The sequence below is a fragment of the Kribbella sp. NPDC056951 genome (assembly GCF_042674205.1).
In the GTDB taxonomy this organism is placed as follows: domain Bacteria; phylum Actinomycetota; class Actinomycetes; order Propionibacteriales; family Kribbellaceae; genus Kribbella; species Kribbella yunnanensis.
In genome coordinates this window covers 227,956-452,102 of sequence record NZ_JBHUQZ010000002.1, presented here as the reverse complement: position 1 = coordinate 452,102, position 224,147 = coordinate 227,956, and the positions used below count along the sequence as shown (strand labels likewise).

Genomic DNA, 224,147 nt, shown 5'->3' with positions numbered 1-224,147 from the left:
GGCCGGCACCGTCCCAGTCGATGATGCCGGTGAGCTTGCCGTCGACCGCGAGCAGATTGCCGGGATGGAAGTCGACGTGTACGGCGTCGTCACCGCGGAGCGGGCCAGGGTGGTCGGCGCCGACGGCGGTGATCCAGTCGTCGAGTCGCGCCGTACGGCGGTCGTGCGACCTCAAGGGGCCGTGCAGGCAGAAGCCGGGTCCGTCGAAGGTCAGGTAGAGGTTGAGACTCGGAACCGTCGAGTTGCCGGCGAGCAGGAGTCGCAGCTCTTCGTTGACCGCGAGAACCTGATCCAGCAGGCGCTCGTCCAGTACCGCGATAGGTGCTCCGGGCAACAATTCCTGCACGGTCGCGACAGCTGACTCGAGCTGCACCGCCAGCTCCGTCCGAGGCACCGGCAACCCGGCCAGCCGCGCTGCCTCGGACACCGCGATCGGACCCGCCTGAAAGTCCTCGAGCCGAGTGCCAGGCCGCCACTTCAAAACCGACCGGCGGCCGTCGTCCCAACGGACATACGCCGCGCCAACCTCGCCGCCCGAGCACAACCCTTCAACCTCAAGCTGTACGCCGCTCTGTTCCGCGACCTGCTCGACCACCGAACCCACATCAAGGCGGGCAACTCGGCTCCAGGTCATGCTCCGACGCTAACCGATCGCGGGCGCAGTCAGTCGCGGAGGAACTCTGCACGCCAACGAAGAGCTGTGGGCTCAGTCGGCTTAGGCGACTCGTCGAACGCGATCAGCCGGAGGTCAGGAGCCGATGCGAAGGACTCAACGGTCGCTCGGGTGAGCGGCCACGGCGGACCCTCAATCTCCTCATCAGGTTGACCTTCAGTCCGCGGCGTGGCGATCACCACGAGGGCGCCGCCGGGAGCGACGAGTTCGCCGACCTTCTGGATGGCGGTCGCCTGCAACCTGATGGGCAGAGCCTGGACGGTGTAGATCTCGACGACCAGGTCGAACGCGTGATGCCATTCCGCCGGTTGGTCGAGCAGATCGGCGACGACGTACTGCACCTTCGAGTCAGGGTGGTTGCGTTGCGCGGTCTCGACCGCGGTGGGGGAGATGTCGAACGCGGTGGTCTGGTACCCGCGGTCGGCGACCAGCTCGGCGTCCCAGCCGGTGCCGGCGCCGATGACCACCGCGGTCTTGCCCATGCCATTCGGCTCCGAGGCCTCGAACCATTCCGTCAGCAGCGGATTCGCGAAGCCGCGGTCCCACGGAATCACGGCCGAGCCGCCGGAGGCAGCGGAGTACAGGTTCTCGAACCAGCCGGTCGGGTCGTCGCGGTCCAGCGACTCGTGGGCAATCCGCCGAGTCTCCAGCTCCGGGTCCTCACTCATCAGACTCACCTTCCCCGTCGAAGCCCTCGTGGATCGCACGCACTGTTTGCACCGTATCGACCTGGTCGGGCGTCTTGTCCTCGCGGTAGCGCAACACGCGGGCGAACCTCAGCGCCATGCCGGCGGGATAGCGTGGCGAGGTCTGCACACCGTCGAACGCGATCTCGACCACGACCTCCGGCCGCACATAGACCGTGTACGAATCCTCGCGCTCGGCGAGCTCTTGGAACCGCTCGGTCTGCCAGCGCAGAAGCTCGTCGGTCAGGCCCTTGAACGTCTTGCCGAGCATGACGAACTCGCCGGTCGTCTCGTCCCGGGCGCCGAGGTGCAGGTTCGACAGCCAGCCGGTACGGCGGCCGTGGCCCCACTCGGCGGCCAGCACCAGGAGGTCGAGCGTGTGGGTCTGTTTGACCTTCACCCAACCCGAGCCGCGCCGACCCGCCTCGTAGGGGACGGTCAGCGACTTCACCATCACGCCCTCGTGCCCCCGCCGTACCGCGTCCTGGAAGAAGGCCTGGCCTTCCTCCGGGTCGTCGGTCACCAGCCGCGGGATCCGGCGCTCGGGCGGGATCAGTTTGCTCAGCCACTCGTGCCGCTCGGCGCTCTCGAGGCCGAGAAGGTCCTGCCCGTCCTGATGCAGGATGTCGAAGAAGTACGGCGTCAGTGGCACCGACTCGGGACCGGTGGCAGCCCGGGTCGCCGTCCGGGAACCGGTCACCTGGAAGGGCTCCGGCCGCCCATCGGGTCGGAGCGCGATCAGCTCGCCGTCGAGAACGACCTGCTGGGCCTCCAGCTCAAGCACGGCGGTCACCACCTCGGGCACCCGCGCGGTGATGTCGTCGAGCGTCCGCGTGTAGACGACGACCTCGTCACCGTTGCGGTGCACCTGGATCCGGATCCCGTCCAGCTTCCACTCGAGCGCCGCCGGCGTCCCGGTCTTGGCGAAGGCCTCCGCAACGCTGGTGGCTGACTGGGCAAGCATCGGCTGCACCCCGCGCCCGACCTGCAGACCGAACTGCGCAAGCCCTGCCTCGCCTTCGGTCAGTACGGCGACCGCGACCGGAGCCGCCGATCCGCGCAACATGGTCGCGGTGCGGATCTTCTCCAAGGGGATCCCGGTGGCTCTGGCCACCGCGTCAGCCATCACACCGTCCAGCGCACCCTGCCGCAGCTCGCCTCCCACGAGCAGTCGCAGGAAGGTCTGCTCGGCCTCGGTGGCCTGGCCGAACAACGCGTCGACCGCCTCACGACGCCGCGCCTGCGAGCCGGCACCGGACATCTCCGCCAACTCACCGAACGTCCGGTCAACCACCTCGACAGTGAGCGAGGGATCAGTGGCCGGGGCCGGTGCGTCCATCAACGTCCGCCAGCCGACACCCGTCCGGCGCTGGCGCAGCTCGCCGGACAGATACGTCACCACGATCTCGGTCTCGACCGGATCCGTCGCCTGCGCAAGCAGCGCGGCAATGAACTCCGCCTTCTTCAGCCGCGAGCGCGTCCCGCCCACCGCTGCCGACGTCTCCACCACCGCGCTCAGCAACATGCCCCCAGTCTCACCCACCCCACCGACACTTTCGCGCCCCCACCACCGGCCCCCCGACAACACGGACGGATATCCGTCCCTCTTGCCCCTTCGATGCGAGGGGAGTTGGCCGGAGGAGGTTGGACACAGGCGCAGGTCCGTTCCGGGGAGTCGGCGGGACACAACTCGGGGGTGCATACCGCGCGCGGGGCCCTTGAACAGGTCATGCCTTGTTCAAGGCCACCATGTCCTGTTCACACCCCCAGCAACTGCTCGGTGCGGCCACGCCGAGCCACCCACGGATCAGTCACAAGAGCCGGATATTCGGTCTTGTGAGTGGGGGTCAGGGGAGCGGGGGGAGGTCGTCGAGGAAGGCGGCGGAGGGGGTGAAGAAGAGGGTGCCGGTGACGGCGGTGGAGAAGTCGAGGATGCGGTCGTGGTTGCCTTCGGGCTCGCCGATGAACATTCGGCGCAGCATCAGTTCGGTGACCGACGGCGACTTGGCGTAGCCGATGAAGTACGTGCCGAACTCCGCCGTACCGATCTGCCCGAACGGCATGTTGTCCCGCAGGATCTGCAGTTCGTTGCCGTCGGCATCCTCGATCACGTTGAGCACGATGTGTGCGTTGCTCGGCTTGGCGTCCTCGTCGAGCTCGATGTCGTCGAGTTTGGTTCGGCCGATCGCGAGTTCCTGCTGTTCGGTGGTGAGCGCGTTCCAGGCCTTCAGGTCGTGCATGTACTTCTGCACGATCACATAACTGCCACCGGCAAACTCAGGATCCTCGGCACCGATCAGTACGGCGTCCTCTGCCTCGCGGCCGGCCGGATTCTCGGTACCGTCGACGAACCCGAGCAGGTCGCGCATCTCGAAGTACTTGAAGCCGTGCACCTCGTCGACGACGGTCGCGGAGTCGCCGAGCACGTTCATGATCTGGTGGGCGAGCTCGAAGCACTGGTCGAGGTGTGCCGCACGGATGTGGAACAGCAGATCGCCTGGTGTCGAGACCGCTCGGTGCGTCGCGCCTTGCAGCTCGACGAACGGGTGCAGTTCAGCGGGTCGCGGACCGGCGAAGAGTCGGTCCCATGCGTCCGAGCCGATGCTTGTCACGCAGGAGAGGGCTCCGGCCGGTACGCGGAAGCCGACGGATCGCGTCAGGCCGCTGACCCGCTCCAGCAGATCGCGTGCGGTCGCCTCGCCGCCGTTCTCGATCCGCACCACCAGGAAGATGGCCGAACCGGTCAGCGGGGTCAGCACCGACTGCGGCAGTGCGCGCGTCGTTGCCGCCGGTCCGGCAGTTGGATCAGTCACCACAGTGCTCTCCAGCCGTTCGCCCAGGTAGGTCGGGATCATCCTTACAGCCCGGATCCGGTCTACCTGTCTTGGGTCGATCTTCTAGAGTCCTTGCATGCACCCGCACTCAGGCGAGCCGCGCCCCGAGGATTCGCCCCAGGCTCCGCCGGGGCAGTACCCACCGCCCCCGGCCCAGCAGCCCTACCCGGGCTATCCGCCTCAGCAGCCGCCCCCGCCGTACCCGCTGCAGCCGAACCACCCGCCGGCGCAGGGCCACCCGCAACACCCGCAAAACTACCCGCAGCAGCAGGGCTACCCGCCCCCGCCGCAGAACTACCCGCCGGCACCGGGCTATCCGCCGCCGGGGTACCCAATGGGGCAGCAACAGCCCTGGCCGCAGCAGTACCCGAGGGTCAAGGAGCCGCGGGTCATCCCCGCCCCGGCCGGTACGCCGTTCCACCGCCTGGCGCGGACACCGAAGCACGCCGCGTGGCGTCCAGTGGTGGGCAGCCTGGCGCTCGGCGGCTGGGTGTTCGCCGCCTCGCTGGTCGTCTTCTTGGCGTGGCTGGTGATCCACCTGATCCTCGGTGGTGAGATGCCGTCGTTCGAGGGCACCGGTGCCGAGATCTTCGGCAACACCAACGAGGACCTGGCCCTGAACCTGGTGCTGCTGGGCGTGCTGACCCCGTTCGTGGCGCTCACCGCTTGGATGATTCAGCGCCGGCCGGCCTGGAGCGTCGCCTCGGTTCTGAACAAGATCCGCTGGGGTTGGCTCGCGTGGTGCTGCCTACCCGCGGTCGCGTACGTCGTCGCCGGTACCGGCTTCGGGCTCCTCGTCGACCAGATCGTGCCGCCGGACGAGGCAGTGGTGGACACGGGCGCATGGGTCGGCTTCGCGAAGTTCGTCGTACCGCTGATCCTCATCGTGCTCCTGGTGCCGTTCCAGGCGGCTGCTGAGGAGTTCATCTTCCGCGGCTGGTTGATCCAGGCCGTCGGCGCCTACGGGCCCGACAGCGTGGAAGGCCGGGCGCGTTGGGCGCGGGTGCTGTTCCGGACGCCCTGGCCGGGCATCGTCATCAGCGCGATCGCGTTCGCATCGGCGCACGGCTACACCGGTTGGGCGATGGCCGACATCCTGTTGTTCGCGGGTGTCGCCGGGTGGCTCACGGTGCGGACCGGAGGCATCGAAGCCGCGATCGCGCTGCACGTGCTGAACAACCTGTTCGCGTTCCTGCTGCCGGCTGCCACCGGCGGTCTCGACGACTGGTCCGAGCAGGGCGGCGCGCCGTGGACGATCCTGCTGGGCGATGTCCCGGCGCTCGCGATCGTGGTGTTCTCCGTGGTCTGGCTGGCGAAACGCAAACAGATTGCCCGGGTCAGCTAAAACGGGAAGCGAACTGTCGGTGGTGTCTGACAGGGTTGCCGGCGTGACGAAGACGGAAGCAGTTCTGTTCGACTGGGGTGGCACGCTGGCGACTTGGCACGAGGTCGACCTGCCCGCGTTGTGGCGGTCGGTGGCGGTGCTGATCGACGAGGAGCGCGCGGACGAGGTGACGAAGCGTCTACTGGACGCCGAGCACTCCATCTGGGCGCGCTCCCGCGACCACCACCTGAGCAGCACGCTGGAGGAGGTGTGTCTGCTCGCCGAGGTGGAGTGGAGCGAGGCCGCCAACAAGCAGTACGAGCTCGGCTGGGACCCGCACACGGTTCTGGAGCCGGACGCGCTGGAGACGATCCGCGGGCTGCGCGAGCGCGGTCTGAAGGTCGGCGTACTGTCCAACACGATCTGGTCGCGGCGCTGGCACGAGGAGATCTTCGCCCGCGACGGCGTCCTGGAGTTGCTGGACGGCGCGGTGTACACGAGCGAGATCCCGTACACCAAGCCGCACCCGGAGGCCTTCCGGGCCGCGATGAAGGCGGTCGGGGTCAGCGACCCTGCCACCTGCCTGTACGTCGGGGACCGGCTGTTCGACGACGTGTGGGGCGCGCAGAACGCCGGGATGCGGGCGGCGCACATCCCGCACAGCGCGATCCCGGCCCACCAGATCGGGCACACCGAGGGCACCCCGGATGCGACGATCCAGCGGCTGGGCGAGCTGCTGCCGCTGATCGACTCCTGGAACTGATCCCTGCAACTAGAAGGACCCCCGGGCCAGGAGGGTGGCTCGGGGGTCCTTCGGAGGGGTTTCGGGGTGTTGTTACGCGGCCAGTGTCGGGTCGGCCATCAGCCGCAGCCGGCCCAGCGCCTCGCGCTCGATCTGGCGGACGCGCTCGGCGGAGATGCCGTGCACGGCGCCGATGTCGGCGAGTTTGGCCTGCCGGCCGTCGTGCAGCCCGTATCGGCGCCGGATCACGTCGGCCGACCGCGGATCGAGCTGATCGACCAGGCTGAACAAGCCTGACCGGTCGGACGCGTCCGCGACCAGCTGGTCGGGGCCCGGCGCGGTCTCGGCCGCGATCAGGTCACCCAGTGAGGTCTCACCCTCGTCGTCGATCGGGTTGTCCAGGCTGATGTGGTCCCGGCCGATCCGGATGAGTTCACTCACCCGCTCCTCGTCCAGGTCCAGCTCCGCCGCGATCTCTTCGACCTCCGGCTCACGCCCGAGCTTGCGCTCCAGCGTCCGCCGGGCCGACCCGATCTGGTTCAGCTGCTCCACCACATGCACCGGCAGCCGGACCACTCGGGCCTGCTGCGCGATACCGCGGGTGATGGCCTGCCGCACCCACCAGGTCGCGTACGTCGAGAACTTGAATCCCTTGCGGTAGTCGAACTTCTCCACCGCGCGGATCAGCCCCGTGTTGCCTTCCTGGACCAGGTCCAGCAGCGGCATCTGGGACCGCCCGTAACGGCGCGCGATCGACACCACCAGGCGGAGGTTCGCGGTCACGAACCGCTGCTGGGCGCGCTGGCCTTCCTCCGCCAGCCACTCCAGTTCCTCCTCCGTGGCATATTTGGGCGCTCCGCCCTTCTTTCGTCCAACCCGCCCCTCGGCCAGCAGTTGCTCCGCCAGGAGTCCTGCTTCGACCGTCTCAGCGAGCTCGACCTCTTCTTCAGCCGTCAGCAGCGGAGTGCGGGCGATCTCCTCGAGATACAGCCCAACACTGTCCTTGCCGTCGATACCGTCGTCCGTGCTGCGGACACGAGTCGTGCGAGCCACCGAAACTCCCTTCGTCGTTACATGGAGAGCAACGCTCGAGTGAGGTTCAAGATTCCACGGCAGTGTGTAAACTCCCTGAACTTTCCCTGAGAGTTCCCAGCGCCGCTCACCCCGTAATCCGGTACCCACGGCCCGTCATCGCAGCACCTTCGGCAGGCACGCCGCCGAAAAGTCTGAGAATTCGTTCAGAAAACGCCTGATCCGGTGTGCTGAATGTGTTGCACAACACACCGGATCACGGAGATATTCCCGCCGAACGCCAGAAAATTAGGCCAGACCGAGGGTGTCCAGCTCCCAGGCGAGGGTGAAGGCGACCTCGCGCCAGGCGTCGTACCGGCCGCTGCGGCCGCCGTGCCCGGCTTCCATCTCGGTCTTCAGCAGTACGTCGACCTCTCCGGCGGCGGTGAACCGGAGTTTGGCCACCCATTTCGCCGGCTCGACGTAGAACACCCGGGTGTCGTTCAGGCTGGTGATCGCGAGGATACGCGGGTACTGCTGCGCGGTGACGTTCTCGTACGGCGAGTAGGACTTCATGTACGCGTAGACCTCGGGGTCCTCGAGCGGGTTACCCCATTCCTCCCACTCGATCACTGTCAGCGGCAAAGACGGATCGAGAATGGTCGTCAGCGCATCCACGAACGGCACCTCGGCCACGATGCCACCGAAGGCCTGCGGGGCCAGGTTCGCGACCGCACCCATCAGCAGACCGCCGGCGCTGCCGCCCTGAGCGACGACCCGCTCCGGACGCGTCCAGCCGGCCTTGACGAGGTGCTCGGCCGCAGCGATGAAGTCGGTGAAGGTGTTCCGCTTGGTCAGCGTCTTGCCGTTGTCGTACCAGTGCCGGCCGAGTTCGCCACCGCCGCGCACATGCGCGATCGCGAACACGACTCCGCGGTCGAGCAGCGACAGCCGCGGGATCGAGAACCACGGGTCCATCGAGCTCTCGTACGAGCCGTACCCGTAGAGCACGACCGGCGCGTTGCCGTCCTTGGCGACGTCCTTGCGCGCAACCAGCGAGACCGGCACCTTCGTGCCGTCGGGCGGTTCCGCCCACTCGCGGTACTGCGTGTAGGCGCTCAGATCGACACCACCGAGCACCGGCTGCTGCTTGAGCAGTCGCCGCTCACCCGTCGCGATGTCGACGTCGTACGTCGTACCGGGTGTCACGAGTGAGGTGTAGCCGAACCGGTACCGGGTGTCGTTCCACTCGTCGTTGCGGCCGGGGGAGACCGTGTAGATCGGCTCGTCGAACTCGAGCGTCTCGGGCGCACCGAAGCCGTCCTCGGTACGGCGCATGACGGCGAGCTCGGTGAGCGCGTCCCGGCGGCGATACAGGATGACGTGATCGGCGAACGCGTCGGCGCCGAGCAGCCGGCTGGTGTCGTCACCCTCGATGATGGTCGTCCACTCACCGGGTGCATCCAGCGAAGCCGTGGCCAGCGAGAAGTTCGCGGCATCGGCGTTGTGGGTGATCAGGAGCCGGTCGCCGGCGTGCTCGACGTCGTACTCGACGCCCTCGCGCCGCGGTGCGACGATCTTGAGCTCGCCGGTCGGGTCGTTCGCGTCGAGCAGGTAGACCTCGCTGGTCAGCTTGCTGCCGAGCGCGATCAGGATCGCCTGCTCGTTGCGGGTCAGGTCGACGCCGACCCAGAACCGCTCGTCCGGCTCCTCGAGCACCAGTACGTCGTCCGTCGTACCGAGCGTGTGTCGCCAGATCTGGTGCGGCCGCCACGCGTCGTCCACCTTCGTGTAGAAGATCGTCGAACCGTCCGCCGACCACGCCGAGCCGTAGTGGACCTCCGGCAGTTCGTCGGGCAGGAGTTCGCCAGTGCTCAGATCCTTGATCCGCAGCGTGAACCGCTCGTCACCCTTGAGGTCGACCGAGTACGCGAGCAGCTGCCCGTTGGGGGAGACGTCGACAGTGCCGAGCGAGAAGAACTCCGAGTCGCCCGCGACCAGGTTGCCGTCGAGCAGCACCTCTTCACCGGCGATCTCCGCATCCAGGGCCGGCGGCTCATCGCCGTTCACCTTGACCCGGCAGTGGATGCCGTACTGGCTGCCTTCGACCGTGCGGGCGTAGTACCAGTACTCGCCGCGCCGGGCCGGCACGCTCAGGTCGGTCTGCAGGGTGCGGTCCGAGATCTCCGTGAAGATTGCCTCGCGCAACGATTCGAGGTGGCCGGTGCGGGCCTCGGTGTACTCGTTCTCGGCCCGGAGGTACCCGAGCACCTCGTCGTTGGTCTTGTCCCGCAACCACTCGTAGTCGTCGACGAACACGTCGCCGTGATGGGTGCGCTCGATCGGCTTGCGAGCGGCGACAGGGGGCTGCGGTGCGGGGGAGTTCAACTCGGACATGCGGGCGAGACTACCCGCCCGCGCGTCGGCGCGCAGGCGGCTAAACGTCGTACGTGGCGACGACCGGGGCGTGGTCGCTCCAACGCTCGGCGTACGTCGGTGCGCGGTGGATCACGCAGCCGGTGGCGAGCTCGGCCAGGGCGGGGGAGGCGATCTGGTAGTCGATGCGCCAGCCGGCGTCGTTGTCGAAGGCCTTTCCGCGCCAGGACCACCAGGAATAGGGGCCGGGCCCGTCGCCACCGAAGCGGCGGCCGAGGTCGGACCAGCCGGCCTCGAACAAACGATCCATCCAGGCCCGCTCCTCGGGCAAGAAGCCGCTCTTCTTGCGGTTCGCCTTCCAGGCCTTGAGGTCTTCCTCGCGGTGGGCGATGTTCAGGTCGCCGCACATCAAGACGTGCCGCCCGTCACTGCGCAGCTCGGTGAGCCGGGCAGTGATCGCATCCAGGAAGGCGTACTTCTCCTCCTGCCGCGGCGGCGTCTCGAACTCGCCGGTGAACACATAAGTGCTCACCGCGGTCAGCGTCGAGCCATCGTCCAGTACGACGTCCGCTTCGACCCAGCGCCCGGTGTCGGCGAACCGCGCCGGGCCGATGTCGATCCGCTGGTCCTTGATCGGCCGCCGGCTCGCGACCGCCACTCCGGCGCGACCCTTGTGCCCGTCCAGAGCCGGCTCCGCGTGCGCGATGTTCCAGTCGCCGCCGAGGTGATCGCGCAGGACCTCGTCGGCCGCCCGAACTTCCTGCATCAGCAGCAGATCCGGATCGGTCTGCTCCAGCCAGGGCGCCATCCCGCGGCGGTAGGCGGCTCTGATCCCGTTCACATTCACCGTAGCGACCGTCAGCACCCGGAAACCCTAGCCCGAATGCGCCCAGGAGCCCGCTTCCGGCACGCTCAGCCGCTCCCGTGGGCCATCCCGGCCACAACTGGTGGCCGGAGACAGGAAGTGGTGGGTGTGAACAGGTCATAACTTGTCCTCACCCACCAGTTCTTGCTCACGCCCCCGGTGGGCGGCCGGGGTCGGGGTGCGTGGTGGAGAGGATGGCGTCGAGGGAGTGCTCGATCAGGTGTTCCAGGTCGGTGGTGGAGATAGTGGCGTCTTCGATCCAGAGGAGGAGGGTCTGTTCTACGTAGCCTTGCCAGCCCAGGCAGGCGAGCTCGACCACCGGCGTGACCTCGATGCCGGTCTCGCGGACGGCGCCGATCACCCAGGTGCTGAAGACGCCGCGGAGGTCCGAGTGCAGCTTGCGGACCTCGGGGTCACCGGCGGCGGACATCAGCAGGGTGGCGCGGTAGAGCTGCGGGGCCTCGAGGACTGCGCGGACGAATGCGCGGATCCCGGAGCGGAGCTGCTCGGCCGGCGGCAGCGACTGGTCAGGGGCGGTGCGGAGCAGGATCTCGGCCGCGGCTTCCTCGATGACGGCGTACTGGAACTTCTTCTTCGAGCCGAAGTAGTGGAAGAGCAGGGCAGGGGAGACCTTTGCCTCGGCGGCGACCAGCTCGACGGTGAGCTCGCGGTGCGGGTCGGCCAGCAGCACCCGGCGGGCGGCTTCGAGGATCTGGGCGCGCCGCTCGTCGGGGCGCAGCCGAGCGGACGAGGTCTGGGTCATACGGCCAGTCTATTGAGTCTTGGGTCAATAAGCACTTACTGTTGAGTATCCACTCAACAGCTCGAGCCGGAGGATTACAGATGCGACCGCTGCCCGGACAGGTTGTCCTCATCACCGGAGCGTCCCGCGGGATCGGCGCCGCAGTGGCCCGGAGCCTCGCGAAGGACGGCGCCAAGCTCGCGCTGATCGGTCTGGAGCCGGACGAGCTGAAGCAGGTCGCCGAGGACTGTGGCCCGGACGCGGGGTGGTGGGAGGCAGACGTCACCGACACCGAGTCGCTCCGTACGGCGATCGAATCCGTGCACGCGCGCTACGGCCGCATCGACGTGGTGATGGCGAACGCCGGTATCGCAGCGCCGGGCTTCACCCGCAGCATGGACCCCGCGGTCTGGGAGCGCGTGCTGGACGTCGACCTGTACGGCGTGTGGCGCACAGTGCACCTGACGCTGCCTTACCTGTTGGAGAGCAAGGGTTACCTGCTGCTCGTCTCGTCGCTGGCCGCTGTTGTGCACATCCCGGGCCTTGCGTCGTACAACGTGGCGAAGGCCGGTGTGGAGGCGATGGGCGACACACTGCGGCCCGAGCTGAAGCACCTGGGCGTGCGAGTCGGCGTTGCGCACATGACGTTCGTGGACACCGACATGGTGCGTGGAGTGGATGACCACCCGGTGTTCGGCAAGGTGCGGACCGGGATTCCGCTGGCTAGCAAGGTGTATCCGCTCGAGTTCGCCGTACAGAAGTTCACCGACGGCATCAAGCGCCGGAAGCGGACTGTGCACGTGCCCGAGTGGATCGGCGTACTGAAGGTGTTCCGCTGGCTGATCCCGCACGTGATCGAGATCGGGTCGCGCTTCAGCGTGCCGAAGGCAGACCGGGCGGCTCTGGCCGACATCCAGGCTCGTGGTGCGTCTGTGTCGACGCGCGCGTCGGGTGCCGGCGGCAAGGCGGACACCGCGAAGGCCAGCGGGCGATGAGCCGCCAGTACGACGTAGTCCTGCTCGGCGCGAGTGGCTTCACGGGAGCGCTCACTGCGGAGTATCTCGAGAAGAACGCGCCCGCGGAGCTCAAGTGGGCTGTGGCCGGGCGGAACCGGGCGAAGCTGGAGCCGTTCGGCAAGGACGTGCTGATCGCGGACGTGACTGACCCGGCGTCGCTCAAGACGCTTGCAGAGTCGACCCGGCTCGTGGTGACCACAGTCGGTCCCTACATCCAGTACGGCGAGCCGCTGGTGGCCGCGTGTGCGGAGGCGGGGACAGACTATCTGGATCTGACCGGTGAGCCGGAGTTCGTGGACCGGATGTACGTGAAGTACCACGAACGCGCTCTCCAGACCGGAGCACGGATCATCCACGCGTGTGGGTTCGACTCGATCCCATATGACCTGGGTGTGCAGTACACGGTCGAGCAGTTGCCGAAGCGCGTGCCGATCACGGTCGACGGTCTGTTGCGGGCCGGCGGGCGGCCGTCGGGTGGCACGTTCCACACCGCGATCACGGCGTTCTCGCGACCGAAGCAGAACCTGGACGCGCACAACGCGCGGAAGCGCGCCGAGGCACGGCCGGAGGGACGGCGTGCGCGGGCGGTCGGCGGCCGAATCCATCGGCAGCAAGGTTTCTGGGCGGTGCCGTTGCCGACCGTGGATCCGCAGATCGTCGCCTACTCGGGGCGCCTGCTGGACAGCTACGGACCCGACTTCCGCTATGCGCACTACGCGGCGGTCAAGCACTTGCCGATGGTTGCCGGAGGCATCGGTGGCATCGCGTTGCTGGCGACCGCCGCGCAGATCCCACCGGCCCGAAGGGCACTGCTCAATCGCTTGCAGCCCGGTGATGGACCGAGTCCCGAGGTGCGGGCGAAGTCGTGGTTCAAAGTGCGCTTCGTCGGCCGCGGTGGCGGCAAGCAGGTGATCACCGAGGTGGCCGGAGGTGACCCCGGGTACGACGAGACCGCCAAGATGCTCGGAGAAAGCGCTCTCTGCCTTTCTCTGGACGATCTCCCGGAAACGGCCGGCCAGACCACGACCGCCGCGGCGATGGGTCCGGCATTGCGCGAACGCCTGGTGAAAGCAGGGATGACCTTTGCCACCCTCAGCACAAGCGACTACTAGCCAGGACGGAACGCGGATCGCGTTCTACGACTACGGGCGGGATGCTGAGGCGCCGGTGCTCCTCTGCGTGCACGGCTATCCCGACAACGCCCGCCTGTGGGAGCCGGTCGCCACGGAGTTGGCGGCGGACTTCCGGGTGATCACGTACGACGTGCGCGGGGCGGGGGAGTCGGACCACCCGCGCGCGCGTTCGGCGTACCACCTGGATCGGCTCGAGGACGACTTCATCGCCGTCCTCGACGCGGTGTCGCCGGACCGCCCGGTCCATCTGCTCGCGCACGACTGGGGTTCCATCCAGTCGTGGCACTTCGTCACGAGTGAGCGGTTGCGCGGCCGGATCACGTCCTTCGTGTCGATCTCGGGACCGTCGCTGGACCACGCGGGCTTCTTCATGCGCCGGCACCGCCCGGTCCGCAACGTGATCCGGCAGCTGCTGCACTCCTGGTACATCTACTACTTCCACCTGCCTTGGTTGCCGGAGAACGGCTGGCGACGAGGCTGGGCGCATCGGGTCTTCGCTCGACTCGAACGGTCGGCTGACGGACTGCCGCCAGAAACCGGAGAGCGCTCTCTGGGCGATTACGTGAACGGTCTCAACCTGTACCGCGAGAACGTGATCCCGCGGATGCTCAGGCCGGCGGAACGGAGCACCGACGTACCGGTGCTGGCGGTGTCTCCCGAGGACGACGTGTTCGTGAGCACCCCGCTGCAGACCGATATCGCACGCTGGGCCCCGAACCTCACGGTCGAGGTGGTCAGGGGCGGCCACTGGATGCCCCGGAATGATCCCGGACTTGTCGCGCGGCTGGTGCGCGACCACACCCGGGAGCTGGCACGCTGAAGGTATGAGGACGCTTCTCAACCTGATCTGGCTGGTACTCGCCGGCTTCTGGCTGTCGGTCGGCTACGCGATCGCCGGCATCATCTGCTGCGTGCTGATCGTGACGATCCCGTTCGGCATCGCGTCGTTCCGGATCGCGGGCTACACGCTATGGCCGTTCGGCCGGACCATCGTCGACAAGCGCTCGGCCGGTGCGGGTGCACTCCTCGGCAACCTGATCTGGGTGATCGTCGCCGGCTGGTGGCTGGCCCTCGGCCACCTGGTCACGGGAATCGCTCTCTGCGTCTCGATCATCGGCATCCCGCTCGGTATCGCGAACTTCAAGCTGATCCCGATCTCCCTGCTGCCGCTAGGCAAGGACATCGTCCCGACCGACCAGCCGTTCGCCCGGTGAGGTCGCTGACCGTCCTCGGTTCGTGCGGCGCCTGGCCCGAGGCCGGCCGCGCCTGCGCCGGCTTCCTGGTCGAGTACGAGGGTTTCCGCGTCGTACTCGACCTTGGGTACGCCGCGCTGCCACAACTGCTGCAGCACCGTCCACACGCCGAGGTCGACGCAGTCGTCGTCACCCATCAACACCCGGACCACTGCGTCGACTTGAGCGCACTAGCGCGCGTCCGGTACTACGAAGCTCCCGACGCGCCGCCGATCCCGCTGGACTGCCCGCCCGGTGTAGTCGACGTACTCCGCGCGCTGGAGCCGAACCCAGACCCAGCAACAGTCTTCGACATCCACGACCTAGCAGCCACCACCCAACTAGGCCCGTTCACCGTCGAATCCATCCAGCTCCCGCACTACGTCCCGAACTTCGGTGTGCGGCTCACAGCACCAGGTGTCTCCCTCGCCTACACCGGCGACAGCGGACCGTCCGAAGAGCACACCAAGCTCGCGGAAGGCACCGACCTGTTCATAGCCGACGCGACCCTCCAAGGCCCGTCACCCCAAACAACCCCGCGCTACGTAATGACCGCAGCCGAGGCAGGTCGAGCGGCGAAGGGCGCGAGCCGATTGCTGCTCACGCATTTCTGGCCGGGCTCGGACCGCTCGGTGTCTGTGAGCGAGGCGCAGGCAGAGTTCGCCGGCGAGGTGATCGCCGCCACCGAGGGACTCACGCTGCCCTTGTAGGGCGCGGCTGGTCAGGCGAGAGGTGGTCCCGGGGCGCGGCGTGGTCAGGCGAGAGGTGGTCCCGGGGCGCGGCTCGGTCAGGTGAAATGCTGGGCGGGGCGCGGCTCGGTCAGGTGAAATGCGGTGCGGGGCGCGGCTCGGTCAGGTGAAATGCGGTGCGGGGCGCGGCGGTTCCCAGGGGAGTGCGTCCGCCGCGTGCGGAACGCGGAGAACGGTGACCGACTCGTCGTACCGGCGCCAGACGCCTTCGTCATCGGGTTCGGCGGCTATCAACAGCACCGAGGCGTTGTTGATGCGGAGGAGGGCCTCGGTGAAGATGGAGTCTCGCCGGAGCCAACCGCGTTGGGTGTTGTCGACGACGACTGCCACTGAGGTGATCCGGCCGGTCGGTAGGGGGAGTTGGGCGTGGGGGCGGGTGAAGCCCTCGTCCAGGTCGTTCAGGGCGATGGTGGCGTTGGCGTCGAACTCGAGGCCCCAGCCGGGGGCCGCTTGGCAGGTCGACAGGCCCATTGAGCCCTCGTCGAGTGCGAGGTGCATTTGCAGGAAGGGGACGCGTTCGCCGTACGGGCCGGCGAAGTGAGTGCCGGCTAGGTCGTCGGCCAGCACGATCGGCCACTCGATGCCGCTCCAGTTGGTGAGCGTCCGGCCGGCTAGGGCGAGGCCCCGCGCGATGTTGGACGGTACGGCGTCTGAGCCTCGGCGACTGAGGAATCGCGGCCGCAGGAGCCCGACCGTGGCCTCGAAGGCGAAGCGTGTGGCTGCCTCGGTGGGGATCGGTGCGGAGGCGCTGCTGGTGAGGAGCGGGAGCGGGCCGGTGTCGTCGAGGGTGATCGTCATGGTCGCGCTGGCTGGGCCGCGCAACACCCCGCCGGTCGCGTCGTCGACGGACGTCTGCCACTCCTGCCCGATGCTCATGGGCAGGAGTGTGCGTCACGGCGAGTGTCCTCCGGCCGCAACTGCCCGGAAGGTCAGCTGGAATGGGCCTTCTGGACGATCTTGCGGACGTTGGCGATGTCACCGCAGCCGGACTTGATCAGGCGGGCGCGCTCGTCGGCGAAGGTGGTGCCGAGGGTGTGCCGGGTCTCGTCGGAGACGTCGGTACGCGCTGGGTTGAGGACGTCACGCTCTTCCTCGTCGAGGTGGTGGGTGAGCGCTTCGGACAGCTCGTGCAGCTTCTTGCTGAAGTCGTCGCTCGCGGTGTCCTCGACCTCCATCAGCTCCAGGAGCGCCTCGTTGCCCTCGTCGTGCTCGTGCTCGGAGTGCTCGACCTCCTCGGCGTCGATGGCGTCCTTGCGGCGCAGCGCTGGATAGACCTTCGACTCCTCGGCCTCCGCATGGGCGATCAGCACGGTGGCCAGGTCAGCCAGCACGGCGGCCCGGTCGCTCTCCTCGGAGCGCAGCTCACGCAGGGCCTCTTCGAACCAGCGGTGGTCGGCGAGGATGATCTCAACGACGTCACCACCCGAAGCCGGCAGGATCTTCGGCATCAACTTCCTCCTTCTCGCGTTGGCCGCCCGGTACCCGGCTAATCTGCGCTCATGCCTACTGCGCTCGCCCGCCGCCCGAGTCCCCGCCTGGCCGAGGGGCTGATCACGCACATCGAACGCAAGCCGGTCGACCCGGAACTCGCCGTACGGCAGTGGCGGCAGTACGTCGACGTACTCGCGCAGCACGGTTGGACCCCAGTCGAGGTGCCACCAGTCGATGCCTGCCCCGATGGCGTGTTCGTCGAGGACACGATGGTCGTGTACGGCGACCTGGCGGTGATCGCTCGTGCGGGCGCCGAGTCGCGTCGCCCCGAAGCCGCAGCGGCCGAGGAGGCGGTGCGTGAGCAGGGCTACCGCATCACCCATGTCACCGACCCCGGCACGTTCGACGGCGGCGACATCCTCAAGGTCGGCAACATCGTGTATGTCGGCCTCGGCGGGCGCACGAACGCCGAAGGCATCCGGCAACTAGCAGCCGCGCTGACTCCACTGGGCGCCGAGGTCCGCGCGGTGCCGGTCCAGAAGGTGCTGCACCTCAAGTCGGCCGTGACCGCACTCCCGGATGGCACGGTGATCGGGTACGAGCCGCTCGTCGACGACCCGGCCGCGTTCGACGCCTTCCGCGCTGTCCCCGAGGAGGCGGGCGCGCACGTCGTACTGCTGGGGGAGAACCGGCTGCTGATGGCGGCGTCGGCGCCGAAGTCGGCGGCGTTGTTCGCGGAGCTCGGCTACACGCCGGTTGTCGTCGACATCAGTGAGTTCGAGAAGCTCGAAGGGTGTGTCACTTGTCTGTCGGTGCGCCTGCGTCCGGTGTCTCAGCGGCGGTGAGCAACCGCTGCGCAGCCTCGATCGCCGGCACATCGCGCTTCCGCTTGCGCGCTGCGCCCACATCGCAGGCCTCGCGCAGCCCAGCACGATAAACGGCCGTGTCCGGATGATCCGCTCCGAGCGCAGCCGTGGCATCGACCACCGACGCGCTCAAAGCCTCGATCGCCGGGGTGATCTCACCGCCCGCAAGCAGCGCACGCCCAAGTGCAGCGCGGTCGCGAATCAGCTGCGGGTCGTGCCTGGCCAGGCTGCTGGTGTCGACCGCGACGATGTCAGTGAGCAGACTCGCCTCTGAGCGCGGTCCGCCAACCATCAGCCGCGCACCGGTCACCCCTTCGTTCGCGGAGCGGGTCAGCTCGTGCTGCGCGCCGAACACCCGCGCCAGTTGCGGCGTCACCAACTCGAACCACGCGATCGACCGCCCGTAGTTCCCGGTCGCGAGCATGCCCTGCGCCACCCGCAGCCGCACGCGCAGCGTGGCCGGATCGTCGACCTCCAGCACGCTCTCCCGCAGCGCCAGCGCCGCTTGGTAGAACGGCAGCGCCTGACCCGGCTCCTTGGCCTCCCAGTACGACTCGGCCTGCCGGTACGACGGATCGCGCTCGAGCTCGGGATGAGCGTCGATCGCCGAGGCCGGTTCACCCGGTACGGCGACGATCGGGGTATCGATCACCTTTCGCGCGACGTACGTCCGCCCGCCGGTCGGGATGATCCGGAACCGCCCGGCCTTCGCGAACGGAATCCACAGGAACGTCGAGTAGAGCGTCCGCACCGAGGAACCGCAGTTCTCGCAGACGTCGGTGTGGCCGTAGAACCGGCGGCCGATCCCGGTCGCGCCCGCGGGATCGTTGACCCGCCACGCGACCGACGACGCCGTACAGCTGCCGCAGAACGGGTAGACCCCCCGCCGTTCCTCACTCATTCGGCCCATTGTGTCGAGTTTCGGCCTCCGCGTCTTCCTCCGCCACGGCGGTTGCCCGTTTTGTCAGCAGCGGATCGTCGACCGCGAAGGTCCGGACCGGACCGGGCGGGGTCTCCGCGGTCTCGAACCGGACGGTGACCCGGCCGCGGCCCGAGCCCCACACCCAGCCGAGGCCATGGTCGGGATGGTGGACGTCCTGGCCGGGGTGGTAGCCGGGCTGCTCGCGGGACCGGTCGGGCATCTCGATCACGTCGACCAGCTCGGCCTCCGCAGCCTCCGCCGCCTCGCTCTCAGTGAACAGGTCGTCCTGGATCCAGTCGGCTAGTGACGAGACACCGACTCCGAGCAGCCGGATGCCACCGGCCAAGTCGGTGTCGTCGAGCAACCGCCGGGTGACCCGGGCGATCACCCGCGGATCGTCGGTCGGACCGGCGAGCGTGGAGGAGCGGGTGTGCGTGGTGAAGTCGTGCATCCGCGACTTGAGCGTGACGGTCCGCCCGGAGAGCTGGGCCTTCTGCAGGCGCTCGGAGACGCGGTGCGCCATCCGATCGGCGATCGCGGTTAGCAGCGCGCGGTCGATGATGTCGATCTCGAAGGTGTCCTCGACGCTGACCGACTTCGTCTCGCGGTCGCTGACCACCGGCCGGTCGTCGGCCGCGACGGCCAGCCGGTGCAGGCTCGTGCCGTGCGCCGAACCGACTTGTCGGACGAGCTCGTCCTCGTCCAGCTGCTGCAGGTCGGCGACCGTCCGCACGCCGGCCATGCTGAGCCGTTGCGCGGTCGCCGGACCGACACCGGGAATCACGGTGACCTGCATCGGGGCGAGGAAGTCTGCCTCGGTTCCAGCTGGTACGACGACCACGCCGTCGGGTTTGTCGAGGTCGCTGGCGATCTTCGCGATCAACTTCGATGTCCCGGCGCCGACCGACGCCGTCAGCCCGCCACTCGCCTTCCGGATCGAGTCCTTGAGGTCCTCGGAGATCGCCCGTACGTCGTCGTCGGTGAGCCCGGTCAGCCCGGCCGCCGCCAGGTCGATGAATGCCTCGTCGAGTGACAGCGGTTCGACCAGCGGCGACAGCTCGCGCATTTCGGCCATCACCGCCTGGCTGGTCGCCCGGTACACCTCGAACCGCGGCCACAGGTACGCCGCGTGCGGGCACCGCGAACGCGCTTCCGCGGTGGACATCGCGGAGCGAACGCCGTACTTGCGGGCCTCGTACGACGCGGTGGAGACGACTCCGCGGAGTCCGATGCCACCGACGACGACCGGTTTGCCGCGCAACGAGGGTTTGTCGCGCTGCTCGACGGCCGCGAAGAACGCGTCGAGATCGACATGCAGCACCGACGGTTCCTTACGCACTCGCCTATCTTCCCCGCCGCCACCGACAATTCTTGGTATGGACCATGAGGTGCAGCGCTACGACGACCGCACGGTGATCATCCGCCAGGGCCTCCACACGAACTTCGAGGCCCCCTTCCTGTACCTACTGCTCGGCACCGAACGAGCCCTGTTGCTCGACACAGGCACCGGCCACGTCCCGCTCCGCCCGCTCATCGAGAGCCTGCTGGACGGTCAACAGTTGGTCGTCGCCCACACCCACGCCCACGGTGATCACATAGGAGGAGACGCCGAGTTCGCGGAGGAGGTCGGCCCCAGCCCCGCCGAGGTGGTCGGTGGCGCGCGCCCGGAGGTCGTTGGCTGGACGGCCCCAGAAGTGGCTGCCTTCTTCGGGTTGAGCGAGTGGCCGGAGGGTGTTGCTCAGTTCGATCTGGGGGATCGGGTGCTGGATATCATCCCGATTCCGGGGCATCACGCCTCTCACATCGCCGTGTACGACCGGGCGACTCGGCTGCTGTTCACGGGTGACACGGTGTATCCCGGCCGGCTCTACGTCGCCGACTGGGCGGCGTTTCGTGCGAGTGTGTCGCGGCTGGCGCGGTTTGTTGCCGCTGGCAATCCGGTGGAGTGGGTGCTGGGGGCGCATATCGAGCTGACGACGCGGCCGGGGGAGGACTACCCGATGGGCGCGACCGAGCACCCCGACGAGCACGAGCTGCGGCTGGCACCCGCCGTACTGGCTGAGCTCGACGCCGTGCTGGGCGCTGAACCGGAGCGAATCGTGCGCGATCACTTCATCGTTTACCCCGTCTGACGTCCACCACGCGAGTGAGAACCCCATGAACGGGCACCTTCAGGCACACTGAGGCGAGGAGCCAAGCCGGGGAGGCGCAATGGGTGAGGAAGTCGACCGGGTCGAGTTCACCCGGGCGGACCGGACCGCGTTCCGCGATCAGGTGCATCGCAACCTGGACGCGTTCGCACGGATGCTGCGCGAGGACCGGTTCGCCCCCGACCGGCCGATGACCGGGATCGAGATCGAGCTGAACCTGGTCGACGAGCGCTGCGATCCGGCGTTCAAGAACTCGGAAGTGCTGAGCGCGATCGAGGACGACGCGTTCCAGACCGAGCTCGGCCAGTTCAACATCGAGATCAACGTGCCGCCCGGGCAGATCGACGGGATCGGGCTGGACACGATGGAGTCCAATATCCGCGACAGCCTGAACGCGGCCGAGGAGAAGGCGTCCCGGACCGGGTCGTCGATGGTGGTGGTCGGCATCCTGCCGACGCTGCTGACCGAGCACATCCATCGCGAGGCGCTCAGCACGAACCCGCGGTACGCGTTGCTGAACGATCAGATCTTCGCCGCCCGCGGTGAGGACGTGCAGATCTCCATCGACGGTGTCGAGCGGTTGCAGGTGACCGCGGACAGCATTGTGCCGGAGGCCGCGTGTACGTCGACGCAGTTCCATCTGCAGGTGACGCCGGAGGCCTTCCCGCGCTACTGGAACGCCGCGCAGGCGATCTCCGGTGTGCAACTCGCGATCGGTGCCAACTCGCCGTTCCTGTTCGGCAAGGAGTTGTTGCGCGAGACCCGCATCGCGTTGTTCGAGCAGGCCGCTGACACGCGTACGCACGAGTTGAAGACCCAAGGTGTGCGACCGCGAGTGTGGTTCGGTGAACGATGGATCACCTCGATCTTCGACCTCTTCGAGGAGAACTCGCGCTACTACCCGGCGCTGCTCCCGGTGACGTCGGACGAGGATCCGATCGCCGTACTCGATCGTGGTGACACGCCGGCCCTTTCGGAACTTCGCCTGCACAACGGGACGATCTATCGCTGGAACCGTCCCGTGTACGACGTTGTGCGGGAGAAGCCGCACCTGCGCGTAGAGAATCGCGTGCTGCCGGCCGGCCCGACCGTGGTCGACACGATCGCGAACGGGGCCTTCTACTTCGGCCTGGTTCGCGCGCTCGCGGATGACGAACGGCCGATCTGGTCGCAGATGTCGTTCAGTGCCGCTGAGGAAAACTTTCACGAGGCAGCGAAGAGCGGCATCGACGCGGAGGTCTTCTGGCCAGGAGTCGGTACGGCGCGTGCCACCGAGCTGGTGTTGCGACGCTTGCTCCCACTCGCGTCCAAGGGACTCGAGGCCTGGGGTGTCGACACCTCGGTCCGGGATCGCTTGCTGGGCATCATCGAGCAACGCTGCCTGACCAACCGGAACGGCGCGTCGTGGCAGGTCGACGAGTTTCATCGACTGTATACAAAGGGATCGCACGATCGGAAGGACGCTTTGCGCGGCATGCTGAGGCGCTATCGCGATCACATGCACGAGAACACGCCGGTTCACGAATGGCCCATTGACTGAACCGGATTAGCGAGCCAGACAACGGTGGACAACACGCTCGGGGGAGCGCGGAACCACGGTCAGCCGGGCGGAACCGGCGATCTTGCCCAGAGCAACTGGGTGGACGAGTTCGATAACGACCCGGCCTACAGGGGTGGCGTGTTGGGTGACAGCCCTGCAAAGGTGTGGCAACCGGAAGGTTAGAGCGTCCCGCCGCGGGTAGTACTCGGGCACCGGCGTAGCGGTCATCACGACGGCTGCAGCGGTGCGGGTGTACTACCCGCTCGACGATCGGCCGACCGTGACACACCAGCTGGCATCTGCGACACCAGGTGGTGTATAGGCAGCGGATGCCGACTCGGGCCGGGAGCAGTATCGTTCGGAACGGGTCGACCGTGACACTTAGGTGACACCCGGAGGTGAGGCAGGGCGATGACGACCATCGTCGTGGGATATGTGCCGAAGGCCGAGGGCCGAGCCGCCCTCAGGCGAGCGGCCGAAGAGGCGACGCTGCGCGACGCCAAGCTGGTGGTGGTGAACTCGCACCGTGGCGGTCGCAGCTTCGACAGCGACGAGGCCGCGGCGAGTGACGCCGCCTTGACGGAGGTTCGGGAGCAGCTCGACTCGACCGGTGTGCCGTACGAGGTACGGCAGCTGGTGCGTGGCCTCGACCCGGCGGAGGACCTGGTGGCCGTCGCCGAGCAGGTGCATGCGGAGTTCATCGTGATCGGCTTGAGGCGCCGTTCACCGGTCGGCAAGCTCATCCTCGGCAGCAACGCCCAGCGGGTGCTGCTCGAAGCTCCGTGCCCGGTGCTGGCAGTAAAGGCCGAGGAAGGGGAGGACTAGGGGTGACTTCGACACGCAGCAAGAAGCTGTGCCTCGCACAGCAGCCCGACGCCGACGAGATGCTGAGCAGGGATCCGTTCGCCTTGCTGGTGGGCATGCTGCTCGACCAGCAGATCCCGATGGAGCGCGCGTTCGCGGGGCCGGTCGCGATCGCCAAGCGGATGGCCGGCCCGTTCGACCCGACCACGGTCGCGCACTACGATCCCGACGCGTTCGTCGAGATCGTCGCCGGTCCGCCGGCGGTGCACCGGTTCCCGACCGCGATGGCGGCCCGGATCCAGACCCTGGCCAAGCACCTCGACGAGGAGTACGGCGGCAACGCGTCAGGCCTGTGGTCCGATGTGAAGTCCGGGGACGACCTGCTGGCCAGGCTGTCGGCGCTGCCGGGGTTCGGCGCGCAGAAGGCGAAGATCTTCGTCGCGCTGCTCGGCAAGCAGCTGAAGGTCCGGCCGCGCGGCTGGCGCGAGGCCTCCGAGCCGTACGGCGAGGACGGTGCGTTCAAGTCGGTCGCGGACGTGATCGATGTCGCGTCACTGGTGAAGGTGCGGCAGTTCAAGCAGGAGCAGCAGGTCGGCCGGCAGCGGGTGGTCGCCCGCCCGTTGCGGCAGACCAGAAACGGTTAGCACGGCAGAACGCACAGTGCTCGGCACAGGCCTCCACCGGCGCAACGTGGCGCTTCGGTGGAGGCCTGAAGGCGTCCTTCGGGGGGTCGCGGAACGCCTTGGCTTGGTCTGCGGATTACAATGGAGTGTTGTCGCCGCCTGACCAGCGAGCCGCCGCACACAGTCGTATCCAAAAGCATGCAGTACCAGCACCAGCACGTCGTACAAAACCCTGCGTCAGACGAGAGGTATTTCGTGTCGTCCAGCTCGTCCGAGAATGTTCCCGCCGAGTCGGCAAGGGCAGTGGTGGCCGCCACCGCCCGCAGTGCCGCTCCGAGGACCAGCGCCCGAGTGACCGACCCCGCTGCCAAGAAGGCGGCGGCCGCAAAGAAGGCTGCGGTCAAGGCCGCCGGCACCAAGGAGGACGGTATCCCCGCCGCGAAGAAGGCTGCCGCCAAGAAGGCGCCGGCGAAGAAGGCAGTATCCGAGGCCGGACTGGCGATCGACCCCAAGACGGGTAAGCCGCGGGCGCTCGACGAGGTCGACGACACCGACTTCAAGCCCGATGCGGTGAAGGGCCTGGAGAAGGAGATCACCGAGGACCAGGGCTTCATCGTGTCCGAGGCCGACGAGACCGACGAGCCCGAGCAGCAGGTGATGGTCGCCGGGGCCACCGCGGACCCGGTCAAGGACTACCTGAAGCAGATCGGCAAGGTCCCGCTGCTGAACGCCGAGCAGGAGGTCGAGCTCGCGAAGCGGATCGAGGCCGGCCTGTTCGCCGAGGAGCAGATGGGCGACGAGGCCGCCAAGCTCAAGGAGAAGGTCCGCGACGAGTACGAGTGGATCTCCGAGGACGGCCGCCGGGCCAAGAACCACCTGCTCGAGGCCAACCTGCGCCTGGTGGTGTCGCTGGCCAAGCGCTACACGGGCCGCGGCATGTTGTTCCTGGACCTGATCCAGGAGGGCAACCTCGGTCTGATCCGCGCGGTCGAGAAGTTCGACTACACCAAGGGCTACAAGTTCTCGACGTACGCCACCTGGTGGATCCGGCAGGCGATCACCCGCGCGATGGCCGACCAGGCCCGCACCATCCGGATTCCGGTGCACATGGTCGAGGTCATCAACAAGCTGGCCCGCGTCCAGCGGCAGATGCTGCAGGATCTGGGCCGGGAACCCACTCCGGAGGAGCTCGCCAAGGAGCTCGACATGACCCCGGAGAAGGTCATCGAGGTGCAGAAGTACGGCCGCGAGCCGATCTCCCTGCACACTCCGCTCGGTGAGGACGGCGACTCCGAGTTCGGCGACCTGATCGAGGACTCCGAGGCGATCGTGCCGGCCGAGGCGGTCTCGTTCACGCTGCTCCAGGAGCAGCTGCACGCGGTCCTGGACACGCTGTCCGAGCGCGAGGCCGGTGTGGTCTCGATGCGGTTCGGTCTGACCGACGGCCAGCCGAAGACGCTGGACGAGATCGGCAAGGTCTACGGCGTCACCCGGGAGCGGATCCGGCAGATCGAGTCCAAGACGATGTCGAAGCTTCGGCACCCGTCGCGCTCGCAGGTCCTGCGCGACTACCTGGACTGATGATGGGTCAGGTGATTGCCAGCGCTATTGCGCTGGTGATCCCTGTCCTCGATACGGCATCTCTCGCCGCCGCCGTGTTCACGGCGGCGGCTTTGCTGTTGGCCGTGCTGCTGGTCGCCCGCTCCGCGGCTCCGACCCCGGCGCCGCTGCTCGCCCGCGCGGCCTCGGTCCGCGACCGCGCCGAGCGCACCGCGTTCCTCCGGCTCCGCGATCCGGACGCCGCCGGCAGACCCAGGCCTCGAGCTCCAGGACGGTAGCCCGCTCGGGCTACTCGTTCCTTCTCACCTTCCTGGAGTCTTGCTGTGCCTTCTTTCCTGGAGGCACCGGTTTCCGGTGCCTATCACCTGCTCACGTCCCTCGTCACCGCTCTGCAGCCACTGGCCGGCCCCTGGGCCGCTGTCATCGCTATCGTGGCCTGCACCCTGCTGGTCCGGCTCTGCCTGCTCCCGCTCAGCGTGCGCGCACACCGCGGGCTGCGCGCCCGCGCGGCGTTGATGCCGCACATGAAGAAGCTCACTGAGCGCCATCGCGACAATCCGGAGCGTCTGCAGCGCGAGCTCGCCAAACTGCAGACCGAGCACGGTACGACGCTCTTCGCCGGCATGATGCCGACGTTGGCCCAGCTGCCGTTCTTCTGGCTGATGTACACGCTGTTCTCGCGGGCGCTGGTCGGTGGTGAGACCAACCAGCTGATCAGCGGGACACTGCTCGGTGCACCGCTCGGTCTGCACTGGCCGGCGTTCGCCGCGACACCTGGGTTCCTGGTGCTCGCCGTACTGCTCGGGGTTGTCGCGTGGTTCTCGGCCCGGCTCGCGCTGCGGCAGCTGGATGAGTCCGCGACGACGCTGTCGCGCCGGCTCGCTCGCTGGTTGCCGTACGGCACATTGCTCACGGCGGCCTTCGTACCACTCGCGGCCGGGCTCTACCTGCTGACCACCACGACGTGGACCGTTGTCGAACGCACTGTCCTGCAACGCTGATCTGGTGCACGAACGGCCAGCCCTGAGCGCATTTCGTTGCCCAGGGCTACGGTCGGCGCAACACTGCGAAAATGGGATCGAACCGCCTGTACGACGCCACGCTGCGAGCCGATGTCCCGGGGCCCTCCGGATCGGCGCATCTGAACAACCTGCGCTTCTGGATGGGGCAGGTCGACTACTCGCGGACGCGGCTGGCGTCGTACGGCGATGTCCCGGTCGTCGGCGTGACGTTGGGCAATGGCTCGATCGTCGCGGTCCGGGGGAGTGCGGCGACCAAGCAGGTGCTCGGTGACGTCACCACGTTCGAGCATCTGAGTGACGGGCCACTTGCACTCCCGACCGGGCAGCCGTACTCGACGCTGTTCGACGCGACCGCGACCCTGAACGGCCGACGGAATGTCCGGTCCCGCAAACTGCTGCTGCCGATCATGCATCGGTCGGCCATCCACAGCTACGAAAAGATCGTCATCCGGAACTTCGAACGCTCCCCGTTCGCCCGGCCGACGGGTGAGACCTTCGACCTGGTCGCCGAACTCGATCGGCTGACGAACGCGAATATGCTCGCCTGCCTGATCGGCCTCGACGACGCGGATGCCGAACTGAGCGAGCGCGTCACGCAGTTGCTCGTGGCGACGATGGACCCCCGAGTGTTCCTGTTCCGCTTCGGCCGCCGCACGCCGTACGGGCGGTGGTTGCGGCTCGTCGAGAGTGTGCACCGCGATCTGTCCGCGCTGATCGATGCCAACCGCGACGAGGAGCCGCGGGTGGATGCACTGTCGATCCTGTGCCACGCCACCGACGAGGACGGGCGCCGGCTCTCGACGGACGAGATCGTCGGCGAGCTGCACGGCATGCTCGCCTCGGGCTACCTGACCACCTCGGTCACGATGGCGTGGGCCATGATCGCGCTCGCCGGTGGGCACGCCCAAGACGAGCTGGACTGGGTCATCAAGGAGACGCAGCGCCTGATGCCGACGGTGCCGATGTCGCTGCCTCGGCGGGTGATGCGCGATGTCGACATCCAAGGCACGTGGGTTCCTCGCGGCGCCCTGCTGTTCCTGTCCACCTACCTTGAGCACCGCAACCCGGAGGTCTACGACCGGCCGCACGAGTTCGACCCGACGCGCTGGGCGACCGTGAAGCCGACACCGTTCGAGTTCTTCCCGTACGGCGCGGGCGCGCGCCGGTGCCTGGGCGCGGCCTTCGCCGAGATGCAGCTCCGGACAACCTTCGAGCTTCTGCTGCAGACCGGCGTACCGGAACTCCTCACCACCAACCTGCGGCACCACATGACCGGCGGCGTCGTCGCGGCGCCTCGCGGACCGGTGACGATGCGCATGCAACCGCCCGGAACCGCCGTACGGGACTCGAGCGCCGTACTCGAACGCTTCTGGCGAAGCCTCAGCTGAAGAGACTTCGAACGTATATGACGGAATCTGTCATATACCGGTGGTTTCCTCAGGGATGTACGAGGCTCAACATCTGAAAGGACCACTGCAATGAGGACACCCAACGCCGCCCAGAAGATCGCCGAGGACTACGTCCATGCCTGGACCGGCCGCGACGTCGAGAAGGCACTGAGCCTGCTCGCCGACAATGTCGTGTGCGAGGCACCCAACGGCACTTTCGAAGGGATCGAAGGCATCCGCGGATTCCTCGAGCCGTTCGTGAGCACGATCATCAGCGCCACCGTCATCGAAGTCCTGGGCAACGACAGCCATGCGGCTGCGGTCTACGTCACGGATACCCGGTTCCTGAAGGACTTTCGTGGCATGGACTACATCACCGTCGAGGATGGCAAGATCACGCACATGGTCAGCCACTTCGACCTGCTCCCGATGGCCACCGCCGGCGGCAACGCCCAGCACTGACCACAGGAGCCGGTGACATGCACAGGATTCAGTATCACCAGTACGGCGGGCCGGACACGATGCGACTGGAGGAGTTCGAGCTCCCCGCACCGCAGGCCGGCGAGGTCGCCGTCTCGATCAGGGCCGCGTCGGTGAACCCGATCGACTGGAAGCTTCGCCAGGGGCAGCTGAAGGTGATGACCGGCCGGGCCTTTCCCCGCGCAATGGGGTCGGACTTCGCCGGCGTGGTCAGCGCCGTCGGGCCCGGCGTCACCCAGTTCCAGCCCGGCGACCACGTCTACGGGATGACGCGGCTGAAGGAGAGCGGCGCGTACGCCGAAGCGGTCATCACTCTCGAGTCCTACCTCGCGCTCAAGCCCGCCGGGCTGACGTTCGAGCAGGCGGCCCTTCTCCCGACCGGTGCGGTGATGGCGTGGAACGGGCTCGTCGAGCGCGCTCACCTTCGGAAGGGCCAGCGCGTCTTCGTGAACGGGGCCACCGGCGGAGTCGGCGAGGCTGTCGTTCAGGTGGCCCGGATGGTCGGCGCGACCGTTGCCGGCAGCACCGGAACCGCGTCGGTGGTCCGCGCCCGTGAACTCGGCGTCGAGCCGGTCTACGACTACACCGGCCTCGGTGCGGCCGAGCTGGCGCAGTTGCAGGCGGGGGCGTTCGACGTCGTCTTCGACACCTCCGGCACGCTGCCGGTCAGAACCGCGATGCGGATGCTGCGAAAAAGCGGCGTGTTCCTCGACATCAACGCCACGCCGGCCAAGTTCCTGCATGCCGCAGTGAATCGGCGCCGGCACAAGATCTTCTTCTGCACCCCGACAACGCAGATCCTCACCGAAGCGGCGGACGCGGCGGTCGCCGGCGACCTCGGCATGCGGGCCGGTGAGACGGTTCTCCTGGGGGCCGCCATCGGGCTGATCGCGGATCTGGAGAAGGGGCGCAAGATCCCCGGCAAGGGACTCATTCTCGTCGACCCGGCCGCCGGCGACTGATCCGCAAGCGAGGACGAGACAGTGACCGAGCACACGCTGCAGATCCGGGGCGACAAGATCTACTTCGCCGAACCACTCTCGGCCGGGATCGTCGTACGACGACCCAACCGGTTCATCATCGAGGCCGAGATCGACGGTGCCGTGGTGGCCTGCCACTGCCCGACGACCGGCCGCATCGGCAACCTCGTCCTCGATGACCTGCCATGCCTGCTTTCGCGCAGCCGCAGCAGCACCCGCAAGACGCCGTACACCGTCGAGGCGATCTCCGTCGATCCACCCGGCAGCGCCGAGGCCGCGTGGATCGGCATCAATCAGAACGCAGCCAATCGCTTTGTCGAACAGGCGCTGCGCGGGCAGTTCCTGCCGGGCATCGTGACCACGGACACGCTGGCCCGCGAGAAGGTCCTCGGCCAGTCGCGACTGGACTTCCTCGTCAACGACAACACCTACATCGAGGTCAAAACCCCACTGGAAAACCTCCAGGTCGCCCTCGGCGACCACATCCGGATCCGGCCGCAGCCGCCACTGCGATCGACCGATCGTATGGTCCGCCACCTCGGCGAACTGGGCCACAGCCTCGCTGCGCACGAGCGCGCGATCCTGCTGGTCTGCTTCCTCTACGACAACCCCGGATTCCAGATCCTGCACAGCAACCGGCACGAATCGGTCCAGGCCCAGGTCGCCGAAGCCATCGACCAGGGAGTGGAGATCTGGCAGGTCAGCTTCCAGTTCGACACCACCGGCGTCCGGGTGCTGAACCACCACGAGCTCACCCAGCAGTTTCTCACCTAAGGGATGCTGGAACCATGAAGTCCGATCGCCTGCTGTCGATCTTGCTGTTGCTGCAAACCCGCGGACAGGTGCCCGCCGCCGAACTGGCTGAGCGCCTGAAAGTCTCGGTGCGCACCGTCATGCGCGACGTGGAGGCTTTGTCGGCGGCCGGCGTACCCGTCTACACCATCCGCGGCCCCCATGGAGGCATTGCCCTCCTGCCCGGATACCGCACCGACGTCACCGGCCTGACCGCAGACGAAGCCCGCTCCCTGTTCGTCCTGCTGTCCGACGACGCGCACGCCGACCTCGGCCTGGGCCAAGCCTTCGGGTCGGCGCTGCGCAAACTCATGGCCGCGCTACCGGCACCACACCGGCCCGAAGCCGACCTCGCCAGCCGCCGCGTCCTCATCGACCCAGCCCGCTGGCGCGGCGGACACACCGCTACGCCAGTCCCCGACCTGTCTCTGCTCCAGCAGGCGGTCTTCACCGACAGGCGGCTGCGGCTGCGGTACCGGCATGGCCGCGACAGCCGCGCCCGCTCGTACACCCTCGACCCCTACGGCCTCGTGAACAAAGTCGGCGCCTGGTACCTGGTCGCCGACCACCGCGGCACTCCCGCACTCTTCCGAGTCGATCGTGTCCAGTCCGCCGGCATCCTCGACGAGCCCGTCCAGCGTCGCGAAGGCCTCGAACTCGCAGACGTCTGGGAGCTCTTGCGACGGCGCATCGAAGACATCCCCACCCCGCTCCACGTCACTGTCGAGATCCCCCGCCGACTTCTCGGCAAGTTCCTGCGGATCCACCAGACCGACCTCGCCGGCCCACCACCCGCCGATGCACCCGGCACCGGCGACCACCCGGACCGGGTGCGGGTCGATCTGGCGTTCCCCTCGCTCACCGCGGCCGAGGTACTGCTCGGCTTCGCCCCTGACGTCGAGGTCATGACCCCGCCCGAACTCCGCCGAGCACTCGCCCACAGGGCAACCCAAGCGGCCTCGCTCTACGCCACTTCGTCCGGCGGACGCTGACCCCGGAGCCGGGCCTCGAGGCCGTCGAGGACACAGGTGAGGCCGTAGTCGAAGACTTCGTCGCCGCCCTCGGCGGCGGAGCTGCTCGTGTACTCGGCATAGAGGGCTTTGAGCCGGGGGTAGGGTTCGGCCGCTTGTTCGGCGGCCGGCCAGAGCTTGGCCGTCCACTCCTGCTCGGACAGACCGCTGCGCTTCACCTTGCTGACTGTTGCGGCCTCGGCTGAGGTCAAGCCGACCACGTAGCTGAGCACGGCGGTCGAGGCGTAGTTCGCCTCCCGGAGTCCGAAACCGGCGGTCTGGTAGAGACCGAGCGTGCGGTCGGAGGAGCGCAGCAGGTTCGGGCCGAGCAGCGTGACGCCGATATCCGCGAGCGTCGAGCCCAGCCACGGATGCCGCAGGATCGTGGCCCGGAAGTTCTGCGCGAACTCGGTCGCGGCAGCCCGCCACTCGTCCGGCGACGAAATCTCCGGTACGTCGATCTCGCCGTACACGTGGTCGACGACGAGCTCGATCAGCTCGTCCTTGTTCGCGACATGCCAGTAGACCGCGGTCGCCACCGCACCCAGCTCAGCGCCGAGTTTGCGCATGGTGAGCGCTTCGAGGCCGTCGGCGTCGAGGAGCTTGATCGCCGCGGCGACGATCTGCTCCTGACTGAGCGCCGGCTGCTCGCGGCGCCGGTTGCGCTTGGGCCGGGTCCAGACGGAGTCGAATTCCTCGGATGCCATCCCCGCAGTCTAGCGGATGACCTGAACGGTGTGCAGGACTTGACCGCTGTACAAATTCTCCTGCACACTGTTCAAGCAACCTGCACACCGTTCAACAAACATTCTGAGGAGGTGCGTGATGACTGCTCGTCATCCGCGTCGGTGGCTGATTCTGATCGTGCTCTGCCTGAGCACGCTGGTGCTGGTGCTGGACAACGGTGTGCTGAACGTGGCCATCCCGGTCCTGACCGAGGACCTGGGCGCGACCGCGCAGGAGATCCAGTGGATCGTGGCCAGCTACATCCTGGTCTTCGCCGGTCTGTTGCTGACCGCCGGCAGCCTGTCCGACCGCTACGGCCGCAAGAAAGTGATGATCATCGGCTTGGCGATCTTCGGGGTCGCCTCGCTGGTGGCCACGTACGCCGGTAGTCCGGAGATGCTGATCGCCGGCCGGGTCCTGATGGGGATCGGTGGCGCGGTGGTCATGCCGAGCACGCTGTCGGTGCTGATCACCGTCTTCGACGACGAGGAACGCCGCAAGGCGATGTCGATCTGGAGCTCGGTGCTGATGGTCGGCCTGATCGGCGGCCCGGTGCTTGGTGGTGCACTGATCGCGAAGTTCTGGTGGGGTTCGGTCTTCCTGATCAACGTGCCGGTGGTGGTCATCGCGATTGCGGCCGCGGTCATCTGGATGCCGGAGTCGAAGGGCCCGTGGCGCAAGCCGGACCCGGTCGGTGCGGTGCTGTCGATGGTCGGTCTGGTGTCGCTGGTCTGGGTGATCATCGAGCTGCCCGAGCGTGGGGTGTCGTGGCCGATGGCGATCATCGCAGTGGCCAGCCTGGTCGCGTTCGTCGTCTGGGAGCTCCGTACGCCGGTTCCGATGGTTCCGCTGCAGCTCTTCCGCGACCGCAACTTCAGCGGCGGCAGCCTGTCGCTCGTCCTCCTGCAGATCGCGAACGGCGGTCTGATCCTCGCCCTGACGCAGTACCTGCAGTTCGTCCTGGGCTATTCGCCGACCCGAGCCGGTCTTGCCCTGGTACCGATGGCAGTCGCGGTGATCCTGGTCAACGGCATCGGCGCCACGCTCGGCCAGAAGATCGGCAACCGCCCGATGACCGTGATCGGCCTGCTGGTCCTCGCCGCCGGGTTCGGTGTAATGGCGACGCTGCGCGCTGACGACGGTTTCGGAATGGTCGCGCTGGCACTGGGTGTCTTCGGGATCGGCGCCGGCCTGGCGCAGCCTGCCGCGACTGCAGCGCTGATGGGTGCGGTTCCTGCCGAGCACGCCGGTGTCGGCTCGGCCCTGAACGACACCGTCCAGCAGGCGGGCGCTGCGCTCGGGATCGCGATCCTCGGCAGTGCGCTCGCCGGAACCTTCACCTCGTCCATGCCGGACTCGACCCCCGAGGCAGCCCGCGGCTCGATCGGTGAAGCGCTCGCGGTCGCCGCGAGTACCGGTGATGGTCAGCTCGCTCACCTCGCCAAGATCACCTTCGCCGAGGCCATGTCCGGCACCTTCGTCGCCAGCGCGATCGCGGTGGCCGGCTCCTCCCTCCTTGCCTTCCTGCTCCTTCGCGACAAGAAGCCGGCCGCGGTCGACGCCGCTCCGGTTCTCACCCACTGAAAGGAATCCGCCCGATGATCGACGTACAAGCTGCTGAAGCCCTGCTCCGCCACAACCGCCCCAAGCTGGTCGACGCCGGCCGCATCACCCCGAACTGGAGTGACGACGGTGCGCGCTTCAGCTACCAGATCACCCGCTCGGGTGCCGACCACACCTACGAGGTCGACCCCACCGCCGGCACCCGGGACGAGATCGAGTCGATGCCGACACCGCCTGGTACCGGAGACTTCCTGGCGGTTGTCTCGCCGGACGGCAAGCACGAGGTCTTCCGCAAGGGCCCGGATCTGTGGCTGCGCACGGTTTCCGATGGTTCCGAGCGGCCGCTGACCACGGATGGCGAGGTCGACTACGACTACGGGACCAGCCCGTTCGCGATCAAGATCCTGCTGGGCAAGCTCGGCCTGCCGCATCTTCCTCCGGCGGTGGCGTGGTCAGCGGACTCGCGCCGGATCCTGACACATCAGCTGGACAGTCGGCTGGTTCGCGAGGCGCACCTGATCGACGTGCTGCCGGATGACGGTGGTGCGCCGGAGCTGCTGACACAGCGGTACGCGTACCCGGGCGATGAGCACGTGCCGCTGGCGCAGTTCGTCGTACTGGATGTCGAGACAGGAGCTGCAGTCCGGGCGCAGGGTGAGCCGTTCGTGCTGTCGCTGCTCTCACCGATCGCGCGGAAGTGGGCGTGGTGGTCCGGCGAGACTGTCTACTTCCTCGACCAGCCACGGGATCAGCGGACGCTGGAACTGAAGCGTCTGGACCCGACGACCGGTGAAGTAGAGGTCGTGGTGAGCGAGACCGCGCCGACGCGGATCGAGCCGAACCAGTTCATGGACCTGCCTGCGATCACTCGAGTGTGTGGAGACGAGGTGCTCTGGTACTCACAGCGAGACGGCTGGCCGCACCTGTACCGGTACGACGTCCGCACCGGCGAACTGCTGGGACAGATCACCTCAGGGGAGTGGAGTGTCCGCCAGCTCCTGCACGTGGATCTGGCCGAGCGCGTTGTCTACTTCACCGCCGCGGGACTGGTTGACGGGAGCCCACTGCGCCGTACGGTCTGCCGGATCGGCTTGGACGGCACTGGGTTCGCACGGGTCACCAACGACGACCTGGACCACGAGGTCGCGGTTCCGCCGAACGGCGGTTACTTCGTCGACAGCGCCTCGACGGTCGGTCTGGCGCCGGTGCACACCGTCCGATCGTGGACCGGGCAGGTGCTGGTCGAGTTGGAGGCGGCAGACAGTACGGCGTTGGTCGCCATCGGCTGGCAGCCGCCGGAGGAGTTCCGGGTGCTCGCGGCTGACGGCGTCACCGAGTTGTACGGCGTGCTGTACAAGCCGCATGACTTCGACCCGACTGTCCGCTACCCGATCGTCGACCACCCGTACGCCGGCCCTCAGACGAATCGCGTCGTCCCGACCTTCGACCCCGGTCTGTACGGCGCCGAGGCGGATCCGATGGCGGCACTCGGTTTCGTGGTCGTGGTGGTGGATGCTCGTGGCGTGCCGGGTCGCGAGAAGGCGTTCCACGACGCGTCGTACGGGAACTACAGCGCCGGAATCGACGACCACGTCGCAGCAATCCGGCAACTGGCCGAGACGCGGCCGTGGATGGATCTGGATCGGGTCGGCATCTTCGGCGCGTCGGGCGGCGGTTACTCGACTGTGCGGGCGATGGGGGAGTTCCCCGAGTTCTTCAAGGTCGGCGTGGCCGAGTCGGGCAACCTCGACAACCGCTTCTACCTGCAGGCGTTCGGCGAGACGTACGTCGTCCCACCCGGCCTGCCCGCCACCACCGACGGCTCACTGCTCGACTACGCCGACCAGCTCGAGGGCAAGCTGCTCCTCATGCACGGCGGCCTGGACGACAACGTGCACCCGCATCACACCCTGCGGCTGACCGAACGATTGATTGCCGCTGGCAAGGACTTCGACCTGCTGGTGCTACCGCGCGCCGAACACATCATGATCGGCTACGAGCACTACGTCGTCCGCCGCCGCTGGAACTACCTCCTGCAACACCTGGCCGGCGTCACACCCCCGTCGTACCAGCTGAAGCCGGCCACCCTCGACCTGTCGTTCCTGTCGAAACTCACCGGCTGAGAGTCCGCTGGGTGAAACGTTTGTCTGCACAAAAGTGGTGTGCACGATAACGTGCAACGATCCGCGATGAGATCGGAGCACACAGTGACCGCCACCTCTGTGAAGGCGCCACCGGGCGCGACGCGCAGGCGCTACTTGATCCTCGGACTGGCCTTCATCGGGCTGTCACTGAACTATCTGGATCGGGCCAACCTGAGCGTCGCGCTCCCGTTCATCCAGGAGGATCTGCAGCTGGATCTGTCGAACGCGGAGAAGGGGCTGATCCTCGGCGCGTTCTTCTGGGCGTACGACGGCGCGATGCTGGCCGCGGGTTGGATGGCGGACCGGTACGGGTCGCGGAAGGCGTTCACGTTCGCGGCGTTGTGGTGGAGCGTGGTCACCGCACTGACGCCGTTGGCCCGCGGGTTCTGGTCGCTGTTCGCGTTCCGGTTCGCGCTCGGGGCGGGCGAAGCACCGGCGTACCCGAGTGCCACCAAGGCGGCCTCGCGATGGTTCCCGCGGCATGAGCGGGCGTTCGCGACCGCTGTGATCGACTCGGGATCGCGGGTCGGGACGGTGCTGTCGCTGCCGGTGGTGACAGCGCTGATCGCGTTGGTGAGCTGGCATTTCTCGTTCGTCGTGCTCGGCGTGATCGGCATCATGTGGGCCGCGGTCTGGTACTGGTACTACCGCGACCCTCGGGAGCACTCCGGCGCCAACGACGCCGAGCGCGAGTACATCGCGACGAACGGCGCGCGCCTGGAGGAGACCGATGACGAGGCCGCGGCGCAGATCCGCTGGCGGGACCTGTTCCGGTACCGGACGATCCGCGGCATGATGCTCGGCTTCTTCTGCCTGAACTTCGTCATCTACTTCTTCCTCACCTGGTTCCCGTCGTACCTGAAGGATGCCCGGCACCTCGACCTCGCCGAACTGGGCACGCTGGGCACCCTCCCCGGTATCACCGCGATCGCGGGCGGCTGGATCGCCGGCATCGTCGCGGACCGGCGGATCCGCGCCGGCGCCGACGTGACCCGGGTGCGGAAGACGGTGATGGTCGGCGGCCTGCTCGGCGGCGCTGCGATCGTGTTCGCGGCCCCGGCCAAGTCGGTGTACGTCGCGCTGCTGTTCCTGGCGATCTCGTACGCGAGCCTGGCGATCGCGGCCACGGGAATCTGGTCGCTGCCGGGTGACGTGGCGCCGAGCTCACGGCACGTCGCGTCGATCGGCGGGATCCAGAACTTCGCCTCGAACATCGCCGGCATCATCAGCCCGTTCGTCTTCGGCCTCCTCCTGGACCTGTACGACGGCAACTACCTCCCGTCGTTCCTGGTCGCCGGAGTGGTCGCGGTGATCGGTGCTCTCACCTACGCGTTCATCGTCGGCCGGGCCGAACCACTCCCGGTGCTCGACCGCTGACCTGTTCACCTGGATGTCATCCGGCCAGCCGAACCTAGCGCTATGAGCACCCCTGATCTGGTCCAAGAGCTCGGCTTCCGCGTTCTCGACGAGGAAGACGATGATCCTGTCCTGCTCCGCGCCGACGGTACGCCGGTGGACACCTGGCGCGAGGGATACCCGTACGCCGAGCGGCTTTCGCGGGAGGTCTACGACCGGGACAAGCGGCTGCTGCAGATCGAGCTGCTCAAACTCCAGTACTGGGTGAAGCGGTCGAAGCAGAAGCTGGTGATCGTGTTCGAGGGCCGTGACGCCGCAGGTAAGGGCGGCACGATCAAGCGGTTCATGGAGCACCTGAACCCGCGGGGTGCGCGGATCGTCGCGCTGGAGAAGCCGACCGAGCGCGAGCAGACACAGTGGTACTTCCAGCGGTACGTCGAGCACCTGCCCGCGGCCGGTGAGATGGTCCTGTTCGACCGGTCCTGGTACAACCGCGCCTGTGTCGAGCGGGTGATGGGGTACTGCACGAACGATCAGTACGAGGAGTTCATGCGGCAGGCGCCCGAGTTCGAGCGGATGCTCGTCCGGTCGGACACCCTGTTGGTCAAGCTGTGGTTCTCGGTGTCGCAGGCCGAGCAGCAGACCCGCTTCACGATCCGGCAGATCGACCCGGTCCGGCAGTGGAAGCTGTCGCCGACCGACCTCGCCTCGCTGGACAAGTGGGCCGACTACACCGAGGCGAAGGAGGCGATGTTCCACTACACCGACACGCCGCACGCGCCGTGGACCGTTGTGAAGAGCAACGACAAGAAGCGGGCCCGCCTCGAGGCCATGCGGCACGTCCTGAGCCTCTACGAGTACACGAACAAGGACCACGAACTGGTCGCGGGGCCGGACCCCAAGCTTCTAGGCCCGGCCGCGCAGGTCCTCGAGCACGGTGAGTCAGCGAACAGGTCCTTCCCGGTCCTCTGACCTGGTGTGGTCGAGGATGGCCGGTACGACGCTGTCCCACGTGTGGCGCGGGAAGACTTCGTGGCCGGTGTGCTCCAGCGGCACGAAGGTCGCGCCTGGGATCTCCGCCGCAAGGGCTTGACCGTGCCAGACGGGGAACATCGGGTCGTCAGCCCCGTGGAACACCAGCGCCGGGACACGCAGCTCGGCGAGCCGCTCGCGCCACGGGTCGCCCGCGCTGATCAGGAACGGATTGGTCAGCTGCGCCGCGACATTGACGGTTCGGTCGGCGACCTGCGCGGACCAGGCGCGCGTCCGGTCCTCGTCGAACCTGGGAGAGAAGGGACGCTCGGCCTCGACCAGATATTCGATGACCGCCGCCCGGTCGGTCCAGTCCGGCTGGGCGGGCTCATCCGCGAACAGCTTCTGAATCTCCTCTGACATGCCCGGCAGATCGTCGTACCAGTGACCGGGCCCGCCGGGCGTCCCCGACGCGAGCGTCAGCGAGGCCACACGGTCAGCGTGGTCCAGCGCCAGCAGCTGAGCCACGCCGGATCCCTGCGACATCCCCACGACGTGCGCGGCCGGAATCCCGAGCTCTGCAAGCAGTCCGGCGGCGTCCGCAGCAAGATCCTGCAGCCCGTACGTCGGCGCTCCCACGGGGTAGCTGGTCGAACGACCCGCGTCGCGACTGTCGAAGCGGATCACGTACCGGCCGCCAGCAACTAGTCGGCCGATGAACTCCTCGTCCCACGCGATCAGGGAGTGTCCTGCTCCATGGAGCAGCAGGATGGCCGGGTCGGCCGGGTCGCCGAACGTCTGCACACACAGTTCCACATCGTTGACGTTCACGAATCGCTCGGTGGTCTGCATCAGTTTCCTCCAGCAAGTTGGTTGGTGCGGTTGCGCAGCGACGGGGCGATCAGGCGTTGGGCGATGAAGAGTGCGATTCCGAGCGCCGAGCTTGTCACCCAGAGGGTGCTTCGCCCGGCGTGGTCTAGGACGGCAGTGCCGAGGAGCGGGCCGAGTACGGCACCCAGGCTCCACGTGGTGGAGGCGATGCCCATGTACCGGCCGCGAAGGTCGGCCGGTGCGACACCGGCGAAGGTGGCGCCGAACAGGACCGAGACGCCGATCTGGCCGAGCGTCCACACGATGATCGCGGCGGCGTAGGCGACGCTTCCGTGGACGACGGCGGAGGCTCCGCCGCCGAGTCCGGCCAGCAACATCGAGACGGCGAGGATCGAGGCGGTGTCCCGTCCATCGAGCAGCCGGACGGCGATCGGCTGAACCACGACGATGGCGATCCCATTGAGGGCCAGCACCATCGAGAAGGTTCCAGGGCCGAGACCGTCGCCGGTCATCACGAGCGGCAGGGTCGAGAACACCTGCATGAAGACCGTGAAGTAGGCGATGTGGATCCCGACCATCGCGAGCATTACCCGGTCGCGGAGGAGGGTCGGCAGCAGTGCCCGGCGGGTCGTTTCCGCGGTGGCCGGACGAGTCTCGGGGATGCAGCGCCACACGATCAGCGCCGCGAGGACCGCGGCCGCGGCGTTGATCCAGAACAGAACGCCGTACCCCTGCCGGACCAGGACGCCGGCGGCCACCGTGGAGATTGTGTAGCCGACGTTGGCCGCCCAGAAGAGCAGGCCGAAGGCGCGGATGCGCTCGTTCGGCGGGAGGTCGGCCAGGGCGGCGGATCCGACTGGGCGGAACAGTTCGCCCATCAGGCCGATGCCGAGGGCGGCTGCTGCGATCGCGGGCAGCGTGATTGCCGCACCCAGGGCGATCAGCGCGACGGCTGTGCCGAGGAAGCCGATCAGCATGGTCCGGCGGCGGCCGATGCGGTCACTCAGCCAGCCGCCCAGCAGCTGCGAGCCGATGTCGCCGACGCCGACCGCCGCCACGACCGCTCCGGCTGTCGTGGCGGAGAGGCCGCGCTCCTGGGTCAGGTAGAGCACCAGGAACGACCGCGCGACGCCGCCGGCCCGGGTGACGAAGTGGGTCGCCGTAAGCGCCCACACTAGGCTCGACAGCCGCGATCGCGTGCGGCCGATGGTCGTGGTGGGTGCTGCGCTCAGCGTGGTCATGTCTTCGACGGTAGAGAAATCCCAACATCGTGAAAAGCGATTGATTTCGATCATGATGATCGCCATCGGCTATATTCACACTCATGGTCGAGGTAGAGCTGCGGCATCTGGGGACGATGGTCGCCATCGTCGAGGAAGGCACGTTCGGCCGGGCGGCTGTCCGCCTCGGCTACACCCAGTCGACGATCAGCCAGCAGATCGCTGCGCTGGAGCGATCGGTCGGGGGAGCGGTGTTCGATCGGCCGGGAGGTCCGCGGCCGGTGCGGCTCACGCCACTCGGTGTGGTGGTTCTCGAGCAAGGACGTGAGCTGCTGGCCAAGGCGGACGCGTTGTCCGATGCGGTCGGGCGGTTCAAGGCCGGTGGCGGGCGGATCGACATCGGCACCTTCCAGAGCGTGTCCCACGTGATCCTGCCCGCGCTCATCCGCCGGTTGCGTGATGAGCAGCCCGGCTGCGACATCAGGCTTTCCGATATGCCGGCTGACGATCCTCAGGTCGGCAACCTCGACCTGGTCTTCTTCGACCGGCCGATCGACGGCGACGTCGTCCAGACCAGACTGATCGACGATGTCTACTTCCTGGTGGCCCGGGCCGGAGACCTGCCGGTCGGCCCGGCGTCACTGAAGGTTCTCGATGGCCGGCCGATGGTTGGTTGCCATGAGTCGTGTGACCAACTGTGGATGGGGCCGGCCGCTGACGTCGACGCGCGGCCGGAGATCGCCTTCCGCTCGCCGGGCAATGCGACCATCCTGTCGATGGTGCGGGCCGGACTCGGCTGGGCTGTCCTGCCCTGGCTCGCCGTTTATGGATCCGAGGTTCCTTTGGACGAGCGGTTGTCGATCCACCCGTTGCAGCCGGCGCCGACCCGCGGGATCTACCTGCACTGGCCGGACACGGAATCGCAGTCCCCGCTGGCCGCCCGGGCGATCGAGATCGCCACGGAAATCGCGGCCGAGATCACCGCGGCTAGCGCGGCAGCGGGAGCAGCACGGTGAACGTCGCGCCGTGCGGCTGGGTGTCATTGACGGTCACGCGGCCACCGTGCGCCGCGACCAGCGCCGCGACGATCGACAGTCCGAGTCCGGAGCCTCCCGTCGTACGGGTGCGTGCTGAGTCTGCGCGGTAGAACCGCTCGAACACACGCGCCTTCTGCTCATCGGACAGACCGGGACCTGAGTCACTGACCTCCAGTACGGCGTCGCGCCCGCGCGTTCCGACCGAGACGAGGATCGGGGCGTCGACGGGGGTGTGGTGGAGCGCGTTGCTGATCAGATTGCCGAGGACCTGGCGGAGTCGCGCCTCATCGCCTTGGACGACAGGCGCTTCGGAGCCGGGGAGGATCTTCAGCGAGATGTTCCGCTCCGGCTGAACGGCTTGGGCGTTGTGCAGGCCGTCGGCAGCGACCGGGAGCAGGTCGACCGCCTCCATCCGGAGCGGTCGCTGCTGGTCGAGACGCGCGAGCAGCAGCAGGTCGTCGACGAGCAGACCCATCCGCTTGGCCTCGTCCTCGATCCGCTTCATCACGTCCGGTTCGACCACACCACGCTGCCTGCTGAGCTCGGCGAAACCGCGGATGGACGTCAGGGGAGTGCGCAGCTCGTGGGACGCGTCGGCAACGAACCGCCGCATCCGATCCTCGGACTGCCTTGCCGCGAACTCCGAAGCAGTCCGCTGGGCGAAGGCATTCTCGATCTGACCGAGCATCTGGTTCAGCGCGTACGACAGCCGTCCCACCTCGGTCCGCGGATCGCGATCCGGAATCCGCCGGCTCAGGTCACCACCGGCGATCGCGACTGCGGTGTGCTCGACATCCTCGAGCCCGCGCAGACTCCGCCGTACGACGTAGGTCCCGACCCCGGCGAGCAACACGAGCAGGATGAGCCCGGCCGCAGCCTGCACCCCCACCAGCCGCTGCACGGTGCGCGACACATCGTGCAAGCTCTGAGCAACCATGACCGAGCCTGCACCGTCATTCGTCGGCAGAGCCAGTACCCGCCACGTGTCGTCGCCGGACACCGACGGCACGTTGAATGCCTTACCGTTCAACGCTCGGATCTGATTGAGGTTGAGGGCGGGGAACTTCGGCTGCGACGCTCCACCTCCGACCTGATCGGTGCCGAACGGCCCCTCAGGGTCAAGCGGCGATCCCTCGGAGTCGTACTTCTGGACGACGAAGAGGCTGGGGAGGGGGCGGTCCTTACCGGGACGACCACGGGGTGGCAGTTGGCGCTCGTTCCGCTGGAACGGAGTGGCGACCTGGGACAGCTGGGTGTCGACCTTGTCGACGAGGTAGCCGCGCATGATCGTGGTCGCGAGGACGCCGGAGGCCGCCAGCGCGAGCGCCACCAGGGTCAGCAGGACGACGACGATGGTGACGCGGAGGGGGTACCGCTCGGTGAAGCGGCGGTGGTTGAGGGTCATCAGCTCGGGCCTCGGGGGGTGCGCAGGACGTAGCCGACCCCGCGGACGGTGTGGAGCAGCTTCTGGTCGCCGGTGTCGACCTTACGGCGCAGGTACGACATGTAGGACTCGACCACGCCCGCGTCACCGGCGAAGTCGTAGTTCCAGACTGCGGAGAGGATCTGGCCCTTCGACATCACTCGCTCGGCGTTCTCCAGCAGGCAGCGCAGCAGCTTGAACTCGGTCAGCGACAGCTGCACGGCCTCGCCGGCCTTGAAGACCTCGTAGCTGTCCTCGTTGAGCTCCAGATCGGCATACCGCAGTACGGCGGACTCGGTCGCGGTCTGCTCGCGGTGGCCGGAGCGGCGGAGCAGGGCGCGGACGCGGGCGACCAGCTCGTCGAGGCTGAACGGCTTGGTCACGTAGTCGTCGCCGCCGGTCTGCAGGCCGAGGACCTTGTCCTCGACGGCGTCGCGGGCGGTGAGGAACAACACCGGCACATGCCGATCCTCACCCCGCAACCTCCGGACCACCTCGAAGCCGTCCAGGCCGGGCATCATCACATCCAGCACGACCAGGTCGGGCTGGACCTCCCGGGCTTTGCGGAGGGCCTCGGTGCCATGGCTGGCCGTGGACACGTCGTACCCTGCGAAGCGCAGGCTCGCGGACAGCAGTTCGACGATATTCGGCTCGTCGTCGACCACCAGCAGATGCGGGCTCATGCCCACAGTCTGCCGCTGCTACCCATGTTCACCCTGGCAGATTCCTGGCAATCCGCTGTGAGTTGTTCAGCGGGGACCGCGGTGGAAGCCCCATTTCTCCCCGGCAGCCTTGCGGACAGTCCCGTCGCTGAGGCTGGTCGCGGTGGCCTTGCCGTCGACGACCAGAGCGGAGACGTTGACCGTGTTCCCGGTCTTGACGTCGCCGATCCCATCCCGAGCGGCATTCACCAGGGTGTCCTCGGTGAGCGTGTAGGTGCGGCTGAAGCCGTCCTCGCTCTTGACCGTGATGGAGTCCTTGCTGACCGCGGTGACCTCGCCGCGCTGGGTGGCCACGGTCTGGTAGCCGCCGCCGTCCTTCTTCACGACGAACTCGCCGTGCAGCGCGCCGCCCTGGCCGAGGAACTTGCCGGGACCGCCGAAACCGCGTCCCGGACCCTTGCCAGGGTCGCCCGGCTGGGCCGGTGTGGACGGGGATGCGGAGGGGGACGGGGTCGGGTCGGCGCTGGTTGCGGCCCAGGCGACACCGCCCGCCGTGGTGGTGACGGCGACCGCGGCGATGGTGCCCGCGATCCGCCAGCGTTTCTCTGAGAATTTCCTGAACAGTGCCATGCGGCCCAGACTCTCTCGCGGGTCTGAGACGAGCCTCCGGTGCGCCTGAGAAAACCCTGGCAATCAGGTCTCAGAGGAAGAGTACGGCGATCAACCAGACGGCTGCGGCGAGCGACGTACCGATGAACTCGATCAGGATCGACAGGCCGGTCGCCTTCAGCGCGTGCTTGGTCGACGCCCACGCCGCTGCGTGGGTCTTCAGGCGCTGCCGCTCGGAGACGTAGACGCCGAGCGGGAAGCCGACGAACATGCCGACCACCGGGATCAGGAAGAAGCCGACGATGCCGAGCAGGACACCGATGAACATCGAGCGGCGTGGTACGCCGGACTCTCGGAGCCGGCGTTCGGGGACGATGTACTTCACCACCTGGCTGGCACCGATCAGGACCACCGCGATGCCGAGCACGACCCATCCGGTGGCGCTGCGTTCCACCAGGGCCCACACCAGGATGGCTGCGAGGCTCAGGATGGCGCCGGGCAGCACGGGGATCACGATGCCGAGGATGCCGACGAAGATCGCTACCCCGACGAGGACCGTCATCGCAGTGTTCACACGGACACTCTGCCGCATCTCGGGCGCGTTTAGGGTGGTGGCATGTCCCAGCTGCACGAATTGGTCACTGCACTGGCTGCTCCCTGGGTGGTCCTGTCGCCGCGCTCCGGTCAACTGAGCGGCACCGGAGTGGAAGGCGTCTATGCCCGCGACAGACGGTTGCTGTCCAAGCTCGTCGTCACGGTCGACGGGGTGGAGCCAATCCCGCTGCAGGTGGACGAGCAGAGCGCCTCGACCCATGTGTACGTCGCGAAGGTCGATCGCGAGGAGACGGCCCTGCTCTATCGCCGCCGTGAGATCACTCGCGACGGGATGACCGAGCAGATCACGCTGGTGAACAACTCCCGGGACACCTTGACCTGCCGCCTGGAAGTTGCCCTAGGCACCGATCTCGCCGGGATCGTCCAGGTCCGCAACAGCAGTGCTGTGACACTGCCAACTCTTGAGGGTCAGTACGACGATTTGGGCCGTCTGTACTGGGAGAATGAGGGCACGCGGGTCACCGCGGAACTGGACCCCGGAACGACTGCGACTCCGCAGCTGGAGCCGGGGGAGGAGTTCACGATGATCATCAAAGTGATCGCTCCCGGCCCGCCCACGCTCAGCGGGTTCACGATCGACCCACCGGTGAACACTATTCTGTACACCGCGAGTGTTCACTGTAGTGATCACCGAGTTGAACGCTGGTTCGAACGATCGCTCGACGATGTCCGCGCGCTCCAACTTGCGGTGGGCAACGATCGCTACCTCGGAGCAGGCCCGCCGTGGTACCTCACGCTCTTCGGCCGGGACTCGTTGATCTCTGCGGGAATGCTGATTCCGGTCGACCCGGAGCTGGCGGCCGGCACCTTGCGGGCACTGGCCAAGTGGCAGGGCACCGAGGTCACGATCGACACCGCCGAGCAGCCCGGCAAGATCCCGCACGAACTCCGCGCCGAGGCGGCCGAGCACGGTACTGACTTCGTCCTGCCGCCGGTGTACTACGGCACGCACGACGCGACCCAGCTCTGGATCACCACCCTGCACAAGGAGTGGCGTTGGGGGATGCCGGCTGATGAGGTGCGCGACCTGCTGCCGAATCTGCGGCGAGCACTCGCCTGGATGCGGGACTACGCGGATCCGGACGGCGACGGATTCCTCGAGTACATCGACGAATCGGGCCACGGATTGGCAAACCAGGGCTGGAAGGACTCGAACGACTCGGTGCAATGGCCGAACGGCGAGATTGCCACCGCACCGATCGCGTTGTGCGAAGTCCAGGGCTACGCGTACGCGGCCGCCGTACGGGGTGCTGAACTGCTCGACGCCTTCGGCGAGCCGGGCGACGAGTGGCGCGCCTGGGCAGCAGCGCTGCAGGAACGCTTCCGCAGTGCGTTCTGGGTCGACGGCTACCCGGCGATCGCCCTCGACGGCGCCAAGAACGCGGTGTCCGGCCGTGCGTCGAACATGGGGCATCTGCTCGGAACCGGTCTACTGGACGCGGACGAGGAACAGCGTGTCGCGGACATCCTCGGTGAGGACGACCTCGACAGCGGGTTCGGTCTGCGCACCCTGTCGACCACGATGTCCCGGTTCAACCCGATCGGCTACCACACCGGCAGCGTCTGGCCGCACGACACCGCGATGACCGTCGAGGGCCTGTACGCCGCCGGCCACGCCGACGTCGCTTCGTCGTACGTGGCCGGTCTCGTCCGAGCCGCCGAGAGTTTCGAGTACCGACTCCCCGAGCTGTACGGCGGCCGCGGGCTGAGCGCCGAGACGCGACCCACGCCGTACCCGAGCTCGTGTCGTCCACAGGCCTGGGCGGCCGCCTCTGCGGTGGCGGTGCTGGTGGCTGCCCTCGGGATCGAACCGGATGTGCCCGGTCGGACGCTGAGCTTCACCCCGGCGGCATCGTTGCCGTGGAGTGAGCTCACACTGACCGGGCTGCGCCTCGGGCCCGATCGCTTGTCCGTCCGGGTCGTGGACGGGGTGCTGTCGGTGCTCGAGGCACCTGATGACATGAGTGATGGCGGACTCCCGCTCGGGGAACCGCCATCGGATCTGTAGGGCTTTGGCGCCGTCGTTGGCGCGTTTATGAGACCTGGCTTACCGTTCGTCCTCCGGGGCGACGGCGGCGGGAGCGGCGTCGAGCCGACCCGTCTCGTCGTGAATGGTGACGGCGATGTTGCGCAGCTTGTCCGAGTGCTCCCGGCCGTGGTGGGCGCAGAACAGAAGCTCCCCACCGCTGGTCAAGGTGACACGGACGTAGGCCTGCGCACCGCAGCGGTCACAACGATCCGCGGCCGACAGGGCCGAACTCGGGGCGAGTGCTGTAGTCACTTGAGGCCTCATCTCATCTAGTTCCGTTCTCACCAGATAGCAACATCCTGACATGCGGATCGCTTCCCGGTGGGGGCAACGTGTCCGAATGTGAGACGAACCACCTGCTCCCTTATGACGCATGCTGACGCGGAATCGTTTCTCATTCGAGCGAATTAGGCGGCACGCGCTGCGTCGGGCGTGTCTTATCTCACTCTGCGCCATGAATTGGTCACGCCGTGCTGATCCGCGGAGTGTCGTGGGGCACGCCCGATCGAGTCCGGATCGATATCTGAGACAACACCTTTCTCGTTGACCAGTCAGGTGCCCCGAGTGTCGGAGGTGCTAACAGGTTTTGGGGGTGCGGCCGCATAGGCTGTCCCCGTAGTGAGTTGGTGAACCAGTGAAGGAGCCCTGTGGCCGCCCCGACGCCTCGTAGTACCGAGCTCGACCCGACGTACAACGCCCGCAACCTGCTCGTCCTCGAAGGACTCGAGGCGGTCCGGAAGCGCCCCGGGATGTACATCGGGTCCACGGACAGCCGCGGCCTGATGCACTGCCTGTGGGAGATCATCGACAACGCCGTCGACGAGGCCCTGGCCGGGCACGGCGAGCGGATCGACGTGATCCTCTACAAGGACGGATCCGTCGAGGTGCGCGACCGCGCCCGCGGGATCCCGGTCGACATCGAGCCGAAGACCAAGCTCAGCGGTGTCGAGGTGGTGTTCACCAAACTGCACGCCGGTGGCAAGTTCGGCGGCGGCTCCTACAACGCCTCCGGTGGTCTGCACGGTGTCGGCGCCTCGGTGGTGAACGCGCTGTCCGCGCGGCTGGATGTCGAGGTCGACCGTGGTGGAGTGGTCTGGACCACGTCGTTCCGGCGTGGTGTCGCCGGCGAGTTCGACGCCGAGGGCGCGGCGGCCGGTTTCACCGCGGTCAAGGGTCTGCGCAAGGCCGGGCGCGCGAAGAAGGGCATGACCGGTACGCGGATCAGGTACTGGGCGGATCGGCAGATCTTCACCCGCGACGCGAGCTTCAACTACGACGAGCTGGTCACCCGGGCGCGGCAGACGTCGTTCCTGGTCCCCGGCCTGGAGCTGGTGATCCGCGACGAGCGCGGTGACGAGGTCAGCGAGGAGCACTTCAAGCACGACGGCGGGATCAGCGAGTTCTGCGAGTTCCTGGCCACCGATCAGAAGGTCACCGAGGTGATCCGGCTGACCGGGACCGGCCACTTCACCGAGACCGTGCCGATGCTCGACGACGCCGGCCACATGACGCCGACCGATGTCGAGCGCGATCTCGACGTGGACATCGCGGTGCGCTGGGGCGATGGGTATGAGACCGAGCTCCGCTCGTTCGTGAACATCGTGGCCACCACCAAGGGCGGCACGCACGTCGCCGGCTTCGAGCGGGCGCTGGCCAAGAGCTTCACCAACGCGATGGAGGGCACCCGCCTGCTGAAGAGCGGCGAGGAGCTGATCAAGGACGACGTCCTCGAGGGCATGACCTCGATCGTCACCGTGCGCCTGGCCGAGCCGCAGTTCGACGGCCAGACCAAGGAGGTGCTCGGGACGCCGGCCGCGTCGCGGATCGTGTCGAAGGTCGTGCAGACCGAGCTGGAAGCGTTCCTGACGTCGACCAAGCGTGAGCACAAGGCGCAGGCGCGTGCAGTGCTGGAGAAGGTCGTCGCCGCGTCCCGGACGCGTGTCGCGGCCCGTCAGCACCGCGAGCTCCAACGCCGCAAGACCGCGCTGGAGTCGTCGGCCCTGCCGGCCAAGCTCGCCGACTGCCGGAGCAACGATGTCGACCGGTCCGAGCTCTTCATCGTCGAGGGTGATTCGGCTCTCGGTACGGCGAAACTGGCTCGGAGTTCTGAGTTTCAAGCGCTGCTGCCGATCCGCGGCAAGATCCTGAACGTGCAGAAGGCGTCCGTTGGCGACATGCTGAAGAACGCCGAGTGCGCCGCGATCATCCAGGTGGTCGGCGCCGGCTCGGGCCGCAGCTTCGATCTCGACCAGGTCCGCTACGGCAAGATCATCTTCATGGCCGACGCCGACTCCGACGGCGCGCACATCCGCTGCCTGCTGGCCACCCTGTTCTTCCGCTACATGCGTCCGCTCGTCGACGCCGGTCGCGTCTACACCGCCGTACCGCCGCTGCACCGCTTCGAACTGACCAACCCGAAGAAGGGTCAGGACAAGTACATCTACACCTACAGCGACGCGGAGTACCAGCGGAAGACGGCCGAGCTGATGAAGAAGGGCGTCAAGTGGAAGGAGCCCCCGCAGCGCTACAAGGGTCTCGGTGAGATGGACGCCGACCAGCTGGCCGAAACCACCGTCGACCCCCGCCACCGCACCCTCCGCCGGATGACCGTCGACGACGGCGAAGCAGCCGCCCAGGTCTTCGACCTCCTGATGGGCAACGACGTAGCCCCCCGCAAGGAGTTCATCGTCCAAGGCGCCTACGAACTCGATGAAAGCCGCATCGACGTCTGATGCCCCAGCCCCGGCTGGCCTGCTTCGACCTGGACAACACCCTCATCGACCGCGACGCGGCCTTCCTCGACTGGGCCCGCGCCTGGTGCGATGAGGCAGGTCTCGGCGCAGCCGGGGTCGAGTGGCTGACCGCGCACGACGGCGGCGGCTTCGTGCCGCGCGCCGAGCTGTTTGCGGGGTTGAGGCAGGAATTCGGTTCCGCTCCGACGGTTGAGAGCTACGACCGGGAGCATCCGTTGTTCACCTACGCCGAAAACGCCGTGTTGGAAGGGCTCTCAGCACTCCGGGACGCGGGTTGGCGGGTCGCGGTCGTCACGAACGGGACCGTCGTGCAGCAGACGCTGAAGCTCGAGCACACCGGGATCGCCGCAGTGGTGGACTACTGCTGTGTCTCCGAAGCGGTCGGTGTGCGCAAGCCGGAGGCGGAGATCTTCGCCATCGCGGCGCGGGAGGCCGGTGCCGCGCTGGACGGGTGGATGGTGGGTGACCACCCGGTGTACGACGTCGCGGGTGGTCAGAATTCTGGGCTACGAACGATTCTGGTGGGGGATCGCCGTGGCGGACCAGTGGCCGACCACCAGGTGGAGTCGGTGCTGGACGCGTTCAGGATTGTGATCGGGTGATCAGGAAAGTGATCACAGGGCCTGGCGGAGTACGGCGTGGGCGCCGCGGATGATCGCTTCGCGATTCGCCTCGTAGGTTGGGTCGGTGATGGTGGTCTTGTTGGCTGCGTCGAAGGACAGGACCGGGACGTGGAGGTGTCCGGCCGGCATTGACGGGTCCTTCAGGTCGCGTTGCAGGGTGTTGCGGTAGGCGACCTCGTTGGACAGGTAGCCGCCACCGGCACCCTCGGAGGCGATCGAGCCTTCCGTCGGGCCCAGCGGCCGCCGTACCGGCGCGGTCTGGCCGGCCGGGATCTCCAGGACCGAGGTGTTCACGCGGGTGCGGAACGGCGTCACGTCGGCTTGAGCCATCCGCGCCATCGGCAGGCTGGAGGTGATCCATTCCGGCCCGCTCGGCATGCTCGGCGAGACAACCGGGGCTGCAGCGGTTCCGCCGCCCCACAGGTTGTTGTTGTCGCCGATCGAACTGGTCGACCGCCGGCGGCCGTTGAAGACCTCCAGGTCGAAGATGCCCGTCCGCCCCTGGCTCGCCGTCATCACCATGTCCGCGTGCTGCGGCCCACCGCGGTAGTGCGGCGCCAGCGCATCTTCGACCATGTTCTGGTCGAAGTCGGTGTAGCGAACCGGGAAGACAACCGCCTGGATCTCGTACGTCGTCCCGTTGACCTCCCAGCGCTGTCCATCCAGCGTCAGCGCATTCGCGCCAGACGGATTCCCGATCCGGATGTCGGCATCCAGCGTGAACGGATCGAACCCAGTCACCAGGATCTTCCGTACGCCGGGGGAGAACCGCGTGCTCGTGATTCCGCGAGACGCGTACTCGAGCGACCGGATCAGCTCCGCGCGTTCCGCCGTACCGATCGTGAAGCGCGGTTGCCACTGGCGAAGCGTCAGAGCCATCGAGATGCGTGCCCAGTACAAACCGCGGTCGTCGGTAGACGGCAGCGCGTCGTCGCCGGAGACCGGGTGCTGAGCGCGGTGCACGGCCGTCCGCCACAGCGCCTCGCCCTGAGTACGAATCAGCTGCTTGGCGGCCTCGCGGCTCGGCATCTTGCACAGCAACCGGCCGAACAGCTCCACGTGCTTGTCGAACCCGGTCCGCCGCAGGATCTCGGCGGGCACCGACGGTCCACCGGCGATACCGCGACCGAGGCGCTGCTCCTCGACCGTGCCGGTCACTCCGGTGTCGAGGCAGCCGGTCGCGACCGGTGCCGCGTGCACGACTGGAAGGCCGGACAGGACGCTCGTCAGAGCCAGGGCGCCGACAAGCAGGGACCTGGGAAATGAGCTGGGGCGGAATCTCATAAGGGGTATCTATCAGATCCCGGCGCGGAAGCCGAGAGATCTGCACAAAGACCGGGTATTGCAGACAGTATGCAATGCGCTACCTTCGGAGAGCGGCGTTCGCCCCCGCCGCCCCTTTCCTGAGGAGCATGCCGTGAGCACCACCAGCAGTCGCCGTCGTTTCCTGAGCACTGCCCTGCGCACCGGACTGGTTGTCGGAGCAGGTAGTGCAGTCCTGGCCGCCTGTTCGGAGGCTACGCCCGCCAGTACGCCGGTTGGTGCAGGATCGCCGGTCGCGCCGGCCAACTCTGTTCCCGCCGGATCGATCCCGCCCAGCGCCGACCCGGTCCTCACTGGTGAGCAGGCACTGGCTCGCCTGGTCGCCGGCAACGCCCGCTTCGTCGCCGACCGCGACGAGCGGCTCGACGAAGGCGTGGCCCGGCGGGTCGCGGTCAGCAAAGGACAGCACCCGTTCGCGACCGTGCTCGGCTGTGTGGACTCGCGGGTGCCGATCGAGCTCGTCTTCGATCAGGGACTCGGTGACCTGGTCGTCGTACGCAGCGCTGGTGAAGCCCTCGATCACTCGGTCGTCGGCAGCCTGGAGTTCGGTGTCGCCGAACTGCACACGCCACTGCTGGTGGTTCTCGGCCACCAACGCTGCGGTGCGCTCGACGCCACCATCAAAGCCATCGACGCCCACCAGCGAACCTCAGAGGCCGGCCAGATCGACTACCTCGTCGAGACGCTCACTCCCGCCGTACGCCAAGTAGCGGGCAAGCCGGGCGACCGCCTCACCAACGCCATCCACGCCAACGTCGACCTGGTCCTCGCCGAACTCCGCAAGTCCCCAGTCATCGCCCCACTCGAAAAGTCCGGCAAGGTCAAACTAGTAGGCGCCTACTACGAACTAGACACCGGCCAAGTAGTCCTCACCTAACCGTCCACCCCACCCCGAACCCCCAAAGAGCAGCCCCCCACTCCCCAACACCCCCGCTGCTCCTTGTGCACCCAGCTCGTCTTTGGGAACCCATCAACCACGCAGAGCCCACGAAAATGGCTGGTGGGTGCACAAAGATGGCTCTCGTGCACAAAGAGAAGGCGACCCACCTTTGGGCGCTAGGGCGCTAGGGCGCTAGGGCGCTAGGGCGCTAGGGGGGAGGGGGAGGGTTAGACGTGTTGGGTGAGGAGGCCGGTGTCTACGTCGTACATGAAGCCGCCGACGAGGATCTCTTCGCCGATCAGGGGGTGTTCGCGGACGGCGGCGACGTCGTGGCGGAGGGCTTCGAGCTGGTCGGGGATGACGTTGATGGGGAGGTAACCGGCCGGTTTCCCGGCGGCCTTCTCGACCTTCGCGCGGAGTTCGTCCTCGGACATCGCGGCCATCGCGCAGCGGGTGTGCGGGATGACCATGATCCGGCGGATGCCGAGCAGGTTGACGCCCAGGACGAGTCCGGTGAGCGTGATCTCGGTGACGCGGCCGCCGGCGCTGCGCAGGACCTTGGCGTCACCCGGCTTGAGGCCGAGTAGTTCCAGTGGCGGGATGCGGGAGTCCATACAGGTGACCACGCCGACCCCGGCGTGGGCGATTCCGTCGAAGCCGCCGTAGTGGAAATCGGCGGCGTACTCCGCGTTGGCGGCGAGCAGGTCTTCGAAACCAGGGGTCGTCATCGGACTGCACCTGGCACAGGGGTTCCGGCCTTGAGGATCGACATCGCGAACGGCTCCTTTCCACAGGACTCCGGACGAGGTGGATCAGCAGGTGCACTGGTCACCGGGACGACCCAGGACCGTCCGTCGCGATGCCACACTGTCACGGATTCGAGATCTTCGCCCGCGACAGTGAGGGCGTCCAGCGATAGCTCACCAATTTGGTGGCGTACGGCGATTTCCGCGGCCTGACCGCGTTTGGTCCACGTGGTGCGGCCGCGTAGTCCGGTCAGGAAGGTTTCGCCGCGGTCCGAGGCCGCGAGCACGTCGAGTGCGGTCTCGGTGTCGAGGTGACCGTGCATGGTGCCGGCCGGCAGCAGCACGGCGGTGGGGGAGAAGCGGTGACCGCCGAGGTGGCTGGCTTCCCAGACTCGGCCAGGTGCAGCGGTGGCCAACCCGTTGACCAGCGGGCGGCCGAGGATCGCGCAGCACTCGTCGCGCTTACCGTTGGTGCAGACCAACATGATCGACTCGTCGACCGGCACCAGGCCGGGCAGCGACGCGTCGACGGCATCCCGGTCGCCGCGGGCGATAGCGCCCAGGTCGAGTCCGCTGAGCGCCAGCGGGTCGTCGAGGTGGGCAGTCAGCAGCCAGGACTTGCCTGGCACGGTGGAGGCGACGTACACCTGCTGGGCGTGATTGGCGGGGAAAGAGTGCCGCCCTGGCGTGCGGATCAGACCGAAGCGGACATCGGCTTTCTTGCATTCGGCATCGAACCGACCACCGAACTCGGGGTTCAGGTGACTGTTGACGACGGCATCGGCACCCCACGGACCAGGCTGCTCCAGGACGACCCAGCCGCTCGCGACAATGGCTGAGCCCTCCAGCGGCTCGAGGAGCTGACGGCAGAAGGTCGAGCACAGGCCTGGCCGACCGGTCGCGTCGGGTGGAACTCTCACAGCACCACTGTAGGTTAGGCAGCCCTCAGTTCCGTGCAGCGCCCATCAACTGGCCCATCAAGTGTGCACAACGCCACGTCGGCCAAGCAGCGCCACCGCGAGGATCGCAGCCAGGAACGCGCACACAGCAGCCCCGGCGAAGATCGCGTGCGTTTGTGAAATGGCCGCATCGCGCAGCGCATCGATGAAAGGCCGGCAGGACGCGGGCGCTGTCGGACAGAGCTCGTTCGGTGACGGTACGTCGTCCACGATCGCGAAGTACCGGCGTAGTCCGATCGCGGTCAGTGCCGACACGCCGACCAGCATGCCGACCATTCGCGCGACCACGACGAGCGCGCTGACCAGTCCGTGGTTCGCTGGGGGAGTAGCGCCGAGAATCGCGGTGTTGACCGGTGACAGCGCCAGTCCGAAGCCGAACCCGCACAGCAGCAGTACGGCGGTCGCTGCGAAGTGATCGAGGGCGTTGCGGCCCCAGAACGACATCACGACGAACATTGCCCCAGCCAACGCCAGTCCGGCGCCCGTGATCAGCCCCAGCCCGAAGCGCCTCGTCAGCCAGCCGCCGACCACCGCACCCACCGGCAGCGCGATCAGGAACCGCACCAGCACGAGAGCGGCCGCGAGCTGCCCACCGCCTTGCGTCGTCCGTGCGAACACCGGTACGTCGACCAGTGCGGCAATCAGCGCACATCCGACCAGAAAGCTGACCACCAGCGAACCCCACGCGGGTCGCGCTGTGAGCAGACCGGTCGGGATGATCGCGCGCGGCGTCCGACGCTGCCACGCAACGAAGGCAACCGCGAAGACGGCCGCGCCGATGAGCAGCCATGGGCCAGCCGGGGACATCAGTTCGCGTTCGGGGTCGGCGGTCGCGAACGCAAGAACGACACCGGAGAGGGCGAGGGCGAGCAGCAAAGCGCCCGGTACGTCGACTTGGCGCAGCAGGTCGGTCAGCTGAGAACGCTGCACTGTGAGGACGGCCCACAGCAGAGCAAGGACGAGAGCCGCGACCCCGATCGGTGTCAGCAGTCTCGACGTACCGGTGAAGGGCACGAAGGGCAGACCGAGGGTGACGTCGTCCGCAAGGCGTTGTGGTGCGGTCAGGGTCAAGCCAAGCGCCACACACGCCAGCAAGCCCACCAAGGCGGACAGCGGTGGAGGTCGCCACCCGCGGAGCAGGACAGCCAGGACGATGGCGACCACGAGGTTGAGCCAGAAGATGTAGCGCCAGTCAGCCACCGCCAGTACGGCGGCGCCCAGCAACGGCCCTAGGACAGCTCCGAGCTCCTGGACGGCACCAACGACACCCAAAGGCAGTCCGCGCCGCTGAGGCGGCCACAGGTCGGCGACCAGGGCGAGTGTGGCTGGGACGAGCCCACCACCGCCAACGCCTTGAAGAAACCGACCGGTTACCACCAGGGGTAGGTCGTACGCCGCCGCCGTGATCAGCGATCCGACAGCGAACAGCATCAATGCGCCGACCAGGACCGGTGTCCGGCCGGCGACGTCCGCGATCCGGCCGATCAGCGGCAGTACGGCGATGTAGCCGAGCAGGAAGCCCGAGATGATCGGCGCGGCGCGCTGGAGTTCGTCCGCGGACAGCCCGACCCCGGACATCAGGTCGGGCAGCGCGAGGACGACGACATACGTGTCCGCGGCCGCGAAGGCGACCGCGATCGACGCGAGCGTGAGCTGGGCTCTCGGCCGGGCGGCCACCGCTGGGCTCACTACGGCTTGGTGATCGTGACTTGTTCGCCGTACTTGTCGAAGGTGACGTCGTAGCTGCTGGTGGCGCCGTCGTAGAACGGGCCGGAGATCGTCGCCGCGACGAGCTGCTTGGACTCCTTGTCGAGCTTGAAGCTGCTCGGGAAGTCCTGGCCGGCCGGCGCCTTCGGGAAGATCCCCTGCAGCGTCTGCCCCGGGACCGAACCGGTGATCTCGGTCAGCACCTTGGCGCCGTCGCGGGTGTCACCCTTCACCTTCGGGTCCTTCAGTGCCGGCAGCACCGACGTCAGGCCCTTGGCCGGGTCCAGCAGGATGGCCGGGTCCGGCGCACCGAATCCGGTCAGCTGCTCGGGTGTGAGCTCGACGAACTTCCCGGTGAAGGGCAGCTTCGCGTACACCTTCTTGTCGACCGCAACGACCTCGGAGTCGATCGGTGCGCCGCCGGTGCGGATCGTGAGCTTGCCCTTGAACGCCGGAGCGTGAGTCGCCACGCCGTCGCCGCTGGCCAGGGTCTGCGCGCTGTCCGGCAGGTCCCGTCCAGTGAGCACGATGTGCACACTGGACGCTTCGTCGAGCGCCTTCTTCGCGGCCGTGAGCTGCGCGACGGCGTCGTCGGACTTCCCGGCGCCACCGCCGGAATCCTTCTTGTCGCTGCAGCCGACCAGTGCCAGCACGAGCACCGCGCCCAGCGCGACGAGTTTCTTCATGGGGTCAGCCTGCCAGGTCCGCGGCCAACGCAGCGATCGGTTGGGCCACCGGCACGCCGGAACCATCGCGCCGCGGGTCGATCGGGGGCAGGTCCACCGGTGCGCCGCTGTTCGCGCTGGCCTTGACCGGAGCCGCGCCGATGTAGGCGAGCAGCAGCCCGTCCTCACCCTTGAGCAGCCGCTGGCAACGCACACCGCCAGTACCGCGGCCCTTGCCCGGGTACTCGCTGAACGGCGTCACCTTGACCGCGCCGACCTCCGTCCCCGGCAGCGCCGAGTTCGAGCCGGCGATTGTCACAACCTGAGCCTCGCGGCCCGGTTCCACGGCACCGAAGAAGACCACCTTCGCGCCACTGCCGAGCCGGACACCGGCCATACCGCCTGCGGTGCGGCCCTGCGGACGAACCGCGGAGGCCGGGAAGTGCAGCAGCTGTGCGTCCGAGGTGACGAAGCACAGTTCCTCTTCGCCGGTGGTGAGCTCGACCGCGCCGACGACCTCGTCACCGTCGTTCAGCCGGATGATCTCCCAGGCGTCGCGGTTGCTCAGGTGATCCGGTACGACGCGCTTCACGACACCGGTCGCCGTACCGAGCGCGACACCGATCGAGTCGGGATCCATCGTCGTGAGCGCCAGCGCCTTCTCACCCGGGTCGAGCGAGACGAACTCGGCGATCGGTGCGCCACCCTGCAGGTTCGGCGCGGCGGCCGTCGTCGGTACGGCGGGCAGGTCGAGCGACTCGAGTCTGATCAGCCGACCGGTGGTCGTGACGATCCCGTACTGACCGCGGGCGGTGCTCTTGATCGCGGACACGATCGCGTCGTGCTTGGCCCGGCCCTCGGCGGCTCCGAACGGCTCGACCCCGTTGGTGCGGGCCAGCAGCCCGGTCGAGCTCATCAGGATCCAGCACGGGTCGTCGGTGACCTCGAGCGGTACGGCGGCGGTCTTGGTCGCGCCGGATGATTCCAGCAGCACGGTACGGCGCGGTGTGCCGTAGGTCTTGGCGACCTCGGCCAGCTCGTCGCCGACCGTCTTCTTCAGCAGCGTCTCGTCCTCGAGGATCGCGGTCAGCCGCTCGATCTCGCGCTCCAGCTCGGCCTTCTCGGTCTCCAGTTCGAGCTTGGAGAACTTGGTCAGGCGGCGCAGCGGCATGTCCAGGATGTAGTTGGCCTGGATCTCGGACAGGTCGTAGATGTCGATCAGCCGGGTCCGGGCCGCGGCCGCGTCGTCGCTGCTGCGGATGATCTGGATGACCTCGTCGATGTCGAGGATCGCGATCAGCAGGCCGTCGACGATGTGCAGCCGGTCCTGGGCCTTCTTGCGGCGGAACTCGCTGCGCCGGCGGACGACGTCGTACCGGTGCTCGAGGTAGACCTCCAGCAGGCTCTTCAGCCCGAGGGTGCGGGGCTGGCCGTCGACCAGGCAGACCGCGTTGATCGAGAACGAGTCCTCGAGCGGGGTGAGCTTGTAGAGCTGCTCCAGCAGGGCCTCGGGGACGAAGCCGTTCTTGACCTCGATCACCAGTTGGGTGCCGTGCGCGCGGTCGGTCAGGTCCTTGACGTCGGCGATGCCCTGCAGCTTCTTGGCCTGGACCAGCGTCTTGATCTTCTCGATCACCTTCTCCGGGCCGACCGTGTACGGCAGCTCGGTGACCACGATGCCCTTGCGGCGCGGGGTGACGTTCTCGATCCGGGCGGTGGCGCGCATCTTGAAGCTGCCGCGGCCTCCTGCGTAGGCGTCCTTGATGCCCTCCAGGCCGACGATCTTGCCGCCGGTCGGCAGGTCCGGCCCGGGGATGAACCGCATCAGGTCGTCGAGGTCGGCGGTCGGGGTCTTGATCAGGTGCCGGAGCGCCTGGATGACCTCGATCAGGTTGTGCGGGGCCATGTTGGTGGCCATTCCGACCGCGATCCCGGCGGCGCCGTTGACCAGCAGGTTCGGGAAGGCGGCCGGCAGTACCGACGGCTCTTCCTCACGGCCGTCGTAGTTCGGCCGGAACTCGACGACGTTCTCGTCCAGGCCGTTCGTCATCGCGACCGCGGACGGCGCCATCCGGCACTCGGTGTTGTGATTGACGAAGCCGCCGGCCAGGAACGAATGATCTGCGCTGTCGACCCGGATCGAGTAAACGGCCTCGGGTTCGCAGTCCTCGACCGCGGCAACCTCGACGAACCGATACCCGGAGTCCATGATCGGGGCGACCACGCCCAGGATCTCGGGGTCCTTGAACTTGGTCACCAGCAGACTGCGATCGGTCTGCCAGCGCTCGATCCGGTCGAAGTTGTGGTTCTGCAGCCAGCTCTTGCCGGTACCCCGGCCGGGCCCCAGCGCCTCGCGGACGTAGTCGGCGACGTACGGCACGAAGTCCCGAGTCAGGCGGTGGGTGTAGCGCGGTGTCCTCCGCAGCAGCGCGTGCAGCTTGTGCCGCTTGGCCGCGAGGAAACCGATCCGCTCGCCGAAGGCGTGAATGTTGTGCCGGCCGGAGATGACCAGGCGGTACTCACCGCGGCTGTAGTGGGTGAGATTGCTGTGTACGCCGAACTCGAGCAGCAATTCCTGTAGTTCGGCGGCCAGAACCCGGCTGTATGTCGAGTACTGGACGGTGATTGATGCGTCGTTGGCTCGCCGAATACCGCCGTCGCCCTCGTACAGCGCCATCAGGAACGCACGCTTCAGCCCGATCGTGCCCCGCCAGACCGCCTCGGGGACGTGCTTGTCGGCTGCCTTGAATCCGATCAGATCGGCGAGCGGGCTCTCGCGGAACGCCGAGAGATTCTGAATGTCCAGCTCGTGGATCGTCCGCAGCGATCGGCGAGTTTTTCGGGAGTAGACGTAGCGCGGGCCGCCGACGATGGCGTCGTACGCCTCGAGGATGTACTTGAAGTACTCCTCGTCGGTGTTGTTGATGCCGGCCCGCTCTGCGGAGGCGAAGCCCTCGGATACCCAGGCGCCGAAGAGCGTGCCGAGCATCATTTCGTGCGCCATCGGAACGTCGGTGGTCCATGCGTTGCGCGCCAGGCAGACCACAGTGCCAGGCGTCACCTCGTCGAGGCGGAGCCACTGGAAGATCGGCACGCCCGCGACCGGAACGAGACAGAGCACCGGGTGGTTGTGGCTGCCGCGCAGCGCGTGACCGCTCTTGGTCACCAGCTTCTTCACCGGATGAACCCCGGAGTTGAAGAGCTTGGTTGCGCGGACCGGCTTGCCGTCCTTGTCGAGCACCTCGAGGTCGGTGTCGGCCTCGGAGTTCTCCGGCAGGTCCACCAGATCGGCGATCTTGATCGAGCCGCCGTCGGCGAGCCGGACCCGGGTATCGCCGGTGATGCAATAGCGCATCGCCGCCGGACCGTCGTCCAGACTTCCGAAGTTCCCGTGGCCGTCGATCAGCGGCAGCCGCATCGACCACGGCTGCGCGGTCCGGACCAGGGCGTCGTAGATCGCGCCGTCGCCGTGCGGGTGGTACTTACCCATCACTTCACCGACGACGCGGGCCGACTTCACATGGCCGCGGTCGGGACGGATGTTGTTCTCCGCCATCGAGAACAGGATCCGCCGCTGGACCGGCTTCAGCCCGTCGCGGGCGTCCGGGAGCGCCCGGGAGTAGATGACCGAGTAGGCGTACTCCAGGAAGCTGGTGCGCATCTCGTCGGAGACATCGACGTCGAGGATGCGCTCCTCGAAGTCCTCGGGCTCGGCGGTGGTACTGGAACGGCGTGCCATACGGGTGAACTGCTCCTCGATCGAACGGTAGCCCTCATTGTCGCTGGTGAACGACAGTTCTGTGCATATTGCCACGCTCCGCGCGGCGGCTCATGGGGCTTTGATCCCCGTCCTTCCCTCGTCGCTCCAGTCGCTGCGCTCCCTGCGCTCCTCAGTCCAGTCCGGGGGCCCCATGAGCACGGCCCACGACCCGCAGGATGTATGCGGTCGGAGCCAAGGCGGACCCTACCGCGAGGGTCAGACAAAGTCCGGCGATCCCCAGCAGGACGCCCCACGGGATGGTGACCGGTACGTCGGGAACCCCGGCCGTCATCGCGTGCCGGATCAGTGCGCCGACCGTGACGGTGATCGCCGTACCGAGGCTGAGGGCGACCATTCCGACCAGGGAGGACTCCCACAGGACCATCCGGCGGATCTGGTTCGGGGTGGCACCCAGTAGCCGGGAGGTGACGAACTCCTGCCGTCGCTGCAGGCTGCCCATCAGGAGGGTGTTGGCGATCGCGATCGCGCTGTAGAGGGCGGCCGGTCCGAGCAGCAGGATGAGTCCGAGCTGGTTGCCCTTGCGAACCCCGGCCGCCTGCTCGGCCTCCCAAACAGCAGCCGGTACGGCGCCCTGGATCCTCTGCACGAGTTCCGCGGGATCGGTCCCGGCGGCCGGCAGCACGTACATGACCTCGGGCTGAGCCTTCGGGGCGTGTGCGCGGGCGAGCTCCATCGGGAGCAGGAACGACGGGTTGATCCCGAACGCGTCCGGCACGATCGCGACGATCTTCAGCTTGACGGTCGTCCGGTCCAGGAAGGTCACCGGCACCTCACCGCCGACCCGGTAGTGCTCGAACCCGGCCGTTTCCTTGCTAACGGCAACGGTATTGCCGGTGAGCGCGGCCAGGTTGCCGGAGATCGGCGTGACCTGGCGGGTGCGTGCCGCAACGGCCGGATCGATCCCCTCGGCCTCCTCGAGCTGCGCGTAGTCGGCCGCCATCCGGACGAACTGCACCGGATGCCCGGCATCGACCGCCCCGACCCCAGGCGTCGCGGCAACCTTGGCAGGGTCGCCTCCGTTGACCACGATCGGGGCCAGCATTCCGTCGCGCAGAGTGGCCGCAGCGCTGTCGGCGGCGAAGCTGAGGCTGAGCACCATCGATCCGGCGATGGCGGAGATGGTCAGGATCGGCGCCGCGAGCGAGGCGCTGCGCCGGGGTGCGGCGACCACGTTGCTCCGGGCGAGTCGCCCCGACACGCTGGTCCAGGCGACTAGCGGTGCCGCCCAGGGCCGCCCGAGGAACGGGATCACCAACGGAGCCAGCAGAGTCAGCGAGATCACCAGCAGCATCGGGGTGAACATCGCCAGCGGTACCGCGGCCTCACCGCTGGACGGCCTGATCAGGGTGAGCAGGAGGATCGAGCCGGCCATGAACAGCAGCCCGAACACGACGCGAACCGGTCCGATCCGCGGCGGTTCGAGGCTGGCCTCACGCAACGCGTCGATCGGACCGACCTTCCCAGCCCGCCGAGCCGCCGCCCGGGCACCGAGCAGCGCCACCACCAGACCGATGGCGACCGCGATCGACAGCGGCACCCAGGGCGACGCCGGCTCCAGTTTCACCGGCGCAAGCTCCGTGTACGACGCCTTCGCGAGCAGCAACGGAGTCGCGAGCTGCGCCAGCACGGCACCGGTGATCGACGCGGCGAGGGCGACGACCAGCGCCTCACCGAGAATCATCCGGCGGATCTGACCAGGCGTGGCGCCGATCAGCCGGAGCAGGCCGAGCTCGCGCCGCCGGGAGGCGACCGCGAACGCGAAGGTGCTGGCGATGACGAAGATCGTGATGAAGCCGCTGATCGCCCCGACCATGCTCAGTACGGTCTGCAGTCCGGAGACGTCCTGGTCGGAGGTGGACACGCTGACGTGCTGCGGTTCTGTATCCGGGCCGCCGAGGGTGGTGACCGCGATATGCCCCGCACTCGGTCCCCGATAGGCGATCGTGGCGGCGGTTGCAGTCGCGGCCAACCCGAGCAGGAACACGCCCACCGCGAGCGCCACGAACGAACCGGCGTACAGGTGTCGATGCCGGCCGACTGTCTGCCTGCTCAGGAAGAACAGCTGTGTCATCTCGAGCCCCGCCCCACCGCCCCGGTACTGGGCTCCAGGTCACTCATCGCAGCCGCGATCTGACCCGGCGTTCCACGGTCCAGGTGACCGGCGATCAGTCCGTCGGACAGGAAGACAACACGCTCGGCGTACGCCGCCGCCACCGGATCGTGGGTGACCATGACCACCGTCTGTCCGGCCCGATCAGTTGCCTCACGCAACAGGGTGAGCACCTGGCGACTGCTGTTGCTGTCGAGCGCACCGGTCGGCTCATCGGCGAAGAACACCGACGGCCTGGTGATCAGTGCGCGAGCAATAGCGACCCGCTGCTGTTGCCCACCCGACAACTCGGCAGGTCGCCGCTTGGCCTTGTCGCCCAGCCCCACCTGCTCCAGTACGCCGTGAACGTCGCCACGCTGCGGGCGCTTGCCGGTCAACCGCAGCGGCAACGCCACGTTGTCGTACACGGTCAGCGACGGCAGCAGGTTGTACGCCTGGAAGACGAAACCCATCTCCTCGCGGCGTAGCTTGGTCAGTGCGACCTCGCTGAGCCCGTGCAGGGTCACACCACCCAGTACGACGACACCCGTCGTCGGCTGGTCGAGTCCGGCCGCGCACTGCAGCAGCGTCGACTTGCCGGAGCCGGACGGGCCCATCACGGCAGTGAACGAACCACGCGGGAAGTGGTAGGTGACGCCTCGCAGGGCATCGACCCCACCGGCTTTGGAGCGGTAGGTCTTGGTGATCCCGTCGAGCACCAGCGCGGGCGCTGAGTCCGGTACGACGCTGGTGTAGTAGGGCGCGGTTGCGGTCATGTCACCAGCCAACAGGTCAACCGCTGGCAGCACGCGGGCTTGCGGAAGAGACCTGGAGTAGCGCGCACGCTACCGCCGTACGGGCCTTGCCGGACCTAGGGTTGGCGGAGTGGAAAGACCAATGACGGGCTGGCAAGCGCTGGCGTCACCGCGCTTCCTGGTGTCGTCGTGGCCGTGGCGCGCGTATGTGTACCTGTTCACCTCGGTACCGGTCGGTCTGGTGACGATCTGTCTGCTGGTCGGTGCTGCGGCGACCAGTGCGATTCTCAGCCCGATCGTGATCGGCATTCTGCTGTTGCCGTTGTTCCCGATGTTCGGTGTGCTGATCGGCTGGGCCGAGCGGTGGCGGGCCGGGGTGATGCTGGTGGACGGCGTCAAGAGTCCGCATGCGGCGATGCCGGCCTCGCTGGCGCTGCGGGAGAAGCTCAAGTTCCGCCGTCGCGAGCAGGCGTCGATGCGGGCGTTGGGCTACGGCTTTGTGCTGGGTGTGCTGGTCTGGCCGTTCAGCCTGGCCTTCGCGGGCCTCAGCGCGACCATCCTCGGGATGACCATCATGGCTCCGGTGATCGCCGACAGCGACGAGATGGGCATGGGGCCGTGGATCCTGGACTCCGCGGGAGAAGGCCTGCTCTTCACGATCACCTTCGGGCCGCTGTTCTACGTGGTCAGCTCGTACCTGCTCGGCGTACTGGCTGCAGCGGAGGCGTCGCTGGCGAGGGCGATGCTGGGACCGCGGCAGGATGAGCTGCAGCGGAACGTGGCCGAGTTGCGCCGCTCCCGGCTGGACCTGGTCGACGCGTTCGAGACCGAGCGGGCGCGGATCGAGCGGCACCTGCACGACGGCGTACAGCAGCGGTTGGTCGGTCTGACGATGACGCTCGGTCTCGCCGAGCTGGACCTGCCCGAGGGGGAGGGGCGGCGGCTAGTGGTGAAGGCGCACTCCGAGGCGGAGGCGGCGCTGGCTGATCTGCGCGAGGCGGTGCGCGGCATCCATCCGCGGGTCCTGGTCGATCTCGGGCTCGAGGCCGCGATCCGGGAGGTCGCCGACCGCAGCCCGATGCCGGTGGAGGTGTCGATGGCATTGGATGCGCGACTGCCTCCGCCGATCGAGGCGGCGGCGTACTTCGTGGTCAGCGAAGCGTTGTCGAATGCCGCCAAGCACGCGCAGGCGACGATGTGTCAGGTGTCGGGCTGGCTGGCGGGGGAGCAGTTGATCATCACGATCACCGACGACGGGATCGGTGGCGCGACGGTTGGTGCCGGAACCGGTTTGACCGGGCTGGTGACCAGGTTGGACGCTTTGGGCGGCACACTCGTGGTCGACAGCCCACCCGGTGGGCCTACTCGACTGCGAATGGAGTGCCCGTGCCGACTCGGCGACTGAGCATCGTGCTGGCCGAAGACTCGCTGCTGTTGCGTGAGGGTCTGGCCAGCATTCTGGATCGCGCCGGGCACGAGGTCCGCGACAGCGTCGGTGACGGCGACACCCTGCTCGCCGTCGTCCGCAAGGAGCCGCCGGACCTCGTCATCACCGACGTGCGGATGCCGCCGGGACACAGCGACGAGGGTCTGCGCGCGGCCGCCGCGATCCGGGCCGAGTACCCCGCGATCGGCATCCTGGTGCTCTCCCAGTACGTCGCCGATGCCTACCTCTCGTCGTTGCTCGAGTCAACGACCGGCGGGATCGGGTACCTGCTCAAGGATCGGGTCGGTCACGTCGCCGAGTTCCTCGAATCGCTCGACCGGGTCGCCTCGGGTGGCACGGTGGTCGATCCCGAGGTGGTCCGGCAGCTGCTGGCTCGGCGGCGGAACGACGGTCCGCTCTCCGCGCTGACGCCGCGAGAGCTCGAAGTACTGGCGCTGATGGCCGAGGGGCGCGTGAACGGCGCGATCGCGGAACAGCTCGTGGTGAGCGAGGCCGCCGTACGGAAGCATGTCGGCAACATCTTCGCCAAGCTCCAGCTGGACGACGGCCTGGATCGCCGGGTCTCCGCCGTCCTCACGTATTTGCGTGGCTGAGGGAGGCTTGAGGTATGGAGGCTGACATCCGGAAGATCTTGGCGGACTGTGACACGTGGGCCGTGGTGGGGTTGTCGAACAACACGGACCGGGCGGCGTACGGCGTGGCGCGGTTCCTGCAGGGACGTGGGAAGCGAATCGTGCCGGTGCATCCGTCGGCCGAGACCGTGCACGGTGAGCAGGGGTATGCGAGCCTGGCCGACATTCCGTTCCCTGTGGACTGTGTGGACGTGTTCGTCCGGTCCGAGCTGGCGGGCGAGATTGCCGACCAGGCGGTGGGAATCAATGCGAACGCGGTGTGGTTCCAACTGGGTGTAATGGACCAGGACGCCTACACGCGCACGACCGCGGCGGGACTCACCATGGTGATGAACCGCTGCCCGGCGATCGAGTGGAGTCGTCTCGGTCCGTCGTGACGACCTAGGGGCTCATGCATGTTCTCGATCGACACGTCCACGGATTTCGGCAAGCGGATCACCCGGCAGCTCGACGACGAACGGGTCGTGTGGCTGACCACGGTCGGCAAGTCGGGGACACCGGCGCCGAACCCGGTCTGGTTCCTCTGGCACGAGGGTGAACTGCTGATCAGCAGCCAGCGCCACAAGGCCAAGCTCCACAACGTCACCGCCCACCCGCAGGTCGCGGTCAACTTCAACGCAACCCACGGCGGCGGCGACGTCGGCGTCATCTCCGGCACGGCGACGATCGACTCCGACCCGCTGTCCGGCGAGGCCCTCGCGATCTACAACGCCAAGTACGGCGACGACATCATCGGCCTCGGAATGACCACCGACCAGTTCCACTCGGAGTACTCGGTAGTCATCCGCATCACCCCGGAAAAACTCCGCGGCTTCTAACCCCACCGCCCCCCAACCATCACCCCCGCCCCACACATCCCTGCCTTCCCCGCCCCTGCACAATTTGAGGGGATATCCATTCAACTTGACCCTTCTCCACTCATTTTCTGGGGGGAGAAGGGGCAACTTCGGGGGATGTCCGTTCAAATTTCCGCGAGGTGGGGCGGGGCCGGGCGAGGGGGCGCCGGCGGGCGAGGGGCGGCGGGGTGTGGACGGGGGTTAGTTGAGGTAGCCCTCGACGGTGGAGGCGGGGCGGGCCTCGGCGGTGTCGGGGTTCTCGCCGAATTCGCGCTTGGCGCGGCGCTGGCGGAGCAGGTCCCAGCACTGGTCGAGTTCGACCTCGAGGGCCTTCAGCCGGTCGCGCTCCTCGCCGTCACCGATCTCGCCGGCGGCGTGCTTGTTCCGGAGTTCGTGCTCCTCCGCCACCAGGGCGTCGATCTTGGTGAAGATGTTGTTGTCATCGGTCATGAGGAAACCGTACGCCCGTCCGGTAGGCGGGAGCGGGAGAGCAGCTCGGTGATGGTCAGGATGGCGATCGTCTCGGCGGCGATCAGACCGATCAGTACGACGAGTTGGAGCGCGGCCGCGGCTGCGGGGGACGCGCCGCCGAGGACCATGCCGACGAAGGCTCCGGGGAGCGAGACGAGGCCGACGGTTCGGGTCTGGTCGAGGGCGGGGAGCAGCGCGTCTCCGGCGACCGGGCCGACGACGAGTTTGAAGGCGTCGCGGGGGAGCAGACCGATCGAGAGACCTGCCTCGAACTCGCCGAACCGGGTGCCGTACTCGCTCAGCACCCGGCGGCCGGCGAGCGTGGTGGCGGTCATGGCGCCGCCCACGATGATGCCGCCCATCGGCAGGATGGTGGCCGGGTTCCGCGGGACGACGCCGGGTAGGAGAAGGATGAGCAGGACGGTCAGTGCGCCGGCGCCGATCGCGGCACCGCAGTAGAGCCACTGGTGGCGGATCACCGCGGTCTGGTGCAGCCGCCGCATGCTCGTGAAGGTCGCGACCCCGAACATCAGCAGCACGAACCCGATGGCCCCGAGGGTGTGCTGGAGCGCGAACCCGACAACCAGGCCGACTGCGGCCAACTGGGCGATCGCCCGCAGCGCTGCGGTGACAATCCCCTTGTCGTGCCGCAGACCGGCGTACCGGGATCCGGCCACGGCGATCGCGATCAGCAGTGGCAGGATTATCAACGCGGCCGGGCCCAGCCCGGTGTCGAGGTTCATTCGGTTCGGAAGTCGGCCTCGTCGTACGCGTGCTCTGCAGCTTCACCGGCTGACACCTTCGCGGCCTCGTCGGTGCGGAGCTCGACCCGCCTGATCTTGCCGGAGATCGTCTTCGGCAGGTCGGCGAATTCGAGCCGGCGGATCCGCTTGTACGGCGCCAGGTGGTCGCGGCAGAACTGGAGAATCTCCCCGGCGAGTTCGCGGGACGGTTCGTGGCCGGCGGCGAGGACGACGTACGCCTTGGGGACCGCGAGGCGGACGGGATCCGGCGACGGGACCACGGCTGCCTCGGCGACTGCGGGGTGTTCGATCAGCACCGACTCGAGTTCGAACGGCGAGATGCGGTAGTCGCTCGCCTTGAAGACGTCGTCCGAGCGGCCGACGTACGTGATGTAGCCGTCTTCGTCCCGGCTCGCGACGTCGCCGGTGTGGTAGAAACCGCCGCGGGTCGCCTCGGCGGTGAGCTCCTCGGCGTCACGATAGCCGCGCATCAGCGGGACCGGCGGGGGCGCGAGCTCGATGCAGATCTCGCCGTCGTCGCCGACCTCGTCAGTGCTCGGGTCGATCAGCGCGATCGCGTACCCGGGTAGCGGGCGGCCCATCGAGCCGAGTTTGACGGGCTGGCCGGGCGAGTTGCCGATCTGCGCGGTGGTCTCGGTCTGCCCGTAGCCGTCGCGGATCGTGACGTCCCATGCGTTGCGGACCTGCTCGATCACCTCGGGGTTGAGCGGTTCGCCCGCCGAGATGCATTCGCGGATCGCGACCTCGACGGCGGACAGGTCCGCCTGGATCAGCATCCGCCAGACCGTCGGTGGCGCGCAGAACGTGGTCACGCCGTACGTCTGGAGGACGCGCAGCATCTTCTCCGCGTCGAAGCGGGTGTAGTTGTAGAGGAAGACGGTGGCGCCGGCATTCCAGGGGGCGAAGACGTTGCTCCACGAGTGCTTGGCCCAGCCTGGCGACGAGACGTTCAGGTGGACGTCTCCGGGCTGCAGGCCGATCCAGTACATGGTCGACAGGTGGCCGACCGGATAACTCACCTGGGTGTGCTCGACCAGCTTCGGCTGGCTCGTCGTACCGGAGGTGAAGTACAGCAGCAGCGAGTCGTCGGCCGCGGTGTCTACGTCCGGCACAGGACCGTCGTACTGCGCGAAGTCGTCGTAATGCAGCCACCCGTCGACCGGCTCACCGACCGCGACTCGGAGGCAGTCGTCCGCGATCCCGGCGTACCGGCTTGTCTCGGCGCTCGCGGTCACCACCGCGCGAACGTTGCCCCGGGCAATCCGGTCGGCGAGATCGGCATCGGTCAGCAAAGTCGTTGCCGGGATCATCACCGCGCCGGCGCGGATACAGCCGAGCATCGTTTCCCACAGCGGTACGACGTTGCCGAGCACGATCAGCACGCGGTCACCCGGTTTCAGCCCGGCCTCGGTCAGCCAGCCGGCGATCTTGCGCGACCGCTCGCCCAGCTCGGCGTACGTGCGCGAGTTGACCTCGCCGTCCTCCTCGACGATCGTGAGCGCCGCCACCTCGCCCTGCTCGACCGCCAGCGCGTCGAACCAGTCCCGCGCCCAGTTGAACCGCTCGAACACCGGCCACTTGAAGTCCCGGTACGCCGTCTCGTAGTCCTCCCGATGCGCGACCAGGAAGTCCCGGGCCGCCCGGAACTCCCGCGTAACCTCCGCCGTGCTCTGTTCGGTGCTGTCGGCTTCGCTCATGCTCGGCACATTACCCATTCAGGGCGAGGACCGAGCCCGTGATCACGAGTGGGGTGAGGATGAGGCCGCGCCAGAGGAAGGACCACCAGGTGATGGTGACGCCGGCGGCGCGGCAGCGGGCTCGCCACAGGAGGGTGGCCAGGGAGCCCCAGAGGGTGAGGAGGCAGCCGGTGTTGACGCCGATCAGGAGGGCGGTCATCCGCTGTGGGTCGGAGGCGGCGACCGGTTCCATCGCCAGGTAGGCGGGGAGGTTGTCGAACAGGTTGGCGCCGAGGGCCGCGGTCGCGCTGAGACGCAGGTCGGAGGTGGTTCCGGCTACCTGCCTGAGCACCTCCTCCAGGCCGTGGTCGGTGAGGAACGCGACGATGGCGAACAGGACGACGACCCCGACGACCAGCTTGGCCGGGATGAGCGACCAGCGGAGCTCGCTGCGGCGGCGGATCGCGAACAGGACGACCAGGATGATCGCTCCGATACTGGCCGGCCACGCGACCTCGATACCGGACACGAAGGCCGGCCCGAGCAGAACGCAGACCGTGGTCGAGCCCCAGAACAGCACCTTGTCGTCAACCGCGGGAGTCGCCGGTACGTCGTACGTTCGGCCGAGGTCGCGGTGGAACAGGACCGCGAGCACGACGACCGTGATCACGATCGCGGCGATCGCCGGCCGCCAACTGACGCTCAGGTATGACGTGTCGAGCTGGCGGAAGTGGTGCAACCCGAGCAGGTTGGTGAGATTCGACACCGGTAGCAGGAGAGACGCCGTACCGGCCAGCCAGACCGTGGTGAACGCGAAAAGTTTCGGCGGGATGTCGAGCTGCCGAGCCATTGCGAGGACGACCGGGGTGAGCAGCACCGCGCAGGTGTCGAGTGAGAGCACGATCGTCAGCCCAGTGGCCAGAACCACCACGAGCAACCAGAGCCGCCAGACCCGGCCACGCGCCAGATGGGCGGCCTCCCGGGCAGCCACATCGAACACCTTGGCCTTGTCGGCCAGCTCGGCGATGACGGTCACTGCGATCAGAAACACCAGTACCGGTGCGATCCGCGCGACCAAATTCCCCGTCTCCTGTTTAGAGGGTGGCTGAGAACCCCACGCCTACTGCGCTGCACTCGGCACGGCACCTCGCCGCACTGGTGCAAAGGCAACGATGAAACCACATCGATACCTCCGCCCCAGCACGCCGAGCTACCGCACCGAGCACATGCTCGCTACGGCGTGGAATTCCCAGCCACCCTCTCATTGAGTTGAGTACGCTGGCGGAGTGACCTCGCCGGATGACACGTCTGCTGGACAGCTTGCACAGTATGCCGTGCAGGCCCCGGCGGATTACCCGGCGGACTTCGAGGCCGATGTGGTGCTCCGCGACGGCGCTACGGCGCGCCTGCGCCCGATCACCCCGAGCGACGCGGAGCTGCTGGTCCAGTTCTACGCGCGGGTGTCGGAGCAGTCGAAGTACTACCGGTTCTTCGCGCCGTACCCGCAACTTTCGGACCGCGACGTGGCGCGTTTCACCCAGGTCGACTACCACGACCGCCTCGCGCTGATCGTGACCGTCGGCAACGAAATGATCGGCGTCGGCCGCTACGAACGGACAGGCCGCCGTACGGCGGAGGTCGCGTTTCTGATCGAGGACGCGCACCAAGGCCGGGGCCTCGGGCAACTGCTCCTCGAGCACCTGGCCCAGGCCGCCCGCGAGAACGGGATCGCCCACTTCGTCGCCGAGGTGCTGCCGGACAACCGCAAGATGATCACCGTCTTCACCGAGGCCGGCTACAAGGTCGCGCGCGAGTTCGAGGACGGCGTGATCATGGTCGAGTTCGACATCGCGCCGACCGACACGTCGTTCGGGGTGATGCAGGCCCGCGAACAGCGCTCCGAGGCGCTGTCGATCGCGCGGCTGCTGACCCCGTCGAGCGTCGCGGTGATCGGGGCCAGCCGGCGGGAAGGCACGATCGGGAACGCGTTGCTGCGGAACCTGCGGGACAGTGGGTTCCCTGGGCGCATGTACGCCGTGAACGCGGACACGTCGGCTTCCGAGATCGAGGGCGTTCCGGCGTACCCGACGATTCGTGATGTCCCGGACACGGTCGACCTCGTGATCGTCGCGGTCAAGGCCGACATGGTGTCGGACGTCGTACTGGACTGTGCCGCCAAGGGCGTGCGCGGTCTGGTTGTGGTGTCGAGCGGGTTCGCCGAGATCGGTGACGAGGGGCGTCGGCGGCAACGGCAGCTGGTCGGTCTCGCTCGGTCTTATGGGATGCGGGTGATCGGGCCGAACGCGCTCGGGCTGATCAACACCGCGGCCGGTGTGTCGCTCAATGCGACGCTGTCTCCGGTGATGCCGAGTCGTGGGCGGGTCGCGTTCTTCTGCCAGTCGGGTGCACTCGGCGTACCGATCCTGGCCGATATGGCCGCGCGTGGTGTCGGGCTGTCGTCGTTCGTCTCGGCGGGGAACCGGGCCGATGTCTCGGGCAACGACCTGATGCAGTTCTGGTACTCCGACGAGTCGACCGAGGTCGTGCTGCTCTACCTGGAGTCGTTGGGTAACCCACGCAAGTTCAGCCGGGTCGCACGGCGGCTCGCCGGGCGCAAGCCGGTGATCGCGCTGAAGTCGGGTCGCGCCACGCAGGGTGTGCCGGTCGGTCAGCTGGTCCGGCGCAGCAAGTTGCCGGGTGCAACGATCGACTCGATGTTCCGGCAGAGCGGTCTGATCGGGGTCGACACGACCGGTGAGCTGTTCGACGTCGCTCAGTTGCTCGCCCACCAGCCGCTGCCGAAGGGGCGCCGAGTCGCGATCGTCAGCAACTCCGACGCGCTGACTCTGTTGGCTCTCGACACAATGGCGGGCGTCGGTCTCCAGATCGCCGGCGATCCGCGCAACCTCAGCCCCGACGCGTCCGCCGCCGACTTCGGTGCCGCTCTGGCCGAGGTATTCGCCGACGACCGCGTGCACTCGGTCGTGGTCATCTACACCCCGCCGGTCCAATCCAGCGGCGCCGAAGTGGCCGCCGTACTGGCTGCTGCTGCGGCTGGGTCGGACAAGCCGGTCGTGTCGACGTTCCTCGCGTCGCGGAGTGTGCCGAAGGAGCTGCAGGTTCCCGATGACGACGGTGGGGCGGCTCGTGGGTCGATTCCGTCGTTTTTGAATCCGCAGTACGCGGTGGGCGCGCTGGCCAAGGCGACCCAGTACGCCGAATGGCGCCGGCGGTCGGACAGCGGCGTACCGGAGTTGCCGGATGTCGACACTTTCGGTGCCGAGGCCTTCGTGACGGAGTACCTGCAGCGGCATCCTCAGGGCTCCGACCTCGACGACTCGGATCGCCAGCTGCTGCTGAACTTCTACGGCATCTCGGTGTTGCCGGCGTTCCCGGTGCTGAGCGCGGACGAGGCTGTCGCGCGTGCTGCCGATCTCGGCTTCGAGGTGATCCTGAAGGCGACGGCCGAGCAGTGGCGGATGCGGCCGGACCTGGCCGACATCTGGCGCCACATCCACGACGAGGAAGACATGCGGGCCGCGTGGGCCGAGATGACCCAGACGTTCGGGGTCGCTGCGGATCCGGCTCGGGCGCAATTCGTCGTACAGAAGATGGCCCCGCCCGGGGTGCCAGTGGTGATCTCGGCTTTGGAAGACGTGTCCTTTGGCCCAGTAGTCACCTTCGGCCTGTCCGGCGTGGCCACCGACCTACTGGGCGACCGCTCCTACCGCATGCCGCCGCTGACCGACCGCGACGCCGCCGAAATGGTCCGCGAAGTCCGAGCCGCGCCGCTCCTGTACGGCTACCGAGGCACCGACCCCGCCGACATAGCCGCCATCGAAAACCTCCTCCACCGCGTGTCAAGGCTGACCCTCGACCTGGAGGAGGTCGTCAAACTAGACCTCCGCTCAGTCCTGGTAGCCGTCCAAGGCGCCACGGTCCTGGACGCCGCCATCCGCATCGCCCCCAACGAAAAGCCGCGCCAAGACACCCCCGCCCGCCGCCTCACCTAACCCGTCCAGCCCCACCCGTGGCCGCCCCGCCTGTGCGGCACTTGACCGGGTATCCGTTCAAACCGACCCTTCTCCGCTCGAATCTTCAGGGGAGAAGGGTCAACTTCAGGGGTTGTCCGTTCAAGTGTCCTCGGCTCGGGAGGCGGCGGGTCAGCTTCTCGGCGCGTTTGCCGCCAGCGGCCGAATCGAGCCAGCGTACGTGGGCGACAACACCACGCCGGGGCCTTGAACAAGCTATGCCTTGTCCCAGCCCACCGTTTCCTGTTCAAGCCCCCATCAACCGCAGCCGCGGGTGGGGTGGTCATGCTCTGCGGTAGATGCTGTTGGTTCGGGTGAGGAGGCGGGCGTCTACTAGTTCGCGGCGAAGGGCGGCGTGGTCGGGGTGCCAGTGGTTGAGGGTCTCGTTGACTTCGCGCTCGGGGTAGGAGCGGTCCGGGTCGAAGGACTTCACGACGTGTTCGAGGACGATGCGGAGTTTGTCCGGGTACGTCGGGAAGTGGGTCAGGCGGCCGTCGCGGATGAAGGCTTTCAGGACGGCGTCGCGGTCGGGGTCCGGGTCTAGCGGGGTCCACGCGGGGCGCTGGTCGCGGACTGCGTTCTTGAACGCGTCCTCGTCGGCCGCGAGAGCGGGGGCGGCGGTTACGAGACCCGCCTTGATCAGCTTCTGGAGGGCTTTGCCGACGGTGGCGGTGGGGAGGCCGGTGGAGCCTGCTACCTGGTCGGGGGTGGTGGCGCCGAGGACCACGGCGGAGTAGGTGCGCAGGCGGGACGGTTCGGCCAGCAGACCACAGAGCTGATCGGTGTTCATACCTTCCAAGCTAATGTCGTTGGCAACCAGATTTTCTGCGGGAGGAGCGAGGATGCAGCCGGGTCCGCACAACGCGATCACCGACGTACCGGGGGTGCTGGTCGGGCAGGTCGAGCGCGTCGACGCGCCCTACCTGACCGGTACGACGGTCGTCTACGTACCGACCACGGCGGTCGCCGGCGTGGACGCGCGAGGTGGTGCGCCGGGTACTCGCGAGACCGACCTGCTCGACCCGGTCAACTCGAACCCAGGTGTGAACGCGGTCGTGCTGACGGGCGGTAGCGCCTACGGTCTAGACACGGCCGGCAGCGTGATGCGCTGGCTGGAGGAACGCGGTGAAGGTGTGCGCGTCGGGCCCGGCACGAATGACGTGGTCCCGATCGTGCCGACGGCGGTCCTGTTCGACCTCGGTCGCGGCGGCGGGTTCCAGGCCCGGCCTGAGCCGACCTGGGGTGGGGACGCGATCGCGGTGGCGTCCGACGGTCCAGTTGCCCAAGGCAACCACGGGGCCGGTGCTGGAGCTCGGGTCGGGTCGTTGAAGGGCGGTGTCGGGACGGCCAGCCTGGTGCTGGACGACGGTACGACAGTCGGGGCGCTCGTCGTGGTGAACGCGGCCGGCTCGGCGGTCGATGCCAACGGCATCCTGTACGGCGCTCGCTACGGAGTCGGCGACGAATTCGTGCACTTGCAGCCCCCGACCGAGCCGCCCCCACCAGCTCCAGCAGGCCCCAGCCTGAGCGATGCCATGAACACCGTGATCGCGGTGATCGCCACCGATGCGGCACTCGACAAGGCCGCCACGAAGCGGATGGCGATGATCGCGCACGACGGTCTCGCCCGCGCCATCGACCCGATCCACACGCTCGTCGACGGCGACAGCATCTTCGCGCTCTCAACCCGTCGCCCAGACGACGACCGCCCCCGCCTCAGCGTCACGGACCCAGCCGCCCTACTCCCACTCGAGAAGATCTACGCCGCCGGCGCCCACACACTCACCCGCGCAATCGTCCACGCCGTACTGACCGCCGAGAGCGTCGACACCCCCGCAGGCCCAATGCCAAGCTACCGAGACGCCTACCCCTCAGCCTTCCGAAACGAATAAGTGCCCCAGCCCCGACCGACCCGGGCCAACCGGGCAAGGCGAGGAAGCACCAACCCCGCCTGCCTTCCGAAACCAGCAAGGGCCGACCGGGCCGGGCGCGAAACTCGGGGGCGTCGTCCGTGGCAGCCGTGCCAGAATCCGGCTTATGTTCGTGAGATATCCGCGTCCGCTGCGCCCGGGTGACCGCGTTGGCGTCACGTCTCCGTCGAGTGGAGTGTCGAAGGAGTTGCGTGGACGTCTCGACGCGGGGATTCGGACGGTGAAGGCTCGCGGGTACGACGTCGTGGTCGGCGACTGCATGGACGGTACCGGTCACGTGAGCGCACCGGCGAAGGACCGCGCCGCCGAGCTGATGGCGATGCTGACCGACCCCACCATCCGCGCGTTGGTTCCACCGTGGGGCGGTGAGACGGCGATCGACCTGCTCCCGCTGCTCGATTGGGACCGGCTCAAGGCAGCCGAACCGACCTGGGTGGTCGGGTTCTCCGACATGTCCACGATCATCACCCCGCTGACCCTCGTCACAGGCACAGCCACCATCCACGGCAACAACCTGATGGACACGCCGTACCGGGCACCCGAGGGTCTCGCGACGTGGCTCGACATCGTCGCCACACCGATAGGACACCAGTTCACCCAGACCCCGCCCAACCGCTACCGAGCGACCGGCTGGGACGAGTACCGCACGCAGCCCGACGTCAGCGAGTTCACGCTCGACACACCCGGTCGCTGGACCAGACTCGACGCCGATGGCGACGTAGACGTCGAAGGCCGTCTGATCGGCGGCTGCATCGAGACCCTCAGCAACCTCGCCGGTACGCCGTACCTGGATCCCGAGCGCTTGGGCGAATCAATCGTGTACGTCGAAGCCGCCGAGGACCAGGCGTTCACGATCTGCCGCAACCTGCACGGTATGCGCCTGGCCGGATTCTTCGACAACGCGAACGCGATCCTCGTCGGCCGCACCAGGGCACCGGACGCCGACTCCCTCACCCAGCACGAGGCTGTGATGGACGCACTCGGCTCACTGAACGTCCCGATCATCGCCGACGTCGAGTGCGGACACGTGCCGCCGTACCTCCCGATCGTCAACGGAGCCAACGGCCGCGTCGTGCACACCGCGACCCGCAGCGAACTGATCCAAACACTGACCTAGCCGTACGACTCAAGTACTACGTCCTATCGCCGAACGGCCACCGGAAGGCGATGCGAAGACGGGCCCACAGGCCGACGAATCACGGCCCACAAAGCGGAAAGCTCGTCATCATGAGCTTCCAGAGTCCCCAACTCGCCCCGCAGGTCGTCCTCAGTGGACATGGCCTGGTCAAGTACTACGGAGATGTCGTCGGCCTGGCCGGCGTCGATGTCGGCGTTCGGTCCGGCGAGGCGCTGGCCGTGATGGGCCCCAGCGGCAACGGTAAGACCACGCTGCTGCATGTGCTGGCCGGCATCCTCACTCCGGACCAGGGGGAGGTGTGGCTGGGCGGCGAGCGCGTCGACCAGCTGAACGACGCCGCCCGGACGGTACTGCGGCGCCGGCGGCTGGGGTTCGTGTTCCAGGACAACCAGTTGCTGGCCGAACTGCCGGCCGACGAGAACGTCGCGCTCCCACTGATGGTCGACGGCATCAGCCGCCGGGACGCGATCGGCCGGGCGCGGACCATGCTCGCCCAGGTCGGGCTGGCCAACGAGGCCGGTCGCCGGCCAGGTGAGCTATCGGGCGGCCAGGCGCAACGCGTCGCGATCGCTCGCGCGCTGGTCGGCGAGCCACAGGTGGTATTCGCCGATGAGCCAACCGGTGCCCTCGACGCGACCACCGGTTCGCAGGTCATCGACCTGCTGATCGGCGCGGCCACGCATCGGGGTGCTGCGGTAGTCGTGGTCACCCACGACAACTCGGTCGCCGCCCGCTGCCACCGCGTCATGACGATCGTCGACGGCCGCGTGCACGAGTCGCTGGGGGCCACCCGATGAACCCGATGACCGACCTAGGGCTGCGCTTTGTACGGCGCCCAGGCCCCGGCGGGCGTGCCGCGAACCTCGCCGCAGTCGGGGCAACCGCGATCGTCGCGCTGCTGGTGACCTTCCTGATCGCCGGCTCACTCGGGATCTCGCATCGCTCGGACCGGATCGGCTGGCGGGGTGCCGATCGGGCCGACGCGACCAACGCGATCGGCCAACTGCACGAGGTCGACGGCAAGAAACTCGACGGGAAGCCGCTGCTTCAGCTCGAGCTGAGCTCACTGAAGCCGAACCAGCTGCCACCGCCCGGGCTCGACCACACACCGACGCCAGGCGAGGTCTTCGTCTCGCCGGAGGTCGCCAAGCACTGGGCAAGCCTCAAAGGCGAGTTCGGCGGGATGGACAAGCCGACCGGCGTAATCACTGACAAAGGACTGTCCTCACCCGAGGAACTGGTCCTGATCCACGGTGTGGACAAGATCGACAGCAAGTACCCGCACTACGTGGACAGCTGGCAGACCACGGTGATGGACAGCCGCATGGCCGCTCTGCTGATTGCAGTGGCGTTCGGCATCATCCTGGTGCTGTTCCCAATCCTCAGTCTGGTCGGTCAGGCCGCAGGAGTCGCGGCCAAGCGCCGTGAGCACCGGCTGGCGGCTCTGCGGCTCGCAGGTTCCACCCGCTCGCAGGTGCTCTGGCTGAGCGCAGTGGAACAGGCAGTGCTCGGTCTGGCAGGCACAGTGGTCGGACTGCTCGGGTACGTCGTTCTGACCCCACTAATCGCGCAGATCCCGCTCGGCGGCGGCCGCTGGTTCGTTTCGGACATCGCACCGCCTTGGTGGGCAGTGCTGATCGTGCTGGCCGCCGTACCGGTGCTGTCGGTGATCAGCGCGCTGATCGGGCTCGGCCGGGTCAGCATCACCCCGCTGGGCGTCGTACGGGGTCAGACGCGCAAGTCGACCACTGCGCTCAGGCTGCTGCCGCTGCTCGTCGGGCCGATCGCACTGGCCAGTCTGGGCATGGGGGCCGCGGTGGTGCCGCTGCTGATCGCGATCGGGTTCGCAGCACTCGCCGTACGGATCCTTGGGCCGTTCGCGGTACAGGTGATCGGCAAGATGCTCGCCAACCTCGCCAACGGGCCAGTCGCACTGCTGGCCGGGCGCCGGCTCGCGGACGACCCGAAGGCCGCCTTCCGGCCGGTCGCTGCACTGGTCCTGAGCGGATTCGTCACCGGCTTCATCTCGGTCTTCATGCCGGGCGGTGACGACGACCCGAGCTGGAACGACATGCGGATCGGTGTCGCGCTGCTGATGGGGCTGGTGTTCCTGACCGCAGCCGCCTCCACAGCTGCCGGTGCAGTCGGTACGGCGCTCGACCAGGCCGGACCGGCCAAGGCGCTGCGGCGATCCGGCGTACCGCTGTCAGTGATCGAACGGTCCGCGCGAGTAGCCGCACTGGTCCCGGTGGTCGGGGTCGGGCTGCCGGTGGTCGGATTCGGCGCGCTGTGCGGTCTCGCCTTGAGCGGCGGACAGATCTTCACCGAGGGGAATTCCGGCATCCTGCTGCTGGTCGGGCAGATCGTGGTCGGGCTCGTCCTGGTCGCGGCCGCCGGGATGGCGGGCGCACCGGTCCTGCGGAAGGCAAGTGCGAACTGATCGCGGTTATCCACAAGGGTGAATCGGCGCGGGCGCGGGTCGTGCAAGGATGAGGGTATGCGTGACCTGAATACACCGGAGCTCGTGGACGCCTCGCCGGAGCTCCGCGCGGCGATCGACCACTGCGGTTACTACCCCGATGTGGTGACGGACTCGCTCGCGATCGCCATCGCGAGCGAGCCGATCCGGGCCTTCGTGCTGCAGCACGAGCCGACGTTCGATCGCGACGAGGTCCGGCGGCACATCACCATCCTGGCGCTGACCCCGACCCGGCTGATCGTCGGGCACACCGACGAGCACGCCGCCGACGATCTGATCCGGGCGCCGTACGCGTCGACCTCGACCGAGGCCATCCCGCTGTCCCGGGTGAACGCGGTCGTGGTCAACCGGGTGGTCCCCAACCCCGCCGGCTACGCCTCGGGCAAGTCCGACCCAGCGGTGGCCGGTGGCGGCGAGGTCGTGCTGACGATCGGCTGGGGGATGGTGAACCGGATCGACCTCGAGCCCGCCGTCTGCGCCGACCCGAACTGCGAAGCCGACCACGGCTACACCGGCTCGGTCGCCGCCGACGACATCTCGCTGCGGATCAGTGCGGCCGCGGATGGCCCGGCCGGTATCCAGCAGGTGCTGGACTTCGCTCGCGCGTTGTCGTTCGCGACCACGAAGTAGTGCCATGATCGCGCCGATCAACCCGGAGTACGGCGGTGGTGCGCTCGCCGACGTACTGCCCTCGGTGGCCGGCGCATTGTCCGTCCCCGACTTCAAGAACGCGCTCGGACTACCACCCGCCGCCCGGTACGCCGTTCTGCTGTTCGACGGCCTTGGTTGGAATCTGCTCCAACGCTATGCGGAGTCGGCGCCGTACCTGTCGTCGCTGTTGTCGACCGGGCGCAGTCTGACCGCCGGAGTGCCGTCGACCACCGCGGTCAGTCTGACCAGCCTCGGCACCGGGCTACCGCCGGGCGCGCACGGCATGATCGGCTACACGTCGATCGTCCCGGAGACGGGTGCGCTGCTGAATGCGCTGCAGTGGGATGCGCCGGTTGATCCGTGGAAGTGGCAGCCGCACACCACGGTCTTCGATCGCGTGGCAGCGGCCGGTGTGGTCACGCGGAACGTGAGCAAGGCCCGGTTCGAGAAGTCCGGGCTGACGCGGGCTGCGTTCCGGGGGAGTATCCATCGGGGCGCGGACACGGTCGAGGATCGGCTGGACGCGACCCGGTTCGCGAGTCGTGAGGGCAAGTCGTCGCTGACCTATGTGTACGACTCCCAGCTGGACTACACCGGTCACGGCCAGGGCTGCGACTCGTGGCAGTGGCGAAAAGAGCTCGTGGCTGCGGATGCGTTCGCGTTCCAGGTCCGCGCTGCGTTGCCACGCGACGCCGTACTGGTGGTGATCGCCGATCACGGGATGATCGACGTGGCCCCGGAGAACCGGGTCGATCTCGACAACGAGCCGGCGCTCACCGACGGGTTGCGGTTGATCGGTGGCGAGTCGCGCTTCCGGCATCTGTACTGCGTCGATGGGGCGCAGGACGAGGTACTGGCGACGTACCGGGAGCGGCTCGGCGACCGTGCTCTGGTGTTGAGCCGGGACGAGGCGGTTGCGCTGGGGTGGTTCGGTGCGGTCGAGGACCGGGTGGCGCCGCGCATCGGTGATGTCGTGGTGGCTGCGCTTGGGCCGTTGTCAGTGGTGGCGAGCCGCCGGTACCCGCAAGAGGCCGGGTTGATCGGGTTGCACGGGTCGCTGACGGCCGACGAGATGGAGATCCCCCTCCTCGTCGACCCGGGGCACTAGAAGCTCCAGACGTTCCAGAAGAAGCTCTCGCTGGCGGTCTTCGCGTCGCCATCGCGGGCGATAACGGTGACCTTGTAGCGGCCGGCGCCCGGAGTCAGTACGCCGGTGATCCAGCCGCGCGCCGGGTCGATCTCCAGGCCTGGCGGCAGACCGGTCGCGGAGTAGCTGATCTCGCCGCTGCCGCCCATGCCCTTGATCAGCAGCGGCAGAGCCGGTGCGCCACCGAAGCCGAGCTGCTCAGCGGGCTTCGTCACCGAGATCGCTCCCTTCGGCTGAGCGGTTGCCGCGCCGACGGCCTCGGCTGCGTCGACCAGACCTTCACCGAAGTACGAGTTGCTGGCCGCCGTGCCCTTGCAGCCGACCGACGCACCGGACGGGCAGGCGAGGTCGTTGGCCTGCTGGGCGAGCTTGTCGCGAACCTGCTGCGGAGTCAGCTTCGGGTTCGCACTGCGCAGCAGCGCGGCAACTCCGGCCACATGCGGCGAGGCCATCGACGTACCGCTCATGGCCGCGTAGCCGCCACCGGGGACGGTCGAGTACACGTTCTCGCCTGGGGCGGCGACGTGGATCTTGCCTTCGCCGAAGTTGGAGAAGCGTGACTTGGAGCCGCTGGCGTCGACGGAGGAGACCACGACGACGTTCGGGAGCTCGGTCGGCAGGCTGAGGCAGTCGTTGGTGACCTGGCGCGGGGCCGGCGTGGTGTCGTTGGGGCTCGAGTCGTCCGAGGCCTTGTTGGACAGGTCGTAGCTGTCGTTGCCGGCCGCGGCGATATTCACCACACCCTTCGAGTCGGCGTACGCGACCGAGCGCTTGACCGCCTCCGAGATTGCGTCCTGGTCCTGGTTCGACGGGCACAGGAACAGCCACGGGTCGACGTAGTAGCTGTTGTTGGTGACCGAGACACCCTTGTCGGCGGCGAACATGAACGCGCAGACCGTGTTCTCCGGGAAGAACAGATCACTGCCGCTCTCGGCGACCCGGATCGACGAGACCTTCACCCCGGGCGCCACCCCGACCATGCCCACACCGTTCTTGGCCGCCGCGATCGTCCCCGCGACGTGGGTGCCGTGATCAGCGATCGCCCGCCACGCTCCCGGCCTGGTATCGGCCTTGCCGTAGGCGCACGACGCGGACTTGGCGGCGTCGAAGTTCGCCTTCAGATCGTTGTGCTGGTCGTCCACGCCGGTGTCCAGGACGCCGACCGTGATCGCCTTCGAGCCTAGGGTCTTCGTCCAGGCCCGGTCCGCGCCGATCTGCGTCATGTCGCTGCGGTCGGTCTCGGGCTCGCTCTCGACCGCCTCGGTGCCGGCCGGCGGTAGCGGCGGGTTCGCCACCTCACCGGGCAGATCGCCGGTGCGCGTCGCGCCGACCTTCTGGACACCGGCGGTGGTGCGCAACTTCGAGGCGAAATCGGCGTTGCTCGAGTGCGCGACGATCACCCCGATCGCGTCGTACGCCGCATAAACCGTGCCACCGTTCTGCGTGATCGCCCCAGCCGCCTGGACCGACTTCCCAGGTTCGGTGATCACGAAGTACGCCCGAAGCCCGGCCGTCGGCACCGCCGCAGCGGGCGTCGTCAGCGAGGGGGCGACCGTCAGCACGACCGCGAGAACCAGCAAGAGAGCTTTGCGCACGATCCATTCAACCCGCCCGGAGGTGCATTCCCCAAGCGCGGTCCACGGAAGGTCGGCAGGTTGCGGTCAACGCGCCTGCCCAGGCGCGCGCCCCTGGTTGGCTCGACGACATGGCAACGGCCCGAACCGACGTCACCTACACCGGCCGGCAGATCGCCGTCGCCGGGGCGCTCATGCTGACGATTCTGCTCGGCGTCCCGAGTCTCATCGCCGGTGGCATCGGGTTGCTGCGGTCCGGCGACCCGCCGACGGATTACGGCATCAAGTACGCGATGCCAGGGGACCGGTACCGCGAGGAGAATCTGTATGTCAACAACCTCGACGGCGACCGGATGGTCACTGTGCACCGCAGTTGGCCGCGACCGCATGACGAGGTGACCTGGTACCCGAGGTGGCTGCCGGTCTGGCCAGAGCCGACGAAGCCGCGGGAGCAGACCGGCGGTGCGCTCGGGAACTTCACCGAGGACGAGGCGCGCAGGATCTTCAGCATCAGTAAGGCGTCGGCCAAGGGAAACACCTGGGTCAAGGACGACGACAAGGCCCAGATCAAGCTCGTCGTGGACGACATCAAACGCCAACACGGTGAAGACCCGACCTGGAGACCCCGGCCGCCATGGATGTGGCCCGCATTCAGCGTCTTCTTCGTCTGTCTGGCCTTGTTCATCGTCATCTGCATCGTCGACGAGATCGCGTACGCCGTGTCCAGACGCCTCGGCAAGCGCACCCGCACCTGACCCGACACACCCCCGGGGTGCGAGCCGGCCGGTTGACTTGGCAGGATGATCGCCCGTGGCTGAGCTGCTCTACTTCACCGGGACCATGGACTGCGGTAAGTCCACGCTGGCGCTGCAGATGGATCACAACCACAAGGCGCGTGGGCGCCGGGGGCGGATCTTCACCAGCCATGACCGGGCGGGTGAGTCGGTGCTGTCGTCCCGGCTCGGACTCGTCGCCGAGGCGATCGAGGTGCGGCCGGAGTTCGACTTCTGGGATCACGTGGTCAACGAGCTCACGCAGGGTGGACGGGTCGACTACGTGGTCTGTGACGAGGCGCAGTTCTACAGCGCTCTGCAGATCGAGCAGCTCGCCCGGCTGGTCGACGAGCTGCAGATCGACGTCTTCTGCTTCGGCATCCTGACCGATTTCCGGGCGACGCTGTTCCCCGGATCCGCGCGGCTGGTCGAGCTCGCCGACCGGATGGAACTGCTCCAGGTCGAGGCGCTCTGCTGGTGCGGTGAGAGGGCAACTCACAACGCACGTACGATCGGTGGAGAGATGGTGACCGAGGGCGAGCAGCTGGCAGTGGGCGATATCGAGAGCAACGCGGCCGAGATGGCGTACGAGGTGCTCTGCCGTCGCCACCACCGCCGTCGCCTCACCCAGGCCCGAGCCCGCGCCACCCTGTCACCCGAAGTCCTGCCCTTTGGAGGAGCTGCATCGTGACTAGCCCGCTGATCACCGTCGCTGAGCTGCGCGCCCTGGAGCCGCAGCCGCTGCTGATCGACGCCACCTGGAACCTGGCCGGTCCTCCCGGTCGCGAGGCGTACGACGCCGGCCACCTCCCCGGCGCGTACTTCGTGGATCTCGACACCGAGCTCGCCGGCCCACCCGGCCCCGGCCGCCACCCGTTGCCCGACGCAACCACAGTCACCGCGCTGGTACGGCGTACTGGGGCGTCGGCGGATACGCCGGTAGTCGTGTACGACGCGGCGAACTCGCTGGCGGCTGCCCGTGCTTGGTGGATCCTCCGGTTCTTCGGTCTGACCGACGTCCGCGTGCTCGACGGCGGACTGGCCGCCTGGCGGGCCGCCGGGGGATCGGTGACCACCGACGTCCCAGCCGATGACGACAGCGACTTCACCGCGACGCCCGGTCACCTGCCCCTCGTCGACGCCGAAGGAGCGGCCAAGGTCGCCGAGTCCGGCGTACTCCTCGACGCCCGGGCCCCCGAACGCTTCGCCGGTGAGGTCGAGCCGATGGACAAGGTCGCCGGCCACATCCCCGGCGCCGTCAACACGCCGATGGCCGACCTGCTCACGCCCGACGGCCACTTCAAGCCCGCGGCCGACCTCGGCACCTACTTCGCCGAGCACGGCGTCACCACCGACACCGAGCTGGCCACGTACTGCGGCTCGGGCGTCACCGCGACCCACACCGCGCTGGCTCTGGCCACCGTCGACATCGAGGCCCCGGTCTACATCGGCTCCTGGTCCGACTGGATCACCGACCCCACCCGCCCGATCGCCACCGGGCGCGACTGAGATCGACGTACCGGCGCTCGTCCCTGAGCTTCTAGTTGAGTCGCTCGCCGCGAGCATCGACTTCTGGTGCCGGTTGTGCCGCTTCGAGGTGCTGTACGACCGGCCGGAGGAGGGTTTCGCGTACGTCGCCCAGGGCGGCGCGCACGTGATGCTCGAGCAGATCGGCGTCGGGCGGAACTGGCTGACCGGACCCCTCGAACGGCCGCTCGGGCGCGGCGTCAACTTCCAGATCGCCGTTCCCGAGATCGGTCCCATCTGCTCGTCGCTCCGCGACGCCGGCTGGCCGCTGTTCCTGGAACCGGAGACGAAGTGGTACCGGACCGGCGACTCGGAAGTCGGCGTCGAGCAGTTCCTGGTCGCCGACCCGGACGGCCATCTGCTCCGATTCCAGGCTCCCCACAAAGGTTGACTTTGCCGAGGGGGTGTTGGACAGTCGATCCCAGAAATCGATTTCCCACACCCGCCCCTCACGAACTGGGAGTCAGTCGATGGAGTTTTCGCGGAGAGCGTTCCTGAGCGCGACGGCAGGCGTTGGCGCTGCGGTCGCCCTGCCCGGTACGGCGTTCGCCGGGCCGCAGGCGCTGGTCACGAACAAGGTGAAGGACCTGACCGGGCCCGGCCTGACCGACCGATTCCGGATGGCGGCGACCGACCTGGGGATTCCCGCTCGGGCGCCGGACGGGCGGATGGTGTTCGTCTTCGGAGACACGTTCGAGGAACCCCGGGTCGGCGGTGGGTGGTGGCGGTCGCCGGTCGCGTTGTGGTCGAACACGACGAACCTGGCCGGGGGAGTGGAGTGGTCGGGTGCCGTGGGTGGTGCGGCGGCTCAGCAGTTGTGGGACTACCCGCACGACAACCCGACGTTCTCGACCGTGCTGCCGTCCGATGTGATCACGATCGGCGGGTCGATGTACCTGCACGTGATGGTCAACAAGGGTCTCGGCAACGTTGTGTGGACCGAGATCTGGCGCAGCGACAACTCGGGTGCGAACTGGTACCACACCGGCGCGAAGTTCGATCCGAACATCGACGGCGGCCTGTTCCAGTGCATCACCTGGGGCGAGGGCAACGACGGCTACGTCTACGTGTACTCAACCGGCTTCCAGCGCAACAAGCCGATCATCCTCAAGCGCGTGCGCAGCAACCAGATCGCGAACCCAGCGGCGTACGAGCCCTGGGGCTTCCGCAACAACGCCTGGGGTTGGGGCAATCCAGCCACCCCCATCCTGAACGGCAGCTTCGGCGAACTCTGCCTCCGCCCGCTGGGCGGCAAGTGGATCCTCACCTGGTTCAACGCTGGCGACTACCGCATCGACGGCATGATCATGGACACCCCCACCTCGAACCTCTACACGGCGTACCGCCAAACCCTCATCTACGGCGGCGCCTGGGGCCAGGAGAACGACAACCACGTAGCGCAGCTCTACGGCGGCTACATCATCCCCGGCTCCACCCTGTCCGACCTGCACCTCTCAGTCAGCCAATGGAACACCGACGCCGGCTGGCCGTACCGGGCGATGCAGTTCCGCGTCCGCGGCTTCGGCTAGAGGTTCAGGACGAGCGTTTCTGAGGTGCCGTTGATTTCGACGAACTGGTAGCCGAGGGACTTGTACAGGGCGGCCGCTGGGTTGTTCGGGTCGACGCTCAGCGACAGCCGCTGGTACGACGACGCTCGCGCGGTGTCTGCGAGCGTGTTGAGGAGTGCGCGGGCGACTCCGCGTCGGCGGTAAGCCGGGGCCACCCCGAGAGTCAGCTCGGGTACGTCATCGGCGACGTACCCGTATCCCGCCCGCGGGGCGGTGAGCAGGCGGGCCCACGCCGCCCCGGCCGGTACGCCGTCGATCTCGGCGATGACTCCGAAGTCGCGGGGGAGTGGCCAGTCGGCGAGGTAGCGCCAGACCTTGTCGTCGGCGCGGGCCTTCTCGAGGGTGAACCAGGTTTCGCCGGTCCAGTTGCAGGCCTCCAGCATCATCGCGGCCAGGAAGTCGAGGTCGTCGGCGGTCGCCGGTCGGAGCAGCATGCGGTCATCCTGCCGCCTGGGAGGTGGCGGGTGCCAGCAGTTATCGGGCAGGTCTTGAATTAGTAACACGCTTGGTTTAACTTACTCGAAATTCGGAAACCTGAGGAGTTCCGCATGACGAGAGTGAACAGGTTGGGCGCCGGACTGGGCGTGGCGGGACTGGCGCTCGGCCTGGTGGCGTGCGCCGATGGGACCACGCCGTCGGACGGTGCCGGAGCGGTCGACGAGAAGGCGCCGGTGACGATCACGATCGGGGACCGCCCGACCCCGGACAAGCCGAACGACATCAAGGCGTTCGAGCAGAAGATCAAGGACTTCACGGCGAAGTACCCGAACATCACCGTGAAGTCGACCGAGACCGCCTGGCAGGCGCAGACGTTCCAGGCGCAGGTGGCCGGCGGGACGCTGCCGACGGTGATGAACATCAGCTTCACCGAGCCGGCCAACATGATCCCGAACAAGCAGCTGCCGGACATCACCGACGAGCTGAAGCTGGTCGACCTGACCAAGGACCTGAACCCGAACGTGCTGAAGATCGTCCAGGACGACAAGGGGCGGATCTACGGCGTACCGATCGATGTGTTCTCGGTCGGGCTGGCCTACAACCGGGCGCTGTTCACTCAGGCGGGACTCGACCCGGACAAGCCGCCGACGACCTGGGACGAGGTGCGGCAGTACGCCAAGCAGATCGCGGACAAGACCGGTAAGGCCGGGTACGCGCAGCTGACCACGAACAACACCGGTGGCTGGATGCTGACCACGATGACCTACAGCATGGGTGGGACGGTCCAGAGCCAGGACGGCAAGAAGAGCACGTTCAACGACGCGCCGACCAAGAAGGGGCTGCAGCTCCTCAAGGACATGCGCTGGACCGACAACTCGATGGGCAGCCGCTTCCTCTACAACCAGGAGGAGGTCCGCCAGGACTTCGCGGCGGGCAAGATCGGCATGGTCATGCAGGCGCCGGACGCGTTCGACATGAGCGTGAAGAACTTCGGCATGAAGCCGGCCGACTTCGGTGAGGCTGCGCTGCCGCAGGACGGTGGTCCGCACGGGACGCTGACTGGTGGTTCGCTGAAGATGATCAGCCCGAAGGCGACCAAGAACGAGATCGTCGCCGCGCTGAAGTGGATCAAGTTCGACCAGTTCGACAAGTTCACCGACGAGGCGATCGCGGTCAAGGATGCCAAGACCACGATCGCGGACAAGGGCTTCGTCGGCCGGCCGGGCATCACCCCGCTGAGCCAGTCGACGTACGACCAGTACAACAAGTGGCGCGAGCCGTATGTGAACGTGCCGGTGAAGCAGTTCCAGGGCTACATCGACTCGACCACCTCGCTGAAGCTGCTGCCTGAGCCGGGCAACAAGGGCCAGGAGGTCTACTCGCTGCTCGACCCGGTCGTCCAGCAGGTGCTGACCAAGAAGGACGCGGATATCGACAAGCTGCTGAGCGAGACCGCCGCGAAGATCGACGCACGCCTCGCGCGGTAAGCCATGTTCCAGACAACCAAGCAGAGCCGTGGCGGTACCAGGTCCCTCCTGACCTGGTACCGCTCCGGCGGGCTCAGCGCGGTCATCTTCGCCGTACCGCTGGTGCTGACCTTCCTCTACTTCTCCTGGGGCCCGATCGTCCGCGGCCTGGTACTGAGCTTCCAGAAGAACAACCTGGTCGCCGCCCCGGAGTGGGTCGGGATGGCGAACTTCAGCTATGTGCTGACCGACCCGCAACTCCCGCAAGCCGCCCTCAACACCTTGTACTTCGCTGCCCTGGCACTCGTCTTCGGATTCCCGGTGCCGTTGTTCCTGGCCGTGTTCGTCAGCGAGCTGCGGACCACCGGCTGGCTCTACAACGTGCTGTCGTATCTGCCGGCCGTCGTACCGCCGGTGGCCGCGATCCTGCTGTGGACGTTCTTCTACGACCCGAGCGCGGCCGGTGTGTTCAACTCGATCCTCGGCTGGTTCGGGATCGGGCCGTTCGCCTGGCTGAACTCGCAGAGTCTGGCGATGCCGGCGATCGTGCTCGAGGCGACCTGGGCCGGCGCGGGCGCCACCTCGATCATCTACCTCGCCGCGCTGACCGGCGTACGGACCGAGCTGTACGAGGCGGCCGAGCTGGACGGGGCCGGGATCTGGAGCCGGATCTGGCACGTCACGCTGCCGCAGATCCGCGGAATCATCTTCATCATGATGCTGCTGCAGCTGATCGGGACGTTCCAGGTCTTCACCGAACCGTTCCTGTTCACCGGCGGCGGCCCCAACAACGCCACCACGACGATCCTGCTACTGATCTACCGCTATGCGTTCGTCAACGGCGACTTCGGCGCCGCGACCGCACTCAGCGTCCTGCTCGCCGGAGTGCTCTGCCTGCTGTCGGTCGCCTACCACTTCGTCACCCGCCGCTGGAGCACGACATGACACATGAGCGCGGAATCATCTCGACCCAGGACCGACGCCGTACGGCGGTCCGCTTCGGCCTGCCCGCGATCCAGGTGCTGATCTTCATCGGCGTACTGATCGCCGGTGTCGGCCCGCTGCTCTGGCTGCTCAAATCCGGTGTCTCGACCAGCCAGGACATCCTCAGCGGCCCGATGCAGCTCTGGCCGTCGGGCATCCAGCTGAAGAACATCCCCGACGCGTGGAACCGAGTCCAGATCGGCGCCTACCTCGGCAACACCGCGTTCATCGCGATCGGCTCGATGGTCTCCACCCTGTTCGTCTGTACGACGGGAGCCTTCGTCCTGAGCGTGCTCCGCCCGAAATGGGGTCCGATCGTCACCGGCGCCGTACTCGCGACGCTCTTCCTGCCCGGCGTGATCTCGCTCGTGCCGCTCTACATGACGATCCTGAAGATGCCGGTGCTCGGAATCAGCCTGCAGAACACGTTCTGGGCGGTCTGGCTCCCGTCCGCGGCCGGTGCGTTCAACGTGCTGGTGATGAAGCGGTACTTCGACTCGATCCCGCGTGAGCTGATCGAGGCGGCCCGGATCGACGGCGCGAGCAACCTGCGGATGTTCACCGCGCTGATCCTGCCGCTCTCGAAGCCGATCGTCGGAGTCGTCGCGTTGCTGACCGTGATCGGTTCCTGGAAGGACTACCTCTGGCCGCTGCTCGTCCTGCCGGACCCGAAACTGCAGCCGATCTCGGTCGCCCTGCCCCGGGTGGCCAAGACCACCGAGATCTCCCTGCAGATGAGCGCATTATTCCTGGCGGTGCTGATCCCGGTCGTGCTCTTCTTGGTCTTCCAGAAGCAGTTCCTGAGAGGTGTTGGTATGTCCGGAGGCATCAAGGAATGACGTCTGCTCTCAACGGCCGACGGGTGCTGGTCACGGGGGCCAGTGGCCGGATCGGTCTGGTCACCGTGCAGCGGCTCAACGAGCTGGGCGCCGTGGTGACGACGCTGTCGCACGCCGAGCATCCCGATCTGAAGGCGGATCGGGTGCTCGTGGGGGACACGCGGTCCGAGGCCGATGTGGCCGACGCGCTCGACGGTGCCGAGTTCGTCGTACACCTGGCCGCGTTGGCTCACCCAGGAGCCGGTACGCCGTACGACGTGTATTCGATCAATGTCGTGTCGACGTTCAACGTGCTGGCGCAGGCCGGTGAGCTCGGGATCAAGCGGGCGGTCATCGCGAGCAGCATCAACGCGACCGGGCTGATCTTCAACCCGAACGACGTGCGCCCGGCGTACTACCCGCTGGACGAGCGGACTCCGGCCGACATCGCCGACCCGTATTCGTTGTCGAAGCAGAACGACGAGAACACCGCCCGGATGGCGTGGCGGCGCTGGGGGATCGACGTCGTCGCGCTGCGGTTCCCGCACACGAACGCGGCCGACATCCTGCAGGCGCAGGCCGACGGGATGCGCGACGACCCGGCCGGCGGACTGCGCGAGGCGTGGAGCTACCTCGACAACCGCGACGCGGCGTACGCGATCGAGCTGGGGCTGACCGTGCCGCTGACAGGTGCACACACCTTCTTGCTTGCGGCCGGTACGACGAATGCGCCGTACCCGACCGAGTCCCTGCTGGACGCGTTGGCGCCGGATGTTCCGCGGCTGCGGCGGTTCATCGGACGCGAGGTCCCGATCGACCTGACCGCGGTGCGCACAGTGCTGGGCTTCCAGGCACAGCACGAACTAGACCTTCCGACTCTGGAGCTGTGAATGCCTTCCAACTTCGACCAGCCGTGGCCGGTCCGCGACGACGTTCGGATCCGGGAGGTGAAGGCGATCGTCACCGCGCCGCAGGGCATCCCGCTCGTGGTGGTGAAGGTCGACACCACCGAGCCGGGACTCTACGGACTCGGCTGTGCGACTTTCACCCAGCGCTGGAAAGCCGTGCAGACGTTCGTCGACGAGCACCTGGCCCGGCTGCTGATCGGCCGGTACCCCGGTGACATCGGCGATCTGACCCGGCTGGCCGGATTCACCGGCTACTGGCGTGGCGGGCCGGTGACGAACAACGCGATCTCCGGGATCGACCAGGCGCTGTGGGACATCGCCGGCAAGCGGGCCGGGATGCCGGTGTACGAGCTGCTCGGTGGCAAGGTGCGGGCGGCGGCCGACACCTACCTGCATGCCAGTGGGCGCACGATCGAGGACGCGCTCGACCACGCGCAGAAGCTGGTGTCGGCCGGGCAGCGGCACATCCGCCTGCAGATCTCGACACCTGGTGGTGGCGGGTACGGCGCTCCCGCCGTACCGACGCTCTACCCGGACGCGCCGTACCGCAACGGCTGGTCGGCGCGCGACTACCTGCGCGCGACGCCGGAGCTGTTCGCGGAGGCCCGGCACGTGCTGCCGGACAACATCGAGCTGCTGCACGACGTCCACTCGCGGCTGACGCCGAAGGAGGCCGTGCTGCTCGCGCGGTCGCTGGAGGAGTACGGGCTGTTCTTCCTCGAGGACGTGCTGCCGCCCGAGCACTGGGACCGCCTGCCCGAGGTGCGGGCGGCCTCGCCGGTGCCGCTGGCTGTGGGTGAGCTGACGACCTCGATGAGCGACGCTGTCCGCCTGGTCCGCGATGGCGGGGTCGACTTCATCCGCTCGCACGTCTCCGACATCGGTGGCCTCACCCCGGCGCGCAAACTCGCCGACCTCGCCGAACTGTGCGGCGTACGGACCGCTTGGCATGGTCCTGGCGACACCTCGCCGATCGGCGCGGCCGCGAATGTCGCCCTCGACGTGAGTTCTGTTGCCTTCGGCATCCAAGAGGGCCATCTGTACGACGACGCCGTGCACGAGGTGTTCCCCGGAACCCTCCGGATCACCGACGGCTGGCTGACCCCGAACGACACGCCGGGCTGGGGGATCGACCTCGATCTCGAGGCCGCGGCCCGTTATCCGGCGGAGTTGTCCGGCCACGACGAGTGGGCGGCGGGAGTACGGCGCATCGACGGTGCGCTCGAAGCACCGTGAGCGGGGTGTTCTCGCAGTACGATCACGGCTGATACGACGGGGAGGTGGACGATGGTGACGGCGGACGACGGATTCTCAGGCGCGAACCAGTTGGACCTGGGGTCCTTCAACGAGGCTGTGATCATCGAGACGATCCGGCTGGCCGGCATCATCAGCCGGACCGAGATCTCCCGGCGGACCGGGCTGACCCAGCAGTCGATCTCGCGCATCCTGCGGATCTTGCTGCAGCAGGGACTGCTGGTCGAGGAGGCGCAGGAGCGGGCCGAGCGGCTCGGCAAGCCACGGACGCCGGTGCGGCTGCGGTCGAACGCTGCGCACGCGGTCGGTATCCATCTCGATCCTGAGCTGCTGACGGTCGCCGTCGTCGACCTCGACGGCACGATCGTGCGCCGCGAGACGGTTGATCTGGCTGACGACCTGCCGACCGACAAGCTGATCGACCTGACCGCGGCGACCGTGACCGCGGCGCTCAGCATCAGCCAGGTCGATCCGAAGTCCATGCTGGGCGTGGGCGTCGCCGTACCGGGTCCGATCGATGCGGACGGATCCCTGCTCGCGCTGCCGTTGCAGCCGGCGTGGCGCGGGCTGAAGATCCGGCATCTGTTGCAGGAGAAGCTGAACCATCCGGTCCTGGTCGAGAAGGACGGTACGGCGGCTGCGATCGGCGAGCGCTGGATCGGGCGCTCGGCGCGGGCACGTGATTTCGCGTACCTGTATCTCGGGACCGGTGTCGGGAGCGGGCTGATTCTGAACGGCTCGATCTATCGCGGCGGCACGGCCAATGCCGGTGAGTTCGGGCAGGTGGCCGCGCTGCGGATGGGGGAGTGGGACGTCTCGACCGGCCCGGAGATGGTTCCGGAGTGCAACCCGACCGCGTCGCTGCCGGTGATCGCGGCGTCGTACGGGTATGTCGAGACCGATCTCGACGCGACCGACGAGGCCAAGCGCTACAAGGCGGTCTGCCGAGCCGCCGCTGCGGGTGACGAAGCGGCGTTGCGCGCAGCCACCCGGGTCGGCCAGGTGATCGGGCAGGGCGCGGTCGGGCTGGTCGACCTGCTCGATATCGATCTCGTGGTTGTTGGTGGGCCGGCGTATGCGCCGGAGATCTCGAAGATTCTGCTGACCGAGATCGGCCGCGCGGTGAACCTGCATCCGGTGGCTCGGGAGATCCGTCCGGTGGTGGTCGAGGAGTCGATGCTGCAGGCGGATGCGGCCGCGGTCGGGGCGGCGTCGACGATCTTCCACGACGCGTTCACCCCGCGGGTCAGCGGTTCGAGTCAGGCTCGTAGGCTGCCGAAGTGATCAAGCCCCGCCATCTCACGACCTCAGTTGAACTCCGCTTGGCTGCTCTCGATGACGCTGCTGCGCTGGCCGACGCGTACACCCGCAGCTGGGATCACCTGGAGCGCTGGGAGCCGGCCAGGCCGGCGAACTGGTTCACCGCCGATGGTCAGCGCGAGCGGTTGATGTCCGCTTTGGAGGGCTTGGCCAGCGGTCGATCGGTGCCGTGGTTGCTCGCTTCGGACGGTCGGATCGTCGGTGCGGTCACCTTGAGCGACATCGTGCCGGGCCCGTTCCGCAACGCGCACCTCGGCTACTGGCTCGCCGCCGAGGCGGTCGGCCGCGGGTTGATGACCTTGGCCGTCAACGCCGCCGCCGAGATCGCCGACACCGAACTGAAGCTGCATCGCCTCCAAGCCAGTGTGTTCGTGCACAACGCCGCGTCGCACGCTGTGCTCGAACGCACTGGCTTCACCAAGATCGGCTTCGCCCCGAACTACCTCTACATCGGCGGCCGCTGGCAGGACTCAAACCTGTTCCAGCGGATCCTGAACGACCGCGCTCCCGGTACCTAAGCCGGCGGCAGGCCGATACCGCGCGAGACGTCGACGTCGTCGTACCGGCCCTCGAGTACGTCGATGAACTTCACCGGCCGCTGCAGAGTCGACGCGATGTAGACGGCCCTGACCGTGGCCAGCGCGTCGATCGCGTGCTGGACGGTGATGCCGGGCTGCTCGCCGTTCGCGATCGCGCCCAGGATGTCGTCGTACTGCGCCTTGTGGCCGCCGGGCGGACCGGCGTCGATCGACTGGTCGTCCTTGAGACCGTCGGCGTTGAAACGGGCGAGCAGATCGTTCTCGATCTCCGCGCCACCCTGCGTGCCGTGGACGGCGACTCGGGTCCGGCCGCCGGGGAAGGCCGCGGTGGTGGCGTGCAGGGTGCCGACCGCGCCGTTCTCGAAGGTGATCGTGGCGACGACGGTGTCCTCGACCTCGATTGCCTGGTGGGTGGCGCGGATCGCCTGGGCGTAGATGCTGACCGGGCGGCCCATGAACCACAGCAGCAGGTCGACGGTATGCACGCCCTGGTTCATCAGGGCGCCGCCACCGTCCTGCGCCCAGGTACCGCGCCAGCCGGCGGACGCGTAGTACTCGTCGCTCCGCCACCAGGCGACCGTTGCGACGGCTGAGGTCAGTTCACCGAACCGGCCCGCGTCGATCGCCTGCTTCACCTGCGCGCTACCGGCGTCGAAGCGGTGCTGGCTGATCACGGACGCGACCGCGCCGTGGTTGGCCGCCCGATCCGCCGCTGCGCCGAGCCGCCGGGCCCGGGTCAGGTCGACGTCGAGCGGCTTCTCGATCACCACGTGCTTCTTCTCGTCCAGTGCCTGCTCGGCCAGGGCGGCGTGCGTACCACTCGGCGTGCAGATCGCGACCAGCGTCACGTCGGACCCGGCGAGCGCTCCGGACAGGTCGTCGTACACCTGTGGTTCCGGCTGGCCGGCCTCCTTCAGCCGGGCGGCCAGCGCGGCACGGGCGTCGGGGTCGTTGTCGACGAGCGCCGTGACGGTCGCATCCGGTCGTGCTGCGATGGTGTCCGCGTGGGTGCGGCCGATGATGCCGCATCCCACGATCGCGACGCGCTGGTCTGTGTCAGCCATCTCGCTCCTACTTGGCAGTGAAGTTCGCGGTCAGAACCTGGTCCGTGGTCACGGTGAAGCGGTACTCCGGATCGGTCGAGACGACCTCGCCGGCCACGGTCCAGTTCTGGAAAACGCTATCCGATGTTGGCGCTGCCGTCACGGTCACCTGCGCGCCCGGTTCGTACTTCCCGGGCTCGGACTCGTTTCCGGCGATCCGGACCTGACCGTTCCCGTTCGCCACCACGCTCACACTCCGCTGCACCATGTTGATCGCCATCACGTTGCGCAAGACCGCCGGTCCGGACAGTGTCGACCCGTTGTAGCGAGCAATGTTGGTGACCTCGACCGAACCTTGATCAACCTTGACGGTGAACCCGTCAACCCCGAGGTTGTCTGTACCCAGGTTGATTGCCTTGACTTGACCACTGTTGACGACCAACCCGTCGTGGAATCCATACGCGAACACGTTGAGTAGTGTCACGTCCGTAGTGCCGTCAACAGTGACGATCTTGGCGGTCTTGCGCATGTATTTGTCGATGACGAGCTCGAAGATCCTGCCCTCGTTCATCCAGTACGGCTGCTGGTAGCCGGTCCGGGTGACCGCGTTCCCGTTCGAGAGCACGCCCTCGATCCGGGCGTCGCGGCCCGCGCCGAGGTGGATCGCGTGGTCGAAGAACGCTCCGGCGACTTTCCGTACGACGGTGTGGTCGCCGCGCAGGTCGATACCGTTCCAGGTGTTCGGGAAGCCGGAGTTGATCACGTAGTTGCCGCCGGCCTGACCGCGGATCGCGTACGGGTAGGGGACCACGCCGTCGGCGCTGCCCGGGTTGTTGTCGGGATAGAAGACACGCAGGCCGCGGACTCCGGCGCTCCTGCCCAGGGTGATGAGCGGGGTGCCGTCGGCGTTGTTGTGACCCTCAAAGGCGTGCAGGACGGTTCCGTAGCTGGCGCCGCCTTGGTCCCGATTCGGTACGGCGGATGCGCCGCGCAGCTCGACATTCGCCGGGACGCGGAGGTGCGTGCTGATCCGGTACCAGCCCGCGGGCAGGTAGACGATTCCACCGCCGGACCGCCCGGCCTTGTCGAGCACCTTCTGTACGGCGCTCGTGGCGTCGGCGGCCGGGAGATACCCGATCCCGTGTGGCGCGTCGACGACGTACAGGCGTTGCGTCGGCTTGGGGAGCGCTCTCTGGGTGTAGCTCGGCGCCTTCCCGCTCATCTGGTGGATCACGCCGGAGAGAGCGCCGGAGAGCGCTGTCTCGGTGAGTTTCACGTAGCCCTGCGAGTTGTTGACGATCGCGTGCTCGCTACCCTCGATCCGCCCGCCCGCGATCTGCCAACCCCACCGGCTGTCCATCTCGTCCACGAGCACGCCGGTGTCGGTACGACGGATGTCCAGCTGCAGGAAGCTCCCGGTGAACTGGGCCCGCTGCCCGGTCACCACGTGGATCCCGATCTTGTAATCGGAGAGCGCGATCTGGTGGAACTGATCCCACTCGAGGTCGCCGAGCGCGAGCCCGGTTCCGTGCGCCCGGGTCCAGGCGTCCAACGTCGTCCGGGTCGGCGGCTTGTAGGCGGCTGGAGCGGTCGCCCAGTAGGAGTTGCTGAAGGCAATGTTCTCCCAGGTGCCGACATCGGCGCCGTTGTAGGCACGAGCACCTTCGAAGAGAGCGGTTCCCCGGATGTTCCGAACCGTTGTCGACTCGTGCACCTGACCCGAGCTCGGCGCGTTGCCCCGGTCGTTCGGCATCGTGCTGATGCCGATCCCGCGGTAGGAGTTGAGCATCGTGATGTCGGCGATCGTCGACATCATGTAGTTCTCGTTGCCGATCCACGCACCACCCGGCACCTCGAACGTGTAGTTGTACGGCACCGGGTTGGTGGCGGACTGGTTCGGATAAAAGGTCGTGACCCCGAGAACACCAGCACTCCCGCCGATCCGGAACAAGCTAGGCCCGTCGTCACCAGACGCGAGATCCGCGACAACAACCGTGCCGTAGTCGCCACCCGCATGTCCCTTGTCTGGGTCTCGGCGGTCGCCGCGGAGAGTGCAGAAGGCGTGGACCTCGATGGTATCGGTCACCTTGTAGCGGCCGGCGGGCAGCCAGACCGTGCCACCTCCGGCGTCCTGGCAGGCGTAGATCGCGGCCTGGATCGCCTTGGTCGAGTCCTTCCGCCCACTGCGATCCGCACCGAATGCCGTGGCATCGAAGTCGGCGATCACACCGTCCTCGGTCGGGTTCACCGTCGGCACCAACCGCGGCTGCGGCGTGACGACCGGCGCGACCCGCAGCTGCAGTTCGCGGATGATGTACGACTCGGCACCGGTCATCGCGACCCGGACATACCGAGCGCTGGTCGTGGCGAACCGGGTCCGGCTGAACTGGTTCCCACCCGGCGAACCAGTCCGGCCGACGGCGGTGAACTTCTGCCCGTCGTTCGAGACCTGCACGGTGTAGTCGGGGGAGTAAGCCTCCGCCCACTCAACCCGCACATCGTTGACCGGTCGAGCCTTACCGAGATCGAGCTGCAACCACGAGTCGCCCGGTCCACTGGTCCACGCACTCACGTGGTCGCCGTCGTTGACGTTCGCGACCCCGGTCCCGCCGCTGGCGGACGCCGTACCGGCGTCAGCGAAGTTCGTGTCCACAGCCGATGCAGTGAACGCGTCGAGCTTGGACTGCAGCGTCTGGAGTGCCTGCTTGACCTGTACGTCGGTCGCACCCGGCGTGCTCGCCACCACACGCGCGTCCGAGATCGCCTGCCGCAGAGTCGCGCGACTGCCGACCGGATACTGCCCGTCACGCGTCCCTTCGCGAGCCGCCTTCTCAACGCGAGTCGCCGCCCCGATCAGATCGAGCAGCCCCTCAGTCACATTCAGCGTGGTCGCGACCTTGGCCACCCGAACCGCCGCGACCTTTAGATCGACCGCGCCATCACCGTTGTGGATACGGAAGTCCCCACCGTTCGACCGGTTCGTCAGCACCGCGTCCGGCAGCGCGAACGTGTAGGTCTTCCACGTCTTCGTATCGCCGTACCGAACAACCTCGGAGTTCTTGAACATCTCCGGAATCGTCGAACCCGGCGAGTCATAGTGCAGACCGAACTGCCCATTCCCCGCGTCGAAGTAGTCGATGCTCACGAGCACGAGATTGCGGTTGTTGTAGAGGTACGTGTCGGACACGTTCATGTAGAAGAAGTTCGTCCCCGGCGCCGGAGCAGTCCGGTCGGTCTGCCAGTACGGACGCCCGTCCTGTACGCCGGTCACCAGATTCTCAGCGCGGTCACCCGCCCGCGGGCTGATCCCCGACTGGATCGGCGACGCCCCGAGCTGAACCGAAGCACCCGCCGTACTGATCCGCAGACCCGCAACGGTGATATCCGCACTGCCGAACAACCGGATGTCGGCGTCCCCGAGACGGTTGGTGAAACCGATCCCGGTCAGCGAGAAGATGCCGGTCTTCCACTGGCCGCTGCCGGTCAGCTGAAGGTCGGTCGCATCAGCCTGCGGGTTGTCAGCGGCGTCGTACTGGAGCTCGAGGCTCCCGGTTCCACGGTCGAGATACGTCACCGTCACCAGGACGTCGTCGGTGCCGATCTCGTCCACGTAGTCGCGATCGACGTCGAACTCCAGGTACCCGGTCCCGGCCGCCTGGTCGGTCTGCCAGTAGCCGCGACCCTGCTCGGTTCCGGTACGCAATCCGGCCGGGTCGTCGCCAGCAGCCGGTTTCACGCCGAGTGTCGTCGGCGCCGGCCCGAGATCGGCACCGACCCCACTCGGATACATGGTCGCCGCCTGAGCCGGTACCGCGATCGAACCGGCGAGCAGCAGAGCGGGCAGGAACCGGGCAAGCAGACGTCTGGTCATGCTGGTCTCCAGGTGGCGGTCCGGAAGCGCACAGGGGCAGGCGCCGATAAGTTAAACCAAGCGTGTTACTAATTCAAGACCTCGGAATCAGGCCGCCCTGATCCGCCTGGGCAAGGCGAGCGCCGGTACGGCAGCCAGCGCGGTGAAGGCGATCGCCCAAGCGAAACTGCCGGCATAAGCGCTGGCCGGACTATGCCCGGCGAGCCACGTCTGCAGGATGACGGCCAGCGCGGCCGCGCCAACAGCACCGCCGAGCTGCTGGACGATGCGAGTCATGCTGCTGGCGTCCGGGATCTGTTCCGGACGCAGATCGCGGAAGGCGCCGACCATGACCGACAGGTTGACCGCGCTCAGGCCCGCGCCTCGCACGACCAGGCCGATCGCCAGGACCCAGTACGCCGTACCGGGTATCGCGAACGGGAGTGTGCCGATCACGGTCAGGGTGACGCCGGCCAGGACGACCGGTCGGGGGCCGAGGCGGTCGGACAACCCGCCTGCGGCGCGCGCGAGCAGACTGCCCAGTCCCTGCGGAACCAGGAGCAGACCTGCGGCAACGACGGACGCACCGCGCGCCTGCTGATAGAAGAGCGGCAGCAGGAACATCGCGCCGTACAGGGCTGCGCCGGTCAGGAAGAGCAGCGCTGTCGACGCGGCGAACGAGCGGGTCCGGAACAGGTTCAGGTCGATCAGCGGCTGCTGAGGTTTGCGTGCGACGTAGGCGATCAGCAGGGCGGTGCCGACGATCGCCGGGACGAGTACGTCGAGATGCGCGAAGCCCCCGTCGGGTCCGGTCCGGGTGAGGCCGTAGAGAAGGGCGGCGACGCCTGAAGACATCAGGAACAGGCCGGTTAGATCCAGTCGGCGGACGGCTGCTGGCTCGTCGGCCGGGAGTACTCGGATGGCGAGGGCGATGGCGGCGAGGCAGATCGGGATGTTGACGTAGAAGATCGACCGCCAGCCAAGGTGGCTGACGAGGAGTCCGCCGACCGCGGGTCCCAGGATCGGCCCGACCAGAGCGGGCACAGTGACGACGGCCATCAAGCGGCCGAGCTGTTCGCGGTCCGCGGCTCGCATCAGCAGGGTCTGCAGGGTTGGCAACATCAGTCCGGCTCCGACGCCTTGCAGGATGCGGAACGCGATCAGTGCGCCGGCGTTCCAGGCCAGTCCGGACAGGACTGAGCCGAGCAAGAACAGCGCCAGCGCCACGATCCACAGTCGTTTGGCACCGAAGCGGGTCGATGCCCACGCGGTCACCGGGATGACGACGGCCAGGGCCAGCAGGTACGCCGTACTGACCCATTGGAGCGTGGCGACACCGGCCTGCAGTTGGGCGCCGAGGGTGTGGATGGCGACGTTCACGATCGTGCTGTCGAGCAGTGGTGCCAGCGCGCCGAGAACCAGGACGGCGGCGAGTTTCAGGACCGCCGGGTCGAGGCGATCGGCGGCTCGGGCGGTGGGTGTCATGGGTCCTCCTCAATAAGAGACGTAGCGTCTCTCATGTTCTTCACGGTAGGCTGCGTGAATAAGAGACGCAAGGTCTCTTGTGGAGGAGTGCTCATGGACCAGATGCAGCGGCGCCGGGGCGCCGCGCTGGAGAGCGCGTTGCTGGATGCCGCGTGGGACGAACTGCTGGAGTCGGGCTATGCGCGGCTAACGATGGAGGCGGTCGCGGCGCGGGCGCAGACCGGTAAGCAGGTCCTGTATCGGCGCTGGCAGAACCGGGCGGAGCTGGTGGTGGCGGCGATGCGGCATCGGACCGGTTCGATCGTCGAGGACGTGCCGGACACCGGCAGTCTGCGCGGCGACGTGCTTGCCGTGCTGGAACGGATGGCGGACCGCTTCGCCGCTCTTGGGCCGGAGGTGATCCACGGCTTGCTGGCGGAGGCTCCTGATGTGAGCCCGGAGATCATCGGCCGGATGAGCGGTGTGATGGCGACGATCGTGCAGCGGGCGGCGGAGCGCGGTGAGATCCCCTCAGCTGAGCTACCGCTCTCGGTGTTGCTGGCGCCGACCAACCTGCTGCGTCATCAAATGCTGCTGACCCGGGAACCGCTGGACCCCGCGACGCTCACGACGTTGGTCGACGACATCTTCCTGCCGCTGGCCCGGGCTCGGACCCCAGCGCCATCACAACTGCGCGAGTAGGACAACCGCACGCCTGAGTCGCCGCTGATCTGCCAATTGTGATGGCCTGCAGGTCCGGGATCAGGCGACGCCGACGAGCTCGCGGGCCGGGGCCTGGAGGTCTTCGAGGAGAGTGAAGAAGTGGGTGGCGGCGTCGGCCAGGCGGAGAAGGCCGGCTTCGTGGTGCTGCCAGCCGAACTGGAGTTCGCCGTCGATCGTGCGCTCGTCGGTGGGGACGGCGTACCGGCTGAGGGTGACGCGGGCCGGGCCGGTCTGCGGGTGGTGGTCGCCGCAGCCGCATTCGGCGGCGATGGTGATCGCGGTCAGGGCTTCGGCGGGGTAGTGCTGTAGTTGCAGCGTGGTGCCGCGGGCGGTGAAGCGGGCGATCGTGGCGTCAGGCAGCTGGACGAGCAGTTCGACCGGCACGGCGTGGGAGCCGGGCAGCAGGCGAAGGCCGCGGGACGCGAGAAGATCGGCGAAAGCCGGGAGATTCATGGGTGCAGGATCCTGTGGGTGCTGGTGTCGGCGGGCGGGCCTGGGAAAGGGCAGGGCCTCGTGCGCCGGAGACGGCGCGCGTCAGCGACAACAACAGCAACAACACAGCAGGTTCTGCATGCGGACGATCATGGCAGAGCCTGCGCCGGACGACAACACCGTCCGCGATCTGGGACAACTGTCCGTAAGAACAACAAACCCGCACCCCGTGGAAGGTGCGGGCTCGTCGGGTGTTCGGGTCAGTCGGCCTTCTTGCCGAACATGATCTCGTCCCAGCTCGGCACGCTCGCGCGCTTCGAACCGCGCCGGGCCGGCTTCTTCTTGGGCTCCTCCACAGCTGCCGCCTCAGCAGCCGGTTCCTCAGGCAGCTGCTCTTGAGCGGCAGGCTGGCTGGGCGCCGGCGCTGGCGGCTGCTCCTCGGTCGGGCGCGCAACCGGCTGCGGCCGCAGCTCAGTCGGCCGAGTCTCAGTCGGCGCGGGACGCGATTCGGCTGTGCGTTCGGGAGCCGGGCGCTCGTACGACGGCGGGGCCGACGGCTGCTCGTTGCGGGGCAGCTCCGGCTCGAACTCGGGTACGTGCCGGGTCGGCGGGGGACCGGCGGGGCGCTCGGGTGCGTTGCGGGACTCCGGGAAAGCAGGAGGCGCATCTCGCCGTTCGGTGAACGGGTTCGACGGCGGTGCCGCGCGCTCCTCCGGGGGAGCGAACGCCGCGGACTCCGCCGGCGGTTGTGCCGGCCGCTCGACTGCGCGAACCGTCGGGTGCAACGCCGGCGGCTGCTCGATCGGTACGTCGATCAGCGTCGGCTCTTCATCCGGATTCGGCACCGAGTGCACGCGCCGCGGACCGCGCTCCGCATCCCGAGAAACCGGCTGGTTTCCAGGGTGGTTGCGGCGCGGAAGACTGATCGTGTCCTCGAACCCGGCCTCGTAAGAATCCGCACCATGATCCGGCGCGACCGACAGATCGATGTCGGCGACAGCCGCCAGTCGTCGCTCACCAACCTGGTGAACAGGCTGCACCGGCGGCGGCAACACCTGCGCCTGCTCACCGACCAGCCAGCGCGCCTCGTCGTCGTCCGGGACCGCGTAGCGCCCGGGAGCGTCGTACGCGAAGAGCGCGATCTTCTCTTCCTTTTGCTCGGAATCGGGATCCGAGAGGTCTTCGGCCTCGACGAAGTACGAGACGCGGACCTGCCAGCGGCCGTCGTCGCGACGCCAGGCGTCCCAGTCGGCGGTGGCCGGGTCGACGTGCCGGGTGCGCAGCCGCTCGGTCACCCACGCACCGAGATTGCGGGTCGGCGCGTCGGCTCCACCGCGACGCCGTACTGAGGCACGCTGGGCGAGGTTCGCGATGTGGTCGCGCTCGGCCAGGACCGGGCCGGCGAACGCCATCACCCGCTCCATCGGCATCTGGGCAACGGCCGCGACCGCCTCGGGACTCTCCCCGGCACGGATCCGAGCCTGGATGTCTCGTGGGCGCAGCGCGCTCTCCATTTGAATCTCCAGCTGGCCGAGTCGGGCACGGTCGCCGCGCAGGGCCGCACGCAACCGGTCGTCGACCGGGACGGCGAACTCCTCACCCGTCTCGGGCATTGCCAGGATCAGCTGTGTGCCGTCCTGGCTCAGACCGACGAGCCTCGCCTCGCGCATTGCCTTTGTTCTCCTGTGCGGTTCTCTAGAGTCTCTCCCGGGACGGGGGCCTGACCAAAGACCGGCACGCCGTACCGGTCGGTCATTGTGGAGATTACGTCACGAAATCACCTTCACGCTGCTCACCAGGGCCCTTTAAGTCACATCAGTCACATTAGTCACAACCCGCCGTGACTGCGACGACATGGGACCCTGGCAAACATTACGAATCAGACGCCGTACGCCGATCGCACGGCCAGCGCGCGCTTCACATCGTCCGCGCGGTCACCCACCGAGCGCCGGATCCCCGCCGCCACGGAGTCGTCCGCGACCAGATCCGCGGACCGCGCGACGACCTGCTCGTCGATCTCGAACCGCGGGAAGCTACGGCTCGCCGAGGACGCCACGACCCAACCGGAGCGCAGCTTCTCGGTACCGGCAATCTCGGCGAAGTAGCGATCGACGTACGACGCCGTGAGCTCGCGCTGTGCCGGGTGCCAGAACCCTTCGCAGGCCGCGTCGAGTTCGTAGTTCGTCAGGTCGCCGTCGGTCATGATCAGCGCCCACGCCTTCTCCTTCGCGGCCGGCGTCGGCAGCGACGCGCGGCAGCGGATCGCGTGCTCGCGACCTTCCGAGGACGCGTCGCGCTGAAGCTCCGCGTCGATCTCGGCGTCGCCGATCGCGCCGAGCCGGGCCAGCTGCAGCGTGACGAGCCAGCGCAGGTCCGCGTCCATCGTGACGCCTTCCGGTACGCCGTCACCCGCCAGCCAGCCCTGGAGCCGCGCGACGTCCGCGCTCTGGCGGGCGTACGCACGGACGACTCCCAGCTGAAGACTGGAACCGGCCGGCAGATCGGGCAGCCGGTCCGCCAGGACCTTCTCGAGGCGGGCGCGGTTCTCCTCATACGGCAGGTAGCCGCCCAGGAGGTGCGAGCGGGCCCACTCGGTCATCGTGCCGACGCCGATGTCGCTGCTCTCGCCGGCCAGCATCCCGAGCAGGATGTCGAAAGCCAGCCGAGGGTCGAGCTCGCCGTCGGCGGCCGAGTCGCGGATGCTGTTCAGTACGACGGCCCGCGTGACGCCGTCGGTGATCTTCGGCAGTACCGCGGTGAGGTTCGCCAGGCTGTCGGCGTCGAGGCGGATCTTCGCCCAGGTGTCGTCACCCGCGTCCGGGATGACCACGAGCGTCGACGGATCCAGCGGTACGTCGACCTCGTCCGCGTCGACCACGACATCGACGATCGTGGCGTTGCCATCCGCGTCGTACCCGCCGACCGTCAGCTTGTGCGGCCGCTGCGCCGGGAACTGCTCAGGCGCCGTACGGCGAAGTTTGATGCCGTCCGGCGTCCGAACCGCGCGGATCGTGTCGAGGCCCGGTGTCCGCAGCCAGTGCTGCGCCCAGGTCTCGATGTCGGTCGCGCCGGCCTCGGTCCACTTGGCGAGCAGGTCGCCGAAGGTCGCGTTGCCGAACTCGTTGGCCCGGATGTGCGCGATGACGCCGGACAGGAAGACGTCGTCACCGAGGTAGTTGGCCAGCTGCTTGAGCACGGCCGCACCCTTGGCGTACGAGATGCCGTCGAAGTCGTCGAGCGAGGCGAGCGCGTCCTTGACCGGGTCAGCCGCGACCGGGTGCGTCGACGAGCGCTGGTCGGCCTGCAGACCCCACCACTTGCGGATGTAGGCGAAGTCGATCCAGTTGTCCTGGTAGTCGGTGGCCGTGGTCGAGACGCGGTGCGCCATGTACTCGGCGAACGACTCGTTCAGCCACAGGTCGTTCCACCACTTCATGGTGACCGTGTCGCCGAACCACTGGTGGGCCATCTCGTGCACGATCGTCCGGGCCCGGCCGCTGCGCTGCTGGTCGGTCGCGGCCGAGCGGAACACCATCGGGTCGCGGAACGTCACGCAGCCCGGGTTCTCCATCGCGCCGGCGTTGAACTCCGGGACGAACGCCTGGTGGTACTCACCGAACGGGTACCGGTAGCCGAACATCCGGTGGTACTCGTCGAAGGACTGCTTGGTGACCCGGAAGATGTCCGCGGCCTCGCGGTCCAGCGCGTCCTTGAGCGACTGCCGCGCGACCACGCTCAGCGGGATCCCGTCGTGCTCGTCGGTGATCTGGTGGTACGGCCCGGCCACGATCGTGACGAAGTACGTCGAGAGTGGCATCGTCTCGGCCAGCCCCCAGCGACCGGGGGAGACCTGCGTCGCCGCGCCGTTGCCCAGCACCAGCCACTCGGTCGGAGCCGTCACCTTCACCCGGTACGGCGCCTTGAGGTCGGGCTGGTCGAAACACGCGAACACCCGCGGCGCCGCGTCCAGGAACGACATCCCGTAGGTGTAGACGAGACCGTCGGCGGCGTCGACCGCGCGGTGGATGCCCTCACCGTCGTGGGTGTAGGCCATCGTCGCGACGACGACCAGTTCGTTCGAGGCCTGCAGCCCGGTCAGCTCGAGCCGTCCGTCGGTCAGCCCGGCCACGTCGACCGGTACGCCGTTCAGCGTCACCGACAGCAGTTCGTCGGGTTTCACATCGACCCAACTGTCCGGCTCGGACGCGGTGAACCGCACGATGGTGGTGGATCCGAACGTTCGCTCGCCCTGGGTGAGGTCGAGATCGACGTCGTACGACTGGACGGAGAGTGCGGCGGCCCGGGTACGGGCGCCGTCGACGGAGAGACTCGGCATGTCGGCAACTGTATGCGGTGGCTAGGCTCTGCACATGAGCACGATGGAGTACCGGCAACTGGGTGACTCCGGCCTCACGGTGAGTGTGGTCGGGTTGGGCTGCAACAACTTCGGGCGCAGGCTGGACGCCGGCCGCACCGACGCGGTGGTGAACGCCGCGATCGACGCCGGGATCACGCTGTTCGACACCGCGGACATCTACCGCGGCGAGCACGGTTTCAGCGAGGAGCTGCTCGGCAAGGCGCTCGGCTCGCGTCGTGACCAGGTGGTGCTGGCGACCAAGTTCGGCGGCGACATGCACGGCGAGAACGGCCCCGACTGGGGCGTGCGCGGTTCACGCCGCTACATCCGGCGTGCGGTGGAGTCGAGCCTGCGGCGGCTCGGGACCGACTGGATCGATCTGTACCAGTTGCACTTCCCGGACCCGGTCACGCCGATCGAGGAGACGCTGGCGGCGCTCACCGAGCTCGTTGCCGAGGGCAAGGTCCGGTACGTCGGCAGCTCGCAGTTCGCCGGCTGGCAGGTGGTCGACGCCGACTGGGCCGCGCGGACCGGCGGTCACGCGCACTTCATCAGCGCCCAGAACCAGTACTCGCTGCTCGAACGCGATATCGAGGACGAGCTCGTCCCCGCCTGTGAGCACCTTGGGATCGGCATCCTGCCGTTCTTCCCGCTCGCCTCCGGCCTGCTCACCGGTAAGTACAAGCGTGGCGAGGACGCTCCCGAAGGCGCCCGCCTGGCCACGCAGCCGGAGCGGCTGGCACGCGCCGACTTCGACAAGATCGAGGCGCTCGAGACCTTCGCGGCCGAGCGGGACCTGACCATGATCGACGTCGCGATCGGCGGTCTGGCCGCACAGCCCGCGGTCGCCTCGGTGATCGCCGGTGCCACGACACCCGAGCAGATCGCTCAGAACGTCGCGGCCGGTACCTGGGACCCCACTCTCGAGGACCTCGCCGTACTGGACGACCTGACGTGACCCTGATCCTCCTGCCACCGTCCGAAGGCAAGACCGGTCGGTCGCGCGGCCGTGCCGTCGACTTCGGCTCGCTGTCGTTCCCCGAGCTCAACCCGATCCGCGAGCAGGTCCTGGAGACGCTGGCCAAGGTGTCTGCCTCCGAGGACGCGTACGGCGTACTGGGCGTCGGCGCGTCCCTCCAGGCCGAGGTCGATCGCAACACGCGCTGGCGCACCGAGCCCGCCGTACCGGTCTCTGAGCTCTACTCCGGTGTCCTGTACGACGCCCTCGGCTACTCCACGTTGCCCGCCGGCACGAAGCGCCGCGCGGCGAACCGCCTGCTGGTCGTATCCGCCGCCTGGGGCGCACTGCGCCCGGGCGACCGCGTACCGCCGTACCGGCTCTCCATGGGTACGACGCTCCCCGGCCACGGACCGCTCGCCGGCGTCTGGCGCGGCCCGCTGTCGACCGCGCTCGGCCACGACGGCGTCATCGTGGACTGTCGTTCCTCCACCTATGTGGCAGCTTGGCGGCCCGCCGATGCCACGAAATGGGTCTCGGTCAACGTGGTGCGCGAACGAGACGGCGTACGGACGGTTGTGTCGCACATGGCCAAGCACACACGCGGACTGGTCGCCCGGCATCTGCTGGAGTCCGGCAAGGACCCTGGTACGCCGAAGGCGCTGCACAAGCTCGTGAGTGAGCGCTGGAACGCCGAGCTCGAGCCGGCGGCCTCGGGCTGGACGCTGACTGTGGTCGAGCGCGACTGACCGTTCATCGTCCTTTCATCGCGAGGTGGTTTCCGGTGCAAGGGCGCCGGGGAAGGCTTGAGGGCAGCACGTCAGGGGGGATCCGCCCTTCGGAAGGCCTGACTGATGCGACGTCTTACCGCCCTACTCATTTCCGCCATCGCGGTCTGGGTGCTCTCTTCGATCCCAGCCTTCGCCTCTCCGCCGACCCCGCCGAGTGCCGGTACGGCGACCACCCAGCTGAACGGCCTGACCGTCAAGGCCGAGGGATCGAGCACCGGGTACTCGCGGGACAAGTTCCCGCACTGGCACACCGTGTCGGGTACCTGCGACACCCGCGACGAAGTCCTGAAGCGTGACGGCACCGGCGTCACCGTGGACAGCCAATGCGAACCGACCGGCGGTCGCTGGTACAGCGTGTACGACGCCGTCTGGGTCACCGATGACTCGACGATCGACATCGACCACATCGTCCCGCTGTCCGAGGCCTGGAAGTCCGGAGCGAGCGGCTGGACCACGGCGAAACGCGAACAGTTCGCCAACGACCTGAGCATTGCGCAGCTCATCGCGGTCACGGCCTCGAGCAACCGCTCCAAGGGCGACAAGGATCCGGCCGCCTGGAAGCCGACCAACTCTTCGGTGCACTGCGTCTACGCCCGGGAATGGATCTGGGTGAAGCACACCTACGGTCTGTCGCTGCAGTCCACCGAGAAGACCGCACTGCAGAGCATGCTCGCGACCTGCTGACTGGCGTCTTCAGGCCATTACGCGCGTGCACGCCCACTTTGGCCCTCTTGATGGGAGCATGTCCTCTACGCTCCGATCTCAGGGAGGCACGATGAGTGAGACGACGGCGGTATCCGACCGTCCGGAACTGAAACGGGTCATGGGTCCCGGGCTGTTGCTGCTGTTCGTGGTCGGCGACATCCTCGGTACCGGCGTGTACGCGCTGACCGGGAAGGTGGCCGGGCAGGTCGGCGGTGCGGTCTGGTTGCCGTTCCTGTGCGCGTTCGTCGTGGCGCTGCTGACCGCGACCGCCTACCTCGAGCTCGTCACGAAGTACCCGAAGGCCGGCGGGGCCGCGGTCTACACGCACAAGGCGTTCGGCATCCACATCCTGACCTTCCTGCTGACCTTCGCGGTGATGTGCTCCGGTCTGACCTCGGCCTCCAGCGCTTCGAAGGCGTTCTCGGCGAACTTCTTCGTCGCCGCCGGCATCGGCAAGGGGCACGGTACGGCGCTGATGATCACCGCCCTCACGTTCATGACGCTGATCGCGCTGGTGAACCTGCGCGGCGTCGGCGAGAGCGTGAAGGCGAACGTCGTACTGACGTGTGTCGAGCTGACCGGTCTGCTGATCGTGATCGCCGTCGGCGCCTGGGCGCTGCTCAACGGCGACGGCAACACCGCACGGCTGACCGAGTTCAAGGTGCCGGAGGGGGAGACGGCGTTCGGTGCGGTGACCGCTGCGACCGCGCTGGCGTTCTTCGCGATGGTCGGCTTCGAGGACTCGGTGAACATGGCCGAGGAGACCAAGGACCCGGTCCGGATCTTCCCGAAGATGATGCTGATCGGCCTGAGCATCACCGGCGTCATCTACGTGGCCGTGGCCATCTCCGCGATCGCGCTGGTGCCGCCGGACAAGCTGAGCTCCGGCGATGCGCCGCTGCTCGAGGTGATCAAGGCCGGTGCACCGGGCTTCCCGCTCGAGATCTTCGCCTGGATCACCATGTTCGCGGTCGCCAACTCGGCGCTGATCAACATGCTGATGGCCAGCCGCCTGCTGTACGGCATGTCGCACGAGAAGGTGCTGCCGGGTCCGCTCGGCCGCGTCCTGCACAAGCGACGGACGCCGTACATCGCGATCTTCTTCACCACCGCGCTCGCCTTCGTCCTGATCGGGTACGCCGACCTGACGGCACTCGGCGGTACGACGGCGTTCCTGCTGCTGTGTGTGTTCGCGATCGTGAACGTCGCCGTCCTGGTGCTGCGCCGGGACAAGGTCGAGCACAAGCACTTCCGGGCTCCGACCGTGCTGCCGGTGATCGGCGCGGTCCTGTGCGTCTACTTGGCCAGCCCGCTGTCCGGGCGGGCGACGAAGGACTACAAGATCGCCGGCTGGCTGATGCTGCTCGGCATCGCGCTGTGGGCGGTCACCTGGTTGCTGAACAAGTACGTGTTCAAGCGGAAGGCTGACTTCGACCCGTCACACCTTGACCCGAGTGGTCCGGTGAACTGACCGGCAGATAGGCGGCCACCACGACCGTCGCGAGGGCCGTGAGCCCGGTGACGACCGCGATCCAGCCGAGGGAGCGATACCCGGCCCCCGCGTTGATCGCGATCCCACCGAGCCACGGCCCGAGTGTTATGCCGATGTTGAACGACGAGAAGTTCGTCGCGGTCGCCAATGTCGGGGCGTTGCCGGCCAGGCTGAACACCCGGGCGTTGAGCGCCGGGTTCACCGCGAAGCCGAAGCCGCCGAGCAGGAAGATGGTCGCGACCGCCACGACCGGACTGCCGGCGGTGAGCGCCAGCACGGCCGACAGGACGACCAGCCCGCTGATCCCGGTGAAGAGCGTGTGGAACGGCATCGCGTCCGCGGTCCGGCCGCCGAGCGCGATCCCGATGAACGACCCGAGCCCGTAGAGCGCAAGCACACCCGGTACGGCGCCCGGTGGGAGTCCAGTGGTCTGGATGAGCAGCGGTGCGAGGTAGCTGAACACGACGAGGATCGATGCCGTGACGAGTGCCGTCGTTGCGAATGCAAGCCACAACCGCGGGCTTCGTAGAGCTCTGAGCTCCTCCCGCAGCCGAGGTGCGGCCGCCGGATCCGGCCGCCCGGCGGGAATCGTCCGCACGATGCCGACCATCGCGAGCAGGCACAAGCCGGCGACGGTCCAGAACGCGGCCCGCCAACCGAGGTGCTGACCGAGCACGGTCCCGATCGGTAGGCCGACGATGGTCGCGATCGTTAGACCACCTGTCACGATGCTCATCGCGCGCGCCCGGCGATTGGTCGGAACCAGCGCCACGACTGTGACTGCGGCGACCGACCAGAACCCGGCGTACACGAAGGCGCCGATGATGCGGGTGGCGAGCAGGACGGCGTAGTTCGGAGTGAGCGCGCCGGCGATGTGGGTCAGCGCGAAGACGCCGAGGAACAGCAACAGCGCCGTACGGCGAGACCATTTCAGTGTCAGTACGGCGAGGATCGGGGCGCCGAGCAGCATGCCGAGCGCGAACGCCGAGATCAGCAGACCTGCAGCTGGGATCGATACCCCGAGGTCCTCGGACAGCTCGGGTAACAGTCCGGCGAGCATCAGCTCGGACGTTCCCTGCGCGAAAATGCTCAACCCAAGCACGTAGACAGCGACCGGCATCGCGTTTCCCCCAAGCCCCACTCGTCAGCCACCTTGAGTATCCCAGAGATCACGCTGCGCTGTCGCCGCGCCCGCCGAGTCCTGAGACTTGGTCCAGTACGGCATCGTGGTGGCATGAGCTTTCAGACACCGGCGAAGCGGACCGGGCGGACGGTCGACACCTCCCGGATCGGGAGTGGACTGAAGCTGCTTGCCGCGCTGATCGGGCTGATGTGGCTCAGCGAGATCGTCGACACGGCGCTGAACGGTCGCCTCGATCAGTACGGGATCATCGCCCGCGATCCCGAGGGACTCGTCGGCATCATCACGTCGCCGTTCCTGCACCTCGGATTCGGTCACCTGATCTCGAACACGCTGCCGCTCGTTACTCTCGGCGCCCTGATAGCTCTCAGCGGCGCCGCCCGCCTCGCCGCAGTCACCGCCGTCGTCGCAGTGATCGGCGGCTTCGGCACCTGGCTGATCTCACCACCCAACACGATCACCATCGGCGCCAGCGGCGTCGTCTTCGGCTACGCCGCCTACCTCGTCACCCGCGGCATCTTCAACCGCCGCCTCACCCAGGTCCTCGTCGGCGTCCTGGTGATCGGCGTCTGGGGAAGCGCCCTGCTAGGCGGCCTCCTGCCCCAAGACGGCATCTCCTGGCAAGGCCACCTCTTCGGCGCCGTAGCCGGCATCCTCGCCGCCTGGCTCCTAGCCGACGACAAACCAAAGGTGAGGCGTTCAGCCTAGGGTTGCGGGGTCGGTGTTCGCTCCGCAGACCAGTACGACGACGCGTTCGCCGGCGGCGGGTTGGTAGACACCTGAGTCGAGGGCGGCGAAGGCTGTGGCGGCACCATGCTCGACGGCCAAGTGGTAGTCGTGCCAGAGCTTGCGGCGGGCCGCGATGATCGCTTCCTCCTCGACCAGCAGCGACCCGATACCTTCCCGCTGCGCAACCGCGAAGGCAATATCCCCAAGCCGCCGCGACCCAAGCGAATCAGCCGCGACACCACCAACCGGTCCGTCGACCGGCTGACCAGCTTCCAGCGCGCGATGCAGATCGGGTGCGAGCACCGGCTCGACCCCGATCACCTTGGCCCGGTCGCCGATCCCCGTCGCGATCCCGGCGACGAGACCACCACCGCCGACCGCGACCAGCACGGTGTCGAACGCGTCAACCTGCTCCAGCAGTTCGAGCCCGATCGTGCCCTGACCGGCGACGATCTCCGGCTGGTCGAAGGCATGCACAAGCAACGCATCAGTCTCGTCGCGAGCAATCAACGCCGCCGCGTAAGCCTCGGCGTACTCGTTCCCGACCTGAACCACCTCAGCGCCGAGAGTGCGCAGCTTGGCGACCTTAGGCGCCGGCGCATTGACGGGGACGAAGATCCGCGCCGGTACGCCGAGCTCGCGCGCGGCGTACGCGGACGCCAGACCCGCATTCCCACCCGAGGCCGCGACAACGCCCTGACCGGTCAGTTGCCCGTTCTCCTTCGCGAGCAGCAACCGGTTGAACGCACCCCGGGGCTTGAACGAACCGGTGTGCTGCAGCAACTCGAGCTTGAACACGACCCCGGGCGACACCTCGATCACCGGCGTACGCCGTACCCGTCCGCTGATCCGCTCTGCCGCCGCCCGCACGTCCTCGACATTTACCGTCATGCGTCAACCCTGCCACGATGCTGGCATGGGTGCGTATGACGAGAGTTACCGGCGGAGCCTGGACGACCCGGAAGCCTTCTGGCTCGAAGCAGCGGAGGCAATCACCTGGACGACTCCACCCACCCGCGCGCTCGACGACTCGGGCGCACCGCTCTACCGATGGTTCCCCGACGCTGCGCTCAACACGTCGTACAACTGTCTGGACCGGCACATCGAAGCGGGCCACGGCGACCGGGTAGCGCTCATCCACGACTCACCGGTCACCGACAGCTCGACCTCGTTCACGTACGCCGAACTTCGCGACAAGGTCGCCCGGTTCGCCGGAGTGCTCGCTGGGCTGGGGGTCGGCAAGGGTGATCGAGTCATCGTCTACCTGCCGATGGTCCCCGAGGCAGTCATCGCGATGCTCGCGTGCGCCCGGCTCGGGGCGATCCACTCGGTCGTCTTCGGCGGCTTCGCTCCGAAGGAACTCGCCGCCCGGATCGACGACGCAACACCGCGGGTGATCGTGTCCGCCTCCTGCGGCATCGAACCGACGCGCGTGGTCGAGTACAAGCCGATCATCGACGAGGCCCTGACACTCAGCACGCATCAGCCCGAACACACGATCATCCTGCAACGTCCCGCCGTACAGGCCGAGCTCGGTGAACGCGACCTCGACTGGGCCGCGCTAGACGCTTCGCAGGCCGATCCCGTCCCCGTCGCGGCGACCGACCCGCTGTACATCCTGTACACGTCCGGTACGACCGGGAAGCCGAAAGGCGTCGTCCGCGACAACGGCGGCCACGCGGTCGCCCTGGCCTGGTCGATGCGCGCGATCTACGACATCGGCCCGGGCGACGTGTGGTGGACCGCGTCCGATGTCGGTTGGGTGGTCGGCCACTCCTACATCGTCTACGCGCCACTCCTGGTCGGCGCGACGACTGTCCTGTACGAAGGCAAGCCCGTCGGTACGCCGGACGCGGGCGCGTTCTGGCGGGTCATCGCCGAGCACGGAGCCAGCGCTCTCTTCACCGCACCGACCGCGATCCGCGCCATCAAGAAGGTCGACCCGGAAGCGAAGCTGGCTGCCGGCTACGACCTGAGCCGCCTGCGCACCCTCTTCCTAGCCGGCGAACGCCTCGACCCCGAGACCTACCGCTGGGCCCATGAGCACCTCAACGTCCCGGTCGTCGACCACTGGTGGCAGACCGAAACCGGCTGGCCGATCGCCGCCAATCCCCGAGGCCTCGAACCGCTACCCACCAAACCCGGCTCGGCCACCGTCCCGGTCCCCGGCTGGGACGTGCAGGTCCTGGACGGTGCCGGCGAGCGGCAGCCGGCGGGGGAGGAGGGCTCGATCGCGATCAAGCTGCCGCTGCCACCCGGCGCGCTCCCGACGCTGTGGGGTGACGATCAGCGCTATGTCGACAATTACCTGACCCGGTACGACGGCTACTACCTGACGGGCGACTCCGGCTACCTCGACGAGGACGGCTATGTCTTCGTGATGGGCCGCACCGACGACGTCATCAACGTGGCAGGCCATCGCCTCTCCACCGGAGCCATGGAAGCCGTCCTCGCTGCGCACCCTGCCGTCGCCGAGTGCGCGGTCATCGGAGTCCACGACGCCCTCAAGGGTCAGCTTCCACGAGGTCTCGTCGTCCTCAAAGCCGGCGCCGACATCGACCCCGATGTCCTGCAGGCCGAGCTCGTCGCCGCGGTCCGCCGCGAGATCGGCCCGGTCGCCGCGTTCCGTGACGTCTCCGTCGTCGACGGTCTCCCGAAGACCCGCTCCGGCAAGATCCTCCGCAAAACCATGCGCGGTATCGCCGACGGCCGCGACGAACCCGTCCCCTCGACGATCGAAGACCCCACCGTCCTCGACGCCCTCCGCCCCATCCTCCGGGGGTAGGCGGACACCAGGCCCATCACAACTGACCCTCACCGGCCGGCACCCGCGGGAGCACCCGCGCGGCAACCAATTGTGATGGCCTTTGGGTCCGCTACCCAGCCTCCAGGAACGCCAGCGCGAGCGGACTAGCCACCGCTCGGTACTCGTGGAAGTACGCGTGACGGGCGCCGTGGATGATCTCGGCGCGGGAGTTCGGGATGCGGTCGGCCAGCAGCTGAGCGTTGGCGACCGGGCTGAAGATGTCCTCCGAGCCGTGCAGGATCAGCGTCGGCGCAGTGATCTCAGGCAGCTGCTCCCAGGCTTCATGCTTGTTGCTCGCGACCAGGTGCCGCCCCTTCGCGTACGGCGGCATGTCGCGATCCCCGAGAACCGGGTACGGACCGGGATTCGCAGCCCGCCACTGCGGCGTGTACATCAGGTCGACGAGCACCCGCCCACCACGAACCGGGTCGGCGAGCGCCCGCCGCAGTTCCTGACTGCGCTCATACCCGTGCGCCGGACCAGGCGACGTACAGCCGAGGATCAGCCGGTCGAGCCGATCCGCGTGGTTGATGGCGACCCACTGTGCGACCCGCCCGCCCATCGAGGTCCCGTAGACGTGCGCGCTCGGCAGACCGAGTTCGTCGAGGACCGCGATCACGTCCTCGGCGAAACCGGGGGTGCTGTAGACCTCATCCGGTTTGTCGCTGATCCCGGTACCGCGCCAGTCCAGTGTGATCGTCTGGTACGCCGCTTCGAAGTCGCCGCGGACCGGGTCCCACCAGGTGTGATTGTTCGACTGACCGGCCAGCAGGACCAGTGGTTGCCCTGCGCCACTGACCTGGTAACCGATCCGGACACCATCAAGTGCTGTTGCATACGGCACCCGCCCAGTCTGCCCGATGCGAGCTAGGCTGCGGGCATGCGAGTCGTGATTGCGGGTGGACACGGGCAGATCGCTTTGCGGTTGACGAAGCTGCTGAGTGGTGACGGACACGAGGTGGTCGGGCTGGTCCGGAACCCCGATCACGAGGCCGATATCGCCGCGGCCGGCGGACAGGCCGCCGTACTGGATCTTGAGCAGGCCGAGACCGACGCAGTCGCCGCCGTACTGGCGCAGGCTGATGTCGCGATCTTCTCGGCGGGCGCGGGTCCGGGCAGTGGGAACGACCGGAAGGACACCGTGGATCGAGGCGCGGCCGCGTTGTTCGCGGATGCGTCCGAGCAGGCCGGTGTACGGCGGCACATCCAGGTCAGCTCGATGGGCGCCGACCGAGCGGACACGCTGACCGGCGACGAGTCGTTCACGATCTATTTGCGCGCGAAGAAGGCGGCCGAGGATGATCTGCGCGGCCGCGACCTGGACTGGACGATCCTCCGGCCGGGGCACCTGACCAACGACCCCGGGACCGGGCAGATCCTGATCGCCGACCAGACCGGTAACGGCAGCATCAGCCGGGACGACGTGGCGCTGACCCTGGCCGGTCTGTGTACGGCGACGGCCTCGATCGGCCGCATTCTCGAACTCGTGACCGGAGACACCCCGGTCGACGAGGCACTCGCAAACCTCTGACGTTGCCGCGGGCAACAGATTGTGATGGCTATGGGCGACTCTCTGCGTCAGGTCGGCTTCGAGCGCCTGGCGAACAGCAGCTACCGGGTGACCAACGACCGCGGGGGCAGCATCACCGTCGGTTCGGGTGGTGAGGACACGGACTTCACGCCGGTCGAGCTGCTGCTGGCCGCGATCGGGACGTGTTCGGCGATCGACGTCGACGTCGTGGTCAGCCGGCGGGCGGAGCCGACCGAGTTCAGCGCGGTGGTTCGCGGTGACAAGATCCGCGACGCCGAGCAGGGCAACCGGATGGAGAACCTGGCGGTCGAGTTCACGATCCGGTTCCCCGAGGGCGAGGACGGCGACAAGGCCCGCGAGGCGCTGCCGCGCGCGGTGAAGATGTCGCACGACCGGCTCTGCACGGTCAGCCGCACCGTCGAGCTCGGTACGCCGGTCACGACCGAGGCGGTCTGAGGAATTCGCTCACCGGACGCAGCCTGGTGTTGAGCACCTGCTGCGTCCGCGTGCTGTCGAGCCGGATATGCGAGACCGCACCCGGCACCGCCGGAAGGGCTTCGGGGTCGAGACCATCCCGGACCGCGATCAGTCGCCCGAGCTCCAGCCGGCTCACCGCTTCAGGCCCGGCCACGTGTACGACGCCCGTTCGCTCAGACGGCATGAGCTCGAGCAAGGCGGTCGCGAGGTCGGTGACATGCACCGGGCAGCGGATGTTCTCGGTGAACAACGCTCCGGGCGCTCCACCGGCGAGCGCATGAGTCAGCCGCTCAGATTCCGACTGCCCCTCGGATCCGACGATCAACGACGTACGGGCGATCAGGGCATTCGGGTGGATCGCGCGGATCGCGGTCTCGGCCGCGGCCTTCGCAGCGCCGTACGGGTTGGTCGGGCAGGGCGCGGCATCTTCGTCGTACCGGTCGGGTCCGCTGCCGAAGACCGCATCGGTCGAGACGAAGACCAGCCTGATGTCGCGCGCGGCGACCGCGAGGTTGGCGGGACCGTCTGCCGTCGTGACCCAGTCGTCCTGCTTGAACGCTGTGTGGATGATCGCGTCCGGCCGGACCCGCTGAATGACCGCTTTGACCTCGGCGCGGTCGCGGACGTCGAGGCGTACGCCGCCGTCGACCGGCGCCGAGTGATAGGTCGGTACGACGTCATGGTCCGCCAGCTGGACGACTTCGCGTCCGAGCAGGCCGGCCGCGCCGGTGACCAGGAGCCTCATCAGCTCAGCTTATGGCGCTCCAACCGCCAGCCGACGGTTCGCATGGAGCGGCGAACTTCCGCGACAGTCCGGATCTTGCGCGGCCCCCACCACACCTGTGACGGCTTGTGAAAGATCCAACCGTCGCCGATGGTGATCGCGGCGTGCTGCACGAGACCCTCGTGGGTTCGCCACACGAAGACGGTTCCGGGATCGTTGTCGCGGCCGCCCCGGACGGTGTGGGCGGCGAGCCACTCCTCGAACGGCTCCCGCTGCATCCAGACCGACTCCGCGCCCGCGACTCCGGTGGCGGCCATGACGGTGCCGAAGCAGTTCGGTCCGCTGCCGTCGGGGAAGGTGCCGGCCAGCTCCTTGACGCGGGGGAGCGAGGCGGGCCAGGTGGTCACCTCGGTGTGCCGGCTCGCGTCGTACTCCTCGTTGACGATCTTGAGCAGAACCTCGGCCTTGTGCTCGGCGAGCAGGGACTTCCACCAGACGAACCGGTGACCGTCGGCTTGTGCCTTGAGCTCGGGACCGAGTAGCCCTTGCCATTTGCGGACTGTCGGGACCGAGTTGCGACCGTGCCGTACCTGCGCCCGGACGAGCTGGGCGCGAATCGGCTTGTCGAGGGCGGCGAACTGCGGTTCGCTCAGCCACGCGATCACGGTCGCGGTCGAGTCGACGGCGTACGTCTGGAAGGTGTCGCGGTCCTCGCGGCTGGGCTCGCGGTCGTCGTTCTCGAAACCCCACGCCTGCGCCTGTTGCGGGGTGAGGAAGAACGGCTGCTGGTCAGGGGCGAGCCAGTCGGCCCATTTGTCGAGGAGTGACGGCGGGACGTCGATACCGAGAGCTCTCACGCGGTCACCCTGACACAGGAGGCACCTTGGAGGCCCGGCCTTTTCGGCCGGGCCCCGTCAGGTCACTTCGCGCCGAGACAGAGCGTGTAGCGGGTGTAGCGCTCCTGCTTCGTGTACGACGCCTCGTAGCCGGGGAACTGCTCACACCGGCTGTCGTCGGTGGTGTTGTCCAGCTTGCCGACGACGCGGTACTGCGCCTCCGAGCTGGTGCAGTCGACGACCTTCACGTCCGGGTCGGAGTCGCTGCCCTTGTTGACGACACAGGACCCGACGGTCGCCTCGCTGGTCGACGTCGTGGTGATGTTGGCGATCACTATCGCCGCGATGATCGCGATCGGGATCAGCAGCATGAAGACCTGCGGACGCTTGAACAGCGGCTTGCCCGGGTCCATCGGCGGGCGCTGACCCGGCTGCGGCTCCGGCAGCTGCTTGAACTTCTGCGCCGGACCAAGGTTGGACAGCATCACGAACGGCGTCACGATCGCCGAGCCGATACCCCACCAGCCTTGGACCATGGTCTTCGCGGTCATGTCGCGCACAGTCGCCGTACCGCAGGTCTTGCAGAACGGACCGGTTAGCTTGAGCCAGCGCATCACGATCAGCATGCCCTGGTGACCGCGCACGGTCGCGTCGACCGCCGGGAAGCCACCGCAGAACCGGCACGTGCCCGGCTGGAACTGCTGCTGCTGCGGGAACTGCTGGGGCTGGCCACCCGGCTGGGCGTACTGCTGCTGGTACGGACCCGGCTGCTGTCCGTACGGCGCCTGTGGCTGTCCGTACTGACCTGGTTGGGGCTGCGGCTGACCCGGCTGGGGCTGACCGGGCTGGGTGTACTGCGGGAACTGCTCCGGCGGGGGACCGTAGTTGCCGGGCTGACCGGGGTACGGGTTCTGGGGTGGTTGGGGAGGGGATGTGGTCACGAAAACTTCCTGGGACTAGAAGCTTGAAAACGAACTCCCGAACCTTACTCACTGCCGGAGTCCACTTACCTTCTCGGTTAGGCTTTTGCACCGGACGACCTCCTTCCGGAATGGCGGTCTGCTGTCGAAGGGACGCGATGGCACACGACGTGAGCCCCACGGCGCGGACACTGACCGTGCTCGAGCTGATCCAGAACCGCCCCGGCATCACCGCCGAGCAACTGGGCGACAAACTCGGCGTCTCCGAACGTGCCGCCCGCCGGTACGTCGCGATCCTGCGCGAGGCCGAGATCCCGATCGAGTCCGTCCGCGGCCCGTACGGCGGTTATCGCGTCGGCCGCGGTCTGCGGCTACCGCCCCTGATGTTCAGCACCACCGAGGCCCTCGGCCTGGTGATGGCCGTCCTCGAAGGACCACGCGGCGCCGATGATCCCGTGGAGAGCGCTCTCGGCAAGATCATCCGCGTTCTCCCCGAACCGATCGCCCGCTCCACCGACGCCGTCCGCAAGGTCAGCGCCCGCGCCGCCGACCCCGGCATCCGCACCCCCGAGCCGGCGATCACCGCAGCCCTGGTCGCCGCCAGCACCGAACGCCGCCGCGTAGTCGTCGACTACGCCCTCGCCTCCGACCGGGTCACCCCGATGGAGGTCGACCCGTGGGCGGTCGTCGTACGGCGTGGTCGTTGGTACCTCCTGTGCTGGTCCCACGCGAAGGATGCGCAGCGTGTCCTCCGCATAGACAAGGTCCAAGGTGTAGCGGAGACCGGCGCCGACTTCTGCGCCCCCGACGACCTGGATCCACTCGCCGTCGTCGAAGAGCACCTGGCCAAGAACTGGAAGTACCCCATCGAGGTCGTCATCGACGCCCCGATCGACCAGGTCCGCCACCGCATTCCCCGCAGCATGGGCCGCCTGGAAGCGATCACCGAAACTCAAACCCGCCTACTGGCCAGCACCGACGAGCCGTCCTGGTACATCGGCAAACTCGCCGAAATAGACGCCCCCTTCCGAATCCTCGGCTCCCCGGAAATGCAGGAAGCCTCCCGGAACCTGGGCCAACGATTGCTGGAGGCAAGTAACAGTGCGTGAGCTCGAGTTCACCGGCGAGATCTGGTTCTGGCGCGGGCCGGCCCCCTGGTACTTCATCACCGTCCCCGACGAAGAATGCGCCTACCTAGAATCCGAGTCCGGCTACGTCAGCTACGGCTGGGGAATGATCCCCGTCACCGCCGAAATCGGCACCAGCACCTGGGACACCTCGCTCTTCCCCAAAGACGGCAACTACATCGTCCCCATCAAGGCAGCCATCCGCCGAGCCCAATCCCTCGACGACGGCGACACCCCCGTAGTCCGCCTCCGCATCCGCACCTGAAAAAACTGTCGGAGCCCCCCGCTACCGTCTCACCATGGGCACCCCATGGGCCTCGGCACTAACCACCGTCGCCGACCACCTCACCAGCAACCACCTCAAGTGGCTGCTACTAGGCAGCGCCGCCACCACCCTCCACGGCGTCCCCCTCACCCCCGCCGACCTCGACATCGCCGTCCGCACGCCCGCCGACGTACACCGAGCCGCTGCCGTTATGCCGACGCCAGGCACGATCACCGAGTTCTCGCACGACGGAGAGTCGTGGACGCTCGGCCGCTGGTCGATCGCTGGTGTGAAGGTCGAGCTGGCCTTCATCGACGCGCCAGCGGTGGCCGACCTGCTGCTCGAGGCTCGCTCGCTGGCGGTGTGGCCCGAGCGCGTGACTCTGCACTGCGACGGCCGGCCTATCCCGACCGTGCCGATCGAGGTGCAGCTCGCCACGATGGTGGCGCGGGAGCAAGCCGAGCGGATCGAGGCGACGCTCGGTGCCATTGGCGCGCTCAACCTGCCGCTCCTGCGCCGTGCGCTTGCGGACAGACAGGCGGACGTGCCCAGCATGACCGTTCCTGAATCGCTACAAGTTCTACTTGCTCGAGTTTGAGGAGAGTTGAGATGACCACGCTGTCTGATCGGCCGAATGCGGCGCTGTTGGTGATTGATGTGCAGAACGGGGTTGTGGCCGGGGCGCATGAGCGGGATCAGGTTGTTGCGAACATCAACACGGCGATCGACGCGGCCCGCACGAACGGCGTACCGGTGGTTTGGATCCAGCACTCGAGTGAGCATCTGGTGAAGGAGAGCGAGGAGTGGGAGTTCGTGCCTGAGCTCAAGCGGGAGGCTTCCGAGGCGCTCGTGCCGAAGACGTTCCCGGACTCCTTCGAGGAGACCGACCTTGAGTCTGTCCTGGCGGCCGGCGGGATCGGTCGGGTCTTCCTCACCGGCGCGCAGACTGATGAGTGCATTCGCTCAACGCTGCACGGCGCGATCACGCGTGGCTATGACGTCACCCTGGTCTCCGACGCGCACACCACCGAGGACATGTCCGAGTACGGCGCTCCGACGCCGGACAAGGTGATCGCGCACACCAACCTGTACTGGCAGTACCACCGAGCACCTGGCCGCATCGCGGGCATCCAATCAGCCGCGGAACTGTCCTTCACCAGTTGAGCTCGTCCAGGCTGGCGATCCGCCGCACACCGACATCGGCGTGCTGACCGGACCTCGCCAGCAGGACAGCGCCCATACCGACAGCGAGTGCTCCGTCGATGTCGTTCGTGAGCGAGTCGCCGACCATCAGCGCCTGATCGGGCTCAACCCCGATCAGCGTCAACGCCTGCCGGAACGCCCGCGGGTCGGGCTTGCCGGCGGGCAACTCCTCCGACGAGATGAAGCGGTCGATCTCCGCGGTCAGCCCGAAGCGGTCGAGTTTCTGCTGCTGATGCGCCGTGTTCCCGTTGCTGAAGATCACCACCCGCAGCCCGGCGGCGCGAGCCCGTCGTACCGCCGGGATGGCATCGTCGAACAACCGCCACCCAGCCTCATACCGCCACAGATACCCGTCGAAGATCGCATCGATCTCCGTGTCATCGGCGTGCAGACCGAGAAACTCCCGCACCCGAGCACGACGCTGCTCGTCGAACGTCAACTCCCGACGCTGATACCTCCGATAGTGCCGCTCAGACACAGCCGCCCAGCGCTCAGCAACATCCGGCCCCTTGATCCCATACTGCGCAGCCCACTCGACGACCGCCCGGGCCGCCGCGCCCTCTTGCTCGACCAGGGTCCCGTCCAGATCGAACAACACAACCTTGAGCACGCGGCGACCTCCGGTTCGGTTAGCTAGACGGTACGGCGTCGAGCGTGGCGATGTCGGCGGGGGAGAGGTGGATGAATTCGGCGGTCAGGTTCTCCTTCAGGTGCGGGACACTGCTGGTACCGGGAATGGCGAGCATGTGCTCACCCCGGCTCAACGTCCACGCGAGACGGATCTGCGCCGGCGTCGCCTCATGCGCCTCGGCGATCTGCCGAACCACATCGGGAGAGTCGACTCCACCCGTCTCCCGAGACGCACCCGCCAGTGCGAAGTACGGGACGTAGGCGACACCCTGCTCGCCACACAGCCGGACGAGCTCGTCATTCACCCGTCCGAACCCCACGCCGTACCGGTTCTGCACGGCGACGACCGGCGCGATCTCCTGCGCCTGAGCAAGATGATGCACCTTGATATTCGACAGTCCGAGTCCGCGGATCAGTCCCTTGTCCCGCAACTCAGCCAGTACGCCGAAGTGCTCGGCCACCGACTCCAGTCCCTGCTGGCGCAGGTAGACCACATCGAGCGTCTCCCGGCCGAGATCACGCAGCTCCCGCTCCACCAGTCCAGGCAACTCGTCCGGCCGAGCCAACGGACTGTCCAACGCCCCGACCTTCGTCGCGATCACCACATCCCCGTCGTACGACGTCAACGCCTCCCGCACGACCTCGTTCGCCCACCGCAGTGACTCCATCGCCCGCACATCGTCGGACGGCGAAGTCGTCGGATAGAACGCCGCCGTGTCCAGATGATTCACCCCCAGCTCCACCGCTCGCCGGACCAGCGCGACCGCGTTCGCCCGGACCTCGCTCCCGGATCCCGACCCCGCCAGCCGCTTCGTACCGAACCCGACCCGCCGCACACCCTGCCAAAACTCCACGGACTTGCACCTCGCAATTTCAGCTGATATGTTTATTGATAGGAATGCATTTCCATTCCATTTGGGCATTCGCTCAGAATAAACCAAGAATTGATTCCGGTCCACCTTTTACAGGTGGATTTTTTCTTGCCCCGGCCCGGTCCCTGGCCGGCGGATCCCCAGCCCACTTGTGACTTTTCGGCGCTTCGTCGCGTCTCTATAGGTAGAGGCGATCGCTGGGGAGGACACTGTGAGGACCGAAGTCCGGACACGTTCGGAAGTACTCGAAATCGGAGTTATCGCTCCGCCGGAATACCACGCACTGGCCGATATCCACGGTGGCCGGAGCTATCTCCAAGTGGCATCCTGGGCGGCCGTGAAAGCGGAGTGGAGCTCTGAATTACTCGCCTGGCGCAACAGCGACGGCGAGGTCGTCGGCACCACGCTCGTCCTGTACCGCCGGCTCCCAGGCGTCTCCCGCTGGTACGCCTACCTCCCAGAAGGCCCGGACATCGACTGGGCTGATCCGCGACTCGAGCGGTGGCTGGATCCGCTCCTCGAGCACCTGGATCGGCGCCAAGTGTTCGCCGTCCGGCTGGGACCGCCCGCCGTACTGAAGCGCTGGCAGGCAACCACCCTCAAGACCTCCGTACGGCGTGGGCGTCGCGTCGACGACGTACTTCCGGACGTCGTCGAGCCGGTCGGTTCGTCGGTCGCCGAGCGGCTACGCGACCTCGGCTGGAATCGCGGTGGGGAGGAGGGGACGGGTGGCGATGCGCAGCCGCGGTATCTGTTCCAGGTCCCGATCGGCGGCCGAACGCATGCCGAGTTGTGGAGCGGTCTGAGCAAGGAGTGGAAGCGCAACATCCAGAAGGCCGAGAAGTCCGGGATCGAGATCCGGCAAGGCGGAGAGAGCGATCTCCCGGCGTTCTTCGAGTTGCTGCAGACAACAGAGCGCCGCAACGGCTTCCGGCTCGGCCGGAGCCTGGCCTACTACCAGCGCCAGTACCGCGTGATGAACGCCGAGCGCCCCGGCCGGATGCGCCTCTACCTGTCCACCTGGCACGGCGAGGTACTGGCCGCGCACACGATGAACGTGGTCGGCCGGCGAGTCTGGTACCAGTCCGGCGCCTCGGCCAACCACCGTCGCGACGTCCGCCCGAGCCACGTCCTGCAGTGGAAGATGATGACGGACGCGCAGCAGTTGGGTGCCGACCGGTACGACATGCGCGGGGTGTCCGACTCACTCGATCCCGAGGATCGCGCTTTCGGCTTGCTGCGCTGGAAGCTGGGCACAGGCGGCGAGCTAGTCCAAACAGTCGGAGAATGGGAGCGCGCTCTCCCCGGCCCGATCAACCAGCTGCTTCTCCGAGCGATGACCCGCTACCGCGCCCGCGGCTGAGAGCTCGCTAATCGGGCTCTCGGCTGAGGATCCCGCGATCGGTGTCGCGGCCGAGGAACCCGTCGGCTTCAGCGGCTCGGACAACGGCCGCGGCACGCTCCTCCGGCGTGAGCGCGGCCGAGTCCAGCCGCAGATCGAAGTGACCCTCCAGCCCCACACCGAAATGCCCGCGCGCATTACCGAGATGCCGCCCGTGGTTGCGCTCCAGCTCGCGCCCCTCGATCACCTCGAGCGGCGCCTCGACCGAGATCCAATAGACCGCTCTCCCATGCAGCGCGCGCCGCCAGGCCGGCATGATCGATGCGTCCACCGGCATCTCGTCGAGAATGACGTGGTTCCCCGCATCCAGCAGCGCCAGCACAGCGGCCCGCATCCCCTCGAACATTCGCCGACCGGCCTCGCCGTAGTGCGTCACGATCCGCGGCTTCCCGTCCGGATCGGTCAACGTCTCCTGCCAGAACCCAGGCCCAGGCCCGCGCCGATGACCGCCCCAGTCCGACGGGAACATGTCGTAGAAGTGATCCAAACCGACCAGCAGATACGGCTCAGGCAGCACGAGTTGCAGTTGCTTCGCAGTACTCGATTTCCCGGCACTCGACGTACCGACGAGGGCGATCAATCGACCGCTCACCAGGGGATCTCGCCGTTGTCATCGTGGAAAGATCCGGAGGGAGCGCTCTCTGGGAGCGTCGCAAAGCGGTGGATCAAGGCCGCCGCCAGAACCGGAGAGCGCGTGGCCTCGGGGGACATGTCGGTGGCGGTGTAGCCGGGATTGACGGCATTGATCTTGATCGCGGTATCGCGAAGCTCGACAGCGAACGCCACTGTCAGCGCATTGAGCGCCGACTTGGACGTGTTGTAGGCGAGCCCATTCCACTCCGGCCGCCAGTCGGGCCGGCTGACCGTGGCGAGCGAACCCGATCCCGACGACACGTTCACAATGCGACCGGCCTCGGCCTCGCGCAGCAGTGGCAGAAATGCCTTCGTCACGCTGAACACCCCGAACACATTCGTCTCGTAGGTCGCCCGCAACACGTCGAGCGCCAACTCACTCGGCGCCGGCTCGGCCGGCGCGACAGCCGCATTGTTGATCAGTACGTCGAGCCGCCCGAACCGCTGCTGAATCTCCGCAGCCGCCGCACCAACGCTGATCGGATCACTCACGTCGAGTACGACGGACTCCACCTGCAGTTCGGTGGCAGCGCGCTGTCCGCGAACCGCATCCCGCGCACCGATCACCACCAGATGACCCGACTGTGCGAGCTGCCGCGCGACCTCAAACCCGATACCGCGCGCACCTCCGGTGACCAGCGCGACCTTGCCGTCGTACGTCGTCATGCAGTTGCCCTCTCGGAAATGCGTTGCCGCCGTACCGGCGTCCTGTCATCTTCTAACAGATGCCACCTACGACTGCGCAACAACTTCAGGCAGCGCTCACGAGAGAGCGCTATCCCCGTAGCTCCGGCTACGACCCAGCCTGGATCGTCGACGTACCGATGGGTCCGCACCCGCTGTGGTGCGTCGAGTCGCTGATGGAAGTCATGACCCTCGAACCGGGCATGCGCGTTCTCGACCTGGGCTGCGGCGCAGCGGTCTCGTCGATTTTCCTGGCCCGCGAGTACGGCGTCGAAGTCTGGGCCGCCGACCTGTGGACCGACCCGACCGACAACTGGGAGCGGATCCGTACCTGGGACGTCGCCGACCGCGTACACCCGATCCGAGCCGAAGCACGCGAACTGCCATTCGCGCACGGATTCTTCGACGCGGTGGTCAGCATCGGCGCGTACCACTACTTCGGCACCGAGGCCCGGTACCTCGCCTACCTCCTCGAGTTCCTGAAACCACAAGGCGCGGTCGGCTTCGTCGCGCCCGGCCTCGCCCACGACCCCGGCCCGACGCTCCCGCCGTACCTGGCCAAACGCTGGACCCCGGACTTCTTCACCTGGCAGACCCCCGACTGGTGGCGCAACCACTGGCAACGCACCGAACTCGTCAACATCGCCACCGCGGAGATGGTCCCCGGCGGCTGGGACGACTGGCTCCAATGGCTCCGAGCCTGCGACCTCGTCGACCGCGGCTACGCCCCCGACGCCACCATGCTCGAGGTCGACCAAGGCGAACTCCTAGGCCTGGTCCGCGTGCTAGCCCACCGCCGGTGATCACCCTCCAGTTCCACCCGGACTGGCCCTACCAAGCCGGCACCGTGATCGACTCAATGGTTGCCGACGGCACCTACCGCTCCCAGTTCAGCACCGGCACCTCCAACGGCGGCCTGACCGCCCACCCCGGCGGCGACCGCTGGCACTGGGAGTCCCGCCTCTTCGCCGGCCGGTACGACGACGCTCCCGCCACATCCCGCCCCGTCTACGGAGCCTGGAACCGTCGCGCCGACCCGTACGGGGGAGCGGTCCGCTTCGGTTCCTCCTACGTGCGCCTACGTCCCGAGCTCCTGGACCGCGCAACCTTCTGCTTCCCCGACTCGGTCTACGAGCCATCCGACTTCGGCGACCAGAGAGCGCTCTCCGCTCTCTGCGCCCTAGCCGACGCCTCCGAGCTAGGCGACCTGGACGACGCCGTCGAAGCCCACATCCACGGCCCAGTCCGCTTCACCACCGACGTAGAGGCCGTAGTACTAGACCCCTCCTTCGCCGACACCCCAACCGCAACCGCCGCCAACCAACTCGGCTGCCCCGTCGAATACCACCCCGGCTTCCAGGTCCACGCCAACGCAATCGACCCCACCTACCGAGGCCCCCACATAGTCACCCTGGCCAAATCCCTGGGCCCCACTGATCACCCCAGCCCTAATCGGCCAAGCAGCCCGAACCACCGCCATCCCCACCCAACACCTAAAACACCTCTGGCACTGCCTAGCCCACTTCGGCCGCACCCCACCCGTGGGCAAATTGAGTGCGCAACCAGCCCCCAAATAGCCCACACATCCCTTGTAAATAAGGGCTTCTGAGCTCGAAAACTGTCGGTGCCCATGTCTAAGCTGTTGGGTATGGAGATGTTGGCGTTGCCCCCGGTGTGGTCGCTGAGCGGCGGGGAACTGCTGTCCACTCTCGACACCGTGGAGGCTGCCACCGCCCTGCTGAATACCTACAAACTCCAACTCCTAGGCGGGCTGGACGAGATGGGCATCGCCCGCGAGCTGGGCGCCCGCGACACCGTCGAACTGGTCTCGGAACGCTACCTTCGCGACCCGGTCGAGGTCCGCAAAGACCTCACCTTCACCACCGCCCTGCACAAGTACCCGGCCGTCACCGCCGCCCTACCAGACCCCGCAGACCCCGTGCGCCAGGCGGTCGTGTCTCCCGACCAGGCCAAGGTCATCGTCAAGACCCTGGAGAAGGCCCCCTCCACCGTCCCGGTCGAACACCTGACCGTCGCCGAAGAACAGTTGGTCGAGGCCGCCCGGCTCGCCAACCCCCGCGAACTCACCCGGTTCGGCCACAAGGTCCTGTCCACCTTGGACACCGACGGCCCAGAACCAGCCGAGGACGAAGCTCACACGAAAAGGTCACTGCGGCTCCGACGCACCGACGGTGGAGTGAAGTTCTCCGGGTTCCTGCCCGGTGCCGACGGCGAACAGCTCGAAACCCAGATCCACACCCTGTCCAAACCCCACAAGACCATCGACGGCGAGCGAGACCCACGCACTCGCGACCAGCGCCAAGCCGACGCCCTGACGATCGTCATGAACTCCGCCGCCGGCAACCCCGACTACCCCGGCGTCCCGCACCTCACCGTCACCATCGACTTCAACGACCTCGCCGCCGCCACCCTCGCCGCCACCCCAGCCCCCTTCGGCGGCACGGCCGACGCAAGCACAGCCGACGCGAGCGGTGCCGGTGCAGTCGCGGGCGACACGAGCCGAGCCGGTGCGGTCGGGGCCGGCGCCGTCGAGGGCGGTGCGACTGGTCTCGGTGCGGCAGGTCGAGGTGGTGGAGTAGGTGAGTTGGTGTTCGGCGGCAACCTGTCCGCCGGCGCCGTGCGTCTGCTGGCCTGTGACGCCGCGGTGCTCCCGATCGTGCTGGGCGGTGATTCGCAACCGTTGGATGTGGGCCGCGAGCAGCGCTTCGTGAACCGCTACATCCGCCGCGCATTGAACAAACGCGACAAAGGCTGCGTCGTCTGCAAAGCACCACCGTGGATGTGCCACGCCCACCACCTCATCCACTGGGCCAACGGCGGCCCCACCAGCCTGCAGAACCTCGCGTTGCTGTGCGCCTTCCACCACCGCGCCGTCCACAACGGCCAATGGAGCATCACCATCGTCGACGGCATCGCCCAAGTCACCCGCCCGCCCTGGGCAGACCCACCCCGCGCCGATCCCGCCGCACTAGCCGAGCTAGTCGGCTGGGTCACCCCTGCCCACAGCACCAGCGCCAGTGCCAGTGCCGACAGTGCCAATGGCAGAAGAGCCCGGGTCAGCAGCAACCCAGCTCATGAGCAGCCGGACCGGCTCCCGCCCGCCAGCACCCTCCCCAACCCAGGACTGGCCGCCGCCCGCGAAGCCCTCCGGACTCGGCTCACCGCAGTGGCACCCAGCTACACCGACCCGTGGGGAACCAACGCCACCCCCACAGCCGGACCGTAAGAACCACGCCATCCGATCCACCAACACCACCGTCCACCATCACCCCACCGCGGCAGCCGGTCCCCAGACCGGCCTGCGGCCCTACCCACGCCGACTGCACAACCATCGCATTTAGTGGGTTTGATCTGGTGTCGTGCACTGAGGCCGATTTTCGGCTGGTGTACGACACTCGCGTGAGGGGTGCGCCAACCGACTGACCGCTTCTTGGCGTTTCGTTTGGGGTCAGGCCGCGACGAGTAGGATCCGCGCCATCTCGTCGGGGCGCTCCAAGGCGGAGAAGTGGCCGGTGCGGTCCAGGGTGATGCGGTGGAGGTCCGCCAGCGCGCTGGCCACGCGGTCTCGTTCGGCGGGCCGGGACCAGTCGTTCTCGCCGTAGACGAGGGTGACGGGTGCCGACACGCGTGGGTAGCGCTCGCGGGCCTCATCGAATCCCTTGAGGCTGCGGAAGATCCCTCGGGCCACCTTGTCGTAGCCCTTGCGGCGGCCGCTCCTCAGTAGCTCGGTGATGAACTCCTCGGGGAGCTGGGCCTTGTCGACGTAGCCGCCCTGCAGAATTGCCCGAAAGACGGGCCGCGGCTCGAGGTGGGCGAAGAGGGGGCCCAGCACGGGCATCCGCACGCTGGAGATGATGCCGTGGGCGATCCAGTTTCCGCGTTCGCCTCCCTGGGGGTAGTCGTAGCTGTTGAACGCCACGACCCGGCTGACCCGGTCCTTCAGGTCGATCGATGCCGACAGGGACAGGGCACCCCCGAGCGATTCGCCCGACAGGGTGACATCGTGGAGGTCCAGTCCGCGGACGAATTCGACGACCGCGGCCCGCAGTTGCGGCTCCTCGTACTGTGCGCCGGGGACGATGTCGGACCATCCCATCCCGGGCAGATCCAGCGCGTAGACCGTGAAGTGGTCCCACAACTGCGGAATCACCCGCTGGAAGTAGTCGAGCTGGCCGCGCACGGTGTGCATCAGCACGAGGGCGGGGCCGGCGCCCACCGTGTAGTAGCGCAGCCGCGAGCCATCGGCCCGGGTGAAGAACCGCACCTCGCCGCGGCCGTTGCTCCAGGTTCTCGTGTACGTCGCGTCGGGCGACTCGTCGCGTTCCATGGTTCTGCCCTTCAGGTGAGGAGAATGCCTAGTGGGCCATCACGGGCTCGCCCTCGGACGGCTCCAGAGCCCGGTTCGGGATCAGGAACGCCGCGATGACCGCACCAGCCACGAAGAACCCGGAGCCCCAGGCCAGGGTGGCCGTGTAGCCCTCGACACCGGCCTGCGCCGCGATGGACGCGCTGGGTTTGTGCGAAGTCAGGTAGTCGGTCGCGGCCGACGAGGCAACGCTGGTCAGCAGCGCCGTGCTGATCGAGCCGCCGATTTGCTGGCCGGTGTTGATCAGCGCCGAGGCGACACCCGAGTCCTCGTGGTGAATGCCCGAGGTCGCGCCCTGGATCGCGGTGCTCATCACCGCGCCGATGCCGAGACCCAACAGGATCAGGCCGGGCATGATGTGGGTGACGTAGGTGCTGTCCAGCTCGAGCCGGGTCAGCAGGGCCATACCGGCTGCGGCGATCAGGAAGCCGGCGCTGACGACGATCTTCGGGCCGACCCTGGGCAGCACCAGTAAAGGCATCGTGGTCGACGAAGCGACGACGGCCGCGACCATCGGCAGGAACGCCAGACCGGTCTTGATCGGCGAGTAGCCGAGGCTGGCCGCGAAGTAGTAGGTCAGGAACAGGAAGATCGAGAACATCCCCATGCCCAGGACGAACACCGCCATGAACGAACCACCGCGGGTCCGGTCCAGCACGACTCGCAGCGGCAGCAGCGGATGCGCGACCTTGGACTCCAGCCAGACGAACACCGCGAGCAGTACCGTGCCGACGATCATGGAGCCGAGGGCGACCGGGTCGGTCCAACTGGTGGACTCTACGTGCGCGAACCCGTAGACGATGGCGAACAGCGCGGCGCTCACCACGACGATGCCCGGAATGTCGAGTTGGGGCTTCTTGGTGATCACGGGCTTGGCCAGCAGCAGTAACGCACCGATCAGGGCGGGGACCGCGAAGGCGACGTTCACGTACATCACCCACCGCCACGACGCCCATTCGGTGAGCATGCCGCCGAGCAGCAGCCCGATCGCGCCGCCCGCACCACCCAGGGCGCTGAAGATGCCGAAGGCCTTCGCCCTTTCGGACGGCTCGGTGAAGGTCACACTGAGCAGTGACAGTGCAGCGGGCGCGAGCACTGCGGCGAAGAGACCTTGGGCCACACGTGCCGTGACGAGGATCTCGAAGCTGCCTGCCGAGCCGCCGACGACGGACGCGGCCCCGAAGCCCGCCAAGCCGATCACGAAGAGGGTGCGTCGGCCCAACACGTCACCGAGCCGGCCGCCGAGCAGTAACAGGCTGCCGAACGCCAGCGCGTAACCCGTGATCACCCACTGCCGGCTGCCGTCGCTGAAGTCGAGGGCTTGCTGCGCCTCGGGCAGCGCGATGTTCACCACGGTCGCATCGAGCATGACCATCAGCTGTGCCACGCCGATGACGACCAGCACCCACCAGCGCACGGCATGTGAGCCGCGAAGGCCCGAGTCTTTCTTTCCGGAGGCGGGCGCCTCGCGGTCAACGCTCGTACTCATTCTTCTTCCTTGCTTGCTGGGCATGACTGAAACCGTCTGGAACCTGATGGGTTTCCTCACCTCTGAAGGTGAGGCGAGGGCGAAGGCTGAGATCTCAGAGCTTCGAGATCATCGTGTGGCCGCTTTCGGGCTTACCTCGGCGACCCCTGGAGGGCCGCGTCGGTGTCCGCGATGACCAGGACCTTGTTGATCTCCACGCCGGCCAGCGCGCCGGCCGCTGCGGAAGTCCCGACCTGGGCGACCGGATCGGTGACGTTGCCGGCCACCCACACACCCGGCACCTCGGTGGTGCCGGCCGCGCCGGAGGCGAAACCACGGCCGGTGTTCGGCAGGTCCTGCACCGGCAGGCTCAGACCTTCCAGGCCCTGGGTGCGAGCCTCCATCTGCGGGACGATGGCCAGGACGCGGCGGGCCACGACCTGCCCATCGGCCAGGCGCACCCCGGCGAGGGCACCGTCCTCGTCGTTGACGACCTCGGTAACCGGGGTGTCGACGACGCGGACACCGCGGGCAGCGAAGCGGGCGCGGCTGTCCGCGTCCAGGTCAGTGCCGTGGGTGAAGTAGATGAGATCCTCGGTCAGCTGACGGAACAGAAATGCAGGGCCGATGGAGGCCGGGCCGGTCGCGAGGACACCGATGGGCTCATCGCGCACCTCCCAGCCGTGGCAGTACGGGCAGTGCACCACACTGTGCCCCCAGTGCTCGGCGAGCCCGGGCACCTCCGGCAGCACATCCCTGAGGCCGGTGGCCACGAGGAGGCGGCGAGCGGTCACGCTGCGACCGTCGGCCAAGGTGACGCCGAATCGCAGGTCCCCATCCGCCGACGGGGCGGCGGGCTCGGCCGAGACCACCTCGCCGTGTACGACGCGCCCGCCGTACTCGCGCAACTGCTCTCGGCCCCGTCGAAGGATCTCCGACGGCGGGGTGCCGTCCAAGGCCAGCAAGCCATGCACGGCCTCCGCGGGCGCATTGCGCGGTGAGCCGCTGTCGATCACGACGACCGAGCGGCGGGAGCGGGCCAGCATCAGCGCACCGTTCAGCCCCGCCGCGCCCCCGCCGATCACCACCACGTCGACGACACCCTCGGCCAGTGCGTCGCTCGCGGAGTCCTCGCCAAAGGGCGTTCGCTGCGTCACGTGGGTCATGACTTCAACCTCCAAGCCGCCTTCGCGGCGTCGCGGTCCGGCAAGCCCGGACCAGGTCGGTCCGGCAAACTCAGGCTGATTATGTACTGAACTGTCAGAAACGTAGCCAGTTCTGTACTGAGTTGTCAATAATGGCGCGTTGGCGCTACCTTCTCCGTATGGCGAGACCACGAAGTTTCGACCGCGACCACGTCCTCCATGCCGCCGAACGGCAGTTCCGCACCACGGGCTACAACGGCACGAGCGTCGACGACATCAGCGCTGCCACCGGCATGGGCCGCGGCAGCCTCTATGCCACGTTCGACGGCAAGCACGGCGTGCTGCTCCAGACGATGGCCGTCTACTTCGACCGGCTCGCGCAGGGTGTGCCGAGGGCGCTCGCCGGACCGGACGACGGCGCCATGGAACGACTGCACGGGTACTTGCTCCGCGCTGTCCACGGGGTGCCACTCGCCGCCGACGTACCCCCCGCCCCTGATCGGGCGGCGGCGGCCTGCTTCGCCGCCAAGATGGCCCTGGAGGTCGGCGCCTCCGACTCCGAGGTGAAACGCCTGGCCAACGACTGCTTCTCCGTGCTGATGACGGCAGTGGCCGATTGTGTGCGGGCGGCGCAGCGCAACGGCGACATCGACCCCGACGCGGACCCCGACGGCCTCGCGTATCTTCTACTGACCATCGTCCGCGGCACCGACGTCATCGGCGCCTACGGCCACAGTCCCGCCCGCCTGACCTCGATCGCGGAGAGCGCATTCGCATTGCTGCCTCGCCCGCGCGACCACTGAGAAAGACACAGCCATAGGTCTACGCGCCGCCGGGCTTGAAATGGACACCGCGCCGATCTCTCGTTGGCGGCCGGTGACGGCGTCGGTGTGGCCGGATCGTGCCGGTGTTCGTGCGGGCGAGCGGCAGGTGTGAGACTGAGCGGCATGGCCGCTTTCACCGAGTCCGATGATCTGCAGGCAGCGACGTTCACCGATGTGAATCTGACTGGTGCGCGTTTCGTCCGCTCCAACCTGTCCGGAGTGATCCTGCGCGCCGCGGAGGTCGCCGGCGCCGACATTGACGCTCCCTGGTTGCTCGCCGGCGACAACACCCTCCTCGTCAACGGCGTGAACGTAGCCCCCTTCGTCGACGCCGAGCTGAACCGTCGCTTCGCCGGCCGCGAACTCCGCCGCGCCGACACACCCGACGACCTCCGTACGGCGTGGGCCGCAGTCGAACGCGCCTGGTCCGATACCACCACCCGGGTCGCAGCCATGTCGCCCGGAACCGAGGAGATCTCGGTCGACGGCGAGTGGTCCTTCGCCCAAACCCTCCGGCATCTCGTGCTCGCCACCAACACCTGGCTCGGCCGAGCCATCCTCGGCATCGCCGATCCGTTCCACCCCATCGGCCAGCCGCACGCGGAATACGAGACCGATGGCCTCGACATGTCGGTCTTCGCGCCGACCAAACCGACGTACGACGAGGTGTTGGCCGTGCGCGCCGACCACGTAGCTCAGGTCCGTGACTACCTGGCGACCGTCACCTCGGCCGACCTGAGCGCGGCTCGCAAGAACCCGTGGTCCCCGGACTACCCCGAGACGGTCCTGTCTTGCCTGCACACCATTCTCGAAGAGGAGTGGGAACACCTCCGCTACGCCACCCGAGACCTGGCCACCCTCAGCTGACCGGTCCGACGTGACAGAGTGCGGGCTGTGCTGACACTGGGACCACTACGGCCGTCCGATCGTGATGCCTGGGAGCAACTGTTCGCCGGGTACAACGCGTTCTATGGCCGGCCGACGATGCCGGATGGGTTCTACGACCGGGCCTGGGCCAGGTTCGAGCGCAACGTGGAGCTGCACGCACTCGGCGCTCACCTGGACGACCGCCTGGTCGGGATCGCGCACTTCCTGACCCACGCGAGCACGACGTCAGCCGACGCCTGCTACCTGCAGGACCTGTTCACCGCTCCCGAAGCACGCGGCAAAGGCGTCGCTCGTGCACTCATTGCGGCCGTCGCCGATGCGGCCACGGAACGCGGTTGCGGCCGTCTCTACTGGTCGACCCACGAGTCCAACGCCACGGCGCGCCGCCTCTACGACCAGGTCGCCGAGAACCGCGGCTTCATCATCTACAGCCATCCGCTCACCAGCTAGCTCTGCACGGGCGGCCGCACGTAGGTGACGCCGTACGGGGTGCCGTGGATGACGAACGGGAGCGTGCCGCCGTTGTCCTCGGCGAACGCATTGACCCGCCACGTCCCGCAGCCGCCCGCGGGTTGCGCGACGGTCAGTTGTCCGAGGATGCGTAGATGGTGCACCCGGTTCGAGACCGGCGTGGTCGTGGACGGGCTCGCTTGCGCTACACAGCCGGGCGCGGTGGAGCTGGGGGTGGCGACGGTGCGGAAGCGTACCCGGGCGGTGCCGCTCGCGGGGTACGAACCGGGGCCGCACGCGTTGCCGCCGGTCCCGTAGCAGCTCGTCACGTAGACATCAGTGGTCGCGAGGAAGGAAGTTGCTCCCGGCAACGGCTGGTAGGTCACCGGGTGCAGCTGCTTGCCCGGCGCGTCGAGTGCGAAGTGGGTGTTCGAGTTCGCACCGAACGTCTGCACGACCGGCGCGATCGGGCCGTCGATGTCCGCGATGAATCCGCTGACCAGCTTCGCGGTCTCGCGGCCGCTCGCGAGGCCATCGTTGAGGTACACGCGCAGCAGGCATTGGTAGTTGCCCGTGGTGGCGGGCGTGAACACCATCCGTACGGCGAGCTTGACGTTCTGCTGGTTCTCCAGCAGGTTCTGGCCGCTCCAGATCTGCCCGCCTGCCAGCGTCGTCCCGCCGACTGCCTGGCAGGTGATCTTGTGCCCAACCGCTACCCGGGAGAGCGCTCCATCGTTGCGCCCGTCGCCGACCACGACCTCGCTACGCAGGTTGTGCGACGTACCCGCGGCGACGGTGCCAAGCGCGAGTGTCGCGCGCACCGATCCCTCAGAGCCCTTCGGCGACTCAACCATCGTCGTCGGCGTCGCATAGGCGACCCGGTCGTAGGCATGAGCGGTGCCCGGCACGAGCGGCATCAGCACCAGGGCGCCCACCAGAACACAAAGTCGTCTCATCTAACTCAGTGTGCTGCGCGGCCGACGCCAGGTACCAGCCCGTTGCACCAACCTGCAATCCGAGACCACGGAGGCTCGCCTGAGGCGAACCGGGCGGCTGGCTCGCGCGCATCTCTGGCGTGATCTTCAGCGTTCAGACGGTACGGCGGAGGTGGCGGGGGACGGCTCGCATGACGCGGCCTAGGTCGTCGGTGATGGCGGAGACGCGTTCGCTGCGGCCGTCGTCGTCGATGTAGATCATCACGGTGCGGACGTCGGCGTGGCCGGACAGTTCCTGGATGTCTTCGGCGTTGAGGCCGCGGCGTTTCTGGTCGGTGATCGCGGTGGCGCGCAGGGAGTGTGGGGTGACCTTCTCGGGGCGCGGGATACCGGCGGTCTTGGCGAGGCGGCGCAGCAGGCGGGTGACGTCATGACGGTCGAGGCGGTTGCCTGCGGCGTCTGCGACGAGAGGTGCTGGGCCGGGGCCGGTCCACGGTGGGCGGATGGCGACGTACAGGTCGAGGAGCTCGGCGACAGTGGTCTCGAGGGGGACACGGACGGTGGCGCCGCCTTTGCGGGTGATGACGAGCCAGGTACGGCGACCTTCGTCCTGCCGGTCGTTGTCGTCGGCCGCGCACAGCTCGGAGACTCGGAGCGCGCCGGTGAAGAGCAGGCCGACGACGAGCGCGTCGCGGACGTCGGTGGCAGCGGCGAGAATCGCTGAGATGTCATCGGCCTGCAGCACGCGGGCCGAGGTGGCGCGGCGGCCGCGGTGGAACTTGGGCCGGTGGTCGTCGTCGGAGATGGGGGAGACGACCTGCAGGCCCCAGCTTGCGGCGTACCGGTAGAGGCTGGACAGGGTTGAGAGCCGGCGAGCGATCGAGGACTCGGTCGCGCCCGCGTCTTGTTGCTGCGACAACCACATGGTCACTTCGGCCCGATGCAGGTCGAGTGCGAAGCGGTCCCGGCCGAGGGCGTGGCGCGCCCACTCCGCCCAGAGCAGCAGATCGTCGGCGTACGCGATCCGCGTCTGCGGGCTCGACCGACGAGTCCCGCCGAGCCAGAGGACGGCCAGCGCAGCCAACTCGGGGGACAGCGCTTCGGTCAGCAGATCCAGGCGGTCGACCGGCTCGGCAGCGCGGGGTGCTCCGACAGGCCGGCGGGCTCCCAGCGAGCGTCGTACGGCGGCCTCCGTCGAGGCATCTGGTCTCGGCTGCTCGGCGACCGTTGCTTGGTAGTGCCGTTCCAGACCGTCCGAGCGCTCATCGTCCACAGCAGAAAGACTAGCGCATAACGGGGATTATGCGCTCTTTCCAGGTTCAGTTTAGTTCTCATAGTTAAGTCCGAGTTGACGTAACTAAACTAACGTAACCAAGAACTTAATGACGAAAGTAGGGTAGGGTGACGACTATGACCGCGACCGAAACTGAAGCGATCTCGCCGGCCCGCGACGGGCTCTGCGAGTTCCCTGGCGTGAACTGCCCGAACCCGAAGCTGCAGGACGCCGGCGCATCGGGCCGGCCGCCGAAGTACTGCGGCCTGGAGGGCCCTGGGATCGACGGGAAGCTGGTCATCCACAACAAGGCGACCGCCTGGTCGGCTAAGAAGGCCGCTGAGAGACGCCCTGTGCGCGCCGCCGGGGGAGCGGGGTCCGTACCGGCGCTGCCCGCAGGCCCGGTGACGACCGCCAGGACAACCCTGGAGAACCAGATGCTCGAGCTCCCGCGGCGGCTCGACCAGTTGCAGGAGTTCCTGACCGGGATCACTGCCGCAGTCCGCGCGTACGGCGATGCCGAAGCCGTGGCCGCCGAGGTCGAGCAGCTCCAAGCCTCCTCGCGCGCACAAGTGGCCGAGGTCGAGCGCCAGCGTGGTGAAGAGGAACACCGCCGGCGCCAAGCCGAGCAACAGGCCGCCGACGCCGAAGACGCCCGCGAGGAGGCCGACGCCGCAGCCCAAGACGCGTTCGAGGAGCTCGAGTCGGCCCGCGCAGAAGCACTGGCTGCCCTAACCGCAGCAGAGAAGGCCCGACAAGACGCTGCCAGCGCCCGCGAGAGCGCCGCCGCCGAGATCGACCAGGCGCGCCAGGAAGCACAGACCGCTCAGGAAGCCGCCACAGCACAAGCAGAAGAGCTACGCCAAGACACCGAGCGCCGAATCGCCGAGATCCAGGCGTCCGCAGAGCTCCAGATCCACCAGGCCCGCACCGAAGTCGAGGTCGCCCGCATCGCCCAGGCCACGGCAGAGTCCGCGAGCAAGACCGCCCAGTCGGCCGCCGACACCGCTGCAACCGAGCTGGCCGCTGCCCGAAGCGAGCTCCGCGAACTCACCCAGCAACACCGCAGCCAGCTCGACACCCTGCGGACCGATCATCGCGCCGACGTCGAGCAGCTGCGTACCGACCACCGTGAGCAGCTGGACGACGTACGACGCTCGGCCGCCGACCGCATCGCGGCCGGCGCCGCTGCCCAGCAAGCCGCCGAACAGCTCGCCGAAGACCTCCGCCGCCAGCTCGCCCAGCGGACCAGCTCACCTGAACCTGACTCTGACTAGCAGGTCAGCCCTCCAACGTCTTGGCCTCGTCGTCGGCCGCCTGCGCTTCAGTCTGATGACCTGCTGACCGCAGGCGCTCGGCCAGCTTGCGCAGCGACCAGGCCAACCGGCTGCGGTAGCCGCTGTTCGTCGGTGCGGCCGCGTAGAGCTCCCGGTAGACCCCGACCGTCCCCTGCGCGGCCCGCACACCTTCCTCGCCGGCGACGAGGTATCCGGCAACATGAGCGAGGTTGTAGGCCGCGTCGGACCGGACCTCCGGCGGGGCTGCGGCAAGGCGCGGCAGTACGGCGATTCCCTCGTCACCCAGTCCCGCGGTTTCGGCTTGGCGCGCGGCGTTGAACAGGCGGGAGCACAGTCCGTGCAGTGCCCACACGAGGCGCTGCGCCTCGAGACTGCTGGCCGGATCAGCCGCCGACAGCTCCCGATAGACAGCGAGCGAATGCTGCGCTGCCCGCACCGCCTCATCGCCCGGCGGCACATACCCCGAGACGTGCCCCAAGTTGTAGGCGGCATCGGAACGGGTAGCGGCCGGCGCCCCGGCGAGGCGTGGCAGTACGGCGATTCCCTCGTCACCCAACCCGGCGGACTCAGCCTGCCGGTTGACGGTGTAGAGGCGTGAGGACACCACATGCAGCACCCAGACCAGGCGCTGCGCCGACAAGTGGTTGGCAGGGTCCGCCGCCGACAACTCGCGGTACACAGCGAGCGCCTGTTGCGCTGCCCGCACCGCCTCATCACCGGGCGGTACGTAGCCCGAGACGTGCGCCAAGTTGTAAGCAGCGTCGGCACGGACCTCCGGCGGCGCAGTGGCGAGACGCGGCAGTACGGCGATTCCCTCGTCACCCAACCCGGCGGATTCAGCCTGGCGCTTGGCGGTGTAGAGGCGTGAGGACACCACATGCAGCACCCACATCAGTCGCTGCGCCGACAGGTTGTCTGCCGGATCAGCGGCGGACAACTCGCGGTAGGTCGCCAGCGCATGCTGCGCCGCTCGCACCGCCTCGGCACCAGCCGGCACATAGCCCGAGACGTGTGCCAGGTTGTAGGCAGCATCGGAGCGGAGGTCTGGAGTCGCAGTCGCCAACCGACGGGCGACCTTGATCCCCTCATCGCCCAACCCAGCAGCCTCTGCGGCACGGCCCGCCGAATGCAGTCGCCCACTGAGGACATGAAGCCCCCAGACGAGCCGCGCCTGATGCGCGTGGACGCTGTGATCGTCGTCGGCCACCTCGCGCAGCAGTTCCACGGCGTACTCAGCAGTCCGGACAGCCTCGTCGCCAGGTGCGACATAGCCGGAGATGTGCGCCAGGTCCACGGCAACGCCGGTCTGTACGCCGGGATCCGTGCCGGACGCATCGACCGCCCGCTCGGAGACTCCGATCGCCTCGTCTCCGAGCCCGGCGCTGTCGGCCGCCCGCCCGGTCCCGTGGTACCGGCTCGAAAGGAAGTGGATCGTCCACACCAGCCGGGTCAGCTTCTCCGTCTTGGCCTGGTCCGCGGCCACGATCGCCCGCGAGATGACGACGGCCTCCTCCGCGCACGCGACCGACTCGGCGTTGTCGGAAGCGGCCAGTTTCTGGGACCGCTCCACGAGGGAGTCGGCGATCGCCCGGGACCGGATGATTTCCATCGGCAGGCTCCAGCGCCGCCATACCGGGTTCGGATCCAGCGCCAGGGTGACCGGACCGTCATCGGTGACCCAGCGATCCGGCCGGCTCCGCAGTACCGTGGCCGAGGCAGCCCGAGCGGGCGCCCGGTTGAAGGCCTGCAGCTCGACCGACTCCATCTTCCAGCCGGACCACAGCGATGCGCCGACGGTCTCGATGAAGCGATCGGACCAGGACTGGGTGTCGCCGTCGCCCTTGCCCGCATAGGCGTCGAGCAGCTCGTCCCGGGCGTCGGAGGTTTCGTCATCGCTCTCGAAGACGGTCAGCGGCAGCGCGATGCCACCTGCGCCCTTCGGCACCCGGATCCTGTTGAAGGTGTGCCGCAACCACACCTTGTCGCCGCGGTCGTCGACGCTGCCCGGCTCACAGCGCCACTTCTGGGTCCTGGTCTCGGGCTGGTCGTCGGACAGATTGATGAGCAGCGCAAGGACGAACGGCTCGTCCTCATCGCTGCCCCGGTCCCAGGTGCTCTCCTCCCAGCACTCCAGCCGGTCGAGGTAGACCTCGAACTCCCGCCATTCGTACGGAACCCCCGGGCCGCTCGCCTCGTCGGTCCGCCGGATGTGTCCGTGGATATGGTGCTGGCCCTCGTCGTCACCGTCGATGAACTGGCTGAACGCGACCGGTTCGTACCCGATGTTCTCGAGATCTGCCGCGTTCCAGACGAGCTGCCGCGAACCGACCAGGTCCGCGTGCCCGCCGAAGATCGAGAGCAAGAAGTCCCCGATGGAGTCGATCAGGCTCTCCAGTGCGCCGATGAAACCGTCCCAGATCACCTCGGCGATGTCACCGATGTCCTTCGACTCGACCCGGAAGGTCACTTCCCGCGGCAGTTCCTTCAACGGGCCGATCGTGTACGTCGCGAGGTCGCCGGACTCGAAATCGTTGTACTCGAGGATCGCGGGCGAGGTCTTCATGTAGTCCAGCGGGAACTCCTTGTCCCCGAACCGGACGTGCACGGTGCCGTCCGTACCCGCCTCGCCGTCGTCGCTCGTCTTGATCAGCAGCCGGACGTACCAGTCCCACGGCTCGTCGGCGGCGGTCGGCGGGTAGTTCCCGGCCGAGACGAAGGTGTATGGGAAGCGCGCGAAGTCCTCGAACTGCTCGTGCCGGCGCTCGTACGCGTCGCTCGTCTGCTTGACCCGGTCCCAGAACGCCTTGGTGACCGGGTCGGCCGCCATCAGGTTGCCGAGCTCACGCAACCACCAGACCGACGAGTCGACGGCTAGCTGCCGGGCTGCGCCGAACAGCGCCTCCGGAGTGACCGCCGTACGGTCTGGAAGCTCTCTGATTTGGTGCGCGATCTTCGCCTGCCAGGTGCTGTCGAGCGCGATCCCCGGCGGGTTGACGTAGACCATGCCCTTCGGGAGGGGAATGCCCAGTACCTCGATACTGACCGGCTCGGCGTTCTTGCACCGGTCGTAGATCTGGCAGGGCGTCATCTTGTTCAGTGGTGAGATCGCGGAGCACGCGATGCTCATCACGTCGGCGACGTTGACCGCCTCGATGATCGCGCACTCGAACGACACCTTGCCGTGCGGCTTCTGGCTGTGGTGCTCGTCCACCTCGTACGACCCCGAGTACAAGTACATCGACCGCCGTACGTCGGCATCGATGCCGGGATGGAAGTAGTGCTTCATCCGGCGCGACGGGTCGTCGACCCAGTTCGAGTGCGCGTAGAAGTCCTGGATGGCGTGCAGGGTGACGCCGATGATGTTCTGCGCCGCCTCGACATCACCACGGTCGGCCGCCCAGAGCACGCCGGCGACCGAGCCGGACAGGTAGCGATGCCACATCTTCTCGATCTGTCCCACCGAGGTCAGGTCGTCGAAGTGCACCTGGACGAGGTCGTCATGCATACTCGCGGCGGCCTTGATCCGGCGGATCGACTTGTCACTGAAGACGCCACCCACCCAGAACAACGGGTTGTAGAGGTAGCTGTCCACGTAGTCGACGTGCCACTTGATCACCCGCGCGGCGTCGGCGTTCCACTGCCCGCCGGGTTCCACCGCCAGGTTCCGGAACGCGTCGCCGGTGATGGCCTGGTGGACGTAGAGACTCTCGTCCTCTTCTTCGGTCGGGCTGCCGACCCCTTCCAGCCCGAACCGCAGCGAGCTCAGTGACCAGAGCTTGAACAACGAGCCGATGAACATGGTCCCCCCAGGAATCGACGATTCCTGGCACTGTCGCGCGCCCGCCGCCGACGATCAATCGCGAGCCCGCACGGTCTGCCCGCGCAGAGCCCGACTCTGCCCGATGGGGCGATCAGGGCTCGAGGTCGGTGACGCCCTTGCCGGACAGGATGTCCAGTGGAACCGAGACCTGGTCGTGGGCGATCAGCCAGGTCCCGTCGATCTTGCGCAGGCCGTAGGTGACTCGGACCCACATGCCGGCCATGGCAGCGCCGTTCCGGCCGGTTCCGCTGAGGCGGGCGAAGGCGTAGCCGAAGGCGACGTCGTCGCCGACGGTGAGGGTCAGGTCCCGGATCTCGTAGTTCACGGTCTCGAAGAACGCGAACGCGTTCGCCCAGTTGCGGGCCTTCGCCGCGGTCCCGAGATGCTGCAGCGGCGGCTCGACGTCGTACGACACGACGTCCGTCGTGTAGACCGCCATCAGTGCCTCGAGATCCTTGGCCCGGATCGACTCGACGATCACGTCGATCTGCTGCCTGATCCGGGCTTCGTCCGCCGCACGCTCGCTGGGCATCGCAGTCTTCCTTTCGTGGTGGTGTGCCGTCCATTGAAAGCTATGCGCCGCGAGCTATCTTGTCCAAGATCAGTATTGCTATCCAGTTATGTTGCGGTGGGCATGATCGCGAACAGCCCTCTCGCCGATGACGGCGAGAGGGCTGTGGTGTGGCTGACGGATCAGCCGAGGGTGAGGGTGACGCCGTAGTACTGGGCTGCGTCGACGACCGGCTGGTAGAAGGAGTACGAGCCGGTGGCGTTGCCGCCCTGGTTCCAGCCGCAGTCGTGGCCGTCGCTCGGGCCGCCGGAGGTCATGCCCTGGGCGGTGGTGCCGGAGATGTAGGCACCGCCCGAGTCGCCGCCCTCGGTGCAGACGGTCGAACGGGCCAGGCCGCTGGTGCGGGTGACGCTGCCGCCCGCGCCGCCGTAGTTGACGGTCAGGTTGTACTGCGTGATCGAGCCGCAGGTCCAGCCGGTGGTGTTGCCGGCCTTGCAGATGGTCGAGCCGACCGGGGCCTTCGACGACCCGGTGACCCGGGTGGTCTGACCGTTGCGGTTGTCGATGTACCCGCGGCCGACGTTGTTACTGTCGATGTCCATCAGACCCATGTCGACACTCGGCGAGCCGGTACGGAACCGGCTGGCGACACCCGCGCCGAGGCGGACACCCGAACGGTTCTGCACCATCGGGTTGCCCTCGACACAGTGGCCGGCGCTCAGCATCACATTGTCGCCGCCGTTGCGCGTACCGGAGAAGCCGAGCGAGCAGTTCGTGCCCGGGACCAGGTCCATGATCTGGCCGCCGATCACGTCAGCGGTCATCGCCAGCGTGGTGTTGTTCGTGCTGACGTCGACACCCGGGATCGCCTTCAACTGCTTGACCAGGGCAACAGTCTTCGCGGACTGCTTCCCCGGCTGGAGAACAACCTGCAAGCGGTCGGTCGGCAGATCGGCACCGATCGACTGAACCTGCAGCGAGCCCGACTTGTCAGCCAGCGCCTGGACCTGCGTCTGCAGCTTGGCCAGGGCCTTCTCACCACGAGCAACGGACCGCGGAGCCAGTCCGTGCTCACGGGCTACCTGAGCAGCCTTGGCCGAATGCACGTTCACGACAAGCTGACGGTCGGCGTTGAAGAACGCTCCGTCGAGACTGGCCTTCGCCGTCTCGAACGCAGCAGCCTTGGTGTGCTCACCATCGAGCCGCACCTTAGCCTCGGCCGGGCTGACACCCCAGCTCTTGCCGAGTACGTCGTACACACCGTCAGCCGGTGCGGGAACAGGCGCGCTCGTCGCGGTCTGCATCGGTGCCAGGGCGGCGGCACCGAGTCCGAGCGCGAGAACAGCACCAGCGAGGGATTTACGGGGGCGGGGCGGGAAGCGCATAGGTCACATCCGATTCCTCTGGGGCGGCCTGCCTCAAGGCCGCGATTTTGGGAATCGTTGTCGGTAAGCCCATGACCTAACAAGCCCGCACCCCAACCCGCAGGGTCGCACAAGGGAAAGCCTTCGGTTCACCCTCCGTCTACCACTGGTCGACTGAGGGTGAACAACCGTTGAACACCAAACCCGAAGGGTCCCCACACAGGGGAGCCTCCGCGGGTCAGTCCCCGAAGAACGAAGGAAGTCGCTGAAGCGCGAGCACACCGTCAGGGGGAAACTGCCGGGGAGGATCGATAGATCCCTTCTCGTCACCCCGAAGATGCCGTTCGATGAACGCCTGGGTGTTACTGAGAGCGGCAGCGCACTGAGCAGCCGTGATCCGCCCTTGGCTGAGCGCATCGCCGAGCTCGTCCAGATCCAGCACGTGATACCGCTCCGCGCCGGGCGGCACGAGGAAGTCGACGTACAGGTCATGCACGATCAAGCCGGCGTCCACCTCCTCGAGCTCGACCACGTCGACGTACCACCAGCCCTTGAGCGGTCCGTCGAAGGTCACCGTCTTGATCAGCTGGATGCCTTGACCGAGCAAGAGGTAGCACCGATCGACGGTCGGGTGCCCGGGAATCTGCCACTTGGGCAGGATGGGGAGGTCGTACGCGACGACGTCGTCGATCCTTCGGGCGGGACACCACTGGCCGGTGCGATGCAGTACCTGGAGAGTCGAGTTCACCTCCCGAACCTAGCTGTCGGTTGGGACACGGCGGCCCAGGAACGCGGCGACCCGATCGAGGTCGGAAGCGTCATCGGGAGCGGCTTGCGCCGCGGCGATGGATCCGCCGGCGGTTCGGGGGAGGTCGCCATAGATCTCTCGTACGACGGGGAGCGCGGCGCGGGCGAGGTCGGGAACCAGGTCGCGGTCGTCGCCGAGGGCGGTGGCGAGGTCCCAGCCGTGGACGAGGAGCTCGATGAGCAACTGTTCGACGAGGCGACGGCCGGGGGCGGGACCGAAGGAGCGCTCGAGGAGGCCCGGCTGCTGGAAAGACTCGCGAGCCTCGGCGGCGGCAGTGTCGAAGGCGGCGATGTGGTCGTCACCGAGGTGGTCGTCGGTGTGGGCGGTTGAGGGAGGAGTGCCCTGAGCTAGACCGCCCCAGATGAGGTTCTCCCACACCAGATGGTCGAGCAGCTCCCGCACGGTCCAGTCATCGCAAGGGGTCGGCAGGCCGAACTGGTCCGGCGTTGCGGCGCGCACGAGTACGCCGACTGTGTCTTGCACACGTGTGAATGCCTCCAGGACGCCGCCCGGCCACGGGTCGGTGTCGTTCGTGTAGAGCGCTTCGAGCTGAGCATCGCGCGCGCCGGGAGACGGATTGGCGTGGAGAGCGGTGGTGAGCCACTGGCCCTCCGAGGCGATTCCGGCCGACGCGGGCTGGCCGGTGAGGACACACAGCAAGTGCCAGAAGCGTTCGACGGACGGCTCGGACGCTGCAGTGAGCTGCTCGTGGAAGAGCTTGCGTGCCGAGGTGCCGTCGGAGGTCACCGAAGGGTCGGTGTTCGCACGGCTCGGCAGCCAGGCGGCCACGATGTCGGCAACGACCTGATCGGCAGCGGGGGAGTCCGCCGCCGTACCGTCCTGGATCGCTGCGCGGACGCGGCCGACCCAGACGTCGGTGAGCTCGCGCATCTCCGCTGCCGCAGCATCGTCCTGCGCTCCTTGACCATGACGGGCGGTGTACTCCGCGATGCGCCGCATGGCGGGACCCAGTTCGCCGTCGGCGACGAGTTCGCCCAGTGCCAACCACGCTTCGACCTGCTCGTCGGTGGGATCGTCCGGGAGCTCGGCTCCGGCCGCCAGCAGGCCTTCCCGGAAGTAGGGCACATCCACATCGCTGAGGGTGTCGGCGAGGAAGTCGTGGACCAGTTCGCGACGCTCGTCCGGGGACATCTGCGCGGTACGGGTCATCAGAGCAAGCCCTTCGTGAGTCGTACGACGGGTGACAGTGCGCAGGACGGCCTGATGGGTCCGCAGCCGCCGGATCTGCGCCTCGAGAGCCTCGACGTGTGCGGCCGCGACCTCGGTGAGCCCATCCTCGCGATCCAGGGCAGCCCGGATTTCGCCGAGCCCCATCCCCAGATCCCGCAAGGTCCGGGCAAGCCGCAGGCGGGCTACCCCAGCGGTGTCGTAGCGGCGATAGCCGCCGGTCGACCGACCCACCGGTGCCACCACGCCCACATCCGACCAGTGCCTGACCACCTTCACCGGCAGCCCGGTCTGCCGCGCCACAGCGCCGATACTCCACGTAGGTCGCATGTGCTCCAGTCTTGACTCTCCCTTCGTAGGAGAGTCAAGCGAGGGTAGTGGAAGTTCCACCACGACTGAGGTGCCAGCACGCCTGCGTCGCGAGATCGCCGCCCCTTGACTTGGAGCATGAGCCAACAGCCTGGCACGCTGCGGACCCGGATCCATGACATCGATGCGCTGCGCGGGTTCGCCCTGCTCGGCATCCTGATCGCGAACATCACCTACGCCGCCTCCGGATTCCCGATCCACATCGCGGAGGACCCGTCGTACAGCTCGGGTCTTGATCACGCCGTGAACTGGCTGGGGCACGCGTTGGTCGATCTGAAGTTCTACCTGCTGTTCTCGTTCCTGTTCGGGTACAGCTTTCAGTTGCAGATCGAGGCTGCGCAGCGAGCCGGCGCACAGTTCAGGCCGCGGATGCTGCGGCGGCTCGGCGGGCTCTTCGTCATCGGTGCGCTGCACGCGATCTTCCTGATCACGGGCGACATCCTCACCGTGTACGCGCTGATCGGGCTGGTGCTGCTGGCGATGCGGGGTGTGCGGGACAAGACCGCCCTGATCGTGGCCGCCGGAATCTACGGGTACCTGTTCGTCACGCTGGGATCGACGGTGTTGTTCCTCGACACCTCCGCACTTCTCGATCCGGCTGGGGCCGTGGCTGCCGCTCAGCAGACCACGACAAACCTGGGCGGCTCGTTCGGCGATGTGATCGGCGAGCACCTCCGGGCGCTACCGGCGTTCGGGCTTGCGCAGATCACCGTGCAGGGACCGACCACGTTGGCTGTGATGCTGCTCGGCATGGTCGCCGGTCGGCGCCGTCTGCTCGCCGGCGTGACCGGGCAGGAGCCGGTACTGCGGAAGATTCAGCTCGTCGGATTCCCCATCGGCCTGCTGGGCAGCGTCGTTTACGCGGCGGGTGGCAACGGCAGCACCATCAGCGTCCTGGTCGGCGTCATGACCGCCCCGCTCCTATCAGCCGCGTACGCCGCCACTCTGCTCCGACTGATGCATTCGGATGCCGGTCGCTCGCTGGGCAGCCTCCTGGCTCCGGCCGGCCGCATGGCGCTGTCGAACTACCTGGGCCAATCACTGGCGACCCTGCTGATCTTCACCGGTGTCGGTCTCGGTCTGGTCGGGCAGGTCTCTCCGCTGGAGACGTTCACCTTCGCGATCGCCATCTACGCAGCCCAGGTCGCGATCAGCCGCTGGTGGATGGCACGGTGCACCTACGGACCGGTCGAAGGCGTCCTCCGAGCTGTCACCAACGCCACTCCACCGACCTGGGGGTACCGCGCCAGGCGCGACCTGACCCGCGGTTAGGGTCGATCGCATGTTGCTCTTGTCGGATCAGACAGTGTTTGACGTGCCGGTGATCGACTGTGGTGAGGCCCTAGTTGATGTGCGGGAGATGCCGGAGCTGGCGCTCGACCGGCGGCAGGAGGACTCGGCCGGAGCGTGGGCTCGGTTGCGGGTCGGCGTCGCGGAGCGACTGGTGCAGGCGCAGAACACACTGCCTGCCGGACTCCAGCTCCTGGTCATCGAGGGACACCGGCCGGTCGCGTTGCAGCAGCGCTACTTCGACGAGCACAGCGCCGAGCTGCGGCAGGGCCACCCGGACTGGACGCCCGACATGGTGTTCACCGAGGCCAGCAAGCACGTCTCACCACCAGCGGTTGCACCCCACCCATGTGGCGCGGCTGTCGACCTGACCCTCACCAAGGACGGCGTCGAACTCGACATGGGCAGCCCGGTCAACGCGACACCCGAGGCCAGCGCGGGCGCATGCTTCACAGCTGCCGACAACATCACCGCCGAAGCACGCAAGTGGCGCACGGTCCTCGGCTCGGCGCTCACCAAGGCCGGCCTGGTCAACTACGAACCCGAGTGGTGGCACTGGTCCTACGGCGACCGCTACTGGGCCGCAGTCACCAACTCGCCGAACGCCATCTACACACCGCGCTAATCCGCGTTCCAGGTCCGCCACAGCGTGCCGTAGACGCCGCCCGCTTCAACGAGCTCGTCGTGCGTACCCAGCTCGACAAGCTCACCGGCCTCCATCACAGCGATGCGGTCGGCGTCATGCGCGGTCTGTAGCCGGTGCGCAATCGCGATCACCGTCCGACCCCGCAGTACGGCGGCCAAGGACTGTTCCGTCTGCCGCGCTGTCTTGGGATCCAGGAGTGACGTGGCCTCGTCCAGAATCAGCGTGTGCGGATCAGCCAACACGACCCGGGCGAGCGAGAGCTGCTGTGCGCTCGCATCGGCGAGGTCGGTGTCGACTCCGATCTCCGTGTCCAGGCCGTCCGGCAGGTCGTCCAGCCACTCCGCACCGACCGCGGCCAACGCGTCGTACAACTCCTTATCGGTAGCGTCCGGCTTGGCGATCAGCAGGTTGTCGCGCAGCGAGTCATGGAAGACATGATGATCCTGAGTGATCAGTACGACGTGCTCCCGCAGCTCGTCCGGTGGCAGATCCGCAACCGGCCTACCGCCGATCGTGACCGAACCAGTGCGCGGTCGATCGAGCCCGGCGAGCAGTCGCGCGAGCGTCGACTTCCCAGCTCCTGACGTACCGACAATCGCCAGCCGTTCGCCGGGCTGCACGAGCAGGTCGATCCCACGCAGTACGTCGCGGGCTCCGGTGTAGCTGAAGTGAGCATCGGTCACCCGGATCCGGTCCCCGTGATCGCCAACGGTCGGAGCCGGTGCGGGTTCCGCGGTCGGGATGTCCGCGAGTCCTTCGACGCGAGCGTATGACGCGCCGGCGCCCTGCAGCTGCTCGATCCAGAGCATGAGGGTGTCGAGTGGGCCGACGAGCTGACGGAGATAGACAGTCGCCGTCACCACGACCCCGAGGCTGACCAGGTCATTCGCGTACAGCGCGCCGCCGACCAGGAGCACTCCCACCACCGGAACGCCGAGAGCGATCTCCGACCAGGGGAACAGCACCGACCGCAGCCACAGCGCTCCCAACCGCGCGGACCGGGACTCGGCAATCGCAGCCTCGGACACCTGGTGCCGACGCTCCTCCAAACCGAGCAGCTCGATCGTGCGAGCGCCCTTGGCCGTGCTGGCCACGACATCGGCCACCTCCGCACCAGTCGCGGCGACCGCCAAGTACACCGGCCGCGCACGACGCATGTACCAGCGCAGAGCCGCGGCGACGCCGACCAGACAGACGAGCCCGCAGGCGCCGAGGCGCAGGTCGAGGATTAGCACCGCGACAACCAGGAACAGCGCATGGACTGTCGCTACCAGAACCTCGGGCACCGCCGACCGCAGCGTCGTTGCCACGAGCGAGGCGTCGGTACTTCCCCGTGCGATGAGATCACCGGCTGGCAGATGATCCGCCACTCGCGGCGGTAGCGCCAGTGTCCGCTGGAGAAAGCGCTCTCTGACCCGAGCCGCGGTCCGTTCCCCGAACCGGTAGCCGATCTTGAGCGCCCACCACGCCAGGACAGTCTGTACGACGGTGAACAGCAGCGCGCCGAACGCCAGTCGGTCGACCGCGCTGAGCACATCGCCAGTACCGGTCTGGATCGTGTCGATGATGCGGCCGAGCAACCAAGGACCGATCAAACCGGCCGCTGCGGCGAGCCCGTTGACCACGACGACCGCGATCACGGCCCAACGATCCGCGCTCAGGTCGCGGAGAGCCGCCGTACGGACCTCAGACCTGGTTGCTACCGGCAACTGTCTGTTCATCGGCCCTCCTGAGCGCGCGACACGAGCTCGCGGTAGGAGGAGTCGGTGTGCAGGAGTTCCGCGTGTTTGCCGACTGCGGAGACCTTGCCGTCGATCAGGACGATGACCTCGTCGGCGCGGTCGAGGACGAGCGGCGACATCGTGGTGATCACCGTCGTCGTGTCACGCCTGGCCTCACGGAGGCGGTCGACCATGGCCGCTTCGGTGTTGGCGTCGACCGCCGAGGTCGGATCGACGGCGAGCAGGATGTCGGGGGCGGCGTAGACGGCCCGCGCGAGCCGGATCCGCTGCCGCTGACCGCCGGACAGATCGGTTCCGCCGGCCGCGATCGCTGTGTCCAGACCGTCGGGCAGCGCCTCGACGATGTCCTCGGCCACGGCTACTCGGAGAGCCTGATGGACGCGGCTGTCGTCGGGCTCGAGGCGACCCGCGACGATCTCCCGGACAGTGCCGGCGAACACCTCGGCATCGTTGTCGGCGACAACCAATCGGCTCCGCAGATCCGCGCTGGTGACCTCGTCGATCCGCATGCCCGCCCAGGTCACCTCCGCGTCAGCAGATCCCGACCGGGAAGCCGCAGGCTCCGTCCGGGCGGCCGCCGGACCCGACGCAGGCCCCGTCCGGGTGCCGCCGACGCGCCCGAGTCGTTCGATCACCTCGATTGCCTCCGCCGTGCGGGCCGCGACCAGCGCTGTCAGCAGGCCGGGGCGGACGACGACTCCTGAGGCGGGGTCGGTGAGCGGGCCGGGGCCGTGGGGGAGTGGGACCCCATCGCGCTCGTCGTCGCGAGCGACCGGCAGGTTGAGCAGGTCGATGATCCGTTGGCCGGCGACCCGGGCGCGCGCGATGTCGCCACCGCCCTCGATGAAGTTCGACACGGGGACGACCAGGACGGCGACGTACCCGTAGACGGCGACCACCTCGCCGATCGTGATCACCCCGGTTGCCGCCATCCGCGCCGACAACCACACGACCGCGGCCAGGAACAACGCAGGCAGTCCCGTCGACAACGCTCCGACCCAACTAGCCGGTACGGCGACCTTGTACCCACGTCTCACCAGCCGCTGCGACTGTTCGTCGTACCGGTCGGCAACGAACTGCTTGCCGCCCAGCCCGTTGAGAACCCGAAGCCCAGCCAGTACGTCGACCAGTCGGGTCGTCAGCCGTCCTTGGTGAACGCGGTACTCGCCGCCGGTGCGTTCGATCCGGTGCAAGAACGGGCCGACGGCAACAACCAGGAGCGGAACACCGGCGAGGACCACCGCGGCCAGCAACGGTGAGGTCGTGAAGAGGATGACCGCGACCACGGCGTACGCGATGATCGCGCCGACGCCGGGCCCGGTGACGGTCAGCGCCATCGCGACGGTGTGCACATCGGCGATGCCGACCGTCACGATCTCGCCGGCGCTCACCCGCCGTGCCAGCGACGCGCCGAGTCGCGAGGTGTGCCAGACCGTCGCCCGCACCGAACGGAACGAGGCGTCCATCCGGATCTTGGTCATCGTGCGATGCCGCGCGATCGCCAGCAACGCGATCAGCACGCTGACGCCGAGCAGCACGAGCGCCCACTTGATGAGCGCGGCTGAATCTCGCCCAACGAGTCCTTCGTCAACCGCTCGCGACAGCACCCACGGCGGCACCGCCAGGCCGACCATCCAGACCGTGCCGAGGAACGCGCCCAGGGCAACGCGTCGTGCCTGCGATCGAGTCAGCCAGAACAGGAACCGGAAGGGCCCGGCGAGATCCTTGGCCGTCGGCGGCGCCCACGTGTCGGTCGTCCTGTCCAACCACTCGCGCATCCCCGGCATACCGCAGATCCTCGCAGCATCAATTAGAGGACAGCAGGTCGCGGTGCTCGCGGACCCACTCGATCTCCTCCCGCTCCCGGTCAACGGCTCCGTCGAGAACCCACGTCCGCTGCGGCTCTTGCCCGCTCTCCGCAAGCTCGTTCATAAGGTCACACACTGCCTCCAACCGCGCGATGACCGCGTCGACCACATCGAACGCCGGCAGATCGCCGTACGCCTCGAGGAAGACCACGACGCGATGCCGGCGATCGGGCACCTCGGGGAAGTGGTGCCACTGCAGCGCGAACTCGTCACAGTGCAACGGCACAAACCAGTGCAGCGCGTACGCGATGTCGTCGATGCGCGGACCGGGATGCAGGTAGTCCCAGTCGATGAGGCCGATCGCGGTGTTGTCGTCCCAGACGAAGTTCCACGGGCCGGGATCACCGTGGCAGTAGACAAGGTCGTCGGCCGCGATCGGACGAGCCGTCCAAACAGCGTCGTACGGCGGGATCCAGGCCTGACTGGCGTCGTGGATCTTGCGCAGCAGGCGCGCGGCCGACGCCAACCCTTCGTCGGTGTGCTGGTGGTACCACGCCTCGCCGCCACTGGCTCCTGGGATGTACCGCAGAGTCTCGACGTCGCCGTCCAACGAGACCGGCTCGGCGACGCAATCGAGGCCCTGCGAACGCAGGAAGCGCAGAAAGTGCTGGACGGTCGCGGCCGCCGTACCGGCTGGGCGTGTCACTAGACCATCTGCAATGACAACCGGCCGCGCTTCGGTGTTGGCTGCCTCGGCCCGCGCCGCCGCCTCGAATGCATCTGCGTTGCTCACGACCGGACCTTATAGGATCGAGAGCGTGAAGAAGTACATACTTTTCGACCATGACGGTGTTCTGGTGGATACCGAATTCTGGTATTTCAATGCTGGCGAACGTGCACTGGCAGAGATCGGCGTGACGCTGGATCTCGATCAATATCTTCGCGACATGAGCCAGGCAGTCGGCACCTGGGCACAGGCCAGGGTCGCGGGGGTCGACGAACCAACCATCGACAGGCAACGCAAAGTCCGTGACGCCTACTACCAGGAGTATCTGCGAACCGAGGCCATCGAGATCGACGGTGTCGTCGACACGCTGGCCGAGTTGTCGCAGCACGTTCGGATGGCGATCGTGACGACTGCGAAGCGCGTTGATTTCGAGCTGATTCATGAAAAGCGTGACATCACGAAATTCATGGAATTCGTGCTGGTTCGCGACGATTACACATTGTCCAAGCCGCACCCCGAGCCTTATCTGACCGGATTGGAGCGCTTCGGAGCCGGCAAGGCAGAAACTCTCGTTGTCGAGGACTCGGCCAGGGGCTTGAAGTCAGCGGTGGCAGCCGGCATCGACTGCGCAGTGGTCCACAACGCCTTCACCCAAACCCAGGACTTCAGCCAGGCCACCTACCGAATCAAAACCTTGGCAGAACTGAAGAACCTCATCCTCAGTTGAAGCGCTCGATGGGCTCCGCGGGATACCGTGCGATATGGCTAACGAGTCGTCGTACACCGTCGCGCCGCTCAGCCCTGAGACTTGGCCGGCTTTCGATGCAATGGTGCAGCGGCACAACGGCATCTTCGGGGGTTGCTGGTGCATTTGGTTTCACCCGGACGGGCCCGAGCGTGGTCAGGGCGCGGAGGCCAATCGCGCTCTGAAGAAGGCTTATGTCGAGCAAGGCAAGGCGCACGCCGCGCTGGTGATGGACGGCGACGAGGCTATTGCTTGGGCTGAATACGGCACTCCGGTTGAGTTGCCGACGCTCCAGCACCTCAAGCAGTACAACGCCACGAAGACTGCGGACCCCGATTATCGAATCACCTGCGTCTTCGTCGACAAGCGCCATCGGCGCCAAGGCGTGACGGAGCTGGCGATCACCGGTGCACTCGATCAGATTGCGCAGGCCGGCGGCGGAGTGGTCGAAAGCTATCCGCACGATCTGACCAACGAGACCAAGAAGATGTCGTCGTCGTTCCTCTACAACGGCACCCGTCGACTCTACGAGCGACTCGGATTCACCTACGACCGACCCAAAGGCCTCAAGAACTGCGTCATGGTGAAGACAGTGGATCCGGCTTGAACCTTTCACATCTCGGTACGCCGATCGGCCCGATCACGCGCGTTCATGGCGGGTATGCCAACCGGATGTACCGGCTCGACACCGACCAGGGGTCGTTCGCGGTGAAGGAATTGAACCTCGCCGACCGGCGCTCGCCGTACCACGTCGAGGATGTGTTCCGGTTCGAGCGGGCTGCCTTCGCGGCCGGCATCCCGATGGCCGAACCGATGTCGGCCGACCGGAACACACTCGTCCACCGGTGGGTCGAGGGGGAGAAGGTGCCTGAGGCACCGGTGTCGGCGGCGTACGCGTTCGAGATCGGTGAGATCCTCGCGCGGCTCCACGCGCTAGACGTTGAGTGGACCCACGGGTTGGCCGAGGAACCGATGCCGGGGGACTGGCGCGAACTCGCCGAACGGGCGGTGGCGACCGGACAGCCGTGGGCCGACGAGCTCGGGTCCCGCGTCGAGACGTTCCTCGCGATTGCCGAGTTCGTCGACACTTGCCCGCGGCCGGGACCCGTCGTACTGACGCACAAGGACATCCAGCCGTGGAACCTGCTCGCTCGAGACGGCCGCCCGGTCGTGCTCGACTGGGAGCTCTCGGGGATCGATCGTGTGTCCGAGAACTACACGGTGGTCGCGAGCAAGGAGTAAGGAGCCGCTAGTTGACATAATGTCGCTTATCGGCGCTTGAATCACGAGGGTAGAAGTAGAGGAGTGTGCGTCTCATGAGCGACCAGTTCTACTCCGATGCGAGGTTGTACGACCGGTTGTTTCCCGGAGGCGAACAGGCCGTCGACTTCTACAGGACCGAGGCCGATCGGCAAGGCGGGTCTGTCTTGGAACTCGGGAGCGGCACCGGACAGAAGCTGATCCCGATCGCATCCGACGGGCATCCGTGCATCGGCCTGGAGCTCTCGCCGGACATGCTGGCCGAGGCACAGCGCAAGGCAGACGAGCGCGGCGTTGAGATCCAGTGGGTGCAGGGCGACATGCGCGAGGTCGACCTGGGAAGAACATTCGATCTCGTGTTCATCACCGCGAATTCACTGCTCCATCTACATGAGGCTGACGACTTGGTGGGCTGCTTCCGGTCGGTGCGAAAGCACCTGGCGCCCGGGGCGCGGCTCATCTTCGACGTGTTCAACCCGAGCGTGCGCATGCTTGCCCAGGCCGACGGCGTTCGACGCAGGCGCGACGCCTTGTCGTTCGTGGATCCTCATCGTGGCGTCGTCCAGGTCGATGTCGCGGAGACCTACGACGCGGCCGCGCAGGTGACTCGTGGCAGGTGGTACTTCTCGACCGATTCCGAGGCCGACTTCAGTGTCGCGCCGCTCGAGATCAGGAACATCTTCCCCCAGGAGTTGCCGCTGCTGCTCTCGCTGGGCGGTCTTCGGGTCGTTGAACGCTTCGGCGACTGGTCCCGTGCGCCATTCACCGCAGATGCGACGCTCCAACTCTACGTCTGCACACCGGACTGAACCGCGAGCCGGCAGTCAGAAGGGTGGGGGTCCGACAATTGTGATGCCCCCGTTTTGCTCAGCGCTCAGCGCGATCCTGGCGAAGTCCACGACGCACGCCGATCCTTCGAATGGCTCGCTGGCGCCGCGGTAGAAGGGCTCGCACTCGCAGGTTGGCTGGATGCCGAGCACCTTGGCCGTTGCACTCTTGACGATGAAGGCGTGCGGCACGCCTGCGGGCACCATGACGAAGTCGCCGGCACCGAGCTCGTGTTCATCGTCGTTGATGCGGTACAGGATGTGGCCCTCGAGCACCCAGAGCGACTCCGAGACCGGGTGGGTGTGGATCGGGGTCCACTTGCCCTCCACCATGTCGACCTCCCACAGGCCGATGTCCTCGTTGGCACTGCTGAGCTTCCAGGTGAAGACGCCACCGCCGAAGAACCATCGCTTCTCCCCCTCGCCTGCCCGTCGGATCACCGGCGCGAGCGTCGTCCTTTCAGTCATCTGACACTCCGATCATTTTATGAGACTTGAGTCTCTTCATGAGATTTGCATATCATGAAGGACATGTCAACGGACTACCTCGAGTCGGGGCGCACGCGGCAGAAGCAACGCACCCGCGACCAACTGATCGCAGCGGCGCGCGACCTGATCACCTCGGGCGACACGCCCAGCGTCGAGGAGGTCGCCGTGGCCGCCGGGATTTCTCGTCCCACGGCCTACCGCTACTTCGCGTCACAGGCCGAACTTCTCGCCGCGGCATACCCGGAGACAGGAGCCGCGTCGGTCCTTCCCGACCCGCCTCCGACAGCCCTGGACGAACGCGTGGCCGCCGTCGCCGGTTTCGTCATCGGCCATGTGCAGGAGAATGAGCCGCAGCAGCGTGCGATGCTGCGCCTCTCGCTGGGCGATGTGCCGCACGAACTGCCACTGCGCCAAGGCCGTGCCATCCCGTGGTTCCTCGAGGCGCTCGCGCCCATCGCGGAGTCGATCGGCGAAGAAGGCGTCCACCGGCTCGCGCTGGCACTGCGCGCCTCTTGTGGCATCGAGACCCGCGTCTGGCTGAGCGACGTCGCCGGACTACCGCCTGCAGAAGTCAGCGCCCTCCAGCAATGGATGGTCGACGCCCTGGTCAAGCAGGCCCTCGAAACACCGCCGACGTGACAATCCGTAGCCTCGCCAGCTGCGGTAAGGCTGATTTGAGGGGTCATTCATGACTGCGGTTAGCATCGTCCGCATGGCGACGCGGCTGGTGCAGATCAACATGAAAGCTCGGGACGATTCCGCGCTGGGACGTTTCTGGGCGGACGCGCTCGGCTGGAACCTCTCCAGCGAAGGACCCGGCGTCACGAACCTCGAACCTGAGGGTTTCGTCTATCCCGATCCCGTCGCTGTCGTCGTCGACCTGATCGCCTCCGAAGAACCCAAGACAGTGAAGAACCGTGTGCACCTCGACCTCGCCACCAACTCGGCGGAACATCAGGCCGAGCTGGTCACGCGCCTCAAGGGTCTCGGCGCGACGCTTGCCGATGTCGGCCAGGGCGACGACGTGTCGTGGACGGTCATGGCCGATCCCGAAGGCAACGAGTTCTGTGTGCTGGATTCACTCTATGAAGTCACCGGACCGATCGCGACGGTGGTCGTCGACTGTGCGGATCCGCGAGTGATGGCCGACTTCTGGGGTGCGGCCATGGACTGGACACTGCTCAAGGTGACCGACCACAACGCCGTACTGCGTTCTGCCAAGGATGTCGGCCCTTATCTGCAGTTCCTGCGCACGCCTGACGTGAAGACCGTGTGGAACCGAGTCCATCTCGACGTCCGCCCGTACCCAGGCGACGACCTGGAGGCAGAGGCAGCGAGACTGCAAACCCTCGGCGCCTCCCCCATCGATGTCGATGTTCCTTGGAAGGTTCTCGCCGACCCGGAAGGCAACGAGTTCTGCCTTCTCACCCCGGGCTGATTACAGGTCCAGCAAGTAGAGGCTGAAGGTCGTCGGCGTCCCGTCCGGCTGGGTGTCTCGATTGGACGGGAAGTCCCGGACGTATCTGAACCCGGCCTTCTGAGCTACGCGGACTGACGCCACGTTGTCCGGTTCGACACGGATGGCCGCGCGCGTTCCGATGTTGTCGGCTCGAAGGATGTCGCAGAGGAGCCCGAGAGCCTCCACGGCGACGCCTTGGCCGCGAGCCCACGGGTGCACCGCGTAAGCCAGTGCCACGTCATCGGGCTCGAGGCCGTCGTCGAGATCTGGGGTGTAGTCGATGTATCCGGCCAGTCGCCCGGACTTCCAGATGCCGAGCCCGCGCTTGCCGACTCCCCTGTCGGCGTTCCCCGCGAGCAACTCGAAGTACTCGATGGTCCCGTCGACGTCGCCGTATCCCCCGGTCAGCCAGCGAACGGTGAGTTCGTCCTCCCCCGCACAGTGGGCTTCCGCGTCCGCCGCCGTCAGCGGTCTGAGTTCGATCGTCACGTGCCGACCGTAGCCTGCCGGCATGTCGAGGCGGCGAGCTACCTCAGGATGCGCTCCGGGAGCCGCGGGAGCTCAGGAATCTGATGGGGCGAATCAGGCTCCGGTAGATCGGGCGGACCACCCGGCCGGGGAGCAAACCGTGGCGCTCCTCTTCCCAGACCCGGCCTCTGGGATGGCTCCGGATCAGTGGGCCTTCGGTGATCGCCGGTGCGGCCGTCAGGACGTCGATGCGGCAGAGGTGTTTGATGTTGATGTAGCCGTACTGGCTCGGACTGACCAAGCGCACCGGCGCCCCGTGATCGCTGTCGAGTGGTCGGCCGTTGAGATTTTGAGCAATGAGTACGTCGGCAGCCAGAACGTCCTCGATGGTCACGGCTGCCTGCCATCCGTCGAGGCCGCGGCAGAGCAGATGCGTGATCGTTGCTCCCGGCAACAGCGCCGGTTCGATGAGCGCGCGGTAGAACGTCTCGAACGAGACACCTTCCCAGCGAAGCCCGGTCGCTGACCAGCCGGCTACGCAGTGGAAGTCGGCCGCGATCTCGGTTCGCGGCAGGTCGGAGAGTACGGCGAGGGGAACGTCGACGTCGGCGGTCACCGCTCCGCGGACCTCGATTACCGGAGCGAGCGGAACCGCCGGCGCGGGCCGGGAGAGGTGCGTACCGAACCGGGGGAACCCCTCGACTCGGCGCTGTCCTGGTGGAAGACCATTGCCTGTCATCACCTGATCAGTTTCGCGCCCTCCGCTCACCACCAGCTCACCCGTGAGAGTGAGATCCCTGGAGGGCTGTGTCACACGTGCCAACCTTCTTGTACGGCGTTGTCGAATTCTGCGTGGCGAGTTCGTAGACAGGGCAACGGGACCGAAGTGGGCCCCAGACTCGAGGAGAACCACAATGAACGACCGGACCAGGCCATTCCGTTTCGGAGTCGTTGCGCCGATCCGTTCTGATCTGCCGACGTGGCGTGATCGCGTGCGCCTGATCGCCGACAGCGGATATTCGACATTACTGATGCCCGATGTACCTACGTGGCAGCCGACACTCGGCCCGACGCTCGCGACCGCGGCCGCGCTCACCGACCTGCGGATCGGCTCGTGGGTCTATGCCGCCGCGCTGCGCGACCCATTGAGCACCGCCTGGGAGGCTCACTCACTCTCAGTACTCACAGAAGGCCGCTTCGAAATGGGCATCGGCGCCGGCCGGCCCGGGATCGAGGTTGAGCTGGGACTGCCCGCGGTCTCCCCCACTGAGCGTCGTACCAGAATGCGCGACACCGTGGCCAACCTGCGGAGGTTCGACGGTCCCGAGCTGCACACGCCGGTCGTGATGGCAGTCAGCGGACCGAAGTCGCAGGCGCTGGCGCTCGAGGTCGCTGACGGGGCCACGTTCGTACTCCCACCGGACGATGACCGGACCGAGACGACCAAGCGGGTACGCGACTTCGCGGCCGGACGGGACCTGGAACTCGCCCAGCACATCGCCGTCATCGGTGACAGTGTCGCTCCGTTCATGGCACCGCCCGACCTCGACACCGCGGCGCTCCACGCGGCCGACTCACTCGTCGTCCTGCCGAGTGACCCGGCAGCAGCCGCCGAAGAGATCCAGCGACGCCGCGAGGAGATCGGCTTCTCCTACTTCGTCATCGGCGCCGACTTCGCCGACGCCTTTGCGCCCGTCGTGGCACAGCTGGCCGGCTGAGGCTCAACGAGCGCCGTCTTGCACTGGGTAGTTGAGGATGACTACGCCGCCGGTGGCGTAGTTGGGGACATCGGCGCCGGCTCGCTGGCCTTCTGGAGATTCCCGGCCGGCGGTCATGGCGGCGGCGTCGGCAAAGTCGGCTTCGAAGACTGCGAAGTACGGCGCTTCGCCGCCGGTCGCCGCAATGTCGAAGCTGTAGCGCCACGCGAGCAGGCCGGGCATCTGGATGGCCAGGGGAAGGTGCTTGGTCACGTAGTAGTCGCGGAAGTGGTCAGGGTCGGCGGGCTGGGGATAGAGGACCAACAACTTGTGCATAGGTGGAGGCTATGGCTCGACGTGCGGCCGGGGGAAAGACCGATTCGGGCTAGACTCAGAACGGATGGTTATCAATCGGCAGGAGGGTACGTGGCACCGGATACGGTCAGCCTGCGGTACTTCCTGGTGCTGGCGCAGGAGCTGAACTTCACCCGCGCGGCCGCCCGCATCGGGATCGCGCAGCCTGCGCTCAGCGCCCGCATGCGCCGATTGGAAAGACAACTCGGTACGGCGCTGCTCGTTCGAGACACGCGGAACGTCGTACTGACTCCGGCCGGTACGGCGTTGGCGGAGTCCGCGCCGCCGGCGTTGGCGGCGCTGGATCGGGCCTGGGACACTGCCCGGCGGGCGGGAGCGGGTGAGCTAGGCACGCTGCGCATCGGGTACAGCCTCAGCGCCGGCGCCGAGACGGCTCCGACGCTGGTGGACGAGCTGATTCGCAGCAGTCCCGGACTTGAGGTGAGCGCGGTTCCGATGGCGACGCCGGAGATCTCGCCGGCGGTCGCGGACGGCCGCATCGATGCCGGGATCACCCGCGGTGAACAGCCGGGCCGTGGCGTGCGCCGGTACCTGTTGCGGCGTGCGCGTATCGGGGTGCAGTTGGCTGAGAACCATCCGCTGGCCGAACACGCGGAGATCGAGATCGCCGCCGCGGCCGCCTATCCGTTGCGACTCCCGGATCGTGCGGCCAACCCGGTGATCCACGACCAGCTGGCTGCGTTGTTCCGCGACACACACCCGCGATTTCTCACGCCCACAGTCTCTTTCGACATGGCACAGCGCGACCTGCGCGACGGGCTCACCCTCGCCCCGGTCGGCGAGGCCGCAGTCACGACAGCGCCGCCCGGCATCACCTGGCGACCACTGCAGGGCGCACCCAGCCTGACGCTCCACCTGGTGCTTCCGCGCGAACAGTCGCCACTGCACCGCCGCGTCCGTGCGATCGCCAAAACCCTGGCGCATGAGCTGCAGTGGCTGTCGGACTGACGAATACCCCGTTGCGACCAGCACAGAACACGCGGTTGGATGACCGGCATGTCGCTGCCGACTCCAACGCTGCACACCGACCGCCTTCGACTGCGTCCTTTCGACGACTCGGATGCGAAGGACCTGTTCACGCTGCACAGCAATGCCGACGTACTGCGCTATTGGGATTCGCCGCCGTGGACCGAGCCGGCGCGGGCCGACCGCTTCATCGCGGCCTGCCGGCAGATGGCCGACGAAGGTACCGGCGCACGGCTGGCTGTGGAGCGCGACGGAGTGTTCCTCGGCTGGTGCGGTCTGACCCAGTGGAATCCGGAGTTCCGGAGTGCGTCGCTCGGCTACTGCTACAACGAGGCAGCCTGGGGTCACGGCTACGGGACCGAGGCTGCGCGTGCTGTGCTGGAGTGGGCGTTCGACACGCTGGATCTGAACCGCGTCCAGGCCGAGGCCGACACGCGCAACGCGGCGTCTGCACGCATCCTCGAGAAGCTCGGGTTCGTCCACGAAGGCACGTTGCGCGAAGACTGCATCGTCAACGGCGACGTCTCCGACTCCTGGGTCTACGGCCTCCTCAGGCGGGAATGGAAACCCTGAGGTGGACATCGAGGTCGTCCACACGGATCGCTGGACTCGCTCGAAGGCTGCAAGGCCGGGCCTAAGGCTGCGGTTGACGGTGACCACTCCCCTGGGCTCATCGCCTACGTCGACGGTCGCCCCGCCGGCTGGGTTGCCGTGGCGCCGCGGGAGGACCACGGAGAACGACAGCTGGATGGGACGCCTCGCGTCGTACGAGGCTCGCGGCTTTGTCAGCATCCGCTCCCCCGGCGCCAGAGCGGTTATGCGGCTGCACCTAGCGGGCGATGAGCAGCAGTACGGCGAGGGCGGTCTCGATCAGGAAGAAGATGCCGGGCCAGCCGAGTAGCGGCCGTGGTTCGACGAGTGCGCCGAGCAACCGACCCGCGGCCATGCCGCCGAGGGCGACCGCTACCGCGACCAGTACGCCGTCACGGAAGCTGGCGGATTGTGAGTCGGCCACGAGGAGCAGAGCGGCGAGCGCGAGCCCGAACCCGCCGTACACGGCACGAACCTCGTTGCGCGCCGCAGGTGTCGTGGGTGCCACGCCGAAGGGTGCCCAGATGAACGCGGGCTTCACCAGTGCCGCGATGCCCATGCCGGCAAAGAAGACCGCGACGACAATGACAGCCAGGTTCATCCGCGACCTCGCACGCGGGCGAACGCGATCGCGGAGAGTGGGTGTGCCAGCAGCATCCGCAGGTTCTGCACCGGGCTGGTCTCGGGGCGCGCGTCCAGGAAGCCGTAGAGGTGCTGGTCGACGACCAGGCCTTCGTCGTCGAGCTTCCAGACCTCGATACCGCGGGCGGACTGTTTGCCGGCGACAGTGCCGATCCACTCGTTGACGATCGTGGTCTCGTCGGCGGTCGCGAGCGTCTTGGTCACGAACATCTGCCGCTTCGCCATGAACGCGCACATCGTCCGCCAGGCTCGGTGGATCTCGTCGATGCCGTTCGCCTCGATGATCAGGCCGTCGAGGGTTGCCGTTTGGTGGCCGTCGGCGGCGAAGACGTGGCGGATGCCGTCGACATCGCGTTCGTTGGTCATCCGTTCGGCTTCGGCAACGAACGCGGTCGCGCGGGCAACAAGCTGGGTCACTGGATTCCTTCCGAGAGCGTTGACGGGAAGCCGGCCCGGCTGATCGAGCGCTCCATCCCAAGTCGGTGCAGCAGCGCCGCACGAGAACGCGGATGCAGTCGCCGCTCCTCGCGCATCGCGCCGATGATGCAGTCGTCGAACCCGGTTCGCGGCGCTCGACGCAGTACGTCGGCCACCGTCGCCGGGGCGATCTCGCCGAGGCGCCGGCCGACCACGTCGAGGTATGCGCCGCCGTTCAGCAGGTGCGCTTCCGCGCCCCACGACAACGGCACCGAGGTGTTGAAGTGCGCCGCGATCGCCTCGAAGACCCTGCGGGCGAATGCGTCGTCCGCACCGGCATCGAGGACCGCCGTGCGCGCTTGGCTCGCTCCGTGTACGGCGAAACAGACGCCGCCGCGGTGACCCTCGCCCAGGCCGAGGTCGTGCAAAATCGCTGCCACGTAAAGCAGTTCGTCGTCGTACTGGATGCCGTCGAGCTCGGCGAGCATCGACCCCCACAGCCAGGTGCGGATGCTGTGCTGCAGCAGCGGACCCGGGAGCTCCGCGGCGAGCGAGGTCATGCGGGTAGCCAGCAGGGTGTCCGGCGGCGTGCGCCCAGCGTCCAGCGCGCGGGCCGAAGGGGCACGGAGACGTGCGACCAGTACGGCGATCTCCCGCGCGGCGGCGGTCGCGGCGAACCGCACGGAGTCGACCGCGCTCAGGGCTCCGTCCGTCCGGGCAACCCAGGCGGGCGATCCGACCGCATCCATGCGGTGTCCTCTCTTGCAACAGTTGCACGAAGTTCTTGGCTAAGGTAGCTGTCGTCCGTACTTCTTGCAATCATTGGAAGAGCTGAGTGGATCCCCGGGCAGAACGCACGATCGAGGCATTGTTGCGAGCAGCCGAGCAGCTGTTCAACCGACGGCCGTTCGCCGAAGTGACGCTGGAGGAGATCGCGGCCGCCGCCGGTGTCGCGGTCGGCTCGGTGTACAACCACTTCGGCTCCAAGGCTGGGCTGCACGCCGCCCTGATCGATCGAGCCCTCGACACCGACCGGTACTTCATGGACCTCGCCTATGCCCCCGGCCGGTCCCCGATCGATCAGCTCTATGCGGCCGCTGCGGAGTACCTCGCCTTCTATCTCGCCAACCCCGAGTTCTTCCGGATGCTGGCCTTCCCGGCCGACCCCGGCAGCTATCCGGCCGGCCGCGATCTGGCCGAGCGGCTGGCGGAGTCGGTGCGCGAGCAGAACGTCCGGATGGTCGAGGCGATCAAGCTCGGCATCGAGACCGGCGTACTGCGCAAGGTTGACCCTGAGGAGACCGCGACTGTTCTCTGGGCGGCGTGGAACGGGATCATCAGCCTGGGTTGGCGGTCCGACGGCCTGTCGCGCAGTGACGACGAGTTGGCTCAGCTGCTCCGCGTCGCGACCGATCTCGTCGCCCACGGTTTGTTGGTCGACTGAAACTGTCGGCGGGACCTGACAGGGTGATCGTCATCCGAACTCCTGGAGGACTCCAATGCCCGTGTCGTACCAACTGGTGATCGACTGCAAGTCACCCGACCTGCTGGCGCATTTCTGGGCTGCCGCCCTGCGCTATGTCATCGAGCCGCCGCCGGCCGGGTTCGACACCTGGGACGACTTCTATCGGTCGATCGGTGTGCCTGAGGACGAGCTCGGTGGCGGCGCCGACAGCATCAACGACCCGAACGGCGAGGGCCCGCGGATCTGGTTCCAGGTCGTCGATGAGACCAAGTCGATCAAGAACCGGATCCACATCGACGTGAATGCGAGCGGCGGTCGCGGATCGTCCCTCGACGTACGGCGTGAGCGGGTCGAGGCGGAGGCGAAGCGGCTCGAGGAGCTCGGTGCCACCCGGCTACGGACGCTGGCTGAGCCGGGGCTGGATCACTACGCGGTCGGGATGGCTGACCCGGAGGGGAACGAGTTCGACATCAACTAGTGATTACCTGAGGCGATCGTGTTCATCGCGAAGCATCGTTATACATGATGGCTGTCCGTCGATAGCGTCGAGGAATGAGCACCTTCGCGTTGATCCACGGGGCCGGTGTCGGTGGTGGCTGGTTCTGGCACCTGGTCGAAGCCGAGCTGCAGGCTCTCGGTCACACGACTGTCGCGCCGACCCTGTGGGCCGGCGACGAGAGCGAGACCTTGTCGAGCTATGCGGACACTGTGGTCGACCTGGTCGGTACGCCGGAAGAACTGGTCGTGGTGGCCCATTCTTTCGGCGGGTTCACCGCTCCCCTGGTTGCCGCGCGGATCCCGACGGGCGGGCTGGTCTATGTCACCGCGATGGTTCCTCAGCCTGGCGAATCACCGGACGAGTGGTGGACCAACACCGGGTTCTCGGAGGCCGTGCGGATCCAGGCTGCCCGGGACGGCGGACTGACCGGTTCCGACGATCCATCCGTTTGCTACTTCCACGACGTACCGAAGCATCTCGTCGACCAGGTGCCGGCGAGAGAACCCAGCCCGCCGTCCAACACCGCGTACTACGAGCCTTGGCCGCTCGACGCGCATCCGGCGACACCGACGCGGTACATCCTGTGTACTGAGGACCGCCTGTTCCCCGCCGAGTTTCAGCGTGAGTTCGTGCGGGAGCGGCTTGGGATCACTCCCGACGAGATCGAGAGTGGGCATGCTCCGGCTCTGAGTCGGCCGGCTGAGCTGGCGGCGATGCTCGACGGGTTCAGGTTCCTGCCAGAGTCCAGATCTGGCCGTTGAGGAATCGGCCTGGGTTCATCTCCGGTCGGTAGCGTCGCTGGCGGATCCCCCCGCCCTGAGGAGCAGACGCATGACCCCGCCCGTCAGCCGTCGCGCATTCACCGCCGGACTCATCACCGCCGCCTTGCCCGTCTCTGTCCAACCCGTGTTGGCGGCCACGCAGGCCGAGGTCGCGGCACCTTCCTTCTTCGAGAACATCCTGTGGGACAACACCGTCGACCCGCTGGCCAACTACCACGTGCACGCGCTCGCCGTACTGCCGGATGACACGATCATCGCGTGTAGCGAAGGTCGGCATGAGGTGTGCGACGCGGGTCCGCATGACCTGCTCATCCGGCGCAGTACCGACAAGGGCCGGACCTGGACGCCGACCGTTGCGGTCGTGCCGTCGGTGAATGGTCAGAGCTGGGCCAACCCGGCCTTTGTCGTCGACAACACGACCGGTGAGGTCTTCCTCTTCCACGGTCTGTGCGTGCGGCTGCCGGAGAACACGAGCTGCTCGTCGGACTCGAGCACGGTTCACGTCATCTCCAGTACGGACGGCGGGGTGACCTGGGGACAGTCGCGCAACATCACGTCGCTGTTCGACCACTTCCCGCACAACTGGGCGATGCATGGACCTGGCCCCGGGCACGGCATCCAGCTCGCCTCCGGCCGGCTCCTGCTGACGGTCGGCCACCGCACGATCATTACCGGCGTACCGACTGCTGACCGGCACTATGGCGTCTCGACGATCTACAGCGACGACCATGGGCGGACCTGGCGTTCGGGTGGCGAGGTTCCGATGGGTCCGGGGCTGCCGGGGTTCGGCGAGGCGCGGTTGGTTCAGCGTGCGGACGGCAGCGTGATCCTGAACAGCCGGCCTGGTTCCGGCAACGACTGGACGCGCGGGGTGGCGGTCAGTACGGATGACGGGCTGAGCTGGTCGCGGCCTGCGCTCGACTTCGGTGCTGGTCTGTTCAACGGCGTCGACACAGGCTTCCTCCGCTACCCCGGCGACCGGGTGCTCTTCAGTCGGCCGGACGCTCCGATGCGCCGGAACATGACGGTGTCGGTCAGCTACGACGAGGGCAACTCGTTCCGCTACAGCCGCGTGGTCAACCCCGGCCGCAGCTACTACTCGGACCTGGGCCGGTTGTCGGACGGCACGATCGTTCTGCTGTACGGGCGGGATGGTGATCTGGACGGGTTCCCGCGGAGTGTGGCTGTTGCCTGCTTCAACCTGGAGTGGCTGACCCAAGGCCGCGACTCCCTCGCGACTGGACCCGGGCTAACCACGCAGACCTTCCCGCTGGGTCCTCCGCAGTCGGGGTCTATCGAGTACCCGTTCATGGTCAGTCGCGACGGCCAGTACGAGCTCTGGCTCCGCTACTACCGCACCCCCGACGGCGCTCTGCTCACCGTTGCCGTCGACGGTCAAACGCCACGTACGTCGGCCATCGACCTCACCTCATTCAGAGGCGACGGGTACGACGTCGTACTGGTCGACACGCGTCAGCTGACCGCCGGCCGACACACGCTACGCGTCACCCTCGCCGGTCCCGGCCGAGGTGGTGGCAACAACATCTTCCTCGACCAACTGACTCTGATCACCGCACCGGCGAAACCCGACATCCGTGAAGAGCTCACCGTGGACAACGACGGCCTCGGCTTCGAACTGGTCGGTACCTGGAACGACGCGCGCAGCATCCTGGGCTACTACGGCTTCAACTACCTCACGCACCCCAAGGGCACCGGAACCAACTACGCCAGATTCCGTCCCGCCATCCCAGGCGACGGCCGCTACGAGGTCCTGGTCTCCTACACCGCCGACCCCAACCGAGCCAGCAACGCGAAATACGCCATCCACCACGCCACCGGCACAGCCACAGTCACCGTCAACCAACGCACCCGCGCCACCCCCGACGACCGCACCGGCGAGTGGAAGTCTCTAGGCACCTTCACCTTCAAAGCCGGCCTCACCAACTACGTCCAACTAACCGACGCAGCCGACGGCTTCGTCATCGCAGACGCGGTCCGATTCCGTCGGCAGCCGTAGTCGTCTAGTGGACGACGCGGTAGTCGACCAGAAGGTGGCCGCTGGCTGACGTCGTACAGGTGATCGTCTCGAGCCGGATGCCGGGCAGGCCGTCGAGTAGGCGGCGGCCGGTGGTGACGATTGTGGGCACGATGACGAGGCTGAGTTCGTCGACGAGCCCGGCGGCGAGCAGTGTCTGGGTGACCGAGATGCTGCCGTGGACGCCGATGTCACCGCCGGGCTGTTCCTTCAGGTGCCGGACGAACTCGGCGAGGTCGCTGTCGATGACCTGCGCGTTGGACCAGGCGGATTCGAGCGGGTTCGAGGTCGCGACGTACTTCGGGACGGCGTTGATGAACGCGGTGAACGGCTGGATGTCGCTCGTGGGCCAGAACCCGGCCCATTCGTCGTACGTCCGCCGGCCGAGAACGACCGCGTCCTGGGTTTCGATGAGGCGGGCGCCGACAGCGTCCGTCTCATCGTCCCAGCCGGTGAGGAACTTGTCGGCGTCCTCGGCGACTCCGTCGAGTGACAGGAAGTACGAGGAAACTACTTTGCGTGGCATTCGGGAGCTCCCTTGGTGTGTGGTTACCCCTGCGTCGAAGCAGCCGCTCGATTCTCGACACGGTCACGCCACTGCGGTTGCCTCTAGTTCGACCAGGAGGGTCGGGATCGCCAGGCGGCTCACTCCGAGCATCGTGGTGGGTGGGGCTACCTGGGCGGCGCCGAGGCGGGAGGCCAGTACGCCGTAGTGCTGGAACAGGAGGTCGACGTCGGTCGTGTAGACGTTCAGCCGGATCACGTTGGCCAGCGACATCCCGGCTTCGGCGAGGACCGCCTCCAGGTTGGTGAGGCTCAGTTCGAGTTGAGCCGCCATGTCGCCGTCGTGCTCGGGTTTGCCGTCGGCGTTCATGGCGGTCTGGCCGGCGCAGTACAGGGTGCGGGTGTTGCCGGTGACGACCTCGCCCTGGTGGTATCCCAGCTCCTGCGACCAGGTCCAGGGGTTGACCGCCGTTCGTTCCACTGCCACTTCGTTTCCCTTCGCTTGAGGTTGTAGGGAAAGCCTCTCAGCGAATCACGACATCCTGTGTCGTGTATTCCGGTAGGGTTTTCCGCATGCGCGCCGACCGGTTGGTCTCGCTGGTTCTGCTGCTGCGCCAGCACGGTCAGCTGTCCGCGGTCACGCTGGCCCGCGAGCTGGAGGTTTCCACACGCACCGTCCTGCGCGACATCGAGGCACTGTCCGCCGCTGGCGTCCCCGTGTACGCCGAACGTGGCCGGCACGGTGGTTTCGCGCTGCTCCCCGGTTTCCAGACCGAGCTCACCGGGCTCAACCATGACGAAGCCCTCGCCCTGGTCGTCGCGGGATCGCGTCGCGGCGCGCAGGTCTTCGGGCTCGGCTCGGCCCTCGCCTCAGCCATGCTGAAGGTCGTCGACGCCCTCCCCGAGAGCTACCGGAACACCGCAGCCGGCGCGTCCCAACGCCTCCTCATCGACCCCGAAACCGACCTGCTCTCCCGACGCCTCGTCACCGAAGAGTCGCCCGACACCACGACCGCCGAGGTCCTGCGCGCCGTACTAGCCGGCCACAAGCTCCGCATCCACTACGCGGCAACCGACGAGCCCGCGAAGTGGCGCACGATCGATCCGATCGGCGTCGTGACAGTCCGCGAACAGGGCTACCTCCTCGCCACCAGATCAGGCGAAGACCGCACCTACCGCCTCGACCGCATCCTCGCCACCGAAGAACTCCCCGAACCAGCCGAGCGACCCGACCGCGTCGACCTCGACCAAGCCTGGCAAGACCGCAGCACCCGCTTCCGCACCGGCGGCGACCAGGTCACCGTCCTCGCCCGTGTCCACCCCCTCCGCCGCGAAGACCTGGCCCGCACCGCCCTGGCCATCCTCACCGAGACCCCCGAGAACGACGGCTGGCTCCGCCTCGAAGTCACCTTCCAAGACCGCCGCCACGCCGAGTGGGCCCTTTGGCAACTGTCCACCAACGCCGAAGCCCTCTCCCCACCTTGGCTCCGCGCCGCCCTCCACACCCGAGCCACCACCCTCACCACCCGCTACGCCGAGCCGCCTGGATAGCCGAGTAGCGCCAGGAGGTCGGAGTGGAGGTTGGCGTTGGAGTAGAGACCGCCGCCTTGGTCGCCGGTGTTGGTGCCGATCGGATTGGTGAAGCGGCCGCCCGCTTCTTCCACGAGCAAGATCCACGGCGCGTGGTCCCACTTGTAGTAACGCTCCACGTGGAACGCGTCGATCTCGCCGCGGACGAGTTCGACCAGCGGGAGCGGGCTGCCGGGTGGGCCCGCGCTGGGGAGTCGGGGATCATTGCCTAGGGCATCGATCGCGGCGTTCTCGACCGTTGTACTGACCTGAAGCCGCCGGGGTTCAGCACCCGGCCACGGTGACTCGAAGGCGCCACGGCCGCGAGTTGCCCACCAGCGGATGCCGAGTGCGGGCGCGGTGACGGCCGCGAGCTCGGTGATCCCGTTGATCTCCAGAGCGAGCTGGATCCGCCAGTTCGGGTCGCCGCGGCTGAAGAAGTTGGTGCCGTCGATGGGGTCGAGGATCCAGACGCGCTCGGACTCGCCCAGTTCACCGAGTTCCTCGCCGAAGAACGCATCGCCCGGCCGCGCCTCCGACAGCGTGTCCCGCAGCAATCGCTCGACGGCCCGGTCTGCCTCGGTGACCGGTGAGCCGTCAGCTTTCACCGAGACGGTGACCCCGGCCTCGTAGTGGGCAAGCGCGAGCTGCGCGGCGAGGTCCGACGTACCGAGGGCCAGTTCAAGGTCATCCATCGCTGCACAAGTTAGCAGCCGCCACGATCGGGAGCTGGTACGTCCGCAGCACCCAGTCCTCGAGCGCAGCAAACGTCCGCGTCCGCGGGTTGTAAGCACTCGGCCGGTAGCCAGGCAGTACGCCGACGCGCGCGCCCTCGGCGGGATCCCAGAACTCGAGGCCGTGCTCGGCCGCGACCGCGAGTTGGCCGTCGACTGCCCACATCTGCCCTTTTGGGCCGAAGAGCGTGTCGACGCGCTCGCCGCTCGGAGCGTCGTACAGCTGGACGCCGTCGACCATCGCGGCATCGTCTTCGCCGATTCGCTGGATGGCGACGACGTTGTCGGTGAGCCAGGCGACTGGCTGGTTCCAGGCGTAGTCGCGGTAGGTGAGGCTGCGGCCTTGTTCGGCGGCGTACGTGGTGCCGTTCTGCCAGGCGGCTACGTCGATGAGCAGGGGAATGCCGACCGGCGCCCAGACCCAGCCGTCGTCGACGAGCCAGGCTCCGGTCGGGCTGACGGTCAGGCGGCCGTGGAAGTAGTCGAGGTAGTTCTCCGGTCGCTCGTCGCCCTTGCGCCACTTGGTGTCGCGTGGCGTCAGCAGGCTGCCGGAGGCTGAGTTGACCCGGTCGAGGCGGTTCCAGCTCGTCGCTGTGATGAAGGTGCCGTCGGCAAGGAACGCGAACGGGAACGGCGTCGTGTAGTTGCGGTAGTCGCCGCGATCGAGCGTCACAGTCATCTGACCCTTGGCGAGATCGACGACCTCGCCGTACCGGCCGTGATCCCAGACGACCGCCGCGAACCGTCCGTCCGACGACGCGTGCACGGTCGGGCCCGGCGTACCGAACGCTTTGTCGTCCTCCTGATCCTTGCGCATCTTCAGCCGGTACGACGCTCCGCCCAGCTGCACGAGGTATTTCCCGGTGTACACCAGCCACCCGTCGCCCGACGGCGCGAGGCAGCGGTCGTTGACCGGTTGCGCGTACGCCGGTTCTTCGTGGAAGGTCCCGGTGAGCGGGCGATCGTCGTACCGGATCTCGGGCTGACCGCTGATGTGGGTGACCTTCTCGTCGTCGGCCCGTTCGGTGCAGCCGAGGCAGACGACCGCGAGTTGCGACCACGGATCGTCGAGTTTGCCGCAGGTCTCGCAGACCAGGTGGTACTCGCCGCCGACACCGGTGTAGAGCCGCGAGATCTCTTCCGGCTCCTCGACGCACAGGTGAAGGCAGGTCCGGAACGGACCCTCGTTCGCCAGGTGACCGCAGGCCAGCAACTCCATCTCACGACGATATTCGAGCCCCGCGAGTCGACCGAACCAGTTTGACCATGCGGTCGGCTAGGTTGCCGGGGTGCACGCTCTCGACGTACCGACCTGGCTCGATGCCCTCGTCGGGATGCAGATGGGCGCGGCCGTGTTCATCGGCTTCGCAGCCCTGGTCGGCTGGGTGTTCGCCAAGCTGGTCTCACCCTCGCTCGACCGCGAAGCAGCCAAGCTCGCCCGCCTCCAGGCCGGCGCCGAACGCTACGGCTGGCAACCTGGCGAAGACACAGGCGGCCGACTCGCTGCCGCCGGGGCCCGCTGTTTCGAGGACGATGGCGAGTTGCGTCGCCTGCTCGTCGGCGAGTACGAGGGCCGCCGGATCGAGATGGCTGAGTTCGTCACCGTCGAAGGAGGCAAGCTCCCGACGACGGTCGTGAACAATCTCGTCGCCATCGAGCTCCCGGCCGGTCTCCCCGAGCTTCGCATCAGCCACGACCAGGTCACTCCCCCTTCATTGCCGCCGCTCGAACCTGTCCTGCAGACCAGCGACACCGAGAGCGACGCGTTCAATCAGCGCTACTTCGCGGCCAGCCTCGACCCCCGCTACACCTCGGCGATGCTGCATCCCCGCATGATCGAGTGGCTCCTGGCCCACCCACCGCAGGACCTCCGCCTGGTCGGCAACCTCCTCGTCGCCTACACACCCAAGCCGTGGACCGTCCCGCACACGCTGGCCACGGTTCCCCTGCTCAGCGGCATCGTGGATCGAATTCCGCCGTTCGTGCTGAAGGACTTCGGTGTCGGATCGGTGAGTTAACGTTCGCGCATGAACGTTCAGGTCATCCAGGGCCGGTTTGCCGAGGTACCGACCGCGGATGCACGCGGGATGGATCGCCGCGCGTTCGGCGAGTTCATCGGCCCGCAGGGCGAGCTCGCGTCGTACGCGATCGGCTGGACCACCGGAACCGACCAGCACGTCGGCCGGATCTCGGTCGGCATCGGCGCGGGCAACCCGGGCGGCGCCACCATCCACGCGGTCATCTTCGAGAACGAGGGCACCTACGCCTTCAGCCTGATCGACGAACCGTTCGAGCAGGTCCCGGAGGGCGGCCCGCATCTGACCGCTCAGCAAGCCCGCGCCCACGAAGACCTGCCCTTCATGTGGTGGGTCGCCGACAACGCCCTCGCCACCGACCGGCGCGCCTGGTGGCTGCTCCACTGGCTCCTGCAGACGAACTGCATCCAGACCGCCGAGGTCTTCGACATGCGCGAACCGATCCTCCTCGTCGGCCACGACGAAGACGACGGCATCTGGCAACTCATCGGTACGTCGAACGCCGGCCCCGACGGCAAACTCGGCCACCTCAGCCACGCAATCGACGAGGACCCGACTCTCATCGACGTACTGGACCTGCCGCCCGGCCAATCCGCCGTACGGTCTGCTGTCGGCGGGCCGTGGACCCGCCAACTCGGCTACCCGGACTAGCGGCGTACGTAGAGCTTGCTTCTCGCGCCTGGGCGGAAGCCGATGGATTGGTAGAGCGCCCGGGCTGTCGGGTACGCATCGTCACCGCGCGGGCAGACCATCGCAGCGGTGGCGCCTGCGTCGCGGAGGGCGTGCAGGGCGGCGAGATTGACGGCCGCGGCCAGACCTTGACGCCGGTACGCCGGTGCGCAGCCGACCGGTTCGACCAGACCGATCCCGTGGACCTTGTCGTGCCAGATCAAGGCGGTCGCCGCGAACTCGCCGTTCGGCGCTTCGACAACCCAGTCGAGCTCGGACTCGTACGGCCAGGTCGACATCACTGCGGCCATGTCCTCGTCGGTCACCTTCGACGGCCCCAAGTCGGACCACGCGGCCCGGTGAGCCGCGGCCCGCTTCTGCACCTCGTCAGGCTGTGCGTGCCGAAGCGTGAACCCGTCCGGGACGACCGGTGTGCGGAGGTCGCTCAGTTCGATGCGGTGATGCGTGAAGAAAGGAGCCGCGTCGTCCGCGCGGTAGCCGGCCTTCTCGAGCGCATCCACGAGGTGTGTCTCGTCCTCGAGCACACTGCAGGCGCCATCCGGGTGGAGCTCCTGAAACCAGTTGATTACCTCGCCCGCAACCTCCGCCCGCTCGGGATCGACCACCAGCGACAGATGATCAGGTTCGGCCCAGCCCCACGCGACCACCTGCCCGTCGTCCTCCCAGAACGCCGTACGCCACGTGTCCCCACGCCGACCGGAGTTCACCGCCCGCTCCCACGCCACATCCCCGACATGCAGCCGCGACCGCGGACTCCACGTCCGCTGCACCAACTCCTGCATCGCCCGAACCTCATCGGCCCCCGCCAACTCACGTCGCTGCACCACAACCTCCGCCCCTCGCTCAACACTTCAACTGATTAACTCATCCAATCGAAGCGCGCTGACGATTGTTAGCTGGCGGTGGACGAGGGCTGCGGCTGGATGACTGCCACCGGCTTCTGACAGTACGTCGTACAGCGCGTCGCCGAGGTCGTTGTCGGCCGCGCCGCCGAGCATCGTGATCATGCCGGTGGCGGCAGCGAGGTTGCCGCGGGCAAGGTGCTTGGCGGCCAGCGGCAGCATGGCGAGTGCGAATGCTGTGGGGTCCGGTGGTGGTCCTGGTTCGCCTCGGCCGAGGTGGTCGAGGGTGCCGGACAGGTTTCGGGGGCCCGCGGATCCAGCTCCGGCGAGTCGGCGGGCTTCTCGTGGGATGGCGGCTTGGGACGGCCACAGGTACCAGTCGACCCACAGCGGGAGGCCGGCGACGTCGTACATCGCACCGAGGTAGCCGCCGCCGGCTGGGCCGTTGGTGGGGAGGTCGATGGTCAGGACGGTTTCGTCGAGTGCGGGAGTGCCTTCGACGACGAGGAGGTCGAGGTCGCTCCAGTCGTCGCCGGTGTTGGTGGCGAGGGAGCCGACCAGCCAGACCGACTGGGCCTCGAGCGTTGGGATGGTGGTGGTAAGCCACTCGTCGCGGGCTCGGGCGTAGGCGGTCAGCAGGGTGCGGGCTTCGCCTGGAGTCACGTGTCGGAGGCTAGTTGAGGGGGCTGTGTGGGGACCACTTGTTTGTCGGGTTCGGACCCGGTCGGCGAGATCTGAAATGATCGAATCGCGGGCTACCTCTTGGAAAGCCTTCTCCTAGACTCTAGGGTGCGTATTCCCGGACCACTGGGACCGGGAATCGAGGACGGCGCCCCCCGCCACGATCGCAAGGAGAAAAACCATGGTCGAAAACACTGCCCGGGAAGAGTGGATCGCCCCGGATTTCACCGAGTTCGAGACCCCTACCGAGGTCACCGGATACGCCGGACGAGTGAACTGATCATCTAACTGATCACCCCCGTATCCCCTGTACAGCAAAGTGATCATCGGACTTCCGCCCCCGTCCGGTGAACAGCCCTGTCCGGGCCTGCGGCAACGGTCGCGGGCCGGGCAGGTGCGGTTGTACTGAGACTGCAATTCCCCTGAGTTCCATCCTGTGGGCGACATCTGGAAAATGTTCCATGAATCGCTTCGATGACTCGGGAGGTTCAATGCAGTCGATGAGCGTGGACGAATTCACCGGTGCACTCCGCGGTCTTTCCCATCGGTACTGGGGAACGCACCCGTTCCACCAGCGCATGCATGCCGGCGAACTCTCGCAGCCGGAGCTGCAGGTCTGGGCCGCGAACCGCTGGTACTACCAGAGCGCGATCCCGCGCAAGGACGCCGCGATCATCAGCAACTGCCCACTTCCCGAGGTACGCCGCCAATGGCTGCCGCGGATCGTCTACCACGACGGCACCGAGCCAGGCACCGGCGGCATGGAACGCTGGCTCCGCCTCTGCGAAGCGGTCGGCCTCAGCCGCGACGAGGTCCTCGACGAGCGTCACGTCGCGCCCGGCGCCCGCTTCGCCGTTGACGCGTACGTCGGGTTCGCGCGCGCCAAACCGTGGATCGAGGCAGTGGCCTCCGGGCTGACCGAGATGTTCTCCGGCCACCTGATGAAGGCACGGGTCGCCGACATGCTCGCGCAGTACGACTGGATCCGCCCCGACGACCTCGCCTATTTCACGAACCGGATCGACGCCGTCGCCGGCGAAGGCCAAGCCACCCTCGACCTGGTCGTCGAACACTGCCGCACCAGACCCGAGCAGGACGCCGCGATCGCCGCCCTTTCCTTCAAGTGCGACGTGCTCTGGTCGTTGCTCGACGCAATCGATCACGCGGCGAGCAAGAAATGACCACCCACCCCGAGAAAGCGCTCTCTGACGCAGCTCCGGATCCGCGGCCCCGGATCCGTCGCGGCGTGCGGCTGAGTCACGACGCGGTCCGCAACACGCCGGTGATCCTGCATCCCGAAGGCGTCCTGATCCCGAACGCGACCGCGACCGCGGTCCTCGAGCTGTGCGACGGAGAGCGCTCTCTGTCCGAGATCACGCGCCTCCTGAACGAGAAGTACGCCGCCGTCCGGCCGGAGCAGATTCGCAGCCTGCTCGACCGGCTCGCCGACAAACAGGTGGTGGAGTGGACGTGACGAATCCCAAGAACGCGGTTCCGCCGCTGAGCCTGACCGCCGAGCTCACCCACCGATGCCCTCTGCATTGCCCGTACTGCTCCAACCCCCTGGAACTGCTCGGCCGCGACAGAGAACTCGACACCGCCGCCTGGCGCGACATCCTCACCCAGGCGCACGAGATCGGCGTTCTCCAGGTGCACTTCTCCGGCGGGGAACCACTCGGCCGCCGGGATCTCGCCGACCTGATCGAGCACACCGCCGGCCTGGGCGCCTACGTCAACCTCGTCACCAGCGGCCTCGGTCTCACCGAAGCACGGCTCCAGAGCCTGGTCGATGCCGGACTCAACCATGTTCAACTCTCCGTTCAGGGAGCCGACGCGGTAACTGCCGACCGGATCGCCGGGACCCGCGCCCATCACCACAAGACGATCGCGGCCGACCTGGTTCGCCGTACTGGCCTCCCGTTGAGCGTCAACGTCGTACTGCATCGCGAGAACCACGATCAGCTGGCCGAGATCATCGCGTTCGCCGAGGAGCTCGGCGCGGATCGGCTCGAGCTGGCGAATACGCAGTACTACGGCTGGGCGCTGAGAAACCGCTCTCAGCTGATGCCGACCGCGGAGCAGCTCGCTGCGGCCGAGCCGATCGTCCAAGACGCTCTGGTTCGGCTCAAGGGCAAGATGCAGATCGTCTATGTGATCGCGGACTACCCGGAGAAGTACCCAAAGCCCTGCACCTACGGCTGGGGCGCGCGTCAGATCACCGTCGCTCCGGACGGCACGGTGCTGCCGTGTCCCGCCGCCGGCGCGATCACCACGCTGCAGCTCGAGAACGCCAGGGAGCGCTCTCTGGCCGAGATCTGGTACGACTCCAGCGCCTTCAACGCCTACCGCGGTGACGACTGGATGAGCGACACCTGCCGCACCTGCGACCGGCGCGAACTCGACTTCGGCGGTTGCCGCTGCCAGGCGTTCCTGCTCACGGGCGATGCGGCGGCCACCGACCCGGTCTGCCACAAGTCGCCGGATCGTGGTGTTGTCGACCTGATCCTGGCCGAGCCCCGGCGTACCGGCTTCGCGATGCGGAGCCCGAGCCGATGAAGGTGATCGTGCTCGGTACGGCGGCCGGTGGCGGCTTCCCGCAGTGGAACTGCGCCTGCCCGACCTGCCGAAACCCCGAACTGGAACCGCGTACTCAGGACGGCCTCGCGATCAGTGCCGACGGCAACAATTGGTACCTGGTGAACGCTTCCCCGGATCTCCGCGCGCAGATCCTCGCGACCCCCGAGCTACGCGCCGGCCCCGGCCTGCGCGACACACCGATCCGCGGCGTACTCCTCACCGACGCGGAACTCGACCACACCCTCGGACTGCTCCTCCTCCGCGAGGCGGAGACCCTTGCGATCCACGCTCCACCAGCGGTACTGAACGCGCTCTCCCGTTTCCGCGACATCACCGATCGCTACCACGCGTGGACCTGGTCCCCCGTCCCGGACGAGCTCGACGGCATCACCATCAAGACCCTGGCCGTCAGCGACAAGCGACCCCGGTACGCCGATGATCCCGCGCCCGGACCGTGGGTGGTCGCGTACCGGTTCGAGCACCATGGCGGTTCGTTCGTCTACGCCCCGTGCGTCGCCCAACTCCCCGACGGCTTCGAGCAGTTCGCGGCCGGAGCGACGTATGTCTTGCTGGACGGAACCTTCCACAGCGCCGACGAGATGCCCGGCCAAACCGTGATGGGTCACCTGCCGATCGCCACGACGATCGAGCACCTCGATCTGCCACTCGCGTTCACGCACCTGAACAACACGAACCCGGTGATCGACCCGAACTCACCCGAGCGCGCGGCCGTCGAGAAGCACGGGCACGTCATCCCCGACGACGGCACCCGCTGGGAGATCTAACCCGCGGACACTCCATGCTTCGCCAAGAGCTCGTGAAGCACGTCGTGTCCCTGCGCCAGATCCCATTGCTCAGCTAACATCCCGGCCGCCCGCGCGCCATCCACGTTGCGTGCGACGTCGTCGATGAACAGCACGCTCCCCAATTCAGCACCGATCCGCCGACCGGCTTCCACGAAGAACCCGGGATCAGGCTTGGCCACGCCCAGCTCGTGCGAATAGCAGCTCACGTCGAACAAACTCGTCGTACCCGAGACTCGTCCGCATGTACCCGCCGCGGTACTGCTCCTGGTTCGTGCCCAGGTGGACGCCGTACCCGTTCCGCCGTAGTCGCCGTACCACCTCGAGCGATTCCTCGACGACCACGATGTTCTTCCACACCGCGTCGTACACCTCACCCACCGGTACGCCGACCCCGAACTCCCGCAAGGTCGCCGCGAGGAGAGGCAGGTAGTCGCCCCGTCCGGCCAGCATCGGCAACTCGTCCTTCCAGGTCCGATGCAGAAACTCCCGAGAGCGCTCTCCGAGATAGGGCTCCATCGCCGAGTACCACCCACCAGGCAACTCTTGCAGCACCCCATCCGCGTCCAGCAACACATGCCGAACGGGAGACGCCGCCACCGCACGCTTCGAGCCCGGAGCCGACGGCGTGAGCGTGACACCCTCGGGCACCGGCGTCGGTAAACCGCGCTCGTACGGCACGACTCCGACCTGGAACTCGTCCTCGTAGACGATCGTGCCCGGGTCGTCGGACGTCACGCGATGGTGCGCAACGCCGTACGTGGTCAGGATTCTGCACACCTCGTCGACAAGTGCGTGCATGTCGGGGCGGAGCGGCACCTTGAACCAGGTGACCGCGCCGATGCTGTTGCCGTCGGCATAGAAGTCCGGGTTCGGCAGGTGCTCGATGAACCAGTCGTCGATATCGAGCCAGCGCGCTTCGTCGGCGGCGGACAGCCGGCCCGCTCGACGCAGATGGTCCACCGCGACGAGGGCTCCGACTTCGACGCCGAGGCGTCCGCGGTACTCCACCTGGATCCGAACGTACGGTCTGTCGTTCACCACGCTGATGATTCCGCACCCGGGCTGTGCCTGCAGCCGGATTAAAAGTGAGGAATCGTCACAAACACACCCATCGGCCTGTCTTGAGGGTGTAGGAGTCAACGATTGAGAGGACGGGTATGAGCGCAGGACAGTTGCCGCCTGGGATCGAGATCATCGAGACGCGGGCCGATGTCACACACTGGATTCCGGCTGGGGCGGAGGCCCGGAGTGTTCGGGTGACGTTGGGGCCGGGTGATCCGGGGGCGCCGCCGCATCGGCACCCGGGACCGTTGTTCGGGTATGTCACCGAAGGCGAGATTCTGTTCGAGCTGGAGGGACACGCACCGCGGATACTCAAGGCCGGCGATGCTCTGTTCGAGCCGGGTGGGGACGTGATCCACATCGAGGGTTCGAACAACCGGACCGACCAGCAGGCGCAGATCGTGCTGACGATGTTCGCCTTGCCCGGTACGCCGGTTCTGGTGCCGGTGAGCGCTGAAGAGTTGGCGGAACGCAAGCATCTGCGGGTGTCTCGGTAGGTCGGCGATGTCCCGCCCTGGAGCGTAATTCGGGTGCTCCGGGGCAGGGCGCCGGTCTAGGGTGCACGTAATGCGCCGACCGAGTGTTGGGATGTGAGACCGATGGGTGTTCGTCTGCAGGAACTCTCTTACGCAGCAAAGGATCCGGCCGGGCTGGCGCGGTTCTGGGCCGGGCTGCTCGAGTTCACGTTCGAAGACGACGCCGTACTGGCTCCTGCCGACGACCGGGCGTTCCGGCTCCGGTTCGTGGCGAGCGACCTGCCGAAGCTCGGGCCGAACCAGATGCACTTCGACGTGACGAGCAAGTCGCCCGAAGACCAGCAGCGCCAGGTCGACCGGACCCTCGAGCTCGGCGGTCAGCACCTCGACATCGGCCAGTCGGATGATGAGCCGCACGTCGTGATGGCTGATCCGGAAGGCAACGAGTTCTGTGTGATCGAGCCGACCAACAACTTCCTCGCCAACACCGCCGCGATCGGCGCACTGTCGTCGGACGGGAGCCAGGCGGTCGGCTACTTCTGGAGCAAGGCACTCGACTGGCCGCTCGTCTGGGACCAGGACGACGAGACCGCGATCCAAGCGCCGTACGGCGGGACCAAGATCGCCTGGGGTGGTTCGCCGGTGAGTCCGAAGCTGGGCGTCAATCGCCTTCAGCTCACGCTGGTGGCAGAAGGCGATCGTCAGGTCGAGGTCGACCGGCTCGTTGCCCTCGGCGCGACGCAGGGCGAGGGCGACACGCTCTTCGATCCCGACGGCAACGAGTTCGTCGTACTAGCCGGCTGACTTCGGCGAGACGATCTGCACGAGGTTCCCGCACGTGTCGTCGAGGACGGCCATCATCACGGTGCCGGCATCGGTCGGCGGCTGGGTGAACTCGACGCCGAGCGCGGTCAGGCGGGCGTGCTCGGCCTCGACGTCATCCACCGCGAACTGCACCAGCGGGATCCCGTCCTCGACCAGCGCGTCGCGGTAGGGCTTGACCGCGGGATGACCCGCCGGCTCGAGCAGCAGTTCGGCGCCATCCGGCGCCTCGGGTGACACGACAGTCAGCCACGAAGCGGCGCCGAGCGGGATGTCGTGCTTCTTCGTGAACCCGAGGACGTCGGTGTAGAACGCGAGCGCCGCCCGCTGATCGTCGACGAACACACTCACCAGGTTGATTCTCATTCTCCGGACCTCTCTCCGACCGGCCACCGCCGCGCGATCTCCGCGAGTGGCGCAGGATTGAAATAGTGGAACTTCGACCGTCCACGCTTCTCCGTCACGACCAGCCCCGCCGCCTCCAGCACCCCAAGATGCTGCGAGATCGCCTGCCGCGTCGACGACAACCCGTGCCGCGTCGTCAACGTCGAGCAGATCTCGAACAACGTCTGGCCGTCGCGTGCCGCCAGTTCGTCGAGAATCACCCGCCGCGTCTCGTCGTCCAACGCCCGGAACACCGTGGTCACAGCCCCCACTATAGGCAAGCAACCACTTGCCTATCAACTTTTGGCTCCGACCAGTCGTCAGGAGACAGGTGAGCACCCTCCGTACGACGACCTGGGGCGAAGGCGATCGCGTCGCCGTCCTCCTGCACGGGATGATGGGCTCGGCCCACCAGTTCTGGCGCCTCGGCCCAGCCCTCGCCGACCGCGGCTACCAAGCCATAGCCGTCGACCTCCCCGGCCACGGCAACTCCCCCGCCCTCCACGGCGACCTCACAACCTGGGCCGCCGCTCTCACGGAGTCCGTGCCGCCAGCCCCGGCCCTCGCCCTGGGGCACTCACTCGGCGGAGCGGTGCTAGCAGCCTCCCACCTCCGCCCAGCCCAAGCGGTGTACGTAGACATCCCACTAACCACGACCGCCGCGGAGCCGACGACCAACCTCACCGCAGCAACAGCCAGCCGCACAGCCGTTGACCTGACAGCCAAGTTCACCGCGGCACGAGCCGGCCGGACAATCGACGTACTGCGTCGGACCAAGCCGACCTGGTCCGATACCGACCGCGAAGTCGAAGCAGCAGCCGCCAAGCAGTTCGACATCCCCACCGCAGTCGCCCTCGAACTCGCCGACAACCACCTACAGACCCCAGCAACCGACACCCCATCGCTCGTCGTCCACGCCGACCCCAGCCGCTACGTCTCCGCAACCCGAGCCGAGGAGCTCCATTCACTCGGCTTGCAAGTCCGCGCAATTCCAGGCGCCGACCACTGCATCTGGTACTCCCACTTCGACGAATTCCTGTCCGCACTGGACTCCTTCGTCGCCAACGACAGACCGCCGTACCGTGTCTGCATGGATGTGGAGTTGCTGGTGGCCGCTTCAGCTGAGTTCGAGCGGGTGGTGGGCGAGCTACCGGAGGGGGTTTGGGGGTTGCCGACCCCGTGTGAGGTCGATGTACGCGAGCTCGTCGAGCATGTGGTTGAGGGGAACCGGTTTGCCGCTGCAGTGCTTACTGGAATGAGCGGCCGGGAGGCATTGGCGACGGCCCGAGCCCAGGATCTCGACCTGCACCAGTCAGCCACTCGGCAGATCGAGGCGTTCCGCACGGCGTCCGCCGACCAGGTTGTGCATCACCCCGGCGGCGACATCTCGGCCGAGGCGTTCCTCCGGTACCGGCTGGTCGATGTGGTCGTCCACGCGTGGGATCTGCTCCGGGCAGCAAGCCTGGACGAAACCCTCGACACCACCGTGACCGACCAGCTCTGGGCGCTCGTCGAACCGCGGTTAACCGAGATGCTCGCCTTCGGATCGTACGGCGATGGTCCGAGCGGCAAGGTCGCGTCCGACGCCCCGGCCCAGCGGCAACTGCTCGACGCGTTCGGCCGCCGATGATGTTCCTCTTCGCGCTCCTACTCGTCATCGCCGCCCTGTTCGTCGCCCTGTGGGGCCTCGGCAAGACGATCATCGGCCTGGTGAAGAGCCGCCCACGCGTCGTCTACCGCGGACTCGCGCTCATCACTGGATCCGTGGCCATCGGCGGCTACGCACTCGGCATCGCCCTGGTCGGCTTGGCACAGGGCGAGTCCGAGCACGGCGCCGAATCATCCCCCGCCCCGGCCTGCCGCCAAGCCGACCCGACCCGCGCCCCACACGTCATCGGACACGAGGCCGGCTACCTCCCCCTGCACTTCAACTGTGAGCTCGATGACGGTACGACGTACTCCGCCCACGTCGTACCGAGCGGCCTCACGCCCGTCGTACTGATCGCCGCCGCGGCTACCGCTGGTCTGGCGACGGCCGCCAAGTCTGGCGGGGTGCGTGGCCCGTCCGGCGGAGCCAATGATCGGTATAAAGGATCCGCGACGGCGTGATCACCGTCAGCGGATCCGACGGCGGCTCATCCACCGACCGCCCGCGTTCGGCATAGTCGGACTGCCACCGAAACGCCTCCCAATACTCCCCAGCATCACCCGGCGCCAGCGTCCGCGCAGTCCCGAACAACTGCGCACCCCGGCTCGACGCCAAACCGACATACGGTACGACGATCCCCGCCGACACCCGTGGATCGCGGCGCAGGTTCCGCGACTTCACCGACGCGTCCCACGAGGTGTAGAAGATCTCGAAACCCGAGCTGTAGTAGCGCACCGGAGTAGCCGACGGGGACCCGTCACGGTTCACCGTCGCCACCACCGCAAGGTTCTGCGTCGACAACAGGTTGAGGATCCGCTCCTCCAGCACCTCCCGCGACAGCACGCCGTCGGGAGTCGGACCCGCCAACCAGGGATTAGTGAGCGGCAACGTACTCCTTCAAGTGCTTCCCGGTCAGCGTCTTCGCCGCCTTCACCAGCGCGGCCGGCGTCCCTTCGAACACGACCTTCCCACCATCGTGACCAGCACCCGGACCAAGGTCGATGATCCAGTCGGCGTGAGCCATCACGGCCTGGTGGTGCTCGATCACGATCACCGACTTGCCGGAGTCGACCAGGCGGTCGAGCAGCCCGAGCAGGTTGTCGACGTCAGCCAAATGCAGACCGGTCGTCGGCTCGTCGAGGATGTAGACGTCGCCCTTGTCGGCCATCTGCGTCGCCAGCTTCAACCGCTGCCGCTCACCACCGGACAGCGTCGTCAGCGGCTGCCCGACCTTCAGGTAGCCCAGCCCGACATCGTCCAGCCGATCCAGGATCTTGTGCGCCGCCGGTACCTTCGCCGGACCGTCCGCGAAGAACTCGACCGCCTCGGTCACCGGCATCTCCAGTACGTCGGAGATGTTCCGCCCACCGAGCTTGTACTCGAGCACCGACGCCTGGAACCGCTTGCCCTCGCATTCCTCACACGTCGACTCGACCGTCGCCATCACGCCGAGCTCGGTGTAGATCACTCCGGCCCCGTTGCACGCCGGGCACGCGCCCTCGGAGTTCGCGCTGAACAGCGCCGGCTTGACGCCGTTCTCCTTCGCGAACGCCTTCCGGATCGGCTCGAGCATCCCCGTGTACGTCGCCGGGTTGCTCCGCCGCGATCCTCTGATCGCCGTCTGGTCGACGGTCACCACGCCGTCCCGGTCCGCGATCGACCCGTGGATCAGCGAGCTCTTCCCGGACCCGGCAACCCCGGTCACGACGGCAAGAACCCCGAGCGGTACGTCGACATCGACGTTCTGCAGGTTGTTCGTATCCGCGCCGCGCACCTCCAGTACGCCGTTCGCCGTCCGCACCTCGGTCTTGACCGCGGCGCGGTCGTCGAGGTGCCGCCCGGTCAGCGTGTCACTCGTGCGCAGCTTGTCGACCGTGCCCTCGAACACGACCTCGCCGCCCTCGCTCCCGGCCGCCGGGCCGAGGTCGATGACGTGGTCGGCGATCGCGATCATCTCCGGCTTGTGCTCGACGACCAGGACGGTGTTGCCCTTGTCGCGCAATTGCAGGAGCAGTTCGTTCATCCGCTGGATGTCGTGCGGGTGCAGGCCGATCGACGGCTCATCGAAGACGTACGTGACATCGGTCAGCGACGACCCGAGGTGCCGGATCATCTTCGTCCGCTGCGCCTCACCACCGGACAGCGTGCCGGCCGGCCGATCCAGTGACAGATACCCGAGCCCGATCGACACGAACGAGTCGAGCGTGTCGCCCAGCGCGTTCAGCAGCGGCGCGTACGACGGCGCTTTCAGCTTGCGGATCCAGTCGGCCAGGTCGCTGATCTGCATCGAGCACAGGTCGGCGATGTTCTTCCCGTTGATCTTCGAGGCCAGCGCGTCCTGGCTGAGCCGCGTACCACCGCAGTCCGGGCAGGTCGTGAACGTCACCGCCCGCTCCACGAACGCCCGGATGTGCGGCTGCATGGCGTCGACGTCCTTGCTCAGGAACGACTTCTGGATCTGCGGGATGATCCCGGTGTAGGTGAGGTTGATCCCCTCGACCTTGATCTTGGTCGGCTCCCGGTGCAGCAGGTCGTGCAGTTCCTTCTTGGTGTACTTCTTGATCGGCTTGTCCGGGTTGAAGTACCCGGCGCCGCGGAAGATCCGCCCGTACCAGCCCTCCATGCTGTACCCCGGGATGGTCAGCGCACCCTCGTTCAGCGACTTCTCCGCGTCGTACAGGGCGGTCAGGTCGAAGTCGGTGACCGAGCCCATCCCCTCACAACGCGCGCACATCCCGCCTGCGTACACGGCCTCGCGGACAACCTGCTTCGACCCGGCGCCCTTCTCGCTCACCATCGCGCCGGTCGCGATCCGTCGCGGCACGTTGAACGAGTACGCCGTCGGCGGACCCGCGTGCGGTTTCGCGAGCCGGCTGAACAGGATCCGCAACATCGCGTTCGCGTCGGTCGCCGTACCGACCGTGGAGCGCGGGTTCGCACCCATCCGCTCCTGGTCGACGATGATCGCGGTGGTCAGCCCGTCCAGTACGTCGACGTCCGGGCGGGACTGGTTGGCCATGAACCCCTGGAGGAACGCGCTGTACGTCTCGTTGATGAGGCGCTGTGACTCCGCGGCGATCGTGCTGAAGACCAGTGAGCTCTTACCCGAGCCCGACACCCCGGTGAACGCCGTCAGCCGGCGCTTCGGGATCTCGACACTGATGTCCTTCAGGTTGTTCTCGCGGGCGCCGACGACCCGGATCAGATCGTGGCTGTCGGCAACATGCTCGGTCATTCGCGGTTCTCCAGGTCAGTGCCGTCTCAGGCGGGGGGTCTCAGGCCTGCTGATTGATGCGGATGTGGTTACCCGCCGGGTCACGGAACGCGGCGTCGCGCACGCCGTACGGCTGGTCGGTCGGCTCCTGGACGACTTCGGCGCCCCCGGCAACCATCTTCTCGAACGTCTCGTCGAGGTTCGGGCTGGACAGCACGAGGGTGGCGAAGGTGCCCTTGGCCATCATCTCGGTGATGGTCTTGCGCTCGTCCTCGGTGATCCCGGGGTCGGCGAACGGCGGGTGCAGGACGACCGAGGTGTCCGGCTGACCGGCCGGCCCTACGGTGATCCACCGCATCGCGCCGCCGCCGACGTCCATCCGGATCTCGAAGCCGAGCAGGTCCCGGAAGAAGGCCGCGGAGGCGTCCGGGTCGGTGTGTGGAAGGAAGCTGTGCTGAATCTTGATGTCCATGTCGATCACAGTAGGTGGGGTGCAGCTTGGTCTGCTTCTTGATTCCTGATCGGTCTGGTCACGCGTTTGGCAACACACGACGGCAACCCCGCCGCGGCCGCGCTGACCTCCCGTTTGTAGGCGCTCGGCGACATCCCGACCAGCTCGGTGAACCGGGTACTGAACGTCCCGAGCGACGAACCGCCGACCGCGAAACACACGTCGGTCACGCTCATCTCCCCGTGCCGCAGCAACGCCATCGCCCGCTCGACCCGCCGCGTCATCAAGTAGCTGTACGGCGACTCCCCGTACGCGCGCTTGAACTCCCGGCTCAGGTGTCCCGACGACATCCCCGCTCCCCGCGCCAGCGCGTCGACATCCAGCGGCTGCGCGTACTCCCGGTCGATCCGGTCCCGCACGCGCCGTAGCCGGACCAGGTCCTCCAGCCTCTGCTCCTCAGCACTTTTCCCCGCCATACCGAGATCCTGTCACGGCCGACGGCTGCTGCGGAACCACCTCGATCTGGCAGGGTGGGCGGCATGGCTATCCAGGAACTGCGATTCCGGGCGGCACACCTGCGCGCCGTACTGAGCGGTGCCAAGCGGATCACGATGCGCTTCCAGGACCCTGTCGAGGTCGGACCGGCGGTGCTGGTGTTCGAATCGGAGCCGGAGGTCCGGTTGCCGGGGGTGATCACCTCGGTCCTGGCGAAGACCGTCGCGACGGTGAGTGACGACGAGGCTCGCGAAGACGGCTTCCCCGGGGCGGACGCCGTACTGGCTGGGCTGCGTGACTACTACCCGGCGCTCGAACCGGACGACGAGTTGGTGATCGTCCGCTTCGACATCAAGAAGGTGACGCGTCCGCAGCGCATGCACACTGCGCTGGACGCTGAGGACGCCCGAGGGCTCGCGGAGTTCTATCGGCAGCTGATGGGTCTGCAGTACCGGCCGGGCGACGAACCGCCTACGGCGGATGACGACAGCTGGCTCGTACTTGTCGACGCCGACGGCCGGCGGCAACTCGCCGTACAGCGCGCAGACGTGGTCCCGCGGTCCACCTGGCCGTCGCCCGAGATTCCGATGCAGATGCACCTCGACTTCGCCGTACCGACGGCCGAGGCGCTGGAGCTGCACCGGCTGCACGCGGAGCAGCTCGGAGCGCGGGTCTTGCTGGACCGGACCCAGGTAGGGTCCGAACCGTTGTATGTGCTGGCCGATCCGGCCGGACATCCGTTCTGTCTTCTGGTGGGGGTGCTGTGAGCATGGAAACGGGATATGCAGACGTCAACGGGTTGCACCTGTACTACGAGATCCACGGCTCAGGCGGTACGCCACTTCTGCTGCTGCACGGTGGATTGTTCAACATCGACCTGCAGTTCGGCCCACTGCTGCCGGGGCTGTCCGAGGGCCGCCAGGTCATCGCGATGGACTTCCAGGCGCACGGGCGGACGAACGACATCGACCGACCCCTCGGTACGGCGGCTCTCGCGTCCGACGTGGTCGGCCTGCTGCGGGAACTCGGCGTACCGCAGGTGGATCTGTTCGGGTTCAGTGTCGGTGGAGCGGTTGCGCTGGAGCTTGCGATCAAGCATCCGGAGTTGGTGCGCAAGGCGGTGATCTCGTCGACGTCGTTCCGCCCCGACGGCATGCGGCCGGAGAACGCGGCGGTCGGCGAGATGAAGGTCGAGATGATCGCGGGTACGCCGATGGAGTCGGAGTACCTGGCCAAGTCGCCGCACCCGGATCACGAGCATCTGCAGGAACTGCTGAACAAACTCGGCGCGTTCATCGGCGATGTCGACGGCTGGTCCGACGAGGAGATCCGCGGGATCGCGGCCCCGACGCTGATGACGGCCGGGGACTGTGACGCGATGAAGCTCGAGCACGTCGTCCGCTTCCAGCAGTTGCGCGGTGGCGACGTCAATGGGGACTTCATCGGCGTACCGAAGTCGCAGCTGGCCGTGTTCCCCGGCACCACGCACTTCAACGGTCTGGGGCGGACGACGCTGGTGCTCGACACCGTGATCACGTTCCTCGACGCCGACTGACCGCTTTGTCTGCCCGCCCGATCGACCTGCCGCTGCGCCTCACGGCGTTCAGCTGCGCTGTTGACGCGGCCGGGCGACTGCTGATGGTTCGGCACGAACGGCTGGGCGTTGTTCGCTGGGAGATCCCGGGCGGTCACGTTGAGCCCGGCGAGTCGGCAGCCGAAGCCGCGATGCGCGAGACGGTCGAGGAGACCGGCGTACTGGTCACGCCTGGGCGCATCGTCGCCGACTGCGTGCATCGCTGGCGGGGTCGTGGTGTGGGGATCGTGTACTTCGAGGCTGTGCCGCAGCCGTCCGCGGAGTTGCGTACGACGGATTCTCGGATCAAGGAGGTTGCGTGGATTGATCCGGCTGACCTTGTTCCCGAAGACACCTCGGCGCTGGGCTGGCCGGTGATCCAGCATGTTGCTGCGGGCAACCGTTCTGTCCTGCATCTGAGCGCGTCGCACCATCGCACGGCGGCCGGTTGGGAGCCGCTCATCCTCTCGAGTCGACTCTGCGCTGAGTAGGCTCAGGCCCATGTTTCGTGAGGCTGGGGCAGCGGACTTCGCTCGGGTCATGCAGCTCTATCGGGAGCTGCATCCGGGCGACCCGATCGTTGCGGATGAACGCGCGCAGGCGGTGTACGACGAGATCCTGGCGACGCCCGGGATGCGTCTGTTCCTGCTCGAGGACGACGGTGTCGCGATCGCCTCCACCTACCTCAACATCATCCCGAACCTCACGCGCGGAGCAGCGCCGTACGGCGTCGTGGAGAACGTGATCGTGGCCGCGGCGCGCCGCGGGACCGGGGTCGGCAAGGCGGTGATGGCCGGCACGCTGCAGGCCGCCTGGGATGCCGGTTGCTACAAGGTGATGCTGCTGACCGGCTCCAAGCGGGAGTCGACCCATGCCTACTACCGGGCTTGCGGGTTCGTCGCGGACGAGAAGACGGGATTCGTCGCGCGCCGACCCTCCTGACAGGATCGTGCAAAGGCCGGCGAGCATTGGTCTACGGAAACACCTGTCCCACAACGTTCACTGGAGTGGTAACCAACCACGACGTTGTAGGAGATAGGCGCAATCATGCAAATCGCAGTCATCACCGGTGGAAGCTCCGGGATCGGTCAGGCCGCCGCCTTCGAGCTCGCCAAGCGCGGTATCGGCGTCATCCTCACCTACCACGGCAGCCCCGACCGCGGTCTGGAGACAGCGGATCGGATCGAGAAAGACGGCGGTACGGCGATCGCCCTGCCCCTGGACGTGAGTAACCAGAGAGCGCTCTCCGGTTTCCGGAACGCGATCTCGGCCGCACTGCAGGACCGCTGGGGACGCGACACGTTCGACTTTCTGGTCAACAACGCCGGGGTCGGCCAGCCGCCAGTCCCGTTCGAGGAGACCACCGAGCAACTGTTCGACCAGATGATCGGCGTGCACCTGAAAGGCCCGTACTTCCTAACCCAGGCGCTGCTCCCCCTGATCGCCGACAACGGATCCGTCGTGTTCACCACCAGCTCCGCAGGCCTGCTCACCTCGCGGCCGTCCAGCGGCTACTCGGTCTACGGCAGCGTCAAGGGCGCCCAGATCGTCCTGACCCGCTACCTCGCGAAGGAACTGAGTGCCCGCGGCATCCGTGTGAACGCCGTCGCCCCCGGCGTCACCCGAACCCGCCTAGGCGGCGACGCCTTCGCCCAGCACCCCGAGCTCATCCCACCGATCGCCGACAACACCGCCCTCGGCCGCATCGGCGAGTCCGAAGACGTAGCCGCCGCAATCACCTACCTCCTCTCCCCCGAAGCCCGCTGGATCACCGCCCAAACCGTCGAAGCCTCAGGCGGCTACGACCTCTGAGCCGGCCAGGACGCTCCCTGCACGACGGCTCGGGCCGCCGGGTACGCCGGGCTCGACTTGGGGATCCGGGCCTGGGTGCGCTGGGCGTCCGCCGTACACAAGGTGAGCAGCACCTGGTTCTTCGGGCGGGCCGGCGGTGTGAGGACACGGGCGGGCGCGGGCCTTGCCGGTCTCCGGGTCGCGACCAGGTAGCTGAACTTCTCGTCTTCGTAGTTGCGGATGCCGTCCTTAAGCCGCCGATGCAGTTCGGTGCGCGGCAGCCGTACGGCGAAGTGGCACCAATCGCGGTCGACCAGCGGGCAGCCGAGCTGATGTGGACAGGGAGCGGCGATCGTAAGCCCCAGGCCGATCAGCTGGTCGCGGGCCTCGAGGATGTGGCGGTAGCCGCGTGGCGTGCCGGGTTCGACCAGCACGATCGTGTCGGTCGAGGCTGCTGCCGCGGCAATCACATGCTGACGAGTCGGTGGCGTCAGTTCGTTGAGGACGTACGCAACCGTCGCGAGGTCCACTGGAGTTGCCGACGACCAGCCGCGGAGATCGGCCGGTTGCCAGTCGCGCAGATCGCCTGACGACCATTGCGGCGGCGGACTCCAGAGCGTGTCTGCGACCAGCCGACGACCCAGTGCGATCGCGGCCGGTTGGCGTTCGACGATCTGGGTCTTGATACCCGGCCAGATCGAGGTCGCGGCCCAGGCAGCAGCGCCGGTTCCACCACCAAGGTCGAGGTGCGTGCCGGCGGCACCGACATGGAGGTCGGCGGCTCTCAGCGCAGCCTGGATCGCCCGGTACGTCGCGGGCATCCGGACTACGGCGTACGCGAGGCAGTCGAGGTTGTCCCGCAGACCGGGTGATGCGTCGGCGACGGCCGCGTCGCGGTAGCGGGCGGACAATTCACTAGCGCGCGTGCGGAGAACGTCGTACTTGACGCCGTTGAGCGCGCGCAGGAGGACAGCATGCAGTTGGGTGTCCACGGAGGACATGAGGAAGCTCCGGTTCGGCTGGTACGGGGTGCGCAGAGCGCACAGGACCCGCGGCGAACGCCGCGACGTACCAACCGGTCCGGTAGATCAGCAGGAGGAGTTGGCACGCAACCGGATAGCCATGCAAGCCATTACGCACCTCCTTGGTGCCGCATTCAGAAGCGGCTCTCGCTCAAACAGTAGCTAGTTCCTGCGTCGTCCGCCCACTCATTTAACGGCCCTTGATCGTGCAGATACAGGCGCGGTTGCCCTGAGCGTCGGCAATCACGGTGAAGGACGGATTCTCGTCGGACACGAGAGTGCCACCGGCGGCGAGCGCAGCCTCGATACGGGCTGGAGCCTGTGCGACGGGCAGCCAGATGTCGAAGTGGAAGCGCTGACGCGGAGTCTCGTGCGCGGTCGTCTTCTGAAACCAGATGGCCGGCGTCCGTCCGGTCGGGTCGACGACCTCGGGATGGTCATAGTTCGCCGGGTCACCAGTAAGCAGCGCGGACCAGAACGGGCCGATCTCCGCAGCGTCTGCGGTGTCCAGGCCAAGCTCCACCACGCAGAGCCCGTCCAGATCAGCCTTCAAACCACGCGCCGCGGCCAACGCACTGATCTCCCGCGCGAGGTCGAGGTCGAGCTGCGTCACAGACGACCAGGTGAACTCGGTCCCATCCTTCTGCCGATACACCGAGCCCGGCGTGAGCAGCTTCAGATCCACGAACGACGACGTCACCCGCACGTCCGGGTCGTGGCCGTCCGCAATCTCCCCCACCGCCTGCGCAAACGCCACACCGTCCGCGAACGACCCGACCAAGAACCGCGCATGCAACGCCGACGCAAGCTTGCTCCAGTCCGCCAACCCGGCATCCTGGATCGCCTGCACGCTCAACACGTCCATTTCCCGCTCCCAACATTCTGCTTACGAGCAGGCTAGAACCATCCGCCGACAATATCCGTCCTGGTGTGGTACATCTGCAGCACCGCCTTCTGAACGGAGCAGCATGTACCGACGGCTCGTGCTCAAATTGTCCGGCCAGGCGATCGCCGGAGGTGACGAGTTCGGGTTCGACAGTGACCGGCTCACCCATCTGGCGAACGAGGTGATCGCGCTGCGCGCCACCGGCGTACAGGTCGCGGTGATCGTCGGCGGCGGCAACGTGTTCCGCGGCAACCGGGCCGAGGACTGGGGTATCGATCGCGTCGAGGCCGACAACATCGGCATGCTCGGTACCGTCATCAACGCGGTCCTGCTCCGCGGCCGACTGTCCGCGCTCGGCACGCACGGCGTCCGGCTGATGACGGCGGTGCCGATCAACAACATCGCCGAACCGTACATCCGGATGCGTGCACTACGGCACCTGGAGAAAGGCTCGATCGTAGTCCTTGCCGGAGGCAACGGCCAGCCGTTCACCACGACCGACTACCCGGCCGTGCAACGCGCCGTCGAACTCGAGGCCGATGCCCTCCTGGTCGCCAAGAACGGCGCCGACGGCGTGTACGACGCCGACCCGAACACCAACGCCGACGCGACCCGCTTCGACCACCTCAGCTACGAAGAGGTCATCGAACGCGGTCTCGGCGTGATGGACCAGTCCGCGTTCATCCTGGCCCGCGACCACCGCCTGCCCCTCCACGTGTTCGACATCGACCGCCCCGCGGCCGCCGCATCCATCAGCAACGGCAAACACATCGGCACCCTGATCAACTGAGCTCCGCCGCGATCCGCCGTACATGCGGTTCAAACCAGTCCCCACCAGCAGCATGCTCCGCGTGCAGTGCAGCAAGCGACCACAAGACCCGGTAACAAGAGAGCGTTCTCTGCAGGTTCTCGTTCTGCATCCCACCGTAGGTCGCGACAACGGTTGCCGGGTTGGCTGTCATCGTGAGCCGGGCGAGATCGTAGAGCGGATCGCCGTAGCAGGCGTCTCCCCAATCGAGGATCGCGGTGAGCTTGCCATCGACGGCATACAGGTGCCGCGCATGCAGATCGCCATGCAACAGCGACGCCGGTACGGCGGCCACTTCGGCAATGAACTGTGGCATCGTCGCGCGGAGGCGGCCGGCGAGTTCGTCGGGGACGACGCCCTTCAGCTTGTCGAGGTCGTCGATCAGCAAGCTCAGCCGGCCGGCCCAGTCAGCACCGGCATCACCACCCGCGTCCGCCTCGGGGTAGTGGATTTCGTGCAGGGTGCGGAGTGCGTGGACGGCTTGGATCAGCACCTTCGGATCGTCGGACGGCTCGCCTGAGACCTCGGCCAGGATCAGGTACTGGGGTTGGCCGAGGCTGGTTGCGAGGATCTCGGGGACTGGTATGCCGACCGCCTCCGCCTGCTGGATGGCGTGTGCCTCGGCGGCGATCGCGGTACCGGTCTTCAGATAGGCGGTCGCACCGGACGTGGCGTGGATGCGGAAGGTCTGGTTGCCGACGAAACCCTGCACGGGGTTCGACGGACTCGATCGGTCCGAGGACGGCGGCGGCGTACGTGCCGGCTTCAGCTGTCTGCATAGGCGCTCCTTTAGCCGTGGGCTAAAACGTTTGGACGATCTTCGCTGTCGTTGGTGTACTCGGGAGGTTCGAGAACCCTAGTCAAGGAGTGCATTGTGCGAGCTCGCTTCATGTCTGTCGTGGAAGGAAAGGACATCCGCTCTGAGGACATGAGGTCGCGTGAAAGTACTGAATCTTGGCATCCTGGCGCACGTCGACGCCGGTAAGACCAGCCTGACCGAGCGGCTGCTGCACGCCGCCGGAGTCATCGACGAGGTCGGCAGCGTCGACGACGGCAGTACCCAGACCGACTCGCTCGCGCTGGAGCGTCAGCGTGGGATCACGATCAAGTCGGCGGTCGTGTCGTTCACGATCGGCGACGTCGATCCGGTGACGGTCAACCTGATCGACACCCCCGGTCACCCGGACTTCATCGCCGAGGTCGAGCGTGCGTTGAGTGTGCTCGACGGTGCGGTACTGGTGGTCTCCGCCGTCGAAGGCGTGCAGGCGCAAACACGTGTGCTGATGCGCACCCTGCAGCGACTCCGCATCCCCACCCTGATTTTCGTCAACAAGATCGACCGCTCTGGCGCCCAGTACGACGGCGTGCTGAAAGCGATCACCGACAAGCTGTCGCCGTCCGTCGTACCGATGGGATCGGTCACCGGCCTCGGTACCCGCACCGCGTCATTCACGGCCGCCGATCCGCAAGGTGCCCTGCTCGAGGTACTGACCGAGAACGACGACGCCCTCCTGAGAACATTCGTGGAGAACGAGAAAGCGCTCTCTCCGGACTCGCTCCGGCGCGCACTCATCCAGCAGACCGGACAAGCACTCGTGCATCCGGTGTTCTTCGGATCCGCGATCACCGGAACCGGCGCGGACGCACTCACCGACGGCATCCGCGAACTGTTGCCGACCGCAAGAACAGCCGGGAGAGCGCTCCACGGCAAGATCTTCAAGGTCGAGCGCGGTACCGCCGGCGAAAAGATCGCCTACGTCCGGATGTTCTCGGGCGTACTGCGAATCCGCGACCGCGTCCGGTATGGCACCAGCCAGGCGAAGGTCACCAGTTTGCGCGTCTTCGAAGAGGGCGAGGCAGTCATCGCCGGTGAGGTCGTGGCCGGTCAGATCGCCCGGGTCTGGGGACTGCCCGACGTACGGATCGGCGACCAGCTCTACACCGACGAGCCACCCGCCGACACCGACGCCGGTGGACCTCCTGCCCGCGCCCATACCGACGAGCCGTCTGCCCGCGCCGACGCCGGTGGATTCTTCGCACCGCCGACGCTGGAGACCGTGGTCTCGCCGAAGCGGCTCGGCGATCAGGGAAAGCTTCGGGAAGCGCTCTCTCAGCTCGCCGAGCAGGATCCGCTGATCAACGTGCGACAGGACGACCTGCGTCAGGAGACCTCGGTCTCGCTCTACGGCGAGGTCCAGAAGGAGGTCATCCAGACCACACTCGCAGCCGAGTTCGGCATCGAGGTCGGGTTCCACGAGACCACCACGATCTGCGTCGAGCGCGTCAGCGGTACCGGTTCGGCGTTCGAGATCAAGAAGAAGGACGACAACCCGTTCCTCGCGACGATCGGACTGCGGATCGAGCCCGCGCCGGTAGATGCCGGCGTGACCTTCGAACTGGAGGTCGAACTCGGGTCGATGCCGTACGCGTTCATGAAGGCCGTCGAGGAGACCGTGCGGGAAACGCTCTCTCAAGGTCTGCACGGCTGGCAAATCCCGGACGCGCGAGTGTTCCTGACGCACTCCGGATACTCGGCTCGGCAGAGTCACTCCCACGCCGTCTTCGACAAGAGCATGTCCAGCACAGCCGGGGACTTCCGCAATCTCACTCCCCTGGTCCTGATGACCGCACTACAACAAGCCGGCACGTCGGTCCACGAGCCGATGCACCGCTTCCAGTTGGAGGTCCCCACCGACTCCACGAGTGCAGTGCTGGCTACCCTCGCCCGTCTCCGAGCAATCCCCCAAGTACCGGCCCTCGCCGCCGGCACCTCAATCCTCGAAGGTGCGATCCCCGCAGCCGCCGTCTACCAACTCGAGCAGCAACTCCCCGGCCTCACCCGAGGCGAAGGCGTCCTCGAATCCACCTTCTCCCACTACCACCCCGTCGTCGGCACCCCACCCCACCGCGCCCGCACCGACCACAACCCCCTCAACCGCCGCGACTACCTCCTCCACACCCAACGCCGCATCTAGACCCGCAACTCGCCCGCCTGACACCCGCCGCACACGGTGGCTTCAGTCGCCGGTCTCCGCCCCACCGGAGGTGACCAGGCGGAGGAGTGGTGGGCGGCCGCCCATCGCCGACTGTGCGGACCGTGTCGCCGGCAACCGATTGCCAGCGGCCCGGAGGTCACAGTCGGCAGCACACTTGTCGCACTCACCACGGTGGCTTCGGTCGCGCGCAGCGGACCTGCGCCGGGGTGATGGTGCGGATGTCGGTGGGGTGCCAGATCAGAGGGCTAGCTGTGCCTCGATGGCATTGGCGGCTTGGACCGGGCCGCCGGCTGTCTTGAGGTGGGCGTGCATGTCGGACAGGGACTTGCGGATGGCTGGGGCGGCGGCGATGGCGTCGACTGTGGAGCGGAGTGAAGTGGGGGTGAGGTCGGGGAGTTGCTGGCCTAGGTCTAGTTCGGTTACCCGGCGCGCATTCGCTTGCTGCTCTGGGGTTTGGGGGTAGGTGGCCATTGGCACCTGGTTGAGCAGGGACTCCATGACCGAGTTCATCCCGGCGTGGGTGAGGAAGACGTCGGCGTGGGCGAGAACCTCGGGTTGCGGGAAGTATGGGCGGACGTCGAAGCTCGGTGGGAGCTGACCGAGTGAGGCGAGGTCGACCTGGTCGCCGATGGCCATTGCGACGTGCCAGTCGGTTCCGGCGAAGGCTTCGGTGCAGGCTGCGAAGAAGTCGGGGCGGTCGTTGACCGCCGTACCGAGGGAGATGAAGAGCAGCGGCGAGCCCGGCGGTTCCCAGTCCGCCGTCGGCACCCTCGCACCGATAGCAGGCCCGACGAAATGGAACCGCTCGTCGAACGTCTCCCCCGCGATCTGGAACTCGCGCGGAATGAACACCAGATTGAGCGGAGCAACCGCTCCCGCCGCCGCCACCTTCTCCACCGGTACGCCGAACTCCCGAGCGAACGCCGCGCGCTCGGCCAGGAACTCCTGGAATGCCGGATGCCCTGGATCGAAGTCCGCGGGGATCAGTGACGGAGTCAGATCGAAGTGCTCGTTGGTGGCGAAGTTCGCGACCGTCGTTGCCTCCGGCAACCCAAGTTTGTCGGCCAGCATCGAGCCGATGAACGTCATCATGTCGTAGCAGAACAGGTCCGGCCGATCGTCGCGCAGCCATTGTTCGAGCACCGGCATCAACGGACGTGCGGCGCGGACGTACCCGGTCAGCATCGCGCCGAGGTCAGCCGTCGACTGCCCGCCCGGCGACAGCTTCACCGGCCGCGGCACCCAATCGAGCTCCACCATCGTCGCGCCGGCAGCCTCGACCGCACTCCGGTACGTCGGCCCGGTCGCATAGCTGACGCGGTGGCCTCGCCGGACCAGCTCGGCGACCAGCGGCAGGGTCGGATTGAGGTGCCCGGCAGCCGGGATGGTCAGGAACGCGATGTGTTTACCCATAGCGCACCCATCATTCCGGCTCACCTCAGAACCCAGGAACAGGTTTTGCCCCTCTGGGCAACTAGGAGGTTGCTGGTGTGGCACCGGCGAGCGGGGTCCGGGTGGCGGAGCGCCCGGCGCGGCCGTTCTTGAGCAGCAGGACGACAGGCGCGATGGTGATCACGGTCGCGATCGCGAGCGTCAGCATGAGCGGGAAGGCCACGGTCATCTCGATGCCAATCGCGGCGCCGTACCCGAGCGGCCAGCCCAGGGTGGCGATCACCTTCTCGCCGCGGGTCCAGCGGTCGGAGGTCCACAGCAGCCAGACGCCGGCCAGCCAGCCGATCACCAGGACGAACGGCCCGATGAGCAGCAGCGCCACCGCGCCGAAGTCCCGGGGACGAAGGCGCGGCGGCACCTCGACCTGGACCAAGCCGTCGGTCGACGCGGCGACGATTTCGGAGGGTTCACCGAGTCGTTCCAACACAGCGCGCACCTCGTCGTCCGAGGTCGCCCCCTCGGCGCGCGCCTCCGCGATATGCGTCGTCATGTCGGCGATGAGCTCGGTACGGCGCTCCGCCGGCAACGCCTCGGCGGCCGTGGCCAGCTCCTTCAGGTACGCCTCGACCAGCCGGTCAGCGCTCATTTCTCGTCTCCCTCGTCAACTACCTTGCGATACAAGGTATCTGTCAACGCATGAGAGTGCAACCACGCTCACAAGGTGCTCGACGCGTGCCCTAGCCGAGATAGGTGCCGTGGACAACGTTCGCGCCGAGCTCCTCGTCGACCGTGACCTCGGCGGCCAGACCGTGCTCGACGAACACGCCACAAGCCAACGGCGCTTGGCGCTCACTCACCTCGACGAAGACATGCCCGCGGGGTGACAGCCACTCATGCGCATGTGCGACCACCCGCCGCAGCAGACTGAGCCCGTCCGGGCCGCCGTCGAGCGTGACGTGCGGTTCGTACAGCCGCGCTTCCGCCGGCAACAGCCGGATCTCCTCGGTCGGTACGTACGGCACGTTCGCGAGCAGTACGTCGATTTGCCCGCGGAGCTCGGCGGGCAGCGCGTCGTACAGGTCGCCTTGGTAGACGGCTCCCCCAGCTGGCGTGAGGTTGCGGGCCGCGCAGCGCACTGAGGCCGGCTCGATATCGGCGGCGTGGAGTGAGACCTGCTGCTCAGCGGCGACGGCCGCGCCCAGCGCGCCCGAGCCGCAGCAGAGGTCGACGACGACTGCGCCGGGCGCGGTCACTCGCAGGGCCTCCGCGACCAGGAACTCGGTACGGCGGCGTGGGATGAACACGCCGGGGTCGACAGCGATCCGCAGCCCGCGGAACGACGCCCAGCCGAGAACGTATTCCAGCGGCTCCCCGCCGACCCGGCGCTCAGTCAGCACCTCGAGCTCGGCCGCGTCGCGCGCGGTCTCGGCGATGAGCGCGGCCTCGTCCTCGGCGAAGACGCAGCCGGCCGCGCGCAGCCTGCTGATGATCGCGCCGAGGTTGGCGGACGGAACAGAAGCGACAGTCACAGCACCCCTTCAACCGACCCTACCGGAACGCGTTCTCTCCGGTCAGCTCCGCCGAGAGCGTCCACAACCGCGCGGCCGACGCCGGGTCGACGGCGTACGGACGGACCCCCGGGGTGTCGTCGGTGGAGACCTCGGCGATCTCGCAGTCCTCGCAGAACAACCCGCCCAGACCCTCGAGCTTCGGCGAGGTCGCCGCCCAGACCGTGGTCGCGGCGCCCTGCTCGGGGGACTTGAATGCCGGATGCGCTGGGTTGCCGTCGGCATCGATCCAGCCGTAGCCAACCATCTCCTCGTGCTGCAGATGCCGCTGCAGCGGGGTCAGGATGCCGCCCGGGTGCAGTGCGAACGCGCGCACCCCGGAATCCTTGCCCAGGGCATCCAGCTGTACGGCGAACAGGACGTTGGCGGTCTTGGCCTGGCCGTACGCCTCCCACTTGTCGTAGCCCTGGTCGAAGTTCAGGTCGTCCCACCGGATGTCCGAACGCCGGTGACCGGTCGACGACACCGAGACCACCCGCGCACCGCCGTCGGCGGCAATCGCCGGCCAGAGGCGGTTCACCAGCGCGAAGTGCCCGAGGTGGTTGGTCGCGAACTGGGCTTCCCAGCCGGGACCGATCCGGGTCTCCGGCGAGGCCATGATCGCGGCGTTGTCGATCATCAGGTCGATGCTGCGACCCGAGGCGAGGAACCGGTCGGCGAAGGCACGGACGCTGTCGAGGTCACCGAGATCCAGCTCGTCGATCTCGACTCCAGAGATCTCAGAGAGCGCTTCCTTGGCTGCGTCTGGGCGGCGGGCCGGGACGACCACGTGCGCGCCGGCCTTTGCCAGGGCGCGGGTCGTCTCCAGGCCGAGGCCGGAGTATCCACCGGTGACGACCGCCAGCTTGCCGGTCAGGTCGATGCCGGCGAGTACGTCGTCCGCGGTGCTGTCGTGCCCGAATCCCGAGCCGATCGCGTGCTGTCCAGTCATGGCTCGAGCCTACGAGCTAGAGCGCACTCGAAGTCAAGCTTGCCGTCAGCCGTTGCAGAGCTGGGTTCGGATTGTCGGGACTCCAGCAAGCGTGCAACGTCACCGAATGCGCATCCGACGCGTCCAGCTCACGGTAGCTGACACCCTCGACCCGCATCGCCATGATCGACCGCGGGATCAGCGCACACCCCAAACCGGCCCGCACCAGCGCGAGCATCGTCGGAACCTGCGAGGCCAACTGACTCACGGCGTACCGATCCATGCCGATCATCGCCGCGCAGATGTCATGCAGGTACTGCGATCCCTCGGGGCTGTACCCGATGTATTCCTCGGTGACATCGGCCAGCGTCACCGCCGAGTCCCCGACCGCCAGCGGATGATCAGCCGGTACGGCGAGCACCAGGTCTTCGGAGTGCACGAGCACCGACGCGAACTGATCCGGGATCGGCGGACGCACCAGCCCGATGTCGATCTCCAACTTCGCCAGCGCCTCGAACTGATCCGGACTAACCAGCTCGGTGAGTTCCGCGGTCACGGCCGGCGCGTGCTTGCCGACGGTGGTCAGGAAGTCCGCCAGTACGGCGTACGCGCCGATCGCGGTGAACGCGATTCGCAGCGTTCCGGTGTGACCGTCCGCCGCTCGACGGGCAGCCTCCGGAGCGACCTCGAGCAACGCGAGAACACGCCGGGCGTGGTCGAGAAACGCGTCGCCGGCGGCGGTCAGCCGCACTCCCCTGCCGGTCCGATCGAAGAGCCGGACCCCGAGAGAGCGCTCTAATCCCTGGATCTGCCGGGTCAGCGGCGGCTGGGTCAGGTTGAGGCGCTGGGCGGCGCGGCCGTAGTGGAGTTCCTCCGCGACGGCGACGAAGCCACGCAACTGCTGGAGCGAGAGATCCATACCGGCACGGTATCGGTTCATGCGAAATCGGGCTTGGACCTGCATAACGGAAAGCGCCTACCGTCGAGCTACCGACCAAGCTGAGGAGCTGACCCTGTGCCTGAATCTGTGCCGGACTCTGGCCTGAGACTCGCCGCGCTGATGTCACCGGCGCGAGCCGGCGATGTGGTGGACGCCGCGACCCGGCGCCTGCTCGACGAGCGGTTCGAGGTGGTCTGGGCCACCGAGCAGCACCTGGCCGGCCCGGATGACCCGGCCAAGCCGGCCGCCCTCGATCCGGCCGCGGTTCCCGAACTGGCCGCGGGTGCCGACGTACTCCTGACAAGCTGGGGTACGCCGACACTCAGCAAGGAACTGTGGTCCGGCGGAACCGGACCGAAGGCGGTCGCGCACGCAGCCGGCACGGTCAAGAACCTGATCGACCCCGCGATCCTCGACCAAGGGGTCGCCGTGTTCTCGGCGGGACCGCGGATCGCGTGGTCGGTCGGCGAGTACTGCCTCGCCGCGATGCTCACCCAGGCGCGCAGGCTCCCCCGGTTCGACGGCGCGATCCGGGCCGGCGGCTGGAAGCAGACCGGGTTCCGCGGTCATGAGCTGGCCGGGGCGAAGGTCGGGATCATCGGTGCGAGCAGTACCGCGCGAGCACTCATCACGTTGCTCAAGCCGTTCGGCTGCGACGTTGTCGTCTACGACCCTTACCTGAAAGCCGAGCGTGCGACCGAGCTCGGCGTGCGAACGGCCGATCTCGGAGAAACGGTAGAGAGCGCTTTCTTGAGCGTTCACGTCCCGAACGTTCCGGAGACCAAGGGCATGATCACCCGCGAGCTGATCGGCCGGATCCCCGACGGCGCGGTCGTGGTCAACTCCTCGCGCGGACCCGCGATCGACCAGCAGGCTCTGCTGGACCACGTTCTGGACGGCCGCCTGTACGCCGCTCTGGACGTCTACGACCCCGAGCCGCCGAGCTTCGGAGAGAGCGTTCTCCAGAACGCGAACCTCCTGCTCACCCCACACATCGCAGGCGACACCGCCGAGGGGCACCTCGCTCTCGCCGGCTACGTGCTCGGCGACGCCGTTCAGTGGCTCGACCACGGCACGCGCGGACCGAGCTTCGTCGACCCGGCCGTCTGGTCGATCGCGGCCTGAGGGCCTGAGAGGACTGTCATGTCGAAGATCAGACAGGTCGAGGTCTTTGCGGTCGCCGTGCCGTTCGCGCGGAAGTTCGTCCTCGGGAGCGGCGCTGTCGGCGCACCGGACACCCGGCCGGATCAAGCCGCCGCGGTCGTCTTCGTCAAGCTGACGACCGAGGACGGCGTGGTCGGCTGGGGAGAGCAGAGAGCGCTCCCCAGCTGGAGCTACGAGACCGCCGAGACGATGGCCGTCATCATCCGCAGGCATCTGACGCCGATCCTGCTCGACCTCACGCCGTTCGACGTCGAGCTCTTCCACCAGCGCGCCGCCAAGCGACTGAGCCCAGCGGTCTCGAACGGCTTCCCGTTCGCCCGCGCCGCCGTCGATGTCGCGATGCACGACGCAGCCGGCAAGCTCGCCGGGATCCCGGTGCACGCGCTCCTCGGCGGCAAGGTGCACGACGAGATCCCCCTGTGTTCCGCGATCGGGGTCGGCGACCAGGACACGGTTCGCGATCATGCGATCCAGTCATCGGACTACGCGGCGTACAAGGTGAAGATCGGTGGCGATCTGGACGCTGATGCCGCAGCGATTCGGACGGTCGCCGAGGTCGCCGGCGGCAAACCACTGTGGCTCGACGCGAACCAGTCCTACCGGCCGAGCGCGCTCAAGCAGCTGCTCGACCGCACCCGCGACGTACACACAATCCATTGCGTCGAGCAACCAGTTCCGAGCACGGACACGCTCGCGATGGCCCGGCTGCGCAGTCTCATCGATCTCCCGGTCGCGATCGACGAGGGCAGCTTCTCCGCGCAGGACCTCGCCCGGGCGATCCGCCTGGAGGCGGCCGACCTGGTCGTGGTCAAGGTCTGCAAGGCAGGCGGCCTGCGGAACGCGCTCAAGACCGCCCAGACAGCGCTCTCCGGCGGTCTCGAGGTTCTCGCGAGCGGGCTCACTGACTGCGGGATCGCGTTCTCCGCAGCGCTCCACGTGTTCAGCCAGCTCGAGCTCGCCTTGCCCGCCGAGCTCAACGGGCCGGAGCTCCTCTCCGACCTCTATGTCGAGGGACTCACCATCACCAAGGCCGTCGCAACGGTCCCCACCGCCCCAGGCCTGGGCGTTCAGGTCGACGAGGAGCGCATCCGCGCCGAGTCGATCGACCTCGCCTTCCACTAGTCAGAAGCATCGAGGAGAGCCATGCCAGCCAAGCTGTCCCGCCGCAGCTTTCTCGAACTCACCGGACTGGCCGGCCTGGGGGCGGCCGTCACCGGTTGCTCCACCGGTCCACCGGCCGGCACTGCGACCTGGGCGATGTGGTCGAGCAGCGCCGCGGAGAAGAAGGTCTGGGAGGACTTCAGCCAGTACGTCGAGCAACAGCTCGGCGTGAAGTCGGTCCCGACCCTCACCCCGTCCAGCGGCTACCCGACCAAGCTCGACCTGCAACTCGTCAGCGGGACCGCGAGTCTCGTCACCGCGATCAACGGCACCCTGATCCCGACGTACGCGGCCCGTGGTGCGCACCGGCCACTCGACGACCTGATCGCGGCCGACCCGGACTTCGATCTCGACGACTTCTACCCGACCAGCCGCCGGATCTCGACGTTCAACGGGAAGACGTACGGGATCGGTTTCGACGTCGCCCCGACCGTCATGTACTACAACAAGACGCTGCTGCAGAAGCAAGGCATCCCGCTGCCGTCCCGCACCGAGCCGATGCCGTGGGCAACGTTCAGGGAACTGGCCAGGGAGCTCACGAAGCCGGGCGAGCAGTACGGCTTCACCTGCGCCCCGGCGATCGACGACCTCGTGTCCTGGATCTACTGCGCCGGCGGCAACGTGATGAACGACGCGGCCGACCGCAGCATCCTCGACGAGCCGGAGGCGATGGAGGCGATCCAGTTCGTCATCGACCTGTTCGTGAAGGACAAGGTCACGCCGCCGATCAAGAACCTGGTCACCGAGAGTTCGCTGTCCAACTTCATCCAGGGCAACGTCGCCTTCATGCAGAACGGCCCGTGGCAGGTCGTCAACGTCCGGAAGGCGAAGTTCGACTGGGACGTGATCCCGTTCCCGGCCGGAGCCGCCGGCAGTACGCCGCGGGTGTCAGGATCCAGCTTCGCGATTCCATCGGGGGTGCGCGAGGGAGCCGAACTCGACCTCGCGTGGAAGCTGCTCAAGACCCTCACCAGCACCGGCGCCCTCGACATCTACGCGAAGGCCGGGCGCAACAATCCGGCCCGGCGCAGCGCCGGCAGTGCGTTCCAGGCGCCACCGGACAACCTCGGCATCGTCCAGGAGATCCTGGCCGGCAAGCTCGCCGGCGGGCACGCGTTCGACGTCACCACCAACTGGAACCAGGTCAAGCAGTTGCTCGGCCAGGACCTGCCGCGGACCTTCCTCGGTCAAGTCCCGGTCAGCGACGCGATCGCCGGCCTCACTCCTCGCCTGGACATTCTGATGCGTCAGCACCAGGACACCATCCGCCAAGCCACCGCCAGGAAGGGGTGAACCATGGCCGTCGACACCGCACCATCCACGGCCGCACCGCCCACGACGAGCACCACCGGTTCGAAGCCGACCCCGCGCTGGCGCAACCGTGAGTCGCTCACTGCCTGGCTGTTCATCCTGCCCAGTCTGATCGGCTTCCTGATCTTCACCGCCGGACCCGTGGTCGCGGCCGGCGTCATCTCGCTGCTCGACTGGAACCTGTTCAGCGCACCGACCTGGGCCGGCCTGCGCAACTTCGCCCGGCTCGGTCCCGATCCGACATTCTGGTCCGCGCTCGGCAATACGGCGTACTTCACACTGCTCAGTGTCCCCCTGACCATCCTGGTCAGTCTGGCCCTCGCGCTGCTGCTCCATCAGGGTCTGAAGCGGGTCGCGGTCTTCCGCTCGCTGCTGCTGTTGCCGTACGCAACGATCACGGTGGCGGTCGCGTTCGTCTGGATCTGGCTCTACATCCCGCACGACGGCCTGGTGAACGCCGTGCTCGGATGGTTCGGTATCAACGGACCGCAATGGCTGATCTCGGACACGTGGGCGATGCCGGCGCTGATCGTGATGAGCGTGTGGAAGAGCTTCGGCTTCGGCATGGTCGTCTTCCTCGCCGGGTTGCAAGCGATCCCGCAACAGCTCTACGAGGCCGCCCGGGTGGACGGGACGTCGGCCTGGCAAAGCTTCCGCAACATCACGCTGCCGATGCTGTCACCGGCGCTGTTCTTCGTGATCGTGACGTCGATCATCGGTTCGTTCCAGGTGTTCGACCAGGCGCTCATCATGACGAACGGCGGTCCCGGCACCCGCACCACCACGCTGGTCATGTACATCTACCGCACCGGCTTCGAGAACTACGACCAGGGGTACGCCGCCGCGCAGTCGCTGGTGTTGTTCGCGTTCATCGTGCTGATCACCGCGGCCCAGTTCACCATGCAGCGAAAGCTGGTGCACTATGACAACTAGTCAGATCCAGAAGAAGCTGATCATCTTCACCTGCTTCATCGTCACCGCGATCACACTGGTTCCAGTCGTGATGATGGGCCTCGTGGCCTTCCAGTCCGACGCCGAGTCGATGGCGGCGAAACCGTCGTTCTGGCCGAGCACCTGGCACCCCGAGAATCTGACCCGCGCGTTCGATCTCGTCCCGCTCGGCAAGTACCTGCTCAACACCATCTACTTCGCCGCCGGCACCACCTTGCTGGAGACCCTGACGGCCGCGCTGGCGGCGTACGCGTTCGCCCGGCTCAACTTCCCCGGCCGCAGCTGGTTGTTCGGGATCTACCTTGCCACGCTGATGATTCCGTCCCAGGTGACACTGATCCCGCAGTTCGTGCTTGTCGCGAAGTTGCACGGGATCGACACCTGGCCGGGGATGATCCTGCCGCACGCGTTCACCGCGATCGGCGTGTTCCTGCTGCGTCAGTTCTTCCTCGGCATCCCCCGCGACCACGAGGAGGCCGCCCGGCTGGACGGTGCGAACCGCTGGCAGGCGTTCGTCCGCGTGATCGTGCCACTCGCGGTCCCGGCGATAGCGACGCTGGCCGTCTTCAAGTTCATCGGTCAGTGGAACAACCTGCTCTGGCCGCTGGTGATCTCCAACAGCGACGCGACCCGTACGGCGTCGGTCGGGCTGCAGGTGTTCCAGGACACCAACGGCACGCAGTGGAACCTGCTGCTGATGGCCGCCACCGTCACCACCGTGCCGCTGATCGTGCTGTTCTTCCTGACACAGCGATGGTTCGTCCGAGGTATCACCATGAGTGGGCTGGGAGGCCGCTGAGTATGACGTATCTCTGGTCCGTCTTCACCAAGCCCTGGGCCGGGCTGCCCGGCGACGAACTCGGCCGACTGATCGCCGGTCTCGGGTTCGCCGGCGCGGAGGTCCCGGTCCGGGACACGGCGTACGTGACGACGGCGACCGCGGAGGCCGAGCTGCCGACGTTCACCAAGCAACTGCGCGACGAGGGCATCGACCCGATCAGCGTGGCCTCGGATCTCACCGAGCCGGTCTTCGCCGCCTGCGCGGCGGCCGGGGTCCCGATGATCCGGATCATGGCGCCGCTCGGCGACGACGGTTACGCGGCCTCGGTACGGCGGAATCGCGCGCAGCTCGAAACTTCCGTCGTACTGGCTGAGCGGTATGACGTCCAGGTCGGCGTCCAGCCGCATCACGGGAGGTTCGTGTCATCGACCCTTGGTGTCATGCAGTTGCTGGACGGGCTTCCGGAGCGATTCCGGCTGGTCTGGGACGCAGCGCATGATGCGCTCGCCGGTGACGATCCGGCGATCACGATCGAGCTCGGGGTTGACCGGCTCGGGATCGTGAATCTCAAGAACGCGAAATATCTCGACAACGGGAAGACGCAGTTCGGGCAGGCCGACGAAGGACTGTCCGACTGGTCGGCCGTCCACGCGGCGCTGGTGCGGGCGGAATATTCCGGACCGGTCTGCCTGACGGCTCAGTATTCGGACGTGACCGTATCGGTCGAGGATCGCGTCCGAAAAGATCTGCAGACCGCTGTCACATCCTGGCGCCGGGATCCGTCGAGGGAGTGAAGACACCCCAACGGAACCAGGAGTTACCACCATGACTGCTCGTCTGACCAACCCGACCGCTCTGCTGCCGGACGCCATGAAGGGCATCCAGAACATCTTCAAGGCCGTCCACCAAGGCGGGGCGCCGGGTCCGGTCCTGGAGCTCGTCCACCTGCGGGCGAGCCAGATCAACGGCTGCTCCGCCTGCGTGTACGGCGGTATCAAGTCGGCGCTGAAGAACGGTGAAACCGATGAGCGCCTGCACCAGGTCGTCGCGTGGCGCGAGTCCGACCTGTTCACCGATGCCGAGCGCGCCGCACTCGCACTCGCCGAGGAAGCGACCCGGATCGCGGACCGGCCCGACCCGGTGTCCGACGCGACGTGGGCAGCTGTCTCCGAGCACTACGACGAGACGCAGCTGGCCGCGATCCTGTTGATGATCAGCCTCACCAACCTGTTCAATCGCCTGAACGCCGTCACCCGGGCCCCGGCCGGCGCGACCTGGTGACTCAGTAGCTTGGTGGCATGAAGTACATGCTGCTGATCTACGGGAACACCGAAACCTGGGAAGCGATGCGCGCCGAGGGAATGGATGCGGTGTACGGCGCTCATCGCGCTCTCCTGGCCGAGATGCGGGCGGCCGGGGAGTTCGTCGCCTCGGACGGACTGACGACCGCCGGCGCACGGGTCGTGCAGCTGCAGGACGGCGTACCGGCGGTGACGGACGGGCCGTTCACCGAGGCCAAGGAAGTGCTGGCCGGCTACTACCTCGTCGAGTGCTCGCTGGAGCGCGCGACCGAACTGGCGGCGAAACTTCCGGAGGCGCGCTTCTCCCCCATCGAGATCCGTGCGCTGACCGCTCCGATCCCCGAGTGAGCGGTCAGAAACCCTTACAGGCCAGGCCTCTGGGCCTCGGCAGGGACTTGCCGGCCTCAGCTCGGCGTTGGGACCTGAGACCGGCGAGTCACTGATTCAGCCCAGTGATCTGGACCTTGTGTGTGTTCAGTGCGGTGCGGCCGACGCGAGGATGACCCCACCTGAGGCAGGCGAATCGCCCATCCCCCGGCCTCCCCGGACGAACACAGTGGCGCCTCGCTCCGGCGCCGTGGCGCCTTCGCCGAGCCGCAGCGTGGTGGTCATACCGTTGCTCAGTCTGAGCACCGCCACGCGTCGCGGCCGGACCGACGGGATCGACGAGTTCACCTCGTGGATGCCGGTGCAGACCGCTGGTTGGATCGAAGCCCGTCCGAGTCCTCCGTTGCCGTGACTCCTCACATCACGGCACTGCTCGGCGAGCCTTGTCATCGCTGACACGCTTCCCCCTTCTTGTCGTTACAACCCCCGAGTGACAGTTGGCGCGGCCCGTGTTTCCATGCAGCCGCACACTCCCCCGTCCTGTCCGCACCCGGAAACGACGCGGAAGTGATCCGTGAAGCCTTGCTGAGAGTGACGAGGTTTTCAAGGGATGAGTTCAGGAATCCCGGGTTCCGGAACTGTTGTCCAGTTTCCGTACGGACGTTGTTCTGTCATGCAAACCTTCGCAACCCTTTACTGGCCGCCGAATCCGGTGGTCGCGATGCCCTTGATGATCTGGCGCTGGAAGAACAGGAACACCACTACCAGCGGTAGCGCGGCGAGAATTGCCGAGGCCATGTTCTGTGCATACTGCAGGCCGTACGCACTTTTCACCGTCTGCAACCCGACCGGCAACGTCATCAGGTCCGCGTCGGTGGTCACGATGAACGGCCAGAGGAAGTTGTTCCAAGCACCGATGAACACGAAGATCGCGACCGCGGCCAGGATCGGCCGGGACAACGGCAGCACGATCGACCAGAACACCCGCAACCGGTTCGCGCCGTCCACCCGAGCCGCGTCCTCCAGCTCGATCGGGATCTGGTCGAAGAAGCGCTTGAGGATCAGCACCATCGCCGGCGCGAACGCCTGCGGCAGGATGATGCCCCAGTAGGTGTCGACGAGATTGAACGTGAGCATCTGGCGGAACAACGGGATGATCAGCAACTGCGGCGGAATGATGATCGCCGCAATGATCGCGGCGTACAGCCAGCGCCTGCCGCGGAACGAGATCCGCGAGAACGCATAGCCGGCCAGCGCTGAGGTCGCGACCGTGATCAGCGTGATCGCGACCGAGGTCAGCAGACTGTTCCACGCCCAGGCCGGGATGTTGCCGGCCTCCAGCACCTTGCGGTAGGCATCGAAACCCAACCCGTCCGGCGGACTCAGGCTGATCGACGAGGCGCCGGCGTCCGCCTCACTCTTCAGCGACGTCAGGACCGCCCAGGCGAACGGCACCAGCCAGGTCGCGGCCAGGAACGCCAGCACCAGCAGGGCAACCATCCGCGAGATGCTCCACGGATTCTCCCCCGGGCGGTAGCCCTGCTTGATTCCGCGGGACAAGGTATACGTGCTCATACGGCGCTCCTGCGGTTGATCAGTTTGTACTGCGCCAGCGACACCAGCACGATGATGGCGAAGAACAGGTACGAGATGGCCGACGAGTAGCCGAAGCGGTAGCCGGTGAAGCCGGACTCGTAGATGTACTGCACGACCGAACGGGTCGATCCGGCCGGACCGCCGTTGGTCAGCATGTAGATCTGGTCGAAGACCTTCAGCGACGCGAGAATCTGCAATGTCAGGATCAGGCCCGTCGTCGGTGCGAGCTGCGGGATCACGATCGAGAACAGCTGCCGCCATTTGCCGGCGCCGTCGATCGCGGCCGCCTCGAACTGCTGCTCCGGAATGTTCTGCAATGCCGCCAGGTACAGCAGGAAGTTGAAGCCGATCGTCCACCACAACGTGGTGACCACGACCGAGATCATCGCAACTTTCGGATCCTGCAACCAGGCCACCGGCGCAATCCCGAATTCCGCCAGCACGCCGTTGATCAGGCCCAGCTTCGGGTTGTACATCCAGGACCAGAACATCACCACGACTGTCGAGGCGAGCAGGTACGGCAGGAAGAACGACAACCGCCAGAGCCAGCGCCCCGGCAGCCCGAGGTTCACCAGCAACGCGAACGCCAGCGACAACACGACCAGCGGAACCGTGCTCAAGACCGTGAACCACAAGGTGTTGCCGAGCGACCGCCACATGTCGGGATCGGTCAGCGCTTCGGCGTAGTTCGCGAACCCGAGCAGGTCGCCACCCGATCCGGTCAGCGTCTCGCCGGTGAAGCTGAGGTAGAGCCCGTAGATCGCGGGCACCACGAGGAACAGCGCGAACAGTACGGCGAACGGTGCCGCGAACGCCCATCCGGTGAGGCTCTCGCCACGTCGGTTCGACACAGTCAGATCCCCTTTCATACCGGTTGCGGGCGGTCGAGCAGCACGTTCAGCCGCTTCACGAATCCGGCGAACCCCGCCTCGGGATCACCGCTGCCGAGATACACGTTCTGGACGTTCTCCGCGAAGTACCGGTGGAAGTCGCTCCCGGCACCCCCGAACCACGCGTCCGGGTCGTAGTTCACGTACTCCGGGATGCCCGCGTAGTTCGACTGCGGCTTCAGCGCCTGGTACTCCGGGCTCTTCACCACTGGCTGGTACGCCGGGATGTGGCCGGCACCGGCCCATTTGACCGACCGCTTGAGGATCTCGGCGACCAGTTGGTACGTGTGCCGCCGTCGTTCCGGATCGAGCTTCGACTGCCGTGGCAGCACGAACGTGTGCGAGTCCGCGTACGCCGCGTCGGTCCCGAACAACGTTGGAATGGGACGCGCGTCGAACTGCAGTTTCGATTCCTTGAGCGTCGGGAGTTCCCAGACACCGCCGAACAGCATCCCGCTCTCACCGTGCAGGAACTCACTGGTCGCCGTACCGCCGTCGCCGGCTTTGGTGGCGATCGTGTCGTCCAGCAGCGACTGCACGAACTTGAGCGCCTTCACCGCGGCGGCCTCGTCGACCTGGGCCTGCTGTCCCGGGACGAGCTTCATCTCGGCGTTCTGCTGGCGGTAGAAGGTGTAGAACAGCCGCCACATCTGCGAGCCGTCGCCGAGGTATCCGTAGGACAGACCGTGCTTGCCGGTCACCTTCTGCAGCTTGCGCGCAGTCTCGGTGAACTCCTCCGGCGACTTCATCGTCTGCAGCGCGTCGGTGACACCGGCCTTCTCGGCGTGCTCGGTGTTGTAGTAGAGCACGAACGGGTGGGTGTCGAGCGCGATCGAGTACAGCTTCCCGTCGTACAGGCCCTTCTGCCAGACCAGCGGCGGGAAGTCGCTCTCGCGCAACCCCACCTCCGCCAGCAGGTCGAGGTCCCATGGCTCGAGCAGGCCGCCGGGCGCATAGCCCGCGATCCGCGACGCGTGCATGATCGCGAGATCCGGTGCCCGGCCGCCGGCCGAGGCCATCGCGAGTTTGGTGTAGTACGGCGGACCCCAGGCCAGCACGGTCTGGGTGGCACTGAAGCCGAGGTGCTGGGCGTTGACGGCGTCCACCAGGCCGGCCATCACGATCCCGTCTCCACCGGTCATCAGGTGCCAGTAGCTGAGGTCGGCGGCCGACCGGGACGCTCCGGGCGAGCATCCGAGCAGGGCGCCACCACCGGCGACCGCGGCCGCCGTACCGAGTAACCGACGGCGGGAGAACCGCCGTTCCAACGCACTCATCCAGTCTCCTTCGCAGGGATTTCTGGATGATTACATCGTTGGAATACGTTGACAAGTGTTTGTGTGTGTTTTTGCCGGAACGTGTTCGAGTTAGCGGGTGGTGCTGACCCGCTCGATCACCCGGTGCGGGACGATCACCCGGCGGGGCGCGGCGTTCTTGTCCGCCATCCGCTCCTCGAGCAGCTCGAGCGCGGCGCCGACGAACGCGCGCCGGTCGAAGTCGACCGTCGTCAGCGGCGGGATCATGAACTGGCTCTCGAGCACGTTGTCGAACCCGGCGACCAGCGTCTGATCCGGTACGGCGACGCCGGCGCTCCAGAGCGCGGACAGCGCACCGGAGGCGACGGTGTCGGTGAAACAGAAGAACGCGTCGGGGAGTTCGCGCTCGGCCAGGTACTTCCCCACGACCGTGGCTGCGCCCTCGGGTCGCCAGCGGTCCAGTCCGATCTCCAGGGCCGGGTCGTTCGGGATACCGGCCTCCTCGAGCGCCTGGCGATAACCCGCGGTCCGGAGCCGGGAGGCCGCCGTACCGGGTGCTTCGGCGGCACTGCCCAGTACGCCGGCGCCACTCGAGCCACGCGGGATTTCCGGCGTACCGACCGCGACGATCCGGCGGCAGCCGCGGGCGATCAGGTGCCGGGTCATGTCGCGGGCCGCGGCGACGTTGTCGATCGCGACCTGGCTGACCAGGTCCTGGTCGACGTCACCGATCAGGACGAGTGGCGGCAGCGGTCCGGCGGACAGTACGGCGCTGTCGTCGAGGTTGACCGGGTTCAGGATCAGGCCGTCGACCAGGTACGCGCGGGCCTTCGACAGCAGCTCGAATTCGCGGCGGGGCTCGGCTGCGGTCTGCTCGATCTGGACGCCCCAGCCGCGCTCGTGGGCGAGCTCGACGACGAGGTGGACGATCTCGGCCGAGTACGGCCGGAGCAGGTCCGGGAGGGCGAGGGCGATCATGCCGGTCCGGCCGTTGCGCAGGCCGCGGGCGCTCATGTTCGGCACGTAGTCGAGCTCGCTCAGCGCCTGCTCGACCCGGGCCCGGGTCTCCGGCCGGACGAACACCACACCGTTGATGACATTGGAGACCGTCTTCGGGGACACCCCGGCCAGTTTCGCGACGTCTTTCACGGTGGCTCGCATGCCGGACATTCTCACATCCTTCACGCTGTGTCGAAACTTTCCGGCCCGGGTGAGCGATGGCTTCGCGCTCAAAGTTTTCATCGGCGGTTCAATGGGAGGATTGAAGGATGCCTGCCACCGATTCGACCGTTCCAGCCGGTCACCCGGCCGCCGACAGCCACGACCTGATCGAGGTCCGCGGGGCCCGCGAGAACAACCTCGCCGGCGTCTCGCTCGACATCCCCAAACGCCGTCTGACCGTGTTCACCGGAGTCTCCGGGTCCGGGAAGTCGTCGCTCGTCTTCGACACCATCGCCGCCGAGTCCCAGCGACTCATCAACGAGACCTACACCGCGTTCATCCAGAACTTCATGCCCAGTCTGGCCCGGCCGGACGTAGACGCCCTGCGGAACCTGTCCGCAGCCATTGTCGTCGACCAGGAGCGGATCGGTGCCAACTCCCGATCCACGGTCGGCACCGCCACCGACGCGCACACCATGCTGCGGGTCCTGTTCAGTCGCGCCGGGACGCCATACGTCGGGCCGCCCTCGGCGTTCAGCTTCAACCGGGCCGAGGGGATGTGCCCCGTCTGCGAGGGTCTCGGCCGGACCACCGAACTCGACGTCGACGAGCTCGTCGACCGGGACCTCAGTTTGAAGGATGGCGCGATCAAGGTGCCGGGGTACGGTCCCGAGACCTGGTGGTACCAACTGTTCTCGCAGTCCGGTCTGTTCGATCCCGACCTGCCGCTGCGCGACTACTCGGCCGAGACCTGGCAGCAGTTCCTCTGGCAGGAACCGATGAAGGTCAAGATCGGCAAGAGCAACCTCACCTTCGAAGGACTCGCAGCCAAGGTCAAGCGCCAGTACGTCGGTAAGGACCTGGACACCATGCAGGCTCCGGCTCGGGCATTCGGCGAGCGCGCGGTTCGGCAGGAGACCTGTTCGTCCTGTGGTGGCGCGCGGCTGAACGAGGCGGCCCGGTCGGTCACCATCAACGGCCGCACGATCGGCGACTGCTCGTCGATGCAGATCAGCGATCTCGCCAAGTTCGTAGCCGGAGTCGAGCACCCCGGTGTCGGTCCGATGCTCGACGGGTTGCGGCAGACACTCGACTCGATGGTCACCATCGGGCTGGGCTACCTCAGCCTCGATCGCGAATCGGGCACGCTGTCGGGCGGTGAGGCGCAGCGGGTGAAGCTGGTCCGGCACCTGGGTTCCAGTCTGAGCGATGTCACCTATGTCTTCGACGAGCCGACGGTCGGGCTGCACCCGCACGACATCCAGCGGATGAACGACCTGCTGATCCAGCTGCGCGACAAGGGCAACACCGTGCTGGTCGTCGAGCACAAGCCGGAGACGATCCGGATCGCCGACCACGTCGTCGACCTCGGTCCGGGGGCCGGTCTGTCCGGCGGTCGGCTCTGCTACTCCGGTGACCTGGACGGGCTGAAGCGGTCCGGCACGTTGACCGGCCGCTATCTGGATCACCGCGTTGCCGTGAGGGACGACGTACGGCGTCCGACCGGGAAGCTCGTGATCGAGAACGCGAACCTGCACAACCTGCGCGATGTCAGCGTCGACATCCCGCTGGGTGTACTGACCGTGGTCACCGGGGTGGCCGGGTCGGGCAAGAGCTCGCTGATCCACGGCTCGCTGGCCGGTCGGCCTGGAGTCATCGTGGCCGGGCAGGAGCCGATCCGCGGTTCCAAACGCAGCAACCCGGCGACGTACACCGGACTGCTGGACCCGATCCGGGCGGAGTTCGCGAAGGCGAATGGCGTGAAGCCGGGTCTGTTCAGCGCGAACTCGGTCGGCGCGTGCCCGTCGTGCAAGGGCATCGGGCTGGTCTACACCGATCTCGCGATGATGGCCGAGGTCGCGTCGGTCTGCGAGGTCTGCAACGGGGCGCGGTTCACGGCCGAGGTGCTCGCGTACAAGTTGCGCGGGAAGAACATCAGCGAGGTACTGCGGATGACCGTGACCGAAGCCCGCGAGTTCTTCGTGAAGGGGCCGGCCCGGACGATCCTGGACCGGTTGTCGGCTGTCGGGCTCGGATACATCGGGCTCGGGCAGCCGCTGACCACGCTGTCCGGTGGTGAACGCCAGCGGCTGAAGCTCGCGATCAACATGGGCAAGAACGGTTCGATCTACATCCTGGACGAGCCGACGACCGGGTTGCACCTGGCCGATGTCGACGCCCTGCTGACGATGCTCGACAAGCTGGTCGAGGACGGCAACACCGTGATCGTCATCGAGCACCACCAGGCCGTGATGGCGCACGCCGACTGGCTGATCGACATCGGCCCCGGCGCCGGCCACGACGGCGGCCAAGTCGTGTTCACCGGAACCCCAGCCGACCTGGTCGAGTCCAGCCCCACCCTCACCGCCGAACACCTCCGCGAATACGTCGCCACCGAGTAACCGCCACCCGCGCAACGTCCGACGATCCGGAGACCAGGCCTGCGGATCGTTCGGACGTTACGTGGAAGGGGGAGCTAACGTCCGACGATCCGGAGACCAGGCCTGCGGGTCCTTCGGACGTTGTGGGTCAGTCCTTGGTGAGGGCGGGGGCTACCAGGTTGGCGTAGGCGGCTTGGCCGGCGATGTTGGGGTGGTAGGACTCGCTGACGGGGTTCGAGAGGCCGTTGATCCATTCGGGGCTGCCGCAGACGGCGTGACCGACGAAGGCGGAGGTCGGGTTGACGAAGGAGAAGCCGGCTCCACTCGCGGCCGTGGCGATCTTCGAGTTGAGGAGGTCGGCGGTCTGGTTCAGGCGGGTCATCTCGGCGGGGCTGAAGAAGGTACCGGCGTTGCAGTCGGTGCCGTTGAACAGGCGTGGGTAGCCGACGACGATGACCTTGGCCGAGGATGCCCGGCTCTTGATCGAGGCGTAGAGACCGTTCAGCCGGCCGGGGATGGTGTTGTTGATGGTGGCCTGGGCGTTGTTGATCGCGGTGTCGCAGTTACCGAGCCAGGCCGGTTTGGCGCATTCGGTGATCACCGAGGAGAAGCCGGCGTCGTTGCCGCCGACCTGGACGGTGATCCGGTTGGCCGCGCTGGTGACCGCGCTGAGCTGGTTGTTCGTGACGTCGGCGACGCGCGCACCGGAGCAGGCGACGAAGGTCAGGTTCGCGCCGAGCCGGGCGGCGTCGAGGTACGGATAGGCCTTGGTCGAGCGCTGGCACGAACCGCTGCTGGAGATGTAGGTGCGGGTGCCGACTCCGGAGGCGTAGGAGTCGCCGAGGGCAACGTAGTTGACCGCGGCGTGGGCGACACCAGGGACGAGGAGCGTCGCGGCGCCGAGGGCCGCGGCGGACAGAGCACTGACGATGGACTTCATGGGCGGACCGCCTTGGGTGCGAGGGGTGGCGACTGAAGTACTCAAAGTCACGATGGCCGACTCGCGGGTAACAGACAAGGTCTTGGTAAGAAACTGGCCGCGTATTTCTGGAGTAGGTCAGCGGCCTTCGGGTCCGGGCACCGAGAGCGGGTCGAACCCGTACGGCAGCTCCAGCCGGTGCGCGCTCATCAGGTCCGCGTCGCCGAGCAGGTCCCTGGTGCGGCCGTCCGCGACGATCCGGCCGCTGTCCATCAGCAGGCTCCGCTCGCACAGTTGCAGGGCGTACGGCAGGTCGTGGGTGATCATCAGCAGCGTCACGTCGAGACCGGTCAGGATGTCGGCGAGCTCGCGCCGGCTGGCCGGGTCGAGGTTGCTCGACGGCTCGTCGAGGACGAGTACCTCGGGACGCATCGCGAGCACGGTGGCGACCGCGACTCGGCGGCGCTGGCCGTAGGACAGGTGGTGTGGAGCGAGGTCCGCGTGATCCTGCATGCCGACCTGGACTAGTGCTTCGCGCACTCGGTCATCGAGCTCGGCGCCGCGCAGGCCGAGGTTCGCCGGTCCGAAGGCGACGTCATCGCGCACGGTCGGCATGAACAGCTGGTCGTCCGGATCCTGGAAGACCAGGCCGACCTTCCGCCGGATCACGCGCAGATGATCGCGGTGCAGGCCGGTCCCGCCGATCTCGATCCGCCCACTGCCCGAACCGCCGGCGACCGAGCCGAGGATCCCGTTCAGATGCAGGACGAGGGTGGTCTTGCCGGCGCCGTTCGGGCCGAGCAGGGCCACGCGCTCACCGCGCTCGACGGTGAAATCGACGCCGTACAGAGCCTGCCGCCCGTCGGGGTAGGCGAAGACGAGACGCTCGACATGAATCGCGGGACCGCTCACAAGCCGACAACCCTAGCCGCCACCGCGACGGCCACGGCAGCCAGGGAGATCGTCAGCCCTTCGATCCACTGGGCCCGCGTCGCCCCGACCTCGCCGAGCAGCGGCATCCGGCCGGTGTAACCACGCGACCGCATCGCCAGGTGCACCCGCTCACCACGCTCGAAACTGCGGACGAACAGTGCGCCCACTCCCCCGGCGATCGCCTTCAGATGTCCGGCTCGGCCGCCGACGTACCCACGGGACTCCCGGGCGATCCGCATCCGATGCAGGTCGTCCGAGACGACGCTCAGGTAGCGGACCATGAACGACAGGATCGCCACGAGGGTCGACGGCAACCGCAGGCGTTCGAGTCCGGCGAGCAGTTCGCGCGGACCGGTTGTGGCTGACAGCAGGATCGCCGCGATCACGCCGAGCGTGCCTTTTGCCAGGACGTTCCACGCGCCGAGTACGCCGGACTGCGACAACTGCACGCCGAGTACGTCGACCGTCGGTCCCGTCGCCACGAACGGGAGCAGCAGCGCGAACACGATGAACGGCGTCTCCACCGCCAGCCGCCGCGAGACCACGAGTGCCGGGAGTTTCGCAACCACGAGCGCGGCGACGAGGAAGGCGGCGTACAGGGCGAAGGCCCAGAAGTTGGCGGCTGGGGTGGAGACGACGGCCAGGACGAAGACGAACAGGGCGACGATCTTCACCTGCGCCGGGATCCGGTGAACCTTGCTGTCGACCGCGACCAGCAGGCCGTCTCCGCTCACGAGGCCTTGTTCGTGCGGAGCGACGCGACCTTGGCGATGGCCAGGCCGACGGCGATCGTGACCAGTACGCCGATGATGCCGGCGAGCGCGCCGGAGACCTGCGCGTTGCCGATGCCGCTCACGCCGTAGTCGGCCAGCGGGCTGCCCGCGACCGCGGAGTCCTTGGCCGCGCTCTCGAAGCCGAGCTTGGCGCCGACGAACTCGAGGCCGTCGGGATGCGCGCTGGCCAGCAGACTGACGCCCCCGGCAACGATCAGCGTGATGGCGACGCTGATCCCGAGCGACCGACCGGCCGGCTTCGCGGCGATCGGCTTATCCGGGGACACCGTGGAAGTGTTGCCGTCGGCATCGACCAGGATCAGATCCTGCTGGAGGTGGCGAGCGGCGTACACGAGGTCGGGACGGGTCGCGACCACCGCACCGAGGACGGCCGCGGTGATGACGGCCTCACCGATGCCGACGAGGATGTGCCAGCCGACCATCGCGGTGGCGAGCTTGCCGAGCGGGATGTCGACCGCGCCGCCAATCGCGTAGAGGCCGGTGAAGGCCAGTGCCGCGACCGGTACGGAGACCAGTGCGCCGACGGTCGCAGCCGGTACGACGCTCCCGGTCCGGCGCGGCAGCACCTGGAGCAGGGCGCGGGTGAGGAAGTACCCGACGAGCACCGTGATCAGGCCCATCAACGTGATGTTCGTACCGAGTGCCGTCAGGCCGCCGTCCGCGAAGAGCAGACCCTGCACGAGCAGCACCGTCGACATCACCAGTACGCCGGTCCACGGGCCGACGAGCGCGGCCGCCAGCGCACCGCCGAGCAGGTGACCGCTGGTGCCGGCGCCGACCGGGAAGTTCACCATCTGCACCGCGAAGACGAAGGCCGCGGTCAGCCCGGCCAGCGCGGGACCGGTCTCCCGGATCTCGCGGTTCGCGCGCTGCAGGCTGAAACCGACGGCACCGGCCGCGATCAGGCCGGTGGCGACGGACGTCGGGGCGTTGAAGAACCCATCAGGAACATGCACGCGCACATTCTTCGTCCTTTTGCGATCGAATCGCAACAGGGGTCGTCACAAATCCTTCAGAGCATCACCGATCGCACGGTGGAACGTCGGGTACGCGTAGATGACCTGTTGCAGAGAGTGCACAGGCACGGCGGCATGTACGGCGATCGCGAGCGCACTGAGCACCTCACCACCGGTCGGCCCGGCGCTGGTCGCACCGACCAGTACGCCGCGGTCTGTGTCGACCACGAGTTTGATGAAACCCTCGTTCCCGGCCTTGTGAATCCAACCCCGGGACGACGACGGGATCTGCGTCGAACCGGTCGCGACATTCAGCCCGTGCTCGCGGGCCTGCTTCTCGGTGAGCCCGACCGCGCCGATCTCCGGATCGGTGAAGGTGACTCGCGGCATCGCGTGATACCGGGCGAGCGGCGCATCCTGCGTGCCGAGGATGTCGTGTACGGCGATGTTCGCCTGGTACATCGCGGTGTGCGTGAACGCGCCGACCCCGGTCACGTCACCGACCGCCCACACGCCGTCCGCGGCCCGGACGTGCTCGTCCACCTCGATCTTGCGCGCGTCCGCGTCGATCCCGACCTGATCCAGGCCGAGGGCCTTGATGTCGACCCGCCGACCGGTTGCCACCAGCAACTTCTCACCGGTGACCGTGCGGCCGTCATCCAGGGTGATCGTGAACTCATTGCCGTCGTGCGCAACTTTCGACGCGTGTACGCCGGTGTTGATGACGACACCGTCCCGCTCGAGCGCCTCGCGAGCGAGGTCACCCGACTCCGGCTCCTCCATCGACAGGATTCGCTCGGCGCCTTCGACCACGGTCACGGCCACACCGAACCGGGCGAACACCTGGGTGAGCTCGACCCCGATCGCGCCACCGCCGAGCACGACCAACGAGGCCGGCAACGTCTCGGCCCGAATCGCGTCCTGGTTCGTCCAGAACGGCGTACCGGCGAGGCCGTCGATCGGCGGCACCAGCGGGACCGTGCCGGTCGCGACGATGATGCCCTTCGACGCCTCGAACTCCCGGTCGCCCGCCTTCACCGTGCGCTTTCCGGTGATCGTGGCGTGCTCGCGGACGAACGTGACGCCCTTCTTCACCAGCCGGTCGACCGCGACCTGGTCGTTCCAGTTGTCGGTCGCCTCGTCGCGGATCCGCTTCGCCACCGGCGCCCAGTCCGGCTGAACCGACGCCGTACCGGCTATGCCGTCGACGCGGCGCGTCTCGGCGATCAGGTTGGCGGCGCGGATCATCATCTTGCTCGGGATGCACCCGTAGTACGGGCACTCACCGCCGACGAGCCGCGGCTCGATCCCCACCACGTTCAGCCCTGCCTCGGCCAGTCGCCCGGAGGCCTCCTCGCCGCCCACACCCAGCCCGATCACGACCACGTCAACCTGTTCAGCCATGCCGCCAATCTTGCAGACGCCTCGCCCCCGGCCAAGCCCTCCCCCGGCGCGTCATCATGCGGTAAGGCGAGTACGGCGGTACTCCCCGGGAGCGACGCCGTACTCGCGCTTGAACGCCTTGGCGAGTGCGAACTCGGTCCCGTACCCGGTCTGCGCGGCGATCGCCCGCAGCGGCGCATCGGAATCGTGCAGCCGGCGCGCGGCCAGCGTCATCCGCCACCAGGTCAGATAGCCGAGTGGCGTCCGGCCGACCGCGTCGGTGAACCGCTTGGCGAAGCTCGACCGCGACAACCCGGACAGCGAGGCGAGCTCAGCCACCGTCCATGGGTGCTGCGGACTGCCGTGGATACCGCGCAGCGACGCCATCAGCGCCGGGTCGGCCAGCACTGTCGCCCAACCCTCGGTGGCCCGTTCGTCCGCGAACCAGGCGCGCAGCACGAACATCAGCAGCATGTCGACGAGTCCCGCCAAGATCGCGGACGAGCCCGCTCGGGGATCGCTGAGTTCGCTCGCCAGCAGGTCGATCGCCGCGCGCAAGGACGGATGCCGGCCGGACAGATGCACGACCTCCGGCAGCTCGCCGAGGAGCGGGTGGCTGCTCGATCGGTCGAAGTAGTACGCCGCGCACAGCAGCTTGATCGCCGGGCCCTGCGCCCCGACCGCATCGGCCGCCGGCGCGGTGTCGAACTGGAACTCGGTCAGCGGGCTGTCCGGGTGGTCGGCCAACGCATAGCCCGCACCGTGCGGCACGAACACCACGTCGCCGATGCTCAACCGGATCGGCTCGCCACGCGCCGGAAGCAGCCAGCACGACCCTTCGAGCAACACGTGGCACCCGGCACCGTCGCTTGGCGGGAACCGGATCCCCCACGGAACCTGCTCCTCGGTTCGAGCCGCGTGCGGACGTCCGGTTCGCAGGGCAGTCAGTACGTCGCTCAGCACGTCCACGTCCTCAGTTTAGACGGCTGGATATGTCGTCGAGCGTTGTGACCATGTCCGTGGCGTGAGTTGCCTTCGTAGGGTCGAGCTCCAACAACTCTTCGGGAGATGCACATGACCTTCTCTGTCGTGGTCGGCGCCGGCGGGACCGGCCGGGCCTTGGCTTGGCTGCTCGCGGACGATGGTGAGCGCGTCAAGCTCGTCACGCGGAGCGGCTCCGGCCCGGACCACCCGGGCATCGAACGTGTCGCGGCCGACGCCACCGCAGTCGACCAGCTAACCAGCCTGTGCGAGGGCGCGACCACGCTCTACAACTGCGCGATGCCGTCGTACGACCGGTGGCCGAGCGACTGGCCACCTCTCGCGGCCGGCATGCTGACCACCGCCGAGCGCACCGGCGCGGACTACGTCATGCTCGGCAATCTCTACGCGTACGGTCCGGTCGCAGGCCCGATCACCGAGAACCAGCCCTCGGCGCCGACTACGGTCAAGGGTTCGGTCCGCGCACGGATGTGGGACGACGCCCTGGCCAGCAACGCCCGGGTGACTGAGATCCGCGCGAGCGACTTCCTCGGCCCGGACACCATGTCGGTCTACAACCTGATCGTCCCGCCGGCCGTGCTGGCAGGTGTCGCCGCCGCCTATCCCGGCGAGCTCGACGTCGAGCACAGCTGGTCGTACGTCGAGGACACCGCGCGCACGATGATTGCCGCTGCTCGCCACGACGATGCCTGGGGACGCGCCTGGCATGTCCCGTCCACCTCGACCTTGCCGGTGCGCGCTCTGACGGTGGAGCTGGCCAGGCTCGCCGAGGCGCCGGCTCCGCAACTCACCAGCATCTCGCCGGCCGAGCTCGAACGGCTCGGTCAGGACGACCCGATCATGGCCGAACTGATCGAGATGCAGTACCTCGACAACGATCCGCTGCTGCTCGACGCCACCCATACCTCGGCCGTCCTCGGCGTCTCGGCGACACCACTCGAGACCGTGCTGACCCGGACGATCGAGCGCCTCCGCGTCATCGCGCGGTAAGCGGGCGTTCACCGCGGGCGAGTAGCGTCCTGCCTTCGCTGAAGTGGGGGCACGTTGTTCGACTTCTCTGGTTTCGCGTCCGTCAATCTCGAAACCGTCATCGCTGCCGTTGCCTTGATCGGTACGGCGATCGCCTGGCTCGTCGACCGCTATGTCCTGCGCCGCAAGCGGCTGGTCTACCGCGTGCAGGTGGACGCGCGGATCGGGGTCTATCCGCGGGCCGATCAGACCCAGCGGATGGTGGATGTCGAGGTCCGTCACCAGGGGTCGGTGGTGACAGATCCGAGCATCGTGCTGCTGCGGCTGGACAACGCCGGCGGGATGGACATCGACCCGCAGGACATGCACGAGAAGGTGGCGTTCGCGTTCCCGGATCGCAAGATCGTCGGGCTGAAGGTGACCGAGGCGCATCCGAGTTCGCTCGGCGAGATGCTCGAACGGCGGCTGTCACCGGCGAACTTCGTCGACACCAGCAAGCTCGTGCTGCCGCGGATCGCGATCAATCGGGGCGACCATTTCAAGTTCCTGCTGGTGCTGTCGGGGACCGGTCAGGGCGTCAGCCACTCGGGTTACTTGGCTGGCGGATCGACCGGCGGCGGGGTTTACCACGAACCGCGGCCGCGCGGGCCGGGTCGCCGTACGCTGCTGTTCGGCGCACTGTCGCTCATGCTGGTCGGGGCGCTCGTGGCGTTCTTCCTCGTCGACGTGCTCAAGCCGCCGGACGACTGCTCATCGGGTCAGCTGCGGGTGATCGGCTCGACCGCGGTGGAGCCGACGATGCGGGAGTTGCGGACGGCCTATGCCGCCGAGTGCACGAACGCCGACATCACCATCGCCGCGAACGGGAGCCGCAGCGGCGTCCGCAGCCTGGCCGAGCTCGGCGGCAAAGACGCAGAGCAGGCGAGCCGGCAGATCGCGATGTCGGACGGCCCGGCCGAGAGCGCACCCGAGCTGCGTGGCGAACCGGTGGCAGTGGTCGTGTTCGCCGTGGTCGTGAACCGGTCGGCTGATGTCACCGGGGTGAGTACGACGCAGTTGCGCGACATCTACAGCGGCAAGCTCACCAACTGGAAGCAGCTCGGCGGCCGCGACCTGCCGATCCGGATGGTCAGCCGGGTCGGGCCGGATTCGGGATCGCGCCGAGTGTTCCGGGAGAAGGTTCTCGCCGGTGATCAGGAGCTCGGGATCTCGTCCGACGACTGCGCCCGCGACGACGACGCGGTCGCGAAGTACCACCGCTGCGAGGTCGGTACGACGGAGGAGCTGCTCACCCGGGTCAACGAGATCGACGGCGGCATCGGGTACGCCGAACTCGGCAGCGCGCGGAAATATCCGCAGATCTCGATCGCGACGATCGACAAGGTCGCGCCGGACACCGCGAAGGTGGAAGACCGGTCGTACCGGTTCTGGGAGGTCGAGCACGCCTACACCTACAAGACGCCCGACCCGAAGTCGCTCACCGCGGCGTTCCTCGACTACATCGGCTCGACGCAGGCTCGTCCGGTCCTGGAGCGCGGCGGACTCGTCCCGTGCAGCGATCTGCCGACCGGGTTCTGCGGTTAGGGTCGAACGATGATCGTCATCGCACACCTCAGTGACCCTCATCTGGACGGGACCACCACGCCCCGCGATCGGCTGCGCCGGATCACGGCGTACCTGCGCGAGTTCAGTACGCCGGTGAACGTCGTACTGGTGAGTGGGGATCTGGCCGATCACGGATTGCCGGCCGAGTACGACGAACTGGCGGCCGAGCTGCCGACCGGCGTACCGGTGTTCGTGCTGCCGGGGAACCACGATGTCAGCTCGCCGTTGCGGGTCGGGCTTGCCGACTACCTGGACTCCCCCGGCGACGGTCACCCGATTCATCAGGTGCGCGAGGCCGCCGGTGCGCGGTTCGTGCTGGTCGACAGCACGGTGCCGGGTGAGGACCACGGCTTGCTCTCCGAGGATTCGTTGGCCTGGTTGGACGCCGTACTGCGGGAGCCGTTCGACGGTCCGGTGTTCGTGGCGATGCACCACCCGCCGCTCGTCATGCACCACCCGGAGATGGACCAGTGGCTGCTGCGTTCGCAGGAAGCCCTCGAAGCCGTCCTCGTCGACAAGCCGGTCACCGCGATCCTGACAGGGCACGTGCACAACCCCGTCGTCACGACGTTCGCCGGTCACCCGGTCCTGGGCGCACCTGGCATCCGGTCGACCGTCACGCTCCCCTTCGAGCCTGCCCCGGCCAGCGGCACGATCGTCGACACCGACGCCGCTCCCGGCCTCGCGCTGCACATCCACTACCCGGGTGAGCCGCTGCAGACTTTCTACCGCTTCCCGTGACAACGAATTCCGAAAATGCCACTATCTGCGCATGACGACGAATTATCTGGGCTCCGGCGCCTATTGTTATGCGAATTCCCTGGCAATGATCATTCGCGACGTACCGATGACAGCGGTCGAGGTGCTGACCGGTTCGCCGTTCGGCGCGCAGATCGAGGACACCGGGCTGCCTTGGTTCGATCCGCCCGGCTGGCAGCCTGACCTCGGCCTCGACCGAGCCATCGACCTGCTCGGCTGGACCTGCCAGCGGACGTCCGGCGGATCTGCTGAGGAGGCCTTGGTCAGGCTGCGCGAGAGCTGCCCAGCTCTCGTCGGCCCGGTCGACATCGGCCTCCTCACGCACCAGCCGTGGTCGCCGGGTAAGGCCGTCGGCGGTGACCACTGGGTGGTCGTCGTCGAGGTCACGGATGACGTGGTCGTCTTCCATGATCCAGACGGTTTTCCCTATGCCACGCTACCGATCCAGCAATTCCTCGAAGCCTGGCGAGCGGACGAGATCACGTCGGTGGAAGGCTCCTACATCCTCCGCACCGACTTCGAGCGCCAGCGTCAGGTTTCCGTCGAGGACGCCCTGCGCGCGTCCCTTCCACATGCCCGCGACTGGCTGGCTCGCGACTCACAGCAAGCCGTCGAACAGATGGCCGCGCTGCTCGCCGCCGAGAACGACGGCATCCGCGGCCACTTGGCTGGGCTCGCGGGACCTGCCGGCGTACGCCGTCTCAACGATGCGTCGATCTGGTTGGCTGCGATCGGTCAGACCGAGGCCGCAATTGTTGCTGCCGAGCTTTCCCGCAGCCTCGGCAGTCTGCAATTCGCCCTCACCTCACGCCAATTCCCCCGAGCCGCCGAAATTCTCGCTGCTCTTGCTCCTGGGTATCCGAAACTCCGCGCGGCCTTGACCTCAACTTAAGTTGAGGGTTGATGCTCGTCGACATGACATCAACCAACGTTGAGGTTGGCCGTGCCGGGCGGCGGGAGTGGGTCGGACTGGGCGTACTCGCGCTGCCCGCCCTGCTCGCGTCGCTCGAGCTGACCGTGACCCATCTCGCCCTGCCCTCGATCGCGGCCGACCTGCACCCCAGCGGTTCCGAACTGCTCTGGATCGTCGATGTCTACGCCTTCCTGCTCGCGGGCTCGCTGATCACGATGGGCACACTGGGCGACCGGATCGGACGGCGCCGGCTGCTGCTCGGAGGCGCTGCCCTGTACGGCGTCGCCTCCGTGCTGGCCGCGTTCGCCACCGGACCCGGCGTACTGATCGCGGCCCGGGCCCTGATGGGTGTCGCCGGTTCGACGCTGATGCCTTCGGTGATCGCCTTGGTCGCGGCCATGTTCAAGAACCCGGCCCAGCGCGGTGTCGCGATCGGGATCGTGGTCGCGAGCGTTTCCGGCGGTACCGCGATCGGGCCGCTCGTCGGCGGCTGGCTGCTCGACAGCTTCCACT

At 67.4% G+C, this 224,147-nt stretch carries 224 protein-coding genes and 3 pseudogenes (2 of these 227 only partly in view); 121 read left to right on the top strand and 106 right to left on the bottom strand.

Going from position 1 to position 224,147, the window contains the following annotated elements; genetic code table 11:
• The 4 genes from ACFTSF_RS09720 to ACFTSF_RS09705 all read right to left on the bottom strand — a co-directional run.
• A protein-coding gene (locus ACFTSF_RS09720; RefSeq protein ID WP_380153448.1) for a phosphotransferase crosses the window boundary here: on the bottom strand, window positions 1-634 show its 5' portion. It extends 233 nt beyond the left edge of the window; the window shows 634 of its 867 coding nt (coding positions 1-634); it begins with the start codon at window positions 632-634; its stop codon lies beyond the left edge, outside the window.
• Window positions 635-663: 29 nt separating this feature from the next.
• On the bottom strand, window positions 664-1,341 hold the full coding sequence (locus tag ACFTSF_RS09715; RefSeq protein ID WP_380153447.1) for a class I SAM-dependent methyltransferase: 678 nt from the start codon (window positions 1,339-1,341) through the stop codon (window positions 664-666).
• Window positions 1,334-2,884, bottom strand: coding sequence for an ATP-dependent DNA ligase (locus ACFTSF_RS09710; protein ID WP_380153446.1), 1,551 nt, complete (start codon window positions 2,882-2,884; stop codon window positions 1,334-1,336). Before ACFTSF_RS09710 ends, ACFTSF_RS09715 begins: the two co-directional genes overlap by 8 nt.
• Before the next feature lie 322 nt (window positions 2,885-3,206).
• Entirely contained in the window at window positions 3,207-4,214 is a 1,008-nt protein-coding gene (locus ACFTSF_RS09705) for a Dyp-type peroxidase (RefSeq protein WP_380153445.1), read from the bottom strand.
• 55 nt (window positions 4,215-4,269) lie between these two features.
• On the opposite strand from ACFTSF_RS09705, the gene ACFTSF_RS09700 reads away from it, so the two are divergent.
• Together ACFTSF_RS09700 and ACFTSF_RS09695 are read left to right on the top strand one after the other, a co-directional pair.
• The gene (locus ACFTSF_RS09700) at window positions 4,270-5,538 is read left to right on the top strand and encodes a CPBP family intramembrane glutamic endopeptidase (RefSeq protein ID WP_380153444.1); all 1,269 of its coding nucleotides are present in this window, start codon (window positions 4,270-4,272) and stop codon (window positions 5,536-5,538) included.
• Window positions 5,539-5,581: 43 nt separating this feature from the next.
• Window positions 5,582-6,280 (top strand): HAD family hydrolase, encoded by a 699-nt coding sequence (locus ACFTSF_RS09695; RefSeq protein ID WP_380153443.1) that lies wholly within the window; start codon window positions 5,582-5,584, stop codon window positions 6,278-6,280.
• A 72-nt stretch (window positions 6,281-6,352) separates the two neighbouring features.
• On the opposite strand, the gene ACFTSF_RS09690 is transcribed toward ACFTSF_RS09695, so the two are convergent.
• From ACFTSF_RS09690 to ACFTSF_RS09675, 4 genes are all read right to left on the bottom strand, one after another.
• Window positions 6,353-7,312 carry an RNA polymerase sigma factor RpoD/SigA gene (locus ACFTSF_RS09690; RefSeq protein WP_132414024.1) on the bottom strand — a complete coding sequence of 320 codons (960 nt, stop codon included), beginning with the start codon at window positions 7,310-7,312 and terminating at the stop codon, window positions 6,353-6,355.
• Between the two features lie 267 nt (window positions 7,313-7,579).
• Entirely contained in the window at window positions 7,580-9,667 is a 2,088-nt protein-coding gene (locus ACFTSF_RS09685) for a S9 family peptidase (protein WP_380153442.1), read from the bottom strand.
• A 40-nt stretch (window positions 9,668-9,707) separates the two neighbouring features.
• Window positions 9,708-10,511, bottom strand: coding sequence for an exodeoxyribonuclease III (locus ACFTSF_RS09680; protein ID WP_380153441.1), 804 nt, complete (start codon window positions 10,509-10,511; stop codon window positions 9,708-9,710).
• A 148-nt stretch (window positions 10,512-10,659) separates the two neighbouring features.
• Window positions 10,660-11,274 (bottom strand): TetR/AcrR family transcriptional regulator, encoded by a 615-nt coding sequence (locus ACFTSF_RS09675; RefSeq protein WP_380153440.1) that lies wholly within the window; start codon window positions 11,272-11,274, stop codon window positions 10,660-10,662.
• Window positions 11,275-11,354: 80 nt separating this feature from the next.
• Here ACFTSF_RS09675 and ACFTSF_RS09670 point away from each other — a divergent pair, with 80 nt between their 5' ends.
• Genes ACFTSF_RS09670 through ACFTSF_RS09650 form a run of 5 tightly spaced genes read left to right on the top strand, consistent with a single transcriptional unit; the run spans window position 11,355 to window position 15,344 of the window.
• The gene (locus ACFTSF_RS09670) at window positions 11,355-12,248 is read left to right on the top strand and encodes an SDR family oxidoreductase (RefSeq protein WP_344163594.1); all 894 of its coding nucleotides are present in this window, start codon (window positions 11,355-11,357) and stop codon (window positions 12,246-12,248) included.
• A complete protein-coding gene (locus ACFTSF_RS09665; protein WP_380153439.1) occupies window positions 12,245-13,381 on the top strand; it encodes a saccharopine dehydrogenase family protein in 1,137 nt (378 codons plus the stop codon). Before ACFTSF_RS09670 ends, ACFTSF_RS09665 begins: the two co-directional genes overlap by 4 nt.
• The gene (locus ACFTSF_RS09660) at window positions 13,353-14,222 is read left to right on the top strand and encodes an alpha/beta fold hydrolase (protein ID WP_380153438.1); all 870 of its coding nucleotides are present in this window, start codon (window positions 13,353-13,355) and stop codon (window positions 14,220-14,222) included. The genes ACFTSF_RS09665 and ACFTSF_RS09660 overlap by 29 nt, the downstream gene beginning before the upstream one ends.
• A gap of 4 nt (window positions 14,223-14,226) precedes the next feature.
• Window positions 14,227-14,616, top strand: coding sequence for a YccF domain-containing protein (locus tag ACFTSF_RS09655; protein WP_344163585.1), 390 nt, complete (start codon window positions 14,227-14,229; stop codon window positions 14,614-14,616).
• A complete protein-coding gene (locus ACFTSF_RS09650; RefSeq protein ID WP_380153437.1) occupies window positions 14,613-15,344 on the top strand; it encodes an MBL fold metallo-hydrolase in 732 nt (243 codons plus the stop codon). Before ACFTSF_RS09655 ends, ACFTSF_RS09650 begins: the two co-directional genes overlap by 4 nt.
• 141 nt (window positions 15,345-15,485) lie before the next feature.
• On the opposite strand, the gene ACFTSF_RS09645 is transcribed toward ACFTSF_RS09650, so the two are convergent.
• Complete coding sequence (locus tag ACFTSF_RS09645) at window positions 15,486-16,259, bottom strand: hypothetical protein (protein WP_380153436.1); 774 nt, start codon at window positions 16,257-16,259, stop codon at window positions 15,486-15,488.
• Between the two features lie 53 nt (window positions 16,260-16,312).
• Window positions 16,313-16,831, bottom strand: a complete 519-nt coding sequence (locus tag ACFTSF_RS09640) for a hemerythrin domain-containing protein (protein ID WP_380153435.1) — start codon at window positions 16,829-16,831, stop codon at window positions 16,313-16,315.
• Window positions 16,832-16,882: 51 nt separating this feature from the next.
• Here ACFTSF_RS09640 and ddaH point away from each other — a divergent pair, with 51 nt between their 5' ends.
• A complete protein-coding gene (ddaH, locus tag ACFTSF_RS09635) occupies window positions 16,883-17,659 on the top strand; it encodes a dimethylargininase (RefSeq protein ID WP_380153434.1) in 777 nt (258 codons plus the stop codon).
• Here ddaH and ACFTSF_RS09630 read toward each other — a convergent pair.
• Together ACFTSF_RS09630 and ACFTSF_RS09625 are read right to left on the bottom strand one after the other, a co-directional pair.
• Window positions 17,613-18,581 (bottom strand): tetratricopeptide repeat protein, encoded by a 969-nt coding sequence (locus tag ACFTSF_RS09630; RefSeq protein WP_380153433.1) that lies wholly within the window; start codon window positions 18,579-18,581, stop codon window positions 17,613-17,615. The two genes, ddaH and ACFTSF_RS09630, sit on opposite strands and share 47 nt — an antisense overlap.
• On the bottom strand, window positions 18,574-19,941 hold the full coding sequence (locus ACFTSF_RS09625) for a DNA polymerase IV (RefSeq protein WP_380153432.1): 1,368 nt from the start codon (window positions 19,939-19,941) through the stop codon (window positions 18,574-18,576). The genes ACFTSF_RS09630 and ACFTSF_RS09625 overlap by 8 nt, the downstream gene beginning before the upstream one ends.
• Before the next feature lie 37 nt (window positions 19,942-19,978).
• On the opposite strand from ACFTSF_RS09625, the gene ACFTSF_RS09620 reads away from it, so the two are divergent.
• The 12 genes from ACFTSF_RS09620 to ACFTSF_RS09565 all read left to right on the top strand — a co-directional run bounded on the left by ACFTSF_RS09620 (window position 19,979) and on the right by ACFTSF_RS09565 (window position 30,933).
• Complete coding sequence (locus ACFTSF_RS09620) at window positions 19,979-20,734, top strand: MBL fold metallo-hydrolase (protein ID WP_380153431.1); 756 nt, start codon at window positions 19,979-19,981, stop codon at window positions 20,732-20,734.
• A 79-nt stretch (window positions 20,735-20,813) separates the two neighbouring features.
• Window positions 20,814-22,292 carry a glutamate--cysteine ligase gene (locus ACFTSF_RS09615; RefSeq protein ID WP_380153430.1) on the top strand — a complete coding sequence of 493 codons (1,479 nt, stop codon included), beginning with the start codon at window positions 20,814-20,816 and terminating at the stop codon, window positions 22,290-22,292.
• A gap of 411 nt (window positions 22,293-22,703) precedes the next feature.
• Window positions 22,704-23,117: a universal stress protein gene (locus tag ACFTSF_RS09610; protein ID WP_344165643.1), complete on the top strand. Its 414-nt coding sequence runs from the start codon at window positions 22,704-22,706 to the stop codon at window positions 23,115-23,117.
• Between the two features lie 2 nt (window positions 23,118-23,119).
• Window positions 23,120-23,740 carry an HhH-GPD-type base excision DNA repair protein gene (locus ACFTSF_RS09605; protein WP_132407569.1) on the top strand — a complete coding sequence of 207 codons (621 nt, stop codon included), beginning with the start codon at window positions 23,120-23,122 and terminating at the stop codon, window positions 23,738-23,740.
• A 234-nt stretch (window positions 23,741-23,974) separates the two neighbouring features.
• A complete protein-coding gene (locus tag ACFTSF_RS09600) occupies window positions 23,975-25,300 on the top strand; it encodes an RNA polymerase sigma factor (RefSeq protein ID WP_380153978.1) in 1,326 nt (441 codons plus the stop codon).
• Between the two features lie 2 nt (window positions 25,301-25,302).
• Entirely contained in the window at window positions 25,303-25,557 is a 255-nt protein-coding gene (locus ACFTSF_RS09595; RefSeq protein WP_380153429.1) for a DUF6412 domain-containing protein, read from the top strand.
• Between the two features lie 45 nt (window positions 25,558-25,602).
• Window positions 25,603-26,280, top strand: a complete 678-nt coding sequence (yidC, locus tag ACFTSF_RS09590) for a membrane protein insertase YidC (protein WP_380153428.1) — start codon at window positions 25,603-25,605, stop codon at window positions 26,278-26,280.
• Window positions 26,281-26,351: 71 nt separating this feature from the next.
• A complete protein-coding gene (locus tag ACFTSF_RS09585) occupies window positions 26,352-27,689 on the top strand; it encodes a cytochrome P450 (RefSeq protein ID WP_380153427.1) in 1,338 nt (445 codons plus the stop codon).
• Between the two features lie 90 nt (window positions 27,690-27,779).
• Window positions 27,780-28,151: a nuclear transport factor 2 family protein gene (locus ACFTSF_RS09580; RefSeq protein WP_380153426.1), complete on the top strand. Its 372-nt coding sequence runs from the start codon at window positions 27,780-27,782 to the stop codon at window positions 28,149-28,151.
• 17 nt (window positions 28,152-28,168) lie between these two features.
• The gene (locus ACFTSF_RS09575; protein ID WP_380153425.1) at window positions 28,169-29,131 is read left to right on the top strand and encodes an NAD(P)-dependent alcohol dehydrogenase; all 963 of its coding nucleotides are present in this window, start codon (window positions 28,169-28,171) and stop codon (window positions 29,129-29,131) included.
• A 21-nt stretch (window positions 29,132-29,152) separates the two neighbouring features.
• The gene (locus ACFTSF_RS09570; RefSeq protein ID WP_380153424.1) at window positions 29,153-29,923 is read left to right on the top strand and encodes a DNA/RNA nuclease SfsA; all 771 of its coding nucleotides are present in this window, start codon (window positions 29,153-29,155) and stop codon (window positions 29,921-29,923) included.
• A 14-nt stretch (window positions 29,924-29,937) separates the two neighbouring features.
• Window positions 29,938-30,933 (top strand): helix-turn-helix transcriptional regulator, encoded by a 996-nt coding sequence (locus tag ACFTSF_RS09565; RefSeq protein WP_380153423.1) that lies wholly within the window; start codon window positions 29,938-29,940, stop codon window positions 30,931-30,933.
• Here the strand turns inward: ACFTSF_RS09565 and ACFTSF_RS09560 are convergent.
• Window positions 30,906-31,658, bottom strand: coding sequence for a TetR/AcrR family transcriptional regulator (locus ACFTSF_RS09560; protein ID WP_380153422.1), 753 nt, complete (start codon window positions 31,656-31,658; stop codon window positions 30,906-30,908). The two genes, ACFTSF_RS09565 and ACFTSF_RS09560, sit on opposite strands and share 28 nt — an antisense overlap.
• 118 nt (window positions 31,659-31,776) lie before the next feature.
• On the opposite strand from ACFTSF_RS09560, the gene ACFTSF_RS09555 reads away from it, so the two are divergent.
• From ACFTSF_RS09555 to ppk2, 4 genes are all read left to right on the top strand, one after another.
• Window positions 31,777-33,261, top strand: a complete 1,485-nt coding sequence (locus ACFTSF_RS09555; protein WP_380153421.1) for an MFS transporter — start codon at window positions 31,777-31,779, stop codon at window positions 33,259-33,261.
• Between the two features lie 14 nt (window positions 33,262-33,275).
• Complete coding sequence (locus tag ACFTSF_RS09550; RefSeq protein ID WP_380153420.1) at window positions 33,276-35,363, top strand: DPP IV N-terminal domain-containing protein; 2,088 nt, start codon at window positions 33,276-33,278, stop codon at window positions 35,361-35,363.
• Window positions 35,364-35,447: 84 nt separating this feature from the next.
• Complete coding sequence (locus tag ACFTSF_RS09545) at window positions 35,448-36,761, top strand: MFS transporter (RefSeq protein WP_380153419.1); 1,314 nt, start codon at window positions 35,448-35,450, stop codon at window positions 36,759-36,761.
• 42 nt (window positions 36,762-36,803) lie between these two features.
• The gene (ppk2, locus tag ACFTSF_RS09540; protein ID WP_380153418.1) at window positions 36,804-37,712 is read left to right on the top strand and encodes a polyphosphate kinase 2; all 909 of its coding nucleotides are present in this window, start codon (window positions 36,804-36,806) and stop codon (window positions 37,710-37,712) included.
• On the opposite strand, the gene ACFTSF_RS09535 is transcribed toward ppk2, so the two are convergent.
• Both ACFTSF_RS09535 and ACFTSF_RS09530 read right to left on the bottom strand, forming a co-directional pair.
• On the bottom strand, window positions 37,683-38,564 hold the full coding sequence (locus tag ACFTSF_RS09535) for an alpha/beta fold hydrolase (RefSeq protein WP_380153417.1): 882 nt from the start codon (window positions 38,562-38,564) through the stop codon (window positions 37,683-37,685). The two genes, ppk2 and ACFTSF_RS09535, sit on opposite strands and share 30 nt — an antisense overlap.
• Entirely contained in the window at window positions 38,564-39,784 is a 1,221-nt protein-coding gene (locus ACFTSF_RS09530; protein WP_380153416.1) for an MFS transporter, read from the bottom strand. Before ACFTSF_RS09530 ends, ACFTSF_RS09535 begins: the two co-directional genes overlap by 1 nt.
• An 83-nt stretch (window positions 39,785-39,867) precedes the next feature.
• Here ACFTSF_RS09530 and ACFTSF_RS09525 point away from each other — a divergent pair, with 83 nt between their 5' ends.
• Entirely contained in the window at window positions 39,868-40,779 is a 912-nt protein-coding gene (locus ACFTSF_RS09525; protein WP_380153415.1) for a LysR family transcriptional regulator, read from the top strand.
• Here ACFTSF_RS09525 and ACFTSF_RS09520 read toward each other — a convergent pair.
• From ACFTSF_RS09520 to ACFTSF_RS09505, 4 genes are all read right to left on the bottom strand, one after another.
• A complete protein-coding gene (locus tag ACFTSF_RS09520; protein WP_380153414.1) occupies window positions 40,751-42,205 on the bottom strand; it encodes a sensor histidine kinase in 1,455 nt (484 codons plus the stop codon). The two genes, ACFTSF_RS09525 and ACFTSF_RS09520, sit on opposite strands and share 29 nt — an antisense overlap.
• Window positions 42,205-42,906 carry a response regulator transcription factor gene (locus tag ACFTSF_RS09515; protein ID WP_344165682.1) on the bottom strand — a complete coding sequence of 234 codons (702 nt, stop codon included), beginning with the start codon at window positions 42,904-42,906 and terminating at the stop codon, window positions 42,205-42,207. The genes ACFTSF_RS09520 and ACFTSF_RS09515 overlap by 1 nt, the downstream gene beginning before the upstream one ends.
• Window positions 42,907-42,972: 66 nt before the next feature.
• A complete protein-coding gene (locus ACFTSF_RS09510; RefSeq protein WP_380153413.1) occupies window positions 42,973-43,515 on the bottom strand; it encodes a hypothetical protein in 543 nt (180 codons plus the stop codon).
• Window positions 43,516-43,585: 70 nt separating this feature from the next.
• Window positions 43,586-44,068, bottom strand: coding sequence for a DUF456 domain-containing protein (locus tag ACFTSF_RS09505; RefSeq protein WP_380153412.1), 483 nt, complete (start codon window positions 44,066-44,068; stop codon window positions 43,586-43,588).
• 42 nt (window positions 44,069-44,110) lie between these two features.
• Between ACFTSF_RS09505 and ACFTSF_RS09500 the strand changes: the two genes are divergently transcribed.
• Window positions 44,111-46,117 carry a glycogen debranching N-terminal domain-containing protein gene (locus ACFTSF_RS09500; RefSeq protein WP_380153411.1) on the top strand — a complete coding sequence of 669 codons (2,007 nt, stop codon included), beginning with the start codon at window positions 44,111-44,113 and terminating at the stop codon, window positions 46,115-46,117.
• Window positions 46,118-46,156: 39 nt separating this feature from the next.
• On the opposite strand, the gene ACFTSF_RS09495 is transcribed toward ACFTSF_RS09500, so the two are convergent.
• Window positions 46,157-46,402: a hypothetical protein gene (locus tag ACFTSF_RS09495; protein ID WP_344165692.1), complete on the bottom strand. Its 246-nt coding sequence runs from the start codon at window positions 46,400-46,402 to the stop codon at window positions 46,157-46,159.
• A gap of 383 nt (window positions 46,403-46,785) precedes the next feature.
• Here ACFTSF_RS09495 and ACFTSF_RS09490 point away from each other — a divergent pair, with 383 nt between their 5' ends.
• A complete protein-coding gene (locus ACFTSF_RS09490; RefSeq protein WP_380153410.1) occupies window positions 46,786-48,870 on the top strand; it encodes a type IIA DNA topoisomerase subunit B in 2,085 nt (694 codons plus the stop codon).
• Complete coding sequence (locus ACFTSF_RS09485; protein ID WP_380153409.1) at window positions 48,870-49,493, top strand: HAD family hydrolase; 624 nt, start codon at window positions 48,870-48,872, stop codon at window positions 49,491-49,493. The genes ACFTSF_RS09490 and ACFTSF_RS09485 overlap by 1 nt, the downstream gene beginning before the upstream one ends.
• 12 nt (window positions 49,494-49,505) lie before the next feature.
• Here ACFTSF_RS09485 and ACFTSF_RS09480 read toward each other — a convergent pair whose 3' ends face one another.
• On the bottom strand, window positions 49,506-50,798 hold the full coding sequence (locus ACFTSF_RS09480) for a hypothetical protein (protein ID WP_380153408.1): 1,293 nt from the start codon (window positions 50,796-50,798) through the stop codon (window positions 49,506-49,508).
• Window positions 50,799-50,931: 133 nt separating this feature from the next.
• On the opposite strand from ACFTSF_RS09480, the gene ACFTSF_RS09475 reads away from it, so the two are divergent.
• Window positions 50,932-51,714 (top strand): carbonic anhydrase, encoded by a 783-nt coding sequence (locus ACFTSF_RS09475; RefSeq protein ID WP_380153407.1) that lies wholly within the window; start codon window positions 50,932-50,934, stop codon window positions 51,712-51,714.
• A gap of 230 nt (window positions 51,715-51,944) precedes the next feature.
• Here the strand turns inward: ACFTSF_RS09475 and ACFTSF_RS09470 are convergent, their stop codons facing one another.
• The 9 genes and pseudogenes from ACFTSF_RS09470 to ACFTSF_RS09430 form a co-directional block, all read right to left on the bottom strand.
• A complete protein-coding gene (locus ACFTSF_RS09470) occupies window positions 51,945-52,445 on the bottom strand; it encodes a beta-class carbonic anhydrase (protein WP_380153406.1) in 501 nt (166 codons plus the stop codon).
• Window positions 52,442-53,383 (bottom strand): sucrase ferredoxin, encoded by a 942-nt coding sequence (locus ACFTSF_RS09465; RefSeq protein ID WP_380153405.1) that lies wholly within the window; start codon window positions 53,381-53,383, stop codon window positions 52,442-52,444. Before ACFTSF_RS09465 ends, ACFTSF_RS09470 begins: the two co-directional genes overlap by 4 nt.
• A gap of 57 nt (window positions 53,384-53,440) precedes the next feature.
• Window positions 53,441-55,111, bottom strand: a complete 1,671-nt coding sequence (locus ACFTSF_RS09460; RefSeq protein ID WP_380153404.1) for an MFS transporter — start codon at window positions 55,109-55,111, stop codon at window positions 53,441-53,443.
• Complete coding sequence (locus ACFTSF_RS09455; protein WP_344147819.1) at window positions 55,111-55,815, bottom strand: LppX_LprAFG lipoprotein; 705 nt, start codon at window positions 55,813-55,815, stop codon at window positions 55,111-55,113. The genes ACFTSF_RS09460 and ACFTSF_RS09455 overlap by 1 nt, the downstream gene beginning before the upstream one ends.
• 4 nt (window positions 55,816-55,819) lie before the next feature.
• A pseudogene (locus ACFTSF_RS09450) lies at window positions 55,820-57,877 on the bottom strand (DNA topoisomerase (ATP-hydrolyzing) subunit A); the annotation flags it as partial.
• 390 nt (window positions 57,878-58,267) lie between these two features.
• Window positions 58,268-58,474: pseudogene (locus ACFTSF_RS09445) on the bottom strand (LAGLIDADG family homing endonuclease); the annotation flags it as partial.
• A 495-nt stretch (window positions 58,475-58,969) separates the two neighbouring features.
• Window positions 58,970-59,533, bottom strand: a pseudogene (locus ACFTSF_RS09440) (DNA gyrase subunit A); the annotation flags it as partial.
• A 151-nt stretch (window positions 59,534-59,684) separates the two neighbouring features.
• Window positions 59,685-61,646, bottom strand: coding sequence for an FtsX-like permease family protein (locus tag ACFTSF_RS09435; RefSeq protein ID WP_380153403.1), 1,962 nt, complete (start codon window positions 61,644-61,646; stop codon window positions 59,685-59,687).
• Window positions 61,643-62,440 (bottom strand): ABC transporter ATP-binding protein, encoded by a 798-nt coding sequence (locus tag ACFTSF_RS09430; protein WP_380153402.1) that lies wholly within the window; start codon window positions 62,438-62,440, stop codon window positions 61,643-61,645. Before ACFTSF_RS09430 ends, ACFTSF_RS09435 begins: the two co-directional genes overlap by 4 nt.
• A 121-nt stretch (window positions 62,441-62,561) precedes the next feature.
• Between ACFTSF_RS09430 and ACFTSF_RS09425 the strand changes: the two genes are divergently transcribed.
• The 4 genes from ACFTSF_RS09425 to ACFTSF_RS09410 are packed head-to-tail and all read left to right on the top strand — an operon-like array spanning window position 62,562 to window position 65,316.
• Complete coding sequence (locus ACFTSF_RS09425; RefSeq protein WP_380153401.1) at window positions 62,562-63,824, top strand: sensor histidine kinase; 1,263 nt, start codon at window positions 62,562-62,564, stop codon at window positions 63,822-63,824.
• Window positions 63,806-64,459 (top strand): response regulator, encoded by a 654-nt coding sequence (locus ACFTSF_RS09420; protein ID WP_380153400.1) that lies wholly within the window; start codon window positions 63,806-63,808, stop codon window positions 64,457-64,459. Before ACFTSF_RS09425 ends, ACFTSF_RS09420 begins: the two co-directional genes overlap by 19 nt.
• A gap of 14 nt (window positions 64,460-64,473) precedes the next feature.
• Window positions 64,474-64,875: a CoA-binding protein gene (locus tag ACFTSF_RS09415; protein ID WP_380153399.1), complete on the top strand. Its 402-nt coding sequence runs from the start codon at window positions 64,474-64,476 to the stop codon at window positions 64,873-64,875.
• Between the two features lie 18 nt (window positions 64,876-64,893).
• On the top strand, window positions 64,894-65,316 hold the full coding sequence (locus ACFTSF_RS09410; RefSeq protein WP_380153398.1) for a TIGR03667 family PPOX class F420-dependent oxidoreductase: 423 nt from the start codon (window positions 64,894-64,896) through the stop codon (window positions 65,314-65,316).
• Window positions 65,317-65,535: 219 nt separating this feature from the next.
• On the opposite strand, the gene ACFTSF_RS09405 is transcribed toward ACFTSF_RS09410, so the two are convergent.
• The 4 genes from ACFTSF_RS09405 to ACFTSF_RS09390 are packed head-to-tail and all read right to left on the bottom strand — an operon-like array spanning window position 65,536 to window position 69,323.
• A complete protein-coding gene (locus ACFTSF_RS09405; protein ID WP_344147797.1) occupies window positions 65,536-65,784 on the bottom strand; it encodes a DUF2630 family protein in 249 nt (82 codons plus the stop codon).
• Window positions 65,781-66,548: an ABC transporter permease gene (locus ACFTSF_RS09400; RefSeq protein WP_380153397.1), complete on the bottom strand. Its 768-nt coding sequence runs from the start codon at window positions 66,546-66,548 to the stop codon at window positions 65,781-65,783. Before ACFTSF_RS09400 ends, ACFTSF_RS09405 begins: the two co-directional genes overlap by 4 nt.
• Window positions 66,545-68,266, bottom strand: a complete 1,722-nt coding sequence (locus tag ACFTSF_RS09395; protein ID WP_380153396.1) for an AMP-binding protein — start codon at window positions 68,264-68,266, stop codon at window positions 66,545-66,547. The genes ACFTSF_RS09400 and ACFTSF_RS09395 overlap by 4 nt, the downstream gene beginning before the upstream one ends.
• A gap of 10 nt (window positions 68,267-68,276) precedes the next feature.
• Window positions 68,277-69,323: an SLC13 family permease gene (locus tag ACFTSF_RS09390; RefSeq protein WP_380153395.1), complete on the bottom strand. Its 1,047-nt coding sequence runs from the start codon at window positions 69,321-69,323 to the stop codon at window positions 68,277-68,279.
• Window positions 69,324-69,531: 208 nt separating this feature from the next.
• Here ACFTSF_RS09390 and ACFTSF_RS09385 point away from each other — a divergent pair, with 208 nt between their 5' ends.
• On the top strand, window positions 69,532-72,258 hold the full coding sequence (locus tag ACFTSF_RS09385) for a GNAT family N-acetyltransferase (protein WP_380153394.1): 2,727 nt from the start codon (window positions 69,532-69,534) through the stop codon (window positions 72,256-72,258).
• Window positions 72,259-72,559: 301 nt separating this feature from the next.
• Here ACFTSF_RS09385 and ACFTSF_RS09380 read toward each other — a convergent pair whose 3' ends face one another.
• Window positions 72,560-73,066: a DUF2087 domain-containing protein gene (locus ACFTSF_RS09380; protein WP_380153393.1), complete on the bottom strand. Its 507-nt coding sequence runs from the start codon at window positions 73,064-73,066 to the stop codon at window positions 72,560-72,562.
• 52 nt (window positions 73,067-73,118) lie between these two features.
• Here ACFTSF_RS09380 and ACFTSF_RS09375 point away from each other — a divergent pair, with 52 nt between their 5' ends.
• The 6 genes from ACFTSF_RS09375 (at window position 73,119) to ACFTSF_RS09350 (ending at window position 79,583) form a co-directional block, all read left to right on the top strand.
• A complete protein-coding gene (locus ACFTSF_RS09375; RefSeq protein WP_380153392.1) occupies window positions 73,119-74,168 on the top strand; it encodes a P1 family peptidase in 1,050 nt (349 codons plus the stop codon).
• A 145-nt stretch (window positions 74,169-74,313) separates the two neighbouring features.
• Window positions 74,314-75,324, top strand: a complete 1,011-nt coding sequence (locus ACFTSF_RS09370; protein WP_380153391.1) for a S66 peptidase family protein — start codon at window positions 74,314-74,316, stop codon at window positions 75,322-75,324.
• Window positions 75,325-75,434: 110 nt separating this feature from the next.
• Window positions 75,435-76,142 (top strand): ABC transporter ATP-binding protein, encoded by a 708-nt coding sequence (locus ACFTSF_RS09365; RefSeq protein ID WP_380153390.1) that lies wholly within the window; start codon window positions 75,435-75,437, stop codon window positions 76,140-76,142.
• 5 nt (window positions 76,143-76,147) lie between these two features.
• Window positions 76,148-77,785 (top strand): FtsX-like permease family protein, encoded by a 1,638-nt coding sequence (locus ACFTSF_RS09360; protein WP_380153389.1) that lies wholly within the window; start codon window positions 76,148-76,150, stop codon window positions 77,783-77,785.
• Window positions 77,786-77,842: 57 nt separating this feature from the next.
• Window positions 77,843-78,454 (top strand): DUF5998 family protein, encoded by a 612-nt coding sequence (locus ACFTSF_RS09355; protein WP_132403650.1) that lies wholly within the window; start codon window positions 77,843-77,845, stop codon window positions 78,452-78,454.
• Between the two features lie 4 nt (window positions 78,455-78,458).
• The gene (locus ACFTSF_RS09350) at window positions 78,459-79,583 is read left to right on the top strand and encodes an alkaline phosphatase family protein (protein ID WP_380153388.1); all 1,125 of its coding nucleotides are present in this window, start codon (window positions 78,459-78,461) and stop codon (window positions 79,581-79,583) included.
• Here ACFTSF_RS09350 and ACFTSF_RS09345 read toward each other — a convergent pair.
• Window positions 79,580-81,217, bottom strand: a complete 1,638-nt coding sequence (locus tag ACFTSF_RS09345; protein ID WP_380153387.1) for a S8 family serine peptidase — start codon at window positions 81,215-81,217, stop codon at window positions 79,580-79,582. The two genes, ACFTSF_RS09350 and ACFTSF_RS09345, sit on opposite strands and share 4 nt — an antisense overlap.
• Before the next feature lie 110 nt (window positions 81,218-81,327).
• On the opposite strand from ACFTSF_RS09345, the gene ACFTSF_RS09340 reads away from it, so the two are divergent.
• From ACFTSF_RS09340 to ACFTSF_RS09320, 5 genes are all read left to right on the top strand, one after another.
• Window positions 81,328-81,951 carry a hypothetical protein gene (locus ACFTSF_RS09340; RefSeq protein WP_380153386.1) on the top strand — a complete coding sequence of 208 codons (624 nt, stop codon included), beginning with the start codon at window positions 81,328-81,330 and terminating at the stop codon, window positions 81,949-81,951.
• 55 nt (window positions 81,952-82,006) lie between these two features.
• Window positions 82,007-82,660 (top strand): thymidine kinase, encoded by a 654-nt coding sequence (locus ACFTSF_RS09335; RefSeq protein ID WP_344147754.1) that lies wholly within the window; start codon window positions 82,007-82,009, stop codon window positions 82,658-82,660.
• On the top strand, window positions 82,657-83,478 hold the full coding sequence (locus ACFTSF_RS09330) for a sulfurtransferase (protein ID WP_380153385.1): 822 nt from the start codon (window positions 82,657-82,659) through the stop codon (window positions 83,476-83,478). The genes ACFTSF_RS09335 and ACFTSF_RS09330 overlap by 4 nt, the downstream gene beginning before the upstream one ends.
• 73 nt (window positions 83,479-83,551) lie before the next feature.
• Window positions 83,552-83,887, top strand: coding sequence for a hypothetical protein (locus ACFTSF_RS09325; RefSeq protein WP_380153384.1), 336 nt, complete (start codon window positions 83,552-83,554; stop codon window positions 83,885-83,887).
• A gap of 79 nt (window positions 83,888-83,966) precedes the next feature.
• Window positions 83,967-85,025, top strand: a complete 1,059-nt coding sequence (locus ACFTSF_RS09320; protein ID WP_380153383.1) for a DUF4185 domain-containing protein — start codon at window positions 83,967-83,969, stop codon at window positions 85,023-85,025.
• Here the strand turns inward: ACFTSF_RS09320 and ACFTSF_RS09315 are convergent.
• Window positions 85,022-85,498, bottom strand: coding sequence for a GNAT family N-acetyltransferase (locus tag ACFTSF_RS09315; protein WP_380153382.1), 477 nt, complete (start codon window positions 85,496-85,498; stop codon window positions 85,022-85,024). The genes ACFTSF_RS09320 and ACFTSF_RS09315 overlap by 4 nt on opposite strands.
• A gap of 114 nt (window positions 85,499-85,612) precedes the next feature.
• Here ACFTSF_RS09315 and ACFTSF_RS09310 point away from each other — a divergent pair, with 114 nt between their 5' ends.
• Genes ACFTSF_RS09310 through ACFTSF_RS09280 form a run of 7 tightly spaced genes read left to right on the top strand, consistent with a single transcriptional unit; the run spans window position 85,613 to window position 92,770 of the window.
• A complete protein-coding gene (locus ACFTSF_RS09310; RefSeq protein WP_380153381.1) occupies window positions 85,613-86,989 on the top strand; it encodes an ABC transporter substrate-binding protein in 1,377 nt (458 codons plus the stop codon).
• Window positions 86,990-86,992: 3 nt separating this feature from the next.
• Window positions 86,993-87,913, top strand: a complete 921-nt coding sequence (locus ACFTSF_RS09305) for a sugar ABC transporter permease (RefSeq protein ID WP_344147736.1) — start codon at window positions 86,993-86,995, stop codon at window positions 87,911-87,913.
• Window positions 87,910-88,791, top strand: a complete 882-nt coding sequence (locus ACFTSF_RS09300; protein WP_344147733.1) for a carbohydrate ABC transporter permease — start codon at window positions 87,910-87,912, stop codon at window positions 88,789-88,791. The genes ACFTSF_RS09305 and ACFTSF_RS09300 overlap by 4 nt, the downstream gene beginning before the upstream one ends.
• Entirely contained in the window at window positions 88,788-89,660 is an 873-nt protein-coding gene (locus ACFTSF_RS09295) for an NAD-dependent epimerase/dehydratase family protein (RefSeq protein ID WP_380153380.1), read from the top strand. The genes ACFTSF_RS09300 and ACFTSF_RS09295 overlap by 4 nt, the downstream gene beginning before the upstream one ends.
• Window positions 89,661-90,914, top strand: a complete 1,254-nt coding sequence (locus ACFTSF_RS09290) for an enolase C-terminal domain-like protein (protein WP_344147727.1) — start codon at window positions 89,661-89,663, stop codon at window positions 90,912-90,914.
• 51 nt (window positions 90,915-90,965) lie between these two features.
• Window positions 90,966-92,216, top strand: coding sequence for an ROK family transcriptional regulator (locus ACFTSF_RS09285; protein ID WP_380153379.1), 1,251 nt, complete (start codon window positions 90,966-90,968; stop codon window positions 92,214-92,216).
• On the top strand, window positions 92,213-92,770 hold the full coding sequence (locus ACFTSF_RS09280; protein ID WP_380153378.1) for a GNAT family N-acetyltransferase: 558 nt from the start codon (window positions 92,213-92,215) through the stop codon (window positions 92,768-92,770). Before ACFTSF_RS09285 ends, ACFTSF_RS09280 begins: the two co-directional genes overlap by 4 nt.
• Here ACFTSF_RS09280 and ACFTSF_RS09275 read toward each other — a convergent pair.
• From ACFTSF_RS09275 to ACFTSF_RS09265, 3 genes are all read right to left on the bottom strand, one after another.
• On the bottom strand, window positions 92,767-93,855 hold the full coding sequence (locus ACFTSF_RS09275; protein WP_380153377.1) for a Gfo/Idh/MocA family protein: 1,089 nt from the start codon (window positions 93,853-93,855) through the stop codon (window positions 92,767-92,769). The genes ACFTSF_RS09280 and ACFTSF_RS09275 overlap by 4 nt on opposite strands.
• A gap of 7 nt (window positions 93,856-93,862) precedes the next feature.
• Window positions 93,863-97,705 carry a discoidin domain-containing protein gene (locus ACFTSF_RS09270; RefSeq protein WP_380153376.1) on the bottom strand — a complete coding sequence of 1,281 codons (3,843 nt, stop codon included), beginning with the start codon at window positions 97,703-97,705 and terminating at the stop codon, window positions 93,863-93,865.
• Window positions 97,706-97,792: 87 nt separating this feature from the next.
• Window positions 97,793-99,169, bottom strand: coding sequence for a DHA2 family efflux MFS transporter permease subunit (locus ACFTSF_RS09265; RefSeq protein WP_380153375.1), 1,377 nt, complete (start codon window positions 99,167-99,169; stop codon window positions 97,793-97,795).
• A 93-nt stretch (window positions 99,170-99,262) separates the two neighbouring features.
• Here ACFTSF_RS09265 and ACFTSF_RS09260 point away from each other — a divergent pair, with 93 nt between their 5' ends.
• Complete coding sequence (locus tag ACFTSF_RS09260) at window positions 99,263-99,850, top strand: TetR/AcrR family transcriptional regulator (RefSeq protein WP_380153374.1); 588 nt, start codon at window positions 99,263-99,265, stop codon at window positions 99,848-99,850.
• 60 nt (window positions 99,851-99,910) lie between these two features.
• Here the strand turns inward: ACFTSF_RS09260 and ACFTSF_RS09255 are convergent, their stop codons facing one another.
• From ACFTSF_RS09255 to pepN, 3 genes are all read right to left on the bottom strand, one after another.
• A complete protein-coding gene (locus ACFTSF_RS09255) occupies window positions 99,911-100,324 on the bottom strand; it encodes a hypothetical protein (protein WP_344147707.1) in 414 nt (137 codons plus the stop codon).
• Window positions 100,325-100,563: 239 nt separating this feature from the next.
• Window positions 100,564-101,973, bottom strand: a complete 1,410-nt coding sequence (gene sepH / locus ACFTSF_RS09250) for a septation protein SepH (RefSeq protein WP_380153373.1) — start codon at window positions 101,971-101,973, stop codon at window positions 100,564-100,566.
• Window positions 101,974-102,182: 209 nt separating this feature from the next.
• Window positions 102,183-104,639, bottom strand: a complete 2,457-nt coding sequence (gene pepN, locus ACFTSF_RS09245) for an aminopeptidase N (RefSeq protein WP_380153372.1) — start codon at window positions 104,637-104,639, stop codon at window positions 102,183-102,185.
• Window positions 104,640-104,673: 34 nt separating this feature from the next.
• Here pepN and ACFTSF_RS09240 point away from each other — a divergent pair, with 34 nt between their 5' ends.
• From ACFTSF_RS09240 to ACFTSF_RS09225, 4 genes are all read left to right on the top strand, one after another.
• Entirely contained in the window at window positions 104,674-105,618 is a 945-nt protein-coding gene (locus ACFTSF_RS09240; RefSeq protein WP_380153371.1) for an aldo/keto reductase, read from the top strand.
• Window positions 105,615-106,367: a YaaA family protein gene (locus ACFTSF_RS09235; protein WP_380153370.1), complete on the top strand. Its 753-nt coding sequence runs from the start codon at window positions 105,615-105,617 to the stop codon at window positions 106,365-106,367. Before ACFTSF_RS09240 ends, ACFTSF_RS09235 begins: the two co-directional genes overlap by 4 nt.
• A 105-nt stretch (window positions 106,368-106,472) precedes the next feature.
• On the top strand, window positions 106,473-107,093 hold the full coding sequence (locus ACFTSF_RS09230) for an HNH endonuclease family protein (protein ID WP_380153369.1): 621 nt from the start codon (window positions 106,473-106,475) through the stop codon (window positions 107,091-107,093).
• A 91-nt stretch (window positions 107,094-107,184) separates the two neighbouring features.
• Window positions 107,185-108,585, top strand: a complete 1,401-nt coding sequence (locus ACFTSF_RS09225) for an APC family permease (RefSeq protein WP_380153368.1) — start codon at window positions 107,185-107,187, stop codon at window positions 108,583-108,585.
• On the opposite strand, the gene ACFTSF_RS09220 is transcribed toward ACFTSF_RS09225, so the two are convergent.
• Window positions 108,527-109,726, bottom strand: a complete 1,200-nt coding sequence (locus tag ACFTSF_RS09220) for a Cmx/CmrA family chloramphenicol efflux MFS transporter (protein WP_380153367.1) — start codon at window positions 109,724-109,726, stop codon at window positions 108,527-108,529. The genes ACFTSF_RS09225 and ACFTSF_RS09220 overlap by 59 nt on opposite strands.
• A 114-nt stretch (window positions 109,727-109,840) precedes the next feature.
• Here ACFTSF_RS09220 and ACFTSF_RS09215 point away from each other — a divergent pair, with 114 nt between their 5' ends.
• Window positions 109,841-110,455 (top strand): rhomboid family intramembrane serine protease, encoded by a 615-nt coding sequence (locus ACFTSF_RS09215; protein WP_380153366.1) that lies wholly within the window; start codon window positions 109,841-109,843, stop codon window positions 110,453-110,455.
• Here the strand turns inward: ACFTSF_RS09215 and ACFTSF_RS09210 are convergent.
• Window positions 110,447-111,367, bottom strand: a complete 921-nt coding sequence (locus ACFTSF_RS09210; protein WP_380153365.1) for a threonine/serine dehydratase — start codon at window positions 111,365-111,367, stop codon at window positions 110,447-110,449. The genes ACFTSF_RS09215 and ACFTSF_RS09210 overlap by 9 nt on opposite strands.
• A gap of 25 nt (window positions 111,368-111,392) precedes the next feature.
• Between ACFTSF_RS09210 and ACFTSF_RS09205 the strand changes: the two genes are divergently transcribed.
• Window positions 111,393-113,261 (top strand): propionyl-CoA synthetase, encoded by a 1,869-nt coding sequence (locus ACFTSF_RS09205; RefSeq protein ID WP_380153364.1) that lies wholly within the window; start codon window positions 111,393-111,395, stop codon window positions 113,259-113,261.
• Between the two features lie 91 nt (window positions 113,262-113,352).
• Here ACFTSF_RS09205 and ACFTSF_RS09200 read toward each other — a convergent pair whose 3' ends face one another.
• Window positions 113,353-114,126, bottom strand: coding sequence for an alpha/beta fold hydrolase (locus tag ACFTSF_RS09200; RefSeq protein WP_380153363.1), 774 nt, complete (start codon window positions 114,124-114,126; stop codon window positions 113,353-113,355).
• A 36-nt stretch (window positions 114,127-114,162) separates the two neighbouring features.
• Here ACFTSF_RS09200 and ACFTSF_RS09195 point away from each other — a divergent pair, with 36 nt between their 5' ends.
• Window positions 114,163-114,813 (top strand): SDR family oxidoreductase, encoded by a 651-nt coding sequence (locus ACFTSF_RS09195; RefSeq protein ID WP_344147671.1) that lies wholly within the window; start codon window positions 114,163-114,165, stop codon window positions 114,811-114,813.
• 30 nt (window positions 114,814-114,843) lie between these two features.
• Complete coding sequence (locus tag ACFTSF_RS09190; protein ID WP_344147669.1) at window positions 114,844-115,269, top strand: OsmC family protein; 426 nt, start codon at window positions 114,844-114,846, stop codon at window positions 115,267-115,269.
• On the opposite strand, the gene ACFTSF_RS09185 is transcribed toward ACFTSF_RS09190, so the two are convergent.
• From ACFTSF_RS09185 to ACFTSF_RS09175, 3 genes are all read right to left on the bottom strand, one after another.
• Window positions 115,250-116,035: an SDR family oxidoreductase gene (locus tag ACFTSF_RS09185; protein ID WP_380153362.1), complete on the bottom strand. Its 786-nt coding sequence runs from the start codon at window positions 116,033-116,035 to the stop codon at window positions 115,250-115,252. The genes ACFTSF_RS09190 and ACFTSF_RS09185 overlap by 20 nt on opposite strands.
• On the bottom strand, window positions 116,035-116,871 hold the full coding sequence (locus ACFTSF_RS09180; RefSeq protein WP_380153361.1) for a hypothetical protein: 837 nt from the start codon (window positions 116,869-116,871) through the stop codon (window positions 116,035-116,037). The genes ACFTSF_RS09185 and ACFTSF_RS09180 overlap by 1 nt, the downstream gene beginning before the upstream one ends.
• A gap of 62 nt (window positions 116,872-116,933) precedes the next feature.
• Window positions 116,934-117,791 (bottom strand): toxin-antitoxin system, toxin component, encoded by an 858-nt coding sequence (locus ACFTSF_RS09175; protein WP_380153360.1) that lies wholly within the window; start codon window positions 117,789-117,791, stop codon window positions 116,934-116,936.
• A 137-nt stretch (window positions 117,792-117,928) separates the two neighbouring features.
• Here ACFTSF_RS09175 and ACFTSF_RS09170 point away from each other — a divergent pair, with 137 nt between their 5' ends.
• From ACFTSF_RS09170 to ACFTSF_RS09155, 4 genes are read left to right on the top strand one after another with little or no spacing between them, the layout of a single operon-like run.
• The gene (locus ACFTSF_RS09170) at window positions 117,929-118,879 is read left to right on the top strand and encodes a helix-turn-helix transcriptional regulator (RefSeq protein ID WP_380153359.1); all 951 of its coding nucleotides are present in this window, start codon (window positions 117,929-117,931) and stop codon (window positions 118,877-118,879) included.
• On the top strand, window positions 118,872-119,162 hold the full coding sequence (locus ACFTSF_RS09165; protein WP_380153358.1) for a DUF1905 domain-containing protein: 291 nt from the start codon (window positions 118,872-118,874) through the stop codon (window positions 119,160-119,162). Before ACFTSF_RS09170 ends, ACFTSF_RS09165 begins: the two co-directional genes overlap by 8 nt.
• 34 nt (window positions 119,163-119,196) lie before the next feature.
• Complete coding sequence (locus ACFTSF_RS09160) at window positions 119,197-119,760, top strand: hypothetical protein (RefSeq protein WP_380153357.1); 564 nt, start codon at window positions 119,197-119,199, stop codon at window positions 119,758-119,760.
• Between the two features lie 11 nt (window positions 119,761-119,771).
• A complete protein-coding gene (locus ACFTSF_RS09155; protein WP_380153356.1) occupies window positions 119,772-120,326 on the top strand; it encodes a cysteine hydrolase family protein in 555 nt (184 codons plus the stop codon).
• Here the strand turns inward: ACFTSF_RS09155 and ACFTSF_RS09150 are convergent.
• Together ACFTSF_RS09150 and ACFTSF_RS09145 are read right to left on the bottom strand one after the other, a co-directional pair.
• Entirely contained in the window at window positions 120,316-120,975 is a 660-nt protein-coding gene (locus ACFTSF_RS09150; RefSeq protein WP_380153355.1) for an HAD family hydrolase, read from the bottom strand. The genes ACFTSF_RS09155 and ACFTSF_RS09150 overlap by 11 nt on opposite strands.
• Before the next feature lie 19 nt (window positions 120,976-120,994).
• Entirely contained in the window at window positions 120,995-121,849 is an 855-nt protein-coding gene (locus ACFTSF_RS09145; protein ID WP_380153354.1) for an aldo/keto reductase, read from the bottom strand.
• Window positions 121,850-122,078: 229 nt separating this feature from the next.
• Here ACFTSF_RS09145 and ACFTSF_RS09140 point away from each other — a divergent pair, with 229 nt between their 5' ends.
• The gene (locus ACFTSF_RS09140; RefSeq protein WP_380153353.1) at window positions 122,079-123,230 is read left to right on the top strand and encodes a lipid II:glycine glycyltransferase FemX; all 1,152 of its coding nucleotides are present in this window, start codon (window positions 122,079-122,081) and stop codon (window positions 123,228-123,230) included.
• A gap of 7 nt (window positions 123,231-123,237) precedes the next feature.
• On the opposite strand, the gene ACFTSF_RS09135 is transcribed toward ACFTSF_RS09140, so the two are convergent.
• Together ACFTSF_RS09135 and ACFTSF_RS09130 are read right to left on the bottom strand one after the other, a co-directional pair.
• Window positions 123,238-123,861, bottom strand: a complete 624-nt coding sequence (locus tag ACFTSF_RS09135; protein ID WP_380153352.1) for an AAA family ATPase — start codon at window positions 123,859-123,861, stop codon at window positions 123,238-123,240.
• Window positions 123,858-124,568, bottom strand: a complete 711-nt coding sequence (locus ACFTSF_RS09130; protein ID WP_380153351.1) for an SDR family oxidoreductase — start codon at window positions 124,566-124,568, stop codon at window positions 123,858-123,860. The genes ACFTSF_RS09135 and ACFTSF_RS09130 overlap by 4 nt, the downstream gene beginning before the upstream one ends.
• 59 nt (window positions 124,569-124,627) lie before the next feature.
• Between ACFTSF_RS09130 and ACFTSF_RS09125 the strand changes: the two genes are divergently transcribed.
• From ACFTSF_RS09125 to ACFTSF_RS09115, 3 genes are read left to right on the top strand one after another with little or no spacing between them, the layout of a single operon-like run.
• On the top strand, window positions 124,628-125,389 hold the full coding sequence (locus ACFTSF_RS09125; RefSeq protein WP_380153350.1) for an SAM-dependent methyltransferase: 762 nt from the start codon (window positions 124,628-124,630) through the stop codon (window positions 125,387-125,389).
• A complete protein-coding gene (locus ACFTSF_RS09120; RefSeq protein WP_380153349.1) occupies window positions 125,386-126,195 on the top strand; it encodes a DUF3626 domain-containing protein in 810 nt (269 codons plus the stop codon). Before ACFTSF_RS09125 ends, ACFTSF_RS09120 begins: the two co-directional genes overlap by 4 nt.
• 39 nt (window positions 126,196-126,234) lie before the next feature.
• Window positions 126,235-127,833 (top strand): DUF222 domain-containing protein, encoded by a 1,599-nt coding sequence (locus ACFTSF_RS09115; protein ID WP_380153348.1) that lies wholly within the window; start codon window positions 126,235-126,237, stop codon window positions 127,831-127,833.
• 222 nt (window positions 127,834-128,055) lie between these two features.
• Here the strand turns inward: ACFTSF_RS09115 and ACFTSF_RS09110 are convergent, their stop codons facing one another.
• From ACFTSF_RS09110 to ACFTSF_RS09100, 3 genes are all read right to left on the bottom strand, one after another.
• Window positions 128,056-128,934 (bottom strand): alpha/beta fold hydrolase, encoded by an 879-nt coding sequence (locus ACFTSF_RS09110; RefSeq protein WP_380153347.1) that lies wholly within the window; start codon window positions 128,932-128,934, stop codon window positions 128,056-128,058.
• Window positions 128,935-128,962: 28 nt separating this feature from the next.
• Entirely contained in the window at window positions 128,963-130,462 is a 1,500-nt protein-coding gene (locus ACFTSF_RS09105; protein WP_380153346.1) for an MFS transporter, read from the bottom strand.
• A 131-nt stretch (window positions 130,463-130,593) separates the two neighbouring features.
• Window positions 130,594-131,607 (bottom strand): NAD(P)/FAD-dependent oxidoreductase, encoded by a 1,014-nt coding sequence (locus ACFTSF_RS09100; protein ID WP_380153345.1) that lies wholly within the window; start codon window positions 131,605-131,607, stop codon window positions 130,594-130,596.
• Between the two features lie 158 nt (window positions 131,608-131,765).
• Here ACFTSF_RS09100 and ACFTSF_RS09095 point away from each other — a divergent pair, with 158 nt between their 5' ends.
• From ACFTSF_RS09095 to ACFTSF_RS09085, 3 genes are all read left to right on the top strand, one after another.
• Window positions 131,766-132,389 carry a TetR/AcrR family transcriptional regulator gene (locus ACFTSF_RS09095; RefSeq protein ID WP_380153344.1) on the top strand — a complete coding sequence of 208 codons (624 nt, stop codon included), beginning with the start codon at window positions 131,766-131,768 and terminating at the stop codon, window positions 132,387-132,389.
• Window positions 132,390-132,533: 144 nt separating this feature from the next.
• A complete protein-coding gene (locus ACFTSF_RS09090; protein ID WP_380153343.1) occupies window positions 132,534-133,277 on the top strand; it encodes a DinB family protein in 744 nt (247 codons plus the stop codon).
• A gap of 27 nt (window positions 133,278-133,304) precedes the next feature.
• Window positions 133,305-133,748, top strand: coding sequence for a GNAT family N-acetyltransferase (locus tag ACFTSF_RS09085; RefSeq protein ID WP_380153342.1), 444 nt, complete (start codon window positions 133,305-133,307; stop codon window positions 133,746-133,748).
• Here the strand turns inward: ACFTSF_RS09085 and ACFTSF_RS09080 are convergent.
• A complete protein-coding gene (locus tag ACFTSF_RS09080) occupies window positions 133,745-134,704 on the bottom strand; it encodes a hypothetical protein (protein ID WP_380153341.1) in 960 nt (319 codons plus the stop codon). The two genes, ACFTSF_RS09085 and ACFTSF_RS09080, sit on opposite strands and share 4 nt — an antisense overlap.
• A gap of 133 nt (window positions 134,705-134,837) precedes the next feature.
• On the bottom strand, window positions 134,838-135,956 hold the full coding sequence (locus ACFTSF_RS09075; protein ID WP_380153340.1) for a tyrosine-type recombinase/integrase: 1,119 nt from the start codon (window positions 135,954-135,956) through the stop codon (window positions 134,838-134,840).
• Between the two features lie 137 nt (window positions 135,957-136,093).
• On the opposite strand from ACFTSF_RS09075, the gene ACFTSF_RS09070 reads away from it, so the two are divergent.
• Window positions 136,094-137,233 carry a hypothetical protein gene (locus tag ACFTSF_RS09070; protein ID WP_380153339.1) on the top strand — a complete coding sequence of 380 codons (1,140 nt, stop codon included), beginning with the start codon at window positions 136,094-136,096 and terminating at the stop codon, window positions 137,231-137,233.
• 4 nt (window positions 137,234-137,237) lie between these two features.
• Here ACFTSF_RS09070 and ACFTSF_RS09065 read toward each other — a convergent pair whose 3' ends face one another.
• The 5 genes from ACFTSF_RS09065 to ACFTSF_RS09045 form a co-directional block, all read right to left on the bottom strand.
• Window positions 137,238-141,053 carry a hypothetical protein gene (locus ACFTSF_RS09065; RefSeq protein ID WP_380153338.1) on the bottom strand — a complete coding sequence of 1,272 codons (3,816 nt, stop codon included), beginning with the start codon at window positions 141,051-141,053 and terminating at the stop codon, window positions 137,238-137,240.
• Window positions 141,054-141,165: 112 nt separating this feature from the next.
• Window positions 141,166-141,606, bottom strand: a complete 441-nt coding sequence (locus ACFTSF_RS09060) for a YybH family protein (protein ID WP_380153337.1) — start codon at window positions 141,604-141,606, stop codon at window positions 141,166-141,168.
• 161 nt (window positions 141,607-141,767) lie between these two features.
• Complete coding sequence (locus ACFTSF_RS09055; protein WP_380153336.1) at window positions 141,768-142,970, bottom strand: S1 family peptidase; 1,203 nt, start codon at window positions 142,968-142,970, stop codon at window positions 141,768-141,770.
• Between the two features lie 217 nt (window positions 142,971-143,187).
• Window positions 143,188-143,697 (bottom strand): DUF402 domain-containing protein, encoded by a 510-nt coding sequence (locus tag ACFTSF_RS09050; RefSeq protein WP_380153335.1) that lies wholly within the window; start codon window positions 143,695-143,697, stop codon window positions 143,188-143,190.
• A gap of 9 nt (window positions 143,698-143,706) precedes the next feature.
• On the bottom strand, window positions 143,707-145,275 hold the full coding sequence (locus ACFTSF_RS09045) for a TIGR03086 family metal-binding protein (RefSeq protein ID WP_380153334.1): 1,569 nt from the start codon (window positions 145,273-145,275) through the stop codon (window positions 143,707-143,709).
• Between the two features lie 117 nt (window positions 145,276-145,392).
• Here ACFTSF_RS09045 and ACFTSF_RS09040 point away from each other — a divergent pair, with 117 nt between their 5' ends.
• Window positions 145,393-146,586 (top strand): DUF418 domain-containing protein, encoded by a 1,194-nt coding sequence (locus ACFTSF_RS09040; RefSeq protein WP_380153333.1) that lies wholly within the window; start codon window positions 145,393-145,395, stop codon window positions 146,584-146,586.
• A 10-nt stretch (window positions 146,587-146,596) separates the two neighbouring features.
• A complete protein-coding gene (locus tag ACFTSF_RS09035) occupies window positions 146,597-147,229 on the top strand; it encodes a M15 family metallopeptidase (protein WP_380153332.1) in 633 nt (210 codons plus the stop codon).
• On the opposite strand, the gene ACFTSF_RS09030 is transcribed toward ACFTSF_RS09035, so the two are convergent.
• From ACFTSF_RS09030 to ACFTSF_RS09020, 3 genes are read right to left on the bottom strand one after another with little or no spacing between them, the layout of a single operon-like run.
• Window positions 147,226-148,971, bottom strand: a complete 1,746-nt coding sequence (locus ACFTSF_RS09030) for an ABC transporter ATP-binding protein (RefSeq protein WP_380153331.1) — start codon at window positions 148,969-148,971, stop codon at window positions 147,226-147,228. The genes ACFTSF_RS09035 and ACFTSF_RS09030 overlap by 4 nt on opposite strands.
• Entirely contained in the window at window positions 148,968-150,779 is a 1,812-nt protein-coding gene (locus tag ACFTSF_RS09025) for an ABC transporter ATP-binding protein (protein ID WP_380153330.1), read from the bottom strand. The genes ACFTSF_RS09030 and ACFTSF_RS09025 overlap by 4 nt, the downstream gene beginning before the upstream one ends.
• Before the next feature lie 19 nt (window positions 150,780-150,798).
• Window positions 150,799-151,593, bottom strand: a complete 795-nt coding sequence (locus tag ACFTSF_RS09020; RefSeq protein WP_380153329.1) for a phosphotransferase — start codon at window positions 151,591-151,593, stop codon at window positions 150,799-150,801.
• A gap of 25 nt (window positions 151,594-151,618) precedes the next feature.
• Here ACFTSF_RS09020 and ACFTSF_RS09015 point away from each other — a divergent pair, with 25 nt between their 5' ends.
• From ACFTSF_RS09015 to ACFTSF_RS09000, 4 genes are all read left to right on the top strand, one after another.
• Window positions 151,619-152,254 (top strand): HAD family hydrolase, encoded by a 636-nt coding sequence (locus tag ACFTSF_RS09015; RefSeq protein WP_380153328.1) that lies wholly within the window; start codon window positions 151,619-151,621, stop codon window positions 152,252-152,254.
• A 34-nt stretch (window positions 152,255-152,288) separates the two neighbouring features.
• Window positions 152,289-152,879 (top strand): GNAT family N-acetyltransferase, encoded by a 591-nt coding sequence (locus ACFTSF_RS09010; protein ID WP_380153327.1) that lies wholly within the window; start codon window positions 152,289-152,291, stop codon window positions 152,877-152,879.
• The gene (locus ACFTSF_RS09005) at window positions 152,876-153,514 is read left to right on the top strand and encodes a phosphotransferase family protein (RefSeq protein WP_380153326.1); all 639 of its coding nucleotides are present in this window, start codon (window positions 152,876-152,878) and stop codon (window positions 153,512-153,514) included. The genes ACFTSF_RS09010 and ACFTSF_RS09005 overlap by 4 nt, the downstream gene beginning before the upstream one ends.
• A 74-nt stretch (window positions 153,515-153,588) precedes the next feature.
• Window positions 153,589-154,341, top strand: coding sequence for a class I SAM-dependent methyltransferase (locus ACFTSF_RS09000; RefSeq protein WP_380153325.1), 753 nt, complete (start codon window positions 153,589-153,591; stop codon window positions 154,339-154,341).
• 15 nt (window positions 154,342-154,356) lie between these two features.
• On the opposite strand, the gene ACFTSF_RS08995 is transcribed toward ACFTSF_RS09000, so the two are convergent.
• Entirely contained in the window at window positions 154,357-154,827 is a 471-nt protein-coding gene (locus ACFTSF_RS08995) for a cupin domain-containing protein (RefSeq protein WP_380153324.1), read from the bottom strand.
• A 63-nt stretch (window positions 154,828-154,890) separates the two neighbouring features.
• On the opposite strand from ACFTSF_RS08995, the gene ACFTSF_RS08990 reads away from it, so the two are divergent.
• The gene (locus ACFTSF_RS08990) at window positions 154,891-155,487 is read left to right on the top strand and encodes a TetR/AcrR family transcriptional regulator (RefSeq protein WP_380153323.1); all 597 of its coding nucleotides are present in this window, start codon (window positions 154,891-154,893) and stop codon (window positions 155,485-155,487) included.
• A gap of 73 nt (window positions 155,488-155,560) precedes the next feature.
• Window positions 155,561-156,286, top strand: a complete 726-nt coding sequence (locus ACFTSF_RS08985) for a VOC family protein (protein WP_380153322.1) — start codon at window positions 155,561-155,563, stop codon at window positions 156,284-156,286.
• Here the strand turns inward: ACFTSF_RS08985 and ACFTSF_RS08980 are convergent, their stop codons facing one another.
• Window positions 156,287-156,796 carry a GNAT family N-acetyltransferase gene (locus tag ACFTSF_RS08980; RefSeq protein ID WP_380153321.1) on the bottom strand — a complete coding sequence of 170 codons (510 nt, stop codon included), beginning with the start codon at window positions 156,794-156,796 and terminating at the stop codon, window positions 156,287-156,289.
• A 43-nt stretch (window positions 156,797-156,839) separates the two neighbouring features.
• Complete coding sequence (locus tag ACFTSF_RS08975) at window positions 156,840-157,514, bottom strand: molybdopterin-dependent oxidoreductase (RefSeq protein ID WP_380153977.1); 675 nt, start codon at window positions 157,512-157,514, stop codon at window positions 156,840-156,842.
• 175 nt (window positions 157,515-157,689) lie between these two features.
• On the opposite strand from ACFTSF_RS08975, the gene ACFTSF_RS08970 reads away from it, so the two are divergent.
• Entirely contained in the window at window positions 157,690-158,493 is an 804-nt protein-coding gene (locus ACFTSF_RS08970; RefSeq protein ID WP_380153320.1) for an LLM class flavin-dependent oxidoreductase, read from the top strand.
• A 3-nt stretch (window positions 158,494-158,496) separates the two neighbouring features.
• Here the strand turns inward: ACFTSF_RS08970 and ACFTSF_RS08965 are convergent, their stop codons facing one another.
• A complete protein-coding gene (locus ACFTSF_RS08965) occupies window positions 158,497-158,808 on the bottom strand; it encodes an EthD family reductase (protein ID WP_380153319.1) in 312 nt (103 codons plus the stop codon).
• Window positions 158,809-158,898: 90 nt separating this feature from the next.
• On the opposite strand from ACFTSF_RS08965, the gene ACFTSF_RS08960 reads away from it, so the two are divergent.
• On the top strand, window positions 158,899-159,795 hold the full coding sequence (locus ACFTSF_RS08960) for a LysR family transcriptional regulator (protein ID WP_380153318.1): 897 nt from the start codon (window positions 158,899-158,901) through the stop codon (window positions 159,793-159,795).
• Window positions 159,796-159,843: 48 nt separating this feature from the next.
• The gene (locus ACFTSF_RS08955) at window positions 159,844-160,386 is read left to right on the top strand and encodes a GNAT family N-acetyltransferase (RefSeq protein ID WP_380153317.1); all 543 of its coding nucleotides are present in this window, start codon (window positions 159,844-159,846) and stop codon (window positions 160,384-160,386) included.
• A gap of 256 nt (window positions 160,387-160,642) precedes the next feature.
• On the opposite strand, the gene ACFTSF_RS08950 is transcribed toward ACFTSF_RS08955, so the two are convergent.
• From ACFTSF_RS08950 to ACFTSF_RS08940, 3 genes are read right to left on the bottom strand one after another with little or no spacing between them, the layout of a single operon-like run.
• Complete coding sequence (locus ACFTSF_RS08950) at window positions 160,643-161,005, bottom strand: DUF4345 family protein (RefSeq protein ID WP_380153316.1); 363 nt, start codon at window positions 161,003-161,005, stop codon at window positions 160,643-160,645.
• Window positions 161,002-161,463 (bottom strand): nuclear transport factor 2 family protein, encoded by a 462-nt coding sequence (locus ACFTSF_RS08945; RefSeq protein WP_380153315.1) that lies wholly within the window; start codon window positions 161,461-161,463, stop codon window positions 161,002-161,004. The genes ACFTSF_RS08950 and ACFTSF_RS08945 overlap by 4 nt, the downstream gene beginning before the upstream one ends.
• Window positions 161,460-162,212, bottom strand: coding sequence for an HD domain-containing protein (locus tag ACFTSF_RS08940; protein ID WP_380153314.1), 753 nt, complete (start codon window positions 162,210-162,212; stop codon window positions 161,460-161,462). The genes ACFTSF_RS08945 and ACFTSF_RS08940 overlap by 4 nt, the downstream gene beginning before the upstream one ends.
• Before the next feature lie 86 nt (window positions 162,213-162,298).
• On the opposite strand from ACFTSF_RS08940, the gene ACFTSF_RS08935 reads away from it, so the two are divergent.
• The 4 genes from ACFTSF_RS08935 to ACFTSF_RS08920 all read left to right on the top strand — a co-directional run bounded on the left by ACFTSF_RS08935 (window position 162,299) and on the right by ACFTSF_RS08920 (window position 166,226).
• Window positions 162,299-162,907, top strand: a complete 609-nt coding sequence (locus tag ACFTSF_RS08935; protein ID WP_380153313.1) for a TetR/AcrR family transcriptional regulator — start codon at window positions 162,299-162,301, stop codon at window positions 162,905-162,907.
• A 55-nt stretch (window positions 162,908-162,962) separates the two neighbouring features.
• Window positions 162,963-163,406, top strand: coding sequence for a VOC family protein (locus ACFTSF_RS08930; RefSeq protein WP_380153312.1), 444 nt, complete (start codon window positions 162,963-162,965; stop codon window positions 163,404-163,406).
• Window positions 163,407-163,480: 74 nt separating this feature from the next.
• Window positions 163,481-164,188, top strand: a complete 708-nt coding sequence (locus ACFTSF_RS08925) for an alpha/beta hydrolase (protein WP_380153311.1) — start codon at window positions 163,481-163,483, stop codon at window positions 164,186-164,188.
• A 70-nt stretch (window positions 164,189-164,258) separates the two neighbouring features.
• Window positions 164,259-166,226: an exo-alpha-sialidase gene (locus ACFTSF_RS08920; protein ID WP_380153310.1), complete on the top strand. Its 1,968-nt coding sequence runs from the start codon at window positions 164,259-164,261 to the stop codon at window positions 166,224-166,226.
• A 4-nt stretch (window positions 166,227-166,230) separates the two neighbouring features.
• Here ACFTSF_RS08920 and ACFTSF_RS08915 read toward each other — a convergent pair whose 3' ends face one another.
• Window positions 166,231-166,770 carry a dihydrofolate reductase family protein gene (locus tag ACFTSF_RS08915; protein WP_380153309.1) on the bottom strand — a complete coding sequence of 180 codons (540 nt, stop codon included), beginning with the start codon at window positions 166,768-166,770 and terminating at the stop codon, window positions 166,231-166,233.
• A 63-nt stretch (window positions 166,771-166,833) separates the two neighbouring features.
• Window positions 166,834-167,229: a RidA family protein gene (locus ACFTSF_RS08910; RefSeq protein ID WP_380153976.1), complete on the bottom strand. Its 396-nt coding sequence runs from the start codon at window positions 167,227-167,229 to the stop codon at window positions 166,834-166,836.
• Between the two features lie 92 nt (window positions 167,230-167,321).
• Here ACFTSF_RS08910 and ACFTSF_RS08905 point away from each other — a divergent pair, with 92 nt between their 5' ends.
• Window positions 167,322-168,299 carry a helix-turn-helix transcriptional regulator gene (locus ACFTSF_RS08905; RefSeq protein WP_380153308.1) on the top strand — a complete coding sequence of 326 codons (978 nt, stop codon included), beginning with the start codon at window positions 167,322-167,324 and terminating at the stop codon, window positions 168,297-168,299.
• Here ACFTSF_RS08905 and ACFTSF_RS08900 read toward each other — a convergent pair.
• Both ACFTSF_RS08900 and ACFTSF_RS08895 read right to left on the bottom strand, forming a co-directional pair.
• Complete coding sequence (locus tag ACFTSF_RS08900; RefSeq protein ID WP_380153307.1) at window positions 168,278-169,012, bottom strand: inositol monophosphatase family protein; 735 nt, start codon at window positions 169,010-169,012, stop codon at window positions 168,278-168,280. The genes ACFTSF_RS08905 and ACFTSF_RS08900 overlap by 22 nt on opposite strands.
• Window positions 169,005-170,270, bottom strand: coding sequence for a hypothetical protein (locus tag ACFTSF_RS08895; protein WP_380153306.1), 1,266 nt, complete (start codon window positions 170,268-170,270; stop codon window positions 169,005-169,007). Before ACFTSF_RS08895 ends, ACFTSF_RS08900 begins: the two co-directional genes overlap by 8 nt.
• A gap of 70 nt (window positions 170,271-170,340) precedes the next feature.
• Between ACFTSF_RS08895 and ACFTSF_RS08890 the strand changes: the two genes are divergently transcribed.
• On the top strand, window positions 170,341-171,069 hold the full coding sequence (locus ACFTSF_RS08890; RefSeq protein ID WP_380153305.1) for a hypothetical protein: 729 nt from the start codon (window positions 170,341-170,343) through the stop codon (window positions 171,067-171,069).
• A gap of 9 nt (window positions 171,070-171,078) precedes the next feature.
• Window positions 171,079-171,738 (top strand): hypothetical protein, encoded by a 660-nt coding sequence (locus ACFTSF_RS08885; protein WP_380153304.1) that lies wholly within the window; start codon window positions 171,079-171,081, stop codon window positions 171,736-171,738.
• On the opposite strand, the gene ACFTSF_RS08880 is transcribed toward ACFTSF_RS08885, so the two are convergent.
• On the bottom strand, window positions 171,735-172,559 hold the full coding sequence (locus ACFTSF_RS08880; protein ID WP_380153303.1) for a GNAT family N-acetyltransferase: 825 nt from the start codon (window positions 172,557-172,559) through the stop codon (window positions 171,735-171,737). The two genes, ACFTSF_RS08885 and ACFTSF_RS08880, sit on opposite strands and share 4 nt — an antisense overlap.
• A gap of 69 nt (window positions 172,560-172,628) precedes the next feature.
• Entirely contained in the window at window positions 172,629-173,282 is a 654-nt protein-coding gene (locus ACFTSF_RS08875; protein WP_380153302.1) for a hypothetical protein, read from the bottom strand.
• A 199-nt stretch (window positions 173,283-173,481) separates the two neighbouring features.
• Here ACFTSF_RS08875 and pqqA point away from each other — a divergent pair, with 199 nt between their 5' ends.
• The 5 genes from pqqA to pqqB all read left to right on the top strand — a co-directional run bounded on the left by pqqA (window position 173,482) and on the right by pqqB (window position 176,662).
• Entirely contained in the window at window positions 173,482-173,580 is a 99-nt protein-coding gene (gene pqqA / locus ACFTSF_RS08870; RefSeq protein WP_344147489.1) for a pyrroloquinoline quinone precursor peptide PqqA, read from the top strand.
• A gap of 220 nt (window positions 173,581-173,800) precedes the next feature.
• Window positions 173,801-174,481: a pyrroloquinoline-quinone synthase PqqC gene (pqqC, locus tag ACFTSF_RS08865; RefSeq protein ID WP_380153301.1), complete on the top strand. Its 681-nt coding sequence runs from the start codon at window positions 173,801-173,803 to the stop codon at window positions 174,479-174,481.
• The gene (pqqD, locus tag ACFTSF_RS08860) at window positions 174,478-174,774 is read left to right on the top strand and encodes a pyrroloquinoline quinone biosynthesis peptide chaperone PqqD (RefSeq protein ID WP_380153300.1); all 297 of its coding nucleotides are present in this window, start codon (window positions 174,478-174,480) and stop codon (window positions 174,772-174,774) included. The genes pqqC and pqqD overlap by 4 nt, the downstream gene beginning before the upstream one ends.
• Window positions 174,771-175,856, top strand: a complete 1,086-nt coding sequence (gene pqqE / locus ACFTSF_RS08855; protein ID WP_380153299.1) for a pyrroloquinoline quinone biosynthesis protein PqqE — start codon at window positions 174,771-174,773, stop codon at window positions 175,854-175,856. The genes pqqD and pqqE overlap by 4 nt, the downstream gene beginning before the upstream one ends.
• A complete protein-coding gene (pqqB, locus tag ACFTSF_RS08850) occupies window positions 175,853-176,662 on the top strand; it encodes a pyrroloquinoline quinone biosynthesis protein PqqB (protein ID WP_380153298.1) in 810 nt (269 codons plus the stop codon). The genes pqqE and pqqB overlap by 4 nt, the downstream gene beginning before the upstream one ends.
• Here pqqB and ACFTSF_RS08845 read toward each other — a convergent pair.
• Together ACFTSF_RS08845 and ACFTSF_RS08840 are read right to left on the bottom strand one after the other, a co-directional pair.
• The gene (locus tag ACFTSF_RS08845) at window positions 176,659-176,889 is read right to left on the bottom strand and encodes an HAD-IA family hydrolase (RefSeq protein ID WP_380153297.1); all 231 of its coding nucleotides are present in this window, start codon (window positions 176,887-176,889) and stop codon (window positions 176,659-176,661) included. The two genes, pqqB and ACFTSF_RS08845, sit on opposite strands and share 4 nt — an antisense overlap.
• Window positions 176,849-177,721, bottom strand: a complete 873-nt coding sequence (locus ACFTSF_RS08840; RefSeq protein WP_380153296.1) for a hypothetical protein — start codon at window positions 177,719-177,721, stop codon at window positions 176,849-176,851. The genes ACFTSF_RS08845 and ACFTSF_RS08840 overlap by 41 nt, the downstream gene beginning before the upstream one ends.
• 119 nt (window positions 177,722-177,840) lie before the next feature.
• Between ACFTSF_RS08840 and ACFTSF_RS08835 the strand changes: the two genes are divergently transcribed.
• Together ACFTSF_RS08835 and ACFTSF_RS08830 are read left to right on the top strand one after the other, a co-directional pair.
• The gene (locus ACFTSF_RS08835; RefSeq protein ID WP_380153295.1) at window positions 177,841-178,242 is read left to right on the top strand and encodes a cupin domain-containing protein; all 402 of its coding nucleotides are present in this window, start codon (window positions 177,841-177,843) and stop codon (window positions 178,240-178,242) included.
• A 102-nt stretch (window positions 178,243-178,344) separates the two neighbouring features.
• Window positions 178,345-179,025 carry a VOC family protein gene (locus ACFTSF_RS08830; protein WP_380153294.1) on the top strand — a complete coding sequence of 227 codons (681 nt, stop codon included), beginning with the start codon at window positions 178,345-178,347 and terminating at the stop codon, window positions 179,023-179,025.
• On the opposite strand, the gene ACFTSF_RS08825 is transcribed toward ACFTSF_RS08830, so the two are convergent.
• Both ACFTSF_RS08825 and ACFTSF_RS08820 read right to left on the bottom strand, forming a co-directional pair.
• On the bottom strand, window positions 179,014-179,409 hold the full coding sequence (locus ACFTSF_RS08825; RefSeq protein ID WP_344147462.1) for a VOC family protein: 396 nt from the start codon (window positions 179,407-179,409) through the stop codon (window positions 179,014-179,016). The two genes, ACFTSF_RS08830 and ACFTSF_RS08825, sit on opposite strands and share 12 nt — an antisense overlap.
• Window positions 179,406-179,690 carry a metalloregulator ArsR/SmtB family transcription factor gene (locus ACFTSF_RS08820; protein WP_344147459.1) on the bottom strand — a complete coding sequence of 95 codons (285 nt, stop codon included), beginning with the start codon at window positions 179,688-179,690 and terminating at the stop codon, window positions 179,406-179,408. Before ACFTSF_RS08820 ends, ACFTSF_RS08825 begins: the two co-directional genes overlap by 4 nt.
• 68 nt (window positions 179,691-179,758) lie before the next feature.
• Between ACFTSF_RS08820 and ACFTSF_RS08815 the strand changes: the two genes are divergently transcribed.
• Both ACFTSF_RS08815 and ACFTSF_RS08810 read left to right on the top strand, forming a co-directional pair.
• Complete coding sequence (locus ACFTSF_RS08815; RefSeq protein ID WP_380153293.1) at window positions 179,759-181,057, top strand: alpha/beta fold hydrolase; 1,299 nt, start codon at window positions 179,759-179,761, stop codon at window positions 181,055-181,057.
• Window positions 181,054-181,536 carry a hypothetical protein gene (locus ACFTSF_RS08810; protein ID WP_380153292.1) on the top strand — a complete coding sequence of 161 codons (483 nt, stop codon included), beginning with the start codon at window positions 181,054-181,056 and terminating at the stop codon, window positions 181,534-181,536. The genes ACFTSF_RS08815 and ACFTSF_RS08810 overlap by 4 nt, the downstream gene beginning before the upstream one ends.
• Here the strand turns inward: ACFTSF_RS08810 and ACFTSF_RS08805 are convergent.
• Genes ACFTSF_RS08805 through ACFTSF_RS08790 form a run of 4 tightly spaced genes read right to left on the bottom strand, consistent with a single transcriptional unit; the run spans window position 181,442 to window position 185,216 of the window.
• Window positions 181,442-181,963 carry a pyridoxamine 5'-phosphate oxidase family protein gene (locus tag ACFTSF_RS08805; protein WP_380153291.1) on the bottom strand — a complete coding sequence of 174 codons (522 nt, stop codon included), beginning with the start codon at window positions 181,961-181,963 and terminating at the stop codon, window positions 181,442-181,444. The genes ACFTSF_RS08810 and ACFTSF_RS08805 overlap by 95 nt on opposite strands.
• Window positions 181,950-184,310, bottom strand: a complete 2,361-nt coding sequence (locus ACFTSF_RS08800) for an ATP-binding cassette domain-containing protein (protein ID WP_380153290.1) — start codon at window positions 184,308-184,310, stop codon at window positions 181,950-181,952. The genes ACFTSF_RS08805 and ACFTSF_RS08800 overlap by 14 nt, the downstream gene beginning before the upstream one ends.
• Before the next feature lie 40 nt (window positions 184,311-184,350).
• Entirely contained in the window at window positions 184,351-184,761 is a 411-nt protein-coding gene (locus tag ACFTSF_RS08795) for a VOC family protein (RefSeq protein WP_380153289.1), read from the bottom strand.
• Between the two features lie 5 nt (window positions 184,762-184,766).
• A complete protein-coding gene (locus ACFTSF_RS08790; protein ID WP_380153288.1) occupies window positions 184,767-185,216 on the bottom strand; it encodes a helix-turn-helix transcriptional regulator in 450 nt (149 codons plus the stop codon).
• Window positions 185,217-185,279: 63 nt separating this feature from the next.
• Between ACFTSF_RS08790 and ACFTSF_RS08785 the strand changes: the two genes are divergently transcribed.
• From ACFTSF_RS08785 to ACFTSF_RS08765, 5 genes are all read left to right on the top strand, one after another.
• Entirely contained in the window at window positions 185,280-186,002 is a 723-nt protein-coding gene (locus ACFTSF_RS08785; RefSeq protein ID WP_380153287.1) for a VOC family protein, read from the top strand.
• 2 nt (window positions 186,003-186,004) lie between these two features.
• Entirely contained in the window at window positions 186,005-186,790 is a 786-nt protein-coding gene (locus ACFTSF_RS08780) for an alpha/beta fold hydrolase (protein ID WP_380153286.1), read from the top strand.
• A 5-nt stretch (window positions 186,791-186,795) separates the two neighbouring features.
• On the top strand, window positions 186,796-187,299 hold the full coding sequence (locus ACFTSF_RS08775) for an NUDIX hydrolase (protein ID WP_380153285.1): 504 nt from the start codon (window positions 186,796-186,798) through the stop codon (window positions 187,297-187,299).
• 10 nt (window positions 187,300-187,309) lie between these two features.
• Window positions 187,310-187,750: a GNAT family N-acetyltransferase gene (locus ACFTSF_RS08770; RefSeq protein WP_380153284.1), complete on the top strand. Its 441-nt coding sequence runs from the start codon at window positions 187,310-187,312 to the stop codon at window positions 187,748-187,750.
• A gap of 105 nt (window positions 187,751-187,855) precedes the next feature.
• Entirely contained in the window at window positions 187,856-188,620 is a 765-nt protein-coding gene (locus ACFTSF_RS08765) for an SDR family NAD(P)-dependent oxidoreductase (protein WP_380153283.1), read from the top strand.
• Here ACFTSF_RS08765 and ACFTSF_RS08760 read toward each other — a convergent pair.
• The gene (locus tag ACFTSF_RS08760; RefSeq protein ID WP_380153282.1) at window positions 188,608-189,600 is read right to left on the bottom strand and encodes a small ribosomal subunit Rsm22 family protein; all 993 of its coding nucleotides are present in this window, start codon (window positions 189,598-189,600) and stop codon (window positions 188,608-188,610) included. The genes ACFTSF_RS08765 and ACFTSF_RS08760 overlap by 13 nt on opposite strands.
• 211 nt (window positions 189,601-189,811) lie before the next feature.
• Complete coding sequence (locus ACFTSF_RS08755) at window positions 189,812-190,486, bottom strand: VOC family protein (protein ID WP_380153281.1); 675 nt, start codon at window positions 190,484-190,486, stop codon at window positions 189,812-189,814.
• A 103-nt stretch (window positions 190,487-190,589) separates the two neighbouring features.
• Here ACFTSF_RS08755 and pyrH point away from each other — a divergent pair, with 103 nt between their 5' ends.
• Window positions 190,590-191,297, top strand: a complete 708-nt coding sequence (pyrH, locus tag ACFTSF_RS08750) for a UMP kinase (protein ID WP_380153280.1) — start codon at window positions 190,590-190,592, stop codon at window positions 191,295-191,297.
• Here the strand turns inward: pyrH and ACFTSF_RS08745 are convergent.
• Window positions 191,290-192,027, bottom strand: coding sequence for a phosphotransferase family protein (locus ACFTSF_RS08745; RefSeq protein WP_380153279.1), 738 nt, complete (start codon window positions 192,025-192,027; stop codon window positions 191,290-191,292). The genes pyrH and ACFTSF_RS08745 overlap by 8 nt on opposite strands.
• A gap of 226 nt (window positions 192,028-192,253) precedes the next feature.
• Here ACFTSF_RS08745 and ACFTSF_RS08740 point away from each other — a divergent pair, with 226 nt between their 5' ends.
• A complete protein-coding gene (locus ACFTSF_RS08740) occupies window positions 192,254-194,290 on the top strand; it encodes a GTP-binding protein (protein ID WP_380153278.1) in 2,037 nt (678 codons plus the stop codon).
• Window positions 194,291-194,548: 258 nt separating this feature from the next.
• On the opposite strand, the gene ACFTSF_RS08735 is transcribed toward ACFTSF_RS08740, so the two are convergent.
• The 5 genes from ACFTSF_RS08735 to ACFTSF_RS08715 form a co-directional block, all read right to left on the bottom strand.
• Entirely contained in the window at window positions 194,549-195,724 is a 1,176-nt protein-coding gene (locus ACFTSF_RS08735; RefSeq protein ID WP_380153277.1) for a macrolide family glycosyltransferase, read from the bottom strand.
• Window positions 195,725-195,785: 61 nt separating this feature from the next.
• Window positions 195,786-196,349: an HAAS signaling domain-containing protein gene (locus ACFTSF_RS08730; protein ID WP_380153276.1), complete on the bottom strand. Its 564-nt coding sequence runs from the start codon at window positions 196,347-196,349 to the stop codon at window positions 195,786-195,788.
• 91 nt (window positions 196,350-196,440) lie between these two features.
• Window positions 196,441-197,232: a putative protein N(5)-glutamine methyltransferase gene (locus ACFTSF_RS08725; protein ID WP_380153275.1), complete on the bottom strand. Its 792-nt coding sequence runs from the start codon at window positions 197,230-197,232 to the stop codon at window positions 196,441-196,443.
• 19 nt (window positions 197,233-197,251) lie between these two features.
• On the bottom strand, window positions 197,252-198,202 hold the full coding sequence (locus ACFTSF_RS08720; protein ID WP_380153274.1) for an SDR family NAD(P)-dependent oxidoreductase: 951 nt from the start codon (window positions 198,200-198,202) through the stop codon (window positions 197,252-197,254).
• Window positions 198,203-198,218: 16 nt separating this feature from the next.
• Window positions 198,219-199,100, bottom strand: a complete 882-nt coding sequence (locus tag ACFTSF_RS08715; RefSeq protein ID WP_344147395.1) for a LysR substrate-binding domain-containing protein — start codon at window positions 199,098-199,100, stop codon at window positions 198,219-198,221.
• A gap of 96 nt (window positions 199,101-199,196) precedes the next feature.
• On the opposite strand from ACFTSF_RS08715, the gene ACFTSF_RS08710 reads away from it, so the two are divergent.
• Genes ACFTSF_RS08710 through ACFTSF_RS08675 form a run of 8 tightly spaced genes read left to right on the top strand, consistent with a single transcriptional unit; the run spans window position 199,197 to window position 206,138 of the window.
• Window positions 199,197-200,246 carry a hydroxyacid dehydrogenase gene (locus ACFTSF_RS08710; RefSeq protein ID WP_380153273.1) on the top strand — a complete coding sequence of 350 codons (1,050 nt, stop codon included), beginning with the start codon at window positions 199,197-199,199 and terminating at the stop codon, window positions 200,244-200,246.
• 18 nt (window positions 200,247-200,264) lie between these two features.
• The gene (locus ACFTSF_RS08705) at window positions 200,265-201,407 is read left to right on the top strand and encodes a mandelate racemase/muconate lactonizing enzyme family protein (protein WP_380153272.1); all 1,143 of its coding nucleotides are present in this window, start codon (window positions 200,265-200,267) and stop codon (window positions 201,405-201,407) included.
• A gap of 21 nt (window positions 201,408-201,428) precedes the next feature.
• Window positions 201,429-202,739: an ABC transporter substrate-binding protein gene (locus ACFTSF_RS08700; RefSeq protein ID WP_380153271.1), complete on the top strand. Its 1,311-nt coding sequence runs from the start codon at window positions 201,429-201,431 to the stop codon at window positions 202,737-202,739.
• A 3-nt stretch (window positions 202,740-202,742) separates the two neighbouring features.
• Entirely contained in the window at window positions 202,743-203,690 is a 948-nt protein-coding gene (locus ACFTSF_RS08695; protein ID WP_380153270.1) for a carbohydrate ABC transporter permease, read from the top strand.
• Window positions 203,680-204,507, top strand: coding sequence for a carbohydrate ABC transporter permease (locus ACFTSF_RS08690; protein WP_380153269.1), 828 nt, complete (start codon window positions 203,680-203,682; stop codon window positions 204,505-204,507). Before ACFTSF_RS08695 ends, ACFTSF_RS08690 begins: the two co-directional genes overlap by 11 nt.
• Window positions 204,508-204,509: 2 nt before the next feature.
• Entirely contained in the window at window positions 204,510-205,283 is a 774-nt protein-coding gene (locus ACFTSF_RS08685; protein WP_380153268.1) for a sugar phosphate isomerase/epimerase family protein, read from the top strand.
• A 31-nt stretch (window positions 205,284-205,314) separates the two neighbouring features.
• The gene (locus ACFTSF_RS08680) at window positions 205,315-205,770 is read left to right on the top strand and encodes a carboxymuconolactone decarboxylase family protein (RefSeq protein WP_380153267.1); all 456 of its coding nucleotides are present in this window, start codon (window positions 205,315-205,317) and stop codon (window positions 205,768-205,770) included.
• 17 nt (window positions 205,771-205,787) lie between these two features.
• Window positions 205,788-206,138 carry a YciI family protein gene (locus ACFTSF_RS08675; RefSeq protein ID WP_344147373.1) on the top strand — a complete coding sequence of 117 codons (351 nt, stop codon included), beginning with the start codon at window positions 205,788-205,790 and terminating at the stop codon, window positions 206,136-206,138.
• Window positions 206,139-206,264: 126 nt separating this feature from the next.
• On the opposite strand, the gene ACFTSF_RS08670 is transcribed toward ACFTSF_RS08675, so the two are convergent.
• From ACFTSF_RS08670 to ACFTSF_RS08650, 5 genes are all read right to left on the bottom strand, one after another.
• Window positions 206,265-206,567, bottom strand: coding sequence for a hypothetical protein (locus ACFTSF_RS08670; RefSeq protein WP_344147370.1), 303 nt, complete (start codon window positions 206,565-206,567; stop codon window positions 206,265-206,267).
• Between the two features lie 243 nt (window positions 206,568-206,810).
• A complete protein-coding gene (locus ACFTSF_RS08665) occupies window positions 206,811-207,692 on the bottom strand; it encodes a carbohydrate ABC transporter permease (protein WP_380153266.1) in 882 nt (293 codons plus the stop codon).
• Complete coding sequence (locus ACFTSF_RS08660) at window positions 207,689-208,564, bottom strand: sugar ABC transporter permease (RefSeq protein ID WP_344147364.1); 876 nt, start codon at window positions 208,562-208,564, stop codon at window positions 207,689-207,691. Before ACFTSF_RS08660 ends, ACFTSF_RS08665 begins: the two co-directional genes overlap by 4 nt.
• Before the next feature lie 14 nt (window positions 208,565-208,578).
• Window positions 208,579-209,880: an extracellular solute-binding protein gene (locus ACFTSF_RS08655; RefSeq protein WP_380153265.1), complete on the bottom strand. Its 1,302-nt coding sequence runs from the start codon at window positions 209,878-209,880 to the stop codon at window positions 208,579-208,581.
• Between the two features lie 90 nt (window positions 209,881-209,970).
• The gene (locus ACFTSF_RS08650; RefSeq protein ID WP_380153264.1) at window positions 209,971-211,020 is read right to left on the bottom strand and encodes a LacI family DNA-binding transcriptional regulator; all 1,050 of its coding nucleotides are present in this window, start codon (window positions 211,018-211,020) and stop codon (window positions 209,971-209,973) included.
• Between the two features lie 107 nt (window positions 211,021-211,127).
• Here ACFTSF_RS08650 and ACFTSF_RS08645 point away from each other — a divergent pair, with 107 nt between their 5' ends.
• The gene (locus tag ACFTSF_RS08645) at window positions 211,128-213,422 is read left to right on the top strand and encodes an ATP-binding cassette domain-containing protein (protein WP_380153263.1); all 2,295 of its coding nucleotides are present in this window, start codon (window positions 211,128-211,130) and stop codon (window positions 213,420-213,422) included.
• Window positions 213,423-213,549: 127 nt separating this feature from the next.
• Here the strand turns inward: ACFTSF_RS08645 and ACFTSF_RS08640 are convergent, their stop codons facing one another.
• The 6 genes from ACFTSF_RS08640 to ACFTSF_RS08615 form a co-directional block, all read right to left on the bottom strand.
• Entirely contained in the window at window positions 213,550-214,341 is a 792-nt protein-coding gene (locus tag ACFTSF_RS08640) for an SGNH/GDSL hydrolase family protein (protein ID WP_380153262.1), read from the bottom strand.
• A 117-nt stretch (window positions 214,342-214,458) separates the two neighbouring features.
• Entirely contained in the window at window positions 214,459-215,232 is a 774-nt protein-coding gene (locus tag ACFTSF_RS08635; protein ID WP_344147349.1) for an ABC transporter ATP-binding protein, read from the bottom strand.
• Complete coding sequence (gene cbiQ, locus ACFTSF_RS08630; protein ID WP_380153261.1) at window positions 215,229-215,987, bottom strand: cobalt ECF transporter T component CbiQ; 759 nt, start codon at window positions 215,985-215,987, stop codon at window positions 215,229-215,231. Before cbiQ ends, ACFTSF_RS08635 begins: the two co-directional genes overlap by 4 nt.
• Window positions 215,984-217,003, bottom strand: a complete 1,020-nt coding sequence (locus ACFTSF_RS08625) for an energy-coupling factor ABC transporter permease (RefSeq protein ID WP_380153260.1) — start codon at window positions 217,001-217,003, stop codon at window positions 215,984-215,986. The genes cbiQ and ACFTSF_RS08625 overlap by 4 nt, the downstream gene beginning before the upstream one ends.
• Window positions 217,004-217,048: 45 nt before the next feature.
• On the bottom strand, window positions 217,049-218,407 hold the full coding sequence (locus ACFTSF_RS08620; RefSeq protein WP_380153259.1) for a dihydrolipoyl dehydrogenase family protein: 1,359 nt from the start codon (window positions 218,405-218,407) through the stop codon (window positions 217,049-217,051).
• A 54-nt stretch (window positions 218,408-218,461) separates the two neighbouring features.
• A complete protein-coding gene (locus ACFTSF_RS08615; RefSeq protein WP_380153258.1) occupies window positions 218,462-219,355 on the bottom strand; it encodes an AraC family transcriptional regulator in 894 nt (297 codons plus the stop codon).
• 105 nt (window positions 219,356-219,460) lie between these two features.
• Between ACFTSF_RS08615 and ACFTSF_RS08610 the strand changes: the two genes are divergently transcribed.
• The 5 genes in view from ACFTSF_RS08610 to ACFTSF_RS08590 are tightly spaced (at most 54 nt apart) and all read left to right on the top strand, a layout consistent with a single transcriptional unit that may run on beyond the window.
• The gene (locus ACFTSF_RS08610) at window positions 219,461-220,378 is read left to right on the top strand and encodes an NAD-dependent epimerase/dehydratase family protein (protein ID WP_380153257.1); all 918 of its coding nucleotides are present in this window, start codon (window positions 219,461-219,463) and stop codon (window positions 220,376-220,378) included.
• Window positions 220,379-220,432: 54 nt separating this feature from the next.
• Window positions 220,433-221,941 carry a PstS family phosphate ABC transporter substrate-binding protein gene (locus ACFTSF_RS08605; RefSeq protein ID WP_380153256.1) on the top strand — a complete coding sequence of 503 codons (1,509 nt, stop codon included), beginning with the start codon at window positions 220,433-220,435 and terminating at the stop codon, window positions 221,939-221,941.
• A gap of 9 nt (window positions 221,942-221,950) precedes the next feature.
• Window positions 221,951-222,703, top strand: a complete 753-nt coding sequence (locus ACFTSF_RS08600; protein ID WP_380153255.1) for a metallophosphoesterase — start codon at window positions 221,951-221,953, stop codon at window positions 222,701-222,703.
• Window positions 222,704-222,734: 31 nt separating this feature from the next.
• Window positions 222,735-223,613, top strand: a complete 879-nt coding sequence (locus ACFTSF_RS08595; protein WP_380153254.1) for a hypothetical protein — start codon at window positions 222,735-222,737, stop codon at window positions 223,611-223,613.
• 23 nt (window positions 223,614-223,636) lie between these two features.
• Window positions 223,637-224,147 carry the 5' portion of an MFS transporter gene (locus ACFTSF_RS08590; RefSeq protein ID WP_380153253.1) on the top strand. The gene runs 938 nt beyond the window's last position, so only the first 511 of its 1,449 coding nucleotides appear in the window; the start codon lies at window positions 223,637-223,639; the stop codon falls past the right edge of the window.

Excerpts from the sequence above, each read along its gene's own strand:
- ACFTSF_RS09715 (WP_380153447.1), bottom strand. The coding sequence starts at position 1,341 with ATGAGTGAGGACCCGGAGCTGGAGACTCGGCGGATTGCCCACGAGTCG.
- ACFTSF_RS09710 (WP_380153446.1), bottom strand. The coding sequence starts at position 2,884 with ATGTTGCTGAGCGCGGTGGTGGAGACGTCGGCAGCGGTGGGCGGGACG.
- ACFTSF_RS09705 (WP_380153445.1), bottom strand. The coding sequence starts at position 4,214 with ATGATCCCGACCTACCTGGGCGAACGGCTGGAGAGCACTGTGGTGACT.
- ACFTSF_RS09700 (WP_380153444.1), top strand. The coding sequence starts at position 4,270 with ATGCACCCGCACTCAGGCGAGCCGCGCCCCGAGGATTCGCCCCAGGCT.
- ACFTSF_RS09685 (WP_380153442.1), bottom strand. The coding sequence starts at position 9,667 with ATGTCCGAGTTGAACTCCCCCGCACCGCAGCCCCCTGTCGCCGCTCGC.
- ACFTSF_RS09675 (WP_380153440.1), bottom strand. The coding sequence starts at position 11,274 with ATGACCCAGACCTCGTCCGCTCGGCTGCGCCCCGACGAGCGGCGCGCC.
- ACFTSF_RS09670 (WP_344163594.1), top strand. The coding sequence starts at position 11,355 with ATGCGACCGCTGCCCGGACAGGTTGTCCTCATCACCGGAGCGTCCCGC.
- ACFTSF_RS09665 (WP_380153439.1), top strand. The coding sequence starts at position 12,245 with ATGAGCCGCCAGTACGACGTAGTCCTGCTCGGCGCGAGTGGCTTCACG.
- ACFTSF_RS09655 (WP_344163585.1), top strand. The coding sequence starts at position 14,227 with ATGAGGACGCTTCTCAACCTGATCTGGCTGGTACTCGCCGGCTTCTGG.
- ACFTSF_RS09645 (WP_380153436.1), bottom strand. The coding sequence starts at position 16,259 with ATGAGCATCGGGCAGGAGTGGCAGACGTCCGTCGACGACGCGACCGGC.
- ACFTSF_RS09640 (WP_380153435.1), bottom strand. The coding sequence starts at position 16,831 with ATGCCGAAGATCCTGCCGGCTTCGGGTGGTGACGTCGTTGAGATCATC.
- ddaH (WP_380153434.1), top strand. The coding sequence starts at position 16,883 with ATGCCTACTGCGCTCGCCCGCCGCCCGAGTCCCCGCCTGGCCGAGGGG.
- ACFTSF_RS09630 (WP_380153433.1), bottom strand. The coding sequence starts at position 18,581 with ATGAGTGAGGAACGGCGGGGGGTCTACCCGTTCTGCGGCAGCTGTACG.
- ACFTSF_RS09620 (WP_380153431.1), top strand. The coding sequence starts at position 19,979 with ATGGACCATGAGGTGCAGCGCTACGACGACCGCACGGTGATCATCCGC.
- ACFTSF_RS09615 (WP_380153430.1), top strand. The coding sequence starts at position 20,814 with ATGGGTGAGGAAGTCGACCGGGTCGAGTTCACCCGGGCGGACCGGACC.
- ACFTSF_RS09610 (WP_344165643.1), top strand. The coding sequence starts at position 22,704 with ATGACGACCATCGTCGTGGGATATGTGCCGAAGGCCGAGGGCCGAGCC.
- ACFTSF_RS09595 (WP_380153429.1), top strand. The coding sequence starts at position 25,303 with ATGGGTCAGGTGATTGCCAGCGCTATTGCGCTGGTGATCCCTGTCCTC.
- ACFTSF_RS09585 (WP_380153427.1), top strand. The coding sequence starts at position 26,352 with ATGGGATCGAACCGCCTGTACGACGCCACGCTGCGAGCCGATGTCCCG.
- ACFTSF_RS09580 (WP_380153426.1), top strand. The coding sequence starts at position 27,780 with ATGAGGACACCCAACGCCGCCCAGAAGATCGCCGAGGACTACGTCCAT.
- ACFTSF_RS09575 (WP_380153425.1), top strand. The coding sequence starts at position 28,169 with ATGCACAGGATTCAGTATCACCAGTACGGCGGGCCGGACACGATGCGA.
- ACFTSF_RS09565 (WP_380153423.1), top strand. The coding sequence starts at position 29,938 with ATGAAGTCCGATCGCCTGCTGTCGATCTTGCTGTTGCTGCAAACCCGC.
- ACFTSF_RS09560 (WP_380153422.1), bottom strand. The coding sequence starts at position 31,658 with ATGGCATCCGAGGAATTCGACTCCGTCTGGACCCGGCCCAAGCGCAAC.
- ACFTSF_RS09555 (WP_380153421.1), top strand. The coding sequence starts at position 31,777 with ATGACTGCTCGTCATCCGCGTCGGTGGCTGATTCTGATCGTGCTCTGC.
- ACFTSF_RS09550 (WP_380153420.1), top strand. The coding sequence starts at position 33,276 with ATGATCGACGTACAAGCTGCTGAAGCCCTGCTCCGCCACAACCGCCCC.
- ppk2 (WP_380153418.1), top strand. The coding sequence starts at position 36,804 with ATGAGCACCCCTGATCTGGTCCAAGAGCTCGGCTTCCGCGTTCTCGAC.
- ACFTSF_RS09535 (WP_380153417.1), bottom strand. The coding sequence starts at position 38,564 with ATGCAGACCACCGAGCGATTCGTGAACGTCAACGATGTGGAACTGTGT.
- ACFTSF_RS09530 (WP_380153416.1), bottom strand. The coding sequence starts at position 39,784 with ATGACCACGCTGAGCGCAGCACCCACCACGACCATCGGCCGCACGCGA.
- ACFTSF_RS09525 (WP_380153415.1), top strand. The coding sequence starts at position 39,868 with ATGGTCGAGGTAGAGCTGCGGCATCTGGGGACGATGGTCGCCATCGTC.
- ACFTSF_RS09520 (WP_380153414.1), bottom strand. The coding sequence starts at position 42,205 with ATGACCCTCAACCACCGCCGCTTCACCGAGCGGTACCCCCTCCGCGTC.
- ACFTSF_RS09515 (WP_344165682.1), bottom strand. The coding sequence starts at position 42,906 with ATGAGCCCGCATCTGCTGGTGGTCGACGACGAGCCGAATATCGTCGAA.
- ACFTSF_RS09510 (WP_380153413.1), bottom strand. The coding sequence starts at position 43,515 with ATGGCACTGTTCAGGAAATTCTCAGAGAAACGCTGGCGGATCGCGGGC.
- ACFTSF_RS09500 (WP_380153411.1), top strand. The coding sequence starts at position 44,111 with ATGTCCCAGCTGCACGAATTGGTCACTGCACTGGCTGCTCCCTGGGTG.
- ACFTSF_RS09495 (WP_344165692.1), bottom strand. The coding sequence starts at position 46,402 with ATGAGGCCTCAAGTGACTACAGCACTCGCCCCGAGTTCGGCCCTGTCG.
- ACFTSF_RS09485 (WP_380153409.1), top strand. The coding sequence starts at position 48,870 with ATGCCCCAGCCCCGGCTGGCCTGCTTCGACCTGGACAACACCCTCATC.
- ACFTSF_RS09480 (WP_380153408.1), bottom strand. The coding sequence starts at position 50,798 with ATGAGATTCCGCCCCAGCTCATTTCCCAGGTCCCTGCTTGTCGGCGCC.
- ACFTSF_RS09470 (WP_380153406.1), bottom strand. The coding sequence starts at position 52,445 with ATGACGACCCCTGGTTTCGAAGACCTGCTCGCCGCCAACGCGGAGTAC.
- ACFTSF_RS09455 (WP_344147819.1), bottom strand. The coding sequence starts at position 55,815 with ATGAAGAAACTCGTCGCGCTGGGCGCGGTGCTCGTGCTGGCACTGGTC.
- ACFTSF_RS09435 (WP_380153403.1), bottom strand. The coding sequence starts at position 61,646 with ATGACACAGCTGTTCTTCCTGAGCAGGCAGACAGTCGGCCGGCATCGA.
- ACFTSF_RS09430 (WP_380153402.1), bottom strand. The coding sequence starts at position 62,440 with ATGACCGCAACCGCGCCCTACTACACCAGCGTCGTACCGGACTCAGCG.
- ACFTSF_RS09425 (WP_380153401.1), top strand. The coding sequence starts at position 62,562 with ATGACGGGCTGGCAAGCGCTGGCGTCACCGCGCTTCCTGGTGTCGTCG.
- ACFTSF_RS09415 (WP_380153399.1), top strand. The coding sequence starts at position 64,474 with ATGGAGGCTGACATCCGGAAGATCTTGGCGGACTGTGACACGTGGGCC.
- ACFTSF_RS09410 (WP_380153398.1), top strand. The coding sequence starts at position 64,894 with ATGTTCTCGATCGACACGTCCACGGATTTCGGCAAGCGGATCACCCGG.
- ACFTSF_RS09405 (WP_344147797.1), bottom strand. The coding sequence starts at position 65,784 with ATGACCGATGACAACAACATCTTCACCAAGATCGACGCCCTGGTGGCG.
- ACFTSF_RS09400 (WP_380153397.1), bottom strand. The coding sequence starts at position 66,548 with ATGAACCTCGACACCGGGCTGGGCCCGGCCGCGTTGATAATCCTGCCA.
- ACFTSF_RS09395 (WP_380153396.1), bottom strand. The coding sequence starts at position 68,266 with ATGAGCGAAGCCGACAGCACCGAACAGAGCACGGCGGAGGTTACGCGG.
- ACFTSF_RS09380 (WP_380153393.1), bottom strand. The coding sequence starts at position 73,066 with ATGAACACCGATCAGCTCTGTGGTCTGCTGGCCGAACCGTCCCGCCTG.
- ACFTSF_RS09375 (WP_380153392.1), top strand. The coding sequence starts at position 73,119 with ATGCAGCCGGGTCCGCACAACGCGATCACCGACGTACCGGGGGTGCTG.
- ACFTSF_RS09370 (WP_380153391.1), top strand. The coding sequence starts at position 74,314 with ATGTTCGTGAGATATCCGCGTCCGCTGCGCCCGGGTGACCGCGTTGGC.
- ACFTSF_RS09365 (WP_380153390.1), top strand. The coding sequence starts at position 75,435 with ATGAGCTTCCAGAGTCCCCAACTCGCCCCGCAGGTCGTCCTCAGTGGA.
- ACFTSF_RS09360 (WP_380153389.1), top strand. The coding sequence starts at position 76,148 with ATGACCGACCTAGGGCTGCGCTTTGTACGGCGCCCAGGCCCCGGCGGG.
- ACFTSF_RS09355 (WP_132403650.1), top strand. The coding sequence starts at position 77,843 with ATGCGTGACCTGAATACACCGGAGCTCGTGGACGCCTCGCCGGAGCTC.
- ACFTSF_RS09350 (WP_380153388.1), top strand. The coding sequence starts at position 78,459 with ATGATCGCGCCGATCAACCCGGAGTACGGCGGTGGTGCGCTCGCCGAC.
- ACFTSF_RS09340 (WP_380153386.1), top strand. The coding sequence starts at position 81,328 with ATGGCAACGGCCCGAACCGACGTCACCTACACCGGCCGGCAGATCGCC.
- ACFTSF_RS09320 (WP_380153383.1), top strand. The coding sequence starts at position 83,967 with ATGGAGTTTTCGCGGAGAGCGTTCCTGAGCGCGACGGCAGGCGTTGGC.
- ACFTSF_RS09315 (WP_380153382.1), bottom strand. The coding sequence starts at position 85,498 with ATGCTGCTCCGACCGGCGACCGCCGACGACCTCGACTTCCTGGCCGCG.
- ACFTSF_RS09310 (WP_380153381.1), top strand. The coding sequence starts at position 85,613 with ATGACGAGAGTGAACAGGTTGGGCGCCGGACTGGGCGTGGCGGGACTG.
- ACFTSF_RS09305 (WP_344147736.1), top strand. The coding sequence starts at position 86,993 with ATGTTCCAGACAACCAAGCAGAGCCGTGGCGGTACCAGGTCCCTCCTG.
- ACFTSF_RS09300 (WP_344147733.1), top strand. The coding sequence starts at position 87,910 with ATGACACATGAGCGCGGAATCATCTCGACCCAGGACCGACGCCGTACG.
- ACFTSF_RS09295 (WP_380153380.1), top strand. The coding sequence starts at position 88,788 with ATGACGTCTGCTCTCAACGGCCGACGGGTGCTGGTCACGGGGGCCAGT.
- ACFTSF_RS09290 (WP_344147727.1), top strand. The coding sequence starts at position 89,661 with ATGCCTTCCAACTTCGACCAGCCGTGGCCGGTCCGCGACGACGTTCGG.
- ACFTSF_RS09285 (WP_380153379.1), top strand. The coding sequence starts at position 90,966 with ATGGTGACGGCGGACGACGGATTCTCAGGCGCGAACCAGTTGGACCTG.
- ACFTSF_RS09275 (WP_380153377.1), bottom strand. The coding sequence starts at position 93,855 with ATGGCTGACACAGACCAGCGCGTCGCGATCGTGGGATGCGGCATCATC.
- ACFTSF_RS09270 (WP_380153376.1), bottom strand. The coding sequence starts at position 97,705 with ATGACCAGACGTCTGCTTGCCCGGTTCCTGCCCGCTCTGCTGCTCGCC.
- ACFTSF_RS09265 (WP_380153375.1), bottom strand. The coding sequence starts at position 99,169 with ATGACACCCACCGCCCGAGCCGCCGATCGCCTCGACCCGGCGGTCCTG.
- ACFTSF_RS09260 (WP_380153374.1), top strand. The coding sequence starts at position 99,263 with ATGGACCAGATGCAGCGGCGCCGGGGCGCCGCGCTGGAGAGCGCGTTG.
- ACFTSF_RS09255 (WP_344147707.1), bottom strand. The coding sequence starts at position 100,324 with ATGAATCTCCCGGCTTTCGCCGATCTTCTCGCGTCCCGCGGCCTTCGC.
- sepH (WP_380153373.1), bottom strand. The coding sequence starts at position 101,973 with ATGCGCGAGGCGAGGCTCGTCGGTCTGAGCCAGGACGGCACACAGCTG.
- pepN (WP_380153372.1), bottom strand. The coding sequence starts at position 104,639 with ATGCCGAGTCTCTCCGTCGACGGCGCCCGTACCCGGGCCGCCGCACTC.
- ACFTSF_RS09240 (WP_380153371.1), top strand. The coding sequence starts at position 104,674 with ATGAGCACGATGGAGTACCGGCAACTGGGTGACTCCGGCCTCACGGTG.
- ACFTSF_RS09230 (WP_380153369.1), top strand. The coding sequence starts at position 106,473 with ATGCGACGTCTTACCGCCCTACTCATTTCCGCCATCGCGGTCTGGGTG.
- ACFTSF_RS09225 (WP_380153368.1), top strand. The coding sequence starts at position 107,185 with ATGAGTGAGACGACGGCGGTATCCGACCGTCCGGAACTGAAACGGGTC.
- ACFTSF_RS09220 (WP_380153367.1), bottom strand. The coding sequence starts at position 109,726 with ATGCCGGTCGCTGTCTACGTGCTTGGGTTGAGCATTTTCGCGCAGGGA.
- ACFTSF_RS09215 (WP_380153366.1), top strand. The coding sequence starts at position 109,841 with ATGAGCTTTCAGACACCGGCGAAGCGGACCGGGCGGACGGTCGACACC.
- ACFTSF_RS09210 (WP_380153365.1), bottom strand. The coding sequence starts at position 111,367 with ATGACGGTAAATGTCGAGGACGTGCGGGCGGCGGCAGAGCGGATCAGC.
- ACFTSF_RS09205 (WP_380153364.1), top strand. The coding sequence starts at position 111,393 with ATGGGTGCGTATGACGAGAGTTACCGGCGGAGCCTGGACGACCCGGAA.
- ACFTSF_RS09195 (WP_344147671.1), top strand. The coding sequence starts at position 114,163 with ATGCGAGTCGTGATTGCGGGTGGACACGGGCAGATCGCTTTGCGGTTG.
- ACFTSF_RS09190 (WP_344147669.1), top strand. The coding sequence starts at position 114,844 with ATGGGCGACTCTCTGCGTCAGGTCGGCTTCGAGCGCCTGGCGAACAGC.
- ACFTSF_RS09185 (WP_380153362.1), bottom strand. The coding sequence starts at position 116,035 with ATGAGGCTCCTGGTCACCGGCGCGGCCGGCCTGCTCGGACGCGAAGTC.
- ACFTSF_RS09170 (WP_380153359.1), top strand. The coding sequence starts at position 117,929 with ATGGCACACGACGTGAGCCCCACGGCGCGGACACTGACCGTGCTCGAG.
- ACFTSF_RS09160 (WP_380153357.1), top strand. The coding sequence starts at position 119,197 with ATGGGCACCCCATGGGCCTCGGCACTAACCACCGTCGCCGACCACCTC.
- ACFTSF_RS09155 (WP_380153356.1), top strand. The coding sequence starts at position 119,772 with ATGACCACGCTGTCTGATCGGCCGAATGCGGCGCTGTTGGTGATTGAT.
- ACFTSF_RS09130 (WP_380153351.1), bottom strand. The coding sequence starts at position 124,568 with ATGACGACGTACGACGGCAAGGTCGCGCTGGTCACCGGAGGTGCGCGC.
- ACFTSF_RS09125 (WP_380153350.1), top strand. The coding sequence starts at position 124,628 with ATGCCACCTACGACTGCGCAACAACTTCAGGCAGCGCTCACGAGAGAG.
- ACFTSF_RS09115 (WP_380153348.1), top strand. The coding sequence starts at position 126,235 with ATGGAGATGTTGGCGTTGCCCCCGGTGTGGTCGCTGAGCGGCGGGGAA.
- ACFTSF_RS09110 (WP_380153347.1), bottom strand. The coding sequence starts at position 128,934 with ATGGAACGCGACGAGTCGCCCGACGCGACGTACACGAGAACCTGGAGC.
- ACFTSF_RS09105 (WP_380153346.1), bottom strand. The coding sequence starts at position 130,462 with ATGAGTACGAGCGTTGACCGCGAGGCGCCCGCCTCCGGAAAGAAAGAC.
- ACFTSF_RS09100 (WP_380153345.1), bottom strand. The coding sequence starts at position 131,607 with ATGACCCACGTGACGCAGCGAACGCCCTTTGGCGAGGACTCCGCGAGC.
- ACFTSF_RS09095 (WP_380153344.1), top strand. The coding sequence starts at position 131,766 with ATGGCGAGACCACGAAGTTTCGACCGCGACCACGTCCTCCATGCCGCC.
- ACFTSF_RS09090 (WP_380153343.1), top strand. The coding sequence starts at position 132,534 with ATGGCCGCTTTCACCGAGTCCGATGATCTGCAGGCAGCGACGTTCACC.
- ACFTSF_RS09080 (WP_380153341.1), bottom strand. The coding sequence starts at position 134,704 with ATGAGACGACTTTGTGTTCTGGTGGGCGCCCTGGTGCTGATGCCGCTC.
- ACFTSF_RS09070 (WP_380153339.1), top strand. The coding sequence starts at position 136,094 with ATGACCGCGACCGAAACTGAAGCGATCTCGCCGGCCCGCGACGGGCTC.
- ACFTSF_RS09065 (WP_380153338.1), bottom strand. The coding sequence starts at position 141,053 with ATGTTCATCGGCTCGTTGTTCAAGCTCTGGTCACTGAGCTCGCTGCGG.
- ACFTSF_RS09060 (WP_380153337.1), bottom strand. The coding sequence starts at position 141,606 with ATGCCCAGCGAGCGTGCGGCGGACGAAGCCCGGATCAGGCAGCAGATC.
- ACFTSF_RS09055 (WP_380153336.1), bottom strand. The coding sequence starts at position 142,970 with ATGCGCTTCCCGCCCCGCCCCCGTAAATCCCTCGCTGGTGCTGTTCTC.
- ACFTSF_RS09045 (WP_380153334.1), bottom strand. The coding sequence starts at position 145,275 with ATGCGACCTACGTGGAGTATCGGCGCTGTGGCGCGGCAGACCGGGCTG.
- ACFTSF_RS09040 (WP_380153333.1), top strand. The coding sequence starts at position 145,393 with ATGAGCCAACAGCCTGGCACGCTGCGGACCCGGATCCATGACATCGAT.
- ACFTSF_RS09035 (WP_380153332.1), top strand. The coding sequence starts at position 146,597 with ATGTTGCTCTTGTCGGATCAGACAGTGTTTGACGTGCCGGTGATCGAC.
- ACFTSF_RS09030 (WP_380153331.1), bottom strand. The coding sequence starts at position 148,971 with ATGAACAGACAGTTGCCGGTAGCAACCAGGTCTGAGGTCCGTACGGCG.
- ACFTSF_RS09025 (WP_380153330.1), bottom strand. The coding sequence starts at position 150,779 with ATGCCGGGGATGCGCGAGTGGTTGGACAGGACGACCGACACGTGGGCG.
- ACFTSF_RS09010 (WP_380153327.1), top strand. The coding sequence starts at position 152,289 with ATGGCTAACGAGTCGTCGTACACCGTCGCGCCGCTCAGCCCTGAGACT.
- ACFTSF_RS09000 (WP_380153325.1), top strand. The coding sequence starts at position 153,589 with ATGAGCGACCAGTTCTACTCCGATGCGAGGTTGTACGACCGGTTGTTT.
- ACFTSF_RS08995 (WP_380153324.1), bottom strand. The coding sequence starts at position 154,827 with ATGACTGAAAGGACGACGCTCGCGCCGGTGATCCGACGGGCAGGCGAG.
- ACFTSF_RS08990 (WP_380153323.1), top strand. The coding sequence starts at position 154,891 with ATGTCAACGGACTACCTCGAGTCGGGGCGCACGCGGCAGAAGCAACGC.
- ACFTSF_RS08985 (WP_380153322.1), top strand. The coding sequence starts at position 155,561 with ATGGCGACGCGGCTGGTGCAGATCAACATGAAAGCTCGGGACGATTCC.
- ACFTSF_RS08975 (WP_380153977.1), bottom strand. The coding sequence starts at position 157,514 with ATGACAGGCAATGGTCTTCCACCAGGACAGCGCCGAGTCGAGGGGTTC.
- ACFTSF_RS08970 (WP_380153320.1), top strand. The coding sequence starts at position 157,690 with ATGAACGACCGGACCAGGCCATTCCGTTTCGGAGTCGTTGCGCCGATC.
- ACFTSF_RS08965 (WP_380153319.1), bottom strand. The coding sequence starts at position 158,808 with ATGCACAAGTTGTTGGTCCTCTATCCCCAGCCCGCCGACCCTGACCAC.
- ACFTSF_RS08955 (WP_380153317.1), top strand. The coding sequence starts at position 159,844 with ATGTCGCTGCCGACTCCAACGCTGCACACCGACCGCCTTCGACTGCGT.
- ACFTSF_RS08950 (WP_380153316.1), bottom strand. The coding sequence starts at position 161,005 with ATGAACCTGGCTGTCATTGTCGTCGCGGTCTTCTTTGCCGGCATGGGC.
- ACFTSF_RS08940 (WP_380153314.1), bottom strand. The coding sequence starts at position 162,212 with ATGGATGCGGTCGGATCGCCCGCCTGGGTTGCCCGGACGGACGGAGCC.
- ACFTSF_RS08930 (WP_380153312.1), top strand. The coding sequence starts at position 162,963 with ATGCCCGTGTCGTACCAACTGGTGATCGACTGCAAGTCACCCGACCTG.
- ACFTSF_RS08925 (WP_380153311.1), top strand. The coding sequence starts at position 163,481 with ATGAGCACCTTCGCGTTGATCCACGGGGCCGGTGTCGGTGGTGGCTGG.
- ACFTSF_RS08920 (WP_380153310.1), top strand. The coding sequence starts at position 164,259 with ATGACCCCGCCCGTCAGCCGTCGCGCATTCACCGCCGGACTCATCACC.
- ACFTSF_RS08915 (WP_380153309.1), bottom strand. The coding sequence starts at position 166,770 with ATGCCACGCAAAGTAGTTTCCTCGTACTTCCTGTCACTCGACGGAGTC.
- ACFTSF_RS08905 (WP_380153308.1), top strand. The coding sequence starts at position 167,322 with ATGCGCGCCGACCGGTTGGTCTCGCTGGTTCTGCTGCTGCGCCAGCAC.
- ACFTSF_RS08900 (WP_380153307.1), bottom strand. The coding sequence starts at position 169,012 with ATGGATGACCTTGAACTGGCCCTCGGTACGTCGGACCTCGCCGCGCAG.
- ACFTSF_RS08895 (WP_380153306.1), bottom strand. The coding sequence starts at position 170,270 with ATGGAGTTGCTGGCCTGCGGTCACCTGGCGAACGAGGGTCCGTTCCGG.
- ACFTSF_RS08885 (WP_380153304.1), top strand. The coding sequence starts at position 171,079 with ATGAACGTTCAGGTCATCCAGGGCCGGTTTGCCGAGGTACCGACCGCG.
- ACFTSF_RS08880 (WP_380153303.1), bottom strand. The coding sequence starts at position 172,559 with ATGCAGGAGTTGGTGCAGCGGACGTGGAGTCCGCGGTCGCGGCTGCAT.
- pqqA (WP_344147489.1), top strand. The coding sequence starts at position 173,482 with ATGGTCGAAAACACTGCCCGGGAAGAGTGGATCGCCCCGGATTTCACC.
- pqqC (WP_380153301.1), top strand. The coding sequence starts at position 173,801 with ATGAGCGTGGACGAATTCACCGGTGCACTCCGCGGTCTTTCCCATCGG.
- pqqD (WP_380153300.1), top strand. The coding sequence starts at position 174,478 with ATGACCACCCACCCCGAGAAAGCGCTCTCTGACGCAGCTCCGGATCCG.
- pqqB (WP_380153298.1), top strand. The coding sequence starts at position 175,853 with ATGAAGGTGATCGTGCTCGGTACGGCGGCCGGTGGCGGCTTCCCGCAG.
- ACFTSF_RS08835 (WP_380153295.1), top strand. The coding sequence starts at position 177,841 with ATGAGCGCAGGACAGTTGCCGCCTGGGATCGAGATCATCGAGACGCGG.
- ACFTSF_RS08830 (WP_380153294.1), top strand. The coding sequence starts at position 178,345 with ATGGGTGTTCGTCTGCAGGAACTCTCTTACGCAGCAAAGGATCCGGCC.
- ACFTSF_RS08825 (WP_344147462.1), bottom strand. The coding sequence starts at position 179,409 with ATGAGAATCAACCTGGTGAGTGTGTTCGTCGACGATCAGCGGGCGGCG.
- ACFTSF_RS08810 (WP_380153292.1), top strand. The coding sequence starts at position 181,054 with ATGATGTTCCTCTTCGCGCTCCTACTCGTCATCGCCGCCCTGTTCGTC.
- ACFTSF_RS08800 (WP_380153290.1), bottom strand. The coding sequence starts at position 184,310 with ATGACCGAGCATGTTGCCGACAGCCACGATCTGATCCGGGTCGTCGGC.
- ACFTSF_RS08795 (WP_380153289.1), bottom strand. The coding sequence starts at position 184,761 with ATGGACATCAAGATTCAGCACAGCTTCCTTCCACACACCGACCCGGAC.
- ACFTSF_RS08790 (WP_380153288.1), bottom strand. The coding sequence starts at position 185,216 with ATGGCGGGGAAAAGTGCTGAGGAGCAGAGGCTGGAGGACCTGGTCCGG.
- ACFTSF_RS08785 (WP_380153287.1), top strand. The coding sequence starts at position 185,280 with ATGGCTATCCAGGAACTGCGATTCCGGGCGGCACACCTGCGCGCCGTA.
- ACFTSF_RS08780 (WP_380153286.1), top strand. The coding sequence starts at position 186,005 with ATGGAAACGGGATATGCAGACGTCAACGGGTTGCACCTGTACTACGAG.
- ACFTSF_RS08770 (WP_380153284.1), top strand. The coding sequence starts at position 187,310 with ATGTTTCGTGAGGCTGGGGCAGCGGACTTCGCTCGGGTCATGCAGCTC.
- ACFTSF_RS08765 (WP_380153283.1), top strand. The coding sequence starts at position 187,856 with ATGCAAATCGCAGTCATCACCGGTGGAAGCTCCGGGATCGGTCAGGCC.
- ACFTSF_RS08760 (WP_380153282.1), bottom strand. The coding sequence starts at position 189,600 with ATGTCCTCCGTGGACACCCAACTGCATGCTGTCCTCCTGCGCGCGCTC.
- ACFTSF_RS08755 (WP_380153281.1), bottom strand. The coding sequence starts at position 190,486 with ATGGACGTGTTGAGCGTGCAGGCGATCCAGGATGCCGGGTTGGCGGAC.
- pyrH (WP_380153280.1), top strand. The coding sequence starts at position 190,590 with ATGTACCGACGGCTCGTGCTCAAATTGTCCGGCCAGGCGATCGCCGGA.
- ACFTSF_RS08735 (WP_380153277.1), bottom strand. The coding sequence starts at position 195,724 with ATGGGTAAACACATCGCGTTCCTGACCATCCCGGCTGCCGGGCACCTC.
- ACFTSF_RS08730 (WP_380153276.1), bottom strand. The coding sequence starts at position 196,349 with ATGAGCGCTGACCGGCTGGTCGAGGCGTACCTGAAGGAGCTGGCCACG.
- ACFTSF_RS08720 (WP_380153274.1), bottom strand. The coding sequence starts at position 198,202 with ATGACTGGACAGCACGCGATCGGCTCGGGATTCGGGCACGACAGCACC.
- ACFTSF_RS08715 (WP_344147395.1), bottom strand. The coding sequence starts at position 199,100 with ATGGATCTCTCGCTCCAGCAGTTGCGTGGCTTCGTCGCCGTCGCGGAG.
- ACFTSF_RS08705 (WP_380153272.1), top strand. The coding sequence starts at position 200,265 with ATGTCGAAGATCAGACAGGTCGAGGTCTTTGCGGTCGCCGTGCCGTTC.
- ACFTSF_RS08700 (WP_380153271.1), top strand. The coding sequence starts at position 201,429 with ATGCCAGCCAAGCTGTCCCGCCGCAGCTTTCTCGAACTCACCGGACTG.
- ACFTSF_RS08695 (WP_380153270.1), top strand. The coding sequence starts at position 202,743 with ATGGCCGTCGACACCGCACCATCCACGGCCGCACCGCCCACGACGAGC.
- ACFTSF_RS08690 (WP_380153269.1), top strand. The coding sequence starts at position 203,680 with ATGACAACTAGTCAGATCCAGAAGAAGCTGATCATCTTCACCTGCTTC.
- ACFTSF_RS08685 (WP_380153268.1), top strand. The coding sequence starts at position 204,510 with ATGACGTATCTCTGGTCCGTCTTCACCAAGCCCTGGGCCGGGCTGCCC.
- ACFTSF_RS08680 (WP_380153267.1), top strand. The coding sequence starts at position 205,315 with ATGACTGCTCGTCTGACCAACCCGACCGCTCTGCTGCCGGACGCCATG.
- ACFTSF_RS08675 (WP_344147373.1), top strand. The coding sequence starts at position 205,788 with ATGAAGTACATGCTGCTGATCTACGGGAACACCGAAACCTGGGAAGCG.
- ACFTSF_RS08670 (WP_344147370.1), bottom strand. The coding sequence starts at position 206,567 with ATGACAAGGCTCGCCGAGCAGTGCCGTGATGTGAGGAGTCACGGCAAC.
- ACFTSF_RS08665 (WP_380153266.1), bottom strand. The coding sequence starts at position 207,692 with ATGAGCACGTATACCTTGTCCCGCGGAATCAAGCAGGGCTACCGCCCG.
- ACFTSF_RS08655 (WP_380153265.1), bottom strand. The coding sequence starts at position 209,880 with ATGAGTGCGTTGGAACGGCGGTTCTCCCGCCGTCGGTTACTCGGTACG.
- ACFTSF_RS08650 (WP_380153264.1), bottom strand. The coding sequence starts at position 211,020 with ATGCGAGCCACCGTGAAAGACGTCGCGAAACTGGCCGGGGTGTCCCCG.
- ACFTSF_RS08645 (WP_380153263.1), top strand. The coding sequence starts at position 211,128 with ATGCCTGCCACCGATTCGACCGTTCCAGCCGGTCACCCGGCCGCCGAC.
- ACFTSF_RS08640 (WP_380153262.1), bottom strand. The coding sequence starts at position 214,341 with ATGAAGTCCATCGTCAGTGCTCTGTCCGCCGCGGCCCTCGGCGCCGCG.
- ACFTSF_RS08620 (WP_380153259.1), bottom strand. The coding sequence starts at position 218,407 with ATGGCTGAACAGGTTGACGTGGTCGTGATCGGGCTGGGTGTGGGCGGC.
- ACFTSF_RS08610 (WP_380153257.1), top strand. The coding sequence starts at position 219,461 with ATGACCTTCTCTGTCGTGGTCGGCGCCGGCGGGACCGGCCGGGCCTTG.
- ACFTSF_RS08600 (WP_380153255.1), top strand. The coding sequence starts at position 221,951 with ATGATCGTCATCGCACACCTCAGTGACCCTCATCTGGACGGGACCACC.
- ACFTSF_RS08595 (WP_380153254.1), top strand. The coding sequence starts at position 222,735 with ATGACGACGAATTATCTGGGCTCCGGCGCCTATTGTTATGCGAATTCC.